Source organism: Metabacillus schmidteae, from assembly GCF_903166545.1.
Taxonomy (GTDB): domain Bacteria; phylum Bacillota; class Bacilli; order Bacillales; family Bacillaceae; genus Metabacillus; species Metabacillus schmidteae.
Genome location: NZ_CAESCH010000001.1, coordinates 2,156,521 through 2,387,206, shown reverse-complemented (window position 1 = coordinate 2,387,206; position 230,686 = coordinate 2,156,521). Strand labels below are relative to the sequence as shown.

239 protein-coding genes and 1 other annotated feature (2 of these 240 running past the window's edge) are annotated in these 230,686 nt (G+C 35.2%); of the genes, 47 read left to right on the top strand and 192 right to left on the bottom strand.

What is annotated here, in order from left to right; all coding sequences use genetic code 11:
- The 23 genes from HWV59_RS11445 to sdaAB form a co-directional block, all read right to left on the bottom strand.
- Position 1, bottom strand: a 1-nt sliver of a protein-coding gene (locus HWV59_RS11445) for a hypothetical protein (protein ID WP_102229678.1). 1,259 nt of this gene lie to the left of the window's left edge; just 1 of its 1,260 coding nucleotides falls inside the window; its start codon straddles the left edge of the window (only 1 of its three bases is visible, at position 1); its stop codon lies off the left edge, out of view.
- Between the two features lie 20 nt (positions 2-21).
- Positions 22-792 (bottom strand): ribonuclease HII, encoded by a 771-nt coding sequence (locus HWV59_RS11440; RefSeq protein ID WP_102229677.1) that lies wholly within the window; start codon positions 790-792, stop codon positions 22-24.
- Between the two features lie 360 nt (positions 793-1,152).
- The gene (gene ylqF, locus HWV59_RS11435; protein ID WP_102229676.1) at positions 1,153-2,013 is read right to left on the bottom strand and encodes a ribosome biogenesis GTPase YlqF; all 861 of its coding nucleotides are present in this window, start codon (positions 2,011-2,013) and stop codon (positions 1,153-1,155) included.
- A 19-nt stretch (positions 2,014-2,032) separates the two neighbouring features.
- Positions 2,033-2,584, bottom strand: a complete 552-nt coding sequence (gene lepB, locus HWV59_RS11430; protein WP_102229675.1) for a signal peptidase I — start codon at positions 2,582-2,584, stop codon at positions 2,033-2,035.
- A gap of 245 nt (positions 2,585-2,829) precedes the next feature.
- Positions 2,830-3,174, bottom strand: a complete 345-nt coding sequence (gene rplS / locus HWV59_RS11425) for a 50S ribosomal protein L19 (RefSeq protein WP_072580071.1) — start codon at positions 3,172-3,174, stop codon at positions 2,830-2,832.
- 131 nt (positions 3,175-3,305) lie between these two features.
- The gene (trmD, locus tag HWV59_RS11420; protein WP_102229674.1) at positions 3,306-4,040 is read right to left on the bottom strand and encodes a tRNA (guanosine(37)-N1)-methyltransferase TrmD; all 735 of its coding nucleotides are present in this window, start codon (positions 4,038-4,040) and stop codon (positions 3,306-3,308) included.
- The gene (rimM, locus tag HWV59_RS11415) at positions 4,040-4,561 is read right to left on the bottom strand and encodes a ribosome maturation factor RimM (RefSeq protein WP_102229673.1); all 522 of its coding nucleotides are present in this window, start codon (positions 4,559-4,561) and stop codon (positions 4,040-4,042) included. Before rimM ends, trmD begins: the two co-directional genes overlap by 1 nt.
- Before the next feature lie 5 nt (positions 4,562-4,566).
- The gene (locus HWV59_RS11410; protein WP_102229672.1) at positions 4,567-4,947 is read right to left on the bottom strand and encodes a YlqD family protein; all 381 of its coding nucleotides are present in this window, start codon (positions 4,945-4,947) and stop codon (positions 4,567-4,569) included.
- A gap of 177 nt (positions 4,948-5,124) precedes the next feature.
- Positions 5,125-5,355 carry a KH domain-containing protein gene (locus HWV59_RS11405; protein ID WP_102229931.1) on the bottom strand — a complete coding sequence of 77 codons (231 nt, stop codon included), beginning with the start codon at positions 5,353-5,355 and terminating at the stop codon, positions 5,125-5,127.
- Between the two features lie 11 nt (positions 5,356-5,366).
- Entirely contained in the window at positions 5,367-5,639 is a 273-nt protein-coding gene (gene rpsP / locus HWV59_RS11400) for a 30S ribosomal protein S16 (RefSeq protein WP_078434369.1), read from the bottom strand.
- A 169-nt stretch (positions 5,640-5,808) separates the two neighbouring features.
- Positions 5,809-7,152: a signal recognition particle protein gene (gene ffh, locus HWV59_RS11395; RefSeq protein ID WP_175638858.1), complete on the bottom strand. Its 1,344-nt coding sequence runs from the start codon at positions 7,150-7,152 to the stop codon at positions 5,809-5,811.
- Positions 7,153-7,164: 12 nt separating this feature from the next.
- Entirely contained in the window at positions 7,165-7,497 is a 333-nt protein-coding gene (locus tag HWV59_RS11390; protein WP_102229670.1) for a putative DNA-binding protein, read from the bottom strand.
- Positions 7,498-7,636: 139 nt separating this feature from the next.
- On the bottom strand, positions 7,637-8,635 hold the full coding sequence (gene ftsY / locus HWV59_RS11385) for a signal recognition particle-docking protein FtsY (RefSeq protein ID WP_102229669.1): 999 nt from the start codon (positions 8,633-8,635) through the stop codon (positions 7,637-7,639).
- Between the two features lie 20 nt (positions 8,636-8,655).
- Positions 8,656-12,219, bottom strand: a complete 3,564-nt coding sequence (smc, locus tag HWV59_RS11380; RefSeq protein WP_102229668.1) for a chromosome segregation protein SMC — start codon at positions 12,217-12,219, stop codon at positions 8,656-8,658.
- Positions 12,220-12,458: 239 nt separating this feature from the next.
- Positions 12,459-13,202, bottom strand: a complete 744-nt coding sequence (gene rnc, locus HWV59_RS11375) for a ribonuclease III (RefSeq protein WP_102229667.1) — start codon at positions 13,200-13,202, stop codon at positions 12,459-12,461.
- A gap of 251 nt (positions 13,203-13,453) precedes the next feature.
- Positions 13,454-13,687: an acyl carrier protein gene (gene acpP / locus HWV59_RS11370; protein WP_102229666.1), complete on the bottom strand. Its 234-nt coding sequence runs from the start codon at positions 13,685-13,687 to the stop codon at positions 13,454-13,456.
- Between the two features lie 137 nt (positions 13,688-13,824).
- Positions 13,825-14,565, bottom strand: a complete 741-nt coding sequence (gene fabG / locus HWV59_RS11365) for a 3-oxoacyl-[acyl-carrier-protein] reductase (RefSeq protein ID WP_175638857.1) — start codon at positions 14,563-14,565, stop codon at positions 13,825-13,827.
- Positions 14,565-15,509, bottom strand: coding sequence for an ACP S-malonyltransferase (fabD, locus tag HWV59_RS11360; RefSeq protein ID WP_102229664.1), 945 nt, complete (start codon positions 15,507-15,509; stop codon positions 14,565-14,567). Before fabD ends, fabG begins: the two co-directional genes overlap by 1 nt.
- 18 nt (positions 15,510-15,527) lie before the next feature.
- Complete coding sequence (gene plsX, locus HWV59_RS11355; protein ID WP_102229663.1) at positions 15,528-16,508, bottom strand: phosphate acyltransferase PlsX; 981 nt, start codon at positions 16,506-16,508, stop codon at positions 15,528-15,530.
- 8 nt (positions 16,509-16,516) lie between these two features.
- Positions 16,517-17,089 carry a transcription factor FapR gene (gene fapR, locus HWV59_RS11350; RefSeq protein ID WP_102229662.1) on the bottom strand — a complete coding sequence of 191 codons (573 nt, stop codon included), beginning with the start codon at positions 17,087-17,089 and terminating at the stop codon, positions 16,517-16,519.
- Positions 17,090-17,218: 129 nt separating this feature from the next.
- A complete protein-coding gene (gene recG / locus HWV59_RS11345; RefSeq protein WP_235991824.1) occupies positions 17,219-19,264 on the bottom strand; it encodes an ATP-dependent DNA helicase RecG in 2,046 nt (681 codons plus the stop codon).
- Between the two features lie 5 nt (positions 19,265-19,269).
- A complete protein-coding gene (gene sdaAA / locus HWV59_RS11340; protein WP_102229660.1) occupies positions 19,270-20,148 on the bottom strand; it encodes an L-serine ammonia-lyase, iron-sulfur-dependent, subunit alpha in 879 nt (292 codons plus the stop codon).
- Between the two features lie 37 nt (positions 20,149-20,185).
- On the bottom strand, positions 20,186-20,854 hold the full coding sequence (gene sdaAB / locus HWV59_RS11335) for an L-serine ammonia-lyase, iron-sulfur-dependent subunit beta (RefSeq protein ID WP_102229659.1): 669 nt from the start codon (positions 20,852-20,854) through the stop codon (positions 20,186-20,188).
- Positions 20,855-20,982: 128 nt separating this feature from the next.
- Here sdaAB and HWV59_RS11330 point away from each other — a divergent pair, with 128 nt between their 5' ends.
- Entirely contained in the window at positions 20,983-21,126 is a 144-nt protein-coding gene (locus HWV59_RS11330) for a hypothetical protein (RefSeq protein WP_175638856.1), read from the top strand.
- Here HWV59_RS11330 and HWV59_RS11325 read toward each other — a convergent pair.
- Complete coding sequence (locus HWV59_RS11325; RefSeq protein ID WP_102229658.1) at positions 21,105-22,775, bottom strand: DAK2 domain-containing protein; 1,671 nt, start codon at positions 22,773-22,775, stop codon at positions 21,105-21,107. The genes HWV59_RS11330 and HWV59_RS11325 overlap by 22 nt on opposite strands.
- Before the next feature lie 17 nt (positions 22,776-22,792).
- Entirely contained in the window at positions 22,793-23,155 is a 363-nt protein-coding gene (locus HWV59_RS11320; RefSeq protein ID WP_098796256.1) for an Asp23/Gls24 family envelope stress response protein, read from the bottom strand.
- 276 nt (positions 23,156-23,431) lie between these two features.
- Between HWV59_RS11320 and rpmB the strand changes: the two genes are divergently transcribed.
- Positions 23,432-23,620 (top strand): 50S ribosomal protein L28, encoded by a 189-nt coding sequence (gene rpmB, locus HWV59_RS11315; RefSeq protein WP_026559391.1) that lies wholly within the window; start codon positions 23,432-23,434, stop codon positions 23,618-23,620.
- 103 nt (positions 23,621-23,723) lie between these two features.
- On the opposite strand, the gene spoVM is transcribed toward rpmB, so the two are convergent.
- From spoVM to HWV59_RS11225, 18 genes are all read right to left on the bottom strand, one after another.
- Positions 23,724-23,804, bottom strand: a complete 81-nt coding sequence (gene spoVM / locus HWV59_RS11310; RefSeq protein WP_003328987.1) for a stage V sporulation protein SpoVM — start codon at positions 23,802-23,804, stop codon at positions 23,724-23,726.
- 145 nt (positions 23,805-23,949) lie between these two features.
- Complete coding sequence (locus HWV59_RS11305; RefSeq protein WP_102229657.1) at positions 23,950-24,594, bottom strand: thiamine diphosphokinase; 645 nt, start codon at positions 24,592-24,594, stop codon at positions 23,950-23,952.
- A gap of 100 nt (positions 24,595-24,694) precedes the next feature.
- Positions 24,695-24,871: a hypothetical protein gene (locus tag HWV59_RS11300; RefSeq protein ID WP_175638855.1), complete on the bottom strand. Its 177-nt coding sequence runs from the start codon at positions 24,869-24,871 to the stop codon at positions 24,695-24,697.
- A 74-nt stretch (positions 24,872-24,945) separates the two neighbouring features.
- Positions 24,946-25,602, bottom strand: coding sequence for a ribulose-phosphate 3-epimerase (gene rpe / locus HWV59_RS11295; protein WP_102229656.1), 657 nt, complete (start codon positions 25,600-25,602; stop codon positions 24,946-24,948).
- 2 nt (positions 25,603-25,604) lie between these two features.
- Complete coding sequence (rsgA, locus tag HWV59_RS11290) at positions 25,605-26,489, bottom strand: ribosome small subunit-dependent GTPase A (RefSeq protein ID WP_175638854.1); 885 nt, start codon at positions 26,487-26,489, stop codon at positions 25,605-25,607.
- Between the two features lie 78 nt (positions 26,490-26,567).
- A complete protein-coding gene (pknB, locus tag HWV59_RS11285; RefSeq protein ID WP_175638853.1) occupies positions 26,568-28,583 on the bottom strand; it encodes a Stk1 family PASTA domain-containing Ser/Thr kinase in 2,016 nt (671 codons plus the stop codon).
- Positions 28,577-29,332 carry a Stp1/IreP family PP2C-type Ser/Thr phosphatase gene (locus HWV59_RS11280; protein WP_102229930.1) on the bottom strand — a complete coding sequence of 252 codons (756 nt, stop codon included), beginning with the start codon at positions 29,330-29,332 and terminating at the stop codon, positions 28,577-28,579. The genes pknB and HWV59_RS11280 overlap by 7 nt, the downstream gene beginning before the upstream one ends.
- A 5-nt stretch (positions 29,333-29,337) precedes the next feature.
- Positions 29,338-30,435, bottom strand: coding sequence for a 23S rRNA (adenine(2503)-C(2))-methyltransferase RlmN (gene rlmN / locus HWV59_RS11275; RefSeq protein ID WP_102229653.1), 1,098 nt, complete (start codon positions 30,433-30,435; stop codon positions 29,338-29,340).
- A gap of 1 nt (position 30,436) precedes the next feature.
- Positions 30,437-31,783, bottom strand: coding sequence for a 16S rRNA (cytosine(967)-C(5))-methyltransferase RsmB (rsmB, locus tag HWV59_RS11270; RefSeq protein ID WP_235991823.1), 1,347 nt, complete (start codon positions 31,781-31,783; stop codon positions 30,437-30,439).
- Positions 31,758-32,717 carry a methionyl-tRNA formyltransferase gene (gene fmt, locus HWV59_RS11265; protein WP_102229928.1) on the bottom strand — a complete coding sequence of 320 codons (960 nt, stop codon included), beginning with the start codon at positions 32,715-32,717 and terminating at the stop codon, positions 31,758-31,760. Before fmt ends, rsmB begins: the two co-directional genes overlap by 26 nt.
- A gap of 5 nt (positions 32,718-32,722) precedes the next feature.
- Positions 32,723-33,205 carry a peptide deformylase gene (gene def / locus HWV59_RS11260; RefSeq protein WP_102229652.1) on the bottom strand — a complete coding sequence of 161 codons (483 nt, stop codon included), beginning with the start codon at positions 33,203-33,205 and terminating at the stop codon, positions 32,723-32,725.
- A gap of 167 nt (positions 33,206-33,372) precedes the next feature.
- Positions 33,373-35,790, bottom strand: a complete 2,418-nt coding sequence (gene priA, locus HWV59_RS11255) for a primosomal protein N' (protein WP_175638851.1) — start codon at positions 35,788-35,790, stop codon at positions 33,373-33,375.
- Positions 35,787-37,001 carry a bifunctional phosphopantothenoylcysteine decarboxylase/phosphopantothenate--cysteine ligase CoaBC gene (gene coaBC, locus HWV59_RS11250; protein WP_102229650.1) on the bottom strand — a complete coding sequence of 405 codons (1,215 nt, stop codon included), beginning with the start codon at positions 36,999-37,001 and terminating at the stop codon, positions 35,787-35,789. The genes priA and coaBC overlap by 4 nt, the downstream gene beginning before the upstream one ends.
- A 99-nt stretch (positions 37,002-37,100) precedes the next feature.
- On the bottom strand, positions 37,101-37,301 hold the full coding sequence (gene rpoZ, locus HWV59_RS11245) for a DNA-directed RNA polymerase subunit omega (protein ID WP_102229649.1): 201 nt from the start codon (positions 37,299-37,301) through the stop codon (positions 37,101-37,103).
- Between the two features lies 1 nt (position 37,302).
- The gene (gene gmk / locus HWV59_RS11240) at positions 37,303-37,917 is read right to left on the bottom strand and encodes a guanylate kinase (protein WP_102229927.1); all 615 of its coding nucleotides are present in this window, start codon (positions 37,915-37,917) and stop codon (positions 37,303-37,305) included.
- Between the two features lie 15 nt (positions 37,918-37,932).
- Positions 37,933-38,196, bottom strand: a complete 264-nt coding sequence (remA, locus tag HWV59_RS11235) for an extracellular matrix/biofilm regulator RemA (RefSeq protein ID WP_026559405.1) — start codon at positions 38,194-38,196, stop codon at positions 37,933-37,935.
- Positions 38,197-38,270: 74 nt separating this feature from the next.
- On the bottom strand, positions 38,271-39,146 hold the full coding sequence (locus tag HWV59_RS11230; RefSeq protein ID WP_102229648.1) for a YicC/YloC family endoribonuclease: 876 nt from the start codon (positions 39,144-39,146) through the stop codon (positions 38,271-38,273).
- A gap of 123 nt (positions 39,147-39,269) precedes the next feature.
- The gene (locus HWV59_RS11225; RefSeq protein WP_102229647.1) at positions 39,270-41,960 is read right to left on the bottom strand and encodes a calcium-translocating P-type ATPase, SERCA-type; all 2,691 of its coding nucleotides are present in this window, start codon (positions 41,958-41,960) and stop codon (positions 39,270-39,272) included.
- 228 nt (positions 41,961-42,188) lie between these two features.
- Here HWV59_RS11225 and HWV59_RS11220 point away from each other — a divergent pair, with 228 nt between their 5' ends.
- Positions 42,189-43,904, top strand: coding sequence for an Rqc2 family fibronectin-binding protein (locus HWV59_RS11220; protein WP_102229646.1), 1,716 nt, complete (start codon positions 42,189-42,191; stop codon positions 43,902-43,904).
- A gap of 235 nt (positions 43,905-44,139) precedes the next feature.
- Here HWV59_RS11220 and HWV59_RS27525 read toward each other — a convergent pair whose 3' ends face one another.
- The 8 genes from HWV59_RS27525 to HWV59_RS11180 form a co-directional block, all read right to left on the bottom strand.
- Positions 44,140-44,280, bottom strand: a complete 141-nt coding sequence (locus HWV59_RS27525; protein ID WP_175638850.1) for a hypothetical protein — start codon at positions 44,278-44,280, stop codon at positions 44,140-44,142.
- A 7-nt stretch (positions 44,281-44,287) separates the two neighbouring features.
- Entirely contained in the window at positions 44,288-44,791 is a 504-nt protein-coding gene (locus HWV59_RS11210) for an NAD(P)-dependent oxidoreductase (protein WP_175638849.1), read from the bottom strand.
- Positions 44,772-45,560 (bottom strand): sirohydrochlorin chelatase, encoded by a 789-nt coding sequence (locus HWV59_RS11205; RefSeq protein ID WP_102229643.1) that lies wholly within the window; start codon positions 45,558-45,560, stop codon positions 44,772-44,774. The genes HWV59_RS11210 and HWV59_RS11205 overlap by 20 nt, the downstream gene beginning before the upstream one ends.
- Entirely contained in the window at positions 45,557-46,336 is a 780-nt protein-coding gene (gene cobA, locus HWV59_RS11200; protein WP_175638848.1) for a uroporphyrinogen-III C-methyltransferase, read from the bottom strand. The genes HWV59_RS11205 and cobA overlap by 4 nt, the downstream gene beginning before the upstream one ends.
- A 100-nt stretch (positions 46,337-46,436) precedes the next feature.
- A complete protein-coding gene (gene cysC / locus HWV59_RS11195) occupies positions 46,437-47,039 on the bottom strand; it encodes an adenylyl-sulfate kinase (RefSeq protein WP_102229641.1) in 603 nt (200 codons plus the stop codon).
- A gap of 18 nt (positions 47,040-47,057) precedes the next feature.
- The gene (sat, locus tag HWV59_RS11190; protein ID WP_102229640.1) at positions 47,058-48,197 is read right to left on the bottom strand and encodes a sulfate adenylyltransferase; all 1,140 of its coding nucleotides are present in this window, start codon (positions 48,195-48,197) and stop codon (positions 47,058-47,060) included.
- Positions 48,198-48,303: 106 nt separating this feature from the next.
- A complete protein-coding gene (locus tag HWV59_RS11185; protein ID WP_102229639.1) occupies positions 48,304-49,371 on the bottom strand; it encodes an inorganic phosphate transporter in 1,068 nt (355 codons plus the stop codon).
- Between the two features lie 12 nt (positions 49,372-49,383).
- Positions 49,384-50,085 (bottom strand): phosphoadenylyl-sulfate reductase, encoded by a 702-nt coding sequence (locus HWV59_RS11180; protein WP_102229638.1) that lies wholly within the window; start codon positions 50,083-50,085, stop codon positions 49,384-49,386.
- Positions 50,086-50,428: 343 nt separating this feature from the next.
- Here HWV59_RS11180 and HWV59_RS11175 point away from each other — a divergent pair, with 343 nt between their 5' ends.
- The gene (locus HWV59_RS11175) at positions 50,429-50,716 is read left to right on the top strand and encodes a hypothetical protein (protein ID WP_102229637.1); all 288 of its coding nucleotides are present in this window, start codon (positions 50,429-50,431) and stop codon (positions 50,714-50,716) included.
- A 51-nt stretch (positions 50,717-50,767) separates the two neighbouring features.
- Here the strand turns inward: HWV59_RS11175 and pyrE are convergent, their stop codons facing one another.
- The 44 genes from pyrE to HWV59_RS10955 form a co-directional block, all read right to left on the bottom strand.
- Positions 50,768-51,400 (bottom strand): orotate phosphoribosyltransferase, encoded by a 633-nt coding sequence (gene pyrE / locus HWV59_RS11170; protein ID WP_102229636.1) that lies wholly within the window; start codon positions 51,398-51,400, stop codon positions 50,768-50,770.
- Positions 51,397-52,113 carry an orotidine-5'-phosphate decarboxylase gene (pyrF, locus tag HWV59_RS11165; RefSeq protein WP_102229635.1) on the bottom strand — a complete coding sequence of 239 codons (717 nt, stop codon included), beginning with the start codon at positions 52,111-52,113 and terminating at the stop codon, positions 51,397-51,399. The genes pyrE and pyrF overlap by 4 nt, the downstream gene beginning before the upstream one ends.
- Complete coding sequence (locus HWV59_RS11160) at positions 52,085-53,059, bottom strand: dihydroorotate dehydrogenase (RefSeq protein ID WP_407941632.1); 975 nt, start codon at positions 53,057-53,059, stop codon at positions 52,085-52,087. Before HWV59_RS11160 ends, pyrF begins: the two co-directional genes overlap by 29 nt.
- Positions 53,022-53,798, bottom strand: a complete 777-nt coding sequence (locus tag HWV59_RS11155; RefSeq protein ID WP_235991822.1) for a dihydroorotate dehydrogenase electron transfer subunit — start codon at positions 53,796-53,798, stop codon at positions 53,022-53,024. The genes HWV59_RS11160 and HWV59_RS11155 overlap by 38 nt, the downstream gene beginning before the upstream one ends.
- Positions 53,798-57,010 (bottom strand): carbamoyl-phosphate synthase large subunit, encoded by a 3,213-nt coding sequence (gene carB, locus HWV59_RS11150; RefSeq protein WP_175638847.1) that lies wholly within the window; start codon positions 57,008-57,010, stop codon positions 53,798-53,800. Before carB ends, HWV59_RS11155 begins: the two co-directional genes overlap by 1 nt.
- Positions 57,010-58,098 (bottom strand): carbamoyl phosphate synthase small subunit, encoded by a 1,089-nt coding sequence (locus HWV59_RS11145; protein WP_175638846.1) that lies wholly within the window; start codon positions 58,096-58,098, stop codon positions 57,010-57,012. Before HWV59_RS11145 ends, carB begins: the two co-directional genes overlap by 1 nt.
- A complete protein-coding gene (locus HWV59_RS11140) occupies positions 58,095-59,381 on the bottom strand; it encodes a dihydroorotase (RefSeq protein WP_102229630.1) in 1,287 nt (428 codons plus the stop codon). Before HWV59_RS11140 ends, HWV59_RS11145 begins: the two co-directional genes overlap by 4 nt.
- Positions 59,365-60,282 (bottom strand): aspartate carbamoyltransferase catalytic subunit, encoded by a 918-nt coding sequence (locus HWV59_RS11135; protein WP_175638845.1) that lies wholly within the window; start codon positions 60,280-60,282, stop codon positions 59,365-59,367. The genes HWV59_RS11140 and HWV59_RS11135 overlap by 17 nt, the downstream gene beginning before the upstream one ends.
- Before the next feature lie 189 nt (positions 60,283-60,471).
- Positions 60,472-61,752 carry a solute carrier family 23 protein gene (locus HWV59_RS11130; protein WP_175638844.1) on the bottom strand — a complete coding sequence of 427 codons (1,281 nt, stop codon included), beginning with the start codon at positions 61,750-61,752 and terminating at the stop codon, positions 60,472-60,474.
- 189 nt (positions 61,753-61,941) lie between these two features.
- Positions 61,942-62,487 (bottom strand): bifunctional pyr operon transcriptional regulator/uracil phosphoribosyltransferase PyrR, encoded by a 546-nt coding sequence (pyrR, locus tag HWV59_RS11125; protein ID WP_175638843.1) that lies wholly within the window; start codon positions 62,485-62,487, stop codon positions 61,942-61,944.
- 199 nt (positions 62,488-62,686) lie between these two features.
- Positions 62,687-63,601, bottom strand: coding sequence for an RluA family pseudouridine synthase (locus HWV59_RS11120; protein ID WP_175638842.1), 915 nt, complete (start codon positions 63,599-63,601; stop codon positions 62,687-62,689).
- Positions 63,601-64,065, bottom strand: coding sequence for a signal peptidase II (gene lspA, locus HWV59_RS11115; RefSeq protein WP_102229626.1), 465 nt, complete (start codon positions 64,063-64,065; stop codon positions 63,601-63,603). The genes HWV59_RS11120 and lspA overlap by 1 nt, the downstream gene beginning before the upstream one ends.
- A gap of 162 nt (positions 64,066-64,227) precedes the next feature.
- Complete coding sequence (locus HWV59_RS11110) at positions 64,228-64,590, bottom strand: TraR/DksA family transcriptional regulator (protein ID WP_407941573.1); 363 nt, start codon at positions 64,588-64,590, stop codon at positions 64,228-64,230.
- 250 nt (positions 64,591-64,840) lie between these two features.
- The gene (gene ileS / locus HWV59_RS11105; protein WP_175638841.1) at positions 64,841-67,603 is read right to left on the bottom strand and encodes an isoleucine--tRNA ligase; all 2,763 of its coding nucleotides are present in this window, start codon (positions 67,601-67,603) and stop codon (positions 64,841-64,843) included.
- A gap of 101 nt (positions 67,604-67,704) precedes the next feature.
- Positions 67,705-67,932: a binding site (T-box leader), on the bottom strand.
- Positions 67,933-68,003: 71 nt separating this feature from the next.
- Entirely contained in the window at positions 68,004-68,510 is a 507-nt protein-coding gene (locus HWV59_RS11100) for a DivIVA domain-containing protein (RefSeq protein ID WP_102229624.1), read from the bottom strand.
- Between the two features lie 126 nt (positions 68,511-68,636).
- Complete coding sequence (locus tag HWV59_RS11095; protein WP_102229623.1) at positions 68,637-69,413, bottom strand: YlmH family RNA-binding protein; 777 nt, start codon at positions 69,411-69,413, stop codon at positions 68,637-68,639.
- Between the two features lie 88 nt (positions 69,414-69,501).
- Positions 69,502-69,765: a YggT family protein gene (locus HWV59_RS11090; protein WP_175638840.1), complete on the bottom strand. Its 264-nt coding sequence runs from the start codon at positions 69,763-69,765 to the stop codon at positions 69,502-69,504.
- Positions 69,766-69,771: 6 nt separating this feature from the next.
- Positions 69,772-70,221, bottom strand: coding sequence for a cell division protein SepF (locus HWV59_RS11085; protein ID WP_102229621.1), 450 nt, complete (start codon positions 70,219-70,221; stop codon positions 69,772-69,774).
- 1 nt (position 70,222) lies between these two features.
- The gene (locus HWV59_RS11080) at positions 70,223-70,909 is read right to left on the bottom strand and encodes a YggS family pyridoxal phosphate-dependent enzyme (RefSeq protein ID WP_102229620.1); all 687 of its coding nucleotides are present in this window, start codon (positions 70,907-70,909) and stop codon (positions 70,223-70,225) included.
- Positions 70,910-70,912: 3 nt separating this feature from the next.
- Positions 70,913-71,749 (bottom strand): peptidoglycan editing factor PgeF, encoded by an 837-nt coding sequence (pgeF, locus tag HWV59_RS11075; RefSeq protein WP_102229619.1) that lies wholly within the window; start codon positions 71,747-71,749, stop codon positions 70,913-70,915.
- A 93-nt stretch (positions 71,750-71,842) separates the two neighbouring features.
- Complete coding sequence (locus tag HWV59_RS11070; RefSeq protein ID WP_102229618.1) at positions 71,843-72,097, bottom strand: YlmC/YmxH family sporulation protein; 255 nt, start codon at positions 72,095-72,097, stop codon at positions 71,843-71,845.
- A 151-nt stretch (positions 72,098-72,248) separates the two neighbouring features.
- Positions 72,249-73,130 (bottom strand): RNA polymerase sporulation sigma factor SigG, encoded by an 882-nt coding sequence (sigG, locus tag HWV59_RS11065; RefSeq protein ID WP_235991713.1) that lies wholly within the window; start codon positions 73,128-73,130, stop codon positions 72,249-72,251.
- A gap of 41 nt (positions 73,131-73,171) precedes the next feature.
- Entirely contained in the window at positions 73,172-73,891 is a 720-nt protein-coding gene (sigE, locus tag HWV59_RS11060; protein ID WP_078434421.1) for an RNA polymerase sporulation sigma factor SigE, read from the bottom strand.
- A gap of 127 nt (positions 73,892-74,018) precedes the next feature.
- Positions 74,019-74,951 carry a sigma-E processing peptidase SpoIIGA gene (spoIIGA, locus tag HWV59_RS11055; RefSeq protein WP_102229617.1) on the bottom strand — a complete coding sequence of 311 codons (933 nt, stop codon included), beginning with the start codon at positions 74,949-74,951 and terminating at the stop codon, positions 74,019-74,021.
- 512 nt (positions 74,952-75,463) lie between these two features.
- The gene (gene ftsZ, locus HWV59_RS11050; RefSeq protein ID WP_102229616.1) at positions 75,464-76,612 is read right to left on the bottom strand and encodes a cell division protein FtsZ; all 1,149 of its coding nucleotides are present in this window, start codon (positions 76,610-76,612) and stop codon (positions 75,464-75,466) included.
- Positions 76,613-76,656: 44 nt separating this feature from the next.
- Complete coding sequence (gene ftsA, locus HWV59_RS11045; protein WP_102229615.1) at positions 76,657-77,943, bottom strand: cell division protein FtsA; 1,287 nt, start codon at positions 77,941-77,943, stop codon at positions 76,657-76,659.
- Between the two features lie 166 nt (positions 77,944-78,109).
- Positions 78,110-78,475, bottom strand: a complete 366-nt coding sequence (locus HWV59_RS11040; RefSeq protein ID WP_102229614.1) for a small basic family protein — start codon at positions 78,473-78,475, stop codon at positions 78,110-78,112.
- A gap of 1 nt (position 78,476) precedes the next feature.
- Positions 78,477-79,205, bottom strand: a complete 729-nt coding sequence (locus tag HWV59_RS11035) for a DUF881 domain-containing protein (RefSeq protein ID WP_235991712.1) — start codon at positions 79,203-79,205, stop codon at positions 78,477-78,479.
- 58 nt (positions 79,206-79,263) lie between these two features.
- Positions 79,264-79,965: a DUF881 domain-containing protein gene (locus tag HWV59_RS11030; RefSeq protein WP_102229923.1), complete on the bottom strand. Its 702-nt coding sequence runs from the start codon at positions 79,963-79,965 to the stop codon at positions 79,264-79,266.
- Positions 79,955-80,749, bottom strand: a complete 795-nt coding sequence (locus tag HWV59_RS11025) for a cell division protein FtsQ/DivIB (RefSeq protein WP_102229613.1) — start codon at positions 80,747-80,749, stop codon at positions 79,955-79,957. The genes HWV59_RS11030 and HWV59_RS11025 overlap by 11 nt, the downstream gene beginning before the upstream one ends.
- A 219-nt stretch (positions 80,750-80,968) precedes the next feature.
- The gene (gene murB, locus HWV59_RS11020; RefSeq protein WP_102229612.1) at positions 80,969-81,877 is read right to left on the bottom strand and encodes a UDP-N-acetylmuramate dehydrogenase; all 909 of its coding nucleotides are present in this window, start codon (positions 81,875-81,877) and stop codon (positions 80,969-80,971) included.
- A gap of 35 nt (positions 81,878-81,912) precedes the next feature.
- On the bottom strand, positions 81,913-83,004 hold the full coding sequence (gene murG, locus HWV59_RS11015) for an undecaprenyldiphospho-muramoylpentapeptide beta-N-acetylglucosaminyltransferase (RefSeq protein ID WP_102229611.1): 1,092 nt from the start codon (positions 83,002-83,004) through the stop codon (positions 81,913-81,915).
- Between the two features lie 181 nt (positions 83,005-83,185).
- The gene (gene spoVE / locus HWV59_RS11010; protein WP_407941631.1) at positions 83,186-84,307 is read right to left on the bottom strand and encodes a stage V sporulation protein E; all 1,122 of its coding nucleotides are present in this window, start codon (positions 84,305-84,307) and stop codon (positions 83,186-83,188) included.
- Positions 84,308-84,454: 147 nt separating this feature from the next.
- Positions 84,455-85,810 carry a UDP-N-acetylmuramoyl-L-alanine--D-glutamate ligase gene (murD, locus tag HWV59_RS11005; protein ID WP_102229609.1) on the bottom strand — a complete coding sequence of 452 codons (1,356 nt, stop codon included), beginning with the start codon at positions 85,808-85,810 and terminating at the stop codon, positions 84,455-84,457.
- Positions 85,811-86,785, bottom strand: coding sequence for a phospho-N-acetylmuramoyl-pentapeptide-transferase (mraY, locus tag HWV59_RS11000; protein ID WP_102229608.1), 975 nt, complete (start codon positions 86,783-86,785; stop codon positions 85,811-85,813).
- Positions 86,786-86,968: 183 nt separating this feature from the next.
- On the bottom strand, positions 86,969-88,426 hold the full coding sequence (locus HWV59_RS10995; RefSeq protein ID WP_102229607.1) for a UDP-N-acetylmuramoyl-L-alanyl-D-glutamate--2,6-diaminopimelate ligase: 1,458 nt from the start codon (positions 88,424-88,426) through the stop codon (positions 86,969-86,971).
- A 247-nt stretch (positions 88,427-88,673) separates the two neighbouring features.
- A complete protein-coding gene (locus tag HWV59_RS10990) occupies positions 88,674-90,620 on the bottom strand; it encodes a stage V sporulation protein D (RefSeq protein WP_102229606.1) in 1,947 nt (648 codons plus the stop codon).
- Positions 90,621-90,874: 254 nt separating this feature from the next.
- Positions 90,875-93,061, bottom strand: coding sequence for a penicillin-binding protein (locus HWV59_RS10985; RefSeq protein ID WP_217708493.1), 2,187 nt, complete (start codon positions 93,059-93,061; stop codon positions 90,875-90,877).
- Positions 93,062-93,173: 112 nt separating this feature from the next.
- A complete protein-coding gene (ftsL, locus tag HWV59_RS10980) occupies positions 93,174-93,536 on the bottom strand; it encodes a cell division protein FtsL (RefSeq protein WP_102229604.1) in 363 nt (120 codons plus the stop codon).
- Positions 93,537-93,689: 153 nt separating this feature from the next.
- Positions 93,690-94,622 (bottom strand): 16S rRNA (cytosine(1402)-N(4))-methyltransferase RsmH, encoded by a 933-nt coding sequence (rsmH, locus tag HWV59_RS10975; RefSeq protein ID WP_175638838.1) that lies wholly within the window; start codon positions 94,620-94,622, stop codon positions 93,690-93,692.
- A gap of 126 nt (positions 94,623-94,748) precedes the next feature.
- Positions 94,749-95,180 (bottom strand): division/cell wall cluster transcriptional repressor MraZ, encoded by a 432-nt coding sequence (gene mraZ / locus HWV59_RS10970; RefSeq protein ID WP_102229922.1) that lies wholly within the window; start codon positions 95,178-95,180, stop codon positions 94,749-94,751.
- 123 nt (positions 95,181-95,303) lie between these two features.
- Complete coding sequence (gene bshC / locus HWV59_RS10965; RefSeq protein WP_102229602.1) at positions 95,304-96,932, bottom strand: bacillithiol biosynthesis cysteine-adding enzyme BshC; 1,629 nt, start codon at positions 96,930-96,932, stop codon at positions 95,304-95,306.
- A 78-nt stretch (positions 96,933-97,010) separates the two neighbouring features.
- The gene (locus HWV59_RS27520) at positions 97,011-97,403 is read right to left on the bottom strand and encodes a DUF3397 family protein (protein ID WP_102229601.1); all 393 of its coding nucleotides are present in this window, start codon (positions 97,401-97,403) and stop codon (positions 97,011-97,013) included.
- A gap of 12 nt (positions 97,404-97,415) precedes the next feature.
- Positions 97,416-98,294, bottom strand: coding sequence for a 2-dehydropantoate 2-reductase (locus HWV59_RS10955; protein ID WP_175638837.1), 879 nt, complete (start codon positions 98,292-98,294; stop codon positions 97,416-97,418).
- A gap of 265 nt (positions 98,295-98,559) precedes the next feature.
- Between HWV59_RS10955 and HWV59_RS10950 the strand changes: the two genes are divergently transcribed.
- Entirely contained in the window at positions 98,560-99,024 is a 465-nt protein-coding gene (locus tag HWV59_RS10950; RefSeq protein WP_102229599.1) for an N-acetyltransferase, read from the top strand.
- A gap of 101 nt (positions 99,025-99,125) precedes the next feature.
- On the opposite strand, the gene HWV59_RS10945 is transcribed toward HWV59_RS10950, so the two are convergent.
- The 3 genes from HWV59_RS10945 to HWV59_RS10935 form a co-directional block, all read right to left on the bottom strand.
- Positions 99,126-99,752, bottom strand: coding sequence for an RsfA family transcriptional regulator (locus tag HWV59_RS10945; RefSeq protein WP_175638836.1), 627 nt, complete (start codon positions 99,750-99,752; stop codon positions 99,126-99,128).
- A gap of 377 nt (positions 99,753-100,129) precedes the next feature.
- Positions 100,130-100,303 carry a 50S ribosomal protein L32 gene (gene rpmF, locus HWV59_RS10940; RefSeq protein ID WP_102229597.1) on the bottom strand — a complete coding sequence of 58 codons (174 nt, stop codon included), beginning with the start codon at positions 100,301-100,303 and terminating at the stop codon, positions 100,130-100,132.
- Positions 100,304-100,388: 85 nt separating this feature from the next.
- Positions 100,389-100,907 carry a YceD family protein gene (locus HWV59_RS10935; protein ID WP_102229596.1) on the bottom strand — a complete coding sequence of 173 codons (519 nt, stop codon included), beginning with the start codon at positions 100,905-100,907 and terminating at the stop codon, positions 100,389-100,391.
- A gap of 271 nt (positions 100,908-101,178) precedes the next feature.
- Here HWV59_RS10935 and HWV59_RS10930 point away from each other — a divergent pair, with 271 nt between their 5' ends.
- Positions 101,179-102,402: a nucleotidyltransferase gene (locus tag HWV59_RS10930; protein WP_102229595.1), complete on the top strand. Its 1,224-nt coding sequence runs from the start codon at positions 101,179-101,181 to the stop codon at positions 102,400-102,402.
- Positions 102,403-102,444: 42 nt separating this feature from the next.
- Here the strand turns inward: HWV59_RS10930 and HWV59_RS10925 are convergent, their stop codons facing one another.
- A complete protein-coding gene (locus HWV59_RS10925; protein ID WP_102229594.1) occupies positions 102,445-103,473 on the bottom strand; it encodes a SepM family pheromone-processing serine protease in 1,029 nt (342 codons plus the stop codon).
- Positions 103,463-104,263, bottom strand: a complete 801-nt coding sequence (locus HWV59_RS10920) for a patatin-like phospholipase family protein (protein WP_102229593.1) — start codon at positions 104,261-104,263, stop codon at positions 103,463-103,465. The genes HWV59_RS10925 and HWV59_RS10920 overlap by 11 nt, the downstream gene beginning before the upstream one ends.
- A gap of 352 nt (positions 104,264-104,615) precedes the next feature.
- On the opposite strand from HWV59_RS10920, the gene ylbJ reads away from it, so the two are divergent.
- Complete coding sequence (gene ylbJ / locus HWV59_RS10915; RefSeq protein ID WP_102229592.1) at positions 104,616-105,839, top strand: sporulation integral membrane protein YlbJ; 1,224 nt, start codon at positions 104,616-104,618, stop codon at positions 105,837-105,839.
- A 35-nt stretch (positions 105,840-105,874) separates the two neighbouring features.
- On the opposite strand, the gene coaD is transcribed toward ylbJ, so the two are convergent.
- Both coaD and rsmD read right to left on the bottom strand, forming a co-directional pair.
- On the bottom strand, positions 105,875-106,360 hold the full coding sequence (gene coaD / locus HWV59_RS10910) for a pantetheine-phosphate adenylyltransferase (protein ID WP_175638835.1): 486 nt from the start codon (positions 106,358-106,360) through the stop codon (positions 105,875-105,877).
- Entirely contained in the window at positions 106,353-106,934 is a 582-nt protein-coding gene (gene rsmD / locus HWV59_RS10905; protein WP_102229590.1) for a 16S rRNA (guanine(966)-N(2))-methyltransferase RsmD, read from the bottom strand. Before rsmD ends, coaD begins: the two co-directional genes overlap by 8 nt.
- A 559-nt stretch (positions 106,935-107,493) precedes the next feature.
- Here rsmD and HWV59_RS10900 point away from each other — a divergent pair.
- Positions 107,494-107,883, top strand: a complete 390-nt coding sequence (locus tag HWV59_RS10900) for a DUF7147 family protein (protein WP_102229589.1) — start codon at positions 107,494-107,496, stop codon at positions 107,881-107,883.
- Between the two features lie 77 nt (positions 107,884-107,960).
- Here the strand turns inward: HWV59_RS10900 and HWV59_RS10895 are convergent, their stop codons facing one another.
- The 5 genes from HWV59_RS10895 to ylbD form a co-directional block, all read right to left on the bottom strand.
- Complete coding sequence (locus HWV59_RS10895; RefSeq protein WP_078434449.1) at positions 107,961-108,233, bottom strand: YlbG family protein; 273 nt, start codon at positions 108,231-108,233, stop codon at positions 107,961-107,963.
- 212 nt (positions 108,234-108,445) lie between these two features.
- Entirely contained in the window at positions 108,446-108,889 is a 444-nt protein-coding gene (locus tag HWV59_RS10890) for a YlbF family regulator (RefSeq protein WP_102229588.1), read from the bottom strand.
- 77 nt (positions 108,890-108,966) lie between these two features.
- Entirely contained in the window at positions 108,967-109,398 is a 432-nt protein-coding gene (locus tag HWV59_RS10885; protein WP_142385601.1) for a hypothetical protein, read from the bottom strand.
- Between the two features lie 99 nt (positions 109,399-109,497).
- Positions 109,498-109,737 (bottom strand): YlbE-like family protein, encoded by a 240-nt coding sequence (locus HWV59_RS10880; RefSeq protein WP_102229586.1) that lies wholly within the window; start codon positions 109,735-109,737, stop codon positions 109,498-109,500.
- Positions 109,738-109,763: 26 nt separating this feature from the next.
- Positions 109,764-110,162 carry a YlbD family protein gene (gene ylbD, locus HWV59_RS10875; protein WP_102229585.1) on the bottom strand — a complete coding sequence of 133 codons (399 nt, stop codon included), beginning with the start codon at positions 110,160-110,162 and terminating at the stop codon, positions 109,764-109,766.
- Between the two features lie 162 nt (positions 110,163-110,324).
- Between ylbD and HWV59_RS10870 the strand changes: the two genes are divergently transcribed.
- Positions 110,325-110,810, top strand: coding sequence for a PaaI family thioesterase (locus tag HWV59_RS10870; protein WP_102229584.1), 486 nt, complete (start codon positions 110,325-110,327; stop codon positions 110,808-110,810).
- Between the two features lie 106 nt (positions 110,811-110,916).
- On the opposite strand, the gene HWV59_RS10865 is transcribed toward HWV59_RS10870, so the two are convergent.
- On the bottom strand, positions 110,917-111,990 hold the full coding sequence (locus HWV59_RS10865) for a CAP domain-containing protein (protein ID WP_102229921.1): 1,074 nt from the start codon (positions 111,988-111,990) through the stop codon (positions 110,917-110,919).
- Between the two features lie 786 nt (positions 111,991-112,776).
- Between HWV59_RS10865 and HWV59_RS10860 the strand changes: the two genes are divergently transcribed.
- Positions 112,777-113,136: a YugN family protein gene (locus HWV59_RS10860; protein ID WP_102229583.1), complete on the top strand. Its 360-nt coding sequence runs from the start codon at positions 112,777-112,779 to the stop codon at positions 113,134-113,136.
- A 183-nt stretch (positions 113,137-113,319) separates the two neighbouring features.
- Here the strand turns inward: HWV59_RS10860 and HWV59_RS10855 are convergent, their stop codons facing one another.
- From HWV59_RS10855 to cyoE, 8 genes are all read right to left on the bottom strand, one after another.
- Positions 113,320-113,832 carry a GNAT family N-acetyltransferase gene (locus HWV59_RS10855; RefSeq protein WP_102229582.1) on the bottom strand — a complete coding sequence of 171 codons (513 nt, stop codon included), beginning with the start codon at positions 113,830-113,832 and terminating at the stop codon, positions 113,320-113,322.
- Positions 113,833-114,131: 299 nt separating this feature from the next.
- Positions 114,132-114,599 carry a DUF420 domain-containing protein gene (locus HWV59_RS10850; protein WP_175638834.1) on the bottom strand — a complete coding sequence of 156 codons (468 nt, stop codon included), beginning with the start codon at positions 114,597-114,599 and terminating at the stop codon, positions 114,132-114,134.
- A gap of 66 nt (positions 114,600-114,665) precedes the next feature.
- Positions 114,666-115,574, bottom strand: coding sequence for a cytochrome c oxidase assembly factor CtaG (gene ctaG, locus HWV59_RS10845; protein WP_175638833.1), 909 nt, complete (start codon positions 115,572-115,574; stop codon positions 114,666-114,668).
- 177 nt (positions 115,575-115,751) lie between these two features.
- Positions 115,752-116,084 carry a cytochrome c oxidase subunit IVB gene (ctaF, locus tag HWV59_RS10840; protein WP_102229579.1) on the bottom strand — a complete coding sequence of 111 codons (333 nt, stop codon included), beginning with the start codon at positions 116,082-116,084 and terminating at the stop codon, positions 115,752-115,754.
- Positions 116,085-116,088: 4 nt separating this feature from the next.
- Positions 116,089-116,715 (bottom strand): cytochrome c oxidase subunit III, encoded by a 627-nt coding sequence (gene ctaE / locus HWV59_RS10835; RefSeq protein WP_102229578.1) that lies wholly within the window; start codon positions 116,713-116,715, stop codon positions 116,089-116,091.
- A complete protein-coding gene (ctaD, locus tag HWV59_RS10830; RefSeq protein WP_102229577.1) occupies positions 116,715-118,580 on the bottom strand; it encodes a cytochrome c oxidase subunit I in 1,866 nt (621 codons plus the stop codon). Before ctaD ends, ctaE begins: the two co-directional genes overlap by 1 nt.
- Positions 118,581-118,612: 32 nt before the next feature.
- A complete protein-coding gene (gene coxB / locus HWV59_RS10825; protein WP_102229920.1) occupies positions 118,613-119,692 on the bottom strand; it encodes a cytochrome c oxidase subunit II in 1,080 nt (359 codons plus the stop codon).
- Positions 119,693-119,791: 99 nt separating this feature from the next.
- A complete protein-coding gene (gene cyoE, locus HWV59_RS10820; protein ID WP_102229576.1) occupies positions 119,792-120,721 on the bottom strand; it encodes a heme o synthase in 930 nt (309 codons plus the stop codon).
- Between the two features lie 621 nt (positions 120,722-121,342).
- On the opposite strand from cyoE, the gene HWV59_RS10815 reads away from it, so the two are divergent.
- Positions 121,343-122,281 carry a COX15/CtaA family protein gene (locus HWV59_RS10815; protein WP_102229575.1) on the top strand — a complete coding sequence of 313 codons (939 nt, stop codon included), beginning with the start codon at positions 121,343-121,345 and terminating at the stop codon, positions 122,279-122,281.
- Between the two features lie 429 nt (positions 122,282-122,710).
- Here HWV59_RS10815 and HWV59_RS10810 read toward each other — a convergent pair whose 3' ends face one another.
- Entirely contained in the window at positions 122,711-123,940 is a 1,230-nt protein-coding gene (locus HWV59_RS10810; protein ID WP_175638832.1) for an FtsW/RodA/SpoVE family cell cycle protein, read from the bottom strand.
- Positions 123,941-124,108: 168 nt separating this feature from the next.
- Positions 124,109-124,390 (bottom strand): YlaN family protein, encoded by a 282-nt coding sequence (locus tag HWV59_RS10805; protein ID WP_026560504.1) that lies wholly within the window; start codon positions 124,388-124,390, stop codon positions 124,109-124,111.
- 208 nt (positions 124,391-124,598) lie between these two features.
- Here HWV59_RS10805 and HWV59_RS10800 point away from each other — a divergent pair, with 208 nt between their 5' ends.
- Positions 124,599-125,096: a peptidyl-prolyl cis-trans isomerase gene (locus tag HWV59_RS10800; RefSeq protein ID WP_175638831.1), complete on the top strand. Its 498-nt coding sequence runs from the start codon at positions 124,599-124,601 to the stop codon at positions 125,094-125,096.
- Between the two features lie 73 nt (positions 125,097-125,169).
- On the opposite strand, the gene HWV59_RS10795 is transcribed toward HWV59_RS10800, so the two are convergent.
- The gene (locus HWV59_RS10795; protein WP_102232056.1) at positions 125,170-126,498 is read right to left on the bottom strand and encodes a PhoH family protein; all 1,329 of its coding nucleotides are present in this window, start codon (positions 126,496-126,498) and stop codon (positions 125,170-125,172) included.
- A 277-nt stretch (positions 126,499-126,775) separates the two neighbouring features.
- Between HWV59_RS10795 and HWV59_RS10790 the strand changes: the two genes are divergently transcribed.
- Positions 126,776-127,378, top strand: coding sequence for a YhcN/YlaJ family sporulation lipoprotein (locus tag HWV59_RS10790; RefSeq protein ID WP_102232055.1), 603 nt, complete (start codon positions 126,776-126,778; stop codon positions 127,376-127,378).
- Between the two features lie 98 nt (positions 127,379-127,476).
- On the opposite strand, the gene HWV59_RS10785 is transcribed toward HWV59_RS10790, so the two are convergent.
- On the bottom strand, positions 127,477-127,935 hold the full coding sequence (locus HWV59_RS10785) for a pyridoxamine 5'-phosphate oxidase family protein (RefSeq protein WP_102232054.1): 459 nt from the start codon (positions 127,933-127,935) through the stop codon (positions 127,477-127,479).
- Between the two features lie 166 nt (positions 127,936-128,101).
- On the opposite strand from HWV59_RS10785, the gene HWV59_RS10780 reads away from it, so the two are divergent.
- Complete coding sequence (locus HWV59_RS10780) at positions 128,102-128,302, top strand: YlaI family protein (RefSeq protein ID WP_102232053.1); 201 nt, start codon at positions 128,102-128,104, stop codon at positions 128,300-128,302.
- A 487-nt stretch (positions 128,303-128,789) separates the two neighbouring features.
- Here the strand turns inward: HWV59_RS10780 and HWV59_RS10775 are convergent, their stop codons facing one another.
- Positions 128,790-129,107 (bottom strand): YlaH-like family protein, encoded by a 318-nt coding sequence (locus HWV59_RS10775; protein ID WP_102232051.1) that lies wholly within the window; start codon positions 129,105-129,107, stop codon positions 128,790-128,792.
- A gap of 84 nt (positions 129,108-129,191) precedes the next feature.
- Entirely contained in the window at positions 129,192-131,033 is a 1,842-nt protein-coding gene (gene typA / locus HWV59_RS10770) for a translational GTPase TypA (protein ID WP_102232050.1), read from the bottom strand.
- A 199-nt stretch (positions 131,034-131,232) separates the two neighbouring features.
- Here typA and HWV59_RS10765 point away from each other — a divergent pair, with 199 nt between their 5' ends.
- Positions 131,233-131,418, top strand: coding sequence for a DUF5325 family protein (locus tag HWV59_RS10765; RefSeq protein WP_102232049.1), 186 nt, complete (start codon positions 131,233-131,235; stop codon positions 131,416-131,418).
- Positions 131,419-131,457: 39 nt separating this feature from the next.
- On the opposite strand, the gene HWV59_RS27040 is transcribed toward HWV59_RS10765, so the two are convergent.
- From HWV59_RS27040 to HWV59_RS10750, 4 genes are all read right to left on the bottom strand, one after another.
- On the bottom strand, positions 131,458-131,613 hold the full coding sequence (locus HWV59_RS27040; RefSeq protein WP_235991711.1) for a hypothetical protein: 156 nt from the start codon (positions 131,611-131,613) through the stop codon (positions 131,458-131,460).
- 105 nt (positions 131,614-131,718) lie between these two features.
- Positions 131,719-131,922 carry a hypothetical protein gene (locus HWV59_RS27035; RefSeq protein ID WP_235991710.1) on the bottom strand — a complete coding sequence of 68 codons (204 nt, stop codon included), beginning with the start codon at positions 131,920-131,922 and terminating at the stop codon, positions 131,719-131,721.
- Positions 131,922-132,713, bottom strand: coding sequence for an inositol monophosphatase family protein (locus HWV59_RS10755; RefSeq protein WP_175638830.1), 792 nt, complete (start codon positions 132,711-132,713; stop codon positions 131,922-131,924). Before HWV59_RS10755 ends, HWV59_RS27035 begins: the two co-directional genes overlap by 1 nt.
- A 148-nt stretch (positions 132,714-132,861) precedes the next feature.
- Complete coding sequence (locus HWV59_RS10750) at positions 132,862-133,050, bottom strand: hypothetical protein (RefSeq protein WP_026560515.1); 189 nt, start codon at positions 133,048-133,050, stop codon at positions 132,862-132,864.
- A gap of 296 nt (positions 133,051-133,346) precedes the next feature.
- Here HWV59_RS10750 and HWV59_RS10745 point away from each other — a divergent pair, with 296 nt between their 5' ends.
- The gene (locus HWV59_RS10745; RefSeq protein WP_175638829.1) at positions 133,347-133,967 is read left to right on the top strand and encodes a YktB family protein; all 621 of its coding nucleotides are present in this window, start codon (positions 133,347-133,349) and stop codon (positions 133,965-133,967) included.
- Positions 133,968-134,081: 114 nt separating this feature from the next.
- On the opposite strand, the gene HWV59_RS10740 is transcribed toward HWV59_RS10745, so the two are convergent.
- Both HWV59_RS10740 and HWV59_RS10735 read right to left on the bottom strand, forming a co-directional pair.
- The gene (locus tag HWV59_RS10740; protein ID WP_175638828.1) at positions 134,082-134,348 is read right to left on the bottom strand and encodes a UPF0223 family protein; all 267 of its coding nucleotides are present in this window, start codon (positions 134,346-134,348) and stop codon (positions 134,082-134,084) included.
- A gap of 24 nt (positions 134,349-134,372) precedes the next feature.
- Positions 134,373-135,356, bottom strand: a complete 984-nt coding sequence (locus HWV59_RS10735) for an NAD(P)H-dependent flavin oxidoreductase (protein ID WP_175638827.1) — start codon at positions 135,354-135,356, stop codon at positions 134,373-134,375.
- 281 nt (positions 135,357-135,637) lie between these two features.
- Between HWV59_RS10735 and HWV59_RS10730 the strand changes: the two genes are divergently transcribed.
- Entirely contained in the window at positions 135,638-137,113 is a 1,476-nt protein-coding gene (locus tag HWV59_RS10730; RefSeq protein ID WP_102232044.1) for an aminotransferase class I/II-fold pyridoxal phosphate-dependent enzyme, read from the top strand.
- A gap of 129 nt (positions 137,114-137,242) precedes the next feature.
- Here the strand turns inward: HWV59_RS10730 and HWV59_RS10725 are convergent, their stop codons facing one another.
- Both HWV59_RS10725 and HWV59_RS10720 read right to left on the bottom strand, forming a co-directional pair.
- The gene (locus HWV59_RS10725) at positions 137,243-137,386 is read right to left on the bottom strand and encodes a GapA-binding peptide SR1P (RefSeq protein WP_102232043.1); all 144 of its coding nucleotides are present in this window, start codon (positions 137,384-137,386) and stop codon (positions 137,243-137,245) included.
- Positions 137,387-137,650: 264 nt separating this feature from the next.
- Complete coding sequence (locus HWV59_RS10720) at positions 137,651-137,896, bottom strand: hypothetical protein (RefSeq protein ID WP_102232042.1); 246 nt, start codon at positions 137,894-137,896, stop codon at positions 137,651-137,653.
- 272 nt (positions 137,897-138,168) lie between these two features.
- Here HWV59_RS10720 and HWV59_RS10715 point away from each other — a divergent pair, with 272 nt between their 5' ends.
- On the top strand, positions 138,169-138,543 hold the full coding sequence (locus HWV59_RS10715; protein ID WP_102232041.1) for a hypothetical protein: 375 nt from the start codon (positions 138,169-138,171) through the stop codon (positions 138,541-138,543).
- 102 nt (positions 138,544-138,645) lie between these two features.
- On the opposite strand, the gene lpdA is transcribed toward HWV59_RS10715, so the two are convergent.
- From lpdA to HWV59_RS10690, 5 genes are all read right to left on the bottom strand, one after another.
- Entirely contained in the window at positions 138,646-140,055 is a 1,410-nt protein-coding gene (lpdA, locus tag HWV59_RS10710; protein WP_175638826.1) for a dihydrolipoyl dehydrogenase, read from the bottom strand.
- A 3-nt stretch (positions 140,056-140,058) separates the two neighbouring features.
- A complete protein-coding gene (locus HWV59_RS10705; protein WP_175638825.1) occupies positions 140,059-141,402 on the bottom strand; it encodes a dihydrolipoamide acetyltransferase family protein in 1,344 nt (447 codons plus the stop codon).
- Between the two features lie 55 nt (positions 141,403-141,457).
- Positions 141,458-142,435, bottom strand: a complete 978-nt coding sequence (locus tag HWV59_RS10700; RefSeq protein ID WP_102232038.1) for an alpha-ketoacid dehydrogenase subunit beta — start codon at positions 142,433-142,435, stop codon at positions 141,458-141,460.
- Positions 142,436-142,438: 3 nt separating this feature from the next.
- Entirely contained in the window at positions 142,439-143,554 is a 1,116-nt protein-coding gene (gene pdhA, locus HWV59_RS10695; RefSeq protein ID WP_102232037.1) for a pyruvate dehydrogenase (acetyl-transferring) E1 component subunit alpha, read from the bottom strand.
- A 511-nt stretch (positions 143,555-144,065) separates the two neighbouring features.
- Positions 144,066-144,719 (bottom strand): YkyA family protein, encoded by a 654-nt coding sequence (locus HWV59_RS10690; protein WP_175638824.1) that lies wholly within the window; start codon positions 144,717-144,719, stop codon positions 144,066-144,068.
- Between the two features lie 341 nt (positions 144,720-145,060).
- Between HWV59_RS10690 and def (HWV59_RS10685) the strand changes: the two genes are divergently transcribed.
- The 3 genes from def (HWV59_RS10685) (at position 145,061) to rnjA (ending at position 147,935) form a co-directional block, all read left to right on the top strand.
- Positions 145,061-145,615: a peptide deformylase gene (def, locus tag HWV59_RS10685; RefSeq protein WP_102232035.1), complete on the top strand. Its 555-nt coding sequence runs from the start codon at positions 145,061-145,063 to the stop codon at positions 145,613-145,615.
- Positions 145,616-146,052: 437 nt separating this feature from the next.
- Complete coding sequence (locus HWV59_RS10680; RefSeq protein WP_102232034.1) at positions 146,053-146,262, top strand: DNA-dependent RNA polymerase subunit epsilon; 210 nt, start codon at positions 146,053-146,055, stop codon at positions 146,260-146,262.
- Between the two features lie 5 nt (positions 146,263-146,267).
- Complete coding sequence (rnjA, locus tag HWV59_RS10675) at positions 146,268-147,935, top strand: ribonuclease J1 (RefSeq protein WP_175638823.1); 1,668 nt, start codon at positions 146,268-146,270, stop codon at positions 147,933-147,935.
- A 48-nt stretch (positions 147,936-147,983) separates the two neighbouring features.
- Here rnjA and HWV59_RS10670 read toward each other — a convergent pair whose 3' ends face one another.
- Positions 147,984-148,643: a potassium channel family protein gene (locus HWV59_RS10670; RefSeq protein ID WP_102232032.1), complete on the bottom strand. Its 660-nt coding sequence runs from the start codon at positions 148,641-148,643 to the stop codon at positions 147,984-147,986.
- 311 nt (positions 148,644-148,954) lie between these two features.
- Between HWV59_RS10670 and HWV59_RS10665 the strand changes: the two genes are divergently transcribed.
- Complete coding sequence (locus HWV59_RS10665) at positions 148,955-150,013, top strand: AbrB family transcriptional regulator (RefSeq protein ID WP_235991708.1); 1,059 nt, start codon at positions 148,955-148,957, stop codon at positions 150,011-150,013.
- A 52-nt stretch (positions 150,014-150,065) separates the two neighbouring features.
- Here HWV59_RS10665 and recQ read toward each other — a convergent pair whose 3' ends face one another.
- Both recQ and HWV59_RS10655 read right to left on the bottom strand, forming a co-directional pair.
- Positions 150,066-152,201 carry a DNA helicase RecQ gene (gene recQ / locus HWV59_RS10660; RefSeq protein WP_102232031.1) on the bottom strand — a complete coding sequence of 712 codons (2,136 nt, stop codon included), beginning with the start codon at positions 152,199-152,201 and terminating at the stop codon, positions 150,066-150,068.
- A gap of 248 nt (positions 152,202-152,449) precedes the next feature.
- Complete coding sequence (locus HWV59_RS10655) at positions 152,450-154,834, bottom strand: immune inhibitor A domain-containing protein (RefSeq protein ID WP_407941630.1); 2,385 nt, start codon at positions 154,832-154,834, stop codon at positions 152,450-152,452.
- Positions 154,835-155,358: 524 nt separating this feature from the next.
- Here HWV59_RS10655 and mreBH point away from each other — a divergent pair.
- The 3 genes from mreBH (at position 155,359) to HWV59_RS10640 (ending at position 157,045) form a co-directional block, all read left to right on the top strand.
- The gene (gene mreBH, locus HWV59_RS10650; RefSeq protein ID WP_175638822.1) at positions 155,359-156,366 is read left to right on the top strand and encodes a rod-share determining protein MreBH; all 1,008 of its coding nucleotides are present in this window, start codon (positions 155,359-155,361) and stop codon (positions 156,364-156,366) included.
- Positions 156,367-156,618: 252 nt separating this feature from the next.
- Positions 156,619-156,756, top strand: a complete 138-nt coding sequence (locus HWV59_RS10645; protein ID WP_175638821.1) for a protein YkpC — start codon at positions 156,619-156,621, stop codon at positions 156,754-156,756.
- Between the two features lie 22 nt (positions 156,757-156,778).
- Positions 156,779-157,045, top strand: a complete 267-nt coding sequence (locus HWV59_RS10640) for a hypothetical protein (RefSeq protein WP_175638820.1) — start codon at positions 156,779-156,781, stop codon at positions 157,043-157,045.
- A gap of 60 nt (positions 157,046-157,105) precedes the next feature.
- Here HWV59_RS10640 and HWV59_RS10635 read toward each other — a convergent pair whose 3' ends face one another.
- Positions 157,106-158,272 (bottom strand): acyl-CoA dehydrogenase family protein, encoded by a 1,167-nt coding sequence (locus HWV59_RS10635; protein ID WP_235991707.1) that lies wholly within the window; start codon positions 158,270-158,272, stop codon positions 157,106-157,108.
- 163 nt (positions 158,273-158,435) lie between these two features.
- On the opposite strand from HWV59_RS10635, the gene HWV59_RS10630 reads away from it, so the two are divergent.
- Entirely contained in the window at positions 158,436-159,668 is a 1,233-nt protein-coding gene (locus HWV59_RS10630) for an aminopeptidase (RefSeq protein ID WP_175638819.1), read from the top strand.
- 89 nt (positions 159,669-159,757) lie between these two features.
- A complete protein-coding gene (locus tag HWV59_RS10625; RefSeq protein WP_175638818.1) occupies positions 159,758-160,672 on the top strand; it encodes a CobW family GTP-binding protein in 915 nt (304 codons plus the stop codon).
- A gap of 70 nt (positions 160,673-160,742) precedes the next feature.
- Here HWV59_RS10625 and HWV59_RS10620 read toward each other — a convergent pair whose 3' ends face one another.
- Positions 160,743-162,362, bottom strand: a complete 1,620-nt coding sequence (locus HWV59_RS10620; RefSeq protein ID WP_102232025.1) for an ABC-F family ATP-binding cassette domain-containing protein — start codon at positions 162,360-162,362, stop codon at positions 160,743-160,745.
- A gap of 434 nt (positions 162,363-162,796) precedes the next feature.
- Between HWV59_RS10620 and HWV59_RS10615 the strand changes: the two genes are divergently transcribed.
- Both HWV59_RS10615 and HWV59_RS10610 read left to right on the top strand, forming a co-directional pair.
- Positions 162,797-162,997 carry a cold-shock protein gene (locus HWV59_RS10615; RefSeq protein WP_102232024.1) on the top strand — a complete coding sequence of 67 codons (201 nt, stop codon included), beginning with the start codon at positions 162,797-162,799 and terminating at the stop codon, positions 162,995-162,997.
- A gap of 366 nt (positions 162,998-163,363) precedes the next feature.
- Entirely contained in the window at positions 163,364-163,771 is a 408-nt protein-coding gene (locus HWV59_RS10610; RefSeq protein ID WP_102232023.1) for a hypothetical protein, read from the top strand.
- Between the two features lie 37 nt (positions 163,772-163,808).
- Here HWV59_RS10610 and HWV59_RS10605 read toward each other — a convergent pair whose 3' ends face one another.
- Positions 163,809-164,696 carry a CPBP family intramembrane glutamic endopeptidase gene (locus HWV59_RS10605; protein WP_175638817.1) on the bottom strand — a complete coding sequence of 296 codons (888 nt, stop codon included), beginning with the start codon at positions 164,694-164,696 and terminating at the stop codon, positions 163,809-163,811.
- A 273-nt stretch (positions 164,697-164,969) separates the two neighbouring features.
- Here HWV59_RS10605 and HWV59_RS10600 point away from each other — a divergent pair, with 273 nt between their 5' ends.
- Complete coding sequence (locus HWV59_RS10600; protein WP_102232021.1) at positions 164,970-165,230, top strand: hypothetical protein; 261 nt, start codon at positions 164,970-164,972, stop codon at positions 165,228-165,230.
- 4 nt (positions 165,231-165,234) lie between these two features.
- Here HWV59_RS10600 and HWV59_RS10595 read toward each other — a convergent pair whose 3' ends face one another.
- The 13 genes from HWV59_RS10595 to HWV59_RS10535 form a co-directional block, all read right to left on the bottom strand.
- Positions 165,235-166,176, bottom strand: coding sequence for a DUF4349 domain-containing protein (locus HWV59_RS10595; RefSeq protein ID WP_175638816.1), 942 nt, complete (start codon positions 166,174-166,176; stop codon positions 165,235-165,237).
- Between the two features lie 116 nt (positions 166,177-166,292).
- Positions 166,293-166,853, bottom strand: coding sequence for a signal peptidase I (lepB, locus tag HWV59_RS10590; protein WP_175638815.1), 561 nt, complete (start codon positions 166,851-166,853; stop codon positions 166,293-166,295).
- A gap of 212 nt (positions 166,854-167,065) precedes the next feature.
- Positions 167,066-167,488, bottom strand: coding sequence for an organic hydroperoxide resistance protein (locus tag HWV59_RS10585; RefSeq protein ID WP_175638814.1), 423 nt, complete (start codon positions 167,486-167,488; stop codon positions 167,066-167,068).
- A gap of 123 nt (positions 167,489-167,611) precedes the next feature.
- A complete protein-coding gene (locus tag HWV59_RS10580; protein WP_175638813.1) occupies positions 167,612-169,471 on the bottom strand; it encodes a PTS fructose transporter subunit IIABC in 1,860 nt (619 codons plus the stop codon).
- 13 nt (positions 169,472-169,484) lie between these two features.
- A complete protein-coding gene (pfkB, locus tag HWV59_RS10575; protein ID WP_102232016.1) occupies positions 169,485-170,396 on the bottom strand; it encodes a 1-phosphofructokinase in 912 nt (303 codons plus the stop codon).
- A gap of 333 nt (positions 170,397-170,729) precedes the next feature.
- Positions 170,730-171,923 (bottom strand): ABC transporter permease, encoded by a 1,194-nt coding sequence (locus tag HWV59_RS10570; protein WP_102232015.1) that lies wholly within the window; start codon positions 171,921-171,923, stop codon positions 170,730-170,732.
- On the bottom strand, positions 171,924-172,607 hold the full coding sequence (locus HWV59_RS10565) for an ABC transporter ATP-binding protein (RefSeq protein WP_102232014.1): 684 nt from the start codon (positions 172,605-172,607) through the stop codon (positions 171,924-171,926). It abuts the gene before it with no gap.
- Positions 172,604-173,725 carry an efflux RND transporter periplasmic adaptor subunit gene (locus tag HWV59_RS10560; protein WP_175638812.1) on the bottom strand — a complete coding sequence of 374 codons (1,122 nt, stop codon included), beginning with the start codon at positions 173,723-173,725 and terminating at the stop codon, positions 172,604-172,606. Before HWV59_RS10560 ends, HWV59_RS10565 begins: the two co-directional genes overlap by 4 nt.
- Positions 173,725-174,396, bottom strand: a complete 672-nt coding sequence (locus HWV59_RS10555) for a Yip1 family protein (protein ID WP_102232012.1) — start codon at positions 174,394-174,396, stop codon at positions 173,725-173,727. The genes HWV59_RS10560 and HWV59_RS10555 overlap by 1 nt, the downstream gene beginning before the upstream one ends.
- A gap of 222 nt (positions 174,397-174,618) precedes the next feature.
- A complete protein-coding gene (locus HWV59_RS10550; RefSeq protein ID WP_102232011.1) occupies positions 174,619-176,061 on the bottom strand; it encodes an NAD-dependent malic enzyme in 1,443 nt (480 codons plus the stop codon).
- A 296-nt stretch (positions 176,062-176,357) separates the two neighbouring features.
- Complete coding sequence (locus HWV59_RS10545) at positions 176,358-176,516, bottom strand: hypothetical protein (protein WP_175638811.1); 159 nt, start codon at positions 176,514-176,516, stop codon at positions 176,358-176,360.
- A 149-nt stretch (positions 176,517-176,665) separates the two neighbouring features.
- Entirely contained in the window at positions 176,666-178,486 is a 1,821-nt protein-coding gene (locus HWV59_RS10540) for an ABC transporter ATP-binding protein (protein WP_175638810.1), read from the bottom strand.
- A 9-nt stretch (positions 178,487-178,495) separates the two neighbouring features.
- Positions 178,496-180,250: an ABC transporter ATP-binding protein gene (locus HWV59_RS10535; RefSeq protein WP_102232009.1), complete on the bottom strand. Its 1,755-nt coding sequence runs from the start codon at positions 180,248-180,250 to the stop codon at positions 178,496-178,498.
- A 335-nt stretch (positions 180,251-180,585) separates the two neighbouring features.
- On the opposite strand from HWV59_RS10535, the gene HWV59_RS27390 reads away from it, so the two are divergent.
- Together HWV59_RS27390 and HWV59_RS10530 are read left to right on the top strand one after the other, a co-directional pair.
- On the top strand, positions 180,586-181,044 hold the full coding sequence (locus tag HWV59_RS27390; RefSeq protein WP_328824241.1) for a CBO0543 family protein: 459 nt from the start codon (positions 180,586-180,588) through the stop codon (positions 181,042-181,044).
- 248 nt (positions 181,045-181,292) lie between these two features.
- Positions 181,293-181,484: a histidine kinase gene (locus HWV59_RS10530; protein WP_175638809.1), complete on the top strand. Its 192-nt coding sequence runs from the start codon at positions 181,293-181,295 to the stop codon at positions 181,482-181,484.
- A 167-nt stretch (positions 181,485-181,651) separates the two neighbouring features.
- Here HWV59_RS10530 and HWV59_RS10525 read toward each other — a convergent pair whose 3' ends face one another.
- From HWV59_RS10525 to HWV59_RS10510, 4 genes are all read right to left on the bottom strand, one after another.
- A complete protein-coding gene (locus tag HWV59_RS10525) occupies positions 181,652-183,664 on the bottom strand; it encodes a methyl-accepting chemotaxis protein (RefSeq protein WP_175638808.1) in 2,013 nt (670 codons plus the stop codon).
- Positions 183,665-184,021: 357 nt separating this feature from the next.
- Complete coding sequence (locus tag HWV59_RS10520) at positions 184,022-184,726, bottom strand: exonuclease domain-containing protein (protein WP_102232005.1); 705 nt, start codon at positions 184,724-184,726, stop codon at positions 184,022-184,024.
- On the bottom strand, positions 184,723-185,712 hold the full coding sequence (locus HWV59_RS10515; protein WP_102232004.1) for a DUF294 nucleotidyltransferase-like domain-containing protein: 990 nt from the start codon (positions 185,710-185,712) through the stop codon (positions 184,723-184,725). The genes HWV59_RS10520 and HWV59_RS10515 overlap by 4 nt, the downstream gene beginning before the upstream one ends.
- Positions 185,713-185,767: 55 nt before the next feature.
- On the bottom strand, positions 185,768-187,036 hold the full coding sequence (locus HWV59_RS10510; protein ID WP_102232003.1) for an ammonium transporter: 1,269 nt from the start codon (positions 187,034-187,036) through the stop codon (positions 185,768-185,770).
- A 474-nt stretch (positions 187,037-187,510) separates the two neighbouring features.
- Between HWV59_RS10510 and HWV59_RS10505 the strand changes: the two genes are divergently transcribed.
- Positions 187,511-187,798, top strand: coding sequence for a DUF6509 family protein (locus HWV59_RS10505; RefSeq protein WP_102232002.1), 288 nt, complete (start codon positions 187,511-187,513; stop codon positions 187,796-187,798).
- A 33-nt stretch (positions 187,799-187,831) separates the two neighbouring features.
- Here the strand turns inward: HWV59_RS10505 and HWV59_RS10500 are convergent, their stop codons facing one another.
- Positions 187,832-188,938, bottom strand: a complete 1,107-nt coding sequence (locus HWV59_RS10500; RefSeq protein ID WP_102232001.1) for a phosphatidylglycerol lysyltransferase domain-containing protein — start codon at positions 188,936-188,938, stop codon at positions 187,832-187,834.
- Positions 188,939-189,102: 164 nt separating this feature from the next.
- Between HWV59_RS10500 and HWV59_RS10495 the strand changes: the two genes are divergently transcribed.
- Positions 189,103-189,282: an H-type small acid-soluble spore protein gene (locus tag HWV59_RS10495; protein ID WP_102232000.1), complete on the top strand. Its 180-nt coding sequence runs from the start codon at positions 189,103-189,105 to the stop codon at positions 189,280-189,282.
- Between the two features lie 37 nt (positions 189,283-189,319).
- On the opposite strand, the gene HWV59_RS10490 is transcribed toward HWV59_RS10495, so the two are convergent.
- From HWV59_RS10490 to HWV59_RS10460, 7 genes are all read right to left on the bottom strand, one after another.
- Complete coding sequence (locus HWV59_RS10490) at positions 189,320-189,523, bottom strand: cold-shock protein (protein ID WP_102231999.1); 204 nt, start codon at positions 189,521-189,523, stop codon at positions 189,320-189,322.
- A gap of 336 nt (positions 189,524-189,859) precedes the next feature.
- The gene (moaD, locus tag HWV59_RS10485) at positions 189,860-190,093 is read right to left on the bottom strand and encodes a molybdopterin converting factor subunit 1 (protein WP_102231998.1); all 234 of its coding nucleotides are present in this window, start codon (positions 190,091-190,093) and stop codon (positions 189,860-189,862) included.
- Entirely contained in the window at positions 190,090-190,551 is a 462-nt protein-coding gene (locus HWV59_RS10480) for a molybdenum cofactor biosynthesis protein MoaE (protein ID WP_407941629.1), read from the bottom strand. The genes moaD and HWV59_RS10480 overlap by 4 nt, the downstream gene beginning before the upstream one ends.
- The gene (gene mobB, locus HWV59_RS10475; RefSeq protein ID WP_175638807.1) at positions 190,538-191,062 is read right to left on the bottom strand and encodes a molybdopterin-guanine dinucleotide biosynthesis protein B; all 525 of its coding nucleotides are present in this window, start codon (positions 191,060-191,062) and stop codon (positions 190,538-190,540) included. Before mobB ends, HWV59_RS10480 begins: the two co-directional genes overlap by 14 nt.
- Positions 191,041-192,321 (bottom strand): molybdopterin molybdotransferase MoeA, encoded by a 1,281-nt coding sequence (locus tag HWV59_RS10470; protein WP_102231995.1) that lies wholly within the window; start codon positions 192,319-192,321, stop codon positions 191,041-191,043. The genes mobB and HWV59_RS10470 overlap by 22 nt, the downstream gene beginning before the upstream one ends.
- 30 nt (positions 192,322-192,351) lie before the next feature.
- Positions 192,352-192,957 (bottom strand): molybdenum cofactor guanylyltransferase, encoded by a 606-nt coding sequence (locus HWV59_RS10465; protein ID WP_175638806.1) that lies wholly within the window; start codon positions 192,955-192,957, stop codon positions 192,352-192,354.
- A gap of 131 nt (positions 192,958-193,088) precedes the next feature.
- Positions 193,089-193,631 carry a peroxiredoxin gene (locus tag HWV59_RS10460; protein ID WP_102231993.1) on the bottom strand — a complete coding sequence of 181 codons (543 nt, stop codon included), beginning with the start codon at positions 193,629-193,631 and terminating at the stop codon, positions 193,089-193,091.
- Positions 193,632-194,080: 449 nt separating this feature from the next.
- Between HWV59_RS10460 and HWV59_RS10455 the strand changes: the two genes are divergently transcribed.
- Positions 194,081-194,914 carry a mechanosensitive ion channel family protein gene (locus HWV59_RS10455; protein ID WP_102231992.1) on the top strand — a complete coding sequence of 278 codons (834 nt, stop codon included), beginning with the start codon at positions 194,081-194,083 and terminating at the stop codon, positions 194,912-194,914.
- A 57-nt stretch (positions 194,915-194,971) separates the two neighbouring features.
- Here the strand turns inward: HWV59_RS10455 and HWV59_RS10450 are convergent, their stop codons facing one another.
- The 4 genes from HWV59_RS10450 to HWV59_RS10435 form a co-directional block, all read right to left on the bottom strand.
- Complete coding sequence (locus HWV59_RS10450) at positions 194,972-195,217, bottom strand: YkuS family protein (protein WP_175638805.1); 246 nt, start codon at positions 195,215-195,217, stop codon at positions 194,972-194,974.
- Between the two features lie 237 nt (positions 195,218-195,454).
- Positions 195,455-196,585, bottom strand: a complete 1,131-nt coding sequence (locus HWV59_RS10445) for an N-acetyldiaminopimelate deacetylase (RefSeq protein WP_407941628.1) — start codon at positions 196,583-196,585, stop codon at positions 195,455-195,457.
- Positions 196,586-196,664: 79 nt separating this feature from the next.
- Positions 196,665-197,375, bottom strand: coding sequence for a 2,3,4,5-tetrahydropyridine-2,6-dicarboxylate N-acetyltransferase (dapD, locus tag HWV59_RS10440; protein WP_102231990.1), 711 nt, complete (start codon positions 197,373-197,375; stop codon positions 196,665-196,667).
- A 104-nt stretch (positions 197,376-197,479) separates the two neighbouring features.
- On the bottom strand, positions 197,480-198,367 hold the full coding sequence (locus HWV59_RS10435; RefSeq protein WP_102231989.1) for a LysR family transcriptional regulator: 888 nt from the start codon (positions 198,365-198,367) through the stop codon (positions 197,480-197,482).
- Between the two features lie 137 nt (positions 198,368-198,504).
- On the opposite strand from HWV59_RS10435, the gene HWV59_RS10430 reads away from it, so the two are divergent.
- On the top strand, positions 198,505-198,885 hold the full coding sequence (locus tag HWV59_RS10430; protein WP_175638804.1) for a VOC family protein: 381 nt from the start codon (positions 198,505-198,507) through the stop codon (positions 198,883-198,885).
- A 35-nt stretch (positions 198,886-198,920) separates the two neighbouring features.
- On the opposite strand, the gene HWV59_RS10425 is transcribed toward HWV59_RS10430, so the two are convergent.
- The 5 genes from HWV59_RS10425 to HWV59_RS10410 form a co-directional block, all read right to left on the bottom strand.
- The gene (locus tag HWV59_RS10425; RefSeq protein WP_407941572.1) at positions 198,921-200,429 is read right to left on the bottom strand and encodes an MDR family MFS transporter; all 1,509 of its coding nucleotides are present in this window, start codon (positions 200,427-200,429) and stop codon (positions 198,921-198,923) included.
- Between the two features lie 100 nt (positions 200,430-200,529).
- The gene (cbpB, locus tag HWV59_RS10420) at positions 200,530-201,000 is read right to left on the bottom strand and encodes a cyclic-di-AMP-binding protein CbpB (RefSeq protein WP_175638802.1); all 471 of its coding nucleotides are present in this window, start codon (positions 200,998-201,000) and stop codon (positions 200,530-200,532) included.
- 379 nt (positions 201,001-201,379) lie between these two features.
- Complete coding sequence (locus tag HWV59_RS10415; protein ID WP_102231985.1) at positions 201,380-201,898, bottom strand: ribonuclease H-like YkuK family protein; 519 nt, start codon at positions 201,896-201,898, stop codon at positions 201,380-201,382.
- 148 nt (positions 201,899-202,046) lie between these two features.
- Positions 202,047-202,172 carry a hypothetical protein gene (locus tag HWV59_RS27285; RefSeq protein WP_268921783.1) on the bottom strand — a complete coding sequence of 42 codons (126 nt, stop codon included), beginning with the start codon at positions 202,170-202,172 and terminating at the stop codon, positions 202,047-202,049.
- 25 nt (positions 202,173-202,197) lie between these two features.
- Positions 202,198-202,434, bottom strand: coding sequence for a YkuJ family protein (locus tag HWV59_RS10410; RefSeq protein ID WP_026562808.1), 237 nt, complete (start codon positions 202,432-202,434; stop codon positions 202,198-202,200).
- A gap of 393 nt (positions 202,435-202,827) precedes the next feature.
- On the opposite strand from HWV59_RS10410, the gene HWV59_RS10405 reads away from it, so the two are divergent.
- Positions 202,828-203,061: a glutaredoxin family protein gene (locus tag HWV59_RS10405; RefSeq protein WP_102231984.1), complete on the top strand. Its 234-nt coding sequence runs from the start codon at positions 202,828-202,830 to the stop codon at positions 203,059-203,061.
- Positions 203,062-203,258: 197 nt separating this feature from the next.
- Here HWV59_RS10405 and HWV59_RS10400 read toward each other — a convergent pair whose 3' ends face one another.
- The 4 genes from HWV59_RS10400 to fadH form a co-directional block, all read right to left on the bottom strand.
- Positions 203,259-203,939 carry a DUF3993 domain-containing protein gene (locus tag HWV59_RS10400; RefSeq protein WP_102231983.1) on the bottom strand — a complete coding sequence of 227 codons (681 nt, stop codon included), beginning with the start codon at positions 203,937-203,939 and terminating at the stop codon, positions 203,259-203,261.
- Between the two features lie 202 nt (positions 203,940-204,141).
- On the bottom strand, positions 204,142-204,381 hold the full coding sequence (locus HWV59_RS10395; protein ID WP_235991705.1) for a hypothetical protein: 240 nt from the start codon (positions 204,379-204,381) through the stop codon (positions 204,142-204,144).
- 63 nt (positions 204,382-204,444) lie between these two features.
- Positions 204,445-205,662, bottom strand: a complete 1,218-nt coding sequence (locus HWV59_RS10390) for an EAL-associated domain-containing protein (RefSeq protein ID WP_175638801.1) — start codon at positions 205,660-205,662, stop codon at positions 204,445-204,447.
- 117 nt (positions 205,663-205,779) lie between these two features.
- Positions 205,780-206,544 carry a 2,4-dienoyl-CoA reductase gene (fadH, locus tag HWV59_RS10385; RefSeq protein ID WP_102231981.1) on the bottom strand — a complete coding sequence of 255 codons (765 nt, stop codon included), beginning with the start codon at positions 206,542-206,544 and terminating at the stop codon, positions 205,780-205,782.
- 183 nt (positions 206,545-206,727) lie between these two features.
- Here fadH and HWV59_RS10380 point away from each other — a divergent pair, with 183 nt between their 5' ends.
- Positions 206,728-207,591 (top strand): metallophosphoesterase, encoded by an 864-nt coding sequence (locus HWV59_RS10380; RefSeq protein WP_175638800.1) that lies wholly within the window; start codon positions 206,728-206,730, stop codon positions 207,589-207,591.
- Positions 207,592-207,712: 121 nt separating this feature from the next.
- Here the strand turns inward: HWV59_RS10380 and HWV59_RS10375 are convergent, their stop codons facing one another.
- Both HWV59_RS10375 and HWV59_RS10370 read right to left on the bottom strand, forming a co-directional pair.
- Positions 207,713-209,824, bottom strand: coding sequence for an RNA degradosome polyphosphate kinase (locus HWV59_RS10375; protein ID WP_102231979.1), 2,112 nt, complete (start codon positions 209,822-209,824; stop codon positions 207,713-207,715).
- Between the two features lie 133 nt (positions 209,825-209,957).
- The gene (locus tag HWV59_RS10370) at positions 209,958-211,490 is read right to left on the bottom strand and encodes a Ppx/GppA family phosphatase (protein WP_235991704.1); all 1,533 of its coding nucleotides are present in this window, start codon (positions 211,488-211,490) and stop codon (positions 209,958-209,960) included.
- A gap of 189 nt (positions 211,491-211,679) precedes the next feature.
- Here HWV59_RS10370 and HWV59_RS10365 point away from each other — a divergent pair, with 189 nt between their 5' ends.
- From HWV59_RS10365 to HWV59_RS10355, 3 genes are all read left to right on the top strand, one after another.
- Positions 211,680-212,177: a L,D-transpeptidase family protein gene (locus HWV59_RS10365; protein ID WP_102231978.1), complete on the top strand. Its 498-nt coding sequence runs from the start codon at positions 211,680-211,682 to the stop codon at positions 212,175-212,177.
- Between the two features lie 91 nt (positions 212,178-212,268).
- The gene (locus HWV59_RS10360) at positions 212,269-213,567 is read left to right on the top strand and encodes an MFS transporter (protein WP_102231977.1); all 1,299 of its coding nucleotides are present in this window, start codon (positions 212,269-212,271) and stop codon (positions 213,565-213,567) included.
- 285 nt (positions 213,568-213,852) lie between these two features.
- Positions 213,853-214,332 (top strand): YkyB family protein, encoded by a 480-nt coding sequence (locus tag HWV59_RS10355; RefSeq protein WP_175638799.1) that lies wholly within the window; start codon positions 213,853-213,855, stop codon positions 214,330-214,332.
- Positions 214,333-214,458: 126 nt separating this feature from the next.
- Here the strand turns inward: HWV59_RS10355 and HWV59_RS10350 are convergent, their stop codons facing one another.
- Both HWV59_RS10350 and HWV59_RS10345 read right to left on the bottom strand, forming a co-directional pair.
- A complete protein-coding gene (locus HWV59_RS10350) occupies positions 214,459-215,364 on the bottom strand; it encodes a chemotaxis protein (protein ID WP_175638798.1) in 906 nt (301 codons plus the stop codon).
- A 173-nt stretch (positions 215,365-215,537) separates the two neighbouring features.
- Positions 215,538-216,194 (bottom strand): glycoside hydrolase domain-containing protein, encoded by a 657-nt coding sequence (locus HWV59_RS10345; protein ID WP_235991820.1) that lies wholly within the window; start codon positions 216,192-216,194, stop codon positions 215,538-215,540.
- 287 nt (positions 216,195-216,481) lie between these two features.
- Between HWV59_RS10345 and HWV59_RS10340 the strand changes: the two genes are divergently transcribed.
- The 5 genes from HWV59_RS10340 to HWV59_RS27280 all read left to right on the top strand — a co-directional run bounded on the left by HWV59_RS10340 (position 216,482) and on the right by HWV59_RS27280 (position 220,266).
- Positions 216,482-217,768, top strand: coding sequence for an NCS2 family permease (locus HWV59_RS10340; RefSeq protein ID WP_175638797.1), 1,287 nt, complete (start codon positions 216,482-216,484; stop codon positions 217,766-217,768).
- 98 nt (positions 217,769-217,866) lie between these two features.
- The gene (locus HWV59_RS10335; RefSeq protein WP_102231973.1) at positions 217,867-218,259 is read left to right on the top strand and encodes a hypothetical protein; all 393 of its coding nucleotides are present in this window, start codon (positions 217,867-217,869) and stop codon (positions 218,257-218,259) included.
- Between the two features lie 239 nt (positions 218,260-218,498).
- On the top strand, positions 218,499-219,488 hold the full coding sequence (locus tag HWV59_RS10330; protein WP_175638796.1) for a GGDEF domain-containing protein: 990 nt from the start codon (positions 218,499-218,501) through the stop codon (positions 219,486-219,488).
- A gap of 134 nt (positions 219,489-219,622) precedes the next feature.
- Positions 219,623-220,012, top strand: a complete 390-nt coding sequence (locus tag HWV59_RS10325) for a transporter (RefSeq protein ID WP_102231971.1) — start codon at positions 219,623-219,625, stop codon at positions 220,010-220,012.
- A gap of 125 nt (positions 220,013-220,137) precedes the next feature.
- A complete protein-coding gene (locus tag HWV59_RS27280) occupies positions 220,138-220,266 on the top strand; it encodes a hypothetical protein (protein WP_268921762.1) in 129 nt (42 codons plus the stop codon).
- A 71-nt stretch (positions 220,267-220,337) separates the two neighbouring features.
- Here HWV59_RS27280 and HWV59_RS10320 read toward each other — a convergent pair whose 3' ends face one another.
- Positions 220,338-220,520: a hypothetical protein gene (locus tag HWV59_RS10320; RefSeq protein WP_102231970.1), complete on the bottom strand. Its 183-nt coding sequence runs from the start codon at positions 220,518-220,520 to the stop codon at positions 220,338-220,340.
- Between the two features lie 331 nt (positions 220,521-220,851).
- Here HWV59_RS10320 and HWV59_RS10315 point away from each other — a divergent pair, with 331 nt between their 5' ends.
- Positions 220,852-222,003: an aminotransferase A gene (locus tag HWV59_RS10315; protein ID WP_175638795.1), complete on the top strand. Its 1,152-nt coding sequence runs from the start codon at positions 220,852-220,854 to the stop codon at positions 222,001-222,003.
- A gap of 74 nt (positions 222,004-222,077) precedes the next feature.
- On the opposite strand, the gene HWV59_RS10310 is transcribed toward HWV59_RS10315, so the two are convergent.
- The 8 genes from HWV59_RS10310 to ptsP form a co-directional block, all read right to left on the bottom strand.
- Entirely contained in the window at positions 222,078-223,883 is a 1,806-nt protein-coding gene (locus tag HWV59_RS10310; protein WP_175638794.1) for a PAS domain S-box protein, read from the bottom strand.
- Positions 223,884-224,128: 245 nt separating this feature from the next.
- Positions 224,129-224,305 (bottom strand): hypothetical protein, encoded by a 177-nt coding sequence (locus HWV59_RS10305; protein WP_175638793.1) that lies wholly within the window; start codon positions 224,303-224,305, stop codon positions 224,129-224,131.
- 97 nt (positions 224,306-224,402) lie between these two features.
- Positions 224,403-226,499: a peptidoglycan D,D-transpeptidase FtsI family protein gene (locus HWV59_RS10300; protein WP_102231967.1), complete on the bottom strand. Its 2,097-nt coding sequence runs from the start codon at positions 226,497-226,499 to the stop codon at positions 224,403-224,405.
- Between the two features lie 219 nt (positions 226,500-226,718).
- The gene (locus HWV59_RS10295; RefSeq protein WP_102231966.1) at positions 226,719-227,588 is read right to left on the bottom strand and encodes an NAD(P)-dependent oxidoreductase; all 870 of its coding nucleotides are present in this window, start codon (positions 227,586-227,588) and stop codon (positions 226,719-226,721) included.
- 84 nt (positions 227,589-227,672) lie between these two features.
- Positions 227,673-228,461, bottom strand: a complete 789-nt coding sequence (locus tag HWV59_RS10290) for an SDR family oxidoreductase (RefSeq protein WP_175638792.1) — start codon at positions 228,459-228,461, stop codon at positions 227,673-227,675.
- A gap of 96 nt (positions 228,462-228,557) precedes the next feature.
- A complete protein-coding gene (gene splB, locus HWV59_RS10285; protein ID WP_102231964.1) occupies positions 228,558-229,586 on the bottom strand; it encodes a spore photoproduct lyase in 1,029 nt (342 codons plus the stop codon).
- A 93-nt stretch (positions 229,587-229,679) separates the two neighbouring features.
- The gene (locus HWV59_RS10280; RefSeq protein WP_102231963.1) at positions 229,680-229,916 is read right to left on the bottom strand and encodes a transcriptional regulator SplA domain-containing protein; all 237 of its coding nucleotides are present in this window, start codon (positions 229,914-229,916) and stop codon (positions 229,680-229,682) included.
- Positions 229,917-230,012: 96 nt separating this feature from the next.
- Positions 230,013-230,686 carry the end of a phosphoenolpyruvate--protein phosphotransferase gene (gene ptsP, locus HWV59_RS10275; protein WP_102231962.1) on the bottom strand. The gene runs 1,048 nt beyond the window's last position, so 674 of the gene's 1,722 nt are visible here — the last part of the coding sequence; its start codon lies beyond the right edge, outside the window; it ends in the stop codon at positions 230,013-230,015.

The window sequence follows — 230,686 nt, the reverse complement described above, 5'->3', positions numbered from 1 at the left end:
TACTTCATTCTCCACCTTAAATCAAGGAATTAAAAGCTCTTTAACTGGTGCGAAGCTTTTTCTATGGTGCTTGGTCACACCATGCATTTTTAAAGCAGCTAAATGTTGTTTTGTTCCATACCCCATATGTTGTGCAAATCCATATTCCGGGTATTGATTTGAGATTTCTTCCATCATTCGATCTCGGGTAACTTTTGCAATTACTGAACTTGCTGCAATTGAAATACTTTGGGAGTCGCCCTTAATAATTGATGATTGTGGAATCTGCACATTAAGTTTCATCGCATCCAATAGTAAATAAGATGGTGTTTTTGAAAGATTTTCAATTGCCTTTGTCATAGCAAGTTTTGTAGCTTCATAAATATTTATTTCATCGATAATCGAAGGAGGAACGACTCCAATACCAATTGCTTCAGCCTGTTCATGAATCATGTCATAGAAACGCTCTCTCATTGTCGCTGTGAGTTTTTTAGAATCTGTTAAACCCGGTATATAGCATTCCTCTTTTAAGATAACAGCAGCCGCTACAACAGGCCCTGCTAACGGTCCCCTTCCTACCTCATCAATACCTGCAATAAGATGGAAGCCGTTCTTTTGAGCTTCTCTTTCAAAGCGTAGCATGCTGTAAAATTGATTTTGGAGTTCCTTTTCTTGCTCATATTGCTTGAACCACTTTTCAACTAATTGCTGAACTCCTTTTCTATGATCTGCTTTGCACTCAATTAGAAATGGATCACTTTCATTAGTAATTTCAGATAACTTTTTTTTAATTTCGTTTGTCGTTAATTGCATTTGTGTTTCTCCCTAATTCTTCAATATGTCTGTTTTTATATGTACAACTCATTATAATATACCTATTATATCGGCACTTGATAAAATAAATAAAGACCCGCGTTTAGGCGAGTCAACTATTTTTTAATTACGCGGTTTTCGCATACTTTGTTGTTCTTGATGCAGATAAAGGTTAAAAACTAGGCCGTTCCATTGCGATACAGTCACTCCATGCGCCGGGGAGGAAGCTGAGCCTCCTCGGCTTCGCCTGCGGGGTCTCAGCCTTTCCTCACTTCCCGCAGGAGTCGAGTGTCTTACGCTCCATTCCACTATAGAGTTAAAATAGTGTTTTAAAAGCCAAAATATTTGCGAAAACAGTCTTTAATTATCAATAAAATCTCCTGGTGTTTCAAATGATAATCTGCCTAATTTATCTGCTCGAATTTCTCTTAAGATAAGCTCAGACGTTTTATCATAATCAATATATCCACCAGACATCATACACCCGCGCTTTTTCCCTATTTCATCAAAAAGCGGAACAATTTCATCTGGCAGTTCCTCTAAGTTAAAACGCTCAATTAATCTGTTCGGATAATGTTCTTTTAAAAATGTTAAAGCAAACACGGTTATGTCTTGCAAGTTCAAAATAGCATCTTTAATTGCACCGGTTGTTGCAAGCTTTTGACCTACAAGCTGATCTTCAAATTTTGGCCAAAGAATACCTGGTGTGTCTAATAGCTCAAGCTCATTGCCCACCTTTACCCATTGCTGCGCTGTAGTGACGCCTGGTCGGTCTCCCGTTTTTGCAATATTTTTCTTAGCAAGCCTGTTAATCAATGTTGATTTACCAACATTTGGAATACCGATGATTAAAGCACGTATGGCACGAGGTTTAACCCCTTTCGCAGCCATTTTGTCAAATTTCTCTTTTAAGAGGATTTTTGCTAAAGATGTAATTTGCTTTAAACCTGTTCCTGATTGAGCATCAATTGCTATTGCGGAAATATTTTGTTCTTTGAAATATTCAATCCACTGTTTAGTTATTGTGTCGTCCGCCTTATCAGCTTTATTCAATAACACAATTCTTGGCTTTGTTGATACAATGTCATCAATCATCGGATTTCTCGATGACATTGGAATTCGCGCATCAACAAGCTCAAAGACAATATCAATTAATTTTAGCTTTTCTGTAACTTGTCTTCTCGCTTTAGCCATATGTCCTGGAAACCATTGTATTGTCATACTATCACCTGCTTTTTACTTACTCTACGATACGAATATTTGAGAATGGCCAATAGACTAGATTCGTTTTTCCCATAACCTCTTCTATTGGTATCGTACCAATATGTCTACTATCTTTACTTTGACGCCTATTATCCCCCATAACAAATAGTTGTCCTTGGGGCACCGTTGATCTTCCTGTAATGCCTTCTAGGTCAAAAGGCTCTGTCAAAGGGCCGTCAATTAGTTCATTTTTATATTCATCAAGATAAGGCTCTTCATACTTTTCGCCATTTATATACAGTGTATCATTTTTATATTCCACATGATCTCCTGGTAAACCAATCACACGTTTAATATAATCTTTATCAACAGTTGCATGAAAAACAACGATATCAAATCGCTCAGGTTCATCAATTTTATATGAAAATTTATTCACAATCATTCTATCTTGTGTATGTAAAGTTGGCATCATTGAATATCCATCAACAACAATCGGTGCAAAAAAGAAAGACCTTATGATTGCTGCTAAAATGACAGCGATAGCTAAAGCTTTCATCCACTCTAGAAATTCATTTTTCTTTTTTGTCATATATTCACCTGCTTCTAGCAATCATTATATCCACTGTCTGTTTTTTGGTATACGTGTATTATAGGCTGTTTTCTAAGGAGCAATTAATACAGAATATTTTATAGAATAGAAACAGTAGTTTTAATTAACAAATCCTCAGATCGCCAAATTATTGAAAAAGGAGCTTGTTAAGCAACAAGCTCCTTTTCAACTATACGGACAGAAACTGACCCATATATTTGAGACTTAGTATAAACTAAGCTGTCTTATCGAATTTCTTTAATACGCGCAGCTTTACCACGTAATTGACGTAGGTAGTAAAGTTTAGCACGGCGAACTTTACCGCGGCGAATAACTTCTAGCTTCGCGATTTTTGGTGTGTGTACAGGGAAAGTACGTTCAACACCTACTCCGTAAGAAATCTTACGAACAGTAAATGTTTCACTAATTCCACCACCACGACGCTTAATCACAACACCTTCAAATACCTGAATACGCTCACGAGTACCCTCAACGATACTTACGTGTACACGTACAGTATCACCAGGACGGAAAGCTGGTAAATCAGTTTTTAATTGTTCTTTTGTGATTTCTTCAATTAGTTTTTGCATCGTTTTCCAACTCCTTCCAACAGATGCTCATTCCAATATCTATTCATTGCAGCGGAACATCGTTTTAAAAGACTTACATGTCAGTAAGTCACGAAATTTATCTTACCATATCAAGACATTGGGTGCAATAGCTAGTTTTCATTTTGCAACGTTTTTATGATAGCTTTTTGTTTTTCCGTTAAAGGGTATTTTTCTAATAAATCTGGACGCCGCTCGAAGGTTCTTCTTAAAGATTGCTCCTCACGCCACTCAGCGATTAATTTGTGATTACCTGATAATAGTACTTCCGGTACTTTAAAGCCTCTAAAATCAGCTGGTCTTGTGTAGTGTGGATGTTCTAGTAAACCAGAGCTGTAGGAATCTAAAATAGGAGAGTCCTCATTTCCCAGAACACCGGGAAGGAGCCTGACAACACTATCTGTTATCACCATTGATGCAAGCTCTCCTCCTGTTAAAACAAAATCTCCTATCGAAATCTCATCTGTTACCAGATGTTCCCTAATTCTTTCGTCATATCCTTCGTAGTGACCACAAATAAAAAGAAGATGGTCCTCTTTAGCTAATTCCTCTGCTTTTGCTTGTGTAAACCTTTCACCTTGAGGACAAACCAATATCACCTTTGGCTCTGTATCTCCCTGTTTGCGAATATCTTCGACAGCATCAAAAATTGGTTGAGGAGTTAGTACCATTCCAGCTCCCCCGCCGTATGGATAATCATCAACATTTTGATGTTTATTTGATGAATATTCGCGGAAATTCATTACATTAAATGTAACGGCTTCTTTATCCTGAGCTTTTTTAAGAATTGACTCATTTAATACCCCATGAAACATTTCGGGAAACAGCGTTAAAAAATCAATTTTCATTAATCAAGTAATCCTTCCATTGGTGTGATAATGATCTTTTTTTCTTCAATGTTGATTTCTTTTACAATTTCTTCAATGTATGGCACAAGCAAGTCTTTTCCTGCTTTTCTTTGAATAACCCAAACATCATTTGCTCCTGTTGCGAGAATTTCACGTATTGTTCCGATTTCTTCTCCGCTGTCTGTATACATCTTACATCCTATTATTTCATGAAAGTAATATTCTCCTTCTTCGAGCTCCGATAATTGCGATTCTGATACTTTTAACAAAGAACCCTTAAATGGCTCGACATCTTGAATGGAGTGCATACCTTCAAAAGTTAAAAGGTCAAAATTTTTATGTACACGGTGAGTGTCAACAACTACTTCAACCGGGTCTGCTGAACCTTCCTTGAAAATATATAATACATTGCCAGGTTCATATCTTTCTTCTGCAAAATCTGTTTTTGAAATAACTCGTACTTCTCCTCTAATTCCATGAGTGTTAACAATTTTTCCTACATTAAACCATTTCTCAGCCATATTTATCACCTCAGGCGTATTTGATCCACAATTCCATCTTTAATAACAATGCTTTTCTCCTTCATTAGCTCATCCCAATTGTCACCGATGTTTATATCTAGTATTGCATCTACTTCTTTTTCTTTTATTTCGCTTCCGATTGGCAATGTATGTACCTGTTCTAGTTGAAAATCAACCAGCTTAATTTTTTCACGTCGTTTTTCTATTTCTTTTAAGAATTGAGTCGCAAGCTGCTTACTTGTTTTCTCCACCTTTTTATATTCAAAATAGAGTTGATCACATTCCTGTTCGATCATTTTTTTCCGCGAAGAAAATTCTTTTATTAATGATTGCTTACTAGTTGCTGTTATCATTTGCTTAACAGTCACACGGTGGAGTATCTTCATTATTGTTCCTCCCCTATACAAGCTTAATACCTACTAAAACGTAAGCACATACCAACTTTAAGATATACTGTTTTCGCATAATACTTTAATTTAGCCACGTAGTCGAATAATGTTCTATGCAGCTAATTTATTTTTCTTAACGTACAAAAAAAGGGGGAGGAACCTCCTCACCCTTTTTTAGTCATTAATCTCTAGTTGGATTCGTTTAGATGAATTAGATCCCGCTGCATAAACAACAGTTCGAATGGCTTTTGCGATCCTTCCTTGCTTACCAATCACTTTACCGATATCATCCTTATGAACAGAAAGTCGGTATATCATTTGATGCCCTTCTTCATGTTCAGTAATCTCAATCTGATCCGGCTTATCAACAAGCGGCTTCACAATTGCTTCGATTAACTCTTTCATCTCAACAGTCATTACTTGCTGTTTTTAGCGTTATGGAATTTTTCCATAATGCCTTCGTTAGAGAACAAGTTACGAACTGTATCAGATGGTTTTGCACCATTTGACATCCATTTTAGAGCTAATTCTTCATTGATTTTCACTTCAGCTGGTTGAGCAACTGGGTTGTAAGTTCCTACAACTTCAATGAAACGTCCATCACGTGGTGAACGTGAATCTGCTACTACAATACGATAAAAAGGAGATTTTTTTGCTCCCATACGTTTTAAACGAATTTTTACTGCCATTTTATAAAGCACCTCCGAAAATGTTTCAACAAGATAGTATATTATCAAATAAGTTATATGATGTAAAGGTTTTTTTCTTGTCAGTTTTAAAAAACCTTTAAAAACACTGTAAATCACTACATTTTGTCTAGAAAATGTTTAATTTTCTATAAATTTCTCTGTTTATTCCTTACATAAATGGAAACTTAAATCCACCTTTTTTCTTACCTTTTGTCATACTTGTCATTTGCTTCATCATTTTTTTCATATCTTCAAATTGCTTTAATAAACGGTTCACTTCTTGAACAGTTGTACCGCTTCCTTTCGCAATTCTTTTTTTACGTGAAGCATTCATAATTTCCGGGTTGAGTTTTTCAGCCTTTGTCATGGATTTAATAATTGCTTCAACATGACTAATTTGCTTTTCATCAACCTGTAAATTTTTTAATCCCTTTACCTTGTTTGCACCAGGTAACATGCCGATAAGATCCTCTAATGGACCCATATTACGGACCTGCCCAAGCTGTTCAAGGAAATCATCAAAAGTAAAAGATGCTGTGCGCATTTTTTGTTCTAGTTCTTTTGCTTTTTCGGCATCAACATTTGTTTGAGCCTTCTCGATGAGTGTTAACACATCACCCATTCCTAGAATTCTTGATGCCATTCGTTCAGGATGAAACGCTTCTAGTGCATCCAGTTTTTCTCCTAAACCAACAAACTTAATCGGTGTATTTGTTACAGAGCGAATAGATAATGCTGCTCCACCGCGTGTATCACCATCAAGTTTTGTTAAAACAACACCTGTTAAACCCAGCTGTTCATTAAAGCTTTTGGCTACATTTACTGCATCTTGTCCAGTCATAGCGTCTACAACAAGGAAAATTTCATCAGGTTTAGCGATTTCTTTTACCTGTTCAAGCTCTTCCATTAGATTTTCATCTATATGAAGTCGACCAGCTGTATCAATAATCACATAGTCATGATGTTCCTGTTTTGCATGCTCTAGTGCTTTAGTTGCGATTTCAACCGGGCTTACTTGATCTCCCAAAGAAAAAACAGGCATATCTAACTGTTTACCTAATGTTTGCAGCTGTTTAATAGCTGCAGGTCGATAAATATCGGCCGCGACAAGCAATGGGCTTCTATTATGCTTCTTTCTTAAGAGATTCGCTAATTTACCGGTAGTTGTCGTTTTACCTGCACCTTGTAAACCAACCATCATAATTACTGTCGGTGGTCGATTCGATACCGCAATCTTACTTTGCTCTCCGCCCATTAATTCTGTTAGCTCATCTTTAACAACTTTGATGACCTGTTGGCCTGGAGTTAAGCTTTTCATAACTTCTTGGCCAACAGCACGCTCACTAACACGCTTAATAAAATCCTTTACGACCTTAAAGTTAACGTCAGCTTCCAACAAGGCAAGGCGTACTTCACGCATCATTTCCTTTACATCTGCTTCGGTTACTTTTCCTTTGCCGCGAATTTTGGCCATGGTATTCTGCAGTCGGTCGGCTAATCCTTCAAAAGCCATAAATGCCGCCTCCTAATCTAATTTCTCAAGCTCTTGAAGCAAGACATCAAACTGATCGCGATTTACTATTTCAGTAGAAAATTCACTCAGCTTTGCCATGATCTTCTGGCGCTCTTGAAATTTTTGAAATAATAAAAGTTTTTCCTCATATTGCTCCAACATTGCTTCAGTCCGCTTAATGTTATCGTAAACAGCTTGTCTACTAACACTGTACTCTTCCGCAATTTCACCAAGGGAGTAATCATCCAGATAGTATAAGGACATATAGCTCTTCTGCTTAGGGGTCAACAGCGATTGATAAAAATCAAATAAATATGTTAACCTCGTAGTTTTTTCAAGCATCATGCCTTTCCACCCCTTTGTTAAGTGAATTACCTTTACAACATATAAGTCTACATACGAAGTATTTTCTTGTCAAGTAGTATAAAGATATATAGGAGAAAATTAAAAAAGCTAACCGTAAATTAGGTTAGCTTTTTTGAAATTATTCCTTCTCCTGCTCCTCAATAATACCTGAGAAAAGACTATACACATATTGCTCAGTACTAAACTCTTGTAAATCATCCATCTTTTCACCTAAACCAACGAACTTCACCGGAATATCCAGTTCACCTTTAATGGCTAACACAATACCACCCTTCGCGGTACCATCCAATTTCGTTAGAACAATTCCTGAGACATCTGTTGCTTGTGAGAATTGCTTTGCTTGTGTCATCGCATTTTGACCTGTCGTTGCATCAAGCACAAGTAAAACTTCATGTGGTGCCCCTGGGATTTCACGTTCAATTACCCGTTTTACCTTTTCAAGTTCTTTCATAAGATTTACTTTATTTTGTAGGCGTCCAGCTGTATCACATAATAAAACATCAACTTGTCTTGCTTTTGCAGCTTGGACAGCGTCATACATGACTGCTGCAGGATCTGAGCCTTCTGATTGCTTGATCACATCAACTCCAACTCTTTCTCCCCAAACCTCCAGTTGTTCAATCGCCCCAGCTCTAAATGTGTCTCCAGCTGCCAAAAGAACAGAGTTACCTTCACTTTTTAACTTATGGGCTAATTTGCCGATTGTAGTTGTTTTCCCGACACCATTAACTCCAACAAATAAAATGACATTTAGTCTGCCATGTTCAAGATTTAGTTTGTTAATAGGTTCCTCATTACTGTCACCTTCATATATTTCAATAAGTTTTTCTGAGATTACTGCTTGAACTTCCTTTGTATCTTGAATATTGCGTCGTTTTACTTCCAATTTTAATTCATCAATTAAATCCATTACAGTAGCGACACCAACATCTGCGCTAATTAATAGCTCTTCAAGTTCCTCGAAGAAATCTTCATCTACTTTTCGGTATCTCGCCACTAAATCATTCATTTTACCAGCAAATGAATCTCTAGTTTTTGTTAATCCTTCTTTAAATTTTTCTGTTACAGTATCAGTTTGTTGAGTAATTTTTTCTTTTAATTTCTTAAAAAAACTCATTCTATTGGTCATCCTTTCGGCTAAGATTGAACTAATTCCTTAGTCTCTTCTAATCTAACGGACACAAGCTTTGAAACTCCTGATTCTTGCATTGTTACCCCATATAATACATCTGCCTCTTCCATAGTACCTTTACGATGTGTAATAACGATAAACTGAGTTTCATGACTGAACTTCTTTAAATATTGAGCAAAACGATGTACATTGGCTTCATCGAGAGCTGCCTCTACTTCATCCAAAACACAAAACGGGACAGGACGGACTTTCAGGATGGAGAATAATAAGGCTATAGCTGTTAAAGCACGTTCTCCACCAGACAGTAATCCAAGATTTTGTAGTTTCTTACCGGGTGGTTGTGCAACAATTTCGACACCTGTGTTTAACAAATCAGTAGGATCTGTAAGTTTGAGCTCAGCTCTCCCCCCGCCAAAAAGTGCTTGGAATACAGTTTCGAAGTGTGATCGTATCGCATTGAATGTTTGTTCAAACCTTTTCTTCATTTCGTCATCCATTTCATCAATCACTTGATAAAGCGTGTCTTTCGCTTCTAATAGATCATCTCGTTGCTCTGATAAGAAAGTAAAACGCTCAGAAACACGTTCATATTCATCAATCGCTCCTAAGTTTACCGTTCCTAACTCATCAATTGCAAGCTTGATTAGCTTTACACGTTTCCTAGCTTCATCTACCTCAATATCAAGAGTGAATTTTTCTTTTGCTCCTTCAAAGGTTAGGAGATATTCCTCACGTAAATGATTCAAGCGGTTATCTAGTTCTACATCCAGACGATTTAGCTTTACTTCCTCATCTTTAAGGATATCTTGTAATTGCTTATCCTGACGTTTTATCTCTTTTAGCTCAGTTTCTTCATATTCAAGCTTTCCTTGCAACTGAAGACGTTCGTCTCGTCTACTTGCAATTAATTCGATCGTTTTATTTTTATCTTGAAGTTTTTTTGTTGCAGCTTCTTCAAGTTTTTCTTCACCGGATGAGCTTGATGTCATCTCATTTGAAAGTAGAGAATAATCCTCACTTGCCTCGTCATGCTTTTGTTGAGCTTGATTAAGATCAGCATGAATTCTTTCTACTTTTTCTTTTTGATTTTCGTATAATTGTTGTTTACCAGCTAGTATAACCTTTAATTCTGTTAGTTCAGCCTGCAGCTCGTCCTTTGAGGTTTGCTGTGTATTTTTCTTCACAGACATTTCCTCAATTTTTATGTCAAGTTCGACTATATTCTTTGACACTTCTTGAAGTTTATCCTCAAGCTCTTTTTTGCGACGATCTATTCGTTCCTTTTCAGTAGCAAATGCTTCTCGTTCAGAATCATATATTGTTAAATGATCATTTACATTTTTTTCGTTTAATTCAATCTCACGAATTTCACTGCGTATTCTTTGTTCCTCTAATCTAAGATTTTCACCTTTTGAGCGTAATTCCTCTAACTGCTTTTCTTGTTTTACGATATTTTCTTTCGTTGCCTTAACATCGTTTTCAAGCTCTTCTGTTTTCTCTTCCATTACCGATAGCTTTTCCACAATTTGTTCGAGTTCCCGTTGACGACTTAATAGGGAATTGTTTTTTTGCTTAACAGCTCCACCAGTCATTGACCCCCCTGGATTTACAACATCTCCTTGTAAAGTGACAAGACGATATCGATAATTCATTAACTTCGCAATATCGTTTGCACCTTTTAGATCTGATGTAACAATGACAGTGCCTAGTAAGTTAGCGATTATTGATTTAAATTGAGGTTCATATTTCACTAAATTTGTAGCTATCCCGATAAAAGCCGGGTGATTTTGAATCATGTTCAAGTCATGCTGGTTGATTGAACGTTCCTTAATCACAGACAGAGGTAAGAATGTTGCACGACCATAAGAATTTTGTTTTAAAAATTGGATTGCTTTTCTTGCAGCGACTTCATCTTCAACAACTACATGTTGCATGGAGCTACTTAAAGCAATCTCAATTGCTGTCTCGAAATCTTTTTCAGTCGTAATTAATTCTGCAACAGCTCCATGAATTCCTACCAGTTTGTCTTTTGCTTTAAGTACTTCTTTAACTCCTTGGAAGAAACCTGCATAGTCTTCCTGCATAGATTCTAGTACTTCTTTTCTTGACCTTGTTTGTTGTAATAATTGATAAGCCTGATATAATGCAGATTCTTTTTTTTGATATGAGTTTTTAAGATTTTCCAGTTTTGCTGATGTATCTCGGAAACTTTTTATTTGATCAGTTAATTGTTTCTCAGCTAGTGAATAGTTTGCTTCAATTTTTAATTTTTTTTCAATTATTTCAGAACGCTCCACCACATAACGTTTGTTTGAATCTAATAATCTCTCATTTTTTCTTTCTTGCTGATTTAATTGTTCATTTAAATATGAAATCTCATTACGTGCTGTAGCTTGCTCATTAAGCAATTCAAAATATTCACTTTTTAACTCTTCAATTAGCTCTTCAATATTTTGATCATATGATAGTGCCAACTTTTGTTTTTCTGTTAAATCCTTTTTTATCAACTCTAGTTCATTTGTATAAGCTTCCAGCAGCATTTCCTGCTCTGATTTTTCATGACGTAATTGAGATGTAAGTGATGTTAAGTCAGCAATTGTTTTTTCTAATTGAGCTTTATTTAGGTGTGCATTTTTCTTTCTCTCTTTAAGGACTTCTTTTCTGCCTTCCAGCTTTTCTAATTCTTCACTCGCTAATAAAAGCACTTGTTGAAGTTCATCAATTGAGTCATCTAATGCACTCACATGATCTTTCATCTGTTCAACAGCAGCTTCTTTTTTCTGCATAGAGGCTGACAGTTTACCTTCTAAGTCTTTATTTTTTTCTACAGATTTTGAAAGATTTTCATACTTTTTATGCAGTTCTTCAATTTCAAAAACTGTTAAAGCAACTTCAATCTGTTCTAATTCTTCCTTTTTTTCCAGATAATCCTTAGCAATTGAAGCCTGTATTTTTAAGGGTTCGACTTGGCCTTCCAGCTCATATAGAATATCGTTTACACGATTTAAGTTTTCTTGTGTTTCGGCAAGTTTATATTCTGCCTTTTTCTTACGAGATTTATATTTTAAAACCCCTGCTGCTTCTTCAAATATCGAACGTCTTTCTTCAGATTTACTGCTTAGAATTTCTTCCACTTTCCCTTGGCTTATGATCGAGAATGCTTCTTTTCCTAATCCGGAATCCATAAATAGGTCGACAATATCTTTTAATCGACAGCTTTGTTTATTGATGAAAAACTCACTTTCTCCAGACCGGTATACACGGCGAGTTACACTCACTTCATGATAATCAATCGGAAGAAAATGATCTTCATTATCTAATGTAAGGGTTACTTCGGCTACATTTAAACTTTTTCTAGAATCACTCCCTGCAAAAATGATATCCTCCATTTTTGCTCCGCGTAATGATTTGGCCGACTGTTCTCCAAGTACCCATCTAATTCCATCAGTTATATTACTTTTTCCACTACCATTAGGTCCAACTACTGCGGTAACACCTTTGACAAAATCTACGGTGACTCTTTCAGCAAAGGACTTGAATCCTACAATATCCAAACGTTTGAGGAACATTGTGATCCCCCTTACCTATTCTTTTTTAGCTGTTATCGTCAATTGTGTATAGAATTTATATATTATATCTATTGTAATTATGACAAACTCTTTCATATTTTATCATAATTCGTCGATATACCTCATAGTTTTTTTATTCACATATAATTTTAATCGATAAACCTTAAAAAAGGACAACCCCTTTATTTCGTATGCCTTTTTCTCACATACGGTCATGCGGCTGTCCTTTTAACTAATATCTATTTATTTATTTGCTGCAGCTTCGAAAGCGCTTCTTGGGCAGCATGCTGCTCCGCTTCTTTCTTCGACTTGCCACTACCAGTACCATATACCTCACCATCCAAAGAAACAGTTGAGATAAATTCACGATTATGTGCGGGTCCTTTTTCTTGAAGGATTTTATATTCCAAAATCCCCTTTGTATCTCTTTGTACAAGTTCTTGGAGCTGACTCTTGAAATCCATTACATGTGAAAAGGCACCTTCATCAACTTTCGGAATGACAAACTTATTTAAAAATTGTACAACAGCCTCAAGACCTTGATCTAAATATAGCGCCCCAATGAAGGCTTCGAATACATCCGCAAGTAATGCAGGTCGAGTTCGTCCACCCGTCATTTCCTCACCTTTACCTAATAACACCAAACTACCAAATGAAAGAGAATTAGCGAAGCCTACAAGTGAAGGCTCACATACGATAGCAGCACGTAATTTTGTTAATTCCCCTTCACTCATCATTGGATATTTCTTGTAGAGGTATTGAGAAATTGTTAATTCAAGAACTGCGTCACCTAGAAATTCTAATCTCTCATTGTCTTCATACGGTTTTTTTCGGTGTTCATTAACATATGATGAATGAGTAAAAGCTTGGTACAAGAGCTTTTCGTTCGCAAATGTATGACCAATATTCACTTGGAATTTTTTGAACTCTTCAGCTTTTTTTGCAAAAGAGCGTCTCTCTTTATAATTTATATGTCTTGCCATAACTTGGTACCTCCAATTTAAATGCGAAAGCAACTCCATGTTTAACCTAGTATAAGACACTTCATAATTGAAGGTAATTGTTTTTAGTGTTCCCTTGAATTATGAAGTGGCTTAGACCAAAGCATTTGTTTACCTCTAGTATACAATATGCTAAGTATAAAGCATAGAAGGCCAACACTAGCAAAAAAACTTAAAATGGCTAAATAAAAGGTGGAAAGTCCCGTAATATATACGGGACTTTATCAGCAACATTACTGTTTGCTATTTATGTAGTTAACAGCGTCACCCACTGTACCGATTTTTTCTGCATCTTCGTCAGAAATTTCCATATCGAACTCATCTTCAAGTTCCATAACAAGCTCAACTACATCAAGGGAATCTGCTCCAAGATCATCTTTAAATGAAGACTCTAATTTTACTTCAGCTTCATCAACACCTAAACGGTCAACGATAATCTTTGTTACACGTTCTAATACTTCTGCCATTTTCCTTCACCTCCCCTCAAGTATTATAGATGATTTTATTATGAAAAACTAGTTTGATTCTAGTATTTTCTTTAAAAATCCTTTTCTTCACTAGTTTTCCTTTTTAAGTTCAAGGAAATACAAGTCTCAGAAAAAAATCACATTACCATACCACCGTTAATATGCAGTGTTTGTCCTGTGATATATTTGCTTTTCTCAGAAGCGAGGAAAGTTACTGCATTAGCTATATCACTTGGTTCTCCCAAAGTGGCTAACGGAATTTGTTTAAGTAAATCTGCTTTAATTTCGTCATTTAGCTCATCTGTCATGTCTGTGGTTATAAAACCAGGAGCAACAGCATTTACCGTAATATTTCTTGATGCTAATTCCTTTGCTGTTGTTTTTGTTAACCCAATAACTCCCGCTTTAGCTGCTACATAATTTGCTTGACCAGGATTTCCACTCACACCAACAACAGAAGTTATATTAATAATTCGTCCATTTCTTTGCTTCATCATCTGTCTTGTAACAGCTTTTGTACAAAGAAATACACCTTTTAAATTTGTATCGATAACTTCATCCCATTCCGTATCTTTCATTCGCATGAGAAGGTTATCTCTTGTAATTCCTGCATTATTTACAAGAATATCTAATTGACCAAATTCCTTAATCACTTCTTTTATCATTTGCTGAACATCTTCACTATTAGATACGTCTGCTTTAATTGCGATAGCTTGTCCACCACTCGCTTTGATTTCATCCACTACTTCGTTTGCTTTCGCTTCATTTCCTGCATAGTTAACAGCAACACGAGCTCCATTCTTTGCAAGGTCTAAAGCGATTGCTTTTCCAATTCCACGCGATGCTCCAGTAACTAAAGCAACCTTATTGTTTAGCATTAGGCTTCCCCCTTCAGTTTGTCTACAGTTACATTTAAAGATTCAAGATCGAAGATATTATAAACTGTTACAGAACGATCTATTTTTTTCACTAATCCCGTTAATACTTTACCAGGACCGATTTCTACAAATGTTGTCACGCCATTTTGAATCATTGTTCTTACTGATTCTTCCCATCTTACAGGTGAGAATAACTGTTTGACTAATAAAGCCTTAATTTCTTCGTGACTAACTACCGGTTGAGCTGTTACATTAGCAATAACCGGGATGGAAGCATCATTAAAGCTTAATTCAGATAATACCTGATCAAAGTTTTCAGCAGCAGGCTTCATTAATTGAGAATGAAAAGGACCACTAACAACTAATGGAATTGCTCGTTTTGCACCATTTTCTTTTGCTAATGCGGATGCCTTTTCAACCCCTGCAGCTGTTCCGGAAATAACGATTTGTCCAGGACAGTTTAAATTCGCTAATTGTACAGAATCACCATTTTCAGTCACGTCTGTTGTGATCTTTTCTAATTCCTCTGCAGTCATACCTAAAATGGCTGACATTGCGCCCTGTCCTGCAGGTACCGCCTCATCCATATATTCCCCGCGTTTTTTCACTGCGTAAACAGCATCTTCAAAACTCAATACACCAGCAGCAACCAGAGCAGAGTATTCCCCTAAGCTATGACCTGCAACAAAATCTGCCTGGATATTGAATTTCTTAACATATTCTAATATGGCCATGCTTGTTGTTAATAAAGCCGGTTGGGCATTATAAGTCAATGTTAGTGTATCTTGTGGTCCTTCAAAAATAAGGTCCTTTAATTCTTGTCCTAATTTTTTGTCCGCTTTTTCAAAAATTTCTTTTGACTCAACAATATCTTGATAGAAGTCCTTTCCCATGCCAACAACTTGTGAGCCTTGACCGGGAAATAAAAATCCAATTTTAGTCATCTTATGTTCCTCCGTTTCCTATCCCTTAATAGAAGAAAGAATTGTGCCTGATACATCATTTGTTACCATCTCTCTTGTCTGACGGATAGCATTATATATCGCATTAGCATCAGATGATCCGTGAGCTTTTATTACAGGAGCTTTTAATCCAAATAAAGCAGCACCACCATACTCTGAATAATCCATTTGTTGTTTAATTGTTTTCAATTGTGGTTTTAATATTCCTGCAGCAAGCTTTGATGTAAAATTACTTGTTAAAGCAGACTTCAACATTGAGAAGACAGAAAGAGCTGTCCCTTCAATCGTTTTGAGGGCAATATTTCCTGTAAACCCATCTGTTACAACAACATCTGCCACAGATTCCATTAAATCTCGTGATTCAATATTTCCAATAAAATTAAGATTTGCTTCTTTTAACAGATCAAAGGTTTGCTTTGTTAAGTCATTCCCTTTTTTATCTTCTGTACCGACATTTAATAATCCTACTCGGGGATGTTTAATTCCTCTAACTTTTTCAGCATATACCGATCCCATAATAGCATATTGAAGTAAGTGCTCTGGTTTAGCATCGACATTAGCTCCCACATCTAAAAACACAAATCCTTTACCATCCAAGGTTGGCAAGGTTGGCGATAATGCAGGCCTTTCAATACCTTCAATTCTGCCCACAACTAACAATCCCGCTGTCATGAGAGCGCCTGTGTTACCTGCTGATATACACCCATCTGCCCTTCCTTCTTTGACTTCATTAGCTGTTAAGACCAACGATGCATTTTTTTTTCGTCGAACTGCACGAACAGGTTCGTCTGTTCCTTCAATAATTTCATCAGTATGTATAATATTGATTCTTGTAGAATCTGATAAATATGTTTTTATTTTATGTTCTTGACCAATGAGCGTGACCTCCAGATCTGGAAATACAGCTATAGCTTTCATGACACCTTCAACTATTGCTTGTGGTGCATGATCTCCACCCATTGCATCGATCGCTAGCTTCATTATGTAACCTACCTTTGTGTTTGATTTGAGCGATACATTTCAAACTCACCAGAAAAAACTAATTCACTTCCAACAAAACTATTCACTTCAACCGTTGTTCGTTTTTGTTCTGAGTCACTTTTTACTTTTTTCGCTTTGGCAATGACACGCTCATTTTCTTTTACCTGTCTTGTAAAATGAATGTTTGCCTTTTCTGTTAATGCCAATTCATCATTTATCATCGCAACTGCCAATGAATTTGCTTGTGCAAATAAGTGGTGTCCTCTGGCAATCTGATTTCTACTAAAAACATGTTCTTTTTTAATTTCTAATATAGAAATCGCTGACTCATCCAGTTGTAAATCTATGATCTCTCCAATTACTTCTTCTATAGGCAAAGCCTTCACTTCATCATCTAGTTTCTTTTCAGCTACGTGTTTTATTCGTTCCCTTAATTCAGGAATGGATAATTCCAACCTATCCAAGCGTATCGTTTGAATACTAACTTGAAACTTCTCAGCTAGTTCTTCATCGGTTATGAATGGTGTGTTTGCAATTGTCTCCTGTAATAAAAGCTGTCTCTCTTTTTTATTTTTTCTCATGATATTAATGACACCGTCCGAACTATTAAGACTAGGTACTAATAGTAGTATATATATAAAGAAAACAGATTGCAACTGAATTGCTATCTGTTTTCTTAGAAAATATTTTATTATTATTAGATGACAAGATCAATCCAGCTTTTCACCCTCAAGAATGCCTGATTGATATAAGTATTCTCTTAATGGTTCATATTTTTCTTCTTCCCAAAAAGCATTTGATTGTATAAGTTCCACTGCATCTTGCCTCGCTACTTCTAATGCACGATAATCATGTACCATATCTGCTACCTTAAAAATTGGCATTCCACTTTGTTTTTTTCCGAAGAAGTCTCCTGGCCCTCTTAGCTCCAGATCACGTTCTGAGAGGACAAATCCATCATTTGTCTCTGTCATGATCTTCATTCGTTCTTTACCTGTTTCTGATTTAGGATCAGCAAGTAAAATACAATATGATTGCGCGCTACCTCGGCCAACCCTACCTCTTAATTGGTGAAGTTGAGAAAGTCCAAATCGTTCTGCATCATAAATAACCATTGTTGTAGCATTTGGAACATTAACACCAACTTCTACAACGGTAGTAGAAACCAAGACATGAATATCATTTTGACTAAAGCTTCTCATGACAGTGTCTTTTTCATCAGATGAGAGTCTTCCATGCATAAGTCCGATCCGAAATCTCCCTTTGTAGTAAGAGGTCAACATACTGTGAACATCAAGAGCATTTTGGACATCTAACTTATCAGATTCCTCAATCAATGGGCAAATAACATAAGCCTGGCGCCCTTTTGATAATTCCTTTTCAATGAATACAAGAATTCGCTCGAGCATATTTGGTTTCACCCAGTATGTTTCAATAGCCTTTCTTCCAGCAGGAAGTTCATCGATGATCGATACATCCATTTCACCAAATGCTGTTATAGCTAATGTTCTAGGAATTGGTGTGGCAGTCATAAACAATACATCTGTATGCTCTCCCTTTTCACGAAGCAATCGTCTTTGTTCTACGCCAAAGCGATGTTGCTCATCCGTAATGACAAGGCCAAGATTATGAAACTTTATTTCATCTTGTATTAAAGCATGAGTACCAATTAATAGTTGAATCTCATTGTCTCCTACTTTTTCCAACAATTCTCTTCTCTTTTTCCCCTTAACTGAACTTGTCAGCAATGCAACCTTCACATTGAACGGCTCAAAAAGTTTATAAAGAGAATCGGCATGTTGCTCCGCTAAAATTTCGGTCGGAACCATGAGTGCCCCTTGATATCCGGATAATACCACTGCATAAAAAGCAATAGCAGCTACAACTGTTTTTCCAGATCCAACATCTCCCTGTAATAATCGATTCATGCGATAGGGAGACGACATATCCTGTAAAATTTCATTTACTACTCTTGATTGAGCATTTGTAAGAGGAAAAGGTAATGAATCAATAAATTTATTGTGTTTCTCCTTCGAGTATTCATGTACAATGCCTTTTGATTGTTCTCGCTGTACTTTTCTCAAAGCTTGCATTTTAAGTTGAAATAATAAGAATTCTTCATACACAAAACGCCTTCGAGCTGATTTTAAATCTTCTTTTTCTTCAGGTATATGAATCGTATGAAGGGCTTTTCTTCTGGTTATCAACTTATATTTTTGCAGTAGTTCATTTGGGAGGATTTCCTCAACATCATTTAAATAATTTGTTAATGCAAGCGAAACAAATTTTCTCATTCCTTTTACTGTTAATTTACCCTTTACAGAGTAAACAGGTTCTATTCCTGACAGTTCCTGCTTAGGACCGAACGTTAATTGTTGCACTGTAATCGTTTGCCTATGCTTGTCCCATTTTCCAGTTACTGTGACAGTCGAATCAATAGTTAGTTTATTTTTAAAGTAAGGGCGATTAAAACAAACAACTGATAGTAAGTACCGTCCTACAAGCAAGCGAAACGTTAATCGAGAACGTTTTTTTCCAAAAAAGGTAAGAGAAGGCTCACTATGAACCCTTCCCTCAACCGTAACTCGCTCATCATGTTTTACATCTTCCAAGTCTCGCAAACTATTATCATCATAACGATATGGAAAATATTCAAGAAGATCTTGTATTGTATAGATTCCAACATCATTCAATAATTCTGCTGTTTCACTTCCTACACCTTTTAAAACAGAAATCGGTTCTAATAATTTATTAATCACTTTTATTTTTGCGTTTCACCAAAGATCCTAGCTTGAAGCTGTTGACCTGTTGGAGTCGCAGCTAACCCTCCTTGTGCAGTTTCTTTTAACGCAGTGGGCATAGTTTGACCTATTTTAAACATTGCCTCAATTACTTCATCACATGGAATTCTGCTTGTAATGCCAGCTAAAGCCATATCTGCTGCAATCATAGCATTTGCCGCTCCCATGGCATTTCGTTTCACACATGGGACTTCTACTAATCCCGCAACAGGATCACAAACTAATCCAAGCATATTTTTTAATGTTATCGCCATTGCATTCGCTGCCTGGCGAGGAGTACCACCGGCCATTTCAACAATAGCAGCTGCTGCCATTCCTGATGCGGAACCAACTTCAGCCTGACATCCACCAGCAGCACCTGAAATTGAGGCATTATTTGCAATAACAAACCCAAATGCACCTGAAGTAAAAAGGAATTCAATCATTTCTTTGCGGGAAGGGTTTAATTTTTCTTTAACAGCAAAAAGTGTGCCAGGGACAACCCCGGCAGAACCAGCCGTTGGTGTTGCACATATTGTTCCCATCGCAGCATTTACCTCATTTGTTGCAACTGCTTTACTAACCGCATCCAAAATAGTAGACCCTGAAAGAAAATTGCCTTTTTGTAGATAGTTTTGCAATAAAACAGCATCACCACCCGTTAACCCCGAGTGTGATTTTACTCCCTTTAGGCCTTTTTCAACAGCTTGCTCCATTACAACAAGATTTCTTTCCATTTGTGCTAAAACATCTTTCCGTGTTCTTTCTGAAACTTGACACTCTTGCTCTATCATGATTTCAGAAATTTTTACCCCTTTGCTTTCTGCTTGTAATACTAGCTCCTCAACATTTCGGAACATAGATGACTCCCCCGTTCGTTTAATAACATTTTATTGCTTATATTTCATCATCAATTCTAGTTACTTGGAAAATATTTGGTAATGCTTTTAGCTCTTCCAACACATTTTTGTGAACATTTTGATCTGTTTCAATTGTCATTAATGCCATTTGACCTATATCTTTTCTAGATACATCCATATGTCCAATATTAATTTCATGTTTTGCTAATACATTGGCAACTGCGGCAATTACCCCATATCGATCTTGATGAACAACCAGGATTGCCGGGTGATTTCCTGAAAGTTTTAATACAAACCCGTTTAATTCTGTGATTTCGATTTTTCCACCACCGATTGAAATGCCGACTAATTCAAATTGTCCATAGTCATCACCAATTATGATACGGGCAGTATTGGGATGTTCAGCAATTGCGTCTTCTTCAATAAATGTTACTTTTATCTCTTTTTCTTTTGCAATATCCAGCGATGATTTTATACGTTCATCAGATGGTTCAAAATCTAATAATCCTCCAATAATGGCTATATCTGTTCCATGACCCTTATAGGTGCTTGCAAATGAATTATAAAAGGAGACAATGATCCATTTGGGTTCACGACCAAATAAAGTTCTTGCAACACGACCAATTCTTGCTGCACCTGCAGTATGTGAACTTGACGGGCCGATCATTATCGGGCCAATAATATCAAAAACACTTCTGTATTTCATGGAACCCACTCTCCCGAATTAAATTTTCATAATAAAAAAACGTTTTAAACTATTATATGATCATTACAATCAATTAGGGAACATTCGTTTCCCACATTATTAGTTTAACAGATTTGAGGAAATTCGGCATGATTAAAGAAATAGCTGAACTATTCAATAAATTAACCATGGGTTTATTAATTTTAAAAACAACAATCTTTGCGAAAAAAGCCAAAACAAAAAACCCAGGTTACTGGGTTTTTGTTGTTCATTATTCAACTGAGAATATATAAGAATATAAAGGTTGATCACCTTTGTGTACTTCAACTTCAACGTCCTTAAACGTTTCTTCAACAAATTGTAAAAGCTGTTCTGTATCTTCGTCAGTTGCATCTTCCCCTTGTATAATTGTGACAATTTCATCATCATCTGCAATCATCTCAGTGAGAAGTTTGATAGAAGCAGTTAGTTGCTCTTGATCTGTTATGACAATTTTACCGTTTGATATCCCCATAAAATCGCCTTTTGAAATGTCGAGTCCATCTATATTTGTATCACGTACAGCATAAGTGATTTGACCGCTCTTTACATGTTGAAGGGTTTCATTCATCAATTGTTCAACTTCTTTTGCTTCTGCTGTTGGATTAAATGCCAGTAAAGCTGCCATCCCTTGTGGTACAGTCTTTGAAGGAATTACGATAACATTCTCTTCAACTACTGATGCTGCTTGTTGAGCAGCCATAACAATATTTGAGTTATTTGGTAATATGATGATATTTTCAGCATTTACGTCCTTAATCGCCTTGACAATATCCTCTGTGCTTGGATTCATTGTCTGTCCACCTTCAATAACCTCATTTGCCCCAATACTTCTAAAAAGTTCGGCAATACCTTTACCCATTGAAACAGTGACAATGCCATATTTATTTTTTTCTTTCGTTTCATCTGAGCTTGTAGTTGGAGTGTAATGTGTGGTCCCAACAATATCCGTATGTTGCTGTCTCATATTTTCAATTTTCATGTTGATGAGATTTCCATATTTTTGCCCATATGATAAAACATCACCAGGATATTCAGCATGTATATGTACTTTTGCCAATTCATCATCTGCAATCACTAATAGTGAATCACCGAATTGACTTAAATCATTTCTAAACGTTTCCTCATGGAATGGTGTTTTATCAGCTTCAAAGCGAACCATAAATTCAGTACAATATCCAAATTCAATATCTTCTGTATTTATATGTCCCTGCACACTCTTATGGTGCTCAGCATTCACAAGCTCATCCATAGATGGTGTGGTTACATATGTAGTTGTCAGCTTTTCACCCTTTAAAACGGCTAAAAAGCCCTCATACACAAATACTAACCCTTGACCGCCGCTATCCACTACACCCACTTCTTTTAAAACTGGTAATAGCTCTGGTGTGCGTTTTAAGGATGCTTCCGCTTCCTTCAAAGTGGTCTCCATAACTTTTGTGATACATGTCTCAGTCTCGGCAATACGAACTGCAGCTTTAGCAGCATCTTTCGCCACAGTTAAAATTGTCCCTTCAACCGGTTTCATCACCGCTTTGTAGGCAGTATCTACACCAGCTTGCAGGGCAGCTGCAAACTCCATTGCATTAATTGTTGATTTTTGTTCTACGGATTTTGAAAATCCTCTAAACAATTGTGACAGAATCACACCAGAGTTTCCACGAGCACCCATTAATAACCCTTTTGAAAGCGCATTCCCGACTTTCCCGATGTGATCAGTCTGATTGTTTCTTACTTCTTTTGCGCCTGATGTCATTGATAGATTCATGTTTGTACCGGTATCTCCATCTGGAACTGGAAACACATTGAGCGCATCGACTAATTTTGCATTATTTGCTAAGTGGTCCGCACCTTGCAAAATCATCTCTGCAAACTGCTTACCATCTAAGGTTGTATTAGACACAGGTAATTTCCTCCTTACTACGGGTTCGCAACACGAACACCTTGTACAAAAATGTTAACAGAATCAACAGCAAGTCCAACCGTCTGATCTAACGTATACTTCACTTTCGTTTGAACGTTATGTGCGACTTCAGAAATTTTTGTACCATAGCTGACGATGATATACATATCTATATTTATCGAATCGTCATCCTGACGAACGATTACGCCTCTGCTAAAGTTTTCTTTTCTTAGGATATCCGTAAGACCGTCTTTTATTTGATTCTTTGATGCCATTCCAACAATACCATAGCAGTCAATAGCTGCACCACCTGCAACGGTTGCAATGACCTCGTTTGAAATATCGATTTGTCCGTACTTTGTTTTTAATTCAATGGACATAAAAGTTCCCCCTTTGGAATTGTTCGCACTGGCTATAGTTATTTTACTATAAGCCTTCATATTTTAAAAGCGATTATAAGTCCGAGGTGTAAATACAAGTACTACTATTATATACAACAATACACAAAATACTATGTCAAGGAAAAATTCTTGAAAGACTATGGTAGAAGTATTGCATTCTAATGTCAGTTATGATAAATTATTAAAGTATCTCATGGCTATGTACATGACTATCGTAAAATATGTAGTGTTTTTTTGTAGTAAGGAGGGAATAACATGGCACGTAAATGCGTTGTTACTGGTAGAAAAACTCGCTCAGGTAACTCTCGTTCACACGCGATGAACGCTAACAAACGTACTTGGGGCGCAAACCTTCAAAAAGTTCGCATCTTAGTTAACGGAAAACCAAAAAGAGTATATGTATCTGCTCGCGCTTTAAGATCAGGTAAAGTTGAGCGAGTTTAATTTTAATTAAGCTTACTCATTTCGTATTCTCTTATTTTCGAGAATATAAAAAACTATAAAGCGAAACATAGGAAAAAGCACCGAAAATATCGGTGCTTTTTTCTTAATCTTTTTTAAACGAACCGAGCATTGCTCGAACAATTCCTCCTAAAAACTTCGGTAGCTTAATCGTATAAAATTTCATTGTTTCCCTCCTCAACCAATCATTAAACAAGGTTAAAGCTTGTTCAAAGGTGCTAGAAGCGTCAAAAAAAGATATAAATCAGTTCTTTAGCATTATATTCAGTAACTTTTAAAAAATGACGCTATCTTGTTCATTGATCAACAAGTTAATCTCGGCTTCTTATCATTAATAATATGCCATCCCGGAAAGAAAAAGTACCAACATCACTAATGAGTTCATTACTAATACATAATGTTGAGCCAAGCCTGATATGACAGTTTTTTAATGGATATTTAAATCCATTTAAAGTTAAACCATATATATCAGCACTTATAGCAACAAAGGAAATATAGTTCCACTCAATTTGCCTCTTTACTGTATATGTACCAGCGGTATAGAGCGTGATTTGATTTTGTTGATCGATTATGTCAATTTTCGATTGAGTTGAAGTGGATTTTATTAGAAGGTGAATATTGCCCAGCAAATGATCAAGTCTTCCTCCGGTTGCTCCAAAGATAAAAATTTGATCCGGCTTTTGAGATATGCACCAATCTAATGCAATCTCTGTATCAGTCTTATCCTTTTCAGAAGGCAATGTGTTTAAGTCAGGTATTTTTGTCTTTAAATTTTCAAGTTCCTTAGCTGAGATTGAATCAAAATCTCCAAATGCATAATGTAAAGGTAAGTTAAAATCTAAAAGATAGCGAGACCCTCTATCAATACCAACCCAAATCACATCTTCAGAATGATATTTTGTTAAGTTGGCAAGGTTTTCCCTCGGTCCACCTGCCACAAGAGCTATTGTTGTCATATGTTTGCCCTACTCCCAAACTATATTTATTATTTCAGCTTTCCAATATTGAAAATAAGAAAAAAGCCTGACACAATTAGAGTGTCAGAACTTCACCTTTTTACATATTATCATCATAATCATACCTAAATCCATCTAGTTGGTTTGTTTCCCCATTGTTATTTAGCTTTTGAAGTACTGATTCATATTGCTCAATCTCCTTGTAATCAGAGGTTGTTTTTGAGACAGCTTTCAAAGCTTGTTCAATGATCACCATATCTTCCTTTGAAAAATTCATTTTATAGGCCCCCTATTTACATTTACTTATCTACATTAAATAGGATGGTTTTCTTTCATGAATTTATGAATACTTTAAGAAAGAACAGCTTGTTTTAATGATTCAATTGCTTGTTGACGATTAGGATTGTTATAGATAAAGGATCCTGCAACAAGTACATTCGCACCTGCTTCAACACATAATTTTGCAGTTTCTTCATTTACTCCACCATCAACTTCAATGTCAATTGCAAGTTGTTTTTCTTTTATTAAGTCTGATAGTTGTTTTATTTTTGGTAAGACTTGAGGGATAAAAGTTTGACCGCCAAATCCGGGATTAACCGTCATAAATAAAACCATGTCAATGTTGTCCAGGACATGAACAATTGACTCTACAGGTGTATGAGGATTTAACACAACACCTGCTTTAACACCCTCTGATTTTATTAATTGTAGTGTACGGTGTAAATGAGTACATGCTTCAACATGTACAGTAATAATATCAGCACCTGCTTTCACAAATTCTTTGATGTATAAATCTGGCTTCTCAATCATTAAATGAACATCTAAAGGTAGTTTTGTAACCGGACGAATGGCTTCTACAATTAACGGGCCAATTGTAATATTCGGCACAAAATGCCCATCCATTACGTCAACATGAATGTAGTCTGCCCCTCCATTCTCTACATCTTTTATTTCCTCACCTAATTTAGCAAAATCTGCTGATAAAATAGACGGAGCAATTTTTATCATACTTAATACCTCGGCTTTCTATCTTTTATTTCTTCAACAAATGTTAAATAGTGATCATAGCGATACTGAGGAATTTCTCCTTCAGCTACAGCTTCTTTTACAGCACATTTAGGCTCTTTTACATGTGTGCAGCCTCTGAATTTACAATCTCCACTTCGAGTCCTCATTTCCGGAAAACAATAGCTAAGATCCTCTACCTCAATTCCTGTAAAATCTAACGAGCTAAACCCTGGTGTATCAGCTACAAATCCAGTTCCTACTGAAATAAGTTCGACATGTCTTGTTGTATGTTTTCCACGTCCAAGATGGGAAGAGATATCATTTGTTTTGAGTTCCAAATCTGGTCTTAAAACGTTCAATAAAGAAGATTTCCCCACTCCTGATTGTCCAGCAAATACAGAAATATGTTCGTTAAGGTATGGTAACAAGTCTTTTTCTACTGTTGATTCTACAGTTGATGTTAAAAGAACTGTATATCCTGCATTTTGATAATCCTTAGCAAAAGACTCTACACTTTCTCGTACTTCATCAGAGGGAATAAGATCTACTTTGCTTATCACAATAATTGGACTAATATCATTTGCTTCAATTAATACAAGAAAACGGTCTAACAAAGTCGGACTAAAATCAGGTTCAACAGCTGAAAAAACTAGAATGGCTTGGTCAACATTACAGATTGGTGGTCGAACTAATTCATTTTTCCTTTCGAAAACCTCTAAAATATAACCTTCGAGATCATTCTCAGCTTGGTACTCGACCTCATCGCCTACAAGAGGTGTGATTTTATTCTTTCGAAATACACCTCTACCACGACATTGAATTAATTTTTCATTATCCTTAACATAGTAAAAACCACTAAGAGCCTTTACAATTTTCCCATGCGGCATGGAAAACCTCCTTGATGATCGTCATCAAAATTTCTCTAATATTTCCTCTAGGGAACTAAAATAACTCCTGCAAATTAGTTACTCATCTTTTGGATATTCAATTTTTTCCAATGAATATACTTTATCATCAACAGTTATCTGATAAAGGGCTGTCTCACCTGGATTAATAGTGAATTTTAATTCTTCCACATGAGGACTTGTTATCTCAAAAGTCTTGTATACATCAGAAATTGAATGTTCAGTATCATCAATACTGATTTCTACAGTTAATTCTTCCCCTTCTTGTTCGGGTTCATATGGTATTTCAACAGTTCTTGATACTGTTTTTGGTTGTGGTGGTTTAGCTTCAGGGCCTGATGAATAAACTAATTTTAGTGTTGTGTCCTTCGGAACAACTTCAGTACCCGGTGCAGGTTCTTGAGAAATCAGCTTTCCTTCTGGAACTGTATCAGAATTTTCTTCTGATATATTGGGTATAAAACCATATTGAGAGACATATTCATCTATCTCAGATCTATTTTTTTCAACTAAGTTTTCAACTTTTACTTTGGCAGGTCCTGTGCTTACGACAAATTCAATTTCTGTTTCAGAAGGTACGACTTCTTCACCTACTTCGGGATCTTGAGATATAATCTTGCCAGCTGCTTCTGTTTCATCTGTTTCTTCTGTTACATGGATGTTTTTAAAACCCTTTAACTCAAGAATTGATTTGACCCGTTCAATCGAACGACCGTAATAATCATCTATTAATACCTTTTCTTTTCCAGTACTTTCATAGATGGTGACTAAATCGCCTTCTTTGACACTTTTATTTGCCTCAGGTTCTGTTTTAATAACATGTCCCTCTTCAATTTCTTCATCTGTCATAAGAATAGGTTCTTCTCCCACCTCGAAACCTTGCTCAACCAAAATGGCAACAGCCTCTTCATATGATTCTCCTGTAACATCTGGAACTTCTACATCCTTTGGTAATAAAAATTCCGGAACGATAAAGAATGCTGCAATAATTGAAATAATGATTACAATAAAAGTGGTAATAATAAAAATAGCGAATTTACTTTTTTTCTTTTTGGGCTTTTTTACTTTCTTCCCTTTTTTTTGCTTGTTAGAATCATTATCTATAGATTGAACATTATCCTCGTGCTGAATTGTTGGATTTCTTACAATTGTATCATCAGCCTTATAATTTTCTAAGTTTTCATTCGTAATGATTGGTATAGCTTTCGTTGCCTCATCATCATCGGGAATTACAAACCTCGGCTCTGATATTCTATTAACATCAAATGCTGTTTCCAAGTCTTTTTCTAATTCTTCGACAGTATTATATCGATGAAAAGGATCTTTAGCAGTTGATTTTATGATAATATTTTCAATACTTTGAGGAATATCAGGGTTCCATCTTTTAGGTGATGGAGTTTCTGATTGCAGGTGTTTTAGAGCAATGGAAATTGCAGACTCTCCATCAAATGGTAATCTACCAGTAAGTAACTCAAAAAAGACAATTCCAATAGAATAGATATCAGATTTTTTATTTGCTAAGCCGCCTCTTGCTTGTTCTGGAGATAGATAATGAACTGATCCTAAAACAGAATTTGTTTGTGTAATCGTTGTTGCACTTAATGCTACAGCAATCCCAAAGTCAGTTACTTTAACAATACCATGGTGATCAATCAAAATATTATGTGGTTTAATATCACGGTGGATAATTTGATTGTCATGGGCATGTTGAATTGCTGAGGCAATTTGAACCATAATACTCACTGCTTTTCTTGGATGAACAGGTGCAAATTGTTGTATGTATTGTTTTAGTGTTTGACCCTCAACATATTCCATAACGATGTAATAAATTCCATCTTCCTCACCAACATCATAAATACTCACAATATTTGGATGAGCCAAACTTGTTGTTGATTGGGCCTCTCTTCTAAACCTCTTGATGAATTCATCATCGTTAGAAAAATCAAAGCGCAATACTTTCATTGCCACTTCTCTCTCTAGAATCATATCTCGGGCAAGGTAGACATTTGCCATCCCGCCTCCACCGATCACTTCTAGAATTTTATAACGGCCACTAATTCTTTTACCTATTAGCACGAGTCTTCACCTAATTCATGTGCCGTTTTCTTGAGCAAGATTAAAGAGATATTGTCTTCCCCACCATTATCGTTAGCTAATTGAACCAAATATTGACCTGTTTTTGCAAGATCATCAGATGTTGACAGTTCTTTTTCCAAAATGTCATCAGAAACTTTATTCGATAATCCATCTGAACATAGTAATAATACATCATGATCTTCCATCTCAATGGTTTTCAAATCAATCTCAACATTTTGTTCTGTCCCAAGTGCTCGTAATAGAACATTTTTTCGAGGGTGATACTCAGCATCTTCTTTTGATATTTGTCCGGATTTCACCAGTTCATTTACAAGAGAGTGGTCTTGTGTAATCTGGTTAAAGCCACTATTGTTTAATAGATAACAACGACTGTCTCCAATATGACCAATTGTAGCGAATGTGTTTGTTACAAGTGCGGTAACGATTGTTGTTCCCATTCCCTGGCATTCAGGATGGGACAACGAGTGCTCATATACAGCTTCGTTTACTTCTGCAACCTTTTTCAGTAACCAATCTTCTGCATCACTAGGTCCGTTGATAGCCGGTTCGTCCTCCCATAGTGACTTAAATGTTGAGATTGTCATTTGACTGGCAACATCGCCTGCCAAATGACCTCCCATCCCATCTGCAACAATTGCTAAAATACCAGCTTTATTTTCAAAAACGCCAACAGAATCCTCATTATGTTGCCTAACTTTTCCCCTGTCTGACAAAAAAACATGATCCAACATGGTTACCTCGTCTCCTCTTTACGCTCCTTAGCTCGAAGTTGTCCACACGCTGCGTCAATATCATGTCCTTGCTCTCTTCTTGTTGTGACATTTACACCGTGCTTTTTAAGCGTATCTTCAAATAATGTAATTTGTTCTTTTGGTGTACGCACATAGTTTCTTTCAGGTACATAGTTCACAGGAATTAGGTTAATATGACATTTTAAACCTTTTACAAGCTTAGCAAGCTCTTCAGCATGCTCAACTTGGTCATTTTCACCGCCGAATAAACCATACTCAAAACTAACACGTCTACCTGTTTTATTTACATAGTATTTAACTGCTTCTATTAAGTCTGGAAGCTTATAAGCTCTATTAATAGGCATGAGCTTTGATCTTAACTCTGAATTTGGAGCATGCAAAGAAATCGCAAAATTAATTTGCAGCTTTTCATCTGCAAATTTATAGATTTTTGGAATAATTCCGCTAGTTGATACAGTAATATGTCTTGCTCCAATATTTAAACCTTTATCATGGTTAATGATTTTCAAGAAAGACATCATTTCATCATAGTTATCAAACGGTTCACCGATCCCCATTATGACAACATGACTAACCCGTTCCTCAAATTCATCAAGTGCTTGCTGTACTTTTACGACTTGTGCTACAATTTCGCCTGCTTCCAGGTTTCTTTTTAATCCACCTAATGTGGATGCACAAAATGTACAACCAATTCTACAGCCAACCTGTGTCGTTACACATACAGAATTGCCATAATCATGTCTCATTAATACAGTTTCAATCGAATATCCATCATGAAGTTCAAAAAGAAATTTAATTGTGCCATCTTTAGATGTTTGTTGAATAATTGTCTTTAATGTCGTTAATGTGAAATGCTCGCTTAAGAGTGTGCGAAGACTTTTTGATAAATTAGACATATCTTCAAAGCTTGCGGCACGTTTTGTATAGAGCCAATCAAAAATTTGATTGGCACGAAAAGCCTTTTCACCCTGTTCCTTTAGCCAAGTCTCCAGCTCATGCAGCTCTAATGAATAAATGGAGGGCTTGCTTTCCGTCTCCGTGTTGTTCTTTTTTGTTCTTGATGCGTTTACCTGTTCCATTTTAACCCTTCTTTCGTAAACATGCTATATAGAAACCGTCCGTTCCAAAGTAATGTGGGAGTAATTGTACTTCACCATCATGTACATAAGATTGTAGTTTTTCCGGAAAATTTTTGATTGCTGCTTCATCACGTTCAAAATTTGGATGTTCACTTAAAAATGCTTCAACAACACTACGATTTTCCTCTTCATCTACAGTACATGTACTATAAACTAACACACCATTAGGTTTTAATAAAGGTGCAACTGATGTTAATATTTTCTTTTGTAATTCTGCAAGCTTAAGAACATCTTGTTGTGATTTTGTATATTTAATATCAGGTTTTCTACGTATGACACCAAAACCTGAGCATGGTGCATCTACTAATATTCGATCAAAGCTTTCTTTTGTAAATCTTTCTCCTGCTAACCTGCTATCTAGTGTTTCTGCTTGAATATTTTTTAAACCTAGGCGATCAGCTTGCTGATTAATGAGCTTCACTTTATGCTCATGTAGGTCAAGAGAATGGACCGTACCGGTACCTTTCATTAATTCCGCAATATGAGTAGATTTCCCACCTGGTGCAGCACAGGAATCTAATATGGTCTCATTTTCTTTCGGATTAAGGGCTTGAGCGACTAACATTGAACTTTCATCTTGAATTGTTAGAAATCCTCCAGCAAATTCCTCGGTTAATGCAAGATTTCCCTTCTTTCCTTTTATCGCATCGACCGCTAAATCACCATGCTCTACGCTTATATCTTTGCTTTGTAATTCATCCATAATTTCTTCAACTGATTTTTTCATTTGATTAACGCGAGCAGTTTGTGAGGGTGGCATTAAATTTGACTCACACATTTTTTCCGCATCTTCATAACCAAATTGTTTGATCCATTTTTGAACAAGCCATCGTGGGTGACTTGTTTTAATTGAAAGTTTTTCAACAGGATCTGTAATTTGGTTAATATCTGGAATACCTTCCCGCTGAACAGTTCTTAATACTCCATTTACAAAGGAAGATATTCCTTTGTGGCCCCTTTTTTTAGCAATTTCGACTGCTTCGAAGAAAATGGCACGCTCCGGAACCCGATCTAAGTACACCATTTGATAGACTGAAATTCTCAGCAACACTCTAACCCATGGCTCTATTTTTTTTGCCTTTTTTAAAAAAGCTTCTAAATAAAAATCAAGTGTATCTCTTCTTTGTAATGTACCATACACAATTTCTGTTAAAAGAGAGATGTCTTTTGAATTTACCTGATGTTTTTTTATCATCGAATTTAACAACAAGTTACTATAAGCTTGGTTTTTTTCTATTTGTAATAATATTTCTACTGCAACGTCACGTACGGTCATCTGTTTTTTCATTTTCATCGCCTAATCTTTCACCCACATTCATGGTTGTACCTCGCAGGAATTCCTCTCCAGTCATCTTCTTTTTACCTGAAGGTTGAAGTTCTGTAATTTTGATGGCAGTTTGATTACCTGTTGAAACAATAATTCCATCCTCATCAAAGCCTATAATTGTCCCTGGAAGAGTATCTTGATTGCTTTGTAATTTTTCTCCCCACCAGATTTTTATCAATTGGTTGTGATAAGTTGTAAATGCTACAGGCCAAGGATTCAAACCTCTTATTTGGTTATATATTTCTTCACCTGTCTTAGACCAATCGATGTGTTCTTGTTCCCTTTTTATATTGGAAGCAAAGGTTGCTTTAGTTTCATCTTGTTTCTCCGGTGTTATAGTACCTTCTAATAAAGGGGGCACTGTTTCTGATAATAATTTTACTCCTGCTGCACTTAACTTATCATGTAATGTGCCAACAGTATCTCTTTCATTAATTTCAACTTCAATTTGAGTAAGAATATCACCTGCATCAAGCTTTTCAGCCATATACATAATTGTAATACCTGTCTTAGTCTTCCCTTGAAGAATAGAATAATGAATAGGTGCACCTCCTCTTAGTTCGGGTAAGAGAGAAGCATGTACATTTATACATCCATGTTTGGGAGCTTCCAACAACTCTTTAGGTAGTATTTGGCCAAATGCTGCTGTAATAATAAGATCAGGGTCTAATGCTAAAACATCTTCAACTTCGTGTCGAATTTTTTCTGGTTGTAACACTTTTAAATTGTGCTTTTCAGCTTCTACCTTAACAGGTGGTGGTGTTAAGATCTTTTTTCTCCCTTTTGGACGATCAGGTTGTGTGACAACCCCTACAATGTTATAGCCTTCCTCAATGAGACTTCGCAAAATTGGAACGGAAAAATCAGGTGTTCCCATAAAAACAATCTTAGTCATATCTGTCATCCTTCCATGCCTTCTAATTCATCTTCCGTTATGTATCTTTCTACCTTTGATGTAAAAAGAATACCTTCTAAATGATCTATTTCATGCTGAATTGCCCGAGCAAGAAAACCTTCAGCTTCTATTATTCTCATTTTTCCTTTTCGATTATAAGTTCTAACCTTTATATAATCAGACCTGCTTACATCACCATATAGGCCTGGAAAGCTTAAACAACCTTCCGGGCCAGTTTGTTTCCCACGTTGCTCTAGTATAACAGGATTAATTAACTCAATCGTTCCGTGATGATCATCAATATCAACAATAGCGATTTGCTTAGATAGTCCTATTTGTGGAGCTGCTAATCCTACACCATCATTTTCAATCATAGTATCATACATGTCTGCTAAAAGCTTTGAAAGCTTTTTATCAAATACACTGACCTTTTCACACGGCACTTCCAAAACTTGTGCCGGGTACATTACAATGGGTTTTACTGCCAAAAAAATTCCTCCAGACAATTTAACTTTTATAATTTGGCTGTTTTTGAATACTTTGTCGTTTTATAATGCAGTGTCTAAGGAAAAAATTAGTCCGCTCCATTCCACTATAAAGTCAAAATAATATTCTTAATCAATATCCTGCGAAAACAGCATATATTTTAGATTACCTACATCATTGTATTTGGACTTAAATCAATGGTAATCATCAAATCATTTGAACTCATTTCCTGCTGAAAATGTTCGATAATTTTTCTTAGTATTTCATGTAAGTTTTTTTCCCGTTTGTATTTTACCATGCATTGGTAGCGATATCTATCATTGATACGAGGTATAGGAGACGCGACTGGTCCCAGAATCTTTGTTTCATTTGAAACATTTCTTCTTAAAAACTGTACAATTTTGTCAGTCACTGACACCACTTTAGTTATTTCGGGATGGGAAACTGTCACTAGGGCAAGAAAGAAATAGGGTGGGTATCCATGTGACTTCCTTAAAAACATTTCATGCTCATAGAAGGAATCATAATCATATTTACTTGCCAATTGAATACTATAGTTTTCGGGTGTATAGGTTTGAATAATTACTTCTCCAGGAAGTTCATGTCTACCCGCTCTACCGCTTACTTGTGTCATTAGTTGAAACGTTTTTTCAGCTGCTCTAAAATCAGGCAAATGCAGCATTGTATCTGCAGTTAAAACACCGACTAACGTTACATCCGGGAAGTCCAGACCTTTTGCAATCATCTGTGTTCCAAGTAAAATATCAGCTTCTTTATTTCCAAACTTTGTTAATAACTTTTCGTGGGCCCCTTTTCGGCCTGTCGTGTCAACATCCATTCTGATAATTCTAGCCTCTGGCAATACTTTTAATAATTCCTCTTCAACCCGTTGTGTTCCAGTTCCAAAGAAACGAATGTGTTCACTTTGACATTCCGGACAAACATTTGGCATTGATTCTTCATGACCGCAATAATGGCATTTTAGCTGTTGACCGAAACGATGATAGGTCAATGAAATATCACAATGAGGGCATTGAATAACAAACCCGCAGTCCCTGCACATAACAAAGGAAGAGTATCCGCGTTTATTCAAAAACAAAACCGATTGTTCATTTTTCTCTAATCGATCTGTTAACTTTTCAATTAAGCTAGTTGAAAACATCGTCCTGTTACCACTTCTAAGCTCTTCCCTCATGTCGATGATTTCAACCGAAGGCATTGACCTTTTATTCACGCGTTCTTTTAATGTTAAAAGCTTGTAAACATCTTTTTGAGCCCGTGCAAATGTTTCTAATGTGGGAGTAGCACTGCCTAATACTACAGGACATTGATGAAATTTAGCTCTGTAAATAGCTACATCTCTAGCATGGTAACGGGGATTTTCTTCTTGTTTATAACTAGATTCATGCTCTTCATCTATGATAATCATCCCTAAATTTTCGAATGGAGCAAATATGGCCGATCTTGCTCCAACTACTAATTGCACTTCTTTTCGTTGAATCTTTCTCCATTCATCATATTTTTCACCTGTTGACAATCCGCTGTGAAGAACCGCAACCTTTGAACCAAATCGTCCCTTAAACCGATTGACCATCTGTGGCGTTAGCGAAATTTCAGGTACTAAAACAATTGCTTCCTTCCCATTTTTTAATACAGCTTCGATCGATTGAAGATATACCTCTGTTTTTCCACTACCTGTTACCCCATACATGAGAAAAACATGGTGTTCATTATTTTCAACCGATGATAGGATGGGTGCTATTGCGTGCTGTTGTTCACTATTCAATGACAAAGGTTTTGTTTTCTCAAAATATCGATCTTGATAAGGATCTCGATATACTTCTTTGTATTCTTCAACAAGTATACCTTTGGAAATCAAAGCCTTAATTGATGCATCTGATGCATTTGTTCCCGCTAATAAATCAACGACAGAAATGTAACTAATATTATTCTCTTTTAAATACCTAAGTACCTCTAGTTGTTTCTTTGCATTCGCATTTAATGCTTCCATTTGCTCAGCTAATTGCTCTGGTGAGGAATTCAGTTTCACCATTCTAATTTTCTTCTTTTGCCCTTTTTGCTTCACCTTATATATCAATTCCAGATTTCCATTTTCAATTTCCTTTTGAATTGTTCGGAGTGGAACAGCTTGTTCAAGCTCTTTTATGGCAACTTGACTTTTTTTGTTAAAGAAGGGTTGAAGTTGTTCGGAAATATCCCCTAGGATTTGATCAGATGTAAGAGTTACGACTTTTTCATATTTTGCTTTCATTGCTGCAGGGAGCATTGCCTGAAAAGCTGAAATTTTAAAACATAAGGTTTTTTCAGTTAACCAGTGTCCAACTTCTAATAACTCAGGGGTGAGACATGGGGTTAAATCCAAGCATTCGGAGATTGCTTTTAATCGGTCAAATTCAGAAGTATTCTTCGTTTCAACAACAAACCCTTGTACTTTTCTGGGACCAAAAGGAACGATAACCCGCATACCTGGTGTTAAAAAGTCCTGCCAATCCAAAGGGATTTTATAGTCAAATGCCCTGTCAGTCTGCATAGCCGGTACATCAACAATGACACTAGCATACTTCATTCATGAACACCCTTTAAAAGACAATGAACTTTTTCAAGAAGTTTTCTTGCTACTTCGGTTTTTGACATAAGCGGAAGTTCAGTTTTAGCTAAATTTCGATCATATATCGTCACAATATTCGTGTCTGTTCCAAACCCTGCTCCTTCAGTCGTTATATTATTTGCCACAATTAAATCTAAGTTTTTACTTTCCAGTTTCTTTTTTGCATATTGCTCCAGGTCATTTGTTTCAGCTGCAAAACCCACTAAAATTTGATCTGTTTTTTGTCTGCCAAGTTCTTTTAGAATATCTGTTGTTTTTTCCATCTCAATAACTAAATGGTCATGGTCTTTTTTCATTTTTTGATCATAAGTCATAACAGGACGGTAATCTGCCACTGCTGCAGACTTAATGATAACATCAGTCTTAGGGAAGTAATTCATCACTTCCTGATACATATCTTCAGCTGATTCAACAGCAATAACATGGACTGAGCTCGGGAACTCAATAGAGGTTGGTCCGGTAATTAATGTAACATCAGCTCCTAATTTGGCCGCTTCTTCTGCGATGGCATAGCCCATTTTACCTGATGAGTGATTCGTAAAATACCGAACCGGATCTACCTTTTCTCTAGTTGGTCCTGCTGTAATGAGCACTTTTACATTTTTTAACGGTTCACCATATTCTTGTTTTTCAAAATAATTTGTTACTAATGCTAAGATTTTTTCCGGCTCTTCCAAACGTCCCTTTCCTATATAACCGCAAGCTAAAAATCCTTCACTTGGTTCAATAAATTCGTAGCCATATTCGAAAAGAGTTTGAATGTTTTTTTGTACAGCCGGATTGTCATACATATGTACATTCATTGCAGGTGCAATCCAAACCTTTGCTGTAGTAGCTAATAATGTGGTTGTTAGCATATTATCTGCAATGCCATTAGCTAATTTTCCAATGATATTAGCTGTTGCAGGTGCAACTAGCACAAGATCTGCCCAATCAGCTAAATCAATATGTGCAATAACTTTTGAGTTTTTTTCATCAAAGGTGTCAAAAAAGACATCGTTTCGTGACAGTGCTTGAAAGGTTAATGGTGAGACAAATTCCATTGCTGAATCGCTCATAATGACTTTTACCTCTGCACCAGCCTGTATAAGCTTACTTGTTAATGCAGCTGCTTTATACACAGCAATTCCACCGCTCACGCATAATAATATCTTCCTGCCTGTTATCATTTCCCCCACCAACTTTCATGAATCATCCTAATTGAAAAATGAAAAGAAAGAGGATGACACAATAGGGTCAAGGTCCCAGTCATCCTCTAATACTGCTCATTATTTTTCAGCACGTTTATAATTGAGAAGGCCTGCATTAATCTCTTCCAGTGCTTTCCCTACATACTTGTATGACACCGGCTTCTGAATTTGCTGGTCACTAAGCTCCTGCATTTCACGGGCACGTTTTGCTGCAACTGTTACAAGTGTATATTTAGAATCTAATTTATTCATTAGTACATCAATAGAAGGGTATAACATCTTATTCTACCTCCAGAATTTTTTTGTATCTAGGTGCTACTCGCTCACGACGACAATGTTCTGCTATAACAATCGCTTTTATACGATCACACGCCAAATGAACATCATCATTTTCAACAACATAATCGTAGGCATCCATCATAATAATTTCTTCTTTCGCAACTTTCATTCGGTTATTAATCAGTTCTTCAGACTCGGTACCTCTAGTAACAATTCTGTTTTTCAATTCATTTAAACTAGGCGGACTTAAAAAGATAAACAATCCTTCAGGGAATGCATTTCTTACTTGAAGAGCACCTTGAACTTCGATTTCAAGAAATACGTCTTTTCCTTCACTAAGCGTTTTTTCAACATAGTCAACAGGAGTTCCATAATAATTCCCTACATACTCTGCCCATTCCAATAATTTATTTTGTTCAATTAAAGCCTCAAATTCTTCTTTTGACTTAAAGAAATAATCAACTCCGTCAACTTCACCTTCACGGGGTTTTCTTGTCGTCATAGAGATGGAATATTCAAATGCTGTATCTTCTTGTGAAAATAATTCTTTTCTAACCGTTCCTTTACCTACACCAGATGGTCCTGACAGGACGATTAATAATCCTCTTTCTTTAATCAATGCTTCTATTCCCTACCCTTCGTCTGATAGCTCATCTTTATTTGAAAGCCTTTGAGCAACTGTTTCCGGCTGAACAGCAGACAAGATAATGTGATCGCTATCCATAATCACAACTGCTCTTGTACGACGGCCATATGTTGCGTCAATTAACATCCCTCTATCTCTTGCGTCTTGAATAATTCTCTTAATTGGAGCTGATTCAGGACTAACAATAGAAATAATTCGGTTAGCGGAAACGATGTTCCCAAAACCGATATTGATTAACTTAATGCTCATTCAAATGCTCCCCCTAATTAGGACAAAACTATTTTTGCCTTATAAGCCCTTTTATAATCAATGGTTGTTGATGCTTATTCAATATTTTGAACTTGTTCTTTCAATTTTTCAATAATACTTTTTAATTCAACAACATTTTTTGCAATTTGGCTATCATTTGCTTTTGACCCAATCGTATTAGCTTCCCTGTTTAACTCTTGAACAAGAAAGTCCATTTTACGGCCAATGGGTTCATTAGATGTTAAGGAATCTATGAATTGCTGGATATGACTATGTATTCTTGTAATTTCCTCATTTATGTCCGCTTTATCAGCAAAAAGAGCTACTTCTGTTAGAATTCGATTTTCATCTATTTTTCCTGATATAAAATCCGAAACGCGTTTGCTGATTCGATCCTGGTAATTTTCTACAACAGTCGGGGCCAATTCCTCTAGCTGATGATTAATTTGGCTTAATAAGGTCAACTTTTGATTAAGGTCAGAGGCTAAATGCTCCCCTTCAATTTTTCTCATTACTAATAATTCTTTAACAGCTGTATTAACTAACTCTAAAATACCTTTTTCCAAAGTATTATTTGAAATGGTATCTTCTTGAATATGAATAGCACCTTCTAAAGAAATAATATGCTGTAATGAAAGGTTATCTTCAATAGAAAAACGTTTTTGTATTTGTTGAAGTGAAGAGACATATTGATCTAAAAGATTCCAATCAACTTGAATTGTTTTTGACGTTAGAAAATCACCTTCAACATTTATGTAGATTTCAATACGACCTCGGCTTATAGACTTTGATATGAGCTTTCTTATTTTATCTTCCATATTCATGAGCTGTTTAGGCATTTTTAAATGAATATCTAAAAATCGATGATTAACAGACTTCATTTCAACAGTAAAAAGACAGGAATCAAGTTGCCCGCTTGAGCGGCCAAAGCCAGTCATACTTCTTATCATTATGTATCACTCTCTTTCTAGAAAAGCAAAAAGCACTTGTTGGATAGATTACATACATTTAACATATCATGTTAGATTGTCAACAAGCAAAGGGGATGACTTTTTGGGTCACCCCCCTAAGGATTATAACATAGTCTTTGTGCTTTTTCTTGTTAAAAGTGATCCGGCAAGTAAAAAAGTTGGAATTGCTGATAATCCCAGAATTAACAACCAATCTCGAGCTACTATAGGAAGCGTGTGGAAAATCGGTTGTAAAGGCGGGTAGTAAATCACAACAAGCAGGAGCAAGATTGATGAAATAACCGCGCCAATTAAGTACATATTGCCAAATGGGTTACGCTCAAAAATAGATTTTTCACTCCGACAATCAAAAACGTGAATTAATTGTGCCATAACCAATGTAGCAAAGGCAATCGTTTGAGCGTAAGCAAGATCGTCCGGGTTACGGTAGTATACGATCATAAACGCTGCTAATGTAACGATCCCGATTAGGAAACCACGAGATATAACCTTCCAGCCTAACCCCCTAGCAAAAACACCTTCTTTAGGATGTCTTGGTTTTCGTTTCATTAAATCACCTTCAGGCTTATCCAAACCTAATGCCATAGCAGGCAGACCGTCTGTTACTAGATTAACCCAGAGAATTTGAATAGGTACCAAAGGTAAAGGCAGAGCTAATAACATTGCAAAAAGCATGACCAAAATTTCTCCAACATTTGATGCAAGAAGATAACGAATAAATTTACGGATATTTTCGTAAATATTTCTACCTTCTTTTATTGCTGATTTAATTGTTGCAAAGTTGTCATCAACTAATACTAAAGAAGAAGCTTCCTTTGCCACATCTGTACCGGTAATTCCCATTGAAATACCAATATCAGCAGCCTTTATTGCTGGTGCATCATTGACACCATCTCCTGTCATAGCTACGATATGACCTCTGTTTTGCAGTGCTTTTACAATTTTCAGCTTATGTTCAGGTGAAACACGGGCAAACACATAAACATCATCAACAATGTCCTCCAGCTCTTCGATAGAAAGGTCTGACAAATCCTTTCCTTCCATCACTTTCCCATTATGAGGGAGGATATTAAGTTGCTGTGCAATCGCCTTTGCAGTGATGATATGGTCTCCGGTTATCATCACTGTTTTGATCCCTGCGTCACGACATTCTTTCACTGCTTGTTTTACCTCTGGACGAGGAGGATCAATCATGCCTTGTAAGCCAATAAATACAAGGTCTCTTTCCGCTTCAAAGCTTGTATTTATTTTTTCATTCGCTTTTAACGGTTTAAATGCAACAGCAATTGTTCGCAAAGCTTGAGATGCTAATGATTCAATAGCTTGTTTTACTTTCGTATCATATTTACTATTAAAATTCTCCTGCCGTTCATTCCATAAAATATATTTTGAAACCCCTGCTAAAACATCAGGCGCTCCTTTTGTTACGACAAATTGATTTCCCGATTTATCCCTTACAATAACACTCATCATTTTTCGAGCTGAGTCAAATGGAAATTCTTCGATCACTTCAAAATTTTTAAATAATGTTTCTTTTCTTAAACCTGCTTTCATCGCTGCTACTAATAGAGCCCCTTCTGTAGGATCACCGTCAAGATGATATTGCCCGTCCTTCTCTATTAACGATGCAGTATTGCATAATGAGCCAAAGGTTAAAATTTGCTGTAAAGTTTTTGTCTTCTCCACTTCAACTTGCTCACTATTTCTTAAAAATTCTCCATGCGGATGATATCCTGTCCCGGTAACATTCCATACCTGATCACCTGACCATACATGTGTTACAGTCATTTTATTCTGTGTCATTGTGCCGGTTTTATCTGAACAAATAACAGAAGCACACCCTAATGTTTCGACTGCAGGTAGTTTCCGTACGATGGAATTTTGTTTAATCATTCGCTGAACACCAAGTGATAGAGCCACAGTTACGATTGCAGGAAGGCCTTCTGGTATAGCTGCTACCGCTAAAGACACTCCAGCCAAAAACATACTGTAAAGATCATGACCTTGCAGCACACCAATGCTGACAACAAGCAGGGTTAAAAATAACGCGACAACAATTAATATTTTTCCTAACTGCTCAAGACGTCTTTGAAGAGGTGTATCCATTGCTTCAGCATTTTGAAGAAGGTCTGCAATTTGGCCCATTGCTGTATTCATCCCTGTACCAATTACAACACCAATTCCGGAACCTCTAGTGACGAGAGTTCCCATAAAGACCATGTTTGTTAAATCACCAAGACCTACATTTTCACCCGCTATTGGCTGTGTTGATTTTTGGACCGGTAAGGACTCCCCTGTTAAGGCGGATTCTTCTAGCTCTAAACTCTTTGTGTCTATTAACCTCATATCCGCACCAATCCGGTCACCGCTTGTGAACTTAACAATATCACCAGGTACTAATTCTTTTGAGAGAATTTTTTCCCACGCACCATCTCGTAACACAGTAACTTGAGGAGCAGATAGTTCTTTTAACGCTTCTAAAGAACGCTCGGCACGCCTCTCTTGGAAAAAACCTAGTACCCCATTCACAATTACGATTGCTATAATTGCAATGGCATCAATGTATTCACCTAAAAGACCGGAAATTAATGTTGCTGCTAGTAGTACAAGGACCATAAAGTCTTTAAATTGACTCAGGAATATTATAATAGCTGAAGGTCGGTCAGCTTCTTTCAATTCATTAAGTCCAAATTTCTGTGTTCTTTTTTGTACCTCCTTATTCGTTAATCCTACATCACGGTCTGAAGAGATTGTATTCATTACTTCATCTGATCTCATTTCATGCCACTTCATGAATCACCTACACACCCCTTTTAAACGAATATTTTCACTCTCAAGGATTCTTTTCATCGAATGACCTTGTAGTTGCCAAGCCTATAAGACAACTTATTCAGACTCGTCCTAAAACATGCTATAATCATGTAGAAAAGTTATGAACTCTAAAGCTATTTCATGCAAGAGAATATACTTCCTAACTTTTTATATGAACACAATGCCTATTAACAAAAAGGAGTTATTGTCATGTCATTTGATGGTCTATTTACATATACGATTACAGAAGAATTAAAAAATGTTCTCTTAAACGGAAAGATTACAAAAATACACCAACCCTATAAATACGATCTGATCTTTCAAATCAGATCAGGGGGTAAAAATCACAAGCTATTCCTTTCCGCCCACCCTAGCTATGCTAGGCTTCATTTAACAAATGAAAGTTATGAAAACCCAAGTGAGCCACCTATGTTCTGTATGCTTCTTAGAAAGCACCTAGAAGGTGGTGTAATTGAACATATTGAACAACCAGGAATGGAGAGAATCGTCATTATCGATGTTAGAAGTCGGAATGAGCTCGGTGATGTGACTGTTAAGCGATTAATGATTGAGATTATGGGGAGACATAGTAATGTTATTTTGGTCGATAGAGAAAGGGGTATGATAGTTGATAGTATTAAGCATCTATCACCTGCTGTTAACCGACATCGAACCGTATTACCGGGTCATTCTTATGTTCTACCGCCGGAACAAGGAAAAGCAAACCCATTCGAAGCAGACGAAGAACTTGTCTTAAAAAAATTAGATTTTAATTCAGGGAAAATAGCCCAACAGATTGTTCAGCAGTTTTCAGGGATTTCACCTTTATTTGCAAGTGAAGTAACCCATCGAGCAGGACTTGTTAACCGTAGAACAATTCCGGAAGCTTTTTTATCACTTATAAATGAGATTAAGGAAAATAAGATATCTCCAAGCATTTATGAACAGCGTCAAAAAGAACAATTTTATATGATACACCTCACCCATCTAGCTGATGCGAAAGTAAAGAGTTTTCCAACGATTTCTGAAGCTTTAGATCGCTATTATTATGGAAAAGCAGAAAGAGATCGTGTAAAACAGCAAGGTAATGACTTAGAACGATTTATGGTGAATGAAAAGAAAAAAAATGAAAAGAAAATAAAAAAATTAGCGGCTACACTAGACCAGGCCGAAAAGGCAAATGAATTCCAATTATATGGAGAGCTAATAACAGCCAATATCTATGCGATCAAAAAGGGAGATAAAGTAGCAGACGTTATTAATTATTATGATGAAGAAAACAAATCGATCACAATTCCACTGGATGTTCAAAAAACTCCTTCTGAAAATGCACAAAAATATTTTTTAAAGTATCAAAAAGCAAAAAATTCAGTTGAAGTGGTTCATGAACAAATACAATTAGCCCAAGCTGAAATTGATTATTTCGAAGGATTAATTCAACAAATTGAATCAGCTTCCCCAAAAGATATTGAGGAAATTCGCGAGGAATTAATTGAAGGCGGTTATGTAAAACAAAGGCAGTCCCGCAATACGAAAAAGAAAAAAAGCCTTAAGCCTATTCTTGAGCATTACCTTTCAACTGATGGGACAGAAATGATCGTAGGAAAAAACAATAAACAGAATGAATACTTAACAAATAAGCTTGCTGCCCGTGATGATATATGGCTACATACAAAAGATATTCCAGGTTCCCATGTTGTCATAAGAAACAGTAACCCATCAGAACAAACAATTGTAGAAGCTGCAAACCTTGCAGCGTATTTTAGTAAAGCGAAAAACTCCAGTTCTGTTCCTGTTGACTACACTGCAATAAGACATGTTAAAAAGCCAAGCGGAGCTAAGCCTGGATTTGTCATTTATGATAATCAGCAAACAGTATATGTCACTCCGAATGAAGATCTTGTCTTTCATTTACGCAGAAACTAAAGCAAAAACACCGTCTTCTAAAGCGGTGTTTTTATTATTTCATTTGTTTTCTCTGTATCGTTTGGTAAGATTAAATTTGGAACTTTTTATTTTATTTTCATAAAAAGGAGGAGTATTTCGTTTTAAGTAAAAATGCAGCTTATGTATATATTCTCATTGGTGCAGCATTATGGGGAATGATTGGTTTATTTTTTCAAGGGTTTTATTCAAAGAACGATTTACCTTCAGAAAAGTTCTATCCTTTATATAGTATATTTGGCAAATTTGCACTTGCAAAATATTCAACTGTAACTGTGACAACATATACTTTTATTTTTGCTGCAATAGCGATTACACCATCATATAAAAAACGAGGAACATGAATTTTTCTATTCATCCCCTCGTTATTTTTTTGTTGCTTTATTTTGCTGTCTTAGTTCATATAATCGATCAAGCTCTTTAATATATTCTTCGTCAAACTGACTTGAAAGCTGTTCGCATATTTCTTTTGCACGTCTTGGACTTGCCCCATTTGTTGAAACGGAAATAGAAAGCCTTCCTTTTTTCACTGACTTTGGTACGATAAAATTCCCTTTAGTCATATTACTTGCTACGTTCACTAGTTGAAATTCATTAACATTTGCAGCCACCCACTCATTTATTGCTGGATCATTTGTAGCAGCAACGATAATAAATGCATGCTGTAAATCTGAAAGTTCAACTTTTTTTTGCTGCCAGGATATTTGCCTTTTTTGATACAAATCTTCTATGTCTTTATTAATTTCAGGGCTAATAACTGAGATATTTGCACCTTCTTCCAAAAAAAGCAAAAGACGTCGATAAGCAATTTTTCCTCCACCAATAATTAAAACCTGACGATCGGCTACATTAATGTGAAGTGGAAGCATTGAATTTCTCCCCATCAAAGGAATAGAATCCATCACTATTTTCTATTGCTTCTATTACACGTTGTGAAAAAAGATCAAGTAGAATAGGGTGTGGTCCTAGATAAGAACATACTTCAATTTGACGATCTGTCCAATCAAATTGTTTTATCGTTTGGTCGATTTCTCTTTTTAGTAACCCTGTAAATATTAAATAAGGGATAATGAAAATTGAATGCTCATTTGATTGATGAATATCAACAATCGTCTGCTTAAAACGTGGTTCTGCAGCTGTTAAAAAACAAGTATGGACTTTTTTTACGTTGGATTTTTCTTGTAAATAAGAGGATATTTTATTCAAATCACGGACAACGTCTTTATCACTACTACCCCTACCAACCAGAATTGCGATGGATGAGTTCGTAATAGGAGATTTTTCATTCATCTTGTCCATTAGCATTTCAACTAGGAGTGGATCAACCCCGATTGGTTTACCGTACGTAACCTGCACATTGGGAAAAGCTGCTGATATATGAGCAACTTCCTCTGGAATATCAATTTTAGCATGTGCAGCTGTTAATAATAAGAGTGGAATAACAGCTATAGAAGTTGCTCCCTGTTCCACACATGCTTTAAACCCCTTTTCAATGGAAGGTTCAGCTAGTTCCAGAAAGCAAACCTCTTGAATTGGTGCATGAATTCCCGGTTTTACCTTTTCAATGAATTCAATTGCTTCTTCACGTGCTTTAGGAACCCGACTTCCATGACAAACATATAAAACAGCTTGCGTCATAATATTTGAGCCTCCCTTTGTTCATATTTTGCAATTAATTCCTCATACCAACTAAGCTGTTCTCTTAACTTAACAACTTCTCCAACTATAATCATACTTGGGTTTGTAACTTTTTCTTTGACAACTCGATCATAAATATCCTCAAGAGTCCCTGTTACTGTTTTTTGAACGTTGGTTGTTCCCCATTGAATAATTGCAACAGGTGTATGTCTATTTCTCCCATGCTTGATAAGCTGTTCTTGAATATACGGCAAATTGCCTACCCCCATATAAATGGCAAGCGTATCGATTCCTTTTGCTAATGATTCCCATTTATTTTCTTCATCATTACCTTCTCTTCTATGTCCCGTTACAAATGCAACACTTTCACTTAAATTTCGATATGTAACAGGTATGCCTGCATATGCAGCTGCTGCAATACCGGAAGAAACTCCTGGTACTATTTCATATGGAATCTGGTGCATTCTTAACGCTTCGGCTTCTTCTCCTCCACGACCAAAGATAAAAGGATCTCCACCTTTTAGCCGTGTAACCACTTTTCCATTTTTCGCATATTTAATCAAGAATTGATTAATTGTTTCCTGCTTCATTGTATGATAGTTTGGTAACTTTCCACAATAAACAAGCTCACAATCTTTCTTTGCATGTTTTAGTATTTCCTTGTTCACTAATCGATCATATAGAATTACATCCGATTGCTGAATGCATTTTAGTGCCTTAATCGTTATTAATTCTTCATCACCAGGTCCCGCTCCAACTAAAAACACCCTTGTCATGAAAGCTCTCCTCCCTACCTTTTATAGATTATTAAAATATTTTACCTTAAATGAAAGTAATAGCAATTGGTTATACCAATTGCTATTATCATAAAATATTTTATTTTTGAATTAAGCCTTTTTCTAAAAGAAAATCAACAATTTGCTTCACTGATGCTTCAATATCTTGAGCTTCTGTATCAACAATTATCGCAGGATTTTCCGGTTCCTCATACGGAGAATCAATACCAGTGAAATGCTTTATTTCATTATTTCGTGCTTTTTTGTACAAGCCCTTCGGATCACGTACTTCACATTCATCCAATGAACATTTAACATAAACTTCAAAGAATTCATTTTCAGAGAGAATGTCTTTTACTTGTTGTCTGTCTTCACGGAAAGGTGAAATAAATGCAGTTAACACGATTTGACCACTGTCTACAAACAGCTTAGATACTTCACCGATACGGCGAATATTTTCTTTTCGATCTTCATCTGTAAACCCTAAGTCTTTATTTAACCCGTGACGGATATTATCACCATCAAGAACATAAGCCTGAATACTTGATTCATACAAATATCTTGCTAGTGCGTTTGCTAGAGTTGATTTTCCTGATCCCGAAAGACCAGTAAACCATAATACATAGCTTTGGTATTTATTCTTTTCTCTTCTTTCTTCTTTTGTTACAGACGTATCATGCCAAACAATATTATTCGCTGCCATGCTAAAGGTCCCCCTCTTTTAAGAATTAACTGTTTCTCTCATTCCTCTGATTAATACTTCTACAACTTCTTTACGACTGAATGTGCTTGGAGGAAGTTCTCCATTTCGAAGCATTTCGCGAACCTTTGTACCTGAAAGAATAACACGATCTTCCTTACCATGTGGACATGTTTTTGAGGAAGCCATTCCTTCACATTTTGTGCAATAGAAGCTATGCTCGAAGAACATCGGTGTAATGCCTAACTCATCAGCTGTGAAGTTTAGGAATATTTTTTGTGCATCATATGTTCCATAATAATCGCCTACTCCTGCATGATCTCTACCAACGATAAAATGTGTACAACCGTAGTTTTTACGTACTAATGCATGGAAAATAGCTTCACGTGGTCCTGCATAGCGCATTGCAGCTGGGAAAACTGCAAGATGAACTCGATCTTCCGGGTAATAATTTTTCAATAATACCTGATAGCTTTCCATACGGATATGGGCAGGAATATCATCTGATTTTGTTTCTCCGACTAATGGATTTAAAAATAGCCCATCAACTGTTTCCAATGCAGTTTTTTGAATGTATTCGTGAGCACGGTGAACAGGATTACGAGTTTGGAATCCAACAATTGTTTTCCAGTTTAACTCTTCAAATTTTGCTCGAGATTCTTTCGGATCTAAATAGAAGTCAGCAAACTTCTTCTCCGGACGATTCACAAGTGTGATTTCTCCACCCACGTAGACATTTCCACGTTCAAACATTTTCTTCACACCAGGATGTGCAAGATCATTTGTACGATAAACATTTACAGCTTCCTTTTGTTTATCAGGTGTAAAAATATCAGAAATTTTAATTGTGCCATATGTAACTTGTTCTGACACAAGGCGTACTTCTTCACCGATTGATAATGAGGATGCTTTTTCCTCTGTTACAGGTAATGTGATAGGTATGCTCCATACAACACCATCTTTTAATTTCATATTCTCAACAACAGATTCATAATCTTCTTGGGATAGAAATCCTTCAATTGGACTGTATCCTCCAATTGCAATAAGTTCAAGATCACTCAATGAAATGGCATCTAATTCAATTTCTTTTTGAATATGTGATACATCTGCTCCTAAAGATAATTTTTGAATTAATGTTCCTCCGTGTGGCAGTAAGCTCATAGTATAATTCCTCCAAATTTAGATGTATTATTAGTATAAATGATAAATTTATCTTCCTATTATTTGCATTTTTATAAAACCAATGTGAATAATAGGGATTAAAGCATTAAATTCCCCCGCCCTCTTCATGAACGGTACGTTTTTCCTGTCTACTCGCTTTCATAAGACTGTTTGCTCCAATTGTAGCAAGTAATAAACTACCTAACACAAAAATTGTATATAGATCACTTTCTAAAAACAACTTCACTAAGAAATAAGACATTGTTAGTGAAACAAGTGGGGAGATTAACCAAACCATCAACATATTTTTCACAACTTTTTGTTGAAAAACATTTGTACCTGATTTTGCAATACCGATTCCTAATATAGATGAAGTCGTAATTTGAGTTAACGGAACTGGAATTCCAAATATAGATGCGATCGTAACAAGTGTAGCTCCTGTACCTGAAATAAGCACACCTTCAATTTTGGAAAAACTCGTGATCTTTTTTCCATTTGTTTCAAGCACTCGTCGTCCTAAAAACAACGCACCAATTGCAACAAAGATTCCACCGTATAGGGTTCCCTTCGACACTGTTAGAATACCAGCACTTACAAGAGGCCCGACAGCATTTGCCACGTTATTCATTCCAGCGGAAAAGGCTTCAAAAAATCCTGCAAATATCAGTAAGTAAGTAATTATTTTCCCTTGAAAATTATACTTTTCATTGAGCTTAAATTTATGAAGAACCATGATAAATAGATAGGCGATTCCAAATGCGATAATAGGAACAATAAACCAAAACATAACAATGTAAAGTAAATTATTTACAAATAATGCTTTGTATGCAATCCCGACACCAACAACGGCACCTACAGTTACTTCACTTGTAGAAAGCGGAATTCCTAATAGGTTTGATAAGAACAAGGAGAACGTTGCAGAAAACAGAATAATAATAACCAATTTTATTGAAATTAGTGATGATGGAATGATTCCCCCACTAATTGTTTTGACAACTTCCCCACCGCCAATAACAGCTCCTAATATGATCCCGATACCACATAAGATTAAAGCATTTCTTGGTCGCAAAATTGCGCCTGATCCGTATGCAACACCCATTGAGGCAGCTGCACCGCTAGCCCCAATATTCATTGCAAAAAAGAAGCTAATAATGATGGCAATGATCTCTAACATTTAATAATCCTCCTATTGGTGGAGGCCACATTCTGTTTTCATTTGCCCTGACCATCTACCTGATCTTAAATCATTTTCATTAAATGCCGGCTTCGTGCAATGAAAACAACCAATACTTGGGTAGCCACGATCATGTAACGGATTATAGATAAGATCATTTTTATGAACGTATCTCCATACATCTTTCCAAGTCCAATGAATGAGTGGGCAAATCTTTACTGAATGAAAGCGTTCATCCTTATTAATGTAATTTACATGCTTTCTTGTTTCTGATTGTTCTCGTCTTAAACCTGAAATCCAAGCTGTTGCACCATTTAAAGTAGAGGTTAATGGAACAATCTTACGAATATTACAGCACTGATTAGGATTTGTTTCCCACAATTTATCACCATATTGCTCGGCTTGTTCTTCAAGAGTTAGTTCCGGTTTCTTTAACTCGATATTTAGTGAAGGATATTTTTCTTTCACTTTATCAATCAATTCATATGTTTCCTTAAAGTGAACATCAGTATCAAGAAAAACAATTTTAGCATCCGGCTTTACTTTGGAAATTAAATCAATTAAAACAATTCCCTCAATACCAAAACTGCATGCATAGACTACCTCTTCACCGTATTGGTCATAAGCCCAGTTAATTACATTGAGCGCACCTTTATATTTTTCATCAATTTCAAAATCATTACTTGGTTCAATCCAATTTTCATATGTTAACATACAATTCACCTCTTTCTTCCAAACTATTAAGCTCGGATTTCAAATACCCTTTATTCACACGTTAATACTCGGAATTAAGTGCGATAAAACCTATCAACATAGTATGAATTATACACCTAATTTGTGATTTGACAATACATTTGCATGATATTTTTATGCTTTAGTTTTCATTAAATATCTGAATTTACCACTTGTATATGTTTATAGCATACTTTTTATAATATTAATTCAAAATTTTAGCATAATTTTGCAAAATGTCAACCCGAGTTTGTTGATCGGATTAATAATTTATTCATATTTTTATAGTATGATCATAAGTTTTGTAGGAAGAAGGAGGAATACTATGTGGATGTTTGTTATTGATATAATGATAGTTATTGTTTCTTTTTATTTCTTTTCAATATTTACTGCACATATTTTTATGTACAAGCCTGATCCTGATATTCTGTTCCAGTTAAAAAGCATGGGAAGCTCATTTTTATTTGCCGTCATTGGAATTTTGTTATTAAGATTATTGGCCAAATTAAAAACGCCTGAAAAGTGGCGTAGTTTGATTTACCTTGTTATTTTTCTATCAGGTGCTGTAGGCACATTTGCATATCTAACCTCTACTATTTTTGGATTAATATAAATAAGCGTTTTGTCCGTTAACAAAACGCTTATTTTTTCTGAATCTGTTGGATTATCCTTCAAGCCATTTTTCTGAAGATGGGTTCTCTCTCCACATTTTCAACTTGTTGATATCTTGTTCTGTTACATAACCTTCCTCTGCAGCAACTTCTACAAGTGTATCATAATCACATAATGAGTGGGATTTAATATTAGCTTCACTTAATCTAGATTTTCCAAGGGCAAGATCATATGTAAAGATTGATACAATCCCAAGGACCTCACAGCCAGCAGCACGAAGAGCCTCCACTGCTGTAATAGCACTTCCTCCAGTTGAAATTAAATCTTCTACAACTACAACCTTTTGGTTTTCAGAAACACTACCTTCTATTTGATTTCCTTTACCATGCCCCTTTGCTTTACTACGTACATAACACATTGGTAAATTTAATTTATCACTTACCCATGCTGCATGCGGGATGCCTGCTGTAGCTGTACCTGCCACTACTTCTACTTCAGGGTAATTCTCTTTAATTAAGCTTGAAAGTCCGTCAGCTATATCAGTTCGTATGGCAGGAAATGATAAAGTAAGGCGATTATCACAGTATATAGGTGATTTTAACCCACTGGACCATGTAAACGGATCATTTGGTTGGAGGTACACTGCCTTGATTTCTAGTAGATGTTTTGCGATTGTATGTTTCATTCCCCTGATTCCTCCCAAGCTTTTTTTACATTAATATAGGCTTCATAAGGATTTTCTGCCTTTGTAATACTTCTGCCAACTACAATAGCCGTTGAACCCAGGCGACGAGCCTGATCTGGTGTTGCTATTCTAGTTTGGTCGTCTGATGAGTCATCTTTCATACGAATACCTGGAGTTACTGTCATAAATGAAGTTCCTAATCTAAGATTAAGAGATTCTACTTCATGTGTTGAGCAGACAACTCCCTCCAGCCCGCTTTCCTCAGCCATTTGCGCATAATGAAGGACAACATCATTAATATCAACTTTTAAAAGTAGCTCTTCCTCTACCATTGTTTGAGAAGTACTTGTTAGTTGTGTGACAGCGATACAAGCAGGACGTTTTTTTCCTTCAGGTGTTCCAGCTTCTAAGCCTTCAATTGCTGCCTGCATCATTTTTTTACCACCAGCAGCATGAACATTGACTAAATCAACATCCAATTTAGCTAATCCTCGCATTGCCTGTTTAACAGTGTTTGGAATATCATGGAGTTTCAAGTCAAGAAAGATTTTGTGTCCCAATTGTTTAATATGTGAAATAATTGATGGGCCTTCTTGGTAGAACAGCTCCATTCCCACTTTCACATATAGCTTTTCATCTTCAAACTTATTCAGAAACGTTTCTACTTCTTTTGCATCTTGAAAATCAAGAGCTATAATGAGGGGTCTTTCCATTTACCTTCCAACTCCTTCCAATACATTCTGTTATATGCTCAAAACCAAGCTCTTTTAATCTGATTGGCAGCTTTTCAATAATTTCAGGACAAACATAAGGATTAACAAAGTTTGCTGTACCGACAGCAACTGCGCTGGCACCGGCATATAAAAATTCTATCACATCGTCTACATTCTGAACGCCGCCCATTCCGATAATCGGAATATTTACAGCCTGGCTTACTTCGTAGATCATCCGAATGGCGACCGGTTTAATTGCGGGACCAGATAGTCCACCTGTTTTATTCGCTATTACAGGTTTACCTGTTTTTAGATCAAGCCTCATACCAATGAGTGTATTAATCATCGTTAAGCCATCAGCACCAGCTTGTTCGATTGCTTTTGCCATCTCAACAATGTTTGAAACGTTTGGTGAAAGTTTCACATAAACCGGTACTGCAGAGACTTTTTTTACAGCCCTCGTTAGCTCTGCAGCTACCTCTGGAATAGTCCCAAACGCAATTCCGCCTGTTTTTACATTGGGACATGAAATATTTAATTCAAGAGCATGAACATTTTGCGCCTGACTGATCTTTTCTGCTACATACACATAGTCCTCAATTTGCGAGCCTGCAACATTTGCAATAATTGGAACATCATACTGCTCAAGCCAGGCTAATTCTTCAGAAATAACTTTTTCGACTCCAGGATTTTGAAGACCAATTGCATTTAACATTCCCGCTTCTGTTTCTGCCACACGTGGAGTCGGGTTGCCAAAACGCGGCTCCTGTGTACTAGCTTTTATCATAATTGAGCCAAGTTGACTTAAATCATAAAACTTACTATATTCCCTGCCAAAGCCAAAGCAGCCTGATGCCGGCATGATTGGATTCTTAAGTGATAAACCAGGTAAGTTAATATCTAGCATGTTATAATACCACCTCTCCAGCCTTAAACACAGGCCCATCACTACAGACTTTTTTGTAGCTCGTTCCAGTTGGATCATCACCAGTGTGACATACACATGCGAAACAAGCTCCAACGCCACAGCCCATTCTTTCTTCTAGTGAAAGAAATAGTGGTTTATGGCCATGAAGTTTTTCTAATGCTCTTAACATTGGAGTTGGACCGCAAGTATACATTGTATCGAACTGCATGTCGTGATCTTTAATTGCATCTGTTACAAAGCCTTTATACCCATAAGAACCATCGTCAGTTGTGACAATTGTTTTACCAAGTTTAGAAAACTCTTCTTCTAAAAATACAGCATTTTCAGATTGGAACCCCAGAACATGTTGTACTTTCACACCTTTTGCTACCAATTGTCTTGATAGCTCAAGTAAAGGAGGTACGCCAATTCCGCCGCCTACTAATAAAGCTGTTTGTCCACTCTCAACCTGTTCAATCGGAAATCCATTTCCTAGAGGACCTAAAACATCTACTACATTTTCAACGACCTTTTGAGAAAGGAGCTGAGTGCCAGCCCCTTCTGCTCTATAGATCATAGTAAATTGTTTTTTCTCTTTATTGATTTCAGAAATACTAATCGGTCTTCTTAATAGAGGTGTTGTTCCTTTTGAAACCTTTAAGTGTACGAACTGACCGGGATTGCCCATTTCTGAAACTAGTTCACCTTGTAGAGTTAGCTGGAAAATATGTTCCGCTATTTTTTCATGCTTTGTCACGACCATGAGTTCTTTTTTTATCACGTTAAGCTCACCTCTAGTTGCTTCTTGATCTTAGGCATTGTATCTGTTGAGAAAGTCATTGATTCAAGTACACGTAAAATGGCTACAGCTGTATCTAATGAAGTTAAACAAGGAATACCATTTTCTACTGATTCACGACGAATTTTAAATCCATCTCTAGCTGGCTGTTTACCTTTTGTTAGCGTATTGATGACAAATTGGGCTTCACCTTTGCGAATAACGTCCAGTAAATTCGGTTCATCTGCACCAATCTTATTGACTACTTTTGCCGGGATGTTATTGCTTCCTAAATAATCCGCAGTCCCACTTGTAGCAAGGATTTGATATCCAATTTGATGGAATCTTCTAGCAATCTCTAAACCTTCTTCTTTATCTTTATCTGCTACTGTTAACAACACAGAGCCATGGTTTTTAATTTGAATTCCAGAAGCAACAAGTGCTTTGTAAAGAGCTTTTTCAAGAGTTACATCTTTCCCCATTACTTCTCCAGTCGATTTCATTTCAGGTCCTAATGTAATATCCACTCGACGTAACTTCGCAAATGAGAAGACTGGAGCCTTTACATATACACCTTCACTCTCTGGATGTAAGCCTGTTTCATATCCAAGTTCAGCAAGTTTCGCACCTAAAATAACTTTTGTAGCTAGGTTTGCCATTGGTACTCCTGTAATCTTGCTTAGGAATGGAACAGTTCGGCTTGAACGAGGATTTACTTCAAGGACATAAACTTCACCTTTTGAGAGTACAAATTGGATATTTAACAACCCAACAATATTTAAGCCTTTTGCAAGCTTGATCGTGTAATCAATGATGCTATTTTTGATTTCCTCTGATAATGATTGTGGTGGATACACAGCGATCGAATCACCTGAGTGTACACCAGCACGTTCAATGTGTTCCATAATTCCAGGAATAAGAACTGTTTCTCCATCAGAAATCGCATCAACTTCAATTTCTTTACCTGTTAAATATTTATCGATTAGTACAGGGTGTTGCGGGTTAATTTTCACTGCATTATTCATGTAGTGTAAAAGCTCAGCTTCTTGATAAACAATTTCCATTGCACGTCCACCAAGTACATATGATGGTCTAACAAGTACTGGGTAGCCGATTCCTTCTGCAATTTTTACAGCCTGGTCAACAGAAGTAGCAGTTTTTCCAAGTGGCTGTGGTACACCAAGTGTTGCTAATGTGTGCTCAAATTTATCACGATCCTCAGCACGATCTAAATCCTCAAGAGATGTTCCAAGAATTTTTACGCCTCTAGCTTCTAACTCATCTGCAAGATTTATAGCTGTTTGCCCACCGAATTGAACAACTACACCCTTTGGTTTTTCTAAATCGATAATATGCATAACATCTTCGATTGTTAGTGGTTCAAAATAAAGCTTATCTGAAATACTGAAATCTGTTGAAACTGTTTCCGGGTTGTTATTTACGATAATAGCTTCATATCCAGCTTCTTTTATCGCCCAAACAGAGTGTACAGTAGCATAATCAAACTCAACACCTTGACCAATTCGAATTGGACCTGATCCAAGAACAACGACACTTTCACGCTCAGTAACAATTGATTCGTTCTCATCCTCATAAGATCCGTAGAAATAAGGTGTTGCCGATTCGAATTCCGCAGCACATGTATCAACCATTTTATAGACTGGGATAATATTTGCTTGTTTTCTTAACTCGTAAACTTCACGATCATTTGTATTCCACAGTTTTGCAATCTCAGAATCTGCAAAGCCCATTTCTTTAGCTTTTTGCAATGTTGTTAATTCATAAGGATTTTCTTTAAGTTTCTGTTCAAACGAAATGATTTTTTCAATTTTCATTAAGAAGAATAAGTCAATTTTACTCCACTCGTGAATCGTTTCTTTTGTCACGCCTCTTCTAAACGCTTCGCCAATGTAAAACAATCTTTCGTCTCCAGCTTTACGAATACGTTTTTCAATCAGCTCATCAGTAAATTGATCTGCATCTTTTAATCGTAGATAATCTACATCAGATTCCAGAGAGCGCACTGCTTTTAATAATGATTCTTCAAGTGTACGTCCAATCGCCATTACCTCACCAGTTGCTTTCATTTGAGTTCCTAAACGACGGTTTGCAGACTCAAACTTATCGAATGGCCAGCGAGGGATCTTAGATACGATATAGTCTAATGCAGGCTCGAAACATGCATATGTTCTACCTGTAACAGGATTTTTCATTTCATCAAGTGTTAAGCCAACGGCTATTTTTGCCGCAAGTTTTGCAATTGGGTAACCAGTTGCTTTTGAAGCTAAAGCTGATGATCTACTTACACGTGGATTAACCTCAATGATATAGTATCTAAAACTGTCTGGATCAAGCGCTAGTTGAACATTACATCCACCTTCAATTTTTAAGGCACGGATGATTTTTAATGACACATTACGAAGCATTTGATATTCGCGGTCACTTAATGTTTGACTTGGTGCAAAAACAATTGAGTCACCAGTATGAACACCAACAGGATCAAAGTTTTCCATGTTACATACAACGATGGCATGGTCATTTGAATCACGCATTACTTCATACTCAATTTCTTTAAAGCCTGCAATACTCTTTTCAAGAAGACACTGTGTTACAGGACTGTTTTTTAACCCGCTCGTCACGATTTCAACAAGCTCTTCGTCGTTTTCACAAATTCCTCCACCAGTTCCTCCTAATGTATAAGCAGGTCTTACGATAACTGGGTAACCAATTTGTTTAACGAACGCAAATGCCTCATCTAAATTGTGGATAATTTCACTTTCAGGTACCGGCTCATTTAGCTCATTCATTAATCGTCTAAATAAATCACGATCCTCCGCCTGCTTAATCGCAGATAGTTTTGTTCCTAAGATTTCAACTCCGCACTCTTCAAGTACACCAGATTCAGCAAGCTCAACTGCCATGTTAAGACCTGTTTGACCACCTAATGTTGGAACAAGTGCATCTGGGCGCTCTTTACGAATAATATTGCTTAAAAATTCAACCGTAAGGGGCTCAATATATACTTTATCTGCAATTTCAGTATCCGTCATAATTGTTGCCGGGTTTGAGTTGACAAGAACAACTTCATATCCCTCTTCTTTAAGTGCGATACACGCTTGCGTTCCAGCATAGTCAAACTCTGCAGCTTGACCAATTACGATTGGACCTGAACCGATAACAAGAATTTTATTGATGTCTGTACGTTTTGGCATTATAGAACCCCTTCTTTCTTATTAGCTTCAATCATCAAGTTTAAAAATTGATCAAATAATCCGTTCGCATCCTCTGGACCTGGTGAAGCCTCTGGATGGTATTGAACTGTAAATGCAGGTGCTTGTTTATGTTTTAAACCTTCAACTGTTCCATCGTTTAATGCAACATGTGTTACTTCTAATTCAGTATCCTTAATTGAATCTTCCCTAACTGTATATCCATGGTTTTGTGAAGTAATATCTACTTTACCTGTGCTTATTTCTTTTACCGGGTGGTTAGATCCACGGTGACCGAATTTCATTTTTTCTGAATCTGCACCACAAGCTAAGGCAAATAATTGATGTCCTAAACATATTCCAAATAACGGAACTTTCCCTAAAATACCTTTAATCATTTCAATTGCTTCAGGTACATCCTTTGGATCTCCAGGACCGTTCGAAAGCATAATTCCATCCGGGTTAAGTTGTAATACTTCCTCAGCTGTTACATTATGAGGAACAACAACTACGTCACAGTTACGTTTATTTAATTCTCTTAAAATACCATGCTTCATCCCAAAATCAACTAATACTACGCGGTGTCCTCTACCAGGGCTTGGATATGCTGTTTTAGTCGAAACAACTTGCACTTGATTAGTAGGAAGTTGCGTTCCCTTTAGTCTGCTAATAACTTCGTCCGGGTTTGCATCTGCTGAGCAGATCGCTCCTTTTAATGTCCCATGCATACGAATAATTCTAGTTAACTTACGAGTGTCAATCCCGGAAATTCCTGGAATGTTTTTCATTTTAAAGTACTCGTCAATTGTGTATTCACTTCTCCAGTTTGAAGGATAGTCACAAAATTCTTTTACAACAAACCCGTTAATAAAAGGTGCAATGGTTTCAAAATCATCTCTGTTAATCCCATAGTTTCCGATTAATGGATACGTTAATGTAACAATTTGACCACAGTATGAAGGATCTGAAAGAATCTCTTGGTAACCTGTCATACCTGTATTAAATACGACTTCTCCGAAATTTTCTTTGTCACTTCCAAATGCTTCACCTAAAAATACTGTTCCATCTTCTAAGATTAGTTGTCTTTTCATACTGTGATGCCTCCCTTTTCCCATACAAAGTTTCCATCTACGATTGTTAATGTTGGCCAGCCTTTACATTCCCAGCCTGTGAATGGTGTATTTTTTCCTTTTGATAAAAATTCACTTGGGTCAATTGACGCTTCTGTTTCTAAATCTACAATTGTAATATCAGCTGTTTCTCCAACTTTAAGTACTCCTCCTGTTAAACCAAACGCTTTTGCAGGTTCAACCGTTAGGAAATCGACTACCTGTTTTAATGTGAATTTCTTTGTTAAAACGAAATGTGTGTATAATAACGGAAATGCTGTTTCTAATCCGACGATTCCGAATGGTGCTAACTGCATACCTTCTGCTTTTTCTTCCGCTGCATGTGGGGCATGATCTGTTGCAATGAAATCAATTGTTCCATCTAATAAACCTTCAATTAAAGCTTCTTGATCTGCTTTTCCTCTTAAAGGAGGATTCATTTTAAAGTTCGGATCAAGTCCTGGAATATCATCTTCACATAATAATAAGTGATGTGGTGTTACCTCAGCTGTTACGTTAATTCCGGCACGCTTTGCATCTCTTACCACTCGTACAGATTCTTTTGTACTAATATGGCACACATGATAGTGACAGCCTGCAGCTTCCGCAAGAAGGATATCCCTCGCGATATGTACAGACTCACATACAGAAGGAATTCCATTAATGCCATGCTTTTCAGAAAATTCGCCTTCGTGTACTGAACCTTTATTAATTAATGTATTTTCCTCACAGTGTGCAACAATTGCTGCACCGATAGAAGCTGCTTTTTTCATTGCTTCCAGCATTTTCCCTGCAGATTGGACTCCTACTCCATCATCAGTAAAAGCAAATGCCCCCGCTTCTTTTAATGCCTCAAAGTTTGTTAATTCTTCACCAAGCTGTCTAGTTGTAATAGAAGCATATGGCAGTACTTTTACAACGGCTGTTTCTTTAATACGATTTTGCAACCATTCCATTTGCTCTTTTGTATCAGGTACCGGACGAGTGTTTGGCATAGGCGCAATTGTTGTAAAGCCGCCTTTTGCTGCACTTTGTGTACCTGTTGCAATTGTTTCTTTGTGTTCACCGCCTGGCTCTCTTAAGTGGACATGCAGGTCGATAAATCCTGCTGAAATTAATTGACCATTAACTGATATGATTTCACAACCTTCTGTTGAAAGGTTTTCTCCAATTTCAACAATCTTACCATTTTCCACCTTTACATCTGACTTTTTCAACTCACCAAGCTCATCTAAAATTAATCCATTTTTAAGAACATATAACATGTTTCATTACCTCCTGATTTTGCTCAATTTGTTGTAAAGCTCTCTTTAAAACTGCCATTCTGGCAAACACACCATTTTCCATTTGTTTGAAGATTCTGGAACGCTCGCATTCTATTAAATCACCATCAATTTCAACTCCACGATTGACAGGTGCAGGATGCATAATGATTGCATTCTTATTCATAAGTTTTTCTCTTTCTTTTGTTAAACCAAACTCATGTAAGTAATCTGCTGCATGATCTTTTTCTTCATGTCTTTCATGTTGAATTCTTAGAAGCATCACAACATCTGATTGTTGGATCGCCGTATGAACATCCACATATTCACCAAAAGTGTTTGTTGAATCCTGCCATTTACTTGGGCCGGAGAAAAGTACTCTTGCTCCCAATCTTGTTAAAACTTCTGCATTAGATCTTGCAACACGGCTATGTCTTATATCTCCATGAATCGATACCGTCAAACCTTCAAAATGACCAAATTCTTGCTTAATTGTGAGTAGATCTAACAGTGATTGTGTTGGATGATGACCACAACCATCTCCTGCATTAATAATAGGGATAGATACCTTATCAATCAAATCCTCAAAAAAGTGATCTTGTTGATGCCTTATCACCACTGCATTGGCACCAATTGATTCAAGTGTCTTCACTGTATCATACAAAGATTCACCTTTTTGAACACTCGAATGCTCTGCTGTAAAATTCAGAACCTGTAGACCTAATTTCTTTTCAGCTACTTCAAAACTAAATCTTGTTCTTGTACTAGGCTCAAAAAATAAGTTTGAGACAAAAACAGTATCTAATGGTTTCCATCCTTTTCCTGCTCGATATTGTTCTGCATCATCTAAGATTGAGTAGATTTCTTCATTAGAAAGCTGGTTCATCATTAGTAGGTTTAACATGCCCAACCACTCCTATGTTCCTATTTTGGGAGAAAAGCTTATTACTAGTTTTCCTTTTTTAAAAAAACACCCTGATATTGGTTATCAGGGTGTTTTAGGTAGAGCAAATGAAGGTATAGTGATACCTTGTTTGCCTTACACCCTTTTAAGCCTCTCTGGACTTCTCTTTAAAAGATCTAAGCCATTCTCTTATGCTGTTTCTTTATTGATTGTTTCATCTTTATCAGCTGGCAGAACTAAGTTCAATCCGATTCCAATAAGCGCAGCTAATGCCATGCCATGCAAGTCTAAATTTCCTATTTTCAATGTTGCTTCACCAATTCCTATGACTAAGATTACAGAAGCAATAATGAGATTTCTTTTATTTCCAAGGTCTAATTTGCTGTCAATCATCATTCGTAATCCTGAAGAAGCGATAATCCCGAATAATAAAATTGATACACCTCCCATAACTGGAGAAGGGATTGAACTGATTAACGCTGAAATCTTTCCTATAAACCCGAAGAGGATCGCTAGTACTGCAGCACCTGCTATAACAAAGATGCTATAAACTCTTGTAATGGCTAATACTCCGATATTCTCTCCGTATGTTGTGTTTGGGGGACCGCCGATGAGAGAAGCAATCATTGTTGCTACACCATCTCCCAATAATGAACGATGTAAGCCTGGTTTCTCAATATAATCTCTACCTACAACCTTACCTAAAACTAATTGGTGACCGATATGTTCTGATATTGTTACAACAACAACGGGTACCATCAACAGAACAATGTCAAGGGATATCGATGGTGTATAATCAACAAATGGAAGAACAAAGTTCGGTACTTGTAACCATTTTGCTTCAATAACATTTGTGAAATCAATGATGCCAATTGCCAGTGAATAGATGTAACCTCCAACAATTCCGATTAACACTGGTATTAGATTAAAAAATCCTTTAAGAAAAATTGAACATAAGATAGTAATTAATAATGTGACTAATGCTGCTGAAAAATATTTTAAGCTGTATTCTCCAGCTGGATCATTTGTTGCCATTCCAACTGCTGTACCAGCTAAACCTAATCCGATAACGATAATAACCGGGCCAACAACAACGGGTGGAAGGATTTTCATAATCCATTTATGGCCAGTTCCTTTAATAAGTAAGGCGATTATTCCATAAACTAAACCTGCTAAGAAGCTCCCAACCATAGCTGCACCTATACCAGCAGATGCTTTTGCAACAATAATTGGTGTTATAAACGCAAATGATGACCCGAGATACGCTGGTACTTGGCCTTTAGTAATTAATAAAAATGCTATTGTACCTAGACCACTTGAAATTAGAGCTACTGCCGGGTCTAATTCAACAAGAAATGGTACAAGGATTGTTGCACCAAACATTGCGAATAAATGTTGAAAACTTAGTGCCAGCCAAGTTAATGGCTTTGGTGTATCTTTTACGTCTAAAACGATTTGATCTTCTTTCATATTTTTGAACCTCCGATGTTAATTCATTCTTTGATAGTGTGTATGTTTGAAAGAAAAGCTTTTTATTAAACAAAAAACCTCTTTGCCAGTTTTTAAGTGCAAAGAGGTACAAAAAGATAAGCAGTCTTGATTGACTACATCTTTATGTCCCCTTTGCTGCCTCTCTGGACAAGTCTTTAAAGGGTACGATTATTCATTTTCATGTATTGTGACTTGATCTTGCTGGTCTGCTTCTTTTAACTCAACAACAATTTTTTCAGAGCTTGATGTTGGAATGTTTTTCCCCACATAGTCTGCACGTATTGGTAACTCACGATGACCTCTATCCACTAAAACAGCTAGTTGAATATTTGCGGGTCTACCAATATCCACAAGCGCATCCATAGCTGCTCTTACAGTTCTGCCTGTATATAAAACATCGTCAACTAAGATAACCTTTTGGTTTGTTACATCAACCGGAATATCAGATCCCTTTACTAGCGGTTCTAGATCATCTGTCTTTTTCGATAGATCATCCCGATAAAGAGTGATATCTAATTCACCAATGGCTATTTTTTTTCCTTCAATTTGCTCGATTCGTTCAGCTAGTCTATTCGCAAGGTAAATGCCTCTTGTTTTAATACCGACTAAGACGCTATCTTCAATCCCCTTATTTCTCTCGATAATTTCGTGAGCAATTCTTGTAAGTGCTCTGCGGATTGCTTGTTCATCTAATAAAACTGCTTTTTGAGACATCTTCATTCTCCTTTCGTTTATAACCTCTGAAAACGAAAGACCCTCTCACCGTTAATAGTGAGAGGGTCAACGAAGACATAATTAGACCAAGTCATTAAATAGACTTTGATGTCTTATCCGTTTTCCTTCTCAGCCTCACGGGACTGTGTTAAAGGTTCTTCTTAAGTTATTTACATTATGACAAACATGTAGAATTGTGTCAACGATTATTTTTAATTTGCTCTAAAACTTTTACAAACTCTTCTGGTAATGGTGCTTCAAATTCAAGGTATTCCTTTGTTCTCGGATGCTCAAAACCAAGGATTCCCGCATGAAGTGCCTGTCCATTGATCGGCAGCGTCTTCTTAGGTCCATATTTCGGATCACCAACAAGTGGATACCCAATGTATTTCATATGAACACGAATTTGATGTGTTCTTCCTGTTTCAAGTTGACACTCAACAAATGTATATTGTTCAAATCGTTCTAATACATGAAAGTGAGTGACAGCTTCTTTACTGCTAATATTGGTAACCGTCATACTTTGACGATCAACTTTATCACGACCAATAGGTGCATTAATTGTTCCGTGATCATGCTGGATATTTCCGTGGACAAGTGCTTTGTATCGACGGGTAACCGTTTTATCTACAAGTTGTTGCACTAAGGATTCATGTGCCATATCATTTTTTGCTACCATAAGTAATCCGGATGTATCTTTATCAATTCTATGAACAATGCCTGGTCTTAACACACCATTAATTCCTGAAAGATCTTTGCAATGGGCCATTAAACCATTCACAAGAGTGCCACTCATATGACCCGGGGCAGGATGTACGACCATTCCTTTTGGTTTATTAACCACTAACACATCCTGATCTTCATAATAGATATCCAAATCCATTTCTTCTGCAGCAACATCTAACGCTTCAGGCTCTGGTATTTCAACAGTGATATGATCATCTACTTGGCATTTATAATTTGTTTTTATTGATCGGTCATTTACTTTTACTAATCCATCCTTAATCCAAAGCTGTACTTGAGTACGTGACCATTCATTATTAACTGTAGATAAAAATTTATCAATTCGCTCATTTTTATGTTCTTCATTTACTTGTAATTCAAACGTATTCATTAAGCTTGCTCCTTCTTTTTCCCTTCAAAAAACAACATATGGATAAATAATAATCCAACTCCAATACATAAAGCGGAATCAGCTATATTAAAAATTGGGAAGTCATATGAAAAGATATATGTATTTATAAAATCAACAACTTCTTTACGGAATAAACGGTCAATGAAATTACCAATTGCTCCACCCAGCATAAATCCTAATGCAACACCCATGACCACATTTTGCTTCGTATGTTTTTGGATATAATAAATCAATCCTACTATGACGATTGCTGTGATAATGTAGAAAAACCACATTTGTCCTTGAAGTATCCCCCAGGCTGCTCCCCTATTACGATGGGATGTGATATAAAGGAAATTTTCAATAACAGGAATATGATCACCAATTTCCATATTTTTCACAATCAACCATTTTGTTAGTTGGTCAATTATGATAATTAAACCGGCAATTATGTAATAATACACATTCTCCCCAACTTTCTATGTTCTATTTGTACAAGTTTATCCTTATGAATTGTACCATAATAAAAAAGAAAGCGTAAAGAAGTTGCTAAATGATCCAATATTCCATTATTTAAATAAAAAAACTCAAATTACTCACATTAATTAAGTAATTTGAGCTCCAGTTTAATAATCACTGCCTGTAATATATGTTCCTTCATGAGTATAGTCGTATTGTGGAAGGGATTTTCGTTCAAATAATTCTTGGAAAAAGAAATCATATTTTGTTCTAGCTGTTGGGAGTATCCTTAATTTTTCAAAAGGAATTTCTTCACCGGTTTCTTCACAATACCCGTAAAGTCCTTTATCAATTTTCATTAAGGCACGTTCTACATCTTGAAGTTCCTCTTTTATATGATGCATCAATGTATGATTTTTACTTTGATGATCGTCACAAGTCATTTCAAACAAACTGTGATCAAATAAACGTGCTCGCAGTTCTTCTTTTATCACTTGTAATTCATAACGAATACCAGAAAATTTATTCAAGATGGACAACTCCTTATCCTTCTCATGATGTTAATATAGTTTTGCCCGAAAGTTTCTTGCCTCACCCTGATAAGAATTTTCCTGTGCATGTAAAGGCTGCTAACTTGAATATTTCGGTCAATTCTCGTTTAGATATGTATTTTTTACCCCTGTTCCAATTGTTCGAAACGCTTTTGTAAAAAAATGGGCGTGTACTTCTTTCATCACAATATAAAAAGCCATATCCAATATTGGACATGGCTTTTAAAAATTAATAATGTTCTTTTACAATCGCTGCACATCGTTGACATAATGTTGGATGTTCTTCAACTTGACCAATTTCTGGAGTAACAATCCAACAACGTTCACATGTTTCACCTTCAGCTTGTGAAATGACAATCTTTACTGAATCAAATGTTTGAACATCTTCAGAAGCAGCAGCATAATCTCCTGCAATTTCAAAACCGGAAACAATAAATAGTTGTTTTAAGTCTTCCTCAACAGAGTCTAATAATGCTTTTGCCTCTGCATTTGGATATAAAGAAATACTTGCTGTTAAGGATTTTCCAATGACTTTTTCATTACGCGCTACTTCTAATGCTTTTAACACATCATCACGTAATGTCATGAAAGCATCCCATTTCTTTTCAAGTTCATCTGCCTGTGCATACTCTTTTACATCTGGCATATCAACAAGTTGAACACTTTCCTCTTCAACAGAATCAATTTGCTCCCAGACTTCATCAGCTGTATGAGGAAGAATTGGTGTTACTAATTTAACTAAAGAAAGCAATGTTTCATATAGCACCGTTTGAATAGCACGACGCTCATGATTTTCTTTTGATTCAATATATAGTACATCTTTTGCAAAATCCAAATAAAATGAGCTTAATTCAATGGTACAGAAATTGTGTACGGCATGATAAATGGCTGCAAATTCATATTGATCGTATGCTTCTTTAACACGTTTCGTTAACTTGTTAAGTTTCACAAGCATATAACGGTCTACATCACGTAAATTTTCCAGGCTTACTGAATCTGTTGCCGGATTAAAGTCACTTAAGTTTCCTAATAAGAAACGGAACGTATTACGAATTTTTCTATACACTTCTGCAACTTGTTTAAGAATAGCATCAGATACACGTACATCAGCTTGGTAATCAACTGAAGCTACCCATAAACGAAGAATATCTCCTCCAAGTTGATTCATAACCTTAGCGGGTACGACTGTGTTCCCTAAAGATTTACTCATTTTACGACCTTCACCATCTAAAGCAAATCCATGGCTTAGAACACCTTTGTATGGTGCTTTACCGGTAACAGCTACTGCAGTCGATAAAGATGAGTTAAACCAACCACGATATTGATCTGAGCCTTCAAGATATAAATCTGCCGGTCTTTGGAGATCTTCTCTTTCTAATAAAACAGCTTGATGAGAAGAGCCTGAATCAAACCAAACATCCATAATATCATTTTCTTTTGTGAACTTACCGTTTGGACTTCCTTCATGGGTAAATCCTTCTGGTAAAAGATCTTTCGCTTCACGTTCAAACCAAATATTTGAACCATGATCACGGAACAAGTTTGATACATGCTCAATTGTTACATCTGTGATAATTGGTTCACCATTTTCAGCATAAAATACCGGAATCGGTACACCCCATGCACGTTGACGAGAAATACACCAATCTCCACGATCACGGACCATGTTATAAAGACGTGTTTCTCCCCATGCAGGTACCCATTTCGTTTCATTTACAGCTTTTAAAAGGTCATCGCGGAAATCTTTAATAGAAGCAAACCATTGTGCTGTCGCACGGAAAATAGTTGGCTTTTTTGTTCTCCAATCATGTGGATAAGAGTGTGTTATAAACTGAAGCTTTAATAATGCTCCAACTTCTTGTAGTTTTTCTGTGATCGGTTTGTTCGCTTCATCGTAAAATAATCCTTCAAAACCAGGGGCTTCGTTTGTCATATATCCTTTTTCATCAACAGGACATAATACATCCAAGCCATATTGCATCCCAACAACAAAGTCATCTTCCCCGTGACCTGGTGCTGTATGAACACAACCAGTTCCACCATCACTTGTTACATGCTCTCCAAGCATAACTAATGATTCACGGTCATAAATTGGATGCTTTGCTACAACACGATCGAGCTGAGAGCCTTTTAATGTTTGTGCAACTTCATAATTTTCCCAACCGATAGTTGAAGCTACTGATTCTACCAGCTCTGATGCAACTAAATACTGATCACCATCTGCTGCAATTACACTGTATTCTAATTCAGGATGTACTGAAATACCTAAGTTAGCTGGCATTGTCCATGGAGTTGTAGTCCAAATGACAATTTTTACATCATTTGAAAGAACACCTTTTCCATCTTTCACAGGAAATGCTACATAAATTGATGGAGAGCGTTTGTCAGCATATTCAATCTCTGCTTCTGCAAGAGCTGATTCACTTGATGGAGACCAATAAACAGGTTTTAACCCTTTGTAGATATATCCTTTTTTCGCCATTTCACCAAATACTTTTATTTGCTGTGCTTCATATTCCGGCTTCAATGTAACATAAGGATTTTCCCAATCACCACGAACGCCAAGTCGCTTAAATTGCTCACGTTGACCATTGATTTGCTCCCATGCATATTCTTCACAAAGCTTACGGAACTCTGCTACCGACATTTCTTTTCTTTTCACTTTTTTATTTTTTGTCAAGGCTGTTTCAATTGGCAAACCATGTGTATCCCAACCAGGTACATAAGGAGCACAATATCCAATCATAGATTTGTAACGGACAATAAAGTCCTTTAAGATTTTATTTAAAGCATGACCCATATGAATGTCACCATTAGCATATGGAGGACCATCATGTAAAACGAAAAGAGGACGGTCTTTTGTACGTTCCTGTACCTTTTCATAAATCTTCATTTCTTCCCATTTTTCTTGAATTAATGGTTCTCTTTTAGGTAGGTTCCCTCTCATTGGAAAATCTGTCTTTGGCATCAGAAGGGTATCTTTGTAATCCATCTTTATTCCTCCACATTCATTAAACTTATTTAGCTATTTTTCTGTTTCTATCTCATAAGGTTATTTAAGCCCTTGTAAACACAAAAAACCTTCTCATCCCTACAAGGGACGAGAAGGTTATCTCGCGGTACCACCCTATTAGATTAAATCTGTTATTTAATCCGCTCCAGCATTCGTAACGTGAATGTATCGCCATTGCTTACTTATTAAACATGTTCAGCATGGAACTCCAGGGTGATGTTCATCTTTATCCTTATGTCGAGCTTCCACCGTCCTCGATTCGCTTAAATAAGGTTGTTAAAGACTACTGTCCCTTTCACCGTTTAACATTTGTGTTATGAGTTTTTAAAAAATATCTACGTTTCCGTATTATATGCGATAAAAAAACAAAAAGTCAAGTTTAGCTTTTTGTTTCTTCTGCTTCACCAAAAATAGGCTCCACTTCATACTCTAATAAATGATCCCAATCATCGTTTTTTAGAAGATCCAGTTGAGCTTCAATTAGCATTTGGAATCGAGTTCTAAATACTTTTGATTGTTTTTTAAGTTCTTCAATCTCCATCGCAATTTTTCTGGATTTTGATAATGATTCATTAATGATACGGTCGGCATTTTTCTCAGCTTCTTTAATAATAAGCTTTGATTCTTTTTGTGCATTACGCTTTACTTCTTCAGCTGCTTCTTGTGCGATCACAATTGATTTATTCAATGTCTCTTCAATATTGGTAAAGTGACCTAGTTTTTCATTTAATTCTGTTACACGTGATTCTAATTCTTTCTTTTCGCGGATAATCATCTCGTAATCTTTAATGACTTGATCTAAAAATTCATTTACTTCATCCTCATCATATCCACGAAACCCTTTATTAAATTCCTTATTATGGATGTCTAAAGGTGTTAAAGGCATGGATGCCACCTCCAATATGTAGTGAAATAGTTAATCCTTGACAACATTATAAATCATAATTCGACAGGTTTGTTGAAAATCCTGCTAATTCTTTTAAATTATTTTGTTTTTAATCTCACACAGGTGTCATTTTTGCTTACTAATAACAACTCTAACTCGATCTTTTTTCGTTCTCCCTTCGATTGAAGTCAATTTACTTCTTCCGTATCCTCGAATTGACAAAGTATCTCCTTCACGACATTCAAACGAGGCAGAATCCACAACCTTCCAGTTTACCTTTACATGACCATTTGTGATAAGAGGTTGAATTTTTTGACGTGATAAATTATATATTGCTGCTCCTACCACATCCAGTCGCAATGAGGAGACTGTTGTGACCATTTCTTGCACATCTTCTTTGTTCGGAATAAATGAATGTACATCTAAATTCTTCAAAGAAATTTTAGCTCGGCCAATCTCATTAAAATTCGCAAAAAGATAATCAGAAATCTCGCTTGCACATATAAAATGTACCATATCATTATAAAATCGAATGTCTCCAAATTTATTTCTCTTTAATCCCAGGCTCATTAAAGACCCTAACACTTGCCTATGCTGCAAAGTAATAAATTTCGAGGCATACTGCACTTCAAACAACGCTAATTGAAAATCTTCTTCTTTGACCTCATAGTAATCAGGATAGAGTAAAGCGCGTTTCCTTTCTGTATCGTCAACACCTCCAGAAAAAGTTACCCTAACATCTAAATGTTCCCCAATAACCGAAGAAACAATTTCCTGTTCACGAGGGTCTAGAAAATCTGTAAGCTTTGGACTATATTGATTCAGTACGTTTTCCTTCCATTCGATAACTTGATCGATAAATTGCCGTTCTTCGTGGCGAAAATGCTGGTAAATTTGATTCATAGTTCAACTCCGTATATAAAAAATAGTAGAAAATTTCGCTTATCGCCAATTTCTCACAGTAAAAAAAGAGGGACTATTTATATAGTCCCTAGCCAATCATACTAAATATTGAAGCAACACCATATGAAGCAAATCGTAAAGCTAAGATTGCGACGATTGGTGAAATATCGATCATTCCTAATGGAGGAATAATTTTTCGGAAAGGCTCTAAATACGGTTCACAGATTTTAGCCAAAAATTGACCAAAACCTGACTCTCTAGCTCCAGGAAACCATGAAAGTAATATGTATACGATAAGCGCATACGAGTAAAACGTTATAAGAGTATTAATGATACTAAACAATGTACCCATGTTTGCCTACCACCTTTGATGATCATCTTCTGATACTAATTCTGATATCGCTCCCGATACATCCACATTATCAGGGGTGCATAAAAAGATATTTGTGCCAATACGCTGAATATCCCCACCAATAGCATAAACGGTGCCACTTAAGAAATCAACTATTCGTTTTGCTTGGTCTCTTTGAATGCTTTGAAGATTAACAACGACAGCTCGTCGATTTTTTAATTGATCTGCAATCTCTTGTGCTTCGGCGTATACTCTTGGTTCAGATAAAACCACTTTAGATGATTTTTGAACACTTTGCAAACTTACAACATTTTGTTTAGATGATTGAGTTGTTTTTTGCGGAAATGTTTGGGGCTGTGGAACCTCATATTCCGATTCTTTTGTTTCAGGCTCTTCGTATTCATATTCTTCTTCATCTAAGGCAAAAAAGCTTTTAAATCTATTTTTAATTGACATATTATACACCTCCAGTTTCATTTCCAACAAGTGAAGTACCAATTCTTATATATGTTGCACCTTCCTCAATTGCGATCTCATAATCATTTGACATTCCCATTGATAACTCGTGGCAAGGTGCAGATTGTAACTGTAATGCTTGTACATCATGTTGAAGTTGTTTTAACTTTTTAAAGCAATTTCTTATAACTACCTTATTTTCAGTGTTTGGGGCCATTGTCATTAATCCAACAACTTGAATATTTTTGTAAGTAGTTAACTGTTGGATGAAATCAACAACCTCTTCTGGTGAGCAGCCATGTTTAGATTCTTCTCCAGAAGCATTTACTTGGACAAAACATTTCATTGGATTACTAGCTCTTTTATCAATTTCTTTTGCTAATGACAATCTATCAAGTGAATGAATGAAATCAACTTTATCAACGATATTTTTCACTTTTCTCGTTTGGAGCGAACCGATAAAATGCCATGTTGGTATATTTCCCAGTTCTTTTACCTTTTCATTTAGTCCATCATCCCGGTTTTCACCAAGATGACGGACACCAGCTTCCAACGCTTTCTTTGCACGTTGAACACTTACATATTTTGTAACGGCTATGATGTTAATTTCCTTTGGATTTCTACCAACCCGTTTACATGTAGTTTGTATTGTATTTTGAATAGCATAATAATTTTCCTGTATGTTCATCTTTTAGAGGGTAACCTCCTCATTTATTCCAATAAAGCTAAGCATTCTGCCTGTTAGACCATTATCCCTTCGGTGTGAGAAAAATAATCCTTTCTCACAGCTTGTACATAGGTCTGAAACTAGTATGTTTTCTTTAAAAATACCTGCATTTCGTAAATAATGCTCATTTAGGAGCTTTAGATCTAGCTGATATTTCCCATTCGATAATGGATTGTAAGGCATTGAGCCATGTACTAACACTTGTTTATCAATTGATGAAATTACTTTATCATCAACGATATAGCAGCATCCACCTATAGAAGGTCCGATCGCAACGAAAATATCTTTTGCATCTACCTCTTCCTCCTGCTGCCACAGTTTCACCATCTTACCAGCAATATCCTTAACTGTTCCTTTCCACCCTGCATGAGCCACCCCTATAAGTGAATGTTTAGGAGCAATAAAGAACAACGGGACACAATCTGCAAAACATAGTGATAACATGATACCTTTTTCAGATGTATACAATCCATCACATGCTGCTACTCCATCTTCGTATACATGTGTTCCCTTGCCACTGCTGGATTTGTTCACTTTCATAATCTTGTCTGAATGAACCTGCTCAGCAAAAACCCAATTTTTTAATGGAAACGAGAGTGCCTTCGCAAGAGTTTCACGGTTCTCCCTAACATCTTCAGGCTGATCTTGTACATGAAGGCCTAGGTTTAAAGATGTAAAGTACCCAGTACTTACACCACCAGATTTCGTGGAAAAGCCAACTTTCAGACCGGTTAATAGATCATTCCAGTCCGATAAAGTTAAATGGGTTTTGTCACTTTTTTCAAAAACATTAGCTTTCATATATGTTCAACCCTTTATTTCGACATTTAATGTATACTATTTCACTTTATTTTACCACATTTTCCCCGTAACGTTTAGCTTTTGAGTGAGAATTTATTCGTCTTGTAGCTCAATTTGTCGATTCATTCTAACTAAAATGACATCTTCTCCAATTTTGACAATATTTCTCCAAGGAATAATAAATTCTTCTTCTTTCCCAAAAAAACCAAGCATTTTTCCATTCCCATTAATAATAATAGCCTGAATCTTACCAGTTGTAACATTAATATCGAAATCTCCAATATTCCCCATCTTTTTTCCATCCGAAACATTGACTACATCTTTTGATTGGAACTCAGAAATATACATAACCTTCCCTCCAATGTCCTTCGTCGGTCGTTACGTTTACTAACTCCCCTCATACATATCTATGATAGATAGGGTACGAACTATTCAAAACAAGCGAATTTTTCTTCTAATTTAATCATAAAAAAGAAAAGGCTCCTCATAATGAGCAGCCCTAGTTTTGAATATTTTTATTCATTTGTTTAATTGCAGCTTTTTCAAGTCTTGACACCTGCGCTTGAGAAATCCCGATTTCTTCTGCAACCTCCATTTGGGTTTTACCTTGGAAGAAGCGTTTTCTTAAAATTAGCTTTTCCCGACTATTTAGTCGCCTCATTCCCTCTTTTAAAGCTAATTCTTCAATCCATTGAATATCACGATTTTTTTCATCACTTAATTGATCCATTACAAATATTGGATCTCCACCGTCATTGTAAATTGGTTCAAACAATGATACTGGATCTTGGATCGCATCAAGTGCGAAAACGATCTCCTCATGAGGAACATCAAGCTCTTTAGATATTTCCTCTGCAGTTGGTTCTCTAGATGTTTCGCTCATTAGTCGTTCTCTTACTTGCAGCGCCTTATAAGCAATGTCTCGTAGTGAGCGGGAGACGCGGATTGGATTATTGTCTCTTAAGTATCTACGGATTTCTCCGATAATCATTGGTACAGCATATGTTGAAAATTTGACATTCTGGCCTAAGTCAAAATTATCGATGGATTTCATTAATCCTATACAGCCAACTTGAAACAAATCGTCAACAAATTCTCCTCTGTTGTTAAATCGCTGGATTACACTAAGTACCAATCTTAAGTTGCCATTTACCAGCTCTTCTCTTGCTGATAAGTCTCCGTTTTGCATTTGCTTAAATAGCTCTCTCATTTTCTCATTCTTAAGAACTGGAAGTTTTGAGGTATCTACTCCACAAATTTCGACTTTATTTCTTGTCACATTTTTCCCTCCTAACAGGAGTTGCTGTACAGAGTTAAGTATCTCCTCGACAGGAAAAAATATGCACAAGCTATAACCGTCACTTAAAGCAGATATCCTCATCTTTCTTGATATTATTGGCTTTGTTTGGATTAAAAAAATTTTTACACCATTTTGTTAAATTCTTTTTGCAATCTTTTAATTATTCTTTTTTCAAGTCTTGAAATATAGGATTGGGAAATACCAAGCATGTCTGCGACGTCTTTTTGAGTTTTTTCTTCCCCGCCCTGTAATCCAAATCGAAGCTCCATAATTTGTTTTTCACGATCATTTAATTGCTGAAGTGCTTTTAAAAGTAATTTTCTATCTACATTAGCTTCAAGATCCTTCGTAATAATATCATCTTCTGTTCCTAACACATCAGATAGCAATAGTTCATTTCCATCCCAGTCAATGTTTAATGGTTCATCAAAAGACACCTCAGAACGAAGCTTGTTGTTTCTCCTTAAATACATTAAAATTTCATTTTCTATACAACGAGAAGCATATGTAGCAAGTTTAATTTTCTTTTCTGGATTAAAGGTGTTAACAGCTTTAATTAATCCAATAGTACCTATACTGATTAAATCCTCGATGTTAATACCTGTATTCTCAAATTTTCTCGCAATATATACAACAAGGCGCAGGTTCCTTTCGATTAAAATGGATCTTGCAGCCTGATCTCCAGATGGCAGCTTTTGCAGTAATACTTCTTCCTCTTCTTTCGAAAGAGGTGGTGGTAATGCTTCACTACCTCCTATATAATAAACCTCATCAGATTTGATCCCTAGTTTAATTAATAACTTATACCACAAATAAGTAAGGTGTAATTTTAATTTTTTCATTTTCCTCCTCCTCCTCCTAAAAATCTACAGTTTATGCACACTTATAACAATTTCTAAATAATTTCAAAAGAAAATTTACTCTATCGTACTAAATGATCACAAGCAGAGTAAGATAGAAGTAGAATTATTAAGACACCTTCTGAATCGATGGTCCTTGGAGCATTTTAGGATGAACAATACACTCATACGCGTCCTCAGAAGATAAAGTTGTTCGATTTAAACCAATAATTGTTTTCTGCACTTTAAACGTTTCGTTTTTGGTTTCAATCCAAACCTCATCAGGTTTAAACCCAAGCAGAAACTGATGCTCACTTCCTACAACGCGATAAGGGATTATTCGAACCCTATGTTCCCAAGGATGACTTTCATTTTCCTGTTCACTCATAGCTTTCATTACATCATCCTGAATTGCTTGGTGAACAAGAACTTTCGGAAGAAATTCCTGGATTTTTAATGTATCAATAATCATAACAGGACTTCTTGTAATGGGATCAAACAACTGATTCCCACTATCAACTAGTCCCTTCAAAGTAAACTGAACATCATCAACAGTTATCTGAACTTTTACTAACTGATCATAATGTATTTTCTTTGCTTCAATTCCTTCTAAGCTATTTCTAGCAAACAACCATAATACTGGAAAACCAATAATGACAAATAACCAGCTTATCGGGTGACCAAATCCAGTAGAATTTGTCATTAAAATTCCTTCCAGATATGTCATTTCCTGCTGTAGAAAATAATGAACTCCTATCATACCACCGCCAACCAAAAAGGTTACAAAATAAAAGGTAAGGAGCCCTTGGAAGAAAAAACGAAATCTTTTAAAACCAAATGCTGAAAAAACCATTAAAATGGAGATAAACATTTTGCCAAATGGATCAGTAGCAAAAAATGCTAATGGTGTAAACATCATGATCACAATACTGGAACCTATTAAGGCAGCTATGACCATTCGAATTTTTTTTATTTTCCTTTTTAACACAATTGCTGTTAGCACAAGTAGAAGTAAATCAAAGGAAAAGTTTAAAAGCCAAATTACGTCTAAATAAATAGACATCTTCTACCCCTTTCCTTCCTGCCATAACGAATCCCTCCTCTTATCTATCCCACTAAATAGTAGTTCAATAGATGAGCACCTAATGGAAATAGTATAAAGCCAATAGGATAGGAAGTCTGTCATTTACTGCCGAGAAACAGTAAGTATTTTTGAAAGATTATTAGAATTTTTGTCGAGTGAAGATTAGCAGTAGATAGAGAACTTTCTCACTTGAATGAGCTCACAAAAACACTTATAGATTATAATAGGAATATAGGAAAGAATAGAATGACATAATGAACAACATGAGGAAGGATGAAAAAAAAGAGTACCCGGAGGTACTCTTTTCAGACTGTTGACAAACGCTCGCTTTCTTCGTTACTCACCTTGCTGTGGTGCTCATTACCAACCCCGGTAACTCCGCTCCTCACAAGGTTTTCGTGCCTCGAAAGCAAGCGTTAGCAATCAGTCTGAAGGGCTAGCGATTTTTACTTTGTCTACAAACTGAAAAGAGTACCCGGAGGTACTCTTTTTTATCTGCGTTTGTTTCTATTTCTTAAGAAGGTAGGAATATCTAACGCTTCTTCTGTTTGCTGCTGTTGTTGAGCATTACCACGACTGATTGATTCTTGAACCGGTTCCTCACGGTGAGTTTCACGTTTTGGAGCAGGTTTAGATGCATTATTACCAAATGAACGAGTATTTTGCGGTTTCAATGGGTTCATTTCTTGTTCAGTGAAACCAGTCGCAATAACTGTAACAATAATTTCATCTTTTAGATTTTCATTAATTACAGACCCGAAAATCATGTTTACATCTTGATCTGATGCCGTTGCAACAATATCAGCAGCTTCCTGAACTTCATATAAACTTAAGTTCATTCCACCCGTAATGTTCATAAGAACTCCTTGTGCACCGTCAATAGATTTTTCTAGTAAAGGACTCGAGATGGCTTTTTTAGCAGCCTCAGCAGCACGATTCTCTCCTGTTGCAACCCCGATACCCATTAATGCTGAACCACGATTGGACATAATCGTTTTTACATCTGCAAAATCAAGGTTTATAAGACCAGGTGTTGCAATTAAATCTGAGATACCCTGTACACCTTGTCGTAAAACGTTATCCGCTTCTCTAAATGCCTCAAGCATAGGAGTATTTTTATCCACAATTTCAAGTAGACGATCGTTTGGAATAACGATTAATGTGTCCACTGATTCCTTCATAGATGAAATACCGCCTGCAGCCTGCATTTGACGCTTACGGCCTTCAAATGTGAAAGGTCTAGTAACAACACCAACCGTTAAAGCACCAAGATCTTTTGCTATTTGAGCGATAACAGGTGCAGCACCTGTACCTGTTCCACCACCCATACCAGCTGTTACAAATACCATATCCGCGCCTCTAAGCGCTTCTTCAATTTGCTCTCTACTTTCTTCAGCAGCTTTTTTACCAACTTCTGGATTAGCACCCGCACCTAACCCTCTTGTTAATTTTGAGCCGATTTGCATTTTCACTTCTGCTTTAGATAAGTTCAATGCTTGAGCATCCGTATTTACAGCAATAAATTCTACACCTTGAACCCCGTGTTCTATCATTCGATTAACAGCGTTATTACCTCCGCCACCAACTCCAATGACCTTAATGGTAGCTAAGCCGTCAATATTTGTATCAAACTCCAACATGCAAAATCCTCCTAATCCATCAAATGACTTCTATGTGATGTTAACTATTCAAAGAAGTAGCCAAAAAATTTCTTCACTTTGTTTACTTTTTTATCTTCTTGTTGCTTTTGAGGTTTTGTTCTTTGCTGCGGCTGTGGTTCTTTAGTTGCAGCAACCTCTACTGCATCAACCGTAACATTTGAACCTATTTTTCTGCCTTGAATTTTAGCATTTTTATATGCGAACTGGATTAAGCCCACTCCCGTCATATATTGAGGTTCTCTAACTCCAATATAATCAGGACTTGCAATTCTTACACTATTTTGGAGGACAGCCTGTCCTAATTCTAAGACGCCTGGCATTTTTACAGTTCCACCAGTTAATACAAATCCTCCTGGCAGATCTTGAATTCCAAGTCTTCTAAGTTCATACAAAATAAGTTCGTAAACTTCTTCCAATCTTGCTTCAATTATATCCGCAAGTTCTAATTGGTTAAAAGTTCTTTTTTGGTCTGATCCAATAACGGAAGCATCAAAAATTTCATCTTCAGATGCATGGTCATAATAAGCATGACCATACTTTACTTTTAGACGCTCTGCTTCATCAGTAGTTGTACGTAAACCTATTGAAATATCTTTTGTGATATTCTCACCACCAATTGGTAGTACACTCGTTGCAACTAAATGGTTTTGGTCAAATACGGCAATTGTCGTAGAACCACCGCCAATATCAACTAATGCAACTCCCAAGTTCTTCTCATCTTTCGATAAAGCAACAGAACCAGCTGCCAATGGTTGTAGACAAATATCTGTAATTTCTAAACCTGCACGTTCTACACATCGTAATAAATTATGTAAAATCGTCTTTGATCCAGTAATGATTGTGCCTTCCATTTCTAATCTTACGCCAAGCATACCTCTCGGATCATTTATTTCATCTAGTCCATCCACGATAAACTGTCTTGGAATAACATCAATGATTTCCCTTTCAGGTGGTATTGAAATCACCTGAGCGGCCTCTATCACTCTTCGTACATCCTCATTTGATATCTCGCGATTTTCGCTGGAAACCGCAACAACCCCATGACAGTCTTGTAGTTGAACATGGTTTCCTGTTACACCTACTACGACTCGTTTAAGGGAGATTCCAACCATTCTCTCGGCCTGTTCTACTGCTTTTTTAATAGAATGAACCGTTTCATCTATATCGACTATAGATCCTTTTCTTAATCCTTCTGATTTTACATTACCTACACCAATAATGTTTAAAGCATCATTTGTCATTTCACCAATAATTACTTTAACACTGGATGTACCGATGTCAAGACTTACAAATAGTTCATTGTTGTTCATTCTAAGGCACCTCCCCATCTATCAATACTTTCTATTCTATTCTTTACAGAACAACATGACAATGAATCTAGCTTTACAGGTTTGTTACAAATCGAATTATTTAATAAAATCTTGATTTTTGGCTTCACTAGTGTTTATTCGTCAAATACTTAATATTTCCTTTAAATTATTCAACTTTTTTCAGTTTTGCACGAGAATTTGTCCATTTAGAAATCAATATCCTTCTAATTACAGCAATATTCTGAAAAAGTCTTACTCCAAACGCAAACACTGCTACTAAGTATAAGTCTACACCAATATGGACCCCGAGAAAAGCTAAACTTGCAGCCAAAATGATGTTAAAGAAAAAACCTGATACAAAAACCATTTCATCATAAATATCTTGCAAATATGCTCGAATTCCACCTAACAATGTATCAAGAGCAGCTAAAATAGCAATTGATAAATAATTAGAATACTCTGGGGGAATTCTTAATTCTGAAACTAATCCTAGAAAAACACCTAATATGAGACCAAGAACTGGTAGCCACATATTATTCTCCCCCTTCAGCAGTATCGTTAGGCTTCATATTTCGAACACGAATTGAATCTTCATAAGCTGGAATTGTCAATTTTTCAATTGGATCAGAGATTGTCAAACTCAAATTATCGATGGCAAAATCTTCATCAGTGGTAGAAGCATTCATTCGATTATAAAGCTTATCCACATTATCTGAAATGACTTTTATTTCGATAGGATAGGTATGTAAACTATAATTATCTATCTTTGTTTGACCATTAATATCTCTTATAACTGTTGAGTTAATCAAACGTCTGCCTTGAATGGATATTTCTTTTGCACCATACGAGTTTAATTCATTTATAAGGCGTTTTAATAATTCGGGGGAAATATCTTGTATTTCAGTCCCTAAAAGCTCCTCCGAAAATAATTTATCAATTGTTATAGTAATACCTGATCCTGTTACTTTAGTAAGACCCGCTTCTTCCTTCAGAACAACCAATGTTTCTTTTAGAGCATTTTCCGGATTTATACTGTTTTCACTTTCGTGAGACTCGATGATTTCATTGTATTTTCGTATTTCAGTTAGCAATTCTAACTGAAGTGTCTGTTCCTTCTTTAAATCTTCTCTAAGCTGCCACATATCACGTGTATCTCTTTCTATCGGCTCTTTAATCGTTTGGTATTGAATTCCAAGCATTAAACCAAAAATCATCGTTAAAATAGTAAAACTAAGCCCTTTTTTCACATTCGATTGTTTCACCCCTACCACACCTATCAATCTCAATAAAAAATTGCATACATTTCTTCATATGAATGTATTAAGAAGATCTTTGATCTTGAAGCAAAGGCTCCATCTTGATTTTGTCTTTTTTCTCCAGCGTAACAACGACATTATCATAGGCAAGTTGATCGACGATACCTCCATTTATATTTAATGCAGGAATTAATACATTAGGATCACCAATAGCGGAAATAATAAAGGGTGCAGGGTACTGATTTCCATCAACAGTTACAACAGGGCCATTGCAATATATATACGATTGACTTGATAGTCTTTGACCGTTGATAGAAATTGCATCAGCTCCTGAGATGTAAAGTTCATTGATTACATTGAAAAGATGACTTTCATGAACAATGTAATTATTAACATTTTCACCCTCCGGAACATATGATGCGTCCTCTAATGTAACCTGTACTCCCTTTCCTTCAACTGCTATGTCACCTACATACATACGGTATTTTTCGACATCTTCAACAAGGTTATAGTAAACCTGTTTCTCATCTTTTAACGACTCTTCTATTTTCTTCACTTCATCTTGTTTATTGTAAAGTTCCTCTTGTAGCTCACGGTTCGTTTCTTCTTTTGCAATGAGTTGAGATCTTATTCCATACTCACGTTCCCATTGTTCTGTCGTTATAGTATTATCGCGATTCTTTTCTTTTGTTAACTGATACGAATATGAGATGAGAAAACCAAGAACCAGGAGGATGAGTGAGAAAATAACATAGCTACCTCTCATCTTCATTTGCCGCCTCATCCTCCTCTGCAGTGGTTAATGGTGTGTATGATTCGAAATATGTACCAACTTCAAAATGAATAATTCCCTTACTATCTTCCTCGAGCTGACTGACAATTTTAGAATATGTATTCATTTTCTCTGAGAAGGTACGAACAGATGCTATTACCTCATAACCATCGTTCATATAAAGATGGACCAACCAGGGATCTGTTTTATCCGGAGTATGATGAATTTCGGAGATAGAATTAAAAATACTTGGAGACAATTTTTTTAATTCGCCCATCATTTCTTTTATATTCTCTTCTTTTTTCCAATTAATTAAAACTGGTGCGTCTGCTGGAACATTGACCGTTCTTTCTTTTAGAACTTGTCCATTCTCAAGTATTGGCCTAAAACCATCTTGATCCTCAAGGTACGCCATACTTTTATATTCATCTACAACCAATACAACATGATTCGGAAATTTTTTCTCAATCACAGCTTTTTTAATCTGTAAATGTTCTTCAATCGATTTCTGAACATCCGTTGTATTAATATTCCAGAAGCCTGATGAGGTTGTTATTTCACTCAAGTTGATAATTTCTTTGGCATCAACATGGACGTTTCCTTCTACTGTAATACTTCCGACTTTACTCAATGGAGATTGAAAGTAAATAACTAGTAATATCAACAGAAAGAAGATAGATAAGAATGAAATAAGTCTACGATTAGTTTTCTGTTTTCGCTGTTGCTGTAGTTTTGGTATGCGGTCTTCTAACGAAACAACTTTTTTCTCCAAATCCATTTCACCCCACCCTAGCAATCTGATTATGACTAGGAAGATTTCTTACACACATAGTACTTTTTTAACTACACTCTACTTGTTAAACTAAAAGCTTTAAACATCGCAAACGATAAAACAAACGGCATTTAAAATGCCGTTTATTAATCAACAAAAATCATTTAGCCAATTTTACACTAGTCATTATAACACAATAAAAGGAAATAATGGGGAGTATTGTGACTATTTACGGCCAATTATTTCTACTTCAGTTTCTATAGTTACATCAAACTTTTCAAGGATCGTTTTTTTAACAAATTCAATCAAATCAAGCACATCTTGAGCTGTTGCTCCACCTGCATTTACAATAAAGTTACCATGCATTTCAGAAATTTTTGCTCCGCCAATTTGGTATCCTTTTAACCCTGCAGATTCAACTAGTTGACCCGCATAATTCGGCAGAGGATTTCGAAAAATACTACCTGCACACGGATAGTTCCAAGGCTGTGTATCCCGTCTATAATCTTTATTTTTTTGCATAACAGCAACGATGTCTTCTTTTTCTCCCGTTTTTAATTGCAAAACAGCTTCAATACATATACCAGGTCGCTTTTCTTGAAGGATAGATGTTCTATATGAAAAATCGAGTTCTTCATTAGATAACCATTGAATTGTTCCATCCTCAAATAAGATCCGTGCTTTGACAACAACGTTTGACATGTCTGAGCCATGTGCTCCTGCATTCATATAAACTGCTCCACCAATTGAACCAGGAATTCCACTGGCAAACTCTAATCCTGATAAACCTTTCTTACTAATGATCGTTGCCAGCCTAATAACGGAATATCCTCCACCCACAGTAAGTGTTTCTCCATTCAGTTCAAATTGATCCATTCCAGCTCCCAGCTTTATTACTGCTCCTTCAATTCCTTTATCTGCAACAAGTAAATTGGATCCTCTACCTATAACCGTCCACTTAACACCTTGTTTTTTAATAATTTCAATTGCCTTGCATAAGCTATCAGTACTAGTTGGTTCTATATATATATCGGCAGGACCACCGATTTTTATTGTTGTATGTTTAGCCAAAGGTTCATTTTCTAGAACTTTTCCAATATTCGCTTCTTTTAACTCGTTAAATAAAGTTTTCATCTTGTTACCTCCCTATTCACGTAAATCATGATGTTTTATTTAGATATGTCTTTTAATACTTCATATAGTCTACTTGCAGCATCTGGTATACCTAATTCTTTAGAAGCTTTCTTCATCTTGCTTAGCTTTAATTCATTAAGTAAAAGATCATCTATTTGGGACAATAATTTTTGACCATTAAGGTCACCTTCTTTGATCATAATGGCTGCATCATGATCACTTAACGACCTGGCATTCACTTCCTGGTGATTGGCCGTTACATAAGGACTTGGTATTAGAATACTCGGTAAACCCAGTGCTGTGATTTCAGCAAGTGATGTCGCACCCGCCCTAGAGACGATTAAGTCAACAGCTGTTAATACTTCAGGCATATTGTGAATAAAAGGTTTAATGATTACATGTTCTGATTGCTTTAAAGTTTTCATTTCCTCCATCACTTTGTCAAAATGTACTTCCCCTGTAACATAAACTACTTGATAAGGCTTCTCTTCTAAAGATGGAATCATTTCTAATACAGCTTCATTTATGGCTTTTGCTCCACGACTACCACCGAAGATAAGTACTGTTTTTTTATTTTTGTCCAGTCCAAGTGATTCGCGACCTTTAGATGCATCTTGCCCCAGCACTTCTGATGCACGAGGGTTTCCCGTTAATACGACTTTTTCTTTAGGAAAATATCTCCTTGCCTCTTCAAAGCAAATAGCTACTCTGTTCACGTATTTAGATAAAAACTTATTCGTTATTCCAGGTAAACTGTTTTGTTCATGAATCACAGTTGGAATGTTCATTTTCGAAGCAGCATAAACAACCGGACCACATACATAGCCACCTGTACCAATCACTACATCTGCTTTAAAATCTTTTAAATATTTCTTGCTCAATGATACAGCTTTAATAAAGCGTGTTATTGTTCGCACATTTTCTATCGAAAGCTTCCTTTTAAAACCTGATATTTCCACAGATTTAAAAGGAATATCTGCTCTTTTCACAATATTGCGTTCTAAGCCGTTTTCTGTACCAATATATAAGAATTCAACATCTGAATGATGTTTTTTTATTTCATTAATTAGCGCCAGGGCCGGATAGATATGTCCTCCAGTTCCTCCACCACTTACTACAACTCTCATATTCTTTCCCCCATTTAGATATTCTAAAAAATACAGTTTTTATACACTATGTAAATGTAATGAGGCTGACCATTAAGGACTGCCAGAGATTAACGAACCTCCTGGTCTGTCACTTTCCTAGCGTCAGCCTCAATATCTATTATTTTATATGATAAACAACCTTTGAAGAAACCAATTCCACTTAATACTTTGAATATCTGCTAACATTTAATAAAACTCCCATTGCCATCAGCATTAAAGTTAATGAAGATCCTCCATAGCTTAAAAAAGGAAGTGTAATTCCTGTAACGGGCATTAAACCTGTTACAACGCCAATATTGATCATTACTTGAATGGCAACCATAGTGATAATACCAATGGCTAAAAAGCTGCCATATAAATCAGGAGCTCCGAGTGCAATTTTAACTCCTCTCCATAAAAGCAATCCAAATAACAAAATGACTAAAGATCCTCCAATAAAACCTAACTCCTCAGCTAATATCGCAAAGATAAAATCAGTTTGAGGCTCAGGTAAATAGAAGAACTTTTGGCGACTTTGCCCTAAACCTTGACCAAATAATCCTCCTGGCCCGATCGCATAAAGAGATTGTATAATTTGGAAACCACTACCTAATGGATCTTCCCACGGGTCTAAAAATGAAGTAATCCTCTTGATCCTGTATGGTGCCGATAATACTAGAGCAACAAAGCCTGCAACACCAAGAAGCCCTAACCATACGAAGTGAACAACTCTAGCACCTGATACGAAGATCATGACAATACAAGTACCAACCATAACAGTACCTGTTCCTAAGTCAGGCTGGAGCATGATAATACCAAACGCTGTAAAGACTAATCCTAATGATGGCAACAGACCTTTTTTAAAGGAGGTAATTTTTTTCTGATTTTCAGATAGAAATTTTGCTAAAAAAGCAATCATCGCTAATTTCATAAATTCAGAAGGTTGTATAGAAAAAGCACCTACACCTATCCAGCTACGAGATCCATTCCTCTCCATCCCAATCCCCGGAACTAATACAGCGATTAAAAGAAAAAAACAAACAATAATGAGCATTTTTGCCCAGGTTCTCCATGTCCAGTAATCAACATTCATCAAAAAGAACATAGCGATGACACCGACACCAGCAAATAAAAGCTGCCGTTTCGCAAAGAAAAATGAATCATCAAATTTATACGTCGCCCATACAGCACTTGCACTATATACCATTATAAGGCCAATCGTTAAGAGTAATAAGGTAAGGATAACTAAGATAAAATCTGGAGTAGACCTTTTTGCTGTCAACGCCGAACACCCCTGTATCATTTTATTAAGGGCTGTATGGCACATAGATAATGGCACATTAATTGCTAATAACCTATGGCATGGAATGCAGAATTTAACACCAATTGTTCAACATGTTTTATGAATGCACATCAGAAGTATTATTGGTTGATTCATTCGTACAAGCCCTTAGTTAAGCTTATGCACGGCTTGAATAAAAATGTCTCCTCTTTCTTCAAAAGTTTTGTATTGATCCCAGCTTGCACATGCTGGTGAAAGCAATATAACATCATCAATTTCAGAAACATTAAACGCCGCAGATACAGCTTTTTCTACATTATCGACACGTTTAATATGTTCTATTCCTCTTTCTTTCGCTATTCTCTCCAGCTTTGGTGCTGTTTCTCCAAATAAAATCATAGCTTTTACATTTTCTAAGTATGGTTTCATGTCATCAAATTCATTTCCACGATCAAGACCACCTGCTAGCAATATCGTAGGTGATGTAAACGCTTGGAGAGCTTTACTCGTAGCAAGAATATTTGTTGCCTTAGAATCATTATAAAAACGTCGACCATCAACAGAGTCTACATATTGAAGCCGGTGTTTAACTCCTTGAAAGGTTGTCAGGACTTTGTAAATTGCTTCATTTGACACACCTCTTAATTTTACTGCTGCTACAGCTGCAAGAATATTTTCTAAATTATGCACTCCAGGTAAAACAATATCTTTCACTTTAATAATCTCATCACCTTTAAACCAAATGGAATCATCTTTAATACATACTCCATCTTCAAGGAAGCTTGATGTAGAAAAATATATTTTTTGTGCATTGGATGTTTCTGAAAGTGTACAAACTTCTTCGTCATTTTTGTTAATTATTGATACATCACCGGTTGTTTGATTTTCATATATTTTTCCTTTTGCATATGCATATTCCTCTTTTGTTCCATGGTAATCTAAGTGTGCATCAAATATATTAAGAATCAGGGCAATTGCAGGTTTAAATTCTATCGTTCCCAATAATTGAAATGATGATAGCTCCATGACAATGACATTTTCTTTTGTTGCATTTTGAGCTACTTCACATGCCACAGTACCAATATTTCCAGCGATTAAAGGTTGTTTTTGATCTTCTTTAAGCATTTCATAAATTAACGTTGTTGTCGTTGTTTTTCCGTTTGAACCAGTTATTGCAATAATATCAGCTTCTGATATTTTATAAGCAAGCTCCACTTCGGTTATGACCGGTAATTTTTTCTCTATTGCACGAGCAATTAACGGATTCGAATAAGGTATTCCAGGGTTTTTAACAACAAGATCAACCGGGTTCTCATCTATTAAAGATAATGGATGTCCCCCTCCAACTACTTTGATTCCCATACTTGTTAATTCTTTTACACTTGTGTCTTCTTCTGTTGCTTTTACATCATTTACTGTAACATTTGCTCCAAGCCGATGTAATAATTTAGCGGCTGCTAAGCCGCTTTTTGCTAATCCTATAACTAATACATGTTTATGTAAATAATCGTTCACATTTTTCAATTACAACCACACCTCAATATAAATTCCAAGTACTGCAAATAAAAGACCTACTGTCCAAAACGTAACTACAACTCTCCATTCTGACCATCCAACTAATTCATAATGATGATGAAGAGGACTCATTTTAAAGACTCTTTTTCCTGTAGTTTTAAATGAAATAACTTGAATAATAACTGATAATGTTTCAATTACAAACACTCCGCCAATTAATACAAGCAAAATTTCAAGTTTCGTTAAAATGGCAATTGTCACGATTGCTCCACCTAAAGCCAGAGAACCGGTATCTCCCATAAATACTTTTGCCGGATGTGCATTAAAAACCAGGAATCCCAAAACAGCACCAACTACAGCTACTGAGAAAATCGCCACATCATACTGTGACTGATTCCAAGCTAAAACAGCAAAAGCACCGAAAGCAATAGCTGCTGTTCCTGATAGAAGCCCATCTAATCCATCCGTTAAATTTACGGCATTAGAACCACCGACTAACATGAACACAACTAAAATGACATATCCCCACCCCAAATCAAACGAAACAGATGTTCCGGGTATGGAGATTTCTGTTGAAAATCCATATTGCGTAAACACTAAATAGAAAATCACCGCAATAATGATTTGTCCTAACAACTTTTGTCTGGATGTTAACCCAAGGTTTCGCTTCATAACAACTTTAATAAAATCATCTAAAAAGCCAAGTAAGCCATATCCAAATGTTACAAACAATAATAAGTACATTTCAACACTTAGTTGAGAAAACTTCCCTGTCATCACGATCGTTGTAATAATAATTGAAATAATAATCATAACTCCTCCCATTGTAGGAGTTCCTGATTTTTTTTGATGCGATTTTGGTCCTTCCTCTCTAATACTCTGACCAAACTTTAATCTTCTTAAAAACGGAATAATGATTGGGGACAGCAATACACTTATTAAGAATCCCATAACAATTGTAATTAGTATCACCTGTTCTAACATACGTGCACCTCCCCATGGAAAACTAATTCCTTATTATATACAAGCGTATCTTTTACGACAATATCATATGAGGTATTTTTTTGATTATGTTTTTCTACACAAATTTTTTTCTTCATCTTATCAACTTCTCTTTCTACTTTGTTACCTATTCTTATGAAAGGTTCTAAATTTTCACGACTAATTTTATCTTGTTATCATGTTAAGAGCAATTTCCCTGTCATCAAAATCAATGGTCTTTGATCCAATTTGTTGGTATGTTTCATGACCCTTACCAGCAATCAGAACAACATCGCCTTTTTTTGCATTGCTAATTGCAAAAGATATAGCCTCTTCTCGATTGATAATAGATGTATAATGTTGCCCCGATACACCCTTTTCCATGTCAGTCAATATGTCTTTTGGATCCTCACTTCTTGGATTATCCGAAGTAAAGATAGGTTCATCACTATTTTCCACAGCAATCTTTGCCATTATAGGTCTCTTGGTTTTATCTCGATCTCCACCACAACCTATAATGCAAAAGATCTTTCCCTCTGCAAATTGCTTAATTGTTTGCAGGACATTTTCAAGGCTATCAGGGGTGTGAGCATAATCGACAATAACGGTAAAATCTTGACCACCATCAACTAATTCAAAACGCCCTCTCACACCTTCCATTGTTTCAATAGCTTTTACAATCGTATCTAGATCAATGGAAGATGAAAGTGTAGCAGCCACAGCTGCTAAGACATTATACACGCTGAATTTCCCAACCATTTGGATTGTGACGGATTTAATTCCAACCGGCGTAATAAGTTGAAATGTTGTCCCCTTTGATGTCATTCTTACATCCTTAGCCATAACGTCAGCTTCATGATCAATTCCATATGTAACTATTTTAGCTGAAGTCATTTTTTTGAATTCTTCTGATGCTTCTTCATCTACATTTAATACTGCATACTTTACAAGATCATGTTCAAAACGATTTCCTAATTGAGCAAACAAAAGTCCTTTCGCATATTTATATGCTTCCATTGTTTTATGATAATCTAAATGATCTTGAGTTAAATTTGTAAAGACAGCAACATTAAAATCACAACCATGAATTCTACCAAGATGTAAGGCATGAGAAGAAACTTCCATAACTGCATGTGAAACATCAGCATCTTTCATTTCACGAAATGTCTTTTGGAGTGTCAAGCTTTCCGGAGTTGTGTTTTTAACCGCTTTTTGCTCTTCACCTATTTTCATATACATTGTACCAATGAGGCCAGTTTTTTTATTTGCCGCATTTAGAATTCTCTCTATGATGTGTGTTGTTGTCGTTTTACCATTTGTTCCCGTAACACCAATAAGATGCATCGAATGTGTAGGCTGGCCATAAAAAATATCAGCAAGTACGGCCATAGAACGTTTAGTGTCCTTTACAAGAACTACAGGCACCGCTACATCCAACTCTCTTTCAGCGAGGATGGCCACTGCTCCATTTTCTACAGCTTTACGGGCATAATCATGCCCATCTACTGTGTAGCCATTTATACAAATAAACAAACTACCAGGCTTTACTTCTCTTGAATCCATTTCAATAGAAGTGATAGTTGGATCTGCTTTAGATATTGTTAAATTATCATGCAAATATGTAAGTAATTCATTGAACTTCATGTTTATTCCTACCTTCATCACTTGTTTCGATTCGTCTAATTAAAGACAATGTAAAAAACTATCTTTTAAATATATATGTATTTTTTCTCCGTACCTATTTTATCTTACTTATGAGAAAAGAGCCATCTTTCCTTTCATTTTCTTGTTAAAAAGATGGGGAATTTCTTTTTTGTTGCTTTGATTACATAAACCAATAAAAGAAAGCGTGCCAATGCAATTTTTTTTGCAAAAGGCAAGCTTTCTTTATTTATTCATTTTGCTTCGATTTAGTTTCATTTCCTTCGCCTAAATATACTCTTAATGTAGATCCTTCCTTAACCTTCACACCTTCATTCGGGGATTGTTGCACAACAACATCTCCTTCACCTGACACATCTAGTTTTAGGTTCACAAATTGTTCAGCAAGCTCTTGTTTTGATAACCCTACAATATTCGGTACTTCGACAAGTTTTGTGTCTAGCCAATTATATTCTTTTTCAATTTGACCCTTTCTAGGCTTAACTCCAATTTCAGGTAATACATCCCTCATTATATTACCAACAATTGGTGCAGCAACTGTTCCACCGAATTGAACCGTATCCTTAGGATTATCAACGGCAACATAAACGACAATTTGTGGATCATCAGCAGGAGCAAATCCAATAAATGAAACGATATGGTTATTTTCCATGTAACGACCATCTTTTACTTTTTGGGCTGTACCTGTTTTCCCTCCAACACGGTATCCATCTACAAATGCATTTTTACCAGACCCAAGTGCCACAACACTTTCAAGTGCATATCGAATTTCTTTAGACGTCTCTTCTGAAATAACCTTTCTTTTAGCTTCAGGTGTATTTCTGCTAATGACCTCATTTGTTACAGGATCTACCCATTCTTTTGCAATATAAGGTTTATAAAGTACTCCTCCATTTATTGCAGCTGACACAGCTGCAACTTGTTGAATCGGGGTAACTGATACACCTTGCCCAAATGCGGTCGTTGCTAATTCAACAGGACCTACTTGTTCGGGCTTGAACATAATACCTGTCCCTTCTCCTTGAAGGTCAATTCCTGTTTTTTCACCAAACCCAAAATCTTTAATATACTTAAACAGTGTTTCTTCTCCTAGTCTTTGGCCTAGTTCAACAAAGCCCGGGTTACAGGAATTTTGAACAACTTCCAGAAATGATTGATGGCCGTGGCCTCCTCTTTTCCAACATCGAAGCCTTGCACCATCAACTTCTACAGATCCACTATCATTGAACTCATCTTTCTCTAAATCTACTTTACCTTCCTCAAGAGCTGCTGCTAATGTAATAATTTTGAAAGTAGATCCCGGCTCATACGTACTCCAAACTGGTAGATTTCGATTATAAACAATAGGATCAACTTCTTTAAAATTTGAAGGGGCAAAGTCAGGTCTACTTGACATACCCAGGATTTCCCCGTTATTAGGATTCATAGCAATTGCTATAATACCATCTGGATTATAGGTTGCTTGGGCATTATCCAACTCTCTCTCAATAATTGTTTGTACCCTTGAATCAATCGTTAATTTCAAATTATCTCCATCAACTGGTGCTGTATAATCATCTGCTTCATCCGGCATCCTCTTTCCTTTTGCATCAGAATAAAATTTCACATATCCTTTTTGCCCTTTTAATTGCTCATCATAGTAGGCTTCCAAACCTAATAACCCTTGGTTATCTATACCTGCAAACCCTAATACATGTGAAAGATAACTTCCAAATGGGTAATACCGGACAGAATCTTCCGCAATATAGACACCTTTAATATTTAGATCACGTACTTCATTCGCTTTCTCATGTGAAATTTTTCTGCCTTCAGGATTAATTTTTTCGATTGAAGTCTTCTTTGTAATATGGCTATACGCTTTTTCTTCAGACATATTTAATACTGCTGCCAATTGCTTTGCAGCATCTGCCGGATCCTCAATTTGCCTTGGTACAACATAAATCGTTGGTGCACTCATGTTTGTTGCAAGCTTTACACCATTACGATCCAGGATTTCCCCACGCTCAGGCTCAAAAGGAATATTTCTGCTCCATAGATCTTTCGCACCTGAAGTTAGTGTATTTCCAAGAAAAAATTGAACATATCCTAGACGTATATCAATCACTAAGAAAATGAGAAAACCGAAAAGCAACGTCAATGCAAGACGTTTTCGAACGGTTACATTTGATACCCGCATATCCTTTTATTCCCCCTTGTCTAGGCTCGTTCACATATATATGCTTGTACAAAGGTAGGTAGAACACTAAACGAGTACCTTATACCACTTCCACTTAATATTTTCTTGCTTGCTTTTGTTACATCCTCCAGCCCTCTTGACTACTTTCAACTATCACAATTTAAAAAGAACAGAGCATCATTGATATACCAATATAGTGATTTAAACAATCAACTATATCTATAACAACTTCTGCCATGTTCTTATATAGGAACTTATTCTGTTTCTTCGTTGTTTTTTTCGGTTTTTTTCTCTTCAGTAGAACGAAGAGTAACCGTAAGAACGTCCCCTTTTTTCAGGACAGTCCCCTTCTTAACACTTTGTTTTGTGACATAGCCAGTACCTTCAGTTTTTATCGATAAACCTAATAGATTTCCAAGCTTCATTACATCTCGTTTTGACCATCCTGTTAAATCAGGTAGTTTCACATTTTCTGAAGTTTGGATAACTATTTTTTCTTTTGCGATCATCTCAGTACCAGCGGTTGGATATTGGGAGATTACTTTTTTTCCACTGCCAAGTATTATTGGTTCTAACCCCAACTCTTTTAACTGATTCACTGCATCAGTCGGACCTAAATCCACCATTTCAGGGAGTTCAACTCCATTTGAAGTGGTTTGCGACTGGTTATTAGTGCTTACTTCTTCTGTTGGTTCTATTTGCAAATATTGCAAACTATTTTTCATGACAGTATTAAAAATCATCGAAACAGGAACTGAGCCTGCCTTTCCCTTTAAATCAGGCTGTTGAACTGCAACATAGACAATGAGCTCTGGATCTTCTTTAGGTGCCATTCCTAAAAAAGAAAAGATGTAATTATCATGTCCCGTCATATAACCTTTTCCATTTGGATTTGGAATCTGGGCAGTTCCTGTTTTACCTGCTACTTCATAGCCATCAATTCTATAAGGCTTTCCAGTACCACCTTCTGAACTTACAACTGTTTCTAATATATCCAGTGTTTCTTTTGCTGTTTTTTCTGATATCGGCTGAGAAACAACTTTCGGACTGTTATCTTTTACAATTTCATTAGTGTCTTGATCAACGATTTTTTCAATAACATAAGGTCTCATCATTTTTCCATTGTTTCCAATGGCGGTTGCCGCTTGAACCAATTGAATCGGTGTAAAAGCTGAAGCTTGCCCAAATGCAGTAGATACTTTGTCAATTTCATAGTTGAAGTTCAATTTACTCTCTGCTTCATTTGGTAAATCAATTCCAGTCTTTTTCGTGAACCCGAACTTATCTACATATTGGTAAAATCTATCTGTTCCTAATAACTCATTTGCTATAATGGAAAAACCAACGTTTGAGGATTTCTGAACACCTTCGTCATAGGTAATGGTACCCCAACCTCCACGTTTATGGTCTCGAACGACAGAAGGACCAACAGCATAAGAACCTGATTTGAAGGTAGCATTTCCATTATAAACCCCTTCTTCGATAGCAGCAGCCAATGTAAAGATTTTCATTGTTGATCCGGGTTCATACGGATAAGAAATAATATCATTATAATATGAGGTAATATTTCTTTGATTAGGATCGAAGCTTGGCCTCTGAGCCATTGCAAGTATTTTTCCCGTCTTAGGATCTGCTACGACTGCAATTATTTTTTCAGGAGAATATTCCTCCACGACCTGATTCATTGAATCTTCTAAAAATGTTTGTATTTTTTGATCAATTGTTAAATAAACATTATTCCCATTCTTAGGTGCAACAATCTCATCATCACTATTCGGCAGCTTCCAGTTATATTGATCCTTTTCGAATTTTATATAACCATCTTCCTCATGAAGATATTTTTCCAATGATTTTTCCAGACCCATCATACCCACTGTTTCTCCAGTATCTTCTTGGTTTTGAGCATATCCAATTAAATGAGACGCAAACAAACCATTTGGATAAAAACGTTGTGTATCACGGACAAAAGTAATACCGGGTAACTTTAATGCTTCTATTTTTTCCTTTAATGTATGGCTAATATCCCGGCCAGATGATCCAAACTCTACCTGGTAAGAATCTTTTGAAAGTATTTTTTCAACTTCATTCACTTCCATATTAATCAGTGGTGCAATTTTTTCGGCCGTTTCTTGAACATCAACAACATGCTGCGGGTTATCCGGATCAGTTGTTATTTCATCATTTAAGATGGCAACAAGCTTGTAAGATGATTTATCTTCGGCGATCACTTCACCTTTACGATCCAGGATGGAACCTCTTTTAGCTTCAATTGTCCGTTGACTTTCGTACAGCTCTTCCGCTTTTGCTGCAAGTGCTTGTCCATGAACTGAACCAGTCGCTTGAATATAAAAGAAACGAATAAAAATAGTGAGAAATATCACCCCAAATAGCAACGCCAAGATTGCAGCGCCTCTATTCATGTTCTTATTTTTTTGCGTCAATTTCATACTAAACCTCCCATGGTGTATCATATCACCTAAAGCTGAAAATGGATAGGTAAGAATGAAGAGGATGACTCATATTCTGGGTCATCCTCTTCTTATATTTAGCTATTTATTTTTGTACACTTTTGACATTATTTTGATCTAGTGTCAACCCAAGCTCTTTCGCTTTTTCCCATATACGGTCATATGTACTTAATTCCTCTACCTGAACATGGAGGTCACTATTTAACTTTGTTTGTTTATCAATCTGAGCTTCAATTTTTTGAATTTCTATATTCGATTGATAAAGAGAGTACGAATTTGAAACAATCGCAATAGCTCCGATAACAAATAAAGAAACAAATACTAAAATGAGAAATTTCTCTCCTGGTGTAATTGAGGCCCTTCTCTTTATAATTATTGGTTCCTGTCTTGGGTTATGTTTAATCTGTTCTTGTCGTTGTTGCTCTAATTTCATTGCTAAATTACTCATTTTATTGCAACCTCCTTTGTTTTTTAATAACCACTTTTTTATACATTTAGAAGTATAAATTAGCAGAGAAGATGACTATTCGACGTAGTGACCAATAAGTGCAACTACGTCACTGTCTTCGCCTTTACAGGCTTGCCAATCGGCAAGTTTTCTTTATATTTTTTCAGCAATACGTAACTTTGCTGATCTTGCTCGGTTATTTTCTTCAAGTTCCTGTTCACTTGGTAATATAGGCTTTCTAGTAATAATCTTCACCTTTGGTTCATACCCTTCAGGAATAAAAGGCATGTTCCTTGGTAATTCAGGTGGTGTAGCAGCATCTTTAAAAGCAGATTTACAAATTCGATCCTCTAGGGAATGGAAAGTGATTACACTAACTCTTCCTTGTGGGTTTAATAACTCAATTGATTGCTCAATCGCCTCTTCAAACACTTTTAATTCATCATTTACTGCAATTCTTATCGCTTGAAAAATCCGTTTAGCAGGATGTCCACCTTTTCTTCTAGCTGGGGCTGGAATTGCATCTTTTATGATGTCAACTAATTCGCCAGTAGTACGAATCGGTTGTATCTCTCTTTGAGACTCGATTTTTCTTGCAATCTGCTTAGAAAATTTTTCTTCTCCGTATCGAAAAAAGATTTTAACTAATTCTTCATATGTCCAAGTATTAACAACTTCATAAGCCGATATATCTGATTGCTGATCCATCCTCATATCCAATGGTGCATCATGATGATAACTAAATCCACGTTCAGGCGTGTCAAGTTGTGGTGACGAAACACCTAAATCAAATACGATTCCATCAACCTTTTCTACTCCTAATTCAGCTAATTCTTCTGTTAAATACCGGAAATTACTCTTGATAAATGTTACTTGTCCTTCATAAGCAGAAAGCTTTTCTTTTGCATTTTTCAGGGCTACATCATCTTGATCAAATGCATATAAATGCCCTTCTTTTGATAGCTTTGACAGGAGATAGCTGGTATGTCCTGCTCCACCTAAAGTACAATCAACATATATGCCATCTTCTTTAATATTTAGGCCATCTACAGTTTCTTTTAATAACACGGTTGTATGTTTAAACATAAGTTGTACCACCTCTTCAAATCAGTTTCCCACTTTAGAAGCAAATTATGAGAAATCCTTTCCTATCCCAATTTATTGCCTATCGTTAGCTTGTCCATTTTTCAATTGTTTTTGCTAAAGTGAAGATTAGAGATCAAAATCAATCATATTTTCCGCAATTTCCTCAAAAGAATCTTCCTGTTCAGCAACATAGTTCTCCCAAATGGACTTACTCCAAAGCTCAATCCGATTTGAAACGCCGATGACAACACATTCTTTCTCTAATTTTGCATATTGCAGTAGTGGTGTGGCAATGTTAACGCGACCTTGCTTATCAATTTCACATTCGGTCGCACCTGAAAAGAAGAATCGAGTAAATGCACGAGCATCTTTTTTCGTTAGCGGGAGAGCTTTTAGCTTTTCTTCAATTACGTTCCATTCACTCATTGGATACACAAATAAGCACTGATCCAGGCCCCTCGTGATGACGAAAGATTCCCCCAGGCCATCCCTAAACTTTGAAGGGACGATCATTCTGCCTTTTATATCAACGGTGTGATGGTATTCTCCCATAAACATGCTCGGTGTCCCCACTTTCTCTCCCTTACTCACCACTTCCCCCCACTTATCTCCACTTCTATTCTACATTTCTTTAGACAAAAAAAAAACCCTGTATTCACAGGATTTTCAAAAAACTTTTATTTAAATTTTGACAATTTTATGTTTTCCATTAAAAGAATATGACAAGTTTAGCAATTCTCCTACAAATTCCGGTCCAAACTTGTTTAAATAGTAATAAATATTCCATATTCTTTCTTGTGGATGTAAGCTTGGCATTAGTTCTAATTCAATTGAATGAAACTTAGATAACATTACATCATGTTTTTGTCTTTTTCTTTTTTCAACTGTTTTTGAAAAGAACTCCAGATGATCCAGAATAAATTCTCCATTCTTTGTCAGCACAGGCTTTAAGCTTGGATCGATTTCAAGTGCTGCTTCAATTAATGATGAATGAATATCATTGATACTATTTTTCGCTTTTTCAATAAGTGGATTTATATCAATTGGTGTTTCCTTATGAAGAAATTCCTCAATTGCTTTCTGGACTCCTTCGCTAAACACCTTTTCAATTTCCACCCCTGTTTCGGTAATATTTCTTTCTATTGCTCTTTCAAGAATAGTCATTTGTATTCTCGGCAAGACAGGTGGCATTTTCATTTGAAACAATGAAAAGACTTTTTTTAATTCTGCCCAATATGTAACTTCTCCTGGTCCTGCAATAAACGCTAAAGTCGGAAATAAATACTCTTGCATTAATGGTCTTGTTACTACATTATTACTAAACTTTTCTGGAGACGTTTCAATTAAATCCATTAATTCCGCTTTTGAAACTGTAAGGCCTACTTCGGATAGATAAAACTCATCATTTCCATTGCGTTCTAATAAAAATCGTTCGCCATTATGATGAAAAAACAAATTGGCACTATTTTCGGCCATTTCAATAATTGGTTGATAATGATGTTGCCGCATTTCTATCTGTTGTGATTGTACTGCATGATAAATTTCCTCATTACGATCAATGATTGCCCGAAAACAGGCCTTCTCTATGGACTTTATATGCGGATCCCCAGAATTAATAAGAACAAGTCCCGTATCACCAAAAAGGTTTAAGATAAGCTTTTCGAAAAAATCAACATATGTCTTCGATTTTTCCACACAGTCTTTAATACTGCCGATTAACTTATTTGAATAATCGGTTTCTCCAAATGCTTCAAAAACTTGCTCGATCCATTCCATTGTTTTTACATGGTTTATTGGTTGTTCAGACACAGATTGTTTTTTTAGAGGATAGTCTTTAATGGCTACCTTTTTGGCCAGTTTATTCGTTTTAATAAAAATATGATTAATTTCTGCAAAATCATGATCTTCTCCAGCTATCCAAAAAACAGGGATAACAGGTACTCCTAATTTCTGTTCTTGATCTTTAGCAAGTTTTAAAATCGTGATAATTTTATGTATTGTATATAAAGGCCCTGTTAATAACCCAGCTTGTTGTCCGCCAATTACAACTAAACTATTTGGCTCTTCAAGCCGTTCAATGTTTTCTAATATTTTCCCGTTTTGGTCTAAACATCGGTTTGTGTATTCCCTTAAATAAGCAGACAATTCCTTACGTTGAAAGGAGCGTTTTTTCAGATCTTCAACTCTGCTTTGATATACCTCAGATGAGTACACATTATAATCGAAAAATAGTTCGTTGTTTAAAGTTTGATCATGTAAGTCATTCACTAATTGATTTGAAGAGCGCAGGGAGAGTTCAACTATCTCCATATAAAACTTCCTTTCCCGATTAAAATCTTATGTTGTTTCAATTTCAATTTGAGTTATTTTTAATTCTTAAAATCTTTATTAAAGTAATATGTTTTTTATGAGGCCAGATGTAAACCCGCATACAGTTAAAATTATGTAACATGTAACAAAAAATAAAAATGATAATCTCAATGTGCTTCTTGCTACCTTTTTTATAGAAGGACTTTTGGACTTCTTTTTTTCAACATTATAAAAGAATAGCATTATACAACCTATTCCAATGATGATAAAAACTAAAAATGATTTTTCAAAAATAGTGATAAAATGAAAATGAACTGATAAAATAAAAAAAATCGTTGAAAGATCGATTGATAAAAGAATTGACTTTCTTTTGTTATCTATAAATATTCGTATCACTATATAAAGCAAAAACACACTTATTATCGGAAGTGTAATCAATATTGAAATAATCCAGTTTATGAAACCACCCATATATCCACCTCTCTACCTGCTTTCAATCCCTTTTATTGCATTATAAAGAAATGATACATGAGGGATGTTTTTTCCACCAGCATTTAAAATTAGATACCCTAAAATTGAATCAATTTCTGTTTGGCGATGATGTTGAACATCCCGAAACATAGATGACTCATTTTCAGCTGTTTTCAAGCAGATTCCACTCACATGATCCCATAATTCTTTCCTTTTTTCCATCTCAAGAATTGATATTACTTCTTTAAAAAGCTCATAGAATAACTTTTTATAATACATATTCGACATTAATTCACCATTTTTCACTCGTAAAACAGCTGTTAATGGATTAATAGTAGCATTTACAACCAATTTTTCATTTAACATTTTTTCCCACTCTGACAAAAATTCAAAGGGAAAATGATTTATTTGATCTTTTTCTAAAAAACTTAAGTTTTGAACAATCTCGGCTTGATGTTGATAAGCTGCGAGCTTTGTCATACCTTCTCCTGTATGATGAACGATATGTTCATCTGACTTTAAAGCTCCATGCTCGGCTATCCCGACTATAACACGATGATCTAGCAAAGAATTCAATCGACTAATATGTCCCATGCCATTTTGCAGAAACACAATAGTTCTAGGACTAAGCATTTTTAGAACGTTTATGATTGAATCTAATTGATATTGCTTTACAGTTATAATAAGTATAGACTCCTTATAACTTTTTTTAGCTGTTGCATGCACAATGGCTCTATCACTAATGCTTCCTTTAACCATATGGATTCCTAGGTTATTAATTTGATCAGCTTGTTCTTGTCGATTTGTATATAGAGTTACTTTATGCTTTTTAGATAGATAGTAAGAATAAAGAAGCCCCAATGAACCCGCCCCAATAATTCCAATTTCCATAATGTCACCTACTTACAAAATTAACACCTTGCCGAATTTTGATAAAAATTTTAAAAAACACTAATCAGCATCATCATATCAAAAAAATTAATATTTATACTAGAATTTTGCCTATATTATCATGTTTTTAAAAAACACAACCATGGAAGCGTTTAATCATTTTCGTACCATGCATTCTGCACTACATGATATAATAGTATTACCTATTATTTTTTCAGCTATCTCACATGAACTTTTTAGATTAATACATAAAGGGGGAAAATTTATGTTAAAGGTTGAAAGATTATTAGTCAATTATAAAACCTTAGAAGAATTTAAAAAATTTAAAGAATATGGTATTCAAGAGCTTTCAATGCTGGAAGATCTACAGTCAAACATAATTGAAGATGACAGCAACTCACCATTTTACGGAATTTACTTTGGAGATAAGCTTGTAGCAAGAATGAGCCTATATCAAGTTGACAAAAAATTTGATCAATACTTCCAACCACAGCAAGATTACTTAGAACTATGGAAACTTGAGGTTCTGCCTAATTACCAAGGAAAAGGCTACGGTAAAGCTCTTGTTGAATATGCTAAATCTTTTCAACTACCGATCAAAACAAACCCTAGAATAAAATCAAGTGAATTTTGGTCAAAGTTGGGTTTTGAGCCAGTCAAATATGATATGGATAGAGATAAAGGAGAAAACCCAATAGTATGGTATCCAGTTGGTACTACCCAACAATAATCAATTATTCTTGAAGTGAAGACAAGTATTTGATAAACGTTCATATAAAAATACAGCACGGAAGAATAGTTTCTTCTCCGTGCTGTATTTTTAATACCTTTTTACTTTTCTACCCTTTCAAGATTACCGTTTTTATCCATTTGAAATTTAACTTTTCTGCTTCTTTCATCTTCTTGAAGAATAACCATTTTTCTAGCTCGATCCATAATTTCAATCAATGCACGATAATCCTCTTCAACTATTTGTATATGATTCACAAGAGATTGCTTTTCCTGTATTAGTTCTGCTACTTTTCTTTCCAATCCTTGAATTTTTATTTTTAATTGACTATTTTCCTCTTGAACTACTTCAAGAGATGGAGATTCCTCATATTGTTGAAGAAAGGAAATAAGCTCTTTAATAGTATTTTTTGATTGCACAGTTGGTTGTAGTACAGGAGCTTCACTAGCTACTTCATCATTAGCTTCGGCTTGATCGAGTGTTTCTTGTGTAGTATTTATTCTAAGTTCTTTTCTTTGTTTCTTTGCAACTTCAATACCTGTTTTATATTGTTTGCGAACATAAGAATTCCATCTAAACCCACAAGCAGCAGGTGTTCTAGATAATTTGCGGCCAACTTCCTCAAAAGCTGCAAGTTGGGTAGCTCCTTCGCGAATATGCCTTAATACAACTTCTGCTAGCAATAAGTCTTCATCATGTGTCCATGCGTCTTGACGTGTAGTTGTCATGATATCTCCCTCCATTAGTTACTTTTTTCTATACATATGCAGCTACTAGATTAAGTAGACTAATTTACACTCTATTATGTAAGAAAAAAGAGGGGGACAAATCTATCCTCTGATAAATAAAAAGGTAGAAAATTACTTTTAGTTAACCACTCATTTTTATGAATAGCAATCGCCATACAATTGGATGTGTTCCGCACCTGCAAACAATTCTGCATTTCTTAAACATAGTTATGTTTTGATGACTAGTTCTTCATTATATAAATAATCGATTGGCAATGAATAGTGTATATCTATTTAACTTAAAATTAATAACAATTACACATATAAAAAGCGTAAGAATCAAAGATTCTTACGCTTTTTAAGTTGTTACAAATTTATTATTTGCTAACAACATCTTTTCCTTTGTATGTTCCACATGCTTTACATACACGGTGAGCTAGTTTGCTTTCACCGCAGCTTGGGCATTCTACCATACCAGGTACTTGTAGTTTAAAGTGTGTACGACGTAGTCGTTTTCTCGTTTTAGAAGTTCTTCTAAAAGGTACAGCCATTATTCCCACCTCCTTAAAGAGCATTGCGCATAAAGAAACCGATAAGAACCGGTTCAATCGCAGGTATTAAGCTATAAATAAATAATTAGCTTTCTTCATTATCGAAGAACTTTGCCAGTCCAGCCAACCTAGGATCAACTTTGTTTTTCTGATCTTCTTCAGAAATTACTTCCCAGTCTTTCCCAACTTGTGGAGCAGCACCTTCTTCATTTGTTACATCATCACAGAACACTTGCATAGGAATTTCAACAACTATGATTTCTTTAATAATAGGGATTAAATCAATTAAATCTCCCTCAGGAAGATAAAAATCCTCTTCCGTTTCATAGTCCGTTGGTTTTAGTAAGAAAGTTTCCGTTGTATCAATTGAAAATGGATATGGAACATCCACTAAAGTTCGAGAACAAGGTAAAACCATTGAACCTGAAATTGATAAATGGAACGTAACTTTGGTCGAGTTAATATCCGCTCTTCCTTTAACATTTACTGGTGAAATGTCTCGAATATCCGGATGGGTTTTGACCAAGTCACTTAGATCAATTTTCTCATCAATCTTTAACCCCTTGTTTTGCAATTGATTTAGCTGACTAATTGTCCATTTCAATACATATCACCTCAAGGCAACAAAGGTAATTATAGCCTTCGCAATAATATTTGTCAATATTTTTTCTTTACAGTGTAAGTATACATGATATTCTTTCTATTTCAAAATAAAATTAGTTATAATACATGATAATCTTTAGTATTTTTACATTTCTCTTTAATATATTCCATTTTTAGAAAAATTTTTCGACCAAGATGAGATATAATGTTAAGAAATTGGTTACTGTGTTAGTAAGTAAAGTTTAGAACTAATAGTAAAATGTGGTGAGAAAATGAATGTATTAGGAATTGTTGTTGAATATAACCCTTTACATAATGGACATTTATTTCATTTAAATGAATCTAAAAAAATAACGAATGCCGATGTTGTGATTGCGGTTATGAGTGGATATTTCTTACAGCGTGGAGAACCAGCTCTTGTCTCAAAATGGACGAGAACAGAAATGGCCCTTGCAAGTGGTGTTGACATTGTAGTTGAATTACCATATGCATTCGCCACCCAAAAGGCTGAAACATTTGCAAATGGAGCCGTATCAATACTAGATGCGCTATATTGTGATTTTCTTTGTTTTGGGAGTGAAGCAGGAAAAATCGAACCTTTTTTATTAACAAACGAATTGTTGTCACAATCAAATGAATATTACGATGCACTCATACAAAAGTATATGAAAACAGGAGTTAGCTATCCAAAAGCACAAACTCTAGCTTTCCAAAACCTTTGTTCCGGAGAGCATCAGTCATCATATATAGACCTATCATTACCTAATAATATTTTAGGTTATCATTATGTAAAAGCTATACATGATCAGCGTTCTAAGATGAAGCCAACAACGATAAAGCGCACGTCTGCCGGCTATCATGATCTCCACTTCCATTCGCCGACTATTGCAAGCGCAACTAGTATACGAAAAGCAATTTTTTCAGGTAATCTTCAAATCGATGCTTATGTACCTGATCAAACATTTAAATTAATAAACAATTATGAGGAAAAATATAAGTCTCTGCATCAGTGGGAGTGCTACTTTCAGCTTTTAAAGTATCGAATAATGACAATGAGCTTAGATGATATCAATGCAATTTATGAAGTAGAAGAGGGGCTTGAATACCGGTTAAAACAACATATCCAAAAAGCAACAAGCTTTCAGAATTTTATGGAAAGAATTAAAACAAAGAGGTACACCTGGACGAGACTCCAAAGGCTATGTACACATATTTTAACTAACACGACAAAAAGTCAAATAAATAAGTTAACTATGCAAAAATCTTCTTATATTCGATTATTGGGAATGTCAGACATTGGTCAGAAATATTTAAGTGAACATAAAAAAAAGGTGAACTTACCAATTATCTCAAAGCTTTCGACATCTCAAGATTCACTATTAGATCTTGATATAAAGGCTGCACATACATATTTTATGATTATGCCTGAACCTATACGAACTAAGCTACTACAAAAAGAATTTGCAACACCTCCTATTCGGTTTAATAAAAATTAAGAGACAGGGAATCCCTATCTCTTAATTTAACTTCATATTTTGTTAGAAATTCTTTCCCTGTAAATCATTTAAATATTTAATTGCTTCATCAAACGTGTCAACAGGTATTATCTTCATTTCCGTGCCGATTTTCTTTCCAGTTTCAATAGCCTCGTTGTAATTAGATGTTGGAACCCCTTGTTCATTTGGTGCAAAGAATATGTCCATTCCCTCTTTGTCAGCCGCAACAATTTTCTGTGATATACCACCAATTGGTCCAACCTCTCCTTCAGCGTTTATCGTACCAGTGCCAGCAATCTTGTAGCCTTTCGTTAAGTCACCTTCTGTTAATTGGTTGAAAATTTCCAGTGACATCATTAGACCAGCTGAAGGTCCACCTATTTCCTCAGTCTGCAGTTCAATTTTAGGCTCTACATCCATTTGTCGATCAGTCACTAGTGAAATGCCCAATCCTATTTTTTCAGGTTGATCTGGAAATGATGCCAATGTTATATTTGTTTTGTCTTGTTTCCCATCTCTTTCATAGGTTATGGTCACTTCCTCGCCTTCTTTCTTTTTTGCTACATAATCAATAAATTCTTCAGCTGTTTGAAACTCTAGTGAATCTACTTTATAAATACGATCACCGACCTTTAATTTTGATGAAGCGGGCATATTTTTTATGACTCCATCTACATAAATACCATGGAATGTATAGTCTATTTTTTTATTTGCTTTTTGATACGCAACAGATATAGCAGACTCTTGGGAAACTTCCATCATATGTAATTGTCTGTTCATATATTCTTTATCAGATTCGTCTTCTCTCTTTATTTCTTCTAAAGGGTGAATATAATAAAATTCATTCAGCTTTGCCCACATATATGTTAAAGGATTGGCACGACCAAAACGTACTGTCGTTAAAGAAAAGCTTCCCTCTTCATCGTCAAATCCGTTTTCAACTTTGATAATAGGTTCTAGTTCTGACGCCATACCAGGTTGGGTAATATAAAAAGGTAGCTTAATAAATGACATAATTAGCAAAATAATGGCCAAAACCAAACTGGACCGCAAAATAGTTCTACTCTTCATCAGAGTGATTCTCCTTCCACTTCTCAATTAAATCTTTTATTTTAGGAATATGTTGCTTTGCTTCTAATTCTCCTATCTCAATAATTTCTTTAATGTTCGTAAATGCTCTTGAGCTGAATTGTTCAACATGAGGTCTGATCATAATATCAGAAGCAATCTCTCTATGGTGTACAAGTTCGTCCTGCATGATATCCAGACTTTGAAGAATCACATCGAAGATTGACGTTATATCTTCATTTTTTTTCACATGTGATACATCGACTGCGATCACAATATCAGCCCCCATAGATTTCACAACTGACACAGGCACTCGGTCGACTACACCACCATCAACTAACAGTTTACCATCAATCTTTTCAGGAACAAAAATTCCAGGAATCGCAATGCTGGCTCGAACAGCATCTGCAACAGGACCACTATTAAATATAACCTTTTTTCCATCATATAAATCTGTCGCAACAACTGCAACAGGTATATCTAGTTCCTCAAAGTTTTTCTGATGAGTAAATAATCGAATAAGTTCTTTGACACGGTTTCCAGAAATAAACCCCATTTTAGGGACTGTATAATCCAAATAATATTTTCTTTTAAATGCTAAAGCAAATTGATATAACCTCTCCAAACTAATTCCAGCAGCATAGAAGCTCCCTACTAACGCCCCCATACTACTACCTGCAATAAGATTAATGGGAATACCCTCATCCTTTAACACCTTTAATACTCCTAAATGTGCGAAACCTCTTGCACCACCCGAACCAAGCGCTAGTCCAATTTTAGGTTCACGTTTCAGAGTGACCCCTCCTTACCGATAAATGATTATCAAGTATTACTTACGTAATTTAAGCACTTATAGTCAACATATTGTATGTACTATCAGAAAGTATAAAAATTTAACAGATGATAGTATTTTAAAAAAAGACTTTCTTCATTAGGACTTGGGCGACAAGCCAAGTTTTTCTAATTAGAACTATATTATTCATGCATTTTAAAACTAATGTATAAACAAATGAAACAATCTTCTGGTCTAAAATCTACACCTATTTACGTATATTGAATTAATAAGGTATGTACAAACACTTGAAGTTCCGTTTCTTAAAACTTGTTCTTTATAAGATTGTGTTAAAATTAGGAGGCGTCATATTTTGAGTTTTACATCAAAACTAAAAACATTGTTCATAGCCATTTTTATAAGTGGTTTAACTATTGCAATTATTCTCAATCCTAAGGAATCACTTGATGCTTCTATAAGAGGATTAACAATATGGTGGGAAGTTGTTTTTCCATCTTTGCTTCCTTTTTTTATTGTATCAGAACTTCTTATCGGGTTTGGAGTTGTAAAATTCATCGGTGTTTTATTAGAACCATTAATGAGACCTATTTTCCGAGTTCCCGGCGTTGGTGGATTTGTATGGGCAATGGGGATGGCTTCTGGTAATCCGGCAGGTGCGAAACTAACTGCAAGAATGAGGCAAGAGAAACAACTTACATCAATACAAGCAGAGCGATTAGTTTCATTTACAAGCTCGTCAAACCCTTTGTTTATTTTCGGTGCAGTTGCAGTAGGCTTTTTTGATAAACCTTCACTTGGTATTTTGTTAGCTGCCTCACACTATTTAGGAAACCTTGGTGTCGGTCTTACGATGAGGTTCTATGGTCATTCTGATGACTCCCTTAAAACAGAGAAAAAGAGACTTATCCCCTCTCCTGCACAAGCCTTTAAAGAACTTCATTCAACAAGAGTTAAAGAAACACGACCGCTTGGAAAAATGCTTGGTGATGCTGTTATATCTTCCATCCAAACTTTATTAATGATTGGTGGATTTATTATTCTTTTTTCAGTATTTAATAAAATATTAGCCATTATCCATGTTACACAACTAATTGGTATTGTTTTTTCAGGTGCTTTAGCCCTATTTCATATTACTGCAGATCTTAGTGTTCCTCTAATAACAGGAATTTTTGAAATAACTCTCGGAAATCAACTTGTGAGTGAAACAGATGCTAGTTTACTTGATAAAGTTATGATCGCAAGCTTTATCTTAGCCTTTGGTGGATTATCCATACAAGCACAAGTAGCTAGCATATTGGCTGATACTGATATTCGATTTAAACCTTTCTTTTTTGCAAGAATATTGCAGGGTGTTTATTCATCCTTTATCACTTTTCTACTTTTTAACCCGCTATATCTGAACTTACAATCGTTTAATACTAACGAACTACCTGTTATGATTATGAAACATGGACCAGATTGGGCTAAAGAGTATTGGGAAATGATTGTTCACAGCGGTCCACTTATTACAATACTTTCCCTGCTATTGTATATTTTTCTATATAGTAAAAGAAATGTTTTTACAAAAACAAGTTAATTATAAAGTAAAAGGTGAGGGGCGTCCCTCACCTTTTACTTTTTAGAAAATTTATTTTTAAGTGCTATCTCCACAACGTCTGGCACTAATTCAGAAATATCACCTTTGTATTTTGCTACTTCCTTTACAATGCTTGAACTTAAAAAAGAGTATTGATTATTTGTCATCATAAAAAATGTTTCAATATTTTCATCCAACACTCGATTCATTGACGTGATTTGCATTTCATATTCAAAATCCGATACTGCTCGTAACCCGCGCAAAATAGCCTGAGCATTTTTTTCGCGAACATAATCTATTAATAAACCCTTATACGATTCGACTACAACATTTGGGATCTCTTTTGTAACCTCCCGGATCAGTTCACAGCGCTCTTCAACCGAAAAAAGGGGCTGCTTTGAAGAATTGTTAAGTACACAAACATATACTTGGTCAAAAACCTTTGCTCCTCTTTTTATTATGTCTAAATGTCCGAAAGTAATTGGGTCAAAACTTCCTGGACATACAGTAATGCTACTCATTGCCTATTTCTCCCCCTTTTTTATTAAACTTATAAATTGAAATTGAACTCATTCCATATGTTTCATACTTTTCTTTTATAAAATGTCCAATCTCTTCCTCAAGTTGAACATCTGATCCATGTTCTGTTATAATAAAGCCATTTTCATTCATGACATTATTTTCACTCAATATGTTAATAAGCGCTTTCAATTTTTGTTGCTTATACGGTGGATCTAAAAAGACTAATTGAAATTGAATACCTCTTTTTATGATTGCTTTTAGAGCTCGTTCAGCATCATTTCGATATACTTCAAAACTGGCTGCTTCTATCTGGCATAATTCTAAATTTTTATGTATCGTTTGGATTGCTTTCTGCTCACGATCAACAAACACACATTTCTCAATTCCTCTACTTAGTGCTTCAATGCCTAAGCCACCACTTCCAGCAAAAAGATCTAATGCATATCCTCCCTCAAAATAAGGACCTACCATATTAAAAATAGCTTCTTTTACTTTGTCGGTTGTTGGTCTTGTTGTCACACCTGGTACAGCTTTTAACTGTCGACCTTTAAAATTTCCTGATACAACTCTCATTCTGTTTCACCACTACTTATAAATTTTACTTTTCAACATTTGTATTTAATTTTTCAAGGCTTTTCACCTATCAAAGATAACTACAACTGAAATAATATGGAATATCCACTTTAAAGATTCACTTTATCCTACCACAGCCATTCTATATGATACAATCATTTCCTTTCGTGACTATTACATTGCTAATAGCATTCAAAACTATATTTTTAATATGTTTCAAGAAAATTTTCGCATTCATGTATACTGATAGATGAATTGGTGATAATGAGTATTAACAACATCGATTCGTTGATGTTGTTGCCAACCGCGGAGAAGACTTACGTTTCCCCATAAGTTCTTCCTCCGGTTTCTCCTCTCCCTTTGCCTTCAGCCTTTAGAAAAAGGTATTGAAGGACCCTACAGAATTTATCTGTAGGGTTTTTTTTTACAAAGGAAACACTTCATCATCTATCACTGATCTTAATAATATAGAACTAACCTCTTAACTTTTTAACTGGTTCATGCTATATTGATATTCGATTACAAGAAGAAAAGGCTAGAAATCTTTAGGGGGATATTTATGATTCAACGATTTATTGAACTTGGTGAAGGGTATTCAGATATTTATGAGTTAATAGAAACATCCAGACATAACCAGAACCGTGTTACACAGTTATTAGCTTTACATACAAAAATAGATACGAAAGATGTTACCTCACTTGTCGTTATCATGCAACCAACAGATCCCGGAAAATTTCAAGCTCTTTATTTATGCCGAGAAGGTATTCCTAATCCAAATATTACTCCAAACAAACGTTATGAATTATTTAAAGATCTTGCTGAATATTTACAAAAACAAATCATCGAAATAGATGTAAAACCTTCATCTATGTTTAATGAAAAGGACCTATTCTACCAATACTTAATTGGAATTTTCCGCTTAAATCATATCATATCACCATTACAGTAACGCTTCATTTGATGTTAGTTGCAATCGAAAAAAGAGAATGAATGAAGGTAACTTTCCCTTCATTCATTCTCTTTATTTTATAATCCTATCTTATAATCGTATTCTTTTGCTTTATCCACCTTTGATTCAAATTCCAGCTTTAGAAATGGTTTATAAGAAGGTTCAACATGTTTAACAAACGAGTACGATGACAGCCTTTGAATCGTTTGCTCCACAACATCCATGTTGCAATACAAAACAACATATTTTAATCGTTTCGATACATAGTGTACATTTCCGAACTTCCTAAGCATTTTTAATTGCTTTAGTGTATGAAGCCAAACCACAATACCTTGACGCTTTTCAAACATACTCATTCTCCCTTTTTTATCTAAACAGAAGGTATAATTATTTATTATATAACTATAAAAATTCTAGCAAAAATTTTTACGTCAAACAATATTTAGACAAAAATAATTAGAAAAACTTGGTTTGCGCCAAATCCTAATGGCAATTGCCTTAGTCTTTTATACTATTATCCATAAAATTTAAGATAAAAAATAAAACGAGTACAAGACTCGTTTTAAGATACTTTACAGCCACAGCTCCCGCCAGTACCACAGCCTCCACTACAGCTCGATTCAAAAAATGGGTTTCCTGTAGGAACTTTAATATGCACAGAGACGGCTTGACCTATTTGAACACTGATCTCATCGAGGAGAGATTGGACTTCATTTTCTGCCTTTTTGAAATTAGCTACATGTTCATTTAAATCTAAAATTCTTTTAACATCCCGCAACTCTTTTGTAATTTTTCGATAATCAGGATGATATTTGCCGAAGCGTTGAACATCTTCATATAAATCCTTAATTTTCGTAAATTCACTAATTAGTTGCTGTGCTTCTTTATTATTTTTTAATATATCGTAACTACGACGATACTCCTCAACAACTTCTGATTGAAGGATCAGATTTGCAAGTTGTTCTGCATGATCCACTATCATCGTATTTTCTAATGTAACAAACATAGAGTTTAAGCACCTCCATTTTTCATTCTAACATGAATGACAGAAAATGAAAAACAATAGGTTCCTTACCTTCATCGTTATTTAATGTAAACCTCCCATGATTTTTCCAAATTATAACGAGTAGAATCATTATGAACAACTTCAACCGCAAGTTGATGTTTTCCCTGTTTTAATCCTTTTAAAATAAATGCAGCTGTAGAGATTTCATCAACTCTTTCTCCGTCAACATATACAATTATATGGCCTTCTCCATCAACCTTGCTTCCTCCTTTTTCCTTAAACGTGAAAGAAGGAATAAAACACTCCACATATATATTCTGACCACTTACATGGTGATGAACAACTAATTTTTCAGACTGTTTTAGACTAACAGCTTCAATCGCTGATTGTGATGTATCCAATATTTGAAGTGGCACAACACTCGCGTTGCCTTCTGGTCTAGGCTTGTCCTCTACACAACCTGATAATACCAAAACAAAACATAAGAAAAATAAAATAAAACGACTCATCATTAACAGCCTCCTTTATCTTTATTGTTTACAGAGACTTATAAAAACATGAATCGTTTTATGGAAATTAGATCTAAAAAAAACATAAGCAGCTTTGTTTTAATCTTGCTGTCTCATAGATTGAAACATCGCGATCATCATAGATGCCATTTGAACTGAGTTATGAAACTGTTGAACCCTGTGAGGAATTGTTTTTTGATAATAATTCATCATATTTAATTCCATTGAATCAAGTTCATCCGGGTTTCTTGACAGTTTTCTATACCAATGAGGTTGTTCTCTAATAAACTTTATGCGCTCTTCGTTTGCTCGAATGTATTCTTGGACATCCTTTCTCATAGTTTCCTCCTATCGAAAATCGCTTTTCAATCTTTTCTAAATGAAAAAGGGTGTTGACTTGAGCCAGATGAGCTTTGACCTGAACCTTTCGAGCCAAATTGATCAAATAGCCCTTGCAATGTTGAAATAGTACTACTCATATTTGTTAGATGATGATTAACAGTGTTCATATCCATTTTCTTTACAGCAGTGAGTATTTGACTCATAAAATCAGCTTTACTTGTTGCTTCGCTCTCTTCTGTCTCATTAGATTGTTCAGCTTTATATTGTTGCCAAATCACATCATTTTCACCGAGTAAGTACCAATCCTCAAACACTTCCTGCCAATCTTTATTTCCTTTTCTTACTTCTTGAATAATCTGTGGATGCTTTTTCACAAAATCTTTGAATTGCTGAACAGATGGATGAATTTTTTTCGATGCCATTTTCCTCACCTCGTTGATACATTTGCCTATATTATCTTATTTACTAAATACTAATTGTGTTCGCCCAATCTTTTTAGAAATCATTTAATTTTTAGAGGTAGAATTGAAAAACAAATGAAATATTTGGTAAAATAACACTATCTAAAAAGGAGAGGTAATAACATGAAAAAAGAGAAACTGTTACAACTTTCAAATGAAGTTATTAACAATGCAAATGAGGAAGATCAATATGTAATTGAATTATTATTAAATGGATTGAAGAAAAAACAATATCATGAACAAGGATCATATATAGGTGCTCTCCTTCATGCTAACTCAGAATACAAAGATCAACAGTTTCGAATTAAAATACCGAATACACCTATTATACAAAACTCATTAAATATTGTTCATGGGGGGATTACAGCTACATTGCTTGACTCAGCAATGGGTGGACTTGTTCATTACATCCTTCCGCCTGATAAAGCTGCTGTCACAACCGAAATTAAAATTAATTACGTAGCTCCTGGCGTTGGTAAAGAATTATCTTGTATTTCAAGTGTGATTCACAAAGGGAATAAAACTGTTGTCACGGAAGGTAAGGTATTCAGAGATGATGGCACTCTTATTGCTCATAGTACAGCTAGCTTCTTTATTATAAGCAGATAATAACAAAGTGCTTACTCATGTCTTTTAAACAAAGACTTTTAATAAACCAAAAAGGTGTCAATTTAACCATATCAACTTAAGATATGGCTATGAATTGACACCTTTTTTAGTTTCGGTCCCAGGTAGTTATAAAATTCTGTGTGTAGTATAGACCATCTACTCCAACACCTAAATGAGTAAATTCTTTATTCAATAATGTTTCACGATGTCCCTTACTATTTAACCATCCCTCACTGGCCGCAATTCCATCAACATATTGTGCAGCTATGTTTTCCCCAGCCATTTGATAGTTAATATCTTGTTTTGATAACCTGTTGACAAGACTTCCCTCGGTAGGAGATTCGTGTGAGAAATAGTTATTCTCTTTCATATCTTTACTGTGCAAAAAAGCAACCTCTGAAGTATTTTCATCCCATTTTACTTTTTCTAAACCATGTCGATTACGAAGCATATTTGTAATCGACAATATTTGTTGTTCAGCACCGCTCTCTATTCTCTCCCATTTTTCCTCCGGTATTTCTTGTGGCTTTATTAAATTACCACGATAAGTCACTTCATAGGATCTCTGTTTAATAAAAGTTTCAGCGTCTAATACACGAATGCTGGAAAGTATGCCATCAAACTTATCAATATATAACTGAACATATAAATCACCAATCTTTATTGTCGGTCTGGTATTTATATCTTCTTCTGATAATTCAAACCGATAGGAGTTGCCTTCATACTCTAATGTGAGTGTAGAAGTAACTGGTTTAATTTTAAACACTTCCTGCACTGATTGTCCAATTTGAAAAGGTTTCACATCTACTTCACTGCCAATTGCATAGACCGAAACTACTCTTTGATTCAGTACACCAATTTGAATATATTCATTCTCAGATTTTTCATAGATCCACCAATCATAGTCGTATGCTGAAGGGTCAATACGATCAGGCTCACCCAATATTGCCGTAATTTCCTCTGAAGATTTTTCCATTAAAGACAAAACACCTTCACTTGGGACTGATTCCTTCTCCACATTTAAATGATCTTCTTCTGAGTTGGTTAATTCCTCGTTTGAGATTTGTACATTTTCTTCCTCATGTTGCTCTTTCGGAGTGTATTGTCCATAATAAATAAATAATGTATAACTTAAAAAAATGATAACAAAAATAATAATAGTCCTAATGATAATCTTCAGCGTGCCCACCTCCTTGTATTAACCTTCTGCTGTTCTATCATTATATGAAATAGTAGATTAGATATTCTAGATATCCATTTCTACCTGTTGCAAATACTTTAGCATGGAACCTTTTGTATAATTATTACCACGAAGCATAAATCTAAAACATTCATGTATAGAGCATCAAATACATGTGATCAAATCTTTTACCTTAATTGTACCAAAAAAGAGTGTTAATAGTGATATAAAAAGCACTTAAACAGGTTATATTTAAAGTGCGCTTAACTAATTGTTCTTTTCATAAGCGACTTTTCGCAGACCTTTCGTTTTTTTATACAGTTATCGATATAAAAATTAGTTCGTTCCATTGCGCTCCACTCCTTAGGTAAAAAAATATCCATAAGCAACAATCTTAGCGAAGGGAGCCTTTCATATTATTTCACTTTATCTAAGTAAGTAATTATACTTTTAATAAACTTTTCCCTCTCCATAACTGCCAGTAATGGTCTGATAAGGTCAACTAACTATGATTGGGAAGGAAAACATTTCCCAATCATAGAAGTTTCACTTTTCCACACCAATAACTGGCAGTAAATATATTTTATTTATAATCGAGCATTTTTTATCTTATTTGTCATTTATCACGTATTTTTCCCCCTCCATAACTGCCAGTAATGGTCTGATAAGGTCAACTAACTATGATTGGGAAGGAAAACATTTCCCAATCATAGAAGTTTCACTTTAACTTTTGCATTGATTTAAGCTATAATTAATTACGTGAAAAGGCTTTAGGAGGGAAATTATATGAGAATGGAAGATACAGGTCTAGAGGGTATTACTATAGACTTATCTCGTTTAGATGAAATTATGGATGATAATGGTTTAGTTCTTGCAGGGCAATGGGATTATGAGCGAGTTACATATGACCGCAAGATTGAAACAAAAGGTCAAATCTATTACCTTCGTGTACAAGCATATGCTGTTGAAGGAGATATTGGTGGTCGACATGCTGTAGTAAAATTAATTACACCTCTTCTTGGCAAACATTATTATCCACATGGCGTTGAATATGGAGAAGGTGAAGATTTTCCATCTGCAGTTGTAAGCACTAGCAAGAACATACTTTCACAGGTAGCGGAAGAACTAAAAAAAGTTCAATCATAAAATTTACCGATTATTATTCAATGATAAAGTAAAAAAGCAAAGGACTAGTCCATGCTTTTTTATTTTTTAAAATTTAACATACAGTACTTTTAATTAGGTTAATTTAACTGTCTTTTTTACCATTAAGTAAGTTAAGCGAAAACAGACTAAGTAAAAGAAAGAGAATCATTCTCTCTTTCTTTTTTATACCTCATCTTTCTGAATTTCCCAAGTAAAAAATTCACCATCTTTGTTTGTACAAATTAAACCTAATTTATCAAATAGACGGATAGATTCTTTGTCCTGTACCTCACATTCCATTACAACCTTTTTAACAGCCATCTGATATGATAGCCAGTCAATAAATGCATCAATCGCTTCATATGCAATTGTTTCATCTGTTGTCTCTTCCTCAATATGATACGTTAATCTTACATTCTGTTTCTGAACTGGCTTTCCTTGCATAACGATGTCTCCAATAATTTTTTTCTGTTCATATAATATAATCATCCAAACTCCACAATCTAAATCTTTTTCGTCTTTTTCTAATCCCTCAATATAATAAGGTAAGAATCCCCGCACAAAAGCAGACGGCCAACTTGTCGGGATATCAATGGGAGAACGTTTATTAAGTTCTTTCCGATGGAAAACTAATGACTTAGCAATATCAAGAGAACAGGGAATAATCATTAACCGATTTGTTAAAATTTCAATCAAACCATCCTCTCCCCTCTTTGAATTAGGTCAACCATGTGAGTAAAAAGTAAAACACAACCTGACAAAATGAAAGATAAAAACGAAAAATTTCATCCTCTCTAAAAAAGGTCATTAAAAATTATTCAATATTGCGAATAATTTTGTTTATCGCCAAGTCCTTATGACGAAAGCATTCGTAACTTTTCGCAGAACTTTACATTTTGAGTCGAAACGCTATCCACAGTACAGAATTTTATAACTTCCTAAAGGATAAAAAAAAGGTTTAGAATATTTTATTCTAAACCACCTTGGAAATATGTTTAAAACCCTAATATTGCTTTAATTACTGAAGTTGTTTCTCCTCCATGATAAAAAACATATAAAAGCAAATATACAGCTACACCTGTAATAGCCGTAAAAAACCACACTATACTTGTTACTGGTCCAAGTTTCCGATGCTTTTGGTAGTTTTTTTTGTAGCCGGTAATTAAAGATACAATACCTAATACTGCTCCAACTGTTGCTAATGTGATATGAAAAATAAGAAAAATCGTATAGTAAATTTTAATGTCATCTGGACCACCAAATGCTGTGTTACCAATAAAAACTGTTCTAGAGGCATATATAATAAAGAAAATGATGGCCGCAATTGCAGCAAAGAACATAACTTTCATATGAGCTTCAATTTTACGCTGTTTTATTAGATACCATCCGATTGCAACTAATATTGCGCTAAGCACGATAAATGATGTACTTATAGTAGGTAAAATAGGTAATGATGTATTCATAAATGTATCCTTTCTGTTTTAACATATGTAAAGGCTGACGAACAGTTTGTCAGCCCTTAAACATTTCTATTTAATCGGATCAGGTGAGAAGTTTTTACTTATCTCCATTTCATCCTTCTCCCTTTCTCTACGAGCCCATTGGAAGAATATATAGGCAAGAATTGACCCGTATACAATTTCCTGAATGATTTTCATAAGGACTCCACCAAGTTGTTGATCCTCAACAAGAGGTAGTGTGTTAAACATTTCCGGACCAGTTAGATTTAAACCAGATAAGGTATCAGCAGGCACACATAATTGAAGTGCATTTAACCATGCCTGTGGCTCGGAGTAAGTTAAATATAGCGGGTCATTTGCAAAAATTATAAGTGCACAAGCTGGAGTTAATAAAACACCATCAGCAAAAATATACCCAACCTTTTTAATACCAGAAAGTGACTTCCAATCTGGTAATGTAGTAAGTAAAGGCCACCACATACACATTGCTCCTAAAAAAATAAGCGTTGTCATGATTGAATGATAAAATGAATCTGTTTTCACAAAATCAAATATTAATGGAACATGATAGAGAGAAAAAATCCCATTAAACAATATCAGCGCGACAATTGGATTGGTAAAAACTTCCATAACAGGTTTTATTATTGGCCGATATAGAATTGTTTTCCAAAGCCAATTAGGAATTCCTAATATAAGTAGAGGCGGAACAACTAAATATAGAATAGCCATCTGAGTCATATGTGCACTAAACATTATATGTCCTAAAAGATCAACAGGGCTACCTTTACTAATGTAAAGAAACAGAATTGCCGAAACAAATAGTAGCTGTTGTTTAATAGGCACAGGTGAGCTTCCCTTAAATTTCCCTTTCCAAGGTCCAATAATCATAAAATAGAGCGCAGTAATTAATAATATCACAATAAGAAAATAAGGACTCCATAAAGCACGAAATCCAAATATATCAAAGCTCATGTTCATTCAGCTCCTTAGCTAGTCCTTCAGAGAATATTATACACTTCCACGAATTTTGTATCAATGAACGTTCTATGACAAATCGAGTTGTAATAACATTCTAAGTTTGTCTTCAGTTATGGATTTTTTTTATCATAAAAAAGAGCAATTAGCATTCATTTGCTAATTGCTCTTTTATTATACTTACCACCAAATAATAGTAACAAATGTTAATACTGTTAAGGCTGCAACCCCTACTCCAGAAAATAAGAATAACGCCGGAGTTTCATGACCTTTGTGGCTCATATGCATGAAATAATAAAGTTGAAAAATAACCTGTATCACCGCAAGAGTAATAATAAATGGAATCTTAAACCATTCTCCAATTCCATCATACCCTACTGCGATAAAAGCAACAATTGTTAAGAAGATCATCATCCCAAAAGTAATGACTTGGTGTTTCATATCTTCTGCATTTTTCTTACGTCGATAGGCTAAGTCTACTTTAGGGTTTGCTGAATTATGATTATTTGCCATCAGTTTATCCCACCATTCCCATTAAGTATACAACTGTAAAAATGAACACCCAAACTACGTCAATAAAGTGCCAGTATAAACTTGCTACATAATATTTAGGTGCATTATACAAGCTTATTCCACGTTTTGCGTTTCTAACAATAAGTGTAGTGATCCAAAGAAGACCAAAAGCAACGTGAAGTCCGTGTGTTCCAACTAAAGTGTAGAAAGATGAACCAAGTGCACTTCCAGTAATTGTGAAGTGAAACTCATGAACATAGTGATTGAACTCATAGATCTCCAGGATTAGGAAGGCTAGACCTAGAAGTACAGTAATAATCAACCACAACTGCATTTTTCCAAAGTTAAAGTTTTTCATGTGATACATAGCATATACACTTGTTAAACTCGAAGTTAAAAGTAACATAGTTGCAGCAAATACAAGTGGAATCTCAAAAAGCTCTTGAGTTGTTGCACCACCTGCGGTTGATTCCCTTAAAGCTAAGAATGTTGCAAAAAGTGTTGCAAACAATACTGTTTCTCCACCTAGAAATAACCAAAATCCTATAAATTTATTCTTTCCTTCGAGGGTAGCTTTTTCAGGCGCAGCAGGAAAATTTTCAGCTGTTAATTTTTCTTCAACAGATGCCATTATGCTTTCCCCCCTTTATCTTCATTAAGTAGATCTTCTTTATGGATATGATATCCGTGGTCATCAATAACAGAACGCAAGAACATACATCCAAACGTAATAATGAAACCAATAAATATCGCAGGAAGTGCCCAAATGTGATCTTCACGGTACATTAATCCAAATGAAACGATGAATAAACCAAATGACATTACAAACGGTAAGATTGAACCATTAGGCATATGAATGTCGCCAAGTGGTTCAGCTGGTGTCATTTCTTTATTACCTTCCATCTTTTCAATCCATAATGGATCTAATCCACGTACTAGTGGAGTTTGTTTAAAGTTATATTCTGGAGGAGGTGAAGAAATTGCCCACTCTAACGTACGACCTTCTCCCCAAGGATCTCTTCCAACCTTTTTACCTTTAACAGCAGTCACTACGATATTTAGAAGTAAAAGAATAGTCGCTGCTGCCATTAAGAAAGCACCAATTGTACTAATAAAGTTACCTGTATCTAAACCTTGACCAGGTAAGAAAGTAAATACACGACGTGGCATACCCATTAAACCTAAGAAATGTTGAATAAAGAACGTTAAATGGAATCCAGTAAAGAATAGTACAAAGATCACCATATTTAATTTTTCATTTAACATTTTACCGAACATTGTTGGCCACCAATAGATAGCACCAGCAAATAATGAGAATACTACCCCACCTACGATTACATAGTGGAAGTGAGCGACTACGAAGTAACTATCATGGTACTGATAGTCGGCTGCAGCTGCAGCAAGCATTACTCCTGTTACTCCACCCATTACGAATGTAGGGATAAATGCAACTGACCATACCATTGGTGATGAGAAACGAATGGATCCACCCCAAATAGTAAATAACCAGTTAAAAATCTTTATTCCGGTTGGAACTGCAATAGCCATTGTAGCAACAGCGAAAATAGCGTTAGCAATTGGCCCTAAACCTGTCGTAAACATGTGGTGAGCCCAAACCATGAATCCTAGAAATCCAATCAATACAGTTGCAAATACCATTGATGAATATCCGAACAAGCGCTTTTTAGCAAATACCGGAAGTATATCTGAGAAAATACCAAATGCAGGTAAAATCAAGATATATACTTCAGGATGTCCGAAAATCCAGAAGATATGTTCGAAAATAACTGTATTTCCTCCTAATGCAGGATCGAAGAATGCAGTACCAAATAATCGATCAAACATTAAGAATGCTAAACCTACTGTTAATGCAGGGAAAGCAAATAAAATAAGTGCAGATGCAACAAATGTAGTCCAAGTAAATAATGGCATACGCATATATGTCATTCCAGGTGCACGCATATTAATAATTGTGACAAGGAAGTTAATCCCTGCAATCAATGTACCTAAACCTGAAACCTGTAAGCCTAGTAAGTAAAAATCAACACCATGACCTGGTGATTCTAATGCAAGAGATGCATATGAAGTCCAACCTGCATCTGGTGCTCCACCTAAGAACCAGCTCAAGTTTAAGAAAACTCCTCCAAAGAAGAATAACCAAAAACCTAAAGAGTTTAAAAATGGAAATGCTACATCACGAGCACCAATTTGTAATGGTACAACCGCATTCATTAATGCGAATAATAACGGCATTGCAGCTAGAAATATCATTGTTGTTCCGTGCATGGTTAATATTTCGTTATATAACCCGGCACTAACAAAATCATTATTCGGAATCGCTAGCTGAATGCGGATCAGCATTGCTTCTAATCCACCAACAAGGAAGAAGAAGCCACCGGATATCAGGTAAAGGATGGCGATTTTCTTATGATCTACTGTTGTTAAGTAGTCCCAAATTGTCGCACCGACCCCTTTTTTCTGAGTTAACGTGCTCACAGTGTTACCTCCCTTTTCATTTTGCTCAAAAATTAATTAGTAGAGACTTTTAATCCCATTAAATATTCTGTTAGAGCATCAAGCTCTTGATCAGTTAATTTATCATAAGTTCCTGTCATTTTATTAGCAGGCTTATATGTCTCTGGATCCTCTAACCATTTGCGAACATTTTCTTCATTATGCTCAAGCACACCAGCTACACGTGCGCGTTCACCAAATGTTGCTAAGTTAGGAGCAGTTCTTGCTGCAGCAGGTCTTTCGTCTGTTGGAGAAACAGCATGACAAGCGATACAGCCTTTTTCCTCAAACAATTGCTCACCTTGTACAGCTAAGTCAGTTGATGCAACTGCTTTTGAATTTTTCATATCAGAGACCCATTGGTCAAACTCGTCTCTAGAAATTGCTTTTACTTTAAAATCCATTAGTCCATGTGAAGGTCCACATAGTTCAGCACATTTTCCATAGAAATACTCGCCAGCTTGGTCAGCTCTTTCTGAGTCAAATTTCAACCACATTTGGTTGACATTGTCTACGTTAGTATCCATCTTACCACCTGCGGATGGAATCCAAAATGAGTGCTTAACATCTGATGCAATCAAGTTAAAGTAGACTTTTTCATCAGTTGGAACAATTAAATCTTGACTAGTGATGACTCCGTAGTCAGGATATTCGAATTCCCACCAATAAAGATTAGCACGAACGTTAACAACGATCGCATCTTCAGGCTTACGATTCTCATCATCGATTGCATCTACTTCCGCAAGTTTAAATGTTGCAGAAACAACTGGAACAGATAAGACAAGAAGTAAAAGAATAGGAATAACAGTCCAAATGATTTCTAGCTTATGATTCCCTTCAACCTGTACAGGAATGTTGTTCTCTTCTCCTTTACGTCTACGGAACTTAATGACAACGTAAACGAAGATTACTGTTACGACTGCAATGACTACAACCATTATAAGTGTACTTAACACCATTAGGTCATATTGCATATCCGCTACTTCACCAGCAGGCTTTAGCGTGGAAAGAAACGGTTCACCACAGCCGGCCAAGACAAGCGTCATTAAGGCAAATAGTGATAATAGACGCCACTTTGTCAGCCATTTTCTCATAGCTAAATCAAACCCCTCTTTCATTAATTTAAAATTCCTATCATGTTAAAGTACAGGAACTCTTTATAAATAAATTCTTATTAAGAAAGAATTTAAAGATTAAACAATGGTAAAAAGAACCATTGATACAAACAGAATTGTTAAATAGTTAATCGAGTACACAAACATTTTTGTTGCCCACTTCAATTCCAACTCTTTGTTTTTAAAGCCTTTTATTCCAATAATAATCCAACCTACATTTAACAATGTTGCCAAGATAAGAAAACCAGTTCCCAGTTCATATAAATAGAACGGTAGAGGTAGGAGACATACAATCCAAACCATGATTTGACGTTTTGTTATATCAAAGCCATGAACAACCGGAAGCATTGGAATTTTCGCAGCGCGATACTCCTCTGTCCTTCTCATCGCCAATGCTAAGAAATGTGGTGGCTGCCAAATAAACATAATTAAAAACAGCACCCAGGCCATAACACTTAAGTTGGAATCAATTGCCGCCCATCCTATAAGTGGTGGTACAGCACCACTTATACTACCAATCACTGTATTAATAGTGTAAAGACGTTTTGACCACATTGTATAGAGAAATATGTAAGTGACAACTCCAACTAACGAAATAATTGTAGCGGTTAATGTTGTCATAAGCATAAGAGCAAATCCTATAGTTAAGAGTAATATTCCTACCCATAATGCATGTAGTGGATTCATTTTCCCTGTGACTGTCGGTCTGTCTTTAGTTCTTTCCATCAAATAGTCGATATCACGGTCATAATAATTATTAATTGCACATGATCCAGCAATTACAAGAGATGAGCCTATTAAAGTAAATAAGACAACATCTATATTTGATAAAAAACTTTTATCACTAAAATAAAGTGCTAGCCAGATACCAGTGAATGTAGTAATTGCATTGGAATTTACAATCCCTACCTTTATTAGTGAGAGGAAATCTTTCCATAATGTTGTTTCCTCTATATCATTTGAATGATGTTTAACAGTCGCATCATCCAAAGCTTTTGTATTAGCCAACTTTATACCTCCTTACCTCCTTCATTCCCTCATTTACTTTAGAGTAAGCACTTAAAGTTAAAATACTATCTACTACATATTAAAATGATCTTTCATAATTAACATTAATAGACAGCACTTTTGAAGGCGGTTCCAACATCCTGATTTTCTACATCTTATGATACTAAAAAAATGATGATTTAAAAATGGTCTACTTGATATTAAAACATAATTCCCCTATCAATTGTGAACAATTTATGAAGTATTTATGTCGAAATTGTGAAACGAGAAATTGTAATAAAGTGATAGCTATATCCTTAAGCTTCCCTATTTTATCATATTTCTGTATACGAATCCCTTTTTCATAAAGAGTTTATAGAAAATGAACACATATCTATTTCTAGCAAAATCCTATTGAATATTCAACCCTTTCTATACATTTAAGTAAAATTTTTCTATAAATTTTGTTTTTATTTATCCATCACAGATTATTTACATCTACATAGACAGTAAGCGTTTAACAAAAATATCTAATAACTTTGTGAACATTTCCATTAATTTATTGTCTTTTTCTTCTACATTGTGTACTATACGATGAGTATTTACTATTATTTATACCAATTATATAAGTAGGTGAACATTTTGCAACGTGCTCTTAAATGGTTCGCTGTTATCACAACAATTATTATGTTGTTCGTGTTAATCGGAGGAGCCCTTGTAACAAAGACTGAGTCAGGTGCAGGATGTGGAGATTCTTGGCCATTATGTCATGGTGAGCTTGTTCCGAGCCAAATTACTTTTGAACTTGTAGTAGAACTAAGTCATCGACTTGTCAGTGGACTTGCTGGTGTAGCCGTTCTCATCCTTTCATTATGGTCATGGAGAAAAATTGGCCATATAAGAGAAACGAAGTTTTTAGCTGTTCTATCTATCTTTTTCTTAGTATTACAGGCGTTGATTGGAGCAGCAGCTGTTAAATGGGGACAATCAGATGCTGTACTAGCTCTCCATTTCGGTATTTCACTTATATCTTTTGCATCTGTGTTGCTTTTGACTTTATTAATTTTTGAAGTAGATAAAAAATTTGATTCGAAAGCGCTTATAATTGACAAAACAATGAAATTCCATATGGTCGGAATTATAGTCTATACGTATATTGTCGTATATACGGGGGCTTATGTGAGGCATAAAGGGGCAAGCCTCGCGTGTCCCAAATGGCCAATTTGTAGTAGTAGAGCAAATGGATTACCTACTACCCTTCACGAATGGATTCAAATGGGACATCGAACAGCTGCTGCTATTGTTTTTATTTGGATCACTTACACAGCTTGGCGCGCACTTAAATATCATAGTAATCAAAAGGTCATCTACTGGGGTTGGATTCTAGCTTTCATTTTAGTGTCAATGCAAGTAACCTCAGGTGCACTGGTTGTTCTAACCGGATTAAACTTGTATGTATCACTAGCACATGCTCTTATTATTTCTTGTTTATTTGGACTACTTAGTTACTTTTTATTACTTGTTAGTAGAAGTAATATGAATGCTGAAGTCAGCTCTACAAGTGATCAAAATTTTTCTTGAACTGTTCCATATTAAATCAAATGTACATAAAGCCAATCATTGGTTTTATGTATATTTTTTTTGAAAATATAAATGATTTATTCTCAAATGTATGTTTAAAAATAAACTGTAAACAGACTTTACTTCTTGCATTTATGGAGTCGCAATGCTCTTCCCAAAAAATGACTAAAAAAAGTAGGCTGTTTTCGCATACTTTGTTGCAGATAAAGGTTAAAACTAGCCCGTTCCATTGCGCTACAATTACTCCATGCGCCGGGGAGGAAGCTGAGCCTCCTCGGCTCGGCTGCGCCTGCGGGGTCTCCAGCCTTTCCTCACTTCCCGCAGGAGTCGAGTGTCTTCCGCTCCATTCCACTATAGAGTTAAAATAGTGTTTTAAAAGCCACAATCTTTGCGAAAACAGCCAAAAAGTAAAAAGGCTAACATCATTTGTTAGCCTTTAAAAACTTTAAAAACAGATTTCTCTCCAGGTTGGACTGCCTTTATATTATTTGTAGCTGATTGCTCTGATCGGATTGGTTTTTTATATATTTCCCTGTAGTTTGTAAACATTGAGACATTGACTAGTAGACCCATAGAAATTAACAATAATAAGATTGAAGATCCTCCATAACTGATAAAAGGTAAAGGTACACCTGTGATTGGTATAAGTCCTGTTAATCCACCTAAATTAATCATAGACTGAATAGCAATCATGCTTGATATCCCTACAGCTAATAATGTGCCGAATGGATCCTGACATTTACGCGCAATAGCGAACCCTTTTAAAACAACAAAGGTCAATAAAACTAAAACAAACAAAACACCAAGAATACCCAGTTCTTCAGCAATAATTGCCATGATAAAATCTGTATGTGATTCTGGCAAATAACCGTATTTCTGAACACTTTGCCCTAACCCTAGCCCCTTTAATCCGCCTGATCCAATTGCATAGAAAGAGTTAACTAATTGATAACCTGCTCCCCCTTCGTTTCCAAACGGATCAGTTACGCCAGTAAAACGGCTGAGCTGTTCGTCACTAAAAAAACCTTTTATAATGATATACGGGGACATAAGTAGTCCAAATAAAAACAATAAAGAAATGAGCTTTAACATACTTTTTATTGCCATACCTGATGAAACAATCATACAAACAGCTATCATCCCAATGATGAATGCTGTACCAAAGTCAGGCTGAATGACGACAAAGAAACATATGAGCCCAGTAAAAATAAGCGGTGGTAATACCCCACGACCAAATTCATCAATATAGGTTTGCTTTTTATCATAAACAGCAGCTAAATATATAATGACACTAAGCTTTACAAATTCACCCGGTTGTATGCTCATTCCACCTAGTTTTATCCAGCTTTGTGCATTTCCGGCAACATGTCCAATAAAAAACAATGATCCTAAAAGTCCGATTGAACCAAAAACTATGAACTTTAAGATTTTGCTATCTAAAAATGCTCTATATGGTAGAATCATCATGACTAGAAAAGCCACCCCTCCTGCAATGAGAGCTAGTTTCTGCCTATGAAAAAAATGATCCGGCTCAAATCCATAGCGAGCAACTGCCGTTATCATACTTGAGCTATAGACCATAACAAGTCCAAATGCACAAAGTAGTATAACAGCTAATATTAGTGAATAATCATATGATTTTATTATCTTTTTTATCATTATTATCTCTTCCTTACTTAGAAACATGAGTTAATCTAGTTGTTTTCATTTTACTATAACTTCGACTGTAAATGAGTAAAATCCTTTAAAAACATTACTTTATTCATATATTGTCATCAATCGATAAAAAAACCCAAACCAATAGAATCAGTTTGAGTTTTTAGTTCTTTATTTTGTTGTAAATGCATCGTGTAATGCAGACAACTCTCGCTCAAGTGTGTCGAGCAATTCTTTCCCCTCATGTTCTTCAACAAGGCCAAGTCTTACAGCAAAGTCTATTTCTCTAGATAAACCAAACATTTGTGTATCTAAAACCTCTTCGTAAAGTGGACATTGAGGCATTGTTAAATTATCCATTTGAACCTTGATCAATCTCATGATCTTATCAGCATCTGCCTTTAGTACCGCAAGTGCTTTATCTCGATGATTAACAGCAATTTCAGACGCCAATTTAATCCCTCCGTTTCCGAGCGATTACCCTATTCTATATTTTAATATTAAGCCCATTAAGAGAAAAAAGCAAGGACAAACCACCTAAAGAGAAACTTTTGCCAAAATTACAATCGTATTTTTGGTATTTAGACTATAGTATTTCATTTTATGTGACAAATTTTACATAAAAGCTTATACTTAACCTGAAGAAAAGGGGTGTTCGTTAATGAATTCAATTATTTTATTAAAAGGCAAGGTAAATTATCAAATTACATTAGACCCTGGTGTCTGGATATTTGATGATAGAAAAATTGACTTAACAACTTATTTCCAACAAGAACAAGAAGAAAAAAATGAATTGGAAGAATACACCAAGGCTGTTTCTAAACATTGGGAAAGAGAAATTAGAGAAGGTGCTATTTTCCCACCGACGCTTAAAACTGAACAAAAATTTGAAAAAATAAAAATATTGACCGGAACTTTCGGTATACCTTTTAAACCTTTCCTTTTGAACGCTGAGCTTCAAGAAAACGCTTCAGAGGTTAGATTTATAACAGAAGATCGAGAAGTAACCATGCCAATTTCTGATGCTCTACAATTGATTTTTGGATTTAGTAAAGATGGTAAACCTTTAAATGAGGACGGGCCTATTCATGTCTATTATGGAGATGGCTCAAATATTGAATATCCAATTAAAAAAGTCAAAGAAATTATAGTACAATAAATTTCATTTGAAAATGAGCCAACTAACATGGTTGGCTCATTTTCTTACGTTTTTCTACAAGGTAGTTACCAATTTAAAGCAGATCTGCAGCTAATTGGGCTAGTCCTGAACGTTCACCCTTAACTAATTTCACATGTCCTGCAATTGGTTGATCCTTAAATTTCTCTACAACATAAGTAAGTCCATTATTGTATTCATCTAAATAAGGATGGTCTATTTGCTCCGGATCTCCCATTAAGACAATTTTACTACGTTCTCCTACCCGGGTTAAGATTGTCTTCACTTCATGTTTTGTTAAGTTTTGGGCTTCATCAATAATGATGATTTGATCAGGAATACTCCTTCCTCTTATATAGGTTAGTGCCTCTACCTCAATTGACCCCATTCCTGCTAAAATAGCATCAAGTTCACCTGGTTTTTTTGTATTAAATAGATACTCTAAATTGTCATATATAGGTTGCATCCATGGCCTTAGCTTTTCCTCTTTTTCTCCAGGAAGAAAACCAATATCTTTTCCGACTGGAACAATTGGTCTAGCAACAAGCAACTTTTTATATGTGCCCATATCTTCAGTTTGCATAAGACCTGCTGCTAAAGCAAGTAACGTCTTTCCAGTACCCGCTTTTCCAATTAATGTAACTAAAGGCAAGTCCGTTCTTAATAGAAGCTCTAATGCCATTGTTTGTTGAACATTCCTTGGTCTAATCCCCCAAATATGTTCATGATCAAAAACAAGCCGTTGTATTTTTTTCCCTGTATGATCTACCTTTCCTATTGCTGAGGAGGATCCTCCCAATGCATCCTTCATAATAACAAATTGATTTGGATAAAAAGGATGATTTGTAATTTCAGATAAGATCAATTCATTTTTTTCATAAAACCGATTTAAATTTTCCCCACTAATATATAAGTCAAGAAAACCCGAATAAATATGATCAATCTCAACAACACGATCACTTAGAAAATCCTCAGCTATCAGTCCAATAGCATCTGCTTTAACTCGAACCAATGTATCTTTACTAACTAAAATAACAGTTCGACCATCTTCCTTCGTTTGCTCTTCTAAAGACAAGTTCTTTGCTACAGCTAATATACGATTATCATTCGTTTTCTCAACGAAAATTTCCTGCAACTGATGAAAAGACCGATGGTTAAGTTCTATCCTTAATGAGCCGCCATTCAGTAATGGTATCTTTTCATGTAATTTTCCTGTTTCTCTAAGTTGATCAATCAGTTTGGAAACTTGTCTTGCATTTCTGCCGATCTCATCCATATAGCGTTTTTTTGAATCCACTTCTTCTAAGACTACTGCAGGAATTACAACTTCATTTTCTTCAAAAGAAAAAATGGAATTCGGATCTTGCAATAATACATTTGTGTCTAGAACATAAATCTTCCTCAAACCTCCGCCTCCTACTCCGTTGCTATTTTTTTATGGAGTGAAACAATTAGGGTGAAAAAAGTCAAGCTGTGAATGAAGCGTTGCTAAAATATATGAAAGAATGAATAAAGATAGAAGGTTTATTAGACAATAAAAATTAAAAAGCAGGAAAAAACCATCATTCAGCTCTTTCATATTGGTCATCCTAGAGACAAAAGTGTTATTTTTCAAAAGATCTGTAAAAGTTAACACCATATTATTCAAAATTAGATTTTCATTAGAATAAAGGAGTGGTGACATGAAATTCTTACTTACGATATTGTTGTTAATTGCCATTGCCGGATGTACTGCTAATCAAGGTGCTCCAAAAACTGATCAAGAAAATGATAATGGAACTGAGCCGATTAATGTTAAGAACAGTGTAGAAGAGCATGTAGATCGAAAGACTGGACAAGACATCTCAAGACATCTTGTAGATCTTGCAAACGGAATTCCTGAAGTGAACGATGCTACAGCTGTTGTTTTAGGACCCTATGCCATCGTTGGAATTGATGTGAATTCCAAGCTTGATCGAAATAAGGTAGAATCAATCAAATATGCCGTTGCAGAGAGTCTAATGCATGATCCATACGGTGCCAGAGCAATCGTAATCGCTGATGCAGATACAAATGTTAGATTACGTGAAATGGCCAATGATATACAAGAAGGACGTCCAATTGCTGGTATCTTGGACGAATTAGCTGCTATTGTGGGTAGAATTGTTCCAGAAGTACCAAGTGATATTCTTGACAACCAACGAAAACAACCTACCAACCAAAATAACGATCAACTAAATGAGCAAGAACAACAAAAACTGGAAAAAGAACAACAAGATCAATCCAACAATCATTTAAATAAATAAAACTTAAAACATTAAAAAAAGACTGCCATTAATAACTCAAGATCTTAACTAATTTATTTCATAAATCACTTAATGGTCTTTTATATGGCAGTCTTTTTTTATATTTCATTTTTCAATGCATCTAAAACTTGTTTATCAAGTTTAGCTGCTGCTTTTTCATCATAAGTTTTTACATATTGAGGTACGGTCGAAATTTTTGAACCATAGAACATGACATCTCTAATTTCTATAATGGAAAGTTCTATTAGTGCTAGTTTTAAGGGAACATTATCTAATCTTTCAGCATTAATATGTGCATTTCCATTAATCGAATATGTGGACTCGTTTGCGATTAAAGTTAAAACAACAGCAGGGTGTTTCTTGATATTATCAACAATTCTTGATCTCTGATCAATTGCAAATAATATTCTTTTTTGATCTGGTGCATATACCCATGAAATTGCACTAACATGAGGGGATCCTGTTTCATGATCGATTGTAGAGATAGTCACAAAATGTTCTTTCTGTAATTCCTGATACAATGGATCAATGAGTGCTGTTTCTACTCTATTTGCCATTTCAACCCTTCCTTTCCACTTTATACAAACATCATACCTGTTTTTTCGCTTTGTTCCAACTAAAAATATTCAAGTAAATCTTTTGTTTCTTCTATGGTATAATAATTTGGGATCATGAATTAATAACAAAGGGAATTTTATCATATGTAACAAATAGAGGTGTTTTATGAGAGTGAAGTGTGTCATATGCGATCTGGTCGAATCGATTGATGATGAAACATTAGTTGCAAAAAGATTAAGAAATCGTCCAATTCATACATATATGTGTAGTTCATGCCAAGAGCGAATTACTGATAAGACAAAAGCCAGAGTAGCAACAGGTAAGTTTCGTTTTTACCGGGATAAAAAGACTGAGGATACTTGGTAAAAATACGACTTGGAATACTTTCAGGGTTCCTCAGTGGTGTTGTTATAGGTTTTTTCTTAAAAATTGTTCAGTTTTTGACAAATATTGAGGTTTATACTCTTTTACTTAATATGGATTTCATCTATTCTAAACCTTTGAATGAGCCTATTGAGTTTTCCCTTCATATACTTGTATCAATTTTTATTGGTGTTTTATTTACAAATTTATCCCAAAAAGTAACAGGAAAAAAAGTAAAAGTCAATTTATACTGTCTCTAGGTCTGACACTACTACCAATACTTTTATATTTTCCTTTAACTTTTTTTGCCGTAAAGCAAACTCCAGAATTGACTAATGGTCAAGCATTATTTTGGTGGACCATGGGACATCTAGTATATGCGGTTGTATTGCCTCTTCCTCAGCTACTGTACAATAAAAAGAATAATACCTAAAAGAGTCAGACCTTGTTTCGATCGTTATTCGATTGAGACAAGGTCTGACTCTTTTTATTAGCGAACATCTTCTGCTTCTTGTTTTTTGGATTGGTGAAGACGAATTTTATAGATAATTAGGATAAGAGCTGCTACTACCAACCCTTCCGCTACAGGCAAAAAGATTCCTAAAAAAGTCAATACTGTACAGCCTAACGCTAAAAAGATATAGATAACAGCAGACTTTAATATCGGTAGTTTTTTAGCAAATCCCAGCTTATATACTAAAATCGATAGAAACAAAATTGTCAAATACAGCATCCACATACCTATCTCAGGATGATCGACAACACGATATAAACTTGGGAAAAACGAAAGTCTTTCTGAAACATCCATTACCTTGTCCTCCTCTTCTTAAAACAATAGGCTGATTCAAACCAAAGAATCCTCCAGTAGAATCAGCCTTATTGCATCTTTAGATTACATACCAGCTAATTTCTTTTTCTTAGCTGCTTTTTCACGTTCATTTTTATCAAGAATTTTCTTTCTTAATCGAATTGATTCAGGAGTTAGTTCACAATATTCATCATCATTTAAATACTCTAATGCTTCTTCTAATGACATAATACGTGGTTTTTTCATTGTACTTGTTTGGTCTTTTGTAGCAGAACGAATATTTGTCTGTTGCTTCATTTTACAAATATTAACGACTAAATCATTTTCACGAGTATGTTCTCCCACTATCATACCTTCGTATACATCAACACCTGCTTCAACAAAGATAATTCCTCTATCTTCAACACCTTGAATACCGTATGTTGTTGATTTTCCATTTTCCATTGAAACAAGCACACCTTGACGACGGCCGCCCACTTTTCCTGGTTGCATTGGTTGGTAGCTATCAAATGTGTGGTTAATAATACCAAATCCACGAGTTAAAGACATAAATTCTGTAGAGTATCCAATTAAGCCACGGGCAGGAACATTAAAGATTAAACGAACTTGACCATTTCCGTTATTAATCATATCGATCATTTCACCTTTACGTGCTCCAATTGATTCCATTACTCCACCTGTGTGTTCTTCAGGAACATCAATTTGAACTCGCTCAACAGGCTCACATCTTACACCATCGATTTCCTTTACGATAACTTCTGGTTTAGACACTTGTAATTCGTAGCCCTCACGACGCATATTTTCAATCAGGATTGAAAGATGCAGCTCCCCGCGTCCTGAAACAACCCAAGCATCAGGTGAATCTGTTGGATCAACACGTAAACTTACATCAGTTTGTAACTGAGATAATAAACGTTCTTCAATTTTACGTGCTGTAACAAACTTACCTTCACGACCGGCAAATGGACTGTTATTTACAGCAAATGTCATTTGTAAAGTTGGTTCATCGATACGTAAAATCGGTAGTGCTTCTTGGTGTTCCACCGGACAAACTGTTTCACCAACATTGATATCTTCCATACCTGATACTGCTACAAGATCTCCTGCAACAGCTTGTTCTACTTCAACACGCTTTAGCCCTTGGAAGCCAAATATTTTTGATACGCGGAAGTTTTTGATAGAACCGTCAACCTTCATAAGTGATACTTGTTGTCCAACTTTCATCGTTCCACGGAACACACGGCCAATTCCAATACGACCAACATAATCATTATAGTCTAATAGTGCTACTTGAAATTGAAGGGGCTCCTCATGATTGTCAACCGGTGCCGGAATATGACCAACAATTGCATCGAATAATGAAGCCATATTTTCCTCTTGATCTGCCGGATCAGGGCTTGTGCTAGCTGTACCATTGATTGCAGAAGCAAACACTACCGGGAACTCTAATTGATCCTCATTTGCATCCAGTTCAATGAATAAATCTAATACTTCATCAACTACTTCTGATGGACGAGCAAAGTCTCTATCGATTTTATTTACAACAACAATTGGTGTAAGGTTTTGCTCTAAAGCTTTCTTTAATACAAATCTTGTTTGTGGCATACATCCTTCATAAGCATCAACAACTAGTAAAACACCATCAACCATTTTCATGATACGTTCTACTTCGCCGCCAAAGTCGGCATGTCCTGGAGTATCCATGATGTTAATACGAGTGTCCTTATAATTAATTGCAGTATTTTTTGCTAAGATCGTAATTCCACGTTCACGCTCAAGATCATTTGAGTCCATTGCACGTTCAGCAACTTGCTCATTTGTACGGAATGTTCCTGATTGGTGTAACAGTTGGTCAACCAATGTTGTTTTTCCATGGTCAACGTGGGCAATAATAGCAATGTTGCGAATATCATTTCGAAGTTTCACTATTTCATCTCCTAAAAATGTATAATAACAAGAATAAGTGTCTAACTCCTATTCTTGCTGTATTCTGAGTTAATATGATCATTATTTCAAAATCACCTTCGATATTATACCACAAACAATCTAGAAAAGCTGAAAGTTTTTAAGTAAACTGTAGAAAGAGGTAAAAATATCTGTTGTAAGGTTGGGAGCTGTTTGTAAAATGAAACAAGGAAAGTGGATTTTTCTCGTACTAGCTATTTTAGCAGCTGTATGTATGATCGGTATTGGTATAGCTATCGGAGAACGCAGTATCATCGGCATTCTTTTAGCTATTATCGGATTAAATGGCGTTATGGCGGCAGGTTTTATTTATAAGAAAAGAATGCGTGAAAAAGGGTTAATTTAAATGAAAAAGAAGGGATCAATGAATGATTCCTTCTTTGTTTTATAACGGTAATACAAATATCATGTATTCCTTTTGTGTTACTTCATCTTTTTCTACCTTAAATTGTTCAAATCCACAATTCCCTAAAAATTGCAACCATGAGTCTCTCTCAATTGGACAACCGGCAAATAATGCTTTATGACCTTTTCGCGACAATTCTTCCTTATACTGGTCAATGACCTTCTTCCCGAAACCTCTGCGATATTTAGACGGATTGATTAATATTGTTCCTATCCAAGGCTTTTCATTCGAAGGTGACCATTAAACAATAAAGCTGATTCCTACATTGTTACCAAACTCATCCCACCAAATTCTCCATTGTCCATTATACATCGTGTAAGAAAGTAAGTAAGTTTCTAAATCATCACTTACACATTCCTCTCCTTGCCACTCCGGACTAGCAGCTATCAATTCTTGAAAAAAAGGGAGGTCTCTCGACTGAAGTTCTCGAGACGATAATTTCATCAATTACTTAAATATTCTTCAATAATATGTTGATGTAAATACTTCTCACCGATAAAGAAACTGTTTTTGGATAATAAATCCAGCGGCTTTCCATCTAAAGTAGAGACAGTGCCACCCACTTCATCAATTAAGATAATCCCAGCAGCGAAATCCCATGGAGCTAATCTCATTGTTATGTAAGCATCTAATCTACCTGCTGCAACATAAGCACACTCAATAGCAGCAGAACCATAAGAGCGAGTCCCTCGTACCTTTTTTACAATTGGTACAATGGTTTTATGATCAAAACGTTTATTTTCCGTTACCCATACCGGACTTACACTTATAACAGCCTCTTCTATCTTCACTTGGTCAAGCTTAGGTAGAGGTATGTCATTCATATATGCACCATTCCCTTTGAATGCATGATAAAGCTCTTTATGAACAACATCATAAATTAATCCTATGTATCCAACCCCATCACCGTATATACCAATTGAAATAGCAAAATTGCGCTGTTGATGAACAAAATTCATTGTTCCGTCAATTGGATCAATAATCCAAACAACACCTTCAAGATCTGTTACTTCATCCCCATAGCCTTCTTCACCAAGAATACGATGATCAGGATATGTTTCGTGGATTTTCCCGATGAGAAATTGTTCTATTTCTTTATCCATATTTGTAACCAAATCATTTGGATTTGATTTAAATTGGATAGAAAGTGTTGATTCAAATGATGATCTTATAATTTCTCCTGCCTCTTGTATCCATTGTTTTGCGTGTTGATCAATTTCAAGCCAATTCGTCATTATGCTACCTCTTTTCTATGTATATATCCAATATTCTAATTTTAGCATACTGTAATGAATTAACAGAAATCAAGTAAGAGCATTTTTGTCGCGCAGATAAAAACGAACCTGATTGTTAGGTTCGTTTGTAGATAAACTTAATCTCCATCTATGCCTGGAGCTTCATCCACTCTTTTCTTAGCTTCTCTAATTTTTGTTTACACTCTATTTTTTTCTTTTGATCTTTATTTTGCATCGCTTCATAAAGGGTGGCTAATTCGTAATCAAGTTCAAGCCTTAACACCCCAATACGATTATTCATCATTTTCTGACCACTCGTCTTTACAATTTGTTTCATTTTTACCGCCCCTTTCATTCTTTTGTTTTTTTAAAAAGGTACCAACAAAGCGATTTCAAAGAGTTTATTTAAGTTTTAATAGTTTTTTATATAATATGTGTGTATAAAAAAAGTTGGAACTGCTTAGACGAAATTGTGTATATACCTAGTAAGTACCACCTAAGTAAAGGTTCAAAACGTCGTTCGCAGATTATAAATAGGAGATTAGGAACACAATTTATTGAGAAAAAACTATTCTTTGTTTATAATTGATAATTATTATAAACAAAGAATTTATCTAACTAGGAGGACACAAGATGGTAAGTTTTAATAGTTTTACTAAAGAGGATTTTGACACATTTACAATAGATGGTCTTGATAACAGAATGGAAGCTATTCGTGAGAGAATACAACCTAAATTTAAAGAACTTGGACAAGCCTTAACAGATGATCTTTCAGCAAAATTGCAAACTGAAATGTTTTTACATATTGCGAAGCATGCAAGAAGATCAGTTAATCCACCAAAAGACACTTGGTTAGCGATTGCTGGTAATAAACGTGGATATAAACAGCATCCACATTTTCAGGTTGGGTTATTTGATGATCACTTATTTATTTGGTTAGCCTTTATTTATGAATTACCGAATAAAGACGGAATTGCTAAAACATTTTTAACCCATATTGATGAACTCAATAAATTTTCTTCTAAAGACTATGTCGTCTCTCTCGATCATACAAAAAAAGATGCAAAGCCTTTTGAGGAAATTGATTCGAAGAGCTCGTTAGAACGTTTTAGAGATGTAAAAAAAGCGGAATTTCTTATTGGGCGTCACTTTCAAGCAGCTGATCCTGTCGTACATAATGGTGAAAAGTTATATCATATTATTCGTGAAACATTTGAAGAGTTAACACCATTATATAAACGATCCTTTAATTAATTTACTTTCTAACTAGCTGAAATTTTCACATATCTAATATAAGTCATGAATTCTTTATCGGCTCTAAAACAATAAAAAGGTCTGATCTTAAATATAAGATCAGACCTTTTTCAATTACATCTTAATAGAATGTTCATTTGAATCTTTTGTTTTTTTTACGACCTTATAAGATGAGTACCCACTGACCTCTTCAAACTCATTACAAATTGTTTTTTCATCTGACTTACTTGGTACTATTTCTTTAAATCTTCTATAAGCAGATAACATATCGGTACGATCAATTCCTTGTTCATAAGCTTTTTCAATACATTCAAAAAATTTGATTACATCTACGATTTCCTCAGTACTCCAATCAAGGGAGATAGGATATTGATAATCCATAGTAATTACCTCTTTCTTATATTATCAGGACCATTTTTCTCGTATTTCTTTGGCCTCTCTGATGATTCGATCCATTAGCACTTGAACAGACGGGATGTCATTAATTAAACCCATAACTTGTCCAGCCCATGCAAATCCATCATCAATCTTACCATCATATATGTATCTTTTGTTAGCAATTCCACTAATATAATCCTTTAATTGCTCATAATCACCATTATTTTTCTCAATCTCTAAGATTTGATCTGTCCAACCATTCCCTATCGCTCGTGCAGGTGCTCCTAGCGATTTCTTAATAACAACGGTTTGGTTTTCATCATTTTTTACTAACGCCTGCTTATAAAGAGGATGTGCATGTACACATTCCTTCGTCGCGATAAAACGAGTACCCATTTCAATACCCTCAGCGCCTAAACTTAAGGCTGCCATAAAGCCTCGACCATCTCCAATACCTCCGGAAGCAATAACTGGAATAGTGACAGCATCTACAACTTGAGGAATCAACACCATAGTTCCAACATCGGTTCTTCCTAAATGACCTCCTCCTTCTTGTCCTACCACCATCACAGCATCAGCACCTAACTCTTCTGCTTTTATTGCTTGCCTCTTAGCTGCTACAAGCACTAATTTCTTCACATTAGCACCTTTTAATATCTCAAAGATAGGTGCAGGATTCCCGCCGGTCATTGAAATAACAGGGACATTTTCATCAACAGCTACCTGCACTAGTTCTTCATACCCTCTTCCATGTTGGCCAATAGCAAAATTTACGCCGAATGGTTTAGTTGTTCTCATTCTCGTCTTTTTTATTTCTTCCCTTAGCGCATCAGCTGAATCAAGTGACATCGCTGTAATTTGACCTAATCCTCCAGCATTTGAAACAGCTGCTGCAAGTTCTGAATATGCTAAATATGCTAAACCTCCTTGTACTATAGGATACTTAACACCTAACATCTCCGTTACTCTCGTATTCCAATTCATTTTATATCCTCCTACCTCCGTATGCATATCTAGTTTATATTCCAGATGAACGAACATTTTTCCTTTTATATTTTTAAAGCCAATACGTTAATTTTTATATTTTTATTGACTGACATTATCGATAACGATATAATTCATTTGTTTTATGTTAAATAAATAGTCAGATTTCGACACAAACTCTACATAAAAGAAAATGTACCCGAAACTGAGATAACTCGTTTAGTGACATATGTACAATTGCTATTTTTCGTCATGTCCTACACATTATAATAATAAAACTAATAACAGAAAAAGAAGGTGGAAAAAAGTTGTCACAATATGAGACACCATTATTTACAGGTTTAGTAGAACACGCAAAAAAAAATCCAATACAGTTTCACATACCCGGGCATAAGAAAGGTGCAGGAATTGATCCAGATTTCAGGGCTTTCATTGGTGATAATGCGCTCTCAATTGATTTAATAAATATTGGTCCGTTAGATGATTTACATGCTCCTAAAGGGATAATAAAAAAAGCACAGGAGTTAGCTGCAGAAGCATTTGGTGCCGATCACACATTTTTTTCTGTACAAGGGACGAGCGGAGCTATAATGACAATGGTAATGGCTGTATGTGGGCCTGGAGATAAAATTATTGTACCTAGAAATGTACATAAATCTGTTATGTCGGCTATTGTCTTCTCAGGAGCTACACCGATTTTTATTCATCCAGAAATTGATAAAAGATTAGGTATCTCACACGGCATTACGACAGATGCAGTCGCTAAGGCGCTTGAGCAACACCCAGATGCAAAAGGAGTATTAGTGATAAATCCAACCTATTTTGGAATATCAGCTGATTTACAAAAAATTGTTGAGATCGCTCATTCTTACTCTGTCCCTGTTTTAGTAGATGAAGCACATGGAGTGCACATACATTTCCATGAAGACCTGCCCCTGAGTGCAATGCAGGCGGGAGCAGATATGGCTGCAACAAGTGTTCACAAGCTTGGTGGCTCCATGACTCAAAGCTCTGTTTTAAACGTTAGAGAGGGCCTTGTATCGCCTCAGCGAGTGCAATCAATTTTAAGTATGATGACGACAACCTCTACTTCATATTTATTATTAGCTTCACTAGATGTAGCGAGAAAAAGATTAGCTACAGAAGGCCATGAATTAATTCAGAAAACGATTGAGTTAGCTAATTACACGAGAGATCACATAAACGAAATCCCCAATATCTCTTGTATAGGGAAAGAAATACTTGGGACAAAAGCAACCTTTGATTATGATCCGACGAAATTAATTATACCTGTTTATGAGCTTGGCATTACAGGCTATGATGTTGAAAAATGGTTGAGAGAAAATTATCAAATTGAAGTGGAATTATCCGATTTATATAATATTCTTTGCATTATAACACCAGGTGACTCAAAAGAAGAAGTCGATATGTTAATTCGAGCTTTAAATGAATTATCACACCAATATCAAGCATTACAAGACCAATCAAAAACAAAGGAACGCATCTTTTTACCTGATATTCCTGTACTTGCATTAACTCCACGTGATGCATTTTATGCTGAAACTGAAGTTGTTTCTTTTAACGAATCTGCCGGAAGAATAATTGCTGAGTTTATCATGGTTTACCCACCAGGTATCCCAATTTTTATTCCAGGAGAAATTATTACAGAAGAAAATTTGACATATATTAAGAAAAATTTAGAAGTAGGTTTACCTGTTCAAGGACCAGAGGACCCTACATTAGATACAATTAGAGTCATTAAAGAACACCGTGCTATTAGATAGATGTTAGAAAAAAGGGACAGTCCTCCAATAAAAATATATCCTTCTCAATTCTGAAGTAGTATATATTTTTTTGGTAACTGTCCCTCCATTTATGCACGTACAAAATTAGCACGATATGTGAAACCCCTTTTATTTGATTGCTACTTTAACAAATTTTTGATTATTTTGATTACAACAATCCTGGTGACTACATTTACCATATAATGTCGTCACTTTTTCACCTTCAACATGACCAATTGTAGAGTTGCAGTGCTGACATACGATTGTTCCCATCTCCATACCCCTTTTCAATCAATTTTTCACTCTCAATATCTCCTAATCTTTGAAAGCGTATAACATTTCTTGTATTTATAATAATATAACACATTTGAAACGTCAATACCCAATTTGTATAACACATTAAAATATATAAATTAAAATCACATCAATATATAAGCTTTATTTATATATAATTCAACAGCTGGTACATTATACATACTTATAAACACTCTCAGTCATCTGAACCTTTAATTTTTATAGTCAATCTTAACCATTGTGTCATACTAAAACTATAACTACTTTGTATGAGAAGACAAAAGTTAGAAGTGATGAGACAGAAAAGATGAATGCTGCTTTTCTTTTTTCTATAAATGACAATGCAATCAAATAGGAAAGATAGAAAAACATGAGTAGTAAAATGGATTTGGCTAACAAGCTATCTTTATTTGATAACCATTCGATCACACTATAGCTACTCCATAAAATTAGATGTACACAAGATAGTAATCCCCAGACCATTTTCATTTCACAAAACACCTCCTCAATATGTATGATTCTATATAAAAATATAGAATTCCGTTCAGAAAAATAGGTCTTTAAATTGGAAATTTTAAGGATTTGTATAGGTAAAACGTAATATTTTTCATTTATGTAACAAATAGATGACAAGGTAAGGTTCAATCCGGATATGTGATAAAATAGTTATAATTTAATCATATTGGACGGATTAGTTATTTTAGCCCTCCTGTACATACTATTTTGGAACTATTTAATTTATTTAAAAGAGGTGGACATGGATGAAAAGATCAATACTTATCATTTTCATTATTCCAGTCGTTGTTCTTTCCTCCTGCGAAAACATTTTATTTTCAGAAGGGCCCACAGATTTTGCTCTTAATAGAGACAAACAAATTGTGTTTTATTCTGATGACGAAAACATAGATAGAGAAGCTATTTATTATGATGCGTTATTAGACATCAAAGAAGAATTCCCTGAAGAATTCGAGAATATGAGAGTGGTATCTGAGAATACTGATGAACACATGTATGAGGTTGATACATATCCTTCTCTTTTAGTGGTATCAAAGGAAAAAATCCTTGTTCAAATTGAAGGAATTGTTTTATCAAAAGAAGACATTTTAGAGCCTGTTTCAAATGCATTATTAGATTAAGAAAGTGAGGTATCTCATTTTCTTTTTTTGAATTAATCATCGTTTTTTTAAACTAAACCATTAAAAAAGATGCTAACCTCATAAGTTAGCATCTTTTATTTATTATTTTACAATATGGATCGGACTACCAATTGCAACTTCAGCAGCTTCCATTGTAATTTCACCTAGAGTAGGGTGAGCATGAATTGTCATAGCAATATCTTCAGCTGTCATTCCAGCTTCGATCGCTAAACCTAGTTCAGAGATCATATCAGAAGCACTTGGCCCAGCAATTTGCGCACCAATGACTAATCCATCTTCTTTACGAGTAATAAGCTTTAAGAATCCATCTGTATCATTTAATGATAATGCACGACCATTAGCAGCAAATGGGAACTTCGCAGCTGTTACTTCGATTCCATCCTCTTTAGCCTCTGCTTCTGTGTAACCTACAGATGCAAGTTCAGGCTCAGAGAAGACAACAGCAGGAATACCAAGATAGTCAATTTCAGCTTTTTCTCCAGCAATTGCTTCGGCAGCAATTTTTCCTTCATAAGAAGCTTTATGTGCTAATTGAGGACCTTCAACAATATCACCAATTGCATAAATGTTAGAAATATTAGTGCGGCATTGCTTATCAATTTTGATAATTCCTCTATCAGTCATTTCAACACCAACTTGCTCTAAACCAAGCTCATCAGTATTTGGACGACGTCCAACTGAAACTAATAGATAATCAGCTTCAATTGTTTTTTCTTCACCATTCACTTCGAATGTAACTTTTACGCCATTTTCATTTTCTTCAACGCTTTTCGCTGAAGCTTTTGTGTGAATCTCAGCACCTTTTTTCTTAAGGTTACGTTTTACAATAGCGCTCATTTGTTTTTCGAAACCTGCTAGAATTTCATCAGCAGCTTCAATGAATGTTACTTCTGTTCCAAAGTTAGCATAGGCAGAACCAAGTTCGATTCCAATTACACCGCCACCAATTACAACTAACTTTTTAGGGATTTCTTGAAGGTTTAATGCACCTGTTGAGTTAATTACACGCTTTGTATATTTGAAAACAGGGATTTCAACTGGGCGTGAACCTGTTGCAATGATACAGTTTTTAAATTTGTAAGTTTGTGAAGATGTTTCATCCATCACTTTAACTGTTTCATTATCCACGAAGTAAGCTTCACCTGAAACGACATCAACTTTATTACCTTTAAGTAATCCAGCTACACCGCCAGTTAATTTTTTTACAACACCTTGTTTGAATTCTTGAACTTTAGAGAAATCAACTGTTACATTATCAGCTTTAATACCCATTTCTTCAGAGTGTTTAGCTGTTTCGTAACGGTGACCTGCAGCGATTAAAGCTTTTGAAGGAATACATCCAACGTTTAAGCATACTCCTCCAAGTGTTGCTTTTTCTACCACTGTTACTTTTTGCCCTAATTGAGCAGCGCGGATCGCTGCCACGTATCCGCCAGGGCCTGCTCCAATTACAAGAGTATCTGTTTCAATCGGAAAATCTCCTACTACCATCGATTACGCCTCCATTAAAATTAATTGTGGATCGTTTAGTAAACGCTTGATGTGGTTAAGAGCATTTTGAGCTGTAGCACCATCGATCATTCTATGGTCAAAGCTTAAAGATAATGCTAATACTGGAGCTACAACGATCTCTCCATCACGAACAACTGGTTTTTCTGCAATACGACCAATACCTAAGATTGCAACTTCAGGGTGGTTAATTACAGGTGTAAACCATTGTCCACCAGCTGAACCAATGTTTGTGATTGTGCATGAAGCACCTTTCATTTCATTTGGTGCAAGCTTACCTTCACGAGCTTTTGAAGCTAGTCCATTAATTTCATCTGAGATTTCAAAAACAGATTTGCGTTCTGCATTTTTTACAACTGGTACAAGAAGACCTTTTTCAGTGTCAGCAGCAATACCGATATTGTAATAATGTTTTTGGACCACTTCTTCTGTTTTATCATCAAGAGATGTATTAAGAACAGGATACTTTTTAAGCGCTGAAGTAAGTGCTTTTACTACGTACGGTAAATATGTTAACTTAATTCCCTGCTCTGCCGCAACATTTTTGAATTGTTTTCTGTGAGCAACTAAGTTTGTTACATCAACTTCATCCATTAATGTTACGTGTGGAGCTGTATGTTTGGAATTAACCATTGCTTTTGCGATTGCTTTACGAATAGGGCTCATTTTTTCACGAGTCTCTGGGAAATCTCCCTCTGGAATCGCTTGAGCTGCTGGCTTCGCTTGTTTTTCTTCTTTAGCAGATGGCGCTTCTTCAGTTGCAGGTTTTGCTTCAGCTGGTCCTCCACCTTGCAGGAATGAATCAACATCGTCTTTTAGCACGCGACCATTTTTACCGCTGCCGGATACTTGACGAATATCAACATCTTTCTCACGAGCATATTTACGAACTGACGGCATAGCAATAACGCGTTTGTTCGGATCTACTTCAACCTCTGGTTGTACACCTGCTTGTTTTTCTTGTTTAGGTGCTTCTTCTTTTTTTACATCTTGACCAGCTTCCGCAGTAGATTGAACCTGTGCTTCTGTTTTTTCTTCAGCTTTCGGCTCATCATCACCATGATCACCTTTGAATTTTAGGTTCTCATAACCTGGTGCATCAAACGTAATGATAGTTTGACCTACAGTCGCAACTGTACCTTCTTCAACGTTAACCTCAGTTACAGTTCCTTTAACAGGTGATGGAATTTCTACAACTGCTTTATCATTTTGTACTTCTGCAAGGACATCATCTTCTTCAACTGTGTCACCTGCTTTTACAAACCACTTTACAATTTCACCTTCGTGGATACCTTCACCAATATCAGGCAGTTTAAATTCGAATGCCAAATCATTCTACCTCCTAAGTAATTGTATTTATGTCAATTATAATTGTTGGGCCATATTAAAAATTGATAACTTTTTTAGCCGTTTCAAGAATATCTTTATAAATTGGAAGCCATATATTTTCAGCTTCTGTAAATGCATATACAGTATCAGGTGCAGTTACTCGTAATACAGGAGCCTCTAAACTTAAAATAGCACGCTCATTAATTTCAGCTACAACGTTTGCCGCGATACCAGCTTGTTTCTGTGCTTCTTGAACAACGATTGCACGACCTGTTTTTTCAACAGATGCGATGATTGTCTCAATATCTAATGGGCTGATAGTACGTAAGTCAACAACCTCAACTGAAACGCCATCTTTTTCTAATTCTTCCGCTGCTTTTAATGATTCGTGAACCATTGCACCGTAAGTAATAATAGAAAGGTCTGTACCTTCACGTTTTACGTCTGCTTTTCCAATTTCAATTGTGTATTCATCTTCTGGAACTTCTTGACGGAATGAACGATATAATTTCATATGCTCTAAGAAAACAACCGGGTCGTTGTCACGAATAGCAGAAATTAATAAACCTTTTGCGTCATAAGGAGTTGAAGGAATTACTACTTTTAATCCTGGTTGTTGAGCAACTAGCCCCTCTAAGCTATCTGCATGAAGCTCTGGCGTATGTACAAATCCACCAAATGGAGAACGGATTGTAACAGGAGCTGTCCATCGACCACCTGAACGGTAACGCATACGAGCTAATTGACCGCTTAAGGAATCCATTACTTCGTATACGAAACCGAAGAATTGAATTTCCATTACCGGGCGAAATCCAGTTAAACCGAAACCAACAGTTAAACCACCGATACCTGATTCAGCAAGTGGAGTATCGAATACACGATCTTCACCAAATTCTTTTTGAAGTCCTTCCGTCGCACGGAATACGCCACCATTTACACCAACGTCTTCTCCATAAACAAGGACGTTTTCATCGTTTTTTAATTCGGTGCGTAGTGCATCAGTGATGGCTTGAATCATTGTCATTTGTGCCATGGCTTACTTCGACTCCTTTGCTTTGTAAATTTCATATTGCTCTTTTAAGTTATAAGGCATTTCTTCGTACATGATTTCCATCAAGTCCGTTACCTTTTGTTTTGGATATTTGTCTGCTTTTTGGATCGCATCTTTAATATCTTCTTTTGCTTGTTCGATTGTTTTATTTTCTTCTTCTTCGTTCCAAATACCTTTGTCTTCTAAGAACTTGCGGAAACGAACTAATGGATCTTTTGCTTCCCACTCATTTTCCGTCTCTTTCGTACGATAGCGCGTTGGATCGTCCCCAGCCATTGTGTGTGGACCATAACGGAATGTTAAAGTCTCGATTAAAGTAGGACCTTCACCGTTGATAGCACGCTCACGAGCATCACGAACAGCTGCGTATACTGCTAGAGGATCCATACCGTCAACTTGAACACCTACGATACCAGCAGCAACCGCTTTTTGAGCGATAGTCTGTGCAGCAGATTGCTTTTCAACTGGAGTTGAAATTGCATAACGGTTGTTTTGTACAACGAAGATCGCAGGAGCTTTGTAAGCACCAGCAAAGTTAATTCCTTCGTAGAAGTCACCTTGAGATGCACCGCCATCACCTGTATATGTGATTGCAACTGCTTGTTTCCCTTTCTTTTTAAGACCAAGGGCTACACCAGCTGTTTGAATGTATTGCGCACCAATAATGATTTGTGGTGAAAGACAATTTACACCTTCAGGCATTTGGTTACCATGGAAATGTCCACGAGAGAATAAAAACGCTTGGTATAATGGAAGGCCATGCCAAATGATTTGCGGAACATCGCGATATCCCGGTAAAATCCAGTCTTCTTTTTCTAGTGCAAATTGTGATGCAATTTGAGAAGCTTCTTGCCCAGCTGTTGGAGCATAGAAACCTAAACGTCCTTGACGGTTCAAAGAGATAGAACGTTGATCAAGAATACGTGTATAGACCATGCGACGCATCAGTTCTTTTAATTGCTCGTCACTAATTTCAGGCATTGCCGCTTCGTTTACGACTTTACCTTCTTCATTTAAAATTTGGAATGTTTCAAACTGCTTCGAAATAGCTTCAAACTGCTTCTTACTGTCAACAACAGCGCCTTTTGTTTTTGCAGCCATCTTATAACCTCTTCCTTTCCGTTTTAAGAGTTGCCCAATATTGATTGATCTTCCATCTTTTCAAAATTGAACATATTAATATTAGTAAGAGAATTCCAATATTCACAGCAATAGGTTACCCTAAATTCATTTGGATGACACAATTTTTTTGAATTCAACTCTTCTTACCTTTCATACCACTCACGAGATGTATAAAACGTTCTCTATGTATGGATCACGAACTTTAATAAGTTCATGCTGTATTAGTTAAAATTTTAATCAAACTAATACACGTTAACAATTCATTTACAAGTTTACACTAATAATTTCACCTCCGTCAATTAGTTTGTATATGGATTTTTTTATTTGAAATCAATTTACAAACTTGAATCCCTAAAACTGTATTATTACAAATAGATCATCTGTAACAGTGTTGTTAGTACAGTTATCTTACTATTTTACATTCGACTTATGTAAATCTAGAAAAAAAAAAGAGAATGACCTTTTTGTTTAGGCCACTCTCTTCTATTCATTACTTAGTTTCAACGTTTAATTCTGCTTTTTTGTAAAAATCCATTTTTTGTTTATTGTATTGCTCTGTTAATTTATTAAATTCTTCATTTTGCTCTATAACTGTTTTATATGCTGCATTTATTTTTGTTAAATGAGTTTCAAATTCTTCTATCGTTAAATCTTTCTTTTGTAACATTGTATATAATTCCTTATCTAATGAAAGTGAAGTTTCATAATTCTCAAATAGCGTTTCATAGGATTTATAACGGTCTTCCATTGTCGTTTTTAACTGATTTGCAGCCTCTTGTATCGGTTCATCTGTAATATTTTCAATTTCAGTCGTTATTTCCTCAAATTTTTCTTTTGATGCGACAATACTTTCATGCTCTTTTTGAAGTTTTTTCTCTCTATCTTCTATAACTGTTAGCGCTTCTTTTGATAGTGAAACAACTTGATCAAATTCACTCATTCCCAAATCCATGATTTTGTTATAAAGCTCAGATTCCTTCTTTTCAAGCTCAAGAAGCGGCTTCTGCTGTTGTTTAAAAGTGTCTTCCTGCGAGGCAACATCTTCTAAAATTTGATAGATATTTTCTTCCGGTGAAGGACCGAAGCAACCTGTTAGTAAAACTGTACATATTAAAAGTATAAAAACCGATTGTTTCTTCAACATCTTTCTAATTCCCCCTAATCCTTAAGACAGTTTCTACTATAATGTGTTAAGGATATTTTCACAATCTTTTTTTATATCTTATTTATATTAATTGGAGATTAACAATATTTTTGATTTTTCATCAAAAATATATGAATGCTCGTCTTATAGTTAGACCACTTTTTTCAAAAAAATCCCCACTGTAATATAAGGATAACTTCATTATATTAATCCTTAACGTTTTTCTTTTCGTTTTTTATTCGTTCATTTATAATCTAAATATATATTGTGATATGGAATGTTTCTACATAGAATTATATAGACAATAAAATCGTCACCGTGTTAAAAAGGAGTGTTACAGCATGATTACTATGGAAGATATTATTAGAGAAGGACACCCAACGTTAAAAGAAGTAGCAAAGGAGGTTATTTTACCTGCATCTGACGAAGAACAGCAGACATTAGCTCAGATGCTTGAATATGTGAAAAATAGTCAAGATCCTGAAATATCTGAAAAATATGGATTAAGACCAGGGATTGGTCTTGCAGCTCCACAAATTAACGTGTCAAAACGAATGATTGCCATTCATACATTGGACGAAAAGGGAAATCAACACAGCTATGCCCTTTTTAACCCCAAAATTGTTAGTCACTCTGTTGAAAAAAGTTTTTTAACTTCTGGTGAAGGCTGTTTATCAGTTGATCGAGCTGTTCCTGGAATTGTTCCTCGTTATGCTCGTATTCGGGTCAAAGCCACTACCCTTGAAGGTGAACAAATAGATATCCGTCTAAAGGGACTTCTTGCCATCGTTTTTCAACATGAGATTGATCACTTAAATGGTGTTATGTTTTATGATCATATTAATACAGATAACCCCTTTCAAGAACCTGAAAATGCAATACCAATTGAAAGGTAAAAAAAGCATGGGATTATAAGTCCCCTGCTTTTTTTCATTTCTTTACTAAGAGTGAACGAGCGATCTACAGAAGTTTTTCCTTCAGTTTTTCTCCTACTGTAATAAAAAGAAACAATTAATTCTCAATAATTCCCACTTATCAGGATGTAAAAGAAATGAATCTTCTCCATATACTAAAATTGAAAAAAATATTGAACGGCATCTCTAACAAAATCTATAAAGGAGGTTTTTATTATGTTAAAAAAATTAAAGAAGTCACTCCGTAATCAATGGAACCATTTACTTAGAAGAAAAACAATCGCATAAATCATTCACTTAACAATAAATAAAATAAAGAACTGCTGACACTTTTCCCGATTTACTTGGCTTGTATACGAATATCGAATATAATAGAAAAAGTTAGTCTAACATTCGGAAGTTAAGGAGAGATTTGGTAAATGATTTTTAAAGTGTATTATCAAGATAAAATTTCTGAGGTGCCTGTTCGAGAAAGAACAAACACTCTATATATTGAAGCAACATCTGAAGAGGATGTTCGATCTAAATTAAAAGAGCGTGGTTATAACATCGAATTTATCACTCCTGTTGATGGGGCATATTTAGAATATGAAAAGCAAAGTGAAAACTATAAAGTATTGGAGATCTGATTGTTATGAAATTTGTCAAAAATGACCAAGTTGCTGTGTTTGCATTAGGTGGACTTGGTGAAATCGGTAAAAACACGTACGGTGTTCAATTTCAAGATGAAATTATCCTTATCGACGCCGGAATAAAGTTCCCGGAGGATGAACTCCTTGGAATTGACTATGTCATTCCTGATTATTCGTACTTAGTAAAAAATGAAGACAAAATAAAGGGACTATTTATAACGCACGGACATGAAGACCATATCGGGGGTATTCCGTATTTACTCCGTCAAGTTAATATTCCTATATATGGCGGGAAATTAGCTTTAGGTTTACTTCGAAACAAATTAGAAGAACATGGACTTTTACGTCAATCAAAATTAATTGAAATACAAGAAGACGATATTATAAAGTTTAGAAAAACATCTGTTACGTTTTTTAGAACAACACATAGTATTCCTGATTCATATGGAATTGTTGTCAAAACACCTCCAGGTAATATCGTACATACGGGTGATTTCAAATTTGATTTTACTCCTGTAGGGGAGCCAGCAAATTTAACAAAAATGGCAGAGATTGGCCGAGACGGTGTCTTGTGTTTACTATCCGATAGTACAAATAGTGAAATTCCAAACTTCACTATGTCAGAAAGACGGGTTGGCGACAGTATTCATGAAATATTCCGTAAAGTAGACGGTCGAATTATCTTTGCAACATTTGCGTCCAATATTCACCGTCTACAACAAGTGGTAGAAGCAGCAGTTTCACATGGTCGTAAAATTGCAGTGTTTGGACGCAGCATGGAGGCAGCTATCCAAATCGGACAAGATTTAGGTTATATTAGTTGTCCGAAAGATACATTTGTGGATGCACATGAAATTAACCGAATGCCTGCTCACAGAGTAACAATCTTATGTACAGGTAGCCAGGGTGAACCAATGGCAGCATTATCACGTATAGCAAACGGCACTCATAGACAAATTCAAATTATACCTGGAGATAATGTTGTATTTTCTTCTTCTCCAATCCCAGGAAACACATTAAGTGTCAGCAAAACAATTAATCAGCTTTTTAAAGCGGGTGCAGAGGTTATCCATGGGCCACTTAACGACATTCATACATCTGGACATGGTGGACAGGAAGAACAAAAGCTAATGCTTCGCTTAATGAAACCAAAATATTTCATGCCAATTCACGGTGAATACCGTATGCAGAAAATGCACGCGAGGCATGCTGTAGATTGTGGTGTTGAAGAGGAAAATTGCTTCATCATGGACAATGGAGAGGTTTTAGCGATAGGTGATCGAGAAGTTGGAGTTGCCGGTAAAATACCTTCAGGAAACGTATATATTGACGGAAGCGGCATTGGAGATATCGGAAATATCGTGCTTCGTGATCGACGTATCCTTTCTGAGGAAGGTCTCGTTATTGTTGTTGTAAGCATTAACATGAAAGATTTCAAAATTGCTGCAGGACCAGACATTATTTCAAGAGGATTTGTGTATATGCGTGAATCAGGCGATTTAATCAACGATGCTCAAACTCTTATTACGAAACACTTGAACAAAATTATGGAACGTCGTACTAGTCAATGGTCTGAAATTAAAAATGAAATTACCGATACCCTTTCACCATTCTTATACGAAAAAACCAAACGTCGTCCTATGATCCTTCCAATTATAATGGAAGTTTAATTCTCTAAATAGAAAAAGCCGTCACTCAAGTGACGGCTTCTTCTATTTTTAGCCAAGTAATCGTTTTTCAAAACGGTTTATATCAGTATCTGCTCCAATGACAATGAGGATATCATTTTTTCTAATAATTTCATTTGCTTGTGGTGAAACGATAATATCTTTATCTCTTTTCATCGCAACTATATTAATTCCATATTTCGCACGAATATCCAGATCAATGATTGAATGACCGTTGAGTTTTTCATTTGCAACAATTTCTACGATACTGTGCTCATCAGAAAGCTCTAAATAATCTAATACATTGTTTGAAATAATATTATGCGCAATTCTTCTTCCCATATCTCGTTCAGGATGGACAATTCGATCTGCTCCAATTTTCGAGAGGACTTTTTCATGATAATCATTTTGAGCTTTTACTGTGATATGCTTTACACCAAGTTCTTTTAAAATTAGCGTTGTTAAAATACTTGCTTGTATGTTATCACCTATCGCAACAATGACATGATCAAAGTTACGTATACCTATACTTTTTAATACCGTTTCATCAGTTGTATCTCCGACAACAGCATGTGAAGCAATATTAGCAAATTCATTAACTTTATCTTCATCTGTGTCAATCGCCATAACTTCCATACCTTCTTCACTTAATGCTCGGCAAATACTACCTCCAAATCGTCCAAGTCCAATTACTGCAAATTCTTTTCCCATAAGTATTCCTCCACTTATCAACAATAAGAAAACTAGGCCAAATCTAGAGTAGTAATAGCCTTAGTTTTCTAGATTATCTCCAATAATATAACCATACTCCCAAATAGTAAAAAGAAGACATAAATTTGTTGAGCATTATTTCAAATCCCTATCAAAATCGTATCATAAATCAAACTTAATTTACAGAAAAACTACAGAATGAAAGATTCAGGAATTATGATAAAATAATTAGAATAAAATATGACATAATTCAAATTTTTACTTAGTTAAGAATTTGGTTTTTTGTTATATATACATCGGGGGAATAAATCTTGAATAAAATACCTACTATCATTTTTCCATATATTATTGGATTTTTAGGTGGCTATATTTTTTATATTTGTCATATTCCACTTGCTTGGATATTAGGCCCCATGACATTCTTAATTTTATGGCGCTCAAGTTTTAAGAACTATAGTCAATTCTCTCAGCCAAGTATATTAAAAAATGGATCATTTATTATCTTAGGAATTTCATTTGGGCTTTCCTTTACAAAAGAAACTTTTCTACTAGTGGGACCTTATTTACTACCATTTTTAGTTACTACTATCTTATTGATTATCATTAGCGTAATAAACGGTGTTCTGATTAGTAAGCTAGTCAATATCGATCGAAATACAAGTATTTTTGCATCCATACCTGGTGGACTAACTGAAATGGTTGCAGCAAGTGAGTCAGTTAAAGCAAACTCCTCTCTTGTAACCATTTTTCAAACTGTAAGACTTTTAACTGTCGTTTTTTTAGTTCCTTTTACAATACAACATATGTTTGAACCAAATCATACTGTACAGAATATTGTTACAATAAGTGAAAACCCCAGTATCTTTACATATGGCTGGTATATAATTGCCGGTTTTGTTGGGTGGAGCCTTAGAAGAGTATTACCTGCTTCATTTGTCATTGGTCCACTACTCACAACCGCTTTATTAAACATTCTTGGATTGAACTTACCTGCATTTCATGAATCATTTTTCATATTTGCTCAAGTCTCTATCGGTGTTGGATTTGGTCTCATGATAACATTTCAGGATCTTAAAAACGGAGGAAAATATTGTGGACTATATTTTTTAACAACATTATTACTGATTGGTGTTAGTTTTGGTTTTGGTTATATATTTTCTCTTATTACCGACTTAAATTTAGGAACTGCGATGCTTTCATTCGCACCGGGCGGTCTTGTTGAAATGGTATTAACTGCTTCGACTATCGGTGCTGATCCAGCAATAGTTAGCTCCCTTCAATTCATTCGATTAATATTTATTATCAGCTTTGTACCAAGCATATTGAAATACAGTATGAAAAAGGTTCAAAGCAACCATCTTAGTGCATAAAAAATACGCACATCTATTGTTTTCCATACAGTGAACTAGATGTGCGTAGTTATTAATTTATGATCTCTTCCATTCGAAGTTTACAAATCACAGCTTTAATTTGAAAATAATCGATTTCATTCGGTAAATTTTCCTTTAATGGCTTTAATAGATCTCCCCCGATTTCTTGAATTTTATCTGTTATTACTCTTTCTTGCTCACTTGTAATAATCCTTGACCAATTAATTGATAGCCCCTCTTCAATAGCACGAATGATATGATTTTGAACTGTGATTTCTGTTATACCTCGCTGTTTGACAATTTGTTTAATCGTGAAGTTGTCATTAAACAATTGAAATGTTTGAAGATGACTTGGGGTTTTATCAGGATTTTCACTTATTGTTTTGCTAGTAACTTTATTATTAGTTTGAGACCTTTCCACCTTTACATAATCACATATAGCAGAAATAAATGTTTCCCCATAGCGTTCTAATTTTGTCTGTGCAACACCTTTGACTTCTAAAAATTCATGATCATTTGTTGGGCATTTAGTACTCATATCTTTTAAGCTACTGTCCGAAAAAATAATATATGGTGGTACACCTAATTCTGATGCAAGCTCTCTCCTTATCATTTTTAACTTATCAAATAATTCATCATTTACTTGGATAGCCTGAACAGTCATTTGCTCTTTTTTGAACACTTGTTTTTTCTCCACCAATATCTCCATTGCTTTATTCGTAAGCTGTAATATAGGATATTGAGCATTTGTTAATGACAAATAACCTTCAGCAATTAAAAAATCAATAAAATCAACAATTTGCTTTTCTGTTTTATTTTTCATTAGTCCATAAGTGGAAAGTTTTTGAAAATTAAATTGAGCAATTCTTTTATTATTCGACCCTTTTAAAACTTGGGCAACTAAAGTTTTTCCAAATTTCTCGTTCATCCTTTTTACACAAGAAAAAACCATAAGGGCATCCTGAGTCACTTCAATCTTAGTACGTGTATCACGACAATTCATGCATTTCCCACAATCCACTTCAGGAATTTTTTCTCCGAAATATTCGACAATATAGGACTGGATACACTTTTCTGTATGACAGAGATCCACCATTTGCTGAAGCTTTTGATATTCATGCATCTTTTTGTCATGATTAAGGTTAGATTGTTCAATTAAAAACTTCTGAAGCTGTATATCTTGTCCCGCAAATAAGATAAAGCATTCACTTGGTTCACCATCTCTTCCCGCACGTCCAGCTTCTTGATAGTATGCTTCAATATTTTTAGGTAGGTTATGGTGTATCACATAACGGACATTAGATTTATTGATTCCCATTCCGAAGGCATTTGTTGCGATCATAACCTGGTATTCGTCATACAAGAATCGATCCTGCTGCTCCGCTCTAGCATGTTCAGACATACCAGCATGATATTTACCGCATTCTATACCGCTTTTCTCTAAAAAATTTGATAAATCATCAACTTCCTTACGGGTTGCTGCATATATAATGCCTTGTTCACTAGGATTTGCTTTTACATATCTCAAAATAAAATCCCTTTTATTTTCACCTTTTACTACATTAAATGTTAAATTATCCCTTGTAAAACCAGTTATAAATGTATGTTCCTGTCTTAAATCCAACAATTCACAGATATCCGCTGTTACTTCCTTTGTTGCAGTAGCGGTTAAAGCGACAACTAATGGTTTTTCTGGAAGTAATGCAATCATTGACTTTATTGATCTATAGCTTGGTCGAAAATCATGTCCCCACTGTGAAATACAATGCGCCTCATCAATCGCTACCATGGAAATCGGAAGTGAAACAAGTAGTTCTCGAAATAAGTTAGATTCTAGTCTCTCCGGAGCAATATATAAGATTTTATATGCCCCTTCGCCCAGTTCATTCATTCTTTCATTCAGTTCATATGCAGATAAACTACTATTAATAAAAGTAGAAGAAATACCAACACTCGATAGTGCGTCTACCTGATCTTTCATAAGTGAAATTAACGGAGATATGACAATCGTGATCCCTTCAAGTATTAATGCCGGAACTTGATAACAGATTGACTTTCCTCCACCAGTAGGCATAATAGCCAATGTATCGTTACCTGTTAATAAACTTCTTATAATATCCTCTTGTCCCTTTCGAAAAGAGGTATACCCAAAATATTCTTTTAAATATTCTTCTGCTTTTTGAAACATCTTATCACCCTTGTATTAATTGGTCTTTCTTTTTTTACATTAATCTAAGTATAACATGAGAATGATATCTCGTAATTTTAGTATAATTGTTCTTTTTGAATGGAAAAATGCCATTTTTATATATAAAAGGAGAAAAAACAGGTATATTCTTCTTCTAAGATTTACTTATAGAAACATAAATTTTCTTTTTTCACTAAAAAAGCTAACTCACTACTCTTCATATAGAAGAGAATGAGTTAGCTTACATTTTATTTATGAATCCATACAGCACCAGCCGAGTTATCTTTTGCTTCGCCTATCACTTCAAACTTTAAGCCGTGATTTGGAACAATACGACCAGCATCCGGAATTGCAGAATCAATATAGCTATTTGAATCATCAAACTTTTTCACGCCTTTGTAACCTACAAACTCATAAGCTCCGCGAGTTGGAGAATCTACAAAGAATTCTGGGGTTTTATCAAAAGAAAACGCAGCATCAGCGATTTGATAACGAGTACTTTGAGAAACAGTTTTTTGACCATTTAATAGACCGAATACTGCCTCTGGATGTGAATCAACTACACCTAGGAAGCCTTGTCCAGGATGTACTCCTACCCAGTTATCGGTATAGCTTTCATCTCCGTACCAAACGAGTAATCCAGTATTATATACCGCTCCGCGAGAATAGGCTAAAGCTTTATCAGATCCTTCATAGTTTCTCCACTCAAGATAATAATAATTGTTTGCTTTTGAGTAACCATTAGTTACAATAAATCCATCTAATGTTACTTTTTCTTGTCCTTCAGCATCATCAGAGAAAATTTCCGTGCCATTTGCAGATACAGAAATATTATCAAGCGCAAAACCTTCAGGAGCCAGACCTCCGTCAGTTACATACTCGAAAACTAGTTTTACTTTTTTACCAGCAAATTGACTAAGGTCATATGTTTTCTCAACCCAGTTACCTTTTGTTGTTTCCATTCCGTCTTCAGTATTTTCATCTCCGATTACGTCCAACTCCACAGTTTGCCCATCGCTTGTTACAGCATTGACATAAACATAGTCATAATCATATTCTACTTCGAACCATTGTAACGCCTTAAATTCTGCCGTCTTTGCATTCGTCAAATCAAATACAGGTGTTTCAAGATTTGTGTGAAGGTCGTCACCCTTTGTACTGTAGTAGTATTTTTCACCACCAGCTTCATCAGGCAGGAATCCTTTTACGTTTTTCTGTGGTAAATTTACTTTTACGATCCCAGGGTTATTAGATTTTGTTACACTTTGATCGATATACGAGGCAACACCCAATTTCGTAACATCCTCATAATCTATTTCTAGTATATTTGCCCAGTTCCCTCCCATAGTCTTTTGGAAGAACTCCTTATTTTGGGGAGAAAAACTAGTTGGTGCTGTCCCAGCTATATTACCATTCCAGCTTCCGCCACTCATTATTGACCATGAAGCGACAGGTTCACCTTGACCTGTATATTGTGTATCATATTCGTCCGGCAGTCCTAAATCATGACCAAATTCATGGGCAAAAACACCAACTGCTCCATCTTCCGGTTGTATTGTATAGTCAAAAGCAGCCATTTCACCGCCCCAGTAGTCTACTTTCGCTTGAGATCCGGGTACAGAATATACACCATCTAATGTCCAACGATGAGACCAAATAGCATCATCACCTTGCTGTCCACCGCCTGCTTCTTGACCTGTGCCAGCATGAATTATCATAAGATGATCGACTAAGCCGTCTGGTTCAGCTTGATTACCATCACCATCTAAATCATAAAGATCAAATTCATCATATTCAGATAAATCCATACCGGATTCAACTGCTGCATTTAACGCTTCTTTTACTAAATCACGTGGCCCAAGGGGATCAAGGTTGTCATGACCTCCACTAGGGTTATCGTCACCATAGTCAGCTGCATTACCCGGTACCGTTAACCAATCCGAGACAGTTCCATCAACCGTATAGCTTCCACCTGATTGTTCTTCATAATATTGTTTAAACGTTTTCACTTTCTCCCCGTTGAATAATTTGAATTCTTTATCCCCAAACATTAACTTTTCATAATGCTCACGGCTAAAGTCATCAGCATACATATATCCCTCTTCTTGTTCGATATTATTATGTTTGAAGTTTTCAAATTCAGTCAGAAGAACAAGAACTTTATCAGTGCGGACATCTTCATTGTATGGAGCTTGCTCAGCTGATTTTACTTTTACTGCACCATTTGGTTTACCTTTTTTATAATTTTCATGACCTTTGCTTAGTTGTTTAGCAAGCTTGTCCTTTTGCTTTGTAAGAAAATCTTTTGTTTTCTTATCCATTAATACTTCTTCTTCATGTTTTTGTGAGACCTTACCAGGCTTTTCACCTTGTTTCTTTTCAACATAATTCTTTACTGCATTTTTTACTTGTTGACTATTAGCATTCTTCGAAACCACACCTTGTTCTTTTAAAGCGTTTGCCAATCTTTCATCAGGAATAATGTTCCAATCGATAGGTGGGGATTCTTCTACCTTGTTTACTGCTTGCACATTCGAACCGTTTGGTAAATATGTACTAAATAAAAGCCCCCCCATAACAACCGAGCTAGCAGTAATCTTCAGTGCCTTTTTCCATCTCTTGTTTCTGATCATAATACCCCTTTTCAATTTCCTCACTTAAATCCCCCTTCTTCAAGTTGAAATCTTTTAGACATATTCTAAAAGTTTCTACTAAACTATTAATAACTACAACATTATTATAATCTTTATATAAATATAATAAATAGTTCGAAGATTCTATTTTCTGAAAATTTAAACAAGTCCTTTTTCCCTACATATCCAAATTTATCTAGGTCATTATAAGTATATTTACAATCTCTAAAAATCACTTTAATATCAATAATCCCGACAGGTTATCTCACAATGAATTTTTAACTCAAAATACACAGAAGAATCCCATTACCTGTTAAACTCATTCTTTCACACATGCTTTAAAATATTTTAGCTTTAAAGCTTTTCATTATTAAAGAATATTATTCTATAAAATATTCTGGTGAAAATATTACATTTATGACAAAGCTGTGACGTTCTCTTATCAACTAGATAAAAGCCCCCAAAAAACTGCAAAGTTCTACAAATTCTATAGATAAGTAATGATGAAAAGAGGTTTTTATATAATGTTTTCAACAACTGAAATTGGAATAGATCTAGGAACAGCAAATATACTCGTTTATACAAAGAACAAAGGAATTGTACTCAATGAACCATCTGTAGTAGCTATTGATACTGTTTCTAAAAAGGTATTAGCTGTTGGTTCAGAAGCCAAAAGCATGATCGGAAAAACACCTGGGCAAATTGTAGCTGTTAGACCCTTAAAGGATGGTGTTATCGCCGATTACGATATTACAACTGATATGTTAAAACAGATTATGAAGATTGCATCTAAAAAACTAGGAATGTCTGTAAGAAAGCCGACAGTAGTCGTATGTACTCCTTCTGGAGCAACATCTGTAGAAAGAAGAGCCATACAGGATGCAATTCGAAGCTCAGGAGCTAAACAAGTTCATTTAATAGAAGAACCTGTAGCTGCTGCCATAGGAGCTGATTTACCTGTTGATGAGCCGATTGCAAACGTAATTGTTGATATTGGCGGAGGAACAACTGAAGTAGCGATTATTTCGTTTGGCGGTGTCGTTTCGTGCCATTCCATTCGAATTGGCGGAGATCAATTAGATGAGGATATCATTCAATATGTTCGTAAACATTACAATCTATTAATTGGTGAAAGAACAGCCGAACAAATGAAAATGGAGATTGGCTATGCATTAATCAAACATGAAGAAGAATCAATGGAAATCAGAGGTAGAGATTTAGTGACAGGTCTTCCAAAAACAATTACTGTCACATCAACAGAAATGCAAGAAGCAATGAAAGAGTCACTATTACACATATTAGAAGCTATTCGAGCAACACTGGAGGATTGCCCTCCTGAATTAAGTGGAGATATTGTAGACAGAGGTGTCATTTTAACTGGTGGTGGAGCACTCATGAAGGGACTTCAAGAATGGGTCAGTAATGAAATGATTGTTCCTGTTCATATTGCTCCAAACCCATTAGAATCTGTTGCAATTGGTACTGGTAGATCTCTTTCTGTTATCAGTAAATTACTTAAAGCAGCGAAATAGAACTAAGCGCAAGCGCCTTTCCTATACGAGACAAATGGATTAAACCTGCTATTTTAGAAGTGGGTTTAATTTTTTTTTTACTAACTATTAGCCTCTTTTTTACTTTTTACACAAACTTCACAATTTAGTTGCATCAATTCTTTTATTAGTGAATACATTATATCTGGTTTACCAGTAATAAAAAATTCTGGAAAACCGAAACAATATCTTATGTTTTTTCGTTAAATTTTTGAGTACAAAGGAGGCACATTAGTGAAGGATTTAAGTAGACGTTTTATTATCAGTTTAACATTAGCCGTCATTATCATGGGGGGGATGAGTGTTTCACTAGCAAATATGCCAGGTAACCCATCTGAAAATGATGAGGTTGTTCAAGCTGTCAGCGAATAAGAAAAAGCGAGGTTTACAATGTATGTTTATTTATAACAAATCCACCATTCAACATATCTTTCCCTTTTTGTTTCCGATTACTGCCTTGTTTTTATTTTTTAGCGGATGGGGAGGCTCATATACTATTCCGGTCTTCGTCATTCTATTGTTACTGGGATTCGCCTATTCATTTGTTTCAATGATAACTAAAAAGGCTGTTATTGGATCCATTATTAACCTTTACGTAATCGGAATCTTAATGTTTGGTGGAACAGTAGTATACTTCATCGCATTTGCGAATGAAATATAAATACATAAAACAAAGCATTCAAGTAGAAATTAGGTACCTCTTCTTGAATGCTTTGTTTATTTATTCTCTAAACGCTCTATCACCTATAATTTTATTTGTAATGTCATCTGAAGGTGGATTATGTAACCCTGCTCTTACATCGCGATAATATCGTTGAAGAGGATTTGAATAATACAAACTTTGGCCTCCAACAATTCTCATCGCTAAGTCCACGACTTCAACCGCTGTGTTTGTCACAACTGTTTTTGTTACAGCTAAATCGTATGCTAATTTACCTCTTTCCTCTTGAGGTGTTTCATCCCATTTATTAGCTGTTGAATATAATAAGGTCCTCGCAGTGGTTAGCTTAATATCTATTTCTGCGATCTTTCGTCTTACCTCTGGCACTTCTTTTATAGGATGGGGCAGGCTTGTCGGCTGATAAGTTTTAGCAAAGCTTACAGCTTCATTTCTCGCAGCCAGAGCGATTCCAATGTAACAAGCCGGTATATGAAGAAGCCAACCTTGAGCAGATGGTCGCTCCTTCTTCTCTTTCCTCTCCACTAGGGCATTCTCTGGAAGATGAACATTTGTTAAAATAAGGTCATCACTTCTTGTTGCACGCATACCTACTGTATCCCATGTCTCCTCAATTACGACTCCTGTTGTACTTCTAGGAACAAGAAAGTCACCGATCTCACCTGTTTCTTCAATTGTTGCAGGAACAATGAAATAATGAAGAGCTGGCGCCAATGATGTAAAGATTTTTTTCCCGTTAATAATCCAATGGCCATTTTCTTTAACAGCGATTGTCTCCGGTTTTCCTCCTCTAGCTGGACTTCCGGAATTAGGTTCTGTTGCAGCACTATTAATTAGTGCTTTAGTTGAAATGACCTCATGACAAACACGTTTATAAATCTCTTTATCCCATTTCTGAGTCACATGTAAGTGCATCATTAATCCTAAATGCCAACCTAAAGACAAAGCAGTGGCACCATCGCCTTGAGCAATCTTTTCCTGTACTAAAAGAAATTCATATAAACTCACTCCATGTCCTCCAAATTCCTTTGGAATGGTAAGATGAAGATATCCTTCTTCTTTTAGTGCATCAAAATTTTCAAAAGGAAATACTCCATTTCGATCATAATAATCTGCTCGCTCGGCAAATTCTTTTGATAACTTATCTGTTTTCAATAGCCAATTTCTCTGGTTCGTTGTTTTTATAAATTGCTCATCCAAATAGTTCACGATATCACCTCATTACTTTTATTGTATTCATTTTCCATCCCAACTGAAAGTATTTTAACTTATGTAAGGGCTTATTATTTCATCTATTGAATTGTTTTGTTACAATATTAGCGATATGATGTTTCAAGTTATCTATATTTCCTGATAGAAGGAGTGTTTACGTTTGTCAAATTTTCAAAGTAGCTTGGAAAAATATGCGGACTTGGCTGTTCGTGTAGGAGTTAACATTCAACCAAACCAAAATTTAACAATAAACACATCAATTGAAGTAGTTGATTTTGTTCGTTTAGTTGTAAAAAAAGCATACGAAGCTGGAGCCCGAAATGTTTATGTTGAGTGGAGTGATGAATTCATCACACGAACTCGTTTTGAGCTTGCTTCAGAAGAATCCTTAAGTGATTATCCTGAATGGAAAGCAAAAGGTCTTGAAACATTAGCTGAAAATGATGGTGCGTTTATGTCCATTATTTCATCTGATCCTGATCTTTTAAGCGGTATTGATCCAAAGCGAATTGCTGCTTCAACAAAAGCCGCAGGAATGGCTCTTTCGAAGTATCGAAATTATCTTCAAGCTGATAAAGCAAGTTGGTCTGTTATCGCTGCTGCCTCAAAAAAATGGGCAGAAAAAGTCTTTCCAAACGAACATGAAGACAAACAAGTTGAAAAGCTGTGGGAAGCTATTTTCAAAACTACACGTATAGATCAGGTAGATCCGGTTGCTGCTTGGAAGCAGCATAATGACAACCTACATGCAAAAGTTGATTACCTAAATAGCAAAAAATATAAAAAGCTTCACTACACAGCAAAAGGAACAGATTTGACTATTGAACTTCATGATACTCACACTTGGGTAGGTGCTGGCAGTGAAAATGAAAAAGGAAACTTCTTCATGGCAAATATGCCAACAGAAGAGGTCTTTACTGTTCCATTACGAAATGGAGTAAACGGTGTAGTTCAAAGCACGAAACCTTTAAGCTATAGCGGTAATTTAATCGATAATTTTTCTTTAACGTTTGAGAATGGAAGAATAGTGTCCGTACAAGCAGACAAAGGTGAAGAGGTTCTAAAGCAATTGGTTGAAACTGACGAGGGATCACACTATTTAGGCGAAATCGCATTAGTCTCACATGATTCTCCTATCTCTCAGTCAGGAATCCTTTTTTACAACACACTTTTTGACGAAAATGCATCAAATCATTTAGCCATCGGAAATGGATATGCGTTTTGTGTAGAAGGTGGAAAAAAGATGTCTCGTGAAGAGTTAGAAAAAGTAGGTGTTAATTCTAGTATTACTCATGTCGACTTTATGATAGGTTCTGCTGACATGAATATTGATGGTATTAAAGAAGATGGAACAATTGAAGCAATCTTCCGAAATGGAACATGGGCTTTTTAAATTTTATAATTGGGGCTGACAGGTGTCAGCCCTTTTCATCATGATAAAATAATGTAAAGGTATTTTACATTATAAGAAGGAGATTTTTTATGAAGCAAGTCGAAGTATATATTCTATCTGGATTTTTAGGAGCCGGAAAAACTACACTCCTTCAAAATATTCTTTCAGAGGAACAACTCAATAACCGTAAAATAGCTGTTATTATGAATGAACTTGGTGAAGTTTCAATAGATTCCGATGTAGTCCCTGAAGAGACTCCTCTTAAGGAATTATTAAATGGGTGTGTTTGTTGTACAATACAAGGACAACTTGAAGTACAATTAGAAAACATGCTCAGGGAATATGATCTTGATGCCATCTATATTGAAACAACAGGTGTTGCACACCCAATTGAGGTTCTGGATGCCTGCTTATCCCCACTTTTCGCTGATCAGCTTGAAGTCAAAGCCATTATTACGATTGTAGATGCGAAAAGATGGCAAGACCGCGCTAGTCTTAGCATTCAATTACGTAAATTACTAATGGAACAAGTTGAGCATGCAGATGTGGTACTTCTTAACAAAATTGATTCATTGTCTGAAAACGAAAAGGCGATGTTTATTTCAGAAACTCAATCATTAAATCCTATAGGAAAACTGTTTATGACTGAATTTGCAAGAATTCCTCTTTCATCTATTCAACTAAATAAAATCAACAAGAAACATCAACATAACGAAGCACATGTTCATAACCATCTACACTTAAGAAGTTATGTACATACTTTTTCAAATCCGGTTGATTTAGAAATGTTTGAACAGTTTTTAAGAGAGATGCCTGATACTATATTCCGTATAAAGGGCTATATTCGCTTTAGTCATTCAAAAGAATCATTTCTTTTTCAATATTCCTACGGGATGCCCTTGTATATGAAGGAGCCAATGAATCGCAAACAAACCCTTGTTTTTATAGGAGAAAATTTAGATCATTCTATGTTACAAAAGCAATTAAAAGAATTAGAAATATAAATATTAAAGTTAATAAAGCCAAGCATCTTTAAATAGATACTTGGCTTTTACACAAAAAGACAAAATTATTTTAAACGTAAAGTTCCTTCACTTGCTTTTGAACTTGTTCATCTTCAAGAAATTCATCGTATGTCATTTGTTTATCCACAGTTCCTTTTGGTGTGATTTCAATGATACGATTTGCAATTGTTTGTACAAACTGGTGGTCATGAGATGTGAAAATCATCGCACCTTTATATGCTGTTAACCCATTATTTAAAGCAGTAATAGATTCCAGATCTAAGTGGTTTGTCGGTTCATCTAATAAAAGAATATTTGCCCCACTAAGCATCGCCTTTGAGAGCATACAACGTACTTTCTCTCCTCCAGATAATACGCTTGGTTTTTTCAATACTTCTTCACCTGAGAATAGCATTCTACCTAGGAAACCACGTAAAAAGCTCTCACTTTGATCATTTGGGGAATATTGACGCAACCAATCAACTAATGTTGGCTCATCTCCTTTGAAATACTCTCCATTGTCTTTTGGAAAATAAGCCTGTGAAGTCGTAACACCCCATTTAAACGTACCGCTATCTGGCTCCATTTCCCCTGCCAAAATTTTAAATAATGTAGTAATCGCAATCTCATCACGACCAACTAACGCAATTTTATCTTCTTTGTTCATAATAAAACTAATATTATCTAATACTTTTTCTCCATCAATTGTTTTAGATAATCCCTCAACTCGTAAAACATCATTTCCAATTTCACGTTCTGGTGTGAAGTTTACATAAGGATAACGGCGGGAAGATGGTTGAATATCATCCAGGGTAATTTTATCTAATAATTTTTTTCTTGATGTTGCTTGCTTTGATTTAGACGCATTCGCACTAAATCTTGCAATAAAATTTTGAAGTTCTTTAATTTTTTCTTCTTTTTTCTTATTAGCTTCCTGACCTAATTTTAATGCTAGTTGACTTGACTCATACCAGAAGTCATAGTTACCGACATATATTTTGATCTTCGAGAAGTCAAGATCGGCTATATGTGTACAAACTTTATTTAAGAAATGACGGTCATGTGATACAACGATAACTGTATTTTCAAAGTTAATAAGAAACTCTTCTAACCATTGAATTGCATGAATATCAAGATGGTTTGTCGGCTCATCTAGTAGAAGAACATCAGGTTGACCAAATAGTGCTTGTGCTAATAAAACCTTTACCTTATCTCCACCAGTTAATTCTGCCATTTTTTTCGTATGGAGTTCCTCAGTAATTCCAAGACCTTTTAGAAGAATTGCTGCTTCACTTTCAGCTTCCCAACCGTTTAGCTCTGCAAATTCCCCTTCAAGTTCAGCTGCTTTCATGCCATCTTCATCTGTAAAATCCGCTTTCATATAGATCGCATCTTTTTCCTGCATAACCTCATAAAGGCGTTTATGCCCCATAATAACTGTTTTTAGAACTTCGAATTCTTCATATTCAAAATGGTTTTGTTTTAATACCGCTAAACGTTCACCCGGTGCCATACTTACATCACCAGTTTGCGCTTCAATTTCCCCAGACAGTATTTTCAAAAATGTAGATTTTCCAGCACCGTTAGCACCAATTAGACCATAACAGTTACCAGGCGTGAATTTAATGTTCACATCTTCAAATAGCTTGCGATCACCAAATCGTAAGCTAACATTCGTTACTTGAATCATAAAACTCCTCCAATAATAAAGGGTTGTTTTACCCTATTTCTTTAAAAGTTAGTATTTTCCCTACTATATATACTTTTATGGACATGCCTATTATAATGGATAATCATAGTGATAGCAATGAATACAACAAATCTAACGATTGTCCCCATGTATCCCCCTTGTTTCTTTTGAATATCATCATAAAATTCTGACCATTATTGTAAAGATTATGATGAAATGCAATCTATTTTCAGTTGAAACTTTCGTTATATAAACGCAATAATTAAAATATCATTCCTTATTTGCTTTTCTCTTACATATCTGTTATGATTAGTAAGAATTATTTTTGTTCGGTCTGTAAGGAAAGAATAAGTGGTTTAAACTTTTCGCCTTTGATATCTAATTGAGCAAGGATAGTAATAAAACGTGGAAATTCCACACAGGAGGCAACAACTATGCAACAAGGTACAGTAAAATGGTTTAACGCAGAAAAAGGTTTCGGTTTCATCGAAGTTGAAGGTGGAGACGATGTATTCGTACATTTCTCAGCTATCCAAGGCGAAGGATTTAAATCTTTAGACGAAGGTCAAAAAGTTTCATTTGAAACTGAGCAAGGTCAACGCGGTCTTCAAGCAGTTAACGTTACAAAATTATAATTAGCTGATTAAAGAAGGTCTCTATTATAGAGGCCTTCTTTTTTCATATGGGAGCCTCAGCGAGCGGCGAGCCTGAAGGGTGAAGTGTGATAAATAGTTGCACTTATACTTAAAACTATCCCCTAAATCGATTAATCTTCCTTAATGCAAATTTTACTTCCTAACCTTAATAAAAAAAACCACTCAAATGATGAGTGGTTGAAGTCTTGCTACAAGTATTAAATGGTTACCTCAAGCATACCACATAATTAGAAATATACCTAATTTCAAATCATTCCTTATCTTCTTTCTTACAATTCCTCTTATTTACGAATATTTCACTTTAAATTTGCAAACGATTTTAGGTATGGAATGGAGGTTTTCTCATTGTTTTCTACTCGTGGAGATGCACATAAATTGTATTTAAAGTTTAAGAAAGCATCGGAAAACGGCGAACAATTAAATGAATTAAGCGAATTAAAAGAAATTGCTGAAATGAAAACATTTTATGAAAAGATCGAAACATCAACTTTGGAGAAAATCTATTATCGAATTTTGAAGGAAAAGAATGGGATGGGAATGATACCTGTATTTGTTTCAGCAGGACCATGGTTACTGTTTCTATTTTCCAAGCAACTTCAAGAATTTTTATTTAAAAACGGAGCTACACCATTTTTTATTTTCATAACGATATATCTAGCCATCTTAATTATAAGCGTAATCTTACACTTTAAAGAGAAAGCATGGGCAACTATTCATTTGACCTTAATTGAGCACATATTGAAAGGTCGATAATGAGCATCTGAAAAAAGCGTGCACAAAGTGTACGCTTTTAATATGATACTTTTTTATTCTTTCTAAAAACAATTATAGAGAATATAATCCCAGTCACAATCGTTGTTATTGTTGAAATCATAGGATCTATATTTGTTGTTACAAACAAAGAAGGAATATCACCGTAAACAGTGTCTTCCATTGTTAAAAAGAGACATAGAAACATATTATTAGCTGCATGGGCTCCAATTGAAAATTCTGAGCTATTTGTTTTAATTGAAATGTATGTCCAGATAAAGCCCATTGATAGGTAATCTAATGCAACCCAAAATGCACCATATTCCATCTCAGGATTAAAAAAATGAAGACTTCCAAAGATCCCTCCAACAATAATCGTTAATATAATTGGATTTTGTGTGAATTTTCCTCCCCACTGAAGAAGGAAGCCTCTAAATAATAATTCTTCAGAAGTTGTTTGAATAGGAACAAGAAAAATAACTGCTATTAATAACCAGAGAAATCTCGTCATATTAAAATCGTTCAAGTGATAATCACTTGGAAAAATAACAAAATCAAGTATTGAAAAGACACCGAGTATTATGAAGAAAACGACAAACCCATAGCCAATTTTCCCCCAATTTAACCTTTCAGCAGGAGTAATGATGGATATAAACCTTCTTTTCAAAATAAATTTAACAGCAATAAATAGACCAATGACCAATAAGACGCTTTGAAGATGCAATAAATAAAGGTCTACAAGAGGATCTGTTACAAGCCCAGTTTCAATATCAAGGAGACCCGGGTTTATCAATTCTCCAATGATTAAAGCAACTATGTATGCCAGTGTTCCTAATATTAGCATAAAAGCTAATATGACAAGAAGCGAACTAATATATCTCTTATGAGTATTTTTTCCCTCTTCAATCTTTATAAAATTTTGACTCATCATAAATCTCCTTTTCATGAAAGTTTACCAATATTCATTTTATCGTACTTTTACATATTTTAACATCATAATCGCATTATAGTACTAGGAAAATAGGAATCTATATTATGCATAAAAAGCTATCCAATTAGATTAATCCCTAGTGGATAGCCCATAAATCTTAAACATTAGTATTCAACTTTTACTTCAAACATTTTCTGAAAATAACGATAACTCATACTAAGATTTAACTTATGGTAAAATAGATTATCTATATCAAATGAGGTGCTTCAAATGAAATTACATACACTAATTGAATATTGTTTACTAATACTATTTTCTGGAATTTACTTTGCATTTCTTGGCTTTCAATCCAATGGAATTACATTTATAATCGGAGTGATCTTCATATACGTGATTATCACAATCTCATTGAAAAGGATTCTCCCCCACTATCATATAGAAAATAAAAAGCTTTCGATTTTAATAAGTGTTGCTTTAATAAGCGGAAGCGTATTTATTACTATGTTTATTTTAACGATTTTAGCAACTTAACAAATTAATTTTTCTCTGTGTTCTCTGGTGGTTGCTCTTGATGTCTTCGTTTTCTTCTTAAAAAAACCCAAATGACAAAGAAAATACCACCTAATACAATTAACACAGGTAGGCTACCTACAATAAATACAAATACAGTTGAAAGTGTTCGTATAACGAAATTAAGAGTTTCCATAAATTGCTTTTTCGTTTCATTCCATGTGTTAAGTTCGTTGTTTTGAAGATCGGGAACATTGACTCTATTCTCTTTTATCTGAATGGTGATCGTTGCCAAATTTACTTGATTATCTAAATAATTCATTCTACCTTTCAGTTGTTCTATTTCTTCCTGAACTGTTGCTAAATCATTGGAAATTTTCAATAAATCCTCTGTCTTTTCCGCTTTCTCCATAAACTCCAGCAATCGTTTTTCGACCACTTGTTTGGATTTTAATCTAGATTCTAAATCAACATATTCCTCTGTCACATCTTGACCATTAATCGATTGATCGATTACCTTTGTACTTTTACTCTCTACAGTCTTTAAAAATGATTGAAAATTTTCTTGCGGAATTCTAACTGTTATAGTCCCTTCCAATGATTCATTTTCTACCGAATATGAATTTGTATTTACAATATACCCATCTTTCGATTGAAGTTCTTGTTGAATAAAGGATATGGTTTCATTATAACTGTTAACTTGAATTGATAGATTGGCTGTATAAATAACCATTCGATTACTCGTATTCGTTACCTGTGATTTTGTTTCTGGTTCTGTTTGTTTAGTAGAATCACCGTTCAACGCTGCCTTGCTTTCTGATTCAACTGCCATATCTTGACCATTATCAGATGCATGACTACCCTGATCTGATTTAATCGTTTGACTTTCCTCACTAGATTGATTACTGCATCCACCAATTACTAATGCCAGTAAAAATGAACAAATGATAACCATTAAATTTTTCATCTCTCAACACTTCCCTTATCGGTTGTAATCTCTTTGAAGTAGACGATTGGAAAGATGAAATGTTACAGAAATATGAACATAAAAAAAGCCGAAGTTTAAAACATCGACTTTAAGTTTTATTTTGTTTGCTGAAAATGATCAAATGGATAAAAAATAAATTCAGATTTACCAAGTATACGGCTTGATTCTATAAGCCCTAATCCATTTCGACTGTCCATGCTATTTAAACGGTTATCTCCCATAACAAAATAGCTTCCTTCAGGTACTTCAACTTCTTCAAAATCTCCAGTTAGCATCATTCCTAACTGTTCAGCTTCGTCACGGTTTTCCACTAAATAGGGCTCCTCAGTCAGCTCATCATTTACATAAACTTGTCCTTTATCAGCGCGAACCGTATCACCGGGTAACCCGATAATTCGCTTTACATACCGTATGTCTTCTTCTTCACCATCGATGATAACAATATCACCCTTCTCAATTTCACCAATAAATTTTAATGTTTTATTTACAAATAGACGATCACCATCATGTAATGTTGGGTCCATTGATGAGCCTTCAACAAGATATGGCTCAAATAAAAAGAACCGTATTATCATTGCCAACCCTACAGCTAAAACGATAGCCTTTGCCCATTCCCATATTTTGGATTTTGTTGTTTCAGTATCTGTTTGTGACATGAAAAGTCCTCCTAATTTCATTCCTCTTCATTATTATACCTCTTTACATCAGTATTTGCTAAAATTTTAGAATATGCTTTTTCTTTTTAACAGAGTCTGTTTCAAAGTGGATCGAAGTGAAATTTTGAGAATGGTCAATGGATACAGACTTATATTTAAAATACGAAAAAATAAGCTCCTTAATTTTAAGGAGCTTATTTTTTATATATTTGTTAGACAACCTCTAGCTCTACATCAATATTACCTCTGGTTGCTTTTGAATATGGGCAGAATTCATGAGCTTTTTCAACCAGATCCTTTAGTTTGTCTTTTTCAATGCCTGTCCCTTTCACTTGTAGGGTAACCCCGATTTTAAACCCATCATCTGATTCATCTTTTAATAAAGAAACATTTGCAGTAACTTCAGATTCGAAATGAACCTTTTCTCTTTTCGCCATTAGTTGAAGGGCTCCATCAAAACATGCCGAATATCCTGCAGCAAACAGTTGTTCAGGATTTGTTGCATCAGGATTTTCTTCAGCCTGTTTGGAACCAGGCATAGCTAACTTTAAGTTTATTTTTCCATCAGATGATTCTACTTTCCCATCTCTACCACCAACAGCTTTGGCAGTTGAAGTAAATAATGGTTTTGACATAAGACATTTCCACCTTTCAATTTCTTTAGTATGACCATTACTAGAATGTACCCTACTTTTTGCATTTCTAATCAAAAAAAGCTGATATGCTTCGAATGAATCCGAAACATATCAGCTTACTTTTTATTCATTAACAGGTTTTTTCAAAATTCCAAGCATAATAGCAGTTACAACTGCACCAATTACGATGGCAAGAAGATATAATAATGGATTACCTTCTACTAATGGAATAACAAAGGCACCCCCGTGAGGAGCTCGTAATCCATTTCCAAAGAACATCGCTAATGCCCCGGCAACAGCTGAACCTGTCACCACAGAAGGAATAACACGACCTGGGTCTGCTGCAGCAAATGGGATTGCACCTTCCGTAATAAATGACGCACCCATAATATAGCAAGTAATACCAGATTGACGTTCACGTTTGGTGAATTTGTTTTTAAATAAAGTTGTTGCTAGTGCAATTCCTAACGGAGGAACCATTCCACCAGCCATAACAGCAGCATGTGGTGCAAAATTTCCTGAATCGATCATAGCAATTCCGAATGTAAAGGCAGCTTTATTGATAGGACCACCCATATCAATCGCCATCATTCCACCTAATAATAATCCAAGTAATATTAGATTGCCAGTCCCTAATCCACCTAAGAAATCACTAATCCCAGCATTTAATGCACTTACTGGTTTGTTAACGACAAAGAACATAATCATCCCGACTGAGAAGATACTTAATACCGGGTATAATAAAACAGGTTTGATTCCTTCTAAAGAAGCAGGTAAACCAGATAGTACCTTCTTTAAAAGAACAACAATGTATCCCGCCAAGAAACCAGCAATTAAACCACCTAAGAAACCTGCTCCCCCTTGAGCTGCCATAAATCCGCCAACCATACCAGGTGCTAATCCAGGACGATCAGCTATACTTAATGCGATAAATCCTGCTAAGACTGGAATCATTAAGCCAAAAGCATTTCCGCCACCAATCGTACTTAAAGCTTCCGCAAAAACATTATGTGAAGGATCGTTTGGATCTGATGCATGGATGCCAAATAAGAAAGATAATGCAATAAGGATACCCCCACCTACAACGAACGGCAACATATTAGAAACACCATTCATTAAGTGTTTATAAAATCCTGTTCGTTCACTACTGCCCTCTTCTTTGGTTCCTTCTCCACTTCCTTTAAAAATGGGAGCATCTTGATTAACAGCGCGCTCAAGTAGTTCCTTTGTTTTACGAATTCCATCCGCTACCGGAACAATGATCACATGTTTTCCTTTAAAGCGATCCATTTCGACTTGCTTATCTGCTGCCACAATAATAGCTGTAGCTTCTTCAATTTCTGCTGCAGTTAAAACATTCTTTGCCCCACCTGAGCCATTTGTTTCAACTTTAATGGAAAGATTCATTTCTCTTGCTTTTTCTTTTAACGCATCAGCTGCCATATACGTATGTGCAATTCCTGTAGGACAAGCAGTTACAGCTAGAATTTTTCCTTCATTCGTACCTTGTACTTCTTCGCCATCCTCTTGAACATCATATTTATCAATTGTAGCCAACACATCTTCAACTGTTTTTACAGCCATTAATTGATCTCTTACTTCTTGTTTCATTAAAATACTCGATAATTTCGATAATGCTTCTAAGTGAGTATTGTTTGCACCTTCAGGAGCAGCAATCATAAAGAATAGATAGCTTGGCTGACCATCCAATGACTCATAATCTACACCTTCAACTGATCGACCAAATACAATCGCTGGTTCTTTTACAGCACTTGTTTTTGCATGAGGAATGGCAATTCCATCACCAATTCCTGTTGTACTTTGTTTTTCACGATCTAAAACAGCCTGTTCGTAAGCCGCCTTATCTGAAAGTTTACCAGCACGGTCTAATACTTCTACCAGTTCTTTAACGACATCACTTTTAGTTGAAGATTGAATGTTTAGTGTAATTGTATTTTTTGTTAATACCTCTGTAATTCTCATCTTACTTCCCCCTCTATACCTTCTTCACTTCAATTTGAGGTAATAGTTCTTCTATTTTTTCTTTAGTACAAAGCTCAAGTGAAAAAGCTGTTGCACTTCCTGAAGCTACTCCAATCTTAAAAGCTTCCTCAATTGGATGATTTGTTGTATAGGAACTTAAAAAACCCCCAACTACAGAATCACCTGCACCAACCGAATTTAATACTTTTCCCTTCGGAACATTAGCAACAAAACTTTTTGTTTCAGTTACAAGCAAAGCGCCCTTTTCAGCTAGCGACACAATTACGTGTTGAACTCCTTGAGATACTAGCTTCTTCGCATAATCATGAGCGTCTTCCACCGTTTCAATTTTTGTCCCGAATAATTCACCTAATTCATGATGATTCGGTTTAATTAAGAAAGGCTTTTCAGACACAACTTCTTCTAATGCATCTCCTGAAACATCCGCAACCACTTTGATCTCTTTTTCTTTACAAATATCCATTATTCTCTTATAAATGGAGGATGGTAATGTTCCAGGTATACTTCCTGCTAGTAGTACAATATCTTCACTATCCATTTGTTCAAATTGTTGTAAAAATTGATCTAATTGCTCTTCAGTTACAATTGGCCCTAAGCCGTTAATCTCTGTTTCGACTTCGGTTTTTAATTTTATGTTAATTCGCGTATCACCTGATACTTTAATAAACTGATGATTGATATTTTCATTGGTTAAAAAACCTTCAATAAAAGCACCCGTGAAACCACCTAAAAAACCAATTGCCTTAGATTCTACACCTAATCGTTTCATTACTCTTGAAACATTAATCCCTTTACCACCGGGAAACTTGGAATCGTCTGTCATTCTGTTTAAAGATCCAAGTTCAAATTGATCTAGTCTAACAATATAATCCACAGATGGATTTAACGTAACAGTATAAATCATGAATTCACTACCTTTATTGCTTAATTTTTATTCGGATAAAGAAATTCTTCTCCTTATACCCATTGTAGATATTTAATTGTCATTATTTTGTAAGCGAATTCACCGCTTACTTACACCTTATTATACTGTCACTTTCAATCAAAATCAATCATAAAATATCAAAAACTATCAATTTTATATTTATATAATATTATATCAGTCATAAACAATCACCTTCAGAATTAAAATACTTTTACTAATATGATTAAAAATTTGTAAATCTTAATGAATGGCTTATTTAAACCATTTTTTAAAATAGAAAAACCTCACAAGGTGAATGTGAGGTTTTCTTTCTTATTCATATCGTAAAGATTCAATTGGACTTAATCGGGCTGCTTTATTTGCCGGGAGCATTCCAAATACAATTCCTATTATCATTGAGAATAGTAATCCTCCAACCACAACTTCCCATGAAATTAGCGGTGGCCATCCGGCAAAGATTGATACGATATTTGCTGCCACAGCACCTAAAATAATACCTAAAGCCCCACCTATAAGAGTAAGTGTCACAGATTCAATTAAAAATTGTGTTAGAATTTGCCTTTTGGTTGCACCTAGAGCTTTACGTATTCCTATTTCTCTTGTTCTTTCTGTTACAGAAACAAGCATAATATTCATGACACCTATTCCACCAACCAAAAGAGATATTCCCGCTATGGAGCCAATAATCAGTGTCATAATATTTGTGATCTGTCCTATTCCTTCCGCCATTTCTTCCATATTAAATACACTATAAGAATCTTCAGTATTATGAGCTGTATTTAATAGAGTAGTTGCTTTATCTCCAACTTCCTTCATGACATCAGCACTATTGGCTTGCAAGGTTACTTGGTTGTATTCATTTTTACCAAATGAGTTTCGAAATGTATTCCAAGGAACATAAACTTCCATAGCTCCAAAAGCAAATAAACCAGTAGGCTTTTCCATGACGCCAACAATTTCAATGGGCTGACCTTTAACCCAAATGACTTCACCTACAGCAGACTTATCATCGAAAAGCTCTTTACGTAACTCATCGCTAATAATCCCTACTCTGGTTCCCCCTATATAATCACTTTCTAAAAGGTTTCTCCCAGATTGAACGTTTAAACTATTCACTTCCATATAAGCTTGGTTTATACCATATACACTAGTATCAGCTGTTTCTTCACGGAAACTAGTTTGAAAGTATTCTGTTGATGATGCAACTACTTTTTTCACTTCAGGGATCTCACTTAATGCAGTTACATCTTCTTGTGTAAACGCTGCACTCATATATGCATTTGGATTTGATAACAATTCTTCTTCACTCGGTTCATAAAATACTTCTATTGTATTACCCGGACCTGTTATTGATGTTTTTAATAATTGTTCTCCGCCCTGTCCTATTGCCACAACAAGAATGACTGATGCAACCCCTATTATGATACCTAACATTGTTAAAATGGATCGCAATTTATGAGCGAGAACTGAGCTTAACGCCATTTTCAAATTTTCAATTAAACTCATTTAGAATCTCCCCCGCTCTTCATCAGAGAGAATAATCCCATCTCTAACCGTGATAATTCTATTTGCGTAATCAGCAACCTCTTGTTCATGGGTAACAAGAATGACTGTAGTGCCTTCTTTGTTTAGTTGGGTAAACTGCTCCATAATGGAAATACTCGTTTTACTATCGAGTGCACCTGTCGGCTCGTCTGCCAAAATAATTTTGGGCTCATTGACAATTGATCTGGCAATAGCAACACGTTGTTTTTGTCCACCTGATAATTCATTCGGCAGGTGATTCATTCTTTCAGCTAAACCAACCTTTTCAAGCGCTTGTTTTGCACGTTCTTCACGCTCTTTCTTATTGTAACCTGCATAGACCATGGGGAGTTCCACATTTTTTAACGCTGTTAATCTTGGTAATAACTGAAATTGTTGAAAAACAAAGCCGATAGAGAGATTTCGTACTTTTGCCAGCATTTCATCTTTATATATTGAGATATCTTCTTGATCTAAAAGATATGTTCCTGATGAAGGATTATCCAAACAACCAATTACGTTCATTAAAGTTGATTTACCTGAACCTGAAGGTCCCATAATGGCAACAAACTCGCCATGTTTTATTGTAAGATTGATATTTTTTAACACGTCTAACGTATCTTGACCTACCTTATAGCTTTTAGTTATAGACGTTAACTCAATCATTTTTCATTCACTTCCACGTTATCTCGGACTTCTTCTGAAGGATTAATGATGACTTTTGCTCCTGATTTAAGACCTGTTTTAATTTCCATAAACTCATCACTAGCTGTGCCAATTTCGACATCATTACGAACTGCTTTTCCTTCTTCAACGGTATACACATAATAGTTTTCACCATCTTGTTTTACAGCTTCTAAAGGAACAGCTAGAGCAGATCGTTTTTCAGTTTCAATATCCATAATTAGCTTAAACCCGGGTTTTGCTTCAATATTTTTATCATCAATTGATACCTCGATTGAATATTGAACAGCGGTTTCTTCACCACTTACCGCCACAGTCTCATTTTGTATAGGTAAATAACTAACCTTTTCTACTTTTCCTTTCCATTCCTTATCTGTAAGAACATCTGATCGCAATGTAACTGCTTGGTCTTCAATTATTTTTAAGGAGTCATATTCAGATATTGTTCCCTTCACAATAAGTTCTTCAGGATTACCTATATGTAGAATAGGAGTTTGTGAAATACCTTTTATTGCCTCTTCATCAATAGATAAGACTGTGCCAGCATTTTCACTCGTCACGACAAGATTATCAATCTTACTTTCAATCGTTTCTTTTTGAAGTTGGACTTGTCTTGCTTCAAGGTCTGCCACCTTCAAATCAGTCTTAAGTTGATCACGTTCAGCATCAACTTGATTTTCAGCTTCCTCTTTACCCAATTGATCTTCTAAATCCTTTTCTTTCTCATCTAGATCATCAATTTGATCTTTAATTCGATTAATTTGCAAATAGGAGGATTCAAGAGAAAGTGCATTTTGTTCTTTTTCTAATTGTAATTGCTCGTTTTCATATCTTAATAAAGGTGTATCTTCTTCCACCTTATCCCCTTCTTTAACAAGAACCGCTTCTACCTGACCATTTTCAGGCACATAGTAGACAAAGTACTCTTGGCTTAAAGAAAGTGTACCGGGAACCATCACATTCCCGGTTAATTCTCGCTCTTCTACAGTCGCTGTTTCGACTGATAGAACTTCTTGATTTGATGCCCTGTAGATATTTACTCCAACTAATAGTCCGATTAAAGCCACTACTGCAATTGAAATCCATACCTTTTTCTTCATTAGAATTGCGCCAGCCCTTCTAAGGCTCCGGAAACTACAGCTACAATCAGTCCTAAAGCAAAGAAAATAATTGTGATTGTATAAGCTGCCGGCTTAGATATTTGGGCTACTTTTACAAGTCCAATACCTAATAAAATATAATACCAAATATTAAAAACCTCGATAGTGCTTAAAACACCACCCATAACACCTTCAGCACCAATAAAACTATTAATACTTGTAAGCATCACAGTTGGGTCTGAACCAATAGCATAGATGATCAGTTGGTTTAACACTTGCCCAATTGTAGAAATAAAACTTGTAAAAAGAATTAATGAAAACATTTGTTTAAATGTAATTGGTGATTTTGCAATCTTTGTGATTCCAAACAAAATAGCAGCAAATATTACAAATCCAATCGGAGTTCCAAATAATGCCCCAATGCCACCAAAGATAACTCCGAACATTTTTGACATTTCAATTTGTTCAGCTGGCATTCCTTCCATTCCTGGAACTGTTGCGTAATCTACGTTTAAACCCGCTAACACTCCTACGACCGCACCCAGAATCGATAAAATGATTAAAGGAAGCCAAATGACTGGTTTCTCTCTCATTCGTTCAAACTGTTCCCCCGGTTGAAAAATCATTCCAAATAATGATGGTTTCTTTGATTGTACTGTTTCCTGTTCCATCCTTTTTCCCTCCAAAATATATTTTCCATTACTTATACGAGATTAATTGGAAATAGTTTCATAAAATAGTTGTTTAATTTTAAAAAAGTTTCTAAACATTATTTTTACTTAACAAAACTTGAGATCAACTACAAAAAACTCTTAAGTACCATCATTCATATAAACTTCAAATAATACGTTCGAGAAGTTTGTATGAAAATGAACTTAAGAGTTTTTATCTATCTATCGATTTTCTTGTAAAACAGTTTCTTCTTTGTACATATCTTTTCTTGCAACACCTGATTCAAGCGCAGCTTTTACAACAGCTTTTCTAACTTTTTCTACAACCTTTTGATTGAAGACACTTGGTACGATATATGTTTCACTTAATTCGTCATCAGAGACAACATCCGCGATTGCTTTTGCTGTTGCAATTTTCATCTGCTCATTGATTTCGGAAGCACGACAATCTAATGCACCACGGAAAATACCTGGAAAACATAGAACATTATTGATTTGATTTGGGTAATCGGAACGTCCAGTTGCCAATACCTTCACGTACGGCTCTGCTAGTTCAGGATCAATTTCCGGATCAGGGTTTGCCAAAGCAAACACAATCGGATCTTTTGCCATTGATTGTAAGTGCTCGACTGTTAAAACTCCCGGAGCGGATACTCCGATAAATACATCTGCGTCTATTATGACATCAGAAAGCGAACCACTTAAGTTATCCGGATTCGACATCTGTGCAAAAGCATTCCAATTAGGATTTTCGTATGTTTCACTCCTATTAATTGCACCCATGCGGTCAACTCCAATGATTTGACGAACACCTGCTGCAATTAACATTTTTGCACAAGCTGTCCCCGCAGCTCCGACACCATTTAACACAACTTTAATTTCTTCTATTTTCTTACCTGTCAATTTCAGTGCATTATAAAGTCCAGCTAACAAGACTACCGCTGTACCGTGCTGATCATCGTGAAAAACAGGAATATTCAATTCCGATTTAAGTGTTTCTTCAATTTCAAAACATCTTGGTGAAGAGATATCCTCTAGATTAATTCCACCAAAGGCAGGAGCAATCGCTTTAACAATCCTGATGATCTCATCAGGATCTTTTGTGTCCAGACAAATTGGAAAAGCATCAACATCAGCCATTTGTTTAAATAGCATCGCTTTTCCTTCCATAACCGGCATTGCAGCTAGCGGACCTATATCTCCAAGACCTAATACTGCTGTGCCATCTGAAACTACCGCAACAGTATTCCTTTTGATTGTTAAGGAGTGCGCTTTTTGTGGTTCATCTGCTATCGCATTACACACCTGCGCGACTCCAGGGGTATAAACTCTTGATAAGTCATCACGGTTTTTAATTGGGTTTTTTGGTGTAACTTCAATTTTTCCTCCAAGATGTAAAAGAAATGTACGATCTGAAACTGAGATCACCTTAACACCTTTTAATAACCCAAGAACATCCATCACACTCTGACCATGCTTTTGATTTTTCACTGTAATCGTGATATCACGTACAGTTTGTGTTTTACTTGTAGAGATCACATCGATTCCTATTATATCTCCGCCAACTTCACCTATAACTTTTGCAATTTCACTAAACGTAATTAAGTTTTTTTGAAAATGCAATCGAATAATAATATTTGTGCTAGCATTGCTTAGTTGTGACATCTTTGACCTCCATTTTCAATACTTTATGAGGGATATTAGAACAACTTATGTAATTTTCCTTCATAACAACACATTCATTGGAAGCGTTTTAATACCCTGTCTCCATTTTAGTACAACTTTTCTTAATTGTAACTGTTTTCTAACTTTTTAACATAAAAAACTTTTTGACTATTTTGTTTTAATCTTGCTTATCGCCAAGTCTAATGGCTTGCCTTAATTTATTCTATCATCCATAAAATTTTATTTTTTTGCTCAAACAAAAAAGCCGACCCCTTTATGGAGCCGACTGCAATGTTTTATGGATGAACTGCTTCAAGTATCTGATCATTGTAATAAATAATATGTGAGAGAACTGTTTGACCTTTCATCTTCTTTAAAGACTGTTTCGCTTCTTCCTCATTATCGAACTCATACATTTTAATATTCTCTTCATCATATAAGGTTATAACCCACATTGTTTTGTTGCGCCTCCAATAATAAGCGGAATTAAAAGTAGATTCTACTTCCAACAAAAATAATATCTCTAATTTTAAGTATTGTAAATAGGTTGTTAAATATTTTAGAAAATGTTCAAATTTCAAGAAAACAACGGGTTATTGCCTTATTATCCTACCTCTAACATATTGAATTGAGCTTTCACTAAACCATGGTAAATACCCTTTTTCTCCATCAGTTGTTGATGATCTCCTTGTTCCATAATATGGCCATGATCAAGCACAATGATATTATCTGCTTCTCGAATTGTTGAGAGTCGATGAGCAATCATTATAGCAGTTCTTCCTTTTAGAAGTGTTCTCAAAGCATGTTGAATTTTCACTTCTGTTTCTGTATCAATACTAGCAGTTGCCTCATCCAAAATAATAATTCGTGGATCTGCAAGCAGGGCTCTTGCAAATGAAATTAATTGTCGTTCACCAACAGATAGAACGTTTCCTCTCTCTTCTACCTCTGTAAAATAACCGTTTGATAAATTTTTAATAAAATCATCTGCTCCTACTGCCTTTGCCGCTTTCATAACATCCTCATCAGAGGCATCAGGGCGACCGAAGCGGATATTATCAATGATTGTTCCAGAGAAAATAAAAGTATCCTGAAGAACTACGCTTATTTGAGACCTAAGCTCCTGTATTGATAAATCCTTAATATTAATATCATCAATTTTCACCTGTCCTGCCGTTGCATCATAAAAACGACTAATTAAGTTTGCAATTGTCGTTTTACCTGAACCAGTATGCCCTACAAGAGCGACTGTTTGCCCTGCATCAATGGTAAGTGAGACCTCATGTAATGCCTTTCTTGAAGAATCATAGGCAAATTCAACTGATTCAAAGGATATTTTCCCTTCCATTTTTGTTAACAGGATTGGTCGTTGAGATTCAGCGACATTCGGTTTTTCGTCTAAAAACTCAAAGATCCTTTCAGATGAAGCCATCCCCATAAGCAACTGATTATAGACCTGCCCTAAGCGTGAGATAGGCTCCCAAAACATTCCTAAGTAAAAGGCAAAAGAAACGAAGATTCCAATTGTAATGGATTCATTTGCTATTAAACTAGCACCATACGCAATTAAAATCGCTGTTCCAATTGCATTGGTCATTTCAACCATTGGTGTAAACATAGCATTCCGTTTTGTTGCATTTTGCCAAGCTCGTAAGTTTTCAGAATTTACCCCATCAAAAAATTCTATATTTTCTTTTTCCTGTGTAAATGATTGTGTTACACGAATTCCCTGAATAGATTCATTTAAATGTGAATTTAATTTTGATTGTTTTAACCTAACTGTTTGCCAGGAACGACGGATTTTTTTTCGTAAACTTGTAGAAATAAAAAACATTAATGGAACAATAATTAATATAGCAAGTGTAAGTTGTGGACTTAGTGTAAATAATAAAGCAACTACTCCAATTAAAAGGATAAAATCCATTAATAGATTTATCACTCCACTAGTAAACAACTCTTGAAGTGAATTAATATCATTCATGATTCGTACAAGAATAGAACCTGCTGAACGTTGATCAAAAAATCGATGTGACAATGTTTGAACATGTGTGAATAAATGCTTACGAATATCATATATAACGTTCTGACCTAGCAAATTCATCCATTTAATACGGAATCTATTTGCGATATAACTCAAGACATATAATCCTGCAATTGTCACAACCAAAATAGTTAATAAATTTATATCTTTATTAGCAATTGCAAAGTCTAGAGTGTATTTTCCTATTAAGATTGGAGCTACCAACCGAACAAGAGCTGAAATGAATACTGCAACAAATGCTGCTGGAAGCAATGTTTTTGAATATGGCTTCAAATAACTAAATAATCTCCACATTTGCTGCCAGTTAAATGGTTTATCAATAATTGTATCTGTAGAGTAGTGAAACCTCTCCATGATTTTTTCTTTTTTCTCATTATGATTCATTATTATCACCTACCCGACAGATGGCTGTAATACAGCCTTTTGGTCCTTATATTGAATATTATAAATTCGTTTGTAATATCCATTATTCATTATCAAGTCTTCATGTTTTCCTCTTTCTACAATTAAACCGTTTTCAAGTACAAGGATCTCATCAGCATGTTTTAGAGATGAGATTCGATGAGCAATTATAAAGGTTGTTCTTCCCTTCATGACTTCTTTTAGCGCTTTTTGAATATTAAATTCTGTTGTCATATCAACTGCACTAGTTGAGTCATCTAATATTAAAATACTTGGATTCATACATATGGCCCTTGCAATTGCAATTCTCTGCTTTTGGCCTCCTGATAAACCGAGCCCCCGCTCCCCGAGCAATGTATCGTATCCATTAGGCAATTCCATAATAAACTCATGAGCTTGAGCTCTTTTGGCTGCATCAATTATGGTATCCATTGATGCATCTGGACGGCCATAAGAAATATTAGACTTTATTGTTGAAGAAAATAAAAATGATTCTTGTAAGACAACCCCAATATTCGAGCGTAATGCTTTTAAGGAATAATCACCAATATCTCGACCGTCGATTAATATTTGACCACTTGATGGAGTATAAAATCGTGTTAGAAGTTGAGTTAAACTCGTTTTTCCTGATCCAGTTGCACCAATTAATCCGATTGTTTTTCCACTTGTTGCATGGAAGGATATGTTATTCAAAGCAAGCTCATCTTCCTTATTATACTGAAGGCTTACATGATGAAATGCTACATCTCCATTTATCTTTGTTTCAGGAATGACAGACTCCATATCTCTAATCGTCTCTTCAGCATCAAGGATTTCAAGCAATCTCTCACCAGATGCCTTAGATTGAGAGAATAGGTTAATCACAAATCCCAAATGCATGATAGGGCCCATTAAATACCAAACCAAGCTAAAAAAGGCTACGAGCTCACCTGGTTGCAGCCCCCCTCGAATGACTAAAACACTTCCATATGCAAGCAATGCAACAACACAAATATTACCTATTAGCTCCATTAGCGGGAAGAACTTAGACCAAACAAAAGATGTTGTTAATGATTTTTCCTTATAATCTCCATTTGCTTGATTAAATTTATCTATTTCAAATCCCTCACGAGAAAGGGCTTTCACTGTTTGGATTCCGCTAATATTCTCTTGAACATTTGTATTCAACTTCCCAAACGATTTACGAATATTCCGAAAAGCAGGATGTACTCTCTTATCAAAACGATACACAGCCAAGGCCAAAAACGGTAATGCGGCAATCGTAACCAGCGTTAATGGAACAGAGTAAAGAAACATAACAGTTAAAGTTCCACATACTAAAAGAATAAAACGTACAAGTTCTGAAAACCCGAAGGATAAAAAGAAACGAAAACCTTCAACATCAGCTGTTAAACGCGACATTAAATCACCCGTTTTAGCATTGTCATAATACATAAATGGCAGCCTTTGAAGTTTCTCATATAATGCATTTCGAAGTCTGTAGACAGATTGAATTCCGAACATATCTCCTAAATATTGATGAAAAAACGCAGATACCCCTTTTATAACCATTAATGCTAAAAATCCACTCACAATCCATGGAATATATTCATATTGTCCTTTTAATACAATTTCATCAATCGTTAATTGAAGAACAATCGGATAGACGACAGTAATGGTCGTAATGAATATGACAAAAAATAATGACCATAAAAAATATTTCTTAAATGGCCAATAAAAGCTTTTCAGCTTTTTAAACGTTTCCATAGATACCCTCCCCAAGTTTTGTTTGCATTTTTGATCACATTATCTATAAATATAACGTGATACGTTTAAATATATCGGGAATCGAAATATTTTTCCAGTTATTTATCTGAAATTTTCAAAAACAAGTCTATGGAATGAATAGTTCTACTCCAAAGGATGTAGAAGTGATTAAACTTATATTTAACATATAAATTCATTTAATAGGTGTTATCTTTGTATGAAAAATGTGAAACAAGGCAATAGCTGTAAAAAATAAAGAATTTTACCAAGAGGAAAATTATGTACTTACTTCTCGTTATAGTCGTGTATATCATATTTGCGATATTGTTTGTGGATTGGGAAGATGGAAGGATTATTATTCGACGGTACAGTTTTATATTATATGTAACCTTTTATATAACTTTTTATTTTACCAACATACATTGTGGGCATATAAGCCTAAGACCGTTGAGTGGTTAAATCATACGTTAATTGAAATCACCTTTACTTTTTTTATTATACCTGTCGTAATAATGATTTATTTAAGATACTTTCCTAAGGGATGGAAGAAAGTCAGCATTTATGTTGGTCTCTGGATAATGTATTTTTCTTTTATTGAAATCCTTTTTAGCAAAAGAGGATTGTTTATTTATGATAATGGATGGAACGAATGGTGGTCAACTTTATTTAACATCATCATGTTTATCGTTATAAGGATTCATTTTATTAGTCCACTACGCAGCCTATTGATTTCATTGCCCATCATTATTCTTTTGTTGTTTATTTTTCACCCCACACTAAGTGAGTTAAAGTAATACCTTAAAAGTTGGTGAACAATGACCGAATTAGCCCTTGCGGATTTTATAATACTGCTATTTTCTACATATATCCTCATGGCCATTTACCTTTACAATAGAAAGAAAAAGTAGGAATCGGTATTCTTACTCCCTTAGTTATGCAAACATTAGCGATATACCGATCAAACCAACTTTTACATCCTTTAACTTTTTTATGTTAAACTATCTGGAGATTATGTTATTTATTTCTTAAAGGATGTGTCATGTTGAAAAGGTTAAAAATTGTCATTCCAATATCAATTATTGTTTTTATCTTTGCGATTAGAATTCTTGATCAGAATTATGGCGAAGATATTTCAATCGAAATAAGAACAATAATTGCATTTAGCGGTGCAGTATTTTCAGGTCTCATTTCATATTTTCTATTCCCCTCCAACCAAGATCCCAAAAATCAATAAGTTCATTCGAAGGTATCAACTATGATAGCCTTCGAAACGAACTTATTCTTCTGAAACAGCTGATGCTGTACCCCATACGTATCATCTCTAGCCTACTATTTATTTTCTATTATAAAAAAGAAAAAACTAGCTAATCGCACATTCGGCTTAATTAGCTAGTTAATATTTTATACATTAAAACGTTCTATTATCGATTGAAGTCCCTCAGCCATATCTGTTAAAGATTTTGCAGCCAGTGTTATTTCCTCCATAGAAGCCAGCTGCTCTTCAGTTGTTGCAGCTACTTCTTCAGAAGTCGCAGAACTTTCTTTTGCTATGACAACTAATTCATTTGCTGAAGCACTAACTTCCTGAACAGCAGCGGAAATTTGTTGTACAACTGCTGTTACTTCTTCAATCTGTGGTGTCATACTATTCATTTGCTCCATAATTAATTCAAATTTTTCTGAAGTCTCTATTGAAATGGAAAGTCCTTGTTCAGCATTTTTCGATACCTCATCCATAACCTCAACAGATTTGTCTGTGTCTTGTTGAATGGATAAAATAAGGGCAGAGATTTGTCCTGCTGAAAGTTGAGATTGTTCAGCAAGTTTCCGTACCTCAGCAGCAACAACAGCAAATCCCTTCCCATGTTCACCAGCTCTCGCAGCCTCAATCGCTGCATTAAGCGCTAATAAATTCGTTTGATTTGCAATATCCGAAATTGCATCTAATATTTTACCAATTTCTTGAGAGCGATTAGAAAGCGATTGAATGACCTTGTTAGATTCTGAAACAGAAGCATGGATAAATTTCATTTGTTCCAAACTATCCTTTACATATTGCCCGCCAATTTCTGCTTCATTAATTGTATCTTGGGATAGATTAGATACACTTAAGGAGCTTGAGGTAATTCGAAAAATACCTTGGAGAACTTCTTCTAAAGCTAAATTGTTTGCCTCGATTTTATTCGTTTGTTGCTCTGCACCCGCAGCAACCTCTTGAATAGCCTCTGCTACCTGTTTTGTCCCTATCGTTGTTTGATCAGCACTTGCGATTAATTCTTCAGAAGATGAACTAACTCGTTCAGATGCGGACTGTAAATTAGTAATAACATTGCGTAAATTCTCAACCATTACATGAAAACTTTTAGACAGTTTACCAATCTCATCATTTGAGCTTGTATCAATTTCTACCTGTAAATCACCATTTGAAATTCTCTCCGAGTTACGAATTAACTTACGGATAGGCTGTAGAATTGATCTTATAATCACAAAAATAATGATGCCGCCCACTACAAATGAAATAAAAATTACGATTAAGGTATCTTTTAAAATTCCATTTGCAATATCTGTTGTTTCACTTGTATAAAGCGTACCAGCAATTTTCCAACCTGTAAGTTCATTTGTTGTGAAATCCATCTGCATTTTATTGTGATCTAATTGGTATGAAAAAGTTCCGTTTTTACTTTCGAATAAATTATCTGACCAATTTCCTTTTACCTCTTCACCTTGCATAGTTGGATGAATGATATAGTTTTTCGTCTTGCCAATGATTGTAACATATCCTTCACTCCCAACCTTAACCTCACTCGTTAATTTACTTAAAGAATTAATATCAATATCAATCGCTACAACACCTGAACCGTCGTTTAGAACTTTTGCAAACGTTACAGATATTTCATTTGTATTAGCATCGATATAAGGATCAGTTATCACAACTTCACCTTTATTTTCCATTGCGAGAGTATACCAGGGACGATCTCTAGGATCATAGTCATCCGGTAATTGAACAGACATTGGTGAAATAATCATATCTCCTGTATCAAATCCAATATAAATCGCCTGAGCACTCGGCTTTGTTTGGATATACTGATTAAATTTCAACATGATTTTCTCAGTATCTTCTGCATCTACTTTTGCATTGGCTGTTTTAGCTGTTTTTGCGAAATAGTCGACATCTTCTTTTATTGGCTCCAGCTGAGTATTTAAGGAGGAATTAATAAGTTGTACACTTTCTCGAGCTGTTTGTAACATACTTTTTTCCAGCTCTGATTGTGCAGATTTATATGATATTAGTCCTATCAAGAGACTAGGTATAAGCAAAATAAATGCAAAAGCTACAATTAACTTTTTTCTTATTGATATATTAGAATTCCACTTTTTTCGAGCCTTTTTCATACGTTTGATTAAGTCTGTCATGCTGTGATTTCTCCTCTTTATTAAATAAGTAAACTTCTTAACTATGGCAGGGTTGTATTGAAATAGTAACCATTTACTATCTATTGCAACAAATGGCAGTATTTTATGTATTTTGGAATGTATCCCACCTCACCAAATTGTTAAAAATAGTCATGCTATCGTTATATTAGACTAACAATTCATTAGTTCTATAATACTACTCACAGACCATTTTGACTATAAATTATTATCAATTATGTAAATTCAGAATTAATAGATAAATTCTTTTGTTTTACTACTATACCTCCCTAATAGTAGAAAACAAATAAAAAGAGACAGGCCTAGTGTATAATTTATACCTAAGACTGTCTCTCTGAATCAAGCAATGGTATAACGCTCATAGAGATCTTTTAATGAATAACATTCCTTTTGTCTAAGCTTATTTACATATATACTCCAAAGTTGTGCAGTTATCTTTGCATCATATAGAGCGTGATGTCTTCCATGAATCGGAATACCATTATGCTCGCAGCAATCCTCGAGTGTGACCAATTTTTGTTCCGGCTCGGCTATGCGATAAAGAAACGACATGTCAACAAGTCGATGTTTAAATGGAGCACGATATAACTTCCAAGATGCATGTTGTAGAAATATCTTTTCATGATTTGCATGATGTGCAACAAGAGTATAATCTTGTGCAAATTGAAAAAATTGAAAAAGCACCTCTGATAACAGGGGAGCACTATTCAATTCACCGTTTGTTATTCCCGTTAATTGACTTATTTCCTCAGATATTTTTTTTTCTGAATGGACTAACGAATAAAATGTTTCTTTCTGTTTAATTTCTTCACCTTTTACTTTAATTGCACCTATTGAAATAATTTGATCTCCTTGATCAGGATAAAAACCTGTAGTTTCAATATCAAACACAATGACATTAAGGTCTGTAAGCGGTATATTCAGTGTTTCCTCAACCTTCATTTCTCGTTGCAATTGGCGCATATAAGCAACTTGCTGATGAGTTTGGTTTCCTTGTGGTCCACTGAGCTTTCCTTTCATAAAAAAGAACGGATCAAATGTCATGTTAAACACCCTTTTTCAATAATACCTTCTACATAATGATGAAGTTTTTTACCATCCCTTAAAATTGTTTTCATGTCACGTTTTTCTTCCTTTGACATTTTTTTTATATTTAAGTAATGAACATCATCATATGAAGTAGCATTTTTAAATAACATCACTCTGTAATCAAGTAGCTTTACAAAATTATGTTTGTAATAGAGCATCTCTTCCTGATATTGACTAATTTCTGCTAAACAATCTAATCTTTCTAAAGTTGAAGTTTGTAAAATACCTTCTTTAATTGCCAAAATCCTTATCGCATTCACATATGGTAAAAATGCCGCCCTCTTCAAGTCAATAGATCCTTTATATTGGCCGTTTTGTTCCACATAAATTTGTCCTAAAGGACCTACAGACTGTTTAATAAGCTGTATATTATCCATAAACCGTTTCAAAAGCTTCGGTTCAAGCTTTTGATAGTCGAAAATGGTTTTCTTCAATTCTTTTACAAATTCATCATTACCTATTAATCTTCGAGAATCATAAAAAATTTGCAAATATCTTATCGACTCCCAGCTTTTTTCGTCCATCCAATGAATAAGCTGATCCTTCCAAGCTTGGAAAGATTTACACCACAAAGGATTTGAGCTCATTACTTTTCCTTCACAATACGGATAACCAACAATAAAAAGTCCTCTTGATAACTCTTCTCCAAGCTTTTTAAAGTACTCGTCTGCCTGCCGTGAATGCACCTCATAAATTAAACCGTGATCTTGATCACTTATAATTCCTTGTTCATATCGCCCTCCACTTCCTGTAATAAACCAGGAAAAAGAGCAAGGTGGTTTTCCATAAGTTTTTTCATGATGAAAGAGTGCTATTTGACTAGCACTCCTCATCATCTCATCATGAAATTCATTCAAGCCTCTTGCGTCAAGCTCATAATTATGGATTTGTTCATCTTTCCATTTTTTAATTGATTCATATGAATCAAAATTCCCTTTCATGAGAGACACTTCCTCACGTTTTGTCAAAATGAGTGTTACAGACCTTTTATCCTTATTATGAACCAACATTTTGATCTTTGGAAGCAAATACTTCCGGGTACCCGTAGCTGCCATGCTCACTGATGTCTAATCCCATCACTTCTTCTTCTTCAGTTACACGTAAGCCATTCATCACTTTCTTCGCAATCGCAAGAATGATAAATGATACAACAAATGCATAGATACCTGAAGCTGCCACGCCCATAAATTGTACACCTAATTGTTCAAAACCACCGCCGTAAAATAAACCCGGTTTACCAACAGTTGCTAGCTCCGGTGTTGCAAAGAATCCTGTAGATAATGTTCCCCAGATACCAGGTACACCGTGTACAGATAACGCAAAGATCGGATCATCAATTTTTCTCTTTTCAAAGAATCTCGCACCATAAAATACTAGAATACCAGCAATAAATCCGATTACGACTGCCGCCCATGTGTCAACAAATGCACAGGAAGCTGTAATCGCAACTAAACCTGCCAAAGCACCATTAAGCATTGTTGGTACATCTGATTTCCCTAATACCATCCAAGAAATTAGAAGTGCAGCCACTGCACCGGCCCCAGCAGCTAAGTTTGTATTCAATGCAACAAAGCCAAAGAATCCTGCATCAACTGATAAAGTACTACCGGCATTAAAACCAAACCAGCCTACCCATAGAATTAACACACCTAATGCTGTAAATACTTGGTTATGGCCTTGAATATTGTTTGCTGAGCCATCTTTATTGTATTTACCGATACGAGGTTTTAAAAGGATAGTTGCAGCCAATGCAGCCATTGCACCAGTTAAGTGAACAACAGTTGATCCTGCGAAATCTTGCTTACCGTGTTCAGCTAACCAGCCGCCACCCCAAATCCAATGAGCAATAACAGGATAAATAAGTGCTGAGAATAAAATTGTAAATACTAGATAAATAGATAATTTAGCACGTTCAGCGAAACCACCTAGAGCAATTGTAATTGAGATACAAGCAAACGCACATTGGAAAACAAAGAATACTGCAGTTGAATAACTCGCACCTTCCGCTTGAGCTCCTGAATAAAAGAAGTCTGTTAATCCAACGAAAAAGTTGCCATTTCCTCCAAATGTAAATGCATACCCTACTGCCCAATAAACTAATGATGCAAGACCAACTGTAAAAATTGTTTTACCGGCAATATGGCCTGCATTTTTCATTCTTGTAGAGCCTGCTTCTAGTAAAATAAACCCACCTAACATAAAAATAACTAAAATTGCACCTAGCATAATCCATACACTATTCATTAAAAACAAAGTGTCTTCCATTACATTTCCTCCCGTCTGAATTGTTGACTTTCGATGTTAGAAAATATAACATCTATTTCTTATTTACTATTCTATACGATATTCCATAAGTGTCAACCCGTTTTTGAAAGTTTCTGATAATTGTATGTAAGAATATCTGACATAAAATCACCGCGCATTGAACACAAAAAAACCTCAACACAAGGTGAGATTCATCTTTTAACTTATTTATTTCTACTACTTTCTTCTTTTACATTTCATTACTAAAGTCCTTTAAAATCGAAGAAACAGCCCTATTAGGACAAAAGTTAGAGTCATCAACTAACAATAAGTTATTTGCACCTTCTCTCCCCAAATTACATATTCACAGAAAAACTTACTGTGTTAATTTAACAGCTTCTATCCTTTATCTTTTAAAATTTGGCTTTGTGGAAAGAAAGGGCTATAATATTAATGCAATTAACAGGATGTATACTTAAAGAAAGAGGTATTAACATGAAGATTATAGAATCAACAATTGAATTACTTGAGGATCCATTTGGCATACTGTCTGGTGAACGTTATGAAATCTTCCTGACACTTGAGGTTGATGAAGAGGATGAATTATTCAGTGAACACGGCATTAAACTTAAACTAATATTCGCCATTGAAAATAACGAATCAAAAATCGCTCAATATGATTTTATTGAAAATACAACTGAGAAAGTGTTAGATTTTGCATTAGATGAAGATGAAGAACAACAAGTTAAATCATATTGTGAGCAAGTGGTAGCAACGTTATGAACTAAAGAGGACACCTATAATGGTGTCCTCTTTTTAAATCGCCTGTTTATTACGAATATATTTTCTTATTGTTATTGATTCTTTTTGTTTAGGTTCTTTCCTCACTATTATAATTAGCTGTATGATGAGAAAAAACAATAATGATTTTTTATAGACCAAATATCTCGGAGTCCAATTTGTTGCAAACTTACCCTTAAATTTTCGTAACCCTTTAAAGTTATAGAACTTACAACCGTTCAAAAAAGCATACCTAGCTATTTTTTCTGGATAAGGTGAATTCGGCTCAATTCCAACATTAGATAAAGGAGACATACCTAAACTACAAATTGAGTACCCTTTTTCTTTTGCCCAAAGTATTGTTGAAATGAAAACCATATCCATCGTTGCCCTTGGACTGTGTTTACGATATCTCATAAGATCAATACTTATCGCTTGCTTCTGTTGGTAATCAGAAGGCAGGCTTGCAAATGCTAATAAACAACCATTCGGATCACGAAATAAGGATACAGAAAAATTCCCAATATAATCTTCTGAAAAAGAACTTACCGAAAACCCTTTCTCTTTCCGATCATGTAACCACTCATCTGAAACAAATTGCATTTCCTCCATTAATTCTTTACTAAATGGTGGATGAACAACAGAAAAAGAATATCCTTCTTTTGTAAATTTATTTCTTATGTTTCGCATGTTACTGAATTTTTTCCCTTCAATAACAAAGTTAGTTAAATTGACCTTTGCCTCTTCTCCAATTTTAAATAAACGATAACCTCGTTTTTTATGACTTGCAGTATATCTTTCAGAAGCTTGATAAAAAATTGGTGTCAACCGTTGCTTTAAAGCAAATTGAAAAAACTCTTCCAATCCATCTTCAAGCCTTTCTTCGTCTCCAATCGGATCACCTAAAACGAATAACTTCTTCCCCATTTGTTTGTAGGAAATTAAAACAGAGTCATTCTGTGCCAAAAACACCTGTTTATCTTCCAAAAATAGCAAATGCGATAAAGTGTTTCCACCATATTTCTTTACAAAAGATAAAACAAAAGCTGAAGTAGATATATATTGACCAGTCTTGAGAGAATTGGTGTATAGGACAATTAATACAACAATGATTGAAAATACTATGCCAAATGCAGTTAACAAAACTCTGTCTCCCCCTTTTTCTCTCTATACAAGATAACACATCCTCATCTTTAAGAAAATACATTTTAAATCTCAGTTTTTAGCATAATTTGAGCAGATTAGGAAATTGTAAATATAGACTTTTACTAAAAGTGGTGAATTCGATTTTTAAAGGAGTGAAAATAATGAATGTAAATCGAGCTAAAGAAATTGCCAATATGGGTGAAATGGTGAATGTACAATATGAAGGAGAATCTATTTATATACAATCTGTTAATGAGGAACAAGGAACTGCCCGTATTTTCCCACTGAGTAATCCTCAAGCAGAAAAGAATGTTCCTGTTGATGGTTTGTTTGAAGAGTAAAGGGACTGACACTTGTCAGCCCCTACATATATTATGCTTATAATTTCACTACGTCTTCGGCTTGAGGACCTCTGTTTCCTTCAACTTTGTTGAATTCTACTTTTTGTCCTTCTTCTAACGTTTTAAAACCTTCACCAGTAATAGCACTGAAGTGAACGAATATATCATTACCTTCTGCAATTTCTATAAATCCAAAACCTTTTTCTGAATTAAACCATTTTACAATACCAGTAGTTTTCAAAAATAATACCCCCAAAGATTTTTCATACGTTGCTCTATATTTTTTAGATATATTATAATCGCTTGTTCTTTATTGAAATTGCCGTTACTCAAAACAACGAAAGCCCTACCTCTCTTTCGTCCTTACGGCTCCTAGTCCGCGCCAGCGTGAATTGAAAACACATTTTATTTTCATCCACAAATAACTATAATAGTTAGGATTTTTATAAGCATAAAGACTAATTGTATACCAATATATTCAAAATGTCAATACTCTCCATTAATTAACCAGCGTACTGCTAAAATTAATATCATTGAAACAAGGATTTCAAATTATCTATAACTTGTTAAAAAAGATTCACCCTCCACTTACCGGAGGAATAAACGCTACTACATCACCAGCTTTAACCAAATCTTCATCTAGAGCATATTCTTCATTCACAGCAACCATAACATTTTCCAATGTTCCTAAGTCATAAGTAGAAAACATATATTCCCTTATATCCTTCACTGTTGCACGATTTATGTCAATACTGATGCTTTCTTGGCCAACCTTTTCTTGTAAGTGTGCAAACAAAAGAACTTTTATCATTCATTTCCCTCCACTGGTTTCCCTTCTGGATAAGGAGTTTTTTCCAATTGATCTCCTATCCACGCTTCACCATTTTCCCAAATTTCTTTTTTCCAAATCGGAACAATTTGTTTTATTCTTTCAATTGCGTATTCATTTGCTGCATACGCATCTTTACGATGTGGGGTTGAAACAGCAATTACAACTGCAATTTCGGAAATCTCTAATTTCCCAATGCGATGTGTAATCGCTACTTTCGAATCCTTCCATTTCTGAATAATTTCTTCCCCGATTTGTTCAAGTTTTCTTACCGCCATTTTTTCATAAGCCTGATATTCAAGTGATAAGGTACGTTTTCCATATGTAAACTCCCTTACTGTTCCAGTAAATGTCGTAACCGCTCCGGCTTCATTACGAATAACTTTGTTTGTAATTTCTTCTATTGAAATCGGGTCTTTTACAACTTCAAACATTTGCATTGTCAACATATTCACCTACTTCATTCATTAAAAGCCATTTAATACATTGTTCTTTCGTTAAAAATGTTGGATATTTATCTTTTATTTCAACAGGTAATGAGAAACCAGCCACTACACATATTATATTTATTGCCTTTTCTAACATCGGCAAATCTTCATTAGATCGAAGTAAAACAACTTTAGGATATTTCTCAAGTTTATAGCCTTCGATTAAGATAACATCTAAACCGAACTCACCGTACATAGAAATCATCTGAGAAAGAGTTAATCTAATTTTATTAGAGGATAAGATAAACGATTCGTTACCATCAACTAAAGTTACTCTTGCTCCTGCTTCCCGATGTTTCTCAGTATCCTTCCCGTGATCAGTTTGGACTAAAGCTCCCCCATGTCCATGATGCTTAATTGTACCTACCTTTAAATTATACCTTACAGCTTCTTTAATATAATCAGTGACAAACGTCGTTTTTCCACTGTTTTGGTATCCAACTACTTGAAGGATTCTGCCCAATGTGAATCACTTCCGTTTTGATCTTCAAATAATAAGAGGTCAATCATATCTCCCGCTTTATATCCTCTTGTTCCCCCAGGTAGTACAATAAATACATTAGCCTCAGCTAATGATGATACAACATTTGATTTATCTAATCCAACGGGACTTGCGATAACTTGTCCATCTACTAGTTGGATGGATCCTCTAACAAATCTTGTGAAAGGATTTGGCTTCAAGAAATCCTTTCCTAAAAAAGCAGTAACCTTTTGCAGATGTGGACGAGAAGAAAATAAGTAATACCGAACTATTGGTCGTACAAACAATTCAAATCCCACATAACATGCCGAGGGATTACCAGAAAGTCCGAATAATAACTTCCCATTGTACTCAGCAACTGTTGTCACACTCCCAGGCCTCATGGCCACCTTATTAAATAAAACTTTTGCCCCCAAACGTTTGTAGATTTCAGGTAAATAATCATAATCACCAACCGAAACTCCACCTGTTGTTATTAAGAAATCAACCTTTTCCAAGGATTCAACTACTGCTTCATAGCATGTTTCAAAATCATCAGCTAATTTACCGAGATATATTGGATGTGCTCCAGCTCTTTTTGCCTGCGCTTCAATCATAAATGAATTACTGTTTCTTATCTTCCCGGGCTCCAGAGGTTCACCAACTTCTAATAATTCACTCCCCGTTGCGATAATCCCGATCCGTGGTTTCCTTACAACTTGGACCTTTTCATAACCAAATGTGGCGAGTAATGCTATTGTTCCGGGGGTAATGATTGATCCTTTCTTAACAAGGATACTTCCTTCCGGTGTATCTTCCCCTTTAAAAGAAACATTGTCTCCTTTATGAAAAGGTCTTTTTAACGACATATATGTTTTATTATCTTTCTCATAGACCTTCGTTAATTCCAACATGACAACTGCATCACTATCACTCGGCATTTGTGCACCTGTCATAATACGAATTGCTTGATTTTGACCAAGACTCTCCTTACTAACACTACCGGCACCAATTTCATCAATCACTTCAAATTCAACAGGTTGATCAGCTGTTGCGTTTGCTGTGTCTATTGCCCGTATAGCAAACCCATCATATGGTGAACGATCAAAAGGCGGAACAGAGTGAGTAGCGATTAAATCCTCTGCTAAATATCGTCCAAAACTTTCCTGAAGGGTTACTTGCTCGATTTCACCGATTTTTGTAAAATCCATCACTTTTTTTATTGCTTCTTTTACTGGTAACGGCTTCCTCTTTTCAATCATATAATCCTCTCCGTCACAAAATTAATTATTTTATTCAGTTATTTTACCATTATTTAATAGCATACCATAATCCCTTCGAGAGTTTATGTTGCTAAAAGTTTTAGCATCTGATTGTAGTTCCTTTTCCGTCACAAAACATACGTTAACTTGATCAAAAAGCGTCATTAATTTTCGGTCATTACTTTCTAATTGCTCTTCTATAATCGGAAAAACAGAGTGATGATACACTCCAATTAAAGGATGAACTCTACCTTCAATTTTTGGAATAATCATTTTCTTATCAGAATCAATATAAGTTAATAATCTTCGAATGATATCTGCAGTAATTAGAGGAATATCACAAGACAAAATAACGAACCATTCTGATGTCTCATTTTTCATCGCTGTATATATTCCTGCCTTTGGTCCGTCACCTATGAATCTATGATCATCAGTTAATATTTTTTCTTGTGTTGCTTTTTGAAATTCCTTTAATAGGTCTTGATGACTAATAATAATCTGTTGTTCTGTTGTTACTTTTAAAACCTCCATTGAATATTGCCATAATTTTCTCCCATTATATTCTGCAAATGCTTTAGGTTCACCAAATCTCTTTGATTCTCCTCCTGCAAGTAAAACCCCGGTTATAGAATTCACTTTTTCACACACCCCCAAATTTTAAAAAGCCAGTTATGAAAAAAGTCAGTTACCATTATACGGTAACCGACTTATTCATTCTATCGTATATATTCCTTGTACAATAGGAATTAGTTTCTTATTATTAAAAATTAAAGAGTAGATTGTCCCGGTTTCCAGTTAACAGGACAAAGACCTCCAGTTTGAAGAGCTTGAAGCACACGTAGCGTTTCATCTACATCACGACCAATATTATTATGGTTCACAACTACGTACTGAAGTTCCCCTTCCGGATTAATAATAAATAAGCCCCGAAGCGCAATTCCTTCTTCCTCAATTAACACACCATAGTCCCGGGATACAGAATGGTTTGTATCTGCTGCTAAAGGATATTTTAAATTCCCTAAACCATTATCTTTCCGGTCTGTTTTAATCCATGCCAAATGTGTATGTATTGTATCTGTTGATACACCAATTACTTCTGCATCTAAATCTTCAAATTCTTCATAACGATCAGATAGAGCAGTAATTTCAGTTGGACAAACATATGTAAAATCCATTGGATAAAAAAACAAAACTGTCCACTTATCATTTTTCATGTTTTCTTCTAAGCTAACCTTACCGAATTCTTTATCAGCTAATACAGCTTCCATTTCAAATCTTGGAGCTTGTTTTCCAACCATTCGTTCTGTCATTATACCATTCCTTTCATTCTTGTGTTACCTATGTAGAAGAATAAATGTTCTTTACTATCTTTTATGTAGGCTGTTTTCGCATACTTTGTTGATTTTAATTAAGTGTTATAGTTGAAAATTAGTGCGTTCCATTTCGCTGCAAAGGTAAAATATCATAAGCAATAACCTTTTCGAAACAGCCTTATGTAAGAAGTAAATATGGATCATTTATATAAGGGTCCTTTTTTGTAGTATAAGCGATATTCAACCCTACTATACAACTTGGACATTTCTTATCAATTTTCGATAAAATAAGTAAAATAAGCTTAATTTCTTCATTTTTGAATAAAATATGTTTAACATTGATTAAGAAGGGTATATGTATGTGTTCTTTCTTTAAATATAGAGCGTAATTCCAAGCGTTGCATGTATTTTGAAAGAACCTCTATTTCAAGAAAGGAAGTTGATTTATGGAGTTTATGGAAAACATTAATTGGTCAGGTCTATTGACCAATGCAGGAATTATCATTTTGAAATTAATTGGAATTATTATTGCTTTTTTAATTGTTAAAGCAATCGGGAAAAAAGTTATTAGTAGTATGTTCAATAGGTTACAAGAACGTGAAAATATTTCTAACGGGCGAGCACTAACTTTACAAAGTTTAACTTTAAACATATTTTCCTATGTGTTAATTTTCATATTCATCGTCATGATTTTTGAAGTTTTTGATTATAATGTTTCTGCTTTAATTGCCGGTGCAGGTGTTGTGGGGTTAGCTATAGGTTTTGGTGCTCAAGGACTTGTTAGCGATGTTGTAACTGGTTTTTTCTTGTTGTTGGAGAAGCAAATCGATGTTGAGGATTATGTTACTGTGGCAGGCTTTGACGGGATAGTAGAGCAAGTTGGGCTTCGCACTACCCAAATTAGGGGTTTTGATGGGACACTCCACTATGTTCCTAACAGAGAAATCACAAACGTAAGCAATCATTCACGTGGAAATATGAGAGCTTTAGTTGATATCGGTATATCTTATGACGATGATATCGATAAAGCAATCGCTGTCTTACAAGGTGTATGTGATAAACTTGCTACAGAAAATGAAAATATTATGGATGGTCCAAATGTTCTTGGTGTGCAAGCACTTGGATCTTCTGATGTCATTATACGAGTACTTGCAAAAACAAAAAACATGGAACAATGGGCAGTTGAACGCGAACTACGAAAAGCAATTAAAGAAGCTTTTGATGCAAATGAAATTGAAATCCCATATCCACATCAGGTAAACGTTGAAAAAAGTAAATAAAACTATGTTTAAAAAGAGCCTGGGATTCCAGGCTCTTTTTAAGTCATTTTTTCGTTATTAACGGTTTACTTTGCTTTCAACCTGCTGGCAGATTTCATCTGCTGATAAACCACTCGCCTGAATAACAGAACCAGCTGTTACTACATTGCTGATACCCATTACATTGGAATCCTGACCAGTGATAACACAGCAGTCACAGCCTTTTGCATCATTTTCATTGTTTAATTGGACAACATCATATCCTTTTTCTTGTAATGCAGAAGTAACATCAGATAAAGATTGTTCCACACCGATTTTTGCCATTATTTATCCACCTCCTACATGTATTGTGTACACGGTTGGATAAAATATACTTTATTAATTGCTATTGAGAGGGAGTTCAGACAAATTTCCTTGGACAAAAGTTTTTTATCTCCGATTACTTTTGGAATGATTATGTGCGATTTAGAAAATATATCTCCTATTAGACATTTTTTGACAGACATACTCTATGACATAACTTAAAAAAGCAATCGGTATATAAACCAATTGCTTTTTAATTCATTGATTAGATTTGAAAGATATATATTTACACATAATATCAACTGCAACCTCAATGGCAGATTCATCTGGTTGTAACTTTGAATGGTGTAATCCATAAGGTGAGCCTACGCCTAACCAGAACATAAATCCGGATATTTGATCTACCATATAACCAAAATCTTCTCCCGTCATTGCTTCTGTGCATTCTCTTACATCATAGCTTGTCCCTTCAGAAATATATGTCATGAATTCTCTTGTTAGTTTTTCATCATTATCTACTTGATGATACATTGATCCATAATCAATTGTTGCTTTACATGAATATCCTATTTCATGTCCTTTTACGATTGCTTCAATTCGTTCCTTTACTTTCACCATTGATTCTACAGATAATGTCCGAATTGTTCCCTCAAGTCTTGCATTCTCGGCAATAATATTCTGAACCGTTCCACCTGTTATTTTTCCAATTGTAATAACTGCACTATCTAAAGGGTCAATATTTCGAGCGACAATTGTTTGGAGTTGTGTTACTAACGAACAAGCAGCTACTACCATATCATTGGTTGTATGGGGATATGCAGCATGTCCACCTTTTCCTTTTAGATCGATAAACAATTCTGATGTGTTGGCAAATAGCAAACCGGGTTTTGTAGCAATTGTTCCCACTGGAAGCTCTGGTGATATGTGGAGGGCAGTTATCAAATCGGGTTTCCATTCTTTAGCAATATCACTATTTAACATTGGCTCCGCTCCACCCGGTCCTTCTTCAGCTGGCTGGAATAAAAACAAAACATTATCTGTAATTGGATTATTCACAAAATGTGTTAAGATTCCAACCGCTATTGTCATATGTAGATCATGCCCACATGCATGCATATATCCGGGATGTTCAGAACGAAAGTCATAGTCTGTTTCTTCTGTTATTGGCAACCCATCAATATCAGCTCTATAGCCAATCGTTTTCTTTGGATTTGTTCCTTTAACTAATGCAAAAATACCAGTTTTCCACGTTTTTACTTCCAAACGACCTTCCGGTAATTGTTTTAATATATTCAAAAGATACTGTTGAGTTTTAAATTCCTGAAAGCCAATCTCTGGTATGCGATGTAAATCTCTGCGAATTCGAATGAGGTGTTCTATCCCCACAATGACCAATCCTCTCTATACAGAAGAGGATGACTATACCAAATAGTCTAATATAGGCCATTTAGAGTCATCCTCACCATTCTTATAATTGTCTTAACTCTTGCATAATTTCTGTTTTAGATTGTGTTTGAGCATCAATATCTTTAATTTTACGAGCTGGTGCACCATAAACAACAGTATATGGCTCAACGTCTTTCGTTACGATAGATCCAGCACCTACAACAGCCCCTTTACCAACAGTTACACCTTCAAGAACAACACAATTAGCACCGATTAATACATCATCTTCAATAACTACTGGTTTTGCAGAAGGCGGCTCAATTACACCAGCTAATACAGAACCTGCACCAATGTGACAGTTTTTACCTACTGTAGCACGTCCACCTAATGTTGCGTTCATATCAATCATTGTTCCTTCACCAATAACTGAACCAATATTGATAGAAGCCCCCATCATAATGACTGCATTGTCACCAATTTCTACTTGATCACGAATAATTGCACCCGGCTCAATTCGTGCTTTAATTCCTTTTAAGTCTAATAAAGGGATCGCTGAATTACGACGGTCATTTTCAATAACGTAATCTTCGATGTTTTCTTTGTTGCTCTCTAATGCTGCTTCAATATCAGCCCATTCCCCGAAAACAACTCCTGTGTTTCCAGTAATAAACGTTTGTGCTGATTCACCAAAGTTTATTCCTTCAAGGTTTCCTTTTACATAAACCTTTACAGGTGTTGATTTAGTACTGTTTTGTATAAATGAGATAATCTCATTTGCATCCATCATTTTCATATGTATTTCCTCCTTGTACTATGTCAGTCATTCTTTACTGTATCAAAGGAACAATCTGTTGACAAGATATAAGCTAAATTTGTCATATTGTCGAATTCAAATTTTTATAAATGTTTATACTCTCCCTTTTGATGTTCCTCAACAATCTCCAAAAATGCCTTTACTTGTTTTAATTCAAAAGATGACTCAAAGCCTAATAACCAAGTATTTCTTTCAATTGGTTTTCCATCATCATCAAGAAGCGGAATTTTGAAAACCTCCTGCTCTTCTTCTTTTAATGTGACGGAAGGAAGGATTGCATACCCAATACCATTTAAGGCCATTTGTTTACAAGTTTCAATTTGGTCTACAACAATGGTTCTTTTTGGAGATGTATTGAATTGACGATGCCACCAGTCTTGTATTTCCTGATAATATGAGGAATCACTTTTAAATTGGATAAAAGGTCTTTCAGTATGTAGTACCTCTTCAATATTTTGTATCTCTGTATCAACAAGGTATAGTGTGTCCGTTAATAGGTGTTTTTTCATACCCTTCCATTCAGGATCACCACGAATAATCCCTACATGCACATGATCCTCATACATACTTTTTAAAATTTCACTACTCCACCCGGTTATAAGAGAAATTTTGGCATGAGGAAATTTTCTTACATACGTTTTTAGCACACTTGGTAACCAATGTTGCCCAATTATTGAGGCAACTGCAAGCTTTAATGTTCCATGCACCTCACCTTCTAGTGCTAGTAATTCCTCTTTCACTTTATCTTCTTTCAATACAACCTCCCGGGCATAGGCAACAATTTTTTCACCAGCAGGAGTTAATGTAAGCCCCTTTTGCGATCGGATAAATAATTGTAATCCCCAAGATTTCTCAATCGTTTGTAAACGCTGTGATAATGCTGGTTGAGAAACAAATAACCGTTCTGACGCTTTTCTCATATTCATCTCTTCAGCTAATACCACAAGCATTCTAAGTTCTGATGTTTGCATTCGCTCACCCTTTTATACAATAAGTTTCCCTTATGACAAGTATCATTTTTATCCTAATTTTATTATTAAGATGTCAATAGTATCATAAGGATATTGCTTATTTTTGTAAAGATCTATTTTAAAGGAGGTTGTTTGAAATGGATATTTCTATCATAGGTTTAGATCATATTCAAATTTGTGTACCGTTCGGGAAAGAACATATAGCTAAAAGCTTTTATCTAGATTTATTAAAATTTGAAGAAGTTGAAAAGCCTGAGGAATTAAAGAGAAACGGGGGTTTTTGGTGTAAAGCCGGTGATATTCACCTTCATATAGGTGTAGAATCGTTTGAAGAGACGATAAGTAAACGTCATCCTGCCTTTATAGTGGAAGATATACAAGAAGCACGAAATGTTTTAAGAAAACATAATGTCACAATAAAGGAAGAGACATCTCTTCCAGGAATAGAACGATTTTCCTTTTATGATCCTTTTATGAACAGAATAGAATTCCTTCAAAAGAGTAGGAATGATTCATAATAAACAGACTGCCCATAAATTAAGGGCAGTCCCCACTATATTTTTTCTTTCTTGGGCAGAAAGGTAATGAGAATGAAGCTTAAAATCGCAAACCCTAATACAACTAAAAAAACATTATGTAGAGCTATTTCAAGACCTTCTTGTAGAAGCATTCTTGCTTTTGCAGTTAATGAAGTTCTTTGTTGTTCATCTAATAAAAGAGTAGTTGAATCGAGATTTAATTCATTCTCCACCCCTTTCCTAGTGAAGTACGAAAGTAACTGGCTGTTTAAGATACCACCTAATAAAGCCGCACCAATTGTGCTTCCAACGTTTCTCATAAACATATTGGTTGCCGTTGCAACACCTCTTTTATTCCATTCAACTGTACTTTGAATCGAAACAATAAAAGCTGTAGTTGTTAGTCCCATACCTATACCAACTAAAAAAGATCCAAAAGCAGCAAACACCGGGCTATCACTGCTTGATAATAATATAAAAACAATACTTCCCAAAATTAGAGATATTCCTCCCAAAATAGAGGTTGTTCTAAAACCAATTTTCAAAATAGCCCTTCCAGAAATCATTGCAGCAATAGGCCAACCTACTGACATTGCCGTCAAAGCAAAGCCAGCTACGATCGCCTTTTCCTCCATAACCCCTTGCACAAATGTTGGAAGAAATGTTGATAATCCTATTAACATAACTCCTGTTGTTAAGGATGTAAGATTTGCGATTAAAATAGATCTTTCTTTCCAGAGATCAAACGGCATCATAGGGTTATCAACTTTTCTTTCATAAAACACAAAAATAATGAAGCTTAGTATGGATAATAGACCTAACAATAAGACTGGTATTGATAGCCACTCAAATCGGACTCCTCCTTCGACTAAAATAAACATAAAGGAGGTTACAGCAATTGTTAGAAAGATAGCACCGCCATAATCAATCTTTGGTTTTTGCTTCTCTATGTTTTCATGTAGAAATAAATATAATCCGATTATGGCAAGAACTCCAAGTGGAATATTGATCCAAAAAACAAATCTCCAACTTACAAATTCAACTAACAAACCACCAATAGCAGGACCCATAATCGCTGAGATTCCCCATACACTAGATAAAAAACCTTGAATCTTTGCCCTTTCTTCCTTTGTATAGATATCGCCTACAATCGTTGTAGCAATAGGCATAATTGCACCAGCACCAAATCCTTGAACAAAACGTGCAAAAATAAGCATTTCCATAGATGAAGCCACTCCACAAAAAACAGATCCGAATAAAAAGATAACGATCCCCACTGTCAAAACAGGCTTCCTACCAAATAAGTCCGATAATTTTCCATAAATCAACACAGTCACAGCATTCATTAATAAATAAGATGAAAATACCCAGCTATATAGAGAAAAATCCTCTAATTCAGCCACAATTGCAGGCATTGCCGTTGCTACAATTGTAGCTTCAATTGCTGCCATAAACATTGCCAACATCACGGTAGCTAGTACATAAGGCCGTTTTGTTTTACGACCCTTTGTTTCTAATACAAACTGATCTTGTTCCATTGACATAATACCGCCTTTATAAAATAAGTACTATAAAACTTCACAAGCTGAATAAAAGGGACGGTCCTTTTGTTTTGAAATGAGGACAGTCCCTTTTACTAGTCTTTCAATCTTTTTCATTATTCACATACATGTTCATTTTTAGTAAGTCGACTTGCTTTTTTACCTTTTTTAATATTGCTCTTCTTGTAAATATTCCTTCAAAAGTGTTAGTTTCATTTATCACGCAAACAAATGGATGATTCACAACAAGCTCTAATCCTTTTTCAAGCGAATCATGTAAATATAATCTAGGAATATCCGTATTCATCACTTCTTCAACCTTCATCCTATCTAACTTTTCGAATTCAATTCGTTCTAGTCCAAAAATATTGTCCATGATTAAATTCATTCCAATAAGTCCATGTAATTTAAACGTTGGATCTAAAACAGGGATGGCTGTATAGCCTGTTTTCGTTAAAACAAGCAAGGCATGCTCTAAATTATTACCTATTTGAACATGAGCTACTTTATCTCCTGAAATCATTAAATCCTGTATAGTTAATCCGTTCAATTCATTGTCATCTAAGCTAAACATGTTGTTCTTCCTCTCTTAAAAAGCTATTTTTCTCCACAAAGAGGTGTGTTAAAGGTTCCTAATCTATCATATCATAAAATGTATTTCTATTTCTTCGTTTACCATCCTATATTTGTGAAAAGATTAGAAATTGCCAAGTCCTTATGGAGAGATTAGGACGTAACAATCATTCACCTATGAAAGTGTTTTCAAAAAATAAAACTCGCTGACTGGCGAGCATGAAAGGCGGAGTGTGGTGCGCTGGTGCACGAATAATTCTCTCTTAAAATTAGCCATCACATCATATATTCTTCCAGACAGCTTAATTTATTCTTTCTTAACGTATGACAAAAAAATGATACTCTTGCAGAGTATCTTCTTATTTAATACTATATAATTTTCATTTCGTATATCTATTGGCATAGCTAAAAGCTGTATATGATTCCGGTTTTATTTTTGCCTCAATTCCCATGGCTTCAATTCTCCCTGTCATTTCTTGAATTAATTCCTTTGTCATTCCTTTTCTTCCAATATCCAAGTGTATTTCAAATACTAAATCTGCTCCTTCATCAGCAAAAGGAATTAAAATATCTGATAACTCCATTAAGTACTTTGATGTAAAATAATAAGCAATTTCCTGACTAAGGGCAGTTTCCATAGATATTTTTTCTCTTATACTAGTGATTGGTCGCTTCACAGTATAATTTTTTAAACAGCCCCACGCACCTTTACCAATCCTATGAAGATGGACAGCTGTGATAAACTTCGTTTCTGTTTGATGGACATGTGAATCTGACCCTATAGACAGTACATATACAGAACGCGGATCCTTTAACATAAAGCCTTTTATACGCTCAAGCACATTTTGAAAGGACATATTCTTTTCAGAGACATTATAAAAGGTGAAAGAATCAATCATCTCACAACTCCTTGTCATATATCATTGTTAGCCTTCCCGTAGACAAAATCATTGTTACTATACTATATGAAGGAGACAAGCAATATTATGAATAAAAAATAGCCATACCTTTTGGTATGGCTATTTCCCTTTACTAGTCTCAATGTTCTTAAATGGATTCCTGACATTGAGAGCAAGTAAAGATCACGTTTTGGTTAGATTGTGCTGTTAATGATTCTGAAAGTGGTCCTTGTCCATCACAAAATGGACAAATAACAAAAGGCTCTTTTTTCATTATGCCTCCTTAATGTTTAAGCATATTATTGGAGGAGATCGAAAATTTCCATAGCAATCATATCGATATTATCAAATTGATATGATTGAGGTTTTTCACCCTTTTGATATACTTCAAGTTCAAACGTGCTATTTTTGTCAAAATATTTTACACTACAACGTTTTTCACCTTCAACCTCAAAAAAACGTTGTACAGGTTCACCTGAACCAGAATTTTCTTGAAGATTTTGAAGTCTTGTAATAATACCTAAAAGCTGTGACACTAGGTATCCCCCTTCCGGAAGAGTTAACGTATAACTAATTCCTTCATTTTATTGTTTTACTCTACCACTCATTCTATCCACTAAACGACGATTCAATAATCAGCAACTTAACTTTGTGCCATGTCAATTTTACACTATGTATGTAAGGATTTCCAAGGAAATTATCTATTGATTGTGAAACTTCCTTTACTTTGAACACATTTTTTCAACATATTTATTGGAATGCTGCCGTTTATTTATCTTTTCTGTGAAGTAGTAGCCTGTCTAATTGTAACACATATTATTAAACGTTCATAAAACAGTTTTTTATAGTGAGCAAAAATAAGATACATGTGATGGATGTTTCTGATAAACTAAGGTAGAATATCACTACACTGTTATTGGGGGATAAACGTGAAAAAAGTTATCGTATATACTCAACCTAGTTGCCCACCTTGTCAAGTTGTCAAAAAATTCCTTGATCATTATCATATTACTTATATAGAAAAGGATGTATCTGCTGACACAGATGCCCGAAAAGTCCTTGTTGAAGATTTAAAATCAACCTCAACACCAACTGTTACAGTGGACGAACATGTGGTTCCAGGATTTGATTTAAAAAAACTTGAGGAACTATTGGGTCTATAAGTAAAAAAGAAAAAAGCTTGGTGACCAGCCAAGCTTTTTTCACTCTATTAAAGGGGTTTGGGGAAAAACGAGAGTTTATGACTAATCAAGTTCCTACGTAGCAATAGGCAGGCAGTAGTTGATTATCTTTCTCATTTATAATGATAATGATTATCAGTTTCAATGTCAATTGTTTTTTGAGATTTTCCTGAAAAAAATCACATAATTTCTATATAGAAAAAATCATGTAAGATCGTTTTTGTTTTCGAATAAAAATAAGGTATGAAAATGTGATTTAAGTTTTGATTTAATAGAAAGTCTTGATTTTCTTCACTATTATTCAGTATTCGTGTATTAAATGTTGAATTTTGTGTTTTTGTTTTTGGTTGTTGTTTATCATTATCTATTTCTTCCAAATCTTTTGCATAGTTTTTAATTTCGGTTATAATTAATCCTTTTTGTGTTTTTGTTAATTTTACCCACTCATAATGTTCATCATAGCTAACTGGACCATCTGAATTTGCTGGAAAAAATTCATAAACAATAATTTGATCTTTTTGTTCAATAATCTTTGTATTTTCATCATAGGAAAAAAACGGAATTACATAGATTGGAAAATCAGTTCCATATACAATATACTTACCATTTTCTTCAAACATGTTTTCATTTAAATATTGATTTATCACATCATTATCGAAGTAATCAGATAAAATATGAACCAATTCCTCTTTTTCTCGTGGCTTCTCTGATAATAATTGTTGTGCTTGAAAGGCACTTTGTACGTGAGATAGGATGTTTTCTCGATTTTTATGATCGAGTTCAGATGCAAATACTGTTTGAGAAAAAACTAAAATAATGGTCATAATAAGAAAACTGCTACAACGTTTTATTTGTCTCATATAGTTTCATCCTTTCTCATTTAAATATATTGACAAGCTATGGCTCACCCTTATTTTACCAGCAATACTGTCGGTATTGTGGTATGAACGTTCGTAAAATCTAATCAAAATATGACAACAACCTTCATTATTCTCTACCCAATTTGACATGACCCTAATCTAAAATTTAAAAAAATAAAAACAGTGAACAATTGTCCACTGTTTACCATGATATTGTATAAGCCAAGTAAAAAATATACGCTAATGAGATAACCGCTGCAATTAAATAGGCAAGAAAGACAGGATTACGTGTATACGGATGATCCTGCACCTTTTCATTTAATTGTGTATCGTACTTCGCTTTTCTTTCACTAACAAGCTTCCCTACTTTAAATGTGTATAGTAAGCTTGTAATTAAAACAAGTAATGCGATTACACCAAGCACCATTGTAAAATAGGTCATCTTGCTGTCACCCCTTCTATAAATAGGATGACTCACTTTTTAAATAATATGCTTTGGAAAAACTTATAAAAGACCTTCTTCTTCATATAGATAAGCATAGGCTAAATCAATAAAAAGATAATGATTCTGACTTAATGGAAACGAAAATGTTCGAATTAATTCTCCTGTTTCAATATCACTATAAACATCACTTAAAAACCCTTTTTGATCAAATCTCATTCTCATAATATTTGCGAGAAAATAAGGTCGCCAACTCCAGTTATGCAGAAAATATTGTGGCTGAATTTCCCATTTTTCCTGTTTGAAAATATTAACAGATTGTTGAAAACCATCTTCATCACAAATATAAATTCTAAAGCTACAGTCGTTCAGCTCCTTTGATAGCTGCTGAAGTAAATCTTCATAATTTTCAAATTGCTTTCCAACCTTTTGAAGGATTTGCTGGACTCGTTGGTTAAAATTTTCTGTAAATAGATAAAGGTTTTCAAGCTTCTTTTTCTCAGAATTAATATAGGTTTGAAATTCATTCTTTAGCATAGCTTTGCATTCATCAATTTTAGTGAACTCCCGTTGAGGTTTACTCAAATAAAACCCTTGGTAATAACGTCCACCATTCTTCCACGCATACTGAAGCTGAAAGTTAACCTCGATGTCCTCATAAAGCAATGCAGCACCGATTTTCCTAGCCAAAAGTGAGATCGAATAAAGTACATCATAATATGATTGTGAAGGAGAACTTAACCTTAAAGGTTGTAGATCAATTTTCAAAATATCAGGTGATAGAAGACCAATACGATCCAGGTTACTACTGGCCTTACCAATGTTATCAATAGCTACTTTAATACCATAGGTTCTGTAATATAGTAAGAGATGATAAAGTTGTTCAATATCTCCCCGAAAATTATGTTCAGTAATTTCTAAAACGATTTGATTAAGTTTTAACCCTTTTTGTTGTTTCTCTAAAAGAATTTCTAGAAAGCTTTCTCCATGATCAAGCATTAAAAGGTTAGCATCACGATTTATAAAAAGGTTAAGATGTGAATCTTTTAATTCCAAAAATTCATCTATTGCAAGGCTTAAAATTGAGTCATCAACTTCAATTCGATACTCGTCCGGAATATTTTCATCCTGAAAAAATTCACCTAGACTTTCAGCTTCGTCATTTAGTTTAATTCTGCCTAAAACTTCATATCCGATGATTTGTTGCTCATCAGCACTGTAAATAGCTTGATAATAAGGAATAACTTCATCTAAATTTGTTAAGACATCTAATGGATCCATTGCAATCCCCTCACCTATCTCTATCTGTATCAAGTTTATTATAGCATATATAGGGAAATTTAGAGATTTTTAACCAATCAATATTGGTTAAAAATGGTAGGAGGTGTGAACAACTTTTTAGAAAGGATGTTTATTTAACCATTGAGCCCCATCCATCGTGATGCATTCTCCGTTTATATAAGTTGCATCATTAGATAGAAGGAACGATGCTAAAGCAGCAATTTCCTCAGGAGTACCTAAACGGCCTAGTGGAACACTATCAATCGTTCTCTTCGCAGCTTCCTCTGATTCCCATAATCGCTCAGCACCACCAGTCCTCTCAATTGGACCAGGTGCAATCGCATTTACCCGGATTCCATATTTCTTTCCCCACTCCACAGCTAAAGTTCTGGTCATTGATAACACTCCGGCTTTTGCTGCCGCAGAATGAATGACACCTGCCCCCGCTCCCCATGCATATGTGGCAACCATGTTAATAATTGAACCGCTCCTTTGATTCTCAATCCAATACTTTCCTACCGCTGATGAACAATAAAAAGTCCCATTAAGAACGATATCAATGACAGATTTCCACCCATTTATAGATAACTTTTCTGCCGGACAAATAAAATTTCCTGCAGCATTATTAATGAAACCATCTATCCTTCCATAAGTTAAATCAACAAATTTAATCAGTTCTACTACTTTTTCGGAATCTCTTACATCTAACTGAAACGTTAATATATTTCCACCTTTTGCTTCTATATCTTTTCGAGTATCATCAAGTCGATCCTGATTTCTCCCGACGATAACTACTTTAGCCCCATCTTGAGCAAATCGCTCGGCCATCGCTTTACCCATACCGCTTGAACCACCAGTGACGATAACCACTTTGTTATTCATTTAACTTCCCCCTACCCTATATTATGAATGATTATTCATTCATATTTTATCATAAGTTATCCCTATAATCTAATGGAACTGATGACTCATCTTTCCTTTTGAATAGAACTTAGTCCTAAAACCGTGCTATACTTTAGTAAAATATATTATCTTATGAAAAATGTTGGAGAATGGTTGGTATTCATGACAAAACTTTATTCTAGGAGATCTTTTCTTAAAGGACTTTTTTCCATAACTATTGGAGGGATCTTAACTGGAGCCAGCGGGTATACATATGCCCGGTATTTTGAGCCTAGTTTTTTAGAGATAAATAAACTAAAAATTACTCATCCAAAGATACCTAAATCGTTTGATGGGTTTAAAATTGTTCAATTTAGTGATACTCATCTAAGTGAATATTTTACAATCGATCGACTAAAAACAATTGTAGGGAAAATTAATTCTCTTAATCCTGATATATTGTTTTTTACCGGGGATCTAATGGATGAGCCCAATCAATATACACAAATAAAAGAAATTGTGCCCATACTTGAAAAATTAGAAGCTCCTTTTGGAAAGTTTGCTGTTTATGGTAATCATGATCATGGCGGATATGGAACTGATATTTACCGAAACGTTATTACAATGGCAGGCTTTACAGTACTTCAAAACGAAGTGAAAAATATTTCGATGTTAGATGGCAATAAAATTTCCATTTCTGGAATTGATGATTTAATGTTAGGGAAACCAAGTTATGAGGGAACTTTAGGAAACTTAAATGAAAATACGTTTAATATTTTATTAGCACATGAACCGGATGCCGCACTTAAGTCAAAAAATTATCCTGTCCATTTGCAATTATCAGGACATAGTCATGGTGGTCAAGTACAATTACCATTCTATGGTCCTCTTATCACTCCCCCTTACGCCACGGAATATTTCGAAGGAATGTATGATGTTGGCAACATGAAACTATATGTTAATCGAGGCTTAGGAACAACAAGGCTTCCTTTTCGCTTTTTATCTGTTCCGGAACTCACTCAAATAACGCTTTTGTCACAAACATAACACTAATAACCAAAGTATGATGCCAAGTCTTACTATCGAAAGGCTTGGTTTTCCATATAAGTAAAAAAATAGTAATACCTTACTGGAATTATAAGGTATTACTGTTTTTAGTATGCTTCTTTTACTCTTCATCCTCTAAGACTTGATAAGCCCTATTAAATAAGGTTAGCTGGCTATCAACTATTGGATCTTGTTCATTTCGTTCAACATAATGATAAACACCATGTTGGTCTTGTTCTCTCGCTTTAACATTGTCAGCTAAATTAAGTGCTAAAACTTGATTAAGACGTATTTTTATATGTCCATCATAGATTGGGAACAAAATTTCAACACGTTTCTCCATATTCCTCGTCATTAAATCTGCCGATGAAAGAAAAGTTTTCTCTTCTCCATTATGATGAAAGAAATAGATTCTACTATGTTCTAAAAATCTCCCAACGATGCTCCGAACTCTTATATTTTCGCTTACACCCTTTATTCCAGGTCGCAAACAGCACGTTCCACGGACGATTAAGTCTATCTGTACACCTGCATTAGAAGCTTCATAAAGCTTAGTAATGATTACTTTATCCGTTAATGAGTTCATTTTTGCAATTATACGACCGTTGGCAAATCTTTTTTGAAATTGGATCTCTTGATCAATTAATTGTATAAAATCTTTTCTAATATCAAATGGGGCTACTGAGAGGTGATGAAAAGCAGGCTTTTCTGTGTAACCACTTAAATAGTTAAAAAAGTTTGTTGCATCGATTCCAAATTTACGTTTGGAAGTAATAAGTCCCATATCTGTATATATTTTGGCTGTTTGATCATTGTAATTACCTGTTCCTAAATGCACAAATCGTTCAATACGATTATTTTTACTTCTTACAACAAGAGTAATCTTACTATGAGTTTTTAAATACGTCATACCGTAAATAACATGACAGCCTGCTTTTTCTAATGCCTTAGCCCATTGAACATTATTTTCCTCATCAAAACGTGCTTTAAGCTCAACTAAAACGGTTACTTGCTTACCGTTTTCGGCTGCACGTTTTAGTGCATCAATAATAGGAGAATCTCCACTTACTCGATACAATGTTTGTTTAATAGCTAATACATCCGGATCATCCGCAGCATCCGAAATAAATTCCACAACTGGTTCAAATGACTCATATGGATGATGAAGAAACACATCTTGCTCTGACACCTTTTCAAAAATATCCTCATCTGATGATATATCCTCCGGCGGCTGTGGAATTAAAGCTTCAAATACCAAATCTTCCCGAAGTTTAGACATTTCCTTTGCAAAGCCAAATAAAAAGGTCAGGTCAAGAGGTCCATCAATTTCATAAACATCTTTTCCATGTATTTCTAGCTCTTCCGTTAAATAACGAAGTATGTTTTGATCAAATCCATCTTTCTGAATTTCAAGCCGTACCGCTGCTCCCCATTTTCGTTTCTTGAGCTCTTTTTCTATTTCTTTCAGTAAGTCTCGTGCGCCTTCTTCATGAATGGTCATATCAGCATTTCTCGTAATCCGGAAAACTGAAACTGATACTACTTTATATCCTTTAAACAGCTTTTGAATAAATGTACTAATAATATCTTCCAATAAAATATATTGATTTTGATCAGTGGTAGTATGTAATTTTACAAAACGCTTTAAAACTGCTGGAACCTGAACAATGGCTGTTTTAAACCGATTTTCTTCAAATTCATCTTTATCTTCAATGACAATTGCCAGGTTTAAGCTTTTATTAAGCAGCATCGGAAAAGGGCGGTAAGCATCCACTGCCATAGGTGTTAACACTGGGAAAATTTGCTCATCAAAGTATTCCTCAAGAATTCTGTATTGCTCAGATGTTACTCCTGACATCTTTAATATTTCAATGTTTTCTTCTTTTAATTGAGGGATTAATAAATCATTGTATGAATCATATTGCATCCCAACAAGGCGATGACCATTTTGACCAATTTGATTTAATTGTTGTTTCGGTGTCATCCCTGCTTTATTTTCAGGTTTATTGAATCCAGCTTTTACTTGATCTTTTAATCCTGCTACACGAACCATAAAAAATTCATCTAAATTAGAGCTGAAGATCGCCAGGAACTTTAACCTCTCTAATAAAGGGTTCCGTTCATCTAACGCCTCCTCTAAAACACGTTCATTAAATGCCAGCCAACTTATCTCTCTATTGTTATAAAAATGCGGACTTTGAAGGTCCAAGGCTTTTTGATTGATAGTATTCATGTTCGTTCACCCTTTTTCGACAATTTCTATTGTTCCATCATAGCATAAGGGATTAATTCAATTGTAAAATTTTTGTAAATATTTATTAAACTTTTGTAAAGATACGGTTTTTTCCTACACCCTCTCCCTAGTCTTACTTTTCTTTGGAAAATATAATTGTGATAGGCATTTTCAATAGTTTTTCTAAATGCTTTTTTTGCTTTTCAGCTTGATATTGTTCTGGCTTCCAATCATGATGACAGATAATTGTAAAAGTCAATTCATCACTATCAACATGTAAATCAATTGACTTAATAATATTTCTTTTAGTTGCATTTAAACTGTATGCAAATTTTAAGATTGCTCCAAGCATTCTATATGTATGTAATTCTTCTTTTGTAAACCATTGGCTGTATGGTGCAACATATCGTTTAAAACCTGATTTACTTGTATAAGAAGCAATTAGGGCAACAATCATACGATCTTTATGAAACAATCCATCAATTGTTCGATTTGCTAATAAATAAAATGTGTGTTGACTGCTTGATTCAGAATCTATATATGATCCTAAATTATAAACAAACGCTCCCCGTTTAAGAAATAATTCATCCTCTTTTGTAGTTGAAATAATCCCCGCTTTATTTAATAATTCTGTTATTATTACAGCACCATTTGTAACATGGAACACATGATTTAAATTGATATTATAATCTGTTGCCAGCTCATAAAAGCTTTCTTCAACAACATTTGGAAATACAGAAATCCCAAATTCCTTTGTTAATTCCTCAAAGAAAACTCCATCACGTAACCCTTTTCTACTTAAGGCAAAATGACTAGCACCTACAATACTTACTAATTGGCGAAAAACTTCTACAGCAGGGATAATAATATCTGCTCGATCTTTTGAGAGTCCTTCTACTTTTTGCAATTCGGAAAATGAAAGGGACTGAAGATATTGATTCATTTCAAAAACGTCTTCTCTGCTCATTAAATATTGATGAACACCAGCAATTGGATATGAAGCATATTCCTGATGTATTTGGACCATGTTACGTGCACTTCCGCCAATTCCAATAATCGGAAGTTCTTTACCATTAATCCAATCTAACTGGCTAAATTGCTCATAGATAAATTCACGAAGCGTTATCATTTCCATTTCAGTAGGAATATCTCCCACTATAAATTGTTTTTTTAATGACAAAGCTCCAAATGGAAAACTATGAAAATGAATAAGCTTTCTTTCATGAAAATATGTTACTTCTGTACTTCCTCCACCGATGTCAATGGTGATTCCATTATTATAGGGAGTTGTATTGACAACTGCTAAATAACCAAAATAAGCTTCTTCATACTCAGATAAAATTCGAATTGTGAAATCTGTGTTTTTTTTCACACAATCAAGGATTTCTTGTTTATTCTTTGCTTGCCTAATGGTGGCTGTTGCAACACACTTTACTTCATCTAATCTATGATGATTTGTGACTTCCCTAAAACTATGTAGAGTTTCAACAAGTACACGAATACCTTCCTTCATTAAATCCCCTTCATCTGAAAGAAAATTTCGCAAACGTGCTACAACCTTTACATTTTCTATTTCTTTTAACCTGCCGCTTTTTTCCTTTAAATAAATAACTAAACGCATTGTGTTTGAGCCGATATCAATAATTGCATATTTTTCTTTATCCAATTTTCAACCCCCTTATAATATATTTTCAAATTCAGCTGTAAATTCCTGTCTGCATCCTTTAGCAAAGAAGCAGAAACGTCTCTACCGGAATAAAAATTTAATTATTCATAAATTAATGTACATTATAACATATCCATCATAAGGTATATTAAGATTTCATGGCTAAATTATTATCAAAATGGAGTGTTGTTGATGATTCATACAGTTCAAAGGGGAGAGTCGCTGGCGTTAATTGCTGCTAATTATCGTACATCTATACAGCAGCTCATTTCTATTAATAGAATCACCAATCCAAACCTACTTTATATAGGTCAGAAGCTTACGATTCCCGGCATACCTGATCCAAGCAGTATTCCCTATACAATTGATATTTCTATTAATATGAAAAGGTTGACTCTAAAAAGAAACGGTCAGGTAATCGAAGAGTACCCTATCGCAGTTGGAAAGATAGTTACTGCCACCCCTACAGGAGAATTTGTGATTGTCAATCGAGAGCCAAACCCAGGAGGGCCCTTTGGAGTCATGTGGCTTTCATTATCCAAAATTCACTACGGTATACATGGGACAAATGATCCTTCATCTATCGGAAAGGCGGTATCACTAGGATGCATAAGGATGTACAACGAAGATGTTTTAGAGTTAGCAGCGATTGTTCCAAATGGAACTAAAGTATCAATTAGACCTTAAGTTTTTATTAAGATTTTATTAATAATGTATCTTAACGAGTAATATTACCTTATAATGACAAATGTAACAATGTCATATAAGGAGCGAACAAATGGAAATCTTTCGTAACCGAAATTTCGTGAAATTGTTTTTTGCAGCCCTATTCTCGCAAATGGGAACTACAATCGGTAACATGGCATTTGCCTTTTATTTATTAGATCATTTTAGTCATCAGCCTTCCTACGCAACAATAGCTGAGTTAATGTATTCACTGCCGACCATACTTGTGTTCTTTATCGTTGGAGTTGTTGCAGATCGCTTTGATCGAAAAAAAGTGGCCGAAAATTGCGATTGGATTCGAGCAGCCTTAACAGTCCTTCTTTTTGGTGCTCTATTCACTAATTCAGTTCCACTTATATTTCTCGTTTTATTTTTAAGAAGTGCTGTGACAAAGTTCTTTTTCCCTGCAGAAAATAGTCTTGTGCAAGGAATCTTAAATAAAGAACAGTATGCCCAAGCAGCTGGTTTAAATCAAATGCTTTTTAGTATTTTTATGGTATTTGGTGTCGGTATAGGTGCTGCCATTTATAAAACAGTTGGGATACATGGTGCGGTTATAGTGGATTTTATTAGCTTTATTTTATCTGCTCTGTTAATACGATCATGCCAAATCCCTACTTCTGCAAGACTTCCAAATGGGAAAGTCGAATGGAAAGATGTTAGTATAAAAACATCTCTTGGTGACTTCAAGGATGGTATCCTTTACATTGTTAAGAATCGATTACTATCCGTTCTAATTTTCGGATTTTTCATCTTCGGATTTTTCAATGGGGCATTTGCCATATTGCCAATGTTTACTATGAAATATGATTTGTCACCAGCAAACTATGAATGGTATGCTTCTTTATTTGCTATTTCCTTAGGATTTGGTTTATTAATCGGCAGTGGGTTAGGAACATTAATTGCTTCAAAATTCAAGCCACATCAATTAATGATTTTTCCGATTTTCTTAACTAGCCTTCTCGTATTCTTTTTAGGATTTACCGATACAGTATCTATCTTTCTTGTGATCGTATTTATAATTGGGACATGCCTTGGACCAATTAATATTGCAATTGGTGGATGGATGCCAAAGATTGTTCATCCAAGACTAATGGGGCGAGTGAGTGGTTGGATTGATCCTTTAATGATGTTCGCTCAATCAATAACATTGGGTTTAATTGCCTTACTATTCCCAAAGTTTATTCAAGAAATTGATTACTTATATTACGGTATTGCATTTGTTATATTGCTCGTATCACTTTTCTATGCTTATACTCTACCAAAGCTAAGTGAAGCATTTGAACGAAAGCAAAAACTACTTCATCGCAAACAAAATAAGCAAAAAGCAAGTAATATCCCCTCAATGTAAACAAATGTATCTGCAGACTGATTTTAAGTTTAGCAGATACATTTGTTTTATTTTTCTCTTTACATACTTTCAATTTTTTATATCATAACAAACATTTTTAGAGAATTTGTACAAATCACTGGTTTATCATGCATTTTGGAGGATTTTATGTTGTTTCTCTAGTTCTGAATTTCTGTATTGATTTTTCAAAATAAATACAGAACTTGTTGCAATTTACTATTCACTAAGTATAATTTAATGTAGAAAGATATAAACTGAATGTGTAAAAAGAAAAGGAGAGAACCAATGAACGATCATAATCGACTCGATCCAAGTAACCAACAATCTACAGAAAACCTCGCACGTGCTATTTATGTTGTCAATAGACATGCAAAAACTGCACCAAATCCTAAATTTCTATATGCTTTAAAGAAAAAAGCATTATTGAAACTTGTCCACGAAGGGAAAGCAGTAAAAAAAGGACTTCATTTTTCGAACAATCCTAAATTCAGTAAACAACAATCTGATGTCCTAGTTTCAGCTGGAGAGTATTACTTTCATATGCCTCCTACAAAAGATGACTTCGATAAACTTCCACATTTAGGTTCATTAAATCAAACCTATCGAAATCCCAAAGCACATATGTCATTATCAAAAGCAAAAATTCTTCTACAAAGTTATGTTGATATGAAAGAAGAAAAAAAGCCTGCTCAAACATTTCATTCGAGAAAAACACGTACATATGAAAAGCCTGTGTTTAAAAGATTAGGTGAAAGCTACAGGTAAAAGCAGCCACTCATATACCTCCCCTTATGTAAGAGTGGCTTTTCTCCACAACCCGATCTTCACTCAATTTCTTCAATATGTATAATAAAGGCTATCATGTCCAATGGTTACATGATAGCCAATAGTTTATAATATATGTCTGTCAATTTCCTCGACAAGTTGATATATTTCAGGTTTGCTAATTTGGGCAATTGCTCCAACCATTTGTCCTTTGTGTCGGAGATCATTTGTAATTAGTGACGAAAAGATTACAACAGGTAGGATATTTAACAACTGATTTTCTTTAATTTGTTTTGTAAGATGATGTCCATCCATTTGTGGCATTTCAATATCAGTAATTAATAACTGGACTTCATCTTCTACAGCTTTTCCTGATTCTACAATTGAAGATAAATATAATAAGGCATCCTTACCATTTTCAAAAAACTCAATGTGTTGAAAACCTGCTTCGTTTAATGTTTCCTGAAGTAATTTTCTTAGGAGTGGTGAATCTTCAGCAACAACAAGCTTCTTTTCAGATCTCTCCCTTTGTCCTAATTTTTTTACATTTTCAATGTTAATACCTGATTCCGGATTTATGTCAACAACGATTTTTTCAAAATCTAAAAGTAATATCATTTGATTGTTCATTTTCACGACACCGGTAATATGGCCTTCAAGTCCTTGGTACATTCCAGAAGGTTTCTCAATGTTTTCCCAAGATATACGATGAATTTGGGTAACGGAATGAACATGAAAAACTACTTTTGTTTGATTAAATTCTGTAACAATAAACTTTTCTTCCAATGGCCTATCACTTTGTGCATAGCCTAGAGCTTTAGCTACATTTACTACTGGAAGAATTTCTCCTCTAATCTCAATTATCCCTTCCACATTTGGATGTGCATGAGGAATTTTCGTAACTTGTACAGGCTGAATAATCTCCTTAACTTTGATTACGTTTATACCAAACTTGCTTTCCCCTATACTAAATTCAACTATTTCCAGTTCATTTGTGCCACTTTCAAGTAAAATACCTTTTTGTTGTTCCATATCTATACTTCCTTCCATGAAAATACATTTGTATCTTATATATCGGCATAATTTTGAGAAATTAAAGCATTCTTTTCTTGGATATTGATAATGGAACGAAGGTGAGATATATTTATATTCCTTATAAATATGTATACTAAGTAAAGCTTGGGTTTTAATTCCAAGCTTTATCATCAATATAGAAACTTCAATACTCTTTCATCAGCCAAATTAGTATTAATTAGATCGTTATTAAAATCCCGACCATATTTCCATAACCAGACATTGGCCTTACAATTAGGAGTAACAGGATTAAATCTCGGTGCCTTTCTTTCAGATGAAATTCCTGTTTCAGTTTCAGCACTCCAAAGTATTGCTTGTAATGAAATATCATGATTTTCTTTTACTACCTGACAAAATGCCTGCGTAAAATCACCATTTTGTGAAAGATGATGAAATCCCGCTCTATAGCCTGTTGTTAATAACGTTTCCACCCACCCTCTAATCCATAATGCATTAACATTATCTAGATTCTCAATATTTGCAAATATGACAGTTTCTTGTGGAAAACCTAATCTCCTTGCATGATATACTGCATTTCTACCAGCAATTTGCGCTTGTTCATACCCTATTTCTTTATTGATGATAGTATATATCGGTAAAATCTTAATCCCTTTATTCCTAAGAAAGTTTATTTCCATTTTTGTTAAACCACTTGTTACATTAGGAATTTCAGTTAAATTTCTTCCCCAATATTTCGGTACTCCTAATTGCTTTCTTACTGTATTATAGAAATCTTGGTCTACAGTACCAACTGAATCTACTCCCCATATCTTACGTGCCAGAGACATCACACCCTTTCACTCTAAGCTCTATACATATATATGTGTGTTGATAGTTGTCTAAGGCATATTAACAAATAAAGTTTGATCTTTTTCATTTTTCACAGAGAAACATCCTTTGTTTTCAAGGTCAATAACAAACCCAATCCATAAGCATATTACATGTTTCAACTACTTTTATGCCATCATAATAAAAAATAATGCAAAGTTGTGACACTCCTGATATAATCCATTTGTAAATCGTTATGTACGGTTTATGGGTTGGGTTGAGGGTTACAACTTAAGGAAGGTAAACATTGGATAAATTCTTTCGATTAAATGAAAACAAAACATCTATAAAAAGGGAATTACTCGCTGGTACAGTCTCCTTTTTTACAATTGTCTACATAGTTGTTGTAAATGCATCTATATTATCAGATGCAGGAATACCACTTGAGGCTGGCATTATCGCAACTGTTTTAACTTCAATAGCCGGCTGCCTTATTATGGGTTTTTTCGGAAACACTCCAATTATTCTTGTACCTGGTATGGGTGTCAATGCTCTTTTTACTTACACGATTGTTAAGGGAATCGGGCTAACGTGGCAAGAAGGTTTAGCCGTTGTATTTATTTCCGGCATCTTGTTTACTTTAATCGCCTTCACGAAGCTGTCTGTCATTATTTCAGAATCTATTCCTCTTTCATTAAAAGAAGCGATAACTGTAGGTATTGGTTTCTTTTTAACATTTATCGGATTGCAAAAAGGCGGAATTGTAGTTCTTAATTCAGATACCTTTGTGGCATTAGGTGATTTTAGTCAACCCTCAGTAATAGTGACACTCTTGACATTAATAATTACTGTTGGCTTATTTACTAGACAAGTGCCTGGTAGTTTCCTAATCAGTATTTTTGCCGGTACAGTTTTTGCTGCATGTTTTGGCTTACTGGAATTTGATTTTTCTACACAACCACTTGAAGCTTTTAGTGTCTATAAAGACGTCTTATTTGCCATGTCTTTTAGCCGTATCCTGGATTTTGCATTTTGGACAGCGACTTTTTCTCTAACTATGGTTATTGTCTTTGAAAACATAGGTTTAGTATTTGGTCAGGTTCATATGATAAATCGTCCTGATCGCTATAATCGTTCCTTTCAAGCTAATGCTTTATCTACTATTACATCTGGTATTTTCGGTTCTAGTCCAACTGTTAGTACAGTTGAAACAGCCGCCGGGATAACTGCTGGCGGAAGAACAGGCTTAACTTCCATCACAACAGGTTTACTTTTTTTAAGTTCATTAGTGCTTTTACCTATTATAAAAATAATTCCTGACAATGCAATTGCACCAATTCTCATCTTAATTGGGAGCTTAATGATCCAAAATATACAACATATTGATTTAAATGATTTTAGTGAAAGTTTTCCTGCGTTTCTGATCATTGCACTAATTCCATTTACCTACAGTATTGTGGATGGTATGGCATTTGGTTTTATCATGTACCCTATTTTAAAAGTCATCTTAAAAAGAAAAGATGAGGTAAAGCCGTCTCTCTATATCATCGCTTTGCTATTCTTATTAAATTTTGTTTTCCATACTCTTCATTAAGACAGACATTTGTCTGTTTTTTATTTTTTATTTCGTATAGAATTCACACCTTTTCACAAAATAGTAATACTGTACAAATTACACGCTAGAGGTGAAAAATGAAGAGATATGTCGTATTCTTATTAACACTATTATTGATGACAGCATGCAATAATGTGAACGGGGATGAAGCAACAAGTAATCATCAAGAAGAGGGGTTACTCCAAACAGGCAATGATCACGTAACAACTAATGATGATATACTTGTAGAAGCAAGAGAGGAAATAAATTATGACAATGATCGTGATCCACTTCACCCTACTCAGGCAGAGGAATTAGTGAAAGAAAAGCTGGGAGTAAAAAGAGATAAAAACACAATTGTACAATATGATCATGTAGAAGATGGAAATTACATTGTACATGTCTATTCTCTTGAAGGTAGTCGTGAAAATAGTGAAGCTTGGTATATGGTGAATTTGCAAACAAAAACTGTCGAGACACTTATTCGTTAGATTTAAATATAATAGGGCAGCTCTATAAATAGAGCTGCCCTATTAATGATTCAAATATTTGAAACCTCTCTGTCCTCCACTTCACATAAACACACTTTAAAAACACTCAGCTAAATAGTTCTAAATACCTGAACCCTACTTTCAATATAAACTTTTACATAAATTTAACAAAAATAAGACTTGTATATAGTAAAATGGAATTATATCTATTAGCGTTTTTTATTTAGGAGTCGTGGAAAATGGTAACCATTGGAGATATTAGTGAAAAAGTCCCTATAGTTTCTTCAGATACCCTAAGTTCTGAAGTTAATTCGATCTTTGAACATACACCAAACTTGGAGGGGATCGTAATTACAAATGACGATCAACCAGTTGGTCTTGTCATGAAAACACAATTTTACCAAAAAATCTCCACAAAATATGGATTTGATCTTTTTATGGGAAGGCCAATTAAATTGATTATGGATCGATCTCTACTTGTTGTAGATCATACCGAATCAATAACTAGTGTAAGCTCAAAGGCAATGAATCGATTACAAAAACACTTATATGATTATGTTGTTGTTATAAAAGAAAATCGATTTTGGGGTATTGTCAGTATTAAAAACCTCCTCATTAAACTCGCAGAAGTGCAGGTCAATCAAGCTATGTATACAAACCCTTTGTCAGGTTTGCCTGGCAATAAATTTATTGAAGAAAAGATGTCGGAAGTATTTCAAAATAATATAACTTCCTTCTCTTTTCTATATATCGATTTAGATCACTTTAAAGAATACAATGATACCTATGGTTTTAAAAAAGGTGATTTATTGATAAAGGAAGTATCAAATTTATTGAATAAAAATGTACTACTTCATGATGAATCCCTTTCTTTCATTGGACACATAGGTGGTGATGACTTTGTTGTCATCCTTCCACATCACGATTATGAAGAAATTTGCAAGAGTATTGTTACAGAATTCGACATGAGGATTGTCCAGTTTTATCATGAAGAAGATTGGAAAAATAAGTATGTCTTTACAAAAGACCGCAATGGTCAAGAATGTAAGATACCATTGGTCTCTCTCTCAATTGCAGTGATAACAAACGAACAAGAGTTACTTGAATCAATGGAGGATGTAAGTATACTCGCTGCTGAAGTAAAAAAACGATGCAAAACAAAAGATTATAGTTGTTTCATGAAATATGAGGGGTCAATTGTTGAAAAATGTTATAGCTCTGATTGCTAACATTAATAACTACCTGACTAACCAATTAGTTTAATCTCTCTTCATAAGAAGTCTTTCATTTTGAATGTGGACATTCACCTATTTTGAGCATACGCATATTGTAAACGTGAAGGTCTTATGAGAGGAGCTTTTACATGTATCCATATGATTACCGTCAATTTTCAGTCCCTGGATTTCCACCATTTGGTCCTCCAAGCGGTGGTTTCGATCAACAACCGCCATTTGGACCACCTGGTTTTCAAGGGGGCCCTGGTCAGGCCGGTCCACCTCAAGGACCACCACCAAGTCAGATTCCTCCCCAACAATCTCAAGGTCAGGTAGGAACGTTCGCAGTAGATCCAGGTGGAATTCGCAGATGTTTATATCGCTTTACGTACATTCGCTTAAATAATGGTCGTGCCTTTTGGTTCTATCCGACATTTGTAGGTCGTAATTCAGTTGCTGGTTATCGTTGGAGAAGAAATCAATTTCGCTGGGTTTACTTTGGTATAGACTTAGATCAAATTCGCTCGTTTAGTTGCTAACTAATCTACTGTACCTCACGATTGTTGGCTCATCCCTCTTCAATAGTGAAAAATTGCAAAAATAAAATGAATGCTATTTGTACAAAGTAATGTAGAAAGTTAAATTTACAGGGGGGACCATTTACGTGACTAAACGTAATATTAAAACCAAATCTGGACTTCAAACAGCAAAACCTATTACTGATCCTGAGATTTCGAAAGATATTACATCAATTAATAAAAAAGCAGAAAAAACTCGACCACAAAATCAATAAAATTTTAAATTTTAGATCGTACAAAAAGGTTCTCATCTACTGTATACCGTAGCCATGAGAACCTTTACCATTTAAAGTTCGTAAGCATATTTAGATAATAAAGCCTGTCTTCTCTTCGCTTGTAAAATAATTGTTTGAATTTCATTTTTATAAAATTTAATATGTGCACTTGTTAGGGCAAATAGCATTTCATTCTCAAGTCTTTCAATCAACGCTTGTTCCTCTATGGTTAATAATGTTTTTTCTTCATTCATCATTATCACCTCAATAGTAAAATGTTAATATAGTATTCGCTAGGTTGATCAACTCTGTGGGGGTAATTTCAACCAAAAGCTCAAACACTATCTTATTGCTCAAAGTTGTTGAAAACGTTTTTTAACAACTCCCTCTATTGGTCATAACATATATACCCTTTCATTCCAATCGCTAAACATCAACATAATAATGAAATTATCAAATCTTTTTAAAAATTTAATTTAAAAAAATTATAGAAAAAGATGACATGTCATCTAAAAATGATAAAATTACTCCTAGATATTTATTTTATACGAGCATTATTGGTTACGATCTATAGGAGGATTTAAAATGGAACATTTAGTTAATTCTAAAGTAAAAGAGATAGAACTTTCCGGTATTAGAAAATTCTTTAACCTTGTAGCAGATTATGATGATGTCATATCTCTTACAATAGGACAACCTGATTTTCCAACACCCGAGCATGTGAAAAAAGCTGGAATAAAAGCAATTGAGGATAATTTTACTACTTATACACACAATGCAGGATTTATCGAATTACGAGAAGCTGCAAGTCAATTTGTAAACAAAAAATATGGCTTATCCTATTCACCAGTTAATGAAATCATTACAACGGTTGGCGCAAGTCAAGCAATAGATTGCACGTTCCGTACAATTCTTGAGACTGGGAGCGAGGTTATTTTGCCAAGTCCTGTGTATCCCGGATATGAGCCACTGATAAAACTTGCAGGTGGTACTCCTATCTATGTTGATACAACAAAAACTGACTTTAAACTAACTGCTGAACTTTTAACTCCTTACATTACAGAAAAAACTAGATGTATTGTTCTTCCTTATCCGTCCAATCCAACGGGAGTGACACTATCTAATGATGAATTAAGAGACATAGCAGAGCTTATAAAAGGAAAAGACATATTTGTTTTATCTGATGAAATATACAGTGAGTTAGTTTATGAAGGAACACATCACTCTATTGCGACCCATTTAAGAGATCAAACCATTGTTATCAATGGTCTATCAAAATCACACAGTATGACAGGCTGGAGAGTTGGCTTCCTATTTGCACCAGAGGATATCGCAAAACATTTATTAAAGGTCCATCAATACAATGTTTCCTGTGCGACATCTGTGTCTCAAAAAGCAGCCTTAGAAGCTTTAACGATAGGGATAGATGATGCAAATGATATGAAATATTCCTACAAAGATCGTTTAGATTATGTGTATAGTCGATTAATACAGATGGGATTTGATGTAGTAAAACCAAATGGAGCCTTTTATTTGTTTCCTAGTATTAGCCAATTTAAGCAAACGTCTTTCGAATTTGCATTGTCACTAGTTAAAACAGCCGGAGTTGCTTTAGTGCCTGGAAGTGCTTTTTCGGAATATGGAGAAGGTTATGTACGATTATCTTATGCTTATTCTATGGAGCAATTAACAGAAGCGATGGACCGGATGGAAAACTACATCATGAATCTGAAATAAATATATAGAAAATTTTTATACCGTTAACCTTCTGAAACAGCGGCACATGCCGTTGTTTCAGCATAACGAAATATTTACTCACATGGCAATATGATTGTAAATATACTTCCTTTTCCTACTTCACTTTCAATATACATATGTCCGCTATGGTTCTCAATTATTTTATATGTAATCATTAATCCAAGACCATTTCCATTTTCCTTCGTTGTTAAAAATGGTTCACCTATTCTCCTCATAAATTCAGGAGGAATACCTTCACCTTCATCAATTACAGTAATTTTTACAGATTGATTGAGTAGTTCAGTCTTTACTGTTACTTTTCCACCTTTAGGCATTGCATCTATCGCATTTTTGAATAAATTTATAAACACTTGTTTTAATTGATTTTGATCACAATTAATAAGTAAATCAGAAGAGATATGCTCCTGAATAAAGGTGACATTGTTCATATTCCCTTGAGTTTCTAAAAGAATTGCAACATCATTGAGTAGTGTAACCAAATTCGTTTTCCTAAACTTCGTTTCTTGTGGCTTTGCTAACATGAGGAGCTCACTTAATATCATTTCTATTCTATTGAGTTCCGAGAAAATGATATGAAAATATTGACTATGATTAGATATATCTGGTTGCATGATCTGTAGAAATCCTTTAATAGCTGTTAGTGGATTACGAATTTCATGCGCAATGCCGGCTGCTAATTGTCCAGCAATAGATAATTTTTCGGATCTAAGCATTAACTCTTCAGTTTTTTTACGGTATGATATGTCTCGCAAAATCACCTGAACTGCCTTATCTCCGTAATATGTGGTTGGAATACATACCATTTCAGTATAGATGATCTTACCATCGGAAATTACCCAGGATTGCTTTGTAACCTGTACATCAGACGCTCCATCTAAAATACACTTCAATGAATTTCTCATTGTTTGATGATCATCTTGATGTAAAAATTCATAAATATTGCGACCCAACATGTCAGGATAATCTTCTGCCTGAAAAAGATTCACACCAGATTTATTCATAAACACCCATTTATCCTTATGGATAACGGCTATTGTATCAATTGAATTGTCAATCAGTCTTTGATACCTTTCCCTGCTCTTTTGAAGTATTTTTTGAAAATTCCTTCTCGAGGAGATATCATTCATAACCACAAGCTCAGCTGGTTCCCCTTTATATCTCGTTAGCGAAGCCATAATCTCCAGACTTATTTCACGACCATCTAATGTGTACCAGATTTCTTCAATTATACCGATTTTCTCTCCATTATATAAACGAAATTCCCTGTTCTTTACCACATCATGATATCCTTTATCTGTAAAATCAAACGTATGTTTCCCAATTAGTTGTTCCTTAGAAACCGCTCCTAATAAATCCTGAAACTCTTGATTGACAAAACAAAGTTTTCCTTTTTTTGATATAAAGACGGGAGTTGGCAAATCCTCTAATAATATTCGATTTTGATTTGTAATTGCTGTATCAGTTTGTTGATTTATGACATTCTGTTCTGTTTGATCCTTGTTAGCAGCTTTTTTAGTTAGTAATTTCATTTTGAGAATAATCTCTTGCTCAACATGCTCAACCTTGCTCCGGATAAAATCCAGGGTCGCCTCAAACCACACATATCTCCCTGACTTAGTAAAAAAACGAAATGAACAAGGATGAAGATGATGCTCGTTATAAAAGTAGCTTTCTACTAAGAAAAGATCTTCAATATGAATAAACTCCTTCATGTATTTCCCGATCAATTCGGAACTTAAGTAGCCAAGTAATTCTAATGAATTGGACGAAATATATTGGAAGCGGCCATTTGAAGAGACAACAGCATATAATTCTAAAGACTGACTCACTTCCTCTTGATTTATTAAGCCTTTTTCCATTAGCTCTCAACCCTTTCCATGACCTCTATACTAGTCCATTAGTTTTATATAACGAACATATTGCTTGTTTTTAACTTTACCTATTCGATCCATATAGTAAGAAATCCTTTTTAATCCGCATATTTCTTTAAAATAAGTTTACATGGTTCTGGAAGTTTGTCAATCTATCAAATTTCATTATTCTATTCTTTTTATTATGTTAAGCATAGCCCTCAATAAAAAGACTTGGTCTATAGCCAAGTCTTTTACCCTTTATATTCTCCATTATTTTTAGATGCTTTTTCTTTTTTCGCCTTATCTTTATGAACTTTATTTGCTGCTGCACTTCCAAATTCATGGCTAAATTCCGAATCAATGACACTGGAATCAAAGCCCTTTTTATTTTTCTGCTGCGGGTCATTCTTTTTTGTTCGTTTTGCCAATTTACTTCACTCCTTTTACACGTTTATCTTTATTCTGCGATAGCTGGAGTTAAATATGTGATAAATAAATTGCCATGAATAGAAAAAAGAAGAGGAATTATTCCTCTTCTTTTCTTAATTTTTCAGGATCAATTTCAGTTGTTGTAACATATTTTTCTTGTAGGTCGATATAAGCCTTAACAATTCTGTTAGCAATATGTTTGTTTACAGCATCACCGTCATTGCTTGCCCATGGTACAACAACACTGAATGCTACTTCTGGTTTATCTGCTGGATAATAACCTACAAAGTTGAGATTGTTGGTTTGTTTTCCCCAATATTCACGTTTTGGACCATAGTAGTTTGTTTGTGATGTCCCTGTTTTGCCTGCAACATCATAATCAATATAAGCTGAGGCAGTACCACGTGCTGATTGAACAACCATTTTAAATCCTTGTTGAACTCGTTCAATCTCTTCTGGAGTATTGTTTATGCGATTTAACACAGAAGGTGACTTATCTACTGCTATTGGCCCTAGTGTTGATTCTTCAACTGGAGAATGGATACTTGTGACGATTCGCGGTTTAACACGTGAACCCCCATTTGCAATAACAGAAACATATTGCGCTAATTGAAGCGGTGTATACGTATCAAACTGGCCAATTGCTATGTCTAAAATCTTACCAGCCCTATCAGGTGTACTTATTAAACCAGCTGATTCCTGAGGCAAATCAATACCAGTTGGAACTCCTAGGCCAAATTGGGCAAAATAATTACGAAGCTTTTGGAAGTCTTCCATTGATATATTTAATGGACCATGTGGAACATATTCCACACCTGCAATTCTTAAGGCCACACGGAACATATAAACATTTGATGACCGTTGCAAAGCAGTTAAGTCAGTCATATAACCTAGGGTACTATACGAACTTTTAGAAGGAGTCCCTTTAAAATACATTGTTTTATCAACATACCCTTGACCGATAGGCATTCCATCTTGATATCCAGAAAGCACAGTGGCACCCTTTACAGTAGACCCAGCTTCATATTGAGTTGCGAAGGCCCCATAAGCAAAGTCAAGCATTTCTCCGCCACGATTCTCAGGATTAAGCATCTTACCGGACATGGCTAAAACATCACCTTGATAAGGATCCATCATAACAACAAATGCCCGGTCCATCAGGAAGTGACTTCCACTGGCCTTGCGAAGCTCGTCTTCAATGATTTTTTCAACTTCCATCTGCAATTCCATATCAAATGACAGTTTCAAATCGTATCCACGTTGACCTTTATCAACAACTTGCTCTGAAACAATGTTTCCGCTATTGTCTGATATATATTCGATTTTTGCTTTTCTAGGATTTAAGTAATCCTCATATTGATATTCAAGATAACTTCTTCCTACTCGTTCATTTTTTGCATATCCTCTTGCACTATAGTAATCCTCACGTGATTGTAGAATACCTTGTTCGGCAGAAGTTACTCCACCGAAGATTGTTTGTAATGAATCGTATGGATATTCACGTGCCCAGTCTGTAATCACATCTACCCCTGGAAGCTGTTCTAAATGTTCAGCAACAACCGCAACTTCTTCTTCTGTTAAATTCAACGATTTTACAACTTGTGGTTCATATTGGTAACCTGAAGAAAAACGTGTATAAATATAAGCGAGCTCCTTATCTTCCAGGCTGTTTTGTATTTTATTAATTTCAGCTTCTGGTACACGCTCTACTTGCAATTTATACGTTTCAGACGGATCTAACTCCAATTCGCTCTCAGTTAATAATTCTTTTGCTTCCGTTGGATTTGAGGCTAACCAAAAATCACGGATATCACGCTCTTTAAGCTCTTCTTCTAAGTATTCGGGTTCATAACTAATATACTCTGCAAGCTTAATTGCCGTATTGATTTTGTCTTCCGCTTTTGTTGTTTTATCAACTGTATAGGTAATAGCTGGTACCCTTTTGTTATCAACGACAACTCGGTTGTATCTGTCATACATTTTTCCCCTTGGGGCAGGAAGACTTGCATAATCAGACTCTGTTCTTGAAACTTCCTTCGTAAATTCTTCCCCTTGAACGATTTGAACAACTCCTAATCGTACAATTAGCGCAACAAATAATAGGAAAACAACAAAAAAGAACACATTGGTCCTAATATACCTTGATTTCCTTAGCTTTCGCTGCTCTGATTTACTTGTGTTTTGTTCTGTCAAAGAACTCCCTCCTATCTACTGGTTTTCTATATAAATAAATAATTTATTATTTTTAGGCTACCCTTTATTTTACCATTAATATAACTGAAGAGATAGGTTGCTTTATGACATTCATGTGAAAGACATAGAAAAGGCTGTCCTTTGTTTGGACAACCTCATTATTTAGACGATATTATTTAAGAAAAAGTTACAAATAAAGAGCATATTTGTCTTTTTTCATCATTTTTCATCCCATAATTTCACTAATGCTTGAGTACCTTTATCTTTATATCCAGCTTCAGCAAGTTGCTCATATAGTTTATAAGCTAGTTCCAAGCCAGGAGTATAGAGATCCATTGCGTTTGATTCGTCAATCGCGATGCCCATATCTTTTATAAAGTGCTTGATAAAAAATCCAGGCTCAAAATCCTCCGCTAACATACGTGGAGCCAGATTGCTTAATGACCAACTTCCAGCTGCACCAGTAGTAATACTTTTTAACACATTGGCAGGTTCAAGCCCAGATTTCTTTGCATAAGAAATAGCTTCACTAACGCCGATCATTCCCGATGCAATTGCAATTTGATTACACATTTTTGTATGTTGTCCAGACCCGGCTTCTCCTTGATAGACGATGTTTTGGCCCATCTTTTCTAAGAGAGGAAGGCAGGTATCAAAAGCGTGCTTTTCACCACCAACCATAATGGCCAAACGTGCTTCTCTTGCACCAATGTCTCCTCCAGATACAGGTGCATCAAGCGAATGAATTTCTTTACTATTAGCCTGTTCATAAATTCTTTTTGCTAATGAGGGTTGTGAGGTTGTCATATCAATTACATATGTACCAGGCTTTGCGGAAGAAAGAATTCCTTCCTCTCCTAAGTATACTTCTTCTACATCCTTTGGATAGCCAATCATCGTAATAATGATTTCACATTCCTTTGAAAGTTCACTTATGGAATCAATCCAAACAGCACCCAAATTGACAAGTTCTTCTGCTTTTTGCTTAGTTCTAGTATAAACACTTAAAGGATAGCCTGCTAGTAATATATGTTTAGCCATGCTTTGACCCATAACACCCAGTCCGATAAATCCAACCTTTTGTTTCATTGTAACTCCTCCTAAGGAACTTTTAAGTGTGATTGTAACAGTAAATAGACCTTAACTTTGTTATCTAGAAATCCCGGCCAGAAATTAGATTGACTTGACCATTCCCCCATCAACCAAGAAGGTTTGACCAGTCATATAACTGTTATGTTCAGACAAAAGAAACGCAACATAATTTGCAAATTCCTCTGGGGAACCGTATCGTTCCAACGGAATCGTTTTTCTCATTTTATCTTCCATTTCTTCCTTTGAGATTCCTTGCTTTTTTGCTGCAGTTTCATCTAAAAACGCTACACGGTCTGTTGCAATTCGACCTGGCGCCACAGTATTTATTAAGATATTGTAAGGAGCCAGTTCAGTTGCTAATGTTTTAGATAACCCAACAATGCCTGTTCGAAATGTATTAGATAATATAAGCCCTGGAATAGGCTCTTTTACAGATGAAGAGGCAATATTGACAATTTTCCCTCCACTTTTTTTCATATGTGGTAAAACCTCTCTTATCATCCGAATATAGCTAAGGAGATTTAATTCAAACGCATGCTGCCAATCCTCATCTGTCATTTGCTCAAAAGTACCTGCAGGAGGTCCTCCAGCATTATTAACCAAAAGATCAATAGAACCAAGTTCTGTTACTGTACTTGAAACTAATTTTTCAATTTCCAGCTTATTCTTAATATCACAAGTTTGAAAAGAAATACGTTGATTTTCATTTTCACCTTCAAGCTTAGCCTTTATCTTTGCTAACTTGTCTTGGTCACGGCTAGCCAACATCACATTTGCACCTTGTTCATAAAGTTTTTCCGCAATGGCTTTTCCTAAACCTTGGCTTGAAGCAATGACTAATGCATTTTTACCTTGTAAATTTAGATCCAAAATATCCACCCCTAATGTTTAATTATAACTTATTTTACCATTATATATATTGTGTGTTAAAACAAAAACTCCCATCATAGGATGAGAGTTGAGCTTTTAAGTAAAATATTCAACTTTTGCTGTAGGAAAATAATGAGCAACATAGTCTTCAAGTGTTTCTCTAAGGTCTTGTTCTTGATCTTTTGGATATATATACTTCCCAATGCCATATCTGCCCCATTTATATCTTCTTTCCTCTTCATTTAACTCAAGCTTTGTTTTAGGATAGTTTTTTTGAATCACTCTTTTGGCAGGCTTTGTAAACCGATGCTGAATCATCTCAAAAGTAATATCATCACGGACTTCTTTTGGAAGTGAGGCATCAAGCTTTTCAAATAACACCTTGTATCCTTCTTGCCACCCTTCATGGATATATATAGGAGCGACAATAAACCCTAAAGGATATCCGGCTTTTGCTACTTTTACTGCTGCTTCTATTCGCAGATCCAGCGGCGATGTTCCCGGTTCAAAGTTTTTTATGACATAATCTGCATTTATACTAAAACGAAATCGAGTTCTTCCATTATGTTTTGCATCAAGCAGGTGATCAACATGATGAAACTTTGTCACAAATCGAAGTCTTCCCATATCAGTTTGGCCAAAAAATTCGATTGCTGATTTCAGTGAGTGAGTAAGGTGATCGATTCCAACAATATCTGATGTACACGACGCTTCAAAGCGAGTGACTTCTGGAGCACGTTGCTCCATATAATGTTGAGCTTGTTCAAGTATTTCATCAACATTCACATATGTCCGTATATATGGTTTACTTCCCATTGTTGTTTGCAAATAACAATAGTGACAATGACCCATACATCCTGTTGCTAAAGGAATTGCATATTCTGCAGATGGTTTTGAGCTATCAAATTCTAATGTCTTCCTTACACCTACAACTAGTGTTGATTTTGCATTTCGATATTGTTGTAAGTGATTTTTTCCGGGTATATTTCGTACCTGGTTATGAGAGGTCGTTTCTCTAATTTCCAACCCCATTTTTTCGAATTTTTCTTTTAATTCAACACCACGTGGGAATTCTAAAGCTCTTGGCTCTATATAAACTAATTGTGGAACAAACGGTTTAATCATGTTAGTACCTTCCTTTATAAAAGTCACTAAAAAAGTTATACATCATTAAATTTTGCATTTCGTTCCACACTTAGTCTAAAAAATAATTTCCTATTAGTCATACTGTTGATAATTGAATAATTGATTGTAAAGTTCTTCGGCTTCTTTAAAGCTAGAAAAAACAGCATCATCTTCTTCAAGCGGATGGTATGCATCATGAAGAAACAGAGCAAGCTCTTGGTTGTCGTTAGGATGTTCAACTATCTCTGCCTTTTCAATATTTGCCACATTTACAGCATGCGGATTCCTGTAGATCACATAAACCTCTTCTCCTACTTTAAATTCATTCATAAGGCACCTTCCTTTAACTATGATAAAGGTAGTTTCCCCTATTCATGTTTAAATACACAAAAAGGACAGGCTTCTCAGCCTGTCCTTCTATATAAATTACTTTATTTGAAATGTTTCTTTTACAAATGCAACAACTTCTTCTGTCGTATCCATAGATAAAACAGTTTCTTTGATGCTTTGAGCTTGATCTTTTGATAATCCTTTAATTTGTGTACGTGCTGGAAGAATTGAAGTAGCACTCATTGAGAATTCATCAAGTCCTAGGCCAAGGAGTAATGGAATTGCGATTGGATCGCCTGCCATCTCTCCGCACATTCCTGCCCATTTTCCTTCTTTATGTGCCGCTTCAATTACCATTGATACAAGACGTAAAATAGCTGGACTATATGGTTGGTATAAGTATGAAACTCGCTCGTTCATACGATCTGCTGCCATCGTGTATTGAATTAAATCATTTGTTCCAATACTGAAGAAGTCTACTTCTTTTGCAAATTGGTTTGCCATAACGGCTGTTGAAGGAATTTCAACCATAATACCAATTTCAATGGAATCGGAAACTTGAACTCCATTTGCAACAAGCTTCTCTTTTTCTTCTAAAAGAATGGCTTTTGCTTCTCTGAATTCAGATAGCGTTGCGATCATAGGGAACATTATTTTTAAATTTCCGTAGCTGCTAGCACGTAATAAAGCACGTAGCTGTGTACGGAAAATATCTTGTTCTTCCAAGCATAATCGAATTGCTCTAAACCCTAAGAATGGGTTCATTTCTT

What these genes read in the sequence shown, in the direction of transcription:
- HWV59_RS10495 (WP_102232000.1), top strand. Translation starts at nt 189,103, where the DNA reads ATGAATGTAAATCGAGCTAAAGAAATTGCCAATATGGGTGAAATGGTG.
- HWV59_RS10995 (WP_102229607.1), bottom strand. Translation starts at nt 88,426, where the DNA reads ATGAAGTTCAATGAATTACTTACATATTTGCATGATAATTTAACAATA.
- HWV59_RS10900 (WP_102229589.1), top strand. Translation starts at nt 107,494, where the DNA reads ATGATTCAACGATTTATTGAACTTGGTGAAGGGTATTCAGATATTTAT.
- HWV59_RS10430 (WP_175638804.1), top strand. Translation starts at nt 198,505, where the DNA reads ATGGATATTTCTATCATAGGTTTAGATCATATTCAAATTTGTGTACCG.
- priA (WP_175638851.1), bottom strand. Translation starts at nt 35,790, where the DNA reads ATGAAGTATGCTAGTGTCATTGTTGATGTACCGGCTATGCAGACTGAC.
- HWV59_RS11180 (WP_102229638.1), bottom strand. Translation starts at nt 50,085, where the DNA reads ATGTTAACATATGAAAATTGGATTGAACCAAGTAATGATTTTGAAATT.
- HWV59_RS27035 (WP_235991710.1), bottom strand. Translation starts at nt 131,922, where the DNA reads ATGAAATTATCGTCTCGAGAACTTCAGTCGAGAGACCTCCCTTTTTTT.
- HWV59_RS27520 (WP_102229601.1), bottom strand. Translation starts at nt 97,403, where the DNA reads ATGGGTGGTTTCATAAACTGGATTATTTCAATATTGATTACACTTCCG.
- rpoZ (WP_102229649.1), bottom strand. Translation starts at nt 37,301, where the DNA reads ATGTTATACCCTTCTATTGATGTACTAATGAATAAATTAGATTCTAAA.
- plsX (WP_102229663.1), bottom strand. Translation starts at nt 16,508, where the DNA reads ATGAAGCTAGCGATCGATGCAATGGGTGGAGATCATGCACCACAAGCA.
- HWV59_RS10355 (WP_175638799.1), top strand. Translation starts at nt 213,853, where the DNA reads ATGAACGATCATAATCGACTCGATCCAAGTAACCAACAATCTACAGAA.
- HWV59_RS10470 (WP_102231995.1), bottom strand. Translation starts at nt 192,321, where the DNA reads ATGATTGAAAAGAGGAAGCCGTTACCAGTAAAAGAAGCAATAAAAAAA.
- HWV59_RS10550 (WP_102232011.1), bottom strand. Translation starts at nt 176,061, where the DNA reads ATGTCACAACTAAGCAATGCTAGCACAAATATTATTATTCGATTGCAT.
- HWV59_RS10990 (WP_102229606.1), bottom strand. Translation starts at nt 90,620, where the DNA reads ATGCGGGTATCAAATGTAACCGTTCGAAAACGTCTTGCATTGACGTTG.
- HWV59_RS11220 (WP_102229646.1), top strand. Translation starts at nt 42,189, where the DNA reads ATGTCATTTGATGGTCTATTTACATATACGATTACAGAAGAATTAAAA.
- HWV59_RS10315 (WP_175638795.1), top strand. Translation starts at nt 220,852, where the DNA reads ATGGAACATTTAGTTAATTCTAAAGTAAAAGAGATAGAACTTTCCGGT.
- smc (WP_102229668.1), bottom strand. Translation starts at nt 12,219, where the DNA reads ATGTTCCTCAAACGTTTGGATATTGTAGGATTCAAGTCCTTTGCTGAA.
- HWV59_RS11095 (WP_102229623.1), bottom strand. Translation starts at nt 69,413, where the DNA reads ATGAATCAAATTTACCAGCATTTTCGCCACGAAGAACGGCAATTTATC.
- HWV59_RS10670 (WP_102232032.1), bottom strand. Translation starts at nt 148,643, where the DNA reads ATGGGAAAAGAATTTGCAGTAATTGGACTTGGACGATTTGGAGGTAGT.
- HWV59_RS10700 (WP_102232038.1), bottom strand. Translation starts at nt 142,435, where the DNA reads ATGGCACAAATGACAATGATTCAAGCCATCACTGATGCACTACGCACC.
- rnjA (WP_175638823.1), top strand. Translation starts at nt 146,268, where the DNA reads ATGAAATTTGTCAAAAATGACCAAGTTGCTGTGTTTGCATTAGGTGGA.
- coaD (WP_175638835.1), bottom strand. Translation starts at nt 106,360, where the DNA reads ATGAGTAGCATTACTGTATGTCCAGGAAGTTTTGACCCAATTACTTTC.
- rpmB (WP_026559391.1), top strand. Translation starts at nt 23,432, where the DNA reads ATGGCACGTAAATGCGTTGTTACTGGTAGAAAAACTCGCTCAGGTAAC.
- cobA (WP_175638848.1), bottom strand. Translation starts at nt 46,336, where the DNA reads ATGACAAGGGTGTTTTTAGTTGGAGCGGGACCTGGTGATGAAGAATTA.
- fapR (WP_102229662.1), bottom strand. Translation starts at nt 17,089, where the DNA reads ATGAGAAAAAATAAAAAAGAGAGACAGCTTTTATTACAGGAGACAATT.
- HWV59_RS10850 (WP_175638834.1), bottom strand. Translation starts at nt 114,599, where the DNA reads ATGAATACATCATTACCTATTTTACCTACTATAAGTACATCATTTATC.
- carB (WP_175638847.1), bottom strand. Translation starts at nt 57,010, where the DNA reads ATGCCAAAACGTACAGACATCAATAAAATTCTTGTTATCGGTTCAGGT.
- HWV59_RS10655 (WP_407941630.1), bottom strand. Translation starts at nt 154,834, where the DNA reads ATGATCAGAAACAAGAGATGGAAAAAGGCACTGAAGATTACTGCTAGC.
- HWV59_RS10325 (WP_102231971.1), top strand. Translation starts at nt 219,623, where the DNA reads ATGTATCCATATGATTACCGTCAATTTTCAGTCCCTGGATTTCCACCA.
- sat (WP_102229640.1), bottom strand. Translation starts at nt 48,197, where the DNA reads ATGAGCTTACTGCCACACGGAGGAACATTAATTCAAAAATTATCTTTA.
- HWV59_RS10585 (WP_175638814.1), bottom strand. Translation starts at nt 167,488, where the DNA reads ATGTCAAAACCATTATTTACTTCAACTGCCAAAGCTGTTGGTGGTAGA.
- HWV59_RS10725 (WP_102232043.1), bottom strand. Translation starts at nt 137,386, where the DNA reads ATGGGAACAATCGTATGTCAGCACTGCAACTCTACAATTGGTCATGTT.
- HWV59_RS10680 (WP_102232034.1), top strand. Translation starts at nt 146,053, where the DNA reads ATGATTTTTAAAGTGTATTATCAAGATAAAATTTCTGAGGTGCCTGTT.
- HWV59_RS10330 (WP_175638796.1), top strand. Translation starts at nt 218,499, where the DNA reads ATGGTAACCATTGGAGATATTAGTGAAAAAGTCCCTATAGTTTCTTCA.
- sdaAA (WP_102229660.1), bottom strand. Translation starts at nt 20,148, where the DNA reads ATGTTCCGAAATGTTGAGGAGCTAGTATTACAAGCAGAAAGCAAAGGG.
- HWV59_RS10605 (WP_175638817.1), bottom strand. Translation starts at nt 164,696, where the DNA reads ATGAGTCAAAATTTTATAAAGATTGAAGAGGGAAAAAATACTCATAAG.
- HWV59_RS11140 (WP_102229630.1), bottom strand. Translation starts at nt 59,381, where the DNA reads ATGTTATATGTTCTTAAAAATGGATTAATTTTAGATGAGCTTGGTGAG.
- HWV59_RS27285 (WP_268921783.1), bottom strand. Translation starts at nt 202,172, where the DNA reads ATGAAAAAAGAGCCTTTTGTTATTTGTCCATTTTGTGATGGACAAGGA.
- ctaG (WP_175638833.1), bottom strand. Translation starts at nt 115,574, where the DNA reads ATGAACATGAGCTTTGATATATTTGGATTTCGTGCTTTATGGAGTCCT.
- HWV59_RS11410 (WP_102229672.1), bottom strand. Translation starts at nt 4,947, where the DNA reads ATGAAGATACTCCACCGTGTGACTGTTAAGCAAATGATAACAGCAACT.
- HWV59_RS10625 (WP_175638818.1), top strand. Translation starts at nt 159,758, where the DNA reads ATGAAGCAAGTCGAAGTATATATTCTATCTGGATTTTTAGGAGCCGGA.
- ileS (WP_175638841.1), bottom strand. Translation starts at nt 67,603, where the DNA reads ATGGATTACAAAGATACCCTTCTGATGCCAAAGACAGATTTTCCAATG.
- HWV59_RS10775 (WP_102232051.1), bottom strand. Translation starts at nt 129,107, where the DNA reads ATGGATGTTTCAGAAAGACTTTCGTTTTTCCCAAGTTTATATCGTGTT.
- remA (WP_026559405.1), bottom strand. Translation starts at nt 38,196, where the DNA reads ATGAGCATTAAGTTAATCAATATCGGTTTTGGGAACATCGTTTCCGCT.
- acpP (WP_102229666.1), bottom strand. Translation starts at nt 13,687, where the DNA reads ATGGCAGAAGTATTAGAACGTGTAACAAAGATTATCGTTGACCGTTTA.
- murG (WP_102229611.1), bottom strand. Translation starts at nt 83,004, where the DNA reads ATGAGAGTTGTAGTAAGTGGTGGAGGAACTGGAGGACATATCTATCCG.
- HWV59_RS11230 (WP_102229648.1), bottom strand. Translation starts at nt 39,146, where the DNA reads ATGATAAGAAGTATGACTGGCTTTGGCCGCTCAAGCGGGCAACTTGAT.
- HWV59_RS10345 (WP_235991820.1), bottom strand. Translation starts at nt 216,194, where the DNA reads ATGTCTCTGGCACGTAAGATATGGGGAGTAGATTCAGTTGGTACTGTA.
- HWV59_RS10310 (WP_175638794.1), bottom strand. Translation starts at nt 223,883, where the DNA reads ATGGAAAAAGGCTTAATAAATCAAGAGGAAGTGAGTCAGTCTTTAGAA.
- HWV59_RS11100 (WP_102229624.1), bottom strand. Translation starts at nt 68,510, where the DNA reads ATGCCTTTAACACCTTTAGACATCCATAATAAGGAATTTAATAAAGGG.
- pyrE (WP_102229636.1), bottom strand. Translation starts at nt 51,400, where the DNA reads ATGAAACATACAATCGCAAAACATCTACTAGAAATCAAGGCAGTGTAC.
- HWV59_RS10280 (WP_102231963.1), bottom strand. Translation starts at nt 229,916, where the DNA reads ATGAATGAATTTAAAGTAGGAGAAGAGGTTTATGTGATCTACAGGAAT.
- rsmH (WP_175638838.1), bottom strand. Translation starts at nt 94,622, where the DNA reads ATGTTTAAACATACAACCGTGTTATTAAAAGAAACTGTAGATGGCCTA.
- pdhA (WP_102232037.1), bottom strand. Translation starts at nt 143,554, where the DNA reads ATGGCTGCAAAAACAAAAGGCGCTGTTGTTGACAGTAAGAAGCAGTTT.
- HWV59_RS11300 (WP_175638855.1), bottom strand. Translation starts at nt 24,871, where the DNA reads ATGAATTTTTCAAAGGAAGATATGGTGATCATTGAACAAGCTTTGAAA.
- HWV59_RS10510 (WP_102232003.1), bottom strand. Translation starts at nt 187,036, where the DNA reads ATGGAAGACACTTTGTTTTTAATGAATAGTGTATGGATTATGCTAGGT.
- murB (WP_102229612.1), bottom strand. Translation starts at nt 81,877, where the DNA reads ATGAAAACTTTATTTAACGAGTTAAAAGAAGCGAATATTGGAAAAGTT.
- HWV59_RS10955 (WP_175638837.1), bottom strand. Translation starts at nt 98,294, where the DNA reads ATGGAAATTGGAATTATTGGGGCGGGTTCATTGGGGCTTCTTTATTCT.
- sigE (WP_078434421.1), bottom strand. Translation starts at nt 73,891, where the DNA reads ATGAAAAAATTAAAATTACACCTTACTTATTTGTGGTATAAGTTATTA.
- HWV59_RS10750 (WP_026560515.1), bottom strand. Translation starts at nt 133,050, where the DNA reads ATGAAACAAATTGTAAAGACGAGTGGTCAGAAAATGATGAATAATCGT.
- HWV59_RS11175 (WP_102229637.1), top strand. Translation starts at nt 50,429, where the DNA reads ATGTGGATGTTTGTTATTGATATAATGATAGTTATTGTTTCTTTTTAT.
- HWV59_RS10895 (WP_078434449.1), bottom strand. Translation starts at nt 108,233, where the DNA reads ATGTTTGAAAAGCGTCAAGGTATTGTGGTTTGGCTTCATACACTAAAG.
- HWV59_RS11205 (WP_102229643.1), bottom strand. Translation starts at nt 45,560, where the DNA reads ATGACGCAAGCTGTTTTATATGTTTGTCATGGAAGTCGGGTTCCTAAA.
- HWV59_RS10930 (WP_102229595.1), top strand. Translation starts at nt 101,179, where the DNA reads ATGAATGTATTAGGAATTGTTGTTGAATATAACCCTTTACATAATGGA.
- ftsA (WP_102229615.1), bottom strand. Translation starts at nt 77,943, where the DNA reads ATGAACAACAATGAACTATTTGTAAGTCTTGACATCGGTACATCCAGT.
- HWV59_RS10755 (WP_175638830.1), bottom strand. Translation starts at nt 132,713, where the DNA reads ATGACGAATTGGCTTGAAATTGATCAACACGCAAAACAATGGATACAA.
- HWV59_RS11145 (WP_175638846.1), bottom strand. Translation starts at nt 58,098, where the DNA reads ATGAAAAGACAACTAATCTTAGAAGATGGAACAGTATTTTTAGGTGAA.
- HWV59_RS10400 (WP_102231983.1), bottom strand. Translation starts at nt 203,939, where the DNA reads ATGAGACAAATAAAACGTTGTAGCAGTTTTCTTATTATGACCATTATT.
- cysC (WP_102229641.1), bottom strand. Translation starts at nt 47,039, where the DNA reads ATGGCAGCGAATAATATTGTTTGGCATGATACGTCTGTAACAAAAGAA.
- HWV59_RS10620 (WP_102232025.1), bottom strand. Translation starts at nt 162,362, where the DNA reads ATGATTCAAGTAACGAATGTTAGCTTACGATTTGGTGATCGCAAGCTA.
- HWV59_RS10925 (WP_102229594.1), bottom strand. Translation starts at nt 103,473, where the DNA reads ATGAAGAGTAGAACTATTTTGCGGTCCAGTTTGGTTTTGGCCATTATT.
- spoIIGA (WP_102229617.1), bottom strand. Translation starts at nt 74,951, where the DNA reads ATGTCTATTTATTTAGACGTAATTTGGCTTTTAAACTTTTCCTTTGAT.
- HWV59_RS11390 (WP_102229670.1), bottom strand. Translation starts at nt 7,497, where the DNA reads ATGATGCTTGAAAAAACTACGAGGTTAACATATTTATTTGATTTTTAT.
- HWV59_RS10860 (WP_102229583.1), top strand. Translation starts at nt 112,777, where the DNA reads ATGAGAATGGAAGATACAGGTCTAGAGGGTATTACTATAGACTTATCT.
- HWV59_RS11040 (WP_102229614.1), bottom strand. Translation starts at nt 78,475, where the DNA reads ATGTGGCTACCAGTTCTTGGTCTCATATTAGGTGTTTTTCTAGGATTA.
- lpdA (WP_175638826.1), bottom strand. Translation starts at nt 140,055, where the DNA reads ATGGTAGTAGGAGATTTTCCGATTGAAACAGATACTCTTGTAATTGGA.
- HWV59_RS11160 (WP_407941632.1), bottom strand. Translation starts at nt 53,059, where the DNA reads ATGGGCCTGTGTTTAAGGCTGGAGAGGTGGTATTATAACATGCTAGAT.
- HWV59_RS11305 (WP_102229657.1), bottom strand. Translation starts at nt 24,594, where the DNA reads ATGACAACAATAGCTCTTGTGGCAGGTGGACCGAGGGAAAACCTTGCC.
- HWV59_RS11090 (WP_175638840.1), bottom strand. Translation starts at nt 69,765, where the DNA reads ATGGGTACATTGTTTAGTATCATTAATACTCTTATAACGTTTTACTCG.
- HWV59_RS10580 (WP_175638813.1), bottom strand. Translation starts at nt 169,471, where the DNA reads ATGAGAATTACAGAGGTATTAACAAAAAATACAATTACACTAAACATT.
- moaD (WP_102231998.1), bottom strand. Translation starts at nt 190,093, where the DNA reads ATGATAAAAGTTCTTTTGTTTGCACACTTACAAGAAAAGGTTGGCCAA.
- HWV59_RS10360 (WP_102231977.1), top strand. Translation starts at nt 212,269, where the DNA reads ATGGAAATCTTTCGTAACCGAAATTTCGTGAAATTGTTTTTTGCAGCC.
- mraY (WP_102229608.1), bottom strand. Translation starts at nt 86,785, where the DNA reads ATGTTAGAACAGGTGATACTAATTACAATTGTTATGGGATTCTTAATA.
- rlmN (WP_102229653.1), bottom strand. Translation starts at nt 30,435, where the DNA reads ATGGAACAGGTAAACGCATCAAGAACAAAAAAGAACAACACGGAGACG.
- ftsZ (WP_102229616.1), bottom strand. Translation starts at nt 76,612, where the DNA reads ATGTTGGAGTTTGATACAAATATTGACGGCTTAGCTACCATTAAGGTC.
- def (WP_102232035.1), top strand. Translation starts at nt 145,061, where the DNA reads ATGATTACTATGGAAGATATTATTAGAGAAGGACACCCAACGTTAAAA.
- rpsP (WP_078434369.1), bottom strand. Translation starts at nt 5,639, where the DNA reads ATGGCAGTAAAAATTCGTTTAAAACGTATGGGAGCAAAAAAATCTCCT.
- HWV59_RS10640 (WP_175638820.1), top strand. Translation starts at nt 156,779, where the DNA reads ATGTTTATTTATAACAAATCCACCATTCAACATATCTTTCCCTTTTTG.
- HWV59_RS10595 (WP_175638816.1), bottom strand. Translation starts at nt 166,176, where the DNA reads ATGAAAAATTTAATGGTTATCATTTGTTCATTTTTACTGGCATTAGTA.
- HWV59_RS10545 (WP_175638811.1), bottom strand. Translation starts at nt 176,516, where the DNA reads ATGTGGGTTATAACCTTATATGATGAAGAGAATATTAAAATGTATGAG.
- bshC (WP_102229602.1), bottom strand. Translation starts at nt 96,932, where the DNA reads ATGGAGATAGTTGAACTCTCCCTGCGCTCTTCAAATCAATTAGTGAAT.
- ffh (WP_175638858.1), bottom strand. Translation starts at nt 7,152, where the DNA reads ATGGCTTTTGAAGGATTAGCCGACCGACTGCAGAATACCATGGCCAAA.
- HWV59_RS10395 (WP_235991705.1), bottom strand. Translation starts at nt 204,381, where the DNA reads ATGACCTATTTTACAATGGTGCTTGGTGTAATCGCATTACTTGTTTTA.
- HWV59_RS10570 (WP_102232015.1), bottom strand. Translation starts at nt 171,923, where the DNA reads ATGAGTTTAATTGAAAATTTGAAAATGGCGTTAAGCTCAGTTCTCGCT.
- HWV59_RS10295 (WP_102231966.1), bottom strand. Translation starts at nt 227,588, where the DNA reads ATGAAACAAAAGGTTGGATTTATCGGACTGGGTGTTATGGGTCAAAGC.
- ylbD (WP_102229585.1), bottom strand. Translation starts at nt 110,162, where the DNA reads ATGGCATCGAAAAAAATTCATCCATCTGTTCAGCAATTCAAAGATTTT.
- HWV59_RS10745 (WP_175638829.1), top strand. Translation starts at nt 133,347, where the DNA reads ATGGTAAGTTTTAATAGTTTTACTAAAGAGGATTTTGACACATTTACA.
- HWV59_RS10800 (WP_175638831.1), top strand. Translation starts at nt 124,599, where the DNA reads ATGAATTCAATTATTTTATTAAAAGGCAAGGTAAATTATCAAATTACA.
- rplS (WP_072580071.1), bottom strand. Translation starts at nt 3,174, where the DNA reads ATGCAAAAACTAATTGAAGAAATCACAAAAGAACAATTAAAAACTGAT.
- HWV59_RS10600 (WP_102232021.1), top strand. Translation starts at nt 164,970, where the DNA reads ATGAAATTACATACACTAATTGAATATTGTTTACTAATACTATTTTCT.
- ftsY (WP_102229669.1), bottom strand. Translation starts at nt 8,635, where the DNA reads ATGAGTTTTTTTAAGAAATTAAAAGAAAAAATTACTCAACAAACTGAT.
- ctaF (WP_102229579.1), bottom strand. Translation starts at nt 116,084, where the DNA reads ATGGCAAATAATCATAATTCAGCAAACCCTAAAGTAGACTTAGCCTAT.
- ftsL (WP_102229604.1), bottom strand. Translation starts at nt 93,536, where the DNA reads ATGAGTAATTTAGCAATGAAATTAGAGCAACAACGACAAGAACAGATT.
- HWV59_RS27525 (WP_175638850.1), bottom strand. Translation starts at nt 44,280, where the DNA reads ATGAATAGAAAAATTCATGTTCCTCGTTTTTTATATGATGGTGTAATC.
- pfkB (WP_102232016.1), bottom strand. Translation starts at nt 170,396, where the DNA reads ATGATTTATACTGTTACGTTAAATCCATCTGTGGATTATATTGTTAGA.
- HWV59_RS10455 (WP_102231992.1), top strand. Translation starts at nt 194,081, where the DNA reads ATGGAGTTTATGGAAAACATTAATTGGTCAGGTCTATTGACCAATGCA.
- fadH (WP_102231981.1), bottom strand. Translation starts at nt 206,544, where the DNA reads ATGAATAACAAAGTGGTTATCGTCACTGGTGGTTCAAGCGGTATGGGT.
- HWV59_RS10890 (WP_102229588.1), bottom strand. Translation starts at nt 108,889, where the DNA reads ATGTTTGTTACATTAGAAAATACGATGATAGTGGATCATGCAGAACAA.
- ylqF (WP_102229676.1), bottom strand. Translation starts at nt 2,013, where the DNA reads ATGACAATACAATGGTTTCCAGGACATATGGCTAAAGCGAGAAGACAA.
- ctaE (WP_102229578.1), bottom strand. Translation starts at nt 116,715, where the DNA reads ATGGCATCTGTTGAAGAAAAATTAACAGCTGAAAATTTTCCTGCTGCG.
- HWV59_RS10950 (WP_102229599.1), top strand. Translation starts at nt 98,560, where the DNA reads ATGTTAAAGGTTGAAAGATTATTAGTCAATTATAAAACCTTAGAAGAA.
- HWV59_RS11185 (WP_102229639.1), bottom strand. Translation starts at nt 49,371, where the DNA reads ATGTTAGAGATCATTGCCATCATTATTAGCTTCTTTTTTGCAATGAAT.
- HWV59_RS11210 (WP_175638849.1), bottom strand. Translation starts at nt 44,791, where the DNA reads ATGCTTCCACTTCACATTAATGTAGCCGATCGTCAGGTTTTAATTATT.
- HWV59_RS11025 (WP_102229613.1), bottom strand. Translation starts at nt 80,749, where the DNA reads ATGGATTTGGAGAAAAAAGTTGTTTCGTTAGAAGACCGCATACCAAAA.
- HWV59_RS10375 (WP_102231979.1), bottom strand. Translation starts at nt 209,824, where the DNA reads ATGAATACTATCAATCAAAAAGCCTTGGACCTTCAAAGTCCGCATTTT.
- rsmD (WP_102229590.1), bottom strand. Translation starts at nt 106,934, where the DNA reads ATGAGAGTTGTATCAGGAAATTTTAAAGGTCGACAGTTAAAAGCTGTA.
- mraZ (WP_102229922.1), bottom strand. Translation starts at nt 95,180, where the DNA reads ATGTTTATGGGAGAATACCATCACACCGTTGATATAAAAGGCAGAATG.
- HWV59_RS10425 (WP_407941572.1), bottom strand. Translation starts at nt 200,429, where the DNA reads ATGTCAATGGAACAAGATCAGTTTGTATTAGAAACAAAGGGTCGTAAA.
- HWV59_RS11085 (WP_102229621.1), bottom strand. Translation starts at nt 70,221, where the DNA reads ATGTCAATTAAAAATAGATTTAAAAGCTTTTTTGCCTTAGATGAAGAA.
- trmD (WP_102229674.1), bottom strand. Translation starts at nt 4,040, where the DNA reads ATGAAAATTGATTTTTTAACGCTGTTTCCCGAAATGTTTCATGGGGTA.
- fabG (WP_175638857.1), bottom strand. Translation starts at nt 14,565, where the DNA reads ATGCTAAACAATAAGGTTGCTTTAGTTACTGGAGCATCGCGTGGAATT.
- HWV59_RS11120 (WP_175638842.1), bottom strand. Translation starts at nt 63,601, where the DNA reads ATGAATACGTTTGAATTACAAGTAAATGAAGAACATAAAAATGAGCGA.
- HWV59_RS10525 (WP_175638808.1), bottom strand. Translation starts at nt 183,664, where the DNA reads ATGACAGACTTAATCAAACGTATGAAAAAGGCTCGAAAAAAGTGGAAT.
- HWV59_RS10720 (WP_102232042.1), bottom strand. Translation starts at nt 137,896, where the DNA reads ATGAAAATGGTCTGGGGATTACTATCTTGTGTACATCTAATTTTATGG.
- HWV59_RS11225 (WP_102229647.1), bottom strand. Translation starts at nt 41,960, where the DNA reads ATGAAGTGGCATGAAATGAGATCAGATGAAGTAATGAATACAATCTCT.
- HWV59_RS10505 (WP_102232002.1), top strand. Translation starts at nt 187,511, where the DNA reads ATGAAGATTATAGAATCAACAATTGAATTACTTGAGGATCCATTTGGC.
- HWV59_RS10780 (WP_102232053.1), top strand. Translation starts at nt 128,102, where the DNA reads ATGAGAGTGAAGTGTGTCATATGCGATCTGGTCGAATCGATTGATGAT.
- pyrF (WP_102229635.1), bottom strand. Translation starts at nt 52,113, where the DNA reads ATGGAAAGACCCCTCATTATAGCTCTTGATTTTCAAGATGCAAAAGAA.
- HWV59_RS10615 (WP_102232024.1), top strand. Translation starts at nt 162,797, where the DNA reads ATGCAACAAGGTACAGTAAAATGGTTTAACGCAGAAAAAGGTTTCGGT.
- HWV59_RS10535 (WP_102232009.1), bottom strand. Translation starts at nt 180,250, where the DNA reads ATGGAAACGTTTAAAAAGCTGAAAAGCTTTTATTGGCCATTTAAGAAA.
- HWV59_RS10555 (WP_102232012.1), bottom strand. Translation starts at nt 174,396, where the DNA reads ATGGAACAGGAAACAGTACAATCAAAGAAACCATCATTATTTGGAATG.
- HWV59_RS10460 (WP_102231993.1), bottom strand. Translation starts at nt 193,631, where the DNA reads ATGACAGAACGAATGGTTGGAAAACAAGCTCCAAGATTTGAAATGGAA.
- HWV59_RS10390 (WP_175638801.1), bottom strand. Translation starts at nt 205,662, where the DNA reads ATGGATCCATTAGATGTCTTAACAAATTTAGATGAAGTTATTCCTTAT.
- HWV59_RS10945 (WP_175638836.1), bottom strand. Translation starts at nt 99,752, where the DNA reads ATGACAACTACACGTCAAGACGCATGGACACATGATGAAGACTTATTG.
- HWV59_RS11320 (WP_098796256.1), bottom strand. Translation starts at nt 23,155, where the DNA reads ATGTCCATTGAATTAAAAACAAAGTACGGACAAATCGATATTTCAAAC.
- sigG (WP_235991713.1), bottom strand. Translation starts at nt 73,130, where the DNA reads ATGAGGATATCTGCTTTAAGTGACGGTTATAGCTTGTGCATATTTTTT.
- rimM (WP_102229673.1), bottom strand. Translation starts at nt 4,561, where the DNA reads ATGGCTGAGAAATGGTTTAATGTAGGAAAAATTGTTAACACTCATGGA.
- HWV59_RS10515 (WP_102232004.1), bottom strand. Translation starts at nt 185,712, where the DNA reads ATGAAAGGGAATTTTGATTCATATGAATCAATTAAAAAATGGAAAGAT.
- HWV59_RS10790 (WP_102232055.1), top strand. Translation starts at nt 126,776, where the DNA reads ATGAAATTCTTACTTACGATATTGTTGTTAATTGCCATTGCCGGATGT.
- splB (WP_102231964.1), bottom strand. Translation starts at nt 229,586, where the DNA reads ATGATTAAACCGTTTGTTCCACAATTAGTTTATATAGAGCCAAGAGCT.
- HWV59_RS10435 (WP_102231989.1), bottom strand. Translation starts at nt 198,367, where the DNA reads ATGCAAACATCAGAACTTAGAATGCTTGTGGTATTAGCTGAAGAGATG.
- lepB (WP_102229675.1), bottom strand. Translation starts at nt 2,584, where the DNA reads ATGACAAAAAAGAAAAATGAATTTCTAGAGTGGATGAAAGCTTTAGCT.
- HWV59_RS11440 (WP_102229677.1), bottom strand. Translation starts at nt 792, where the DNA reads ATGCAATTAACGACAAACGAAATTAAAAAAAAGTTATCTGAAATTACT.
- HWV59_RS10885 (WP_142385601.1), bottom strand. Translation starts at nt 109,398, where the DNA reads ATGAGTCGTTTTATTTTATTTTTCTTATGTTTTGTTTTGGTATTATCA.
- coxB (WP_102229920.1), bottom strand. Translation starts at nt 119,692, where the DNA reads ATGAGAAAATGGCTGACAAAGTGGCGTCTATTATCACTATTTGCCTTA.
- spoVM (WP_003328987.1), bottom strand. Translation starts at nt 23,804, where the DNA reads ATGAAATTTTATACGATTAAGCTACCGAAGTTTTTAGGAGGAATTGTT.
- HWV59_RS11330 (WP_175638856.1), top strand. Translation starts at nt 20,983, where the DNA reads ATGATTAAAGAAATAGCTGAACTATTCAATAAATTAACCATGGGTTTA.
- pgeF (WP_102229619.1), bottom strand. Translation starts at nt 71,749, where the DNA reads ATGAAAGCTAATGTTTTTGAAAAAAGTGACAAAACCCATTTAACTTTA.
- HWV59_RS10870 (WP_102229584.1), top strand. Translation starts at nt 110,325, where the DNA reads ATGAAAAAAGAGAAACTGTTACAACTTTCAAATGAAGTTATTAACAAT.
- spoVE (WP_407941631.1), bottom strand. Translation starts at nt 84,307, where the DNA reads ATGATACAGGGGTGTTCGGCGTTGACAGCAAAAAGGTCTACTCCAGAT.
- mreBH (WP_175638822.1), top strand. Translation starts at nt 155,359, where the DNA reads ATGTTTTCAACAACTGAAATTGGAATAGATCTAGGAACAGCAAATATA.
- HWV59_RS10765 (WP_102232049.1), top strand. Translation starts at nt 131,233, where the DNA reads ATGAAACAAGGAAAGTGGATTTTTCTCGTACTAGCTATTTTAGCAGCT.
- HWV59_RS10520 (WP_102232005.1), bottom strand. Translation starts at nt 184,726, where the DNA reads ATGACATTTGATCCGTTCTTTTTTATGAAAGGAAAGCTCAGTGGACCA.
- HWV59_RS10810 (WP_175638832.1), bottom strand. Translation starts at nt 123,940, where the DNA reads ATGATAAAAAAGATAATAAAATCATATGATTATTCACTAATATTAGCT.
- coaBC (WP_102229650.1), bottom strand. Translation starts at nt 37,001, where the DNA reads ATGATAACAGGCAGGAAGATATTATTATGCGTGAGCGGTGGAATTGCT.
- fabD (WP_102229664.1), bottom strand. Translation starts at nt 15,509, where the DNA reads ATGACTAAAATTGGATTTTTATTTCCCGGTCAAGGCTCACAAGTTGTT.
- lepB (WP_175638815.1), bottom strand. Translation starts at nt 166,853, where the DNA reads ATGTCACAAACAGATACTGAAACAACAAAATCCAAAATATGGGAATGG.
- HWV59_RS10415 (WP_102231985.1), bottom strand. Translation starts at nt 201,898, where the DNA reads ATGATTGATTCTTTCACCTTTTATAATGTCTCTGAAAAGAATATGTCC.
- HWV59_RS11070 (WP_102229618.1), bottom strand. Translation starts at nt 72,097, where the DNA reads ATGTATATTTCTGAGTTCCAATCAAAAGATGTAGTCAATGTTTCGGAT.
- pyrR (WP_175638843.1), bottom strand. Translation starts at nt 62,487, where the DNA reads ATGTCTCAAAAAGCAGTTTTATTAGATGAACAAGCAATCCGCAGAGCA.
- HWV59_RS10380 (WP_175638800.1), top strand. Translation starts at nt 206,728, where the DNA reads ATGACAAAACTTTATTCTAGGAGATCTTTTCTTAAAGGACTTTTTTCC.
- HWV59_RS10560 (WP_175638812.1), bottom strand. Translation starts at nt 173,725, where the DNA reads ATGAAGAAAAAGGTATGGATTTCAATTGCAGTAGTGGCTTTAATCGGA.
- fmt (WP_102229928.1), bottom strand. Translation starts at nt 32,717, where the DNA reads ATGACTAAGATTGTTTTTATGGGAACACCTGATTTTTCCGTTCCAATT.
- HWV59_RS11030 (WP_102229923.1), bottom strand. Translation starts at nt 79,965, where the DNA reads ATGAGAGGTAGCTATGTTATTTTCTCACTCATCCTCCTGGTTCTTGGT.
- HWV59_RS11130 (WP_175638844.1), bottom strand. Translation starts at nt 61,752, where the DNA reads ATGAAAGAAGATCAAATCGTTTTAGACGTAAAAGATACACCAAAGCCA.
- cbpB (WP_175638802.1), bottom strand. Translation starts at nt 201,000, where the DNA reads ATGTTTAGCTTAGATGACAATGAATTGAACGGATTAACTATACAGGAT.
- HWV59_RS10715 (WP_102232041.1), top strand. Translation starts at nt 138,169, where the DNA reads ATGAAAAGATCAATACTTATCATTTTCATTATTCCAGTCGTTGTTCTT.
- HWV59_RS10540 (WP_175638810.1), bottom strand. Translation starts at nt 178,486, where the DNA reads ATGAATCATAATGAGAAAAAAGAAAAAATCATGGAGAGGTTTCACTAC.
- HWV59_RS10740 (WP_175638828.1), bottom strand. Translation starts at nt 134,348, where the DNA reads ATGGATTATCAATATCCTATCTCCCTTGATTGGAGTACTGAGGAAATC.
- rpe (WP_102229656.1), bottom strand. Translation starts at nt 25,602, where the DNA reads ATGATAAAAATTGCTCCGTCTATTTTATCAGCAGATTTTGCTAAATTA.
- HWV59_RS10690 (WP_175638824.1), bottom strand. Translation starts at nt 144,719, where the DNA reads ATGTTGAAGAAACAATCGGTTTTTATACTTTTAATATGTACAGTTTTA.
- HWV59_RS10565 (WP_102232014.1), bottom strand. Translation starts at nt 172,607, where the DNA reads ATGATTGAGTTAACGTCTATAACTAAAAGCTATAAGGTAGGTCAAGAT.
- HWV59_RS11135 (WP_175638845.1), bottom strand. Translation starts at nt 60,282, where the DNA reads ATGTTAAACCTACTAATGATGAACCAGCTTTCTAATGAAGAAATCTAC.
- HWV59_RS10785 (WP_102232054.1), bottom strand. Translation starts at nt 127,935, where the DNA reads ATGGCAAATAGAGTAGAAACAGCACTCATTGATCCATTGTATCAGGAA.
- rnc (WP_102229667.1), bottom strand. Translation starts at nt 13,202, where the DNA reads ATGGCAAGACATATAAATTATAAAGAGAGACGCTCTTTTGCAAAAAAA.
- dapD (WP_102231990.1), bottom strand. Translation starts at nt 197,375, where the DNA reads ATGAAAATGATGGATGCAAATGAGATTATCTCATTTATACAAAACAGT.
- rpmF (WP_102229597.1), bottom strand. Translation starts at nt 100,303, where the DNA reads ATGGCTGTACCTTTTAGAAGAACTTCTAAAACGAGAAAACGACTACGT.
- HWV59_RS10450 (WP_175638805.1), bottom strand. Translation starts at nt 195,217, where the DNA reads ATGGCAAAAATCGGTGTGGAACAATCTTTATCTGATGTTACTTCTGCA.
- rsgA (WP_175638854.1), bottom strand. Translation starts at nt 26,489, where the DNA reads ATGCCGCATGGGAAAATTGTAAAGGCTCTTAGTGGTTTTTACTATGTT.
- HWV59_RS10335 (WP_102231973.1), top strand. Translation starts at nt 217,867, where the DNA reads ATGAAGAGATATGTCGTATTCTTATTAACACTATTATTGATGACAGCA.
- sdaAB (WP_102229659.1), bottom strand. Translation starts at nt 20,854, where the DNA reads ATGAAATACAGAAGTGTTTTTGATATTATTGGCCCGATAATGATCGGC.
- HWV59_RS10350 (WP_175638798.1), bottom strand. Translation starts at nt 215,364, where the DNA reads ATGGAACAACAAAAAGGTATTTTACTTGAAAGTGGCACAAATGAACTG.
- rsmB (WP_235991823.1), bottom strand. Translation starts at nt 31,783, where the DNA reads ATGAAAAAACAGATGACCGTACGTGACGTTGCAGTAGAAATATTATTA.
- HWV59_RS10735 (WP_175638827.1), bottom strand. Translation starts at nt 135,356, where the DNA reads ATGCATACGGAGGTAGGAGGATATAAAATGAATTGGAATACGAGAGTA.
- HWV59_RS10320 (WP_102231970.1), bottom strand. Translation starts at nt 220,520, where the DNA reads ATGAATGAAGAAAAAACATTATTAACCATAGAGGAACAAGCGTTGATT.
- recQ (WP_102232031.1), bottom strand. Translation starts at nt 152,201, where the DNA reads ATGTTTCAAAAAGCAGAAGAATATTTAAAAGAATATTTTGGGTATACC.
- HWV59_RS11080 (WP_102229620.1), bottom strand. Translation starts at nt 70,909, where the DNA reads ATGAACATACAGGAAAATTATTATGCTATTCAAAATACAATACAAACT.
- HWV59_RS10480 (WP_407941629.1), bottom strand. Translation starts at nt 190,551, where the DNA reads ATGCAAATGTTTGAAGTTGTAAAAGACCCGATTTCAATAGAAGAAATT.
- HWV59_RS10880 (WP_102229586.1), bottom strand. Translation starts at nt 109,737, where the DNA reads ATGAGAAAGGATGTCCAAGAATACATTCGAGCAAACGAAGAGCGCATA.
- HWV59_RS11405 (WP_102229931.1), bottom strand. Translation starts at nt 5,355, where the DNA reads ATGAAAGAGTTAATCGAAGCAATTGTGAAGCCGCTTGTTGATAAGCCG.